The organism is Aurantivibrio plasticivorans, assembly GCF_055392955.1.
In genome coordinates this window covers 3,969,349-4,200,034 of record NZ_AP036020.1, presented here as the reverse complement: position 1 = coordinate 4,200,034, position 230,686 = coordinate 3,969,349, and the positions used below count along the sequence as shown (strand labels likewise).

General features: G+C 47.3%; 208 protein-coding genes and 1 tRNA gene (2 of these 209 running past the window's edge). 123 read left to right on the top strand and 86 right to left on the bottom strand.

From position 1 onward, the window contains the following. Positions 1-691 carry the 5' portion of a hypothetical protein gene (locus ACZ5NB_RS18915; protein WP_460234305.1) on the bottom strand. It extends 194 nt beyond the left edge of the window, so 691 of the gene's 885 nt are visible here — the first part of the coding sequence; the start codon lies at positions 689-691; its stop codon lies off the left edge, out of view. A 461-nt stretch (positions 692-1,152) separates the two neighbouring features. On the opposite strand from ACZ5NB_RS18915, the gene ACZ5NB_RS18910 reads away from it, so the two are divergent. Next, complete coding sequence (locus tag ACZ5NB_RS18910) at positions 1,153-1,659, top strand: DUF4124 domain-containing protein (RefSeq protein WP_460234304.1); 507 nt, start codon at positions 1,153-1,155, stop codon at positions 1,657-1,659. A 112-nt stretch (positions 1,660-1,771) separates the two neighbouring features. Then, on the top strand, positions 1,772-2,536 hold the full coding sequence (locus ACZ5NB_RS18905) for an FKBP-type peptidyl-prolyl cis-trans isomerase (protein WP_460234302.1): 765 nt from the start codon (positions 1,772-1,774) through the stop codon (positions 2,534-2,536). A 104-nt stretch (positions 2,537-2,640) separates the two neighbouring features. Here ACZ5NB_RS18905 and ACZ5NB_RS18900 read toward each other — a convergent pair whose 3' ends face one another. From ACZ5NB_RS18900 to ACZ5NB_RS18890, 3 genes are all read right to left on the bottom strand, one after another. Next, positions 2,641-3,564, bottom strand: a complete 924-nt coding sequence (locus ACZ5NB_RS18900) for a WD40 repeat domain-containing protein (RefSeq protein ID WP_460234301.1) — start codon at positions 3,562-3,564, stop codon at positions 2,641-2,643. A 281-nt stretch (positions 3,565-3,845) separates the two neighbouring features. Further along, positions 3,846-4,313: a sigma D regulator gene (gene rsd, locus ACZ5NB_RS18895; protein ID WP_460234300.1), complete on the bottom strand. Its 468-nt coding sequence runs from the start codon at positions 4,311-4,313 to the stop codon at positions 3,846-3,848. 222 nt (positions 4,314-4,535) lie between these two features. Then, complete coding sequence (locus ACZ5NB_RS18890; protein ID WP_460234298.1) at positions 4,536-5,033, bottom strand: disulfide bond formation protein B; 498 nt, start codon at positions 5,031-5,033, stop codon at positions 4,536-4,538. Positions 5,034-5,198: 165 nt separating this feature from the next. Here ACZ5NB_RS18890 and ACZ5NB_RS18885 point away from each other — a divergent pair, with 165 nt between their 5' ends. Beyond that, positions 5,199-5,618, top strand: a complete 420-nt coding sequence (locus ACZ5NB_RS18885) for a flagellar basal body-associated FliL family protein (protein ID WP_460234297.1) — start codon at positions 5,199-5,201, stop codon at positions 5,616-5,618. A 4-nt stretch (positions 5,619-5,622) separates the two neighbouring features. Here the strand turns inward: ACZ5NB_RS18885 and gshA are convergent, their stop codons facing one another. Together gshA and ACZ5NB_RS18875 are read right to left on the bottom strand one after the other, a co-directional pair. Next, positions 5,623-7,239, bottom strand: coding sequence for a glutamate--cysteine ligase (gshA, locus tag ACZ5NB_RS18880; RefSeq protein ID WP_460234296.1), 1,617 nt, complete (start codon positions 7,237-7,239; stop codon positions 5,623-5,625). 55 nt (positions 7,240-7,294) lie between these two features. Next, entirely contained in the window at positions 7,295-7,693 is a 399-nt protein-coding gene (locus ACZ5NB_RS18875) for a hypothetical protein (RefSeq protein WP_460234295.1), read from the bottom strand. Between the two features lie 612 nt (positions 7,694-8,305). Between ACZ5NB_RS18875 and gspC the strand changes: the two genes are divergently transcribed. From gspC to ACZ5NB_RS18765, 22 genes are all read left to right on the top strand, one after another. Next, a complete protein-coding gene (gene gspC / locus ACZ5NB_RS18870) occupies positions 8,306-9,322 on the top strand; it encodes a type II secretion system protein GspC (RefSeq protein ID WP_460234294.1) in 1,017 nt (338 codons plus the stop codon). Positions 9,323-9,375: 53 nt separating this feature from the next. Further along, positions 9,376-11,418, top strand: a complete 2,043-nt coding sequence (gspD, locus tag ACZ5NB_RS18865; RefSeq protein ID WP_460234293.1) for a type II secretion system secretin GspD — start codon at positions 9,376-9,378, stop codon at positions 11,416-11,418. A 119-nt stretch (positions 11,419-11,537) separates the two neighbouring features. After that, entirely contained in the window at positions 11,538-12,938 is a 1,401-nt protein-coding gene (gene gspE, locus ACZ5NB_RS18860) for a type II secretion system ATPase GspE (RefSeq protein WP_460234411.1), read from the top strand. A 16-nt stretch (positions 12,939-12,954) separates the two neighbouring features. Continuing rightward, positions 12,955-14,190, top strand: a complete 1,236-nt coding sequence (gspF, locus tag ACZ5NB_RS18855) for a type II secretion system inner membrane protein GspF (protein WP_460234292.1) — start codon at positions 12,955-12,957, stop codon at positions 14,188-14,190. Between the two features lie 88 nt (positions 14,191-14,278). After that, positions 14,279-14,722, top strand: a complete 444-nt coding sequence (gspG, locus tag ACZ5NB_RS18850) for a type II secretion system major pseudopilin GspG (RefSeq protein WP_460234410.1) — start codon at positions 14,279-14,281, stop codon at positions 14,720-14,722. A gap of 27 nt (positions 14,723-14,749) precedes the next feature. After that, entirely contained in the window at positions 14,750-15,355 is a 606-nt protein-coding gene (locus ACZ5NB_RS18845) for a pilus assembly FimT family protein (protein WP_460234291.1), read from the top strand. Next, complete coding sequence (gene gspI / locus ACZ5NB_RS18840) at positions 15,356-15,787, top strand: type II secretion system minor pseudopilin GspI (protein WP_460234290.1); 432 nt, start codon at positions 15,356-15,358, stop codon at positions 15,785-15,787. Further along, positions 15,774-16,463, top strand: coding sequence for a type II secretion system minor pseudopilin GspJ (gspJ, locus tag ACZ5NB_RS18835; RefSeq protein ID WP_460234289.1), 690 nt, complete (start codon positions 15,774-15,776; stop codon positions 16,461-16,463). The genes gspI and gspJ overlap by 14 nt, the downstream gene beginning before the upstream one ends. Next, entirely contained in the window at positions 16,460-17,479 is a 1,020-nt protein-coding gene (gspK, locus tag ACZ5NB_RS18830; protein ID WP_460234288.1) for a type II secretion system minor pseudopilin GspK, read from the top strand. The genes gspJ and gspK overlap by 4 nt, the downstream gene beginning before the upstream one ends. 51 nt (positions 17,480-17,530) lie before the next feature. Continuing rightward, complete coding sequence (gene gspL, locus ACZ5NB_RS18825; protein WP_460234287.1) at positions 17,531-18,766, top strand: type II secretion system protein GspL; 1,236 nt, start codon at positions 17,531-17,533, stop codon at positions 18,764-18,766. Further along, complete coding sequence (gspM, locus tag ACZ5NB_RS18820; RefSeq protein ID WP_460234286.1) at positions 18,763-19,236, top strand: type II secretion system protein GspM; 474 nt, start codon at positions 18,763-18,765, stop codon at positions 19,234-19,236. The genes gspL and gspM overlap by 4 nt, the downstream gene beginning before the upstream one ends. 2 nt (positions 19,237-19,238) lie before the next feature. Continuing rightward, positions 19,239-19,982 carry a type II secretion system protein N gene (locus ACZ5NB_RS18815; RefSeq protein WP_460234285.1) on the top strand — a complete coding sequence of 248 codons (744 nt, stop codon included), beginning with the start codon at positions 19,239-19,241 and terminating at the stop codon, positions 19,980-19,982. Positions 19,983-20,100: 118 nt separating this feature from the next. Further along, complete coding sequence (locus ACZ5NB_RS18810; RefSeq protein ID WP_460234284.1) at positions 20,101-21,144, top strand: FAD:protein FMN transferase; 1,044 nt, start codon at positions 20,101-20,103, stop codon at positions 21,142-21,144. A gap of 412 nt (positions 21,145-21,556) precedes the next feature. After that, positions 21,557-22,027, top strand: a complete 471-nt coding sequence (locus ACZ5NB_RS18805) for an AraC family transcriptional regulator (protein ID WP_460234409.1) — start codon at positions 21,557-21,559, stop codon at positions 22,025-22,027. Then, positions 22,012-23,997 carry a tetratricopeptide repeat protein gene (locus ACZ5NB_RS18800; protein ID WP_460234283.1) on the top strand — a complete coding sequence of 662 codons (1,986 nt, stop codon included), beginning with the start codon at positions 22,012-22,014 and terminating at the stop codon, positions 23,995-23,997. Before ACZ5NB_RS18805 ends, ACZ5NB_RS18800 begins: the two co-directional genes overlap by 16 nt. Further along, on the top strand, positions 23,994-26,933 hold the full coding sequence (locus tag ACZ5NB_RS18795; protein WP_464107718.1) for a tetratricopeptide repeat protein: 2,940 nt from the start codon (positions 23,994-23,996) through the stop codon (positions 26,931-26,933). The genes ACZ5NB_RS18800 and ACZ5NB_RS18795 overlap by 4 nt, the downstream gene beginning before the upstream one ends. Continuing rightward, positions 26,920-27,609, top strand: coding sequence for a tetratricopeptide repeat protein (locus ACZ5NB_RS18790; protein WP_460234281.1), 690 nt, complete (start codon positions 26,920-26,922; stop codon positions 27,607-27,609). The genes ACZ5NB_RS18795 and ACZ5NB_RS18790 overlap by 14 nt, the downstream gene beginning before the upstream one ends. A gap of 18 nt (positions 27,610-27,627) precedes the next feature. After that, complete coding sequence (locus ACZ5NB_RS18785) at positions 27,628-27,927, top strand: hypothetical protein (RefSeq protein ID WP_460234280.1); 300 nt, start codon at positions 27,628-27,630, stop codon at positions 27,925-27,927. Between the two features lie 389 nt (positions 27,928-28,316). Beyond that, positions 28,317-28,979 carry a MotA/TolQ/ExbB proton channel family protein gene (locus tag ACZ5NB_RS18780; protein ID WP_460234279.1) on the top strand — a complete coding sequence of 221 codons (663 nt, stop codon included), beginning with the start codon at positions 28,317-28,319 and terminating at the stop codon, positions 28,977-28,979. A gap of 106 nt (positions 28,980-29,085) precedes the next feature. After that, positions 29,086-29,622, top strand: coding sequence for an ExbD/TolR family protein (locus ACZ5NB_RS18775; protein ID WP_460234278.1), 537 nt, complete (start codon positions 29,086-29,088; stop codon positions 29,620-29,622). Next, positions 29,619-30,176: an ExbD/TolR family protein gene (locus ACZ5NB_RS18770; protein WP_460234277.1), complete on the top strand. Its 558-nt coding sequence runs from the start codon at positions 29,619-29,621 to the stop codon at positions 30,174-30,176. The genes ACZ5NB_RS18775 and ACZ5NB_RS18770 overlap by 4 nt, the downstream gene beginning before the upstream one ends. Beyond that, on the top strand, positions 30,177-31,127 hold the full coding sequence (locus ACZ5NB_RS18765; protein ID WP_460234276.1) for an AgmX/PglI C-terminal domain-containing protein: 951 nt from the start codon (positions 30,177-30,179) through the stop codon (positions 31,125-31,127). 68 nt (positions 31,128-31,195) lie between these two features. On the opposite strand, the gene ACZ5NB_RS18760 is transcribed toward ACZ5NB_RS18765, so the two are convergent. From ACZ5NB_RS18760 to ACZ5NB_RS18730, 7 genes are all read right to left on the bottom strand, one after another. After that, positions 31,196-31,564: a hypothetical protein gene (locus ACZ5NB_RS18760; protein WP_460234275.1), complete on the bottom strand. Its 369-nt coding sequence runs from the start codon at positions 31,562-31,564 to the stop codon at positions 31,196-31,198. Between the two features lie 90 nt (positions 31,565-31,654). Beyond that, entirely contained in the window at positions 31,655-32,839 is a 1,185-nt protein-coding gene (locus ACZ5NB_RS18755) for a DUF3570 domain-containing protein (RefSeq protein WP_460234274.1), read from the bottom strand. Beyond that, a complete protein-coding gene (locus ACZ5NB_RS18750; protein ID WP_460234273.1) occupies positions 32,826-33,053 on the bottom strand; it encodes a DUF4266 domain-containing protein in 228 nt (75 codons plus the stop codon). The genes ACZ5NB_RS18755 and ACZ5NB_RS18750 overlap by 14 nt, the downstream gene beginning before the upstream one ends. Continuing rightward, a complete protein-coding gene (locus ACZ5NB_RS18745; protein WP_460234272.1) occupies positions 33,050-33,538 on the bottom strand; it encodes a TlpA disulfide reductase family protein in 489 nt (162 codons plus the stop codon). Before ACZ5NB_RS18745 ends, ACZ5NB_RS18750 begins: the two co-directional genes overlap by 4 nt. A gap of 84 nt (positions 33,539-33,622) precedes the next feature. Next, a complete protein-coding gene (locus ACZ5NB_RS18740) occupies positions 33,623-34,303 on the bottom strand; it encodes an outer membrane beta-barrel domain-containing protein (protein WP_460234271.1) in 681 nt (226 codons plus the stop codon). Then, entirely contained in the window at positions 34,273-35,172 is a 900-nt protein-coding gene (locus tag ACZ5NB_RS18735; RefSeq protein ID WP_464107717.1) for an SH3 domain-containing protein, read from the bottom strand. Before ACZ5NB_RS18735 ends, ACZ5NB_RS18740 begins: the two co-directional genes overlap by 31 nt. 10 nt (positions 35,173-35,182) lie before the next feature. Next, positions 35,183-37,843, bottom strand: a complete 2,661-nt coding sequence (locus ACZ5NB_RS18730; protein ID WP_460234269.1) for an HzsA-related protein — start codon at positions 37,841-37,843, stop codon at positions 35,183-35,185. 432 nt (positions 37,844-38,275) lie between these two features. Between ACZ5NB_RS18730 and ACZ5NB_RS18725 the strand changes: the two genes are divergently transcribed. The 5 genes from ACZ5NB_RS18725 (at position 38,276) to ACZ5NB_RS18705 (ending at position 48,633) form a co-directional block, all read left to right on the top strand. Continuing rightward, positions 38,276-39,571, top strand: a complete 1,296-nt coding sequence (locus tag ACZ5NB_RS18725) for a hypothetical protein (RefSeq protein ID WP_460234268.1) — start codon at positions 38,276-38,278, stop codon at positions 39,569-39,571. Positions 39,572-39,575: 4 nt separating this feature from the next. Next, the gene (locus ACZ5NB_RS18720; RefSeq protein WP_460234266.1) at positions 39,576-42,182 is read left to right on the top strand and encodes a LamG domain-containing protein; all 2,607 of its coding nucleotides are present in this window, start codon (positions 39,576-39,578) and stop codon (positions 42,180-42,182) included. 100 nt (positions 42,183-42,282) lie between these two features. Continuing rightward, complete coding sequence (locus ACZ5NB_RS18715) at positions 42,283-43,932, top strand: hypothetical protein (RefSeq protein ID WP_460234265.1); 1,650 nt, start codon at positions 42,283-42,285, stop codon at positions 43,930-43,932. Between the two features lie 290 nt (positions 43,933-44,222). Next, positions 44,223-45,452, top strand: coding sequence for an efflux RND transporter periplasmic adaptor subunit (locus ACZ5NB_RS18710; RefSeq protein WP_460234263.1), 1,230 nt, complete (start codon positions 44,223-44,225; stop codon positions 45,450-45,452). Between the two features lie 37 nt (positions 45,453-45,489). After that, positions 45,490-48,633 (top strand): efflux RND transporter permease subunit, encoded by a 3,144-nt coding sequence (locus ACZ5NB_RS18705; RefSeq protein WP_460234262.1) that lies wholly within the window; start codon positions 45,490-45,492, stop codon positions 48,631-48,633. 3 nt (positions 48,634-48,636) lie between these two features. Here the strand turns inward: ACZ5NB_RS18705 and ACZ5NB_RS18700 are convergent, their stop codons facing one another. Both ACZ5NB_RS18700 and ACZ5NB_RS18695 read right to left on the bottom strand, forming a co-directional pair. After that, positions 48,637-48,885 carry a DUF1653 domain-containing protein gene (locus ACZ5NB_RS18700; protein WP_460234261.1) on the bottom strand — a complete coding sequence of 83 codons (249 nt, stop codon included), beginning with the start codon at positions 48,883-48,885 and terminating at the stop codon, positions 48,637-48,639. A 14-nt stretch (positions 48,886-48,899) separates the two neighbouring features. Further along, positions 48,900-49,490, bottom strand: a complete 591-nt coding sequence (locus tag ACZ5NB_RS18695; protein ID WP_460234260.1) for a nucleoside deaminase — start codon at positions 49,488-49,490, stop codon at positions 48,900-48,902. Between the two features lie 49 nt (positions 49,491-49,539). Here ACZ5NB_RS18695 and ACZ5NB_RS18690 point away from each other — a divergent pair, with 49 nt between their 5' ends. Further along, complete coding sequence (locus ACZ5NB_RS18690; RefSeq protein WP_464107716.1) at positions 49,540-50,664, top strand: M61 family metallopeptidase; 1,125 nt, start codon at positions 49,540-49,542, stop codon at positions 50,662-50,664. 8 nt (positions 50,665-50,672) lie between these two features. On the opposite strand, the gene ACZ5NB_RS18685 is transcribed toward ACZ5NB_RS18690, so the two are convergent. From ACZ5NB_RS18685 to yrfG, 5 genes are all read right to left on the bottom strand, one after another. After that, positions 50,673-52,229, bottom strand: a complete 1,557-nt coding sequence (locus tag ACZ5NB_RS18685; RefSeq protein ID WP_460234257.1) for a phosphoenolpyruvate carboxykinase — start codon at positions 52,227-52,229, stop codon at positions 50,673-50,675. Positions 52,230-52,298: 69 nt separating this feature from the next. After that, on the bottom strand, positions 52,299-52,748 hold the full coding sequence (locus ACZ5NB_RS18680; RefSeq protein ID WP_460234255.1) for a DUF4124 domain-containing protein: 450 nt from the start codon (positions 52,746-52,748) through the stop codon (positions 52,299-52,301). A 5-nt stretch (positions 52,749-52,753) separates the two neighbouring features. Further along, a complete protein-coding gene (locus ACZ5NB_RS18675; protein ID WP_460234253.1) occupies positions 52,754-54,244 on the bottom strand; it encodes a S1C family serine protease in 1,491 nt (496 codons plus the stop codon). 11 nt (positions 54,245-54,255) lie between these two features. Then, a complete protein-coding gene (locus ACZ5NB_RS18670; protein WP_460234252.1) occupies positions 54,256-54,642 on the bottom strand; it encodes an RNA-binding S4 domain-containing protein in 387 nt (128 codons plus the stop codon). A 12-nt stretch (positions 54,643-54,654) separates the two neighbouring features. Next, entirely contained in the window at positions 54,655-55,365 is a 711-nt protein-coding gene (yrfG, locus tag ACZ5NB_RS18665; RefSeq protein WP_460234251.1) for a GMP/IMP nucleotidase, read from the bottom strand. A gap of 194 nt (positions 55,366-55,559) precedes the next feature. Here yrfG and cysQ point away from each other — a divergent pair, with 194 nt between their 5' ends. From cysQ to ACZ5NB_RS18650, 3 genes are all read left to right on the top strand, one after another. Further along, positions 55,560-56,402 (top strand): 3'(2'),5'-bisphosphate nucleotidase CysQ, encoded by an 843-nt coding sequence (cysQ, locus tag ACZ5NB_RS18660; RefSeq protein WP_460234250.1) that lies wholly within the window; start codon positions 55,560-55,562, stop codon positions 56,400-56,402. 158 nt (positions 56,403-56,560) lie between these two features. Beyond that, entirely contained in the window at positions 56,561-56,770 is a 210-nt protein-coding gene (locus ACZ5NB_RS18655) for a hypothetical protein (protein ID WP_460234249.1), read from the top strand. A 133-nt stretch (positions 56,771-56,903) separates the two neighbouring features. Beyond that, positions 56,904-57,764: a prenyltransferase gene (locus tag ACZ5NB_RS18650; protein ID WP_460234408.1), complete on the top strand. Its 861-nt coding sequence runs from the start codon at positions 56,904-56,906 to the stop codon at positions 57,762-57,764. A gap of 25 nt (positions 57,765-57,789) precedes the next feature. On the opposite strand, the gene ACZ5NB_RS18645 is transcribed toward ACZ5NB_RS18650, so the two are convergent. From ACZ5NB_RS18645 to ACZ5NB_RS18630, 4 genes are all read right to left on the bottom strand, one after another. Then, entirely contained in the window at positions 57,790-58,758 is a 969-nt protein-coding gene (locus ACZ5NB_RS18645; RefSeq protein WP_460234247.1) for a helix-turn-helix domain-containing protein, read from the bottom strand. 188 nt (positions 58,759-58,946) lie between these two features. Next, complete coding sequence (locus tag ACZ5NB_RS18640; protein ID WP_460234246.1) at positions 58,947-59,894, bottom strand: helix-turn-helix domain-containing protein; 948 nt, start codon at positions 59,892-59,894, stop codon at positions 58,947-58,949. Between the two features lie 303 nt (positions 59,895-60,197). Next, complete coding sequence (trhO, locus tag ACZ5NB_RS18635; protein WP_460234245.1) at positions 60,198-61,205, bottom strand: oxygen-dependent tRNA uridine(34) hydroxylase TrhO; 1,008 nt, start codon at positions 61,203-61,205, stop codon at positions 60,198-60,200. 173 nt (positions 61,206-61,378) lie between these two features. Beyond that, positions 61,379-62,476 carry a PQQ-dependent sugar dehydrogenase gene (locus tag ACZ5NB_RS18630; RefSeq protein WP_460234244.1) on the bottom strand — a complete coding sequence of 366 codons (1,098 nt, stop codon included), beginning with the start codon at positions 62,474-62,476 and terminating at the stop codon, positions 61,379-61,381. Between the two features lie 151 nt (positions 62,477-62,627). Between ACZ5NB_RS18630 and djlA the strand changes: the two genes are divergently transcribed. Further along, complete coding sequence (gene djlA, locus ACZ5NB_RS18625; protein WP_460234243.1) at positions 62,628-63,437, top strand: co-chaperone DjlA; 810 nt, start codon at positions 62,628-62,630, stop codon at positions 63,435-63,437. A gap of 165 nt (positions 63,438-63,602) precedes the next feature. Here djlA and ACZ5NB_RS18620 read toward each other — a convergent pair whose 3' ends face one another. Then, positions 63,603-64,160 carry a Tll0287-like domain-containing protein gene (locus tag ACZ5NB_RS18620; protein ID WP_460234242.1) on the bottom strand — a complete coding sequence of 186 codons (558 nt, stop codon included), beginning with the start codon at positions 64,158-64,160 and terminating at the stop codon, positions 63,603-63,605. 1,002 nt (positions 64,161-65,162) lie between these two features. On the opposite strand from ACZ5NB_RS18620, the gene ACZ5NB_RS18615 reads away from it, so the two are divergent. The 9 genes from ACZ5NB_RS18615 to ACZ5NB_RS18575 all read left to right on the top strand — a co-directional run bounded on the left by ACZ5NB_RS18615 (position 65,163) and on the right by ACZ5NB_RS18575 (position 76,799). After that, complete coding sequence (locus tag ACZ5NB_RS18615; protein WP_460234241.1) at positions 65,163-66,719, top strand: cytochrome ubiquinol oxidase subunit I; 1,557 nt, start codon at positions 65,163-65,165, stop codon at positions 66,717-66,719. Continuing rightward, the gene (gene cydB / locus ACZ5NB_RS18610; RefSeq protein WP_460234240.1) at positions 66,716-67,855 is read left to right on the top strand and encodes a cytochrome d ubiquinol oxidase subunit II; all 1,140 of its coding nucleotides are present in this window, start codon (positions 66,716-66,718) and stop codon (positions 67,853-67,855) included. The genes ACZ5NB_RS18615 and cydB overlap by 4 nt, the downstream gene beginning before the upstream one ends. Positions 67,856-67,871: 16 nt before the next feature. Further along, the gene (gene cydX / locus ACZ5NB_RS18605; RefSeq protein ID WP_460234238.1) at positions 67,872-67,982 is read left to right on the top strand and encodes a cytochrome bd-I oxidase subunit CydX; all 111 of its coding nucleotides are present in this window, start codon (positions 67,872-67,874) and stop codon (positions 67,980-67,982) included. 3 nt (positions 67,983-67,985) lie between these two features. After that, positions 67,986-69,644, top strand: coding sequence for an ABC transporter ATP-binding protein/permease (locus ACZ5NB_RS18600; protein WP_464107715.1), 1,659 nt, complete (start codon positions 67,986-67,988; stop codon positions 69,642-69,644). Positions 69,645-69,665: 21 nt separating this feature from the next. Then, positions 69,666-71,273, top strand: a complete 1,608-nt coding sequence (locus tag ACZ5NB_RS18595) for an ATP-binding cassette domain-containing protein (RefSeq protein ID WP_460234235.1) — start codon at positions 69,666-69,668, stop codon at positions 71,271-71,273. 66 nt (positions 71,274-71,339) lie between these two features. Continuing rightward, entirely contained in the window at positions 71,340-72,686 is a 1,347-nt protein-coding gene (locus ACZ5NB_RS18590) for a sigma-54 interaction domain-containing protein (RefSeq protein WP_460234234.1), read from the top strand. A gap of 386 nt (positions 72,687-73,072) precedes the next feature. Further along, positions 73,073-75,472, top strand: a complete 2,400-nt coding sequence (locus tag ACZ5NB_RS18585) for a putative bifunctional diguanylate cyclase/phosphodiesterase (RefSeq protein ID WP_460234233.1) — start codon at positions 73,073-73,075, stop codon at positions 75,470-75,472. Positions 75,473-75,474: 2 nt separating this feature from the next. Beyond that, positions 75,475-76,338, top strand: a complete 864-nt coding sequence (locus ACZ5NB_RS18580) for a DUF3034 family protein (protein WP_460234231.1) — start codon at positions 75,475-75,477, stop codon at positions 76,336-76,338. Between the two features lie 5 nt (positions 76,339-76,343). Beyond that, positions 76,344-76,799, top strand: coding sequence for a group I truncated hemoglobin (locus ACZ5NB_RS18575; protein WP_460234230.1), 456 nt, complete (start codon positions 76,344-76,346; stop codon positions 76,797-76,799). Positions 76,800-76,844: 45 nt separating this feature from the next. On the opposite strand, the gene ACZ5NB_RS18570 is transcribed toward ACZ5NB_RS18575, so the two are convergent. Continuing rightward, positions 76,845-78,461: an NINE protein gene (locus tag ACZ5NB_RS18570; RefSeq protein ID WP_460234229.1), complete on the bottom strand. Its 1,617-nt coding sequence runs from the start codon at positions 78,459-78,461 to the stop codon at positions 76,845-76,847. A gap of 261 nt (positions 78,462-78,722) precedes the next feature. Here ACZ5NB_RS18570 and ACZ5NB_RS18565 point away from each other — a divergent pair, with 261 nt between their 5' ends. The 4 genes from ACZ5NB_RS18565 (at position 78,723) to ACZ5NB_RS18550 (ending at position 81,922) form a co-directional block, all read left to right on the top strand. After that, positions 78,723-79,238 carry a glycoside hydrolase family 108 protein gene (locus ACZ5NB_RS18565; RefSeq protein WP_460234228.1) on the top strand — a complete coding sequence of 172 codons (516 nt, stop codon included), beginning with the start codon at positions 78,723-78,725 and terminating at the stop codon, positions 79,236-79,238. Beyond that, the gene (locus ACZ5NB_RS18560) at positions 79,235-79,717 is read left to right on the top strand and encodes a 3TM-type holin (RefSeq protein WP_460234227.1); all 483 of its coding nucleotides are present in this window, start codon (positions 79,235-79,237) and stop codon (positions 79,715-79,717) included. The genes ACZ5NB_RS18565 and ACZ5NB_RS18560 overlap by 4 nt, the downstream gene beginning before the upstream one ends. Positions 79,718-80,056: 339 nt before the next feature. Continuing rightward, positions 80,057-81,118 (top strand): hypothetical protein, encoded by a 1,062-nt coding sequence (locus ACZ5NB_RS18555; protein ID WP_460234226.1) that lies wholly within the window; start codon positions 80,057-80,059, stop codon positions 81,116-81,118. 198 nt (positions 81,119-81,316) lie between these two features. Further along, the gene (locus ACZ5NB_RS18550) at positions 81,317-81,922 is read left to right on the top strand and encodes a transglycosylase SLT domain-containing protein (protein WP_460234225.1); all 606 of its coding nucleotides are present in this window, start codon (positions 81,317-81,319) and stop codon (positions 81,920-81,922) included. Positions 81,923-81,934: 12 nt separating this feature from the next. Here the strand turns inward: ACZ5NB_RS18550 and ACZ5NB_RS18545 are convergent, their stop codons facing one another. The 3 genes from ACZ5NB_RS18545 to ACZ5NB_RS18535 form a co-directional block, all read right to left on the bottom strand. Beyond that, positions 81,935-84,931, bottom strand: a complete 2,997-nt coding sequence (locus ACZ5NB_RS18545) for a methyl-accepting chemotaxis protein (protein WP_460234224.1) — start codon at positions 84,929-84,931, stop codon at positions 81,935-81,937. Positions 84,932-85,355: 424 nt separating this feature from the next. Then, positions 85,356-86,174: a hypothetical protein gene (locus ACZ5NB_RS18540; RefSeq protein ID WP_460234223.1), complete on the bottom strand. Its 819-nt coding sequence runs from the start codon at positions 86,172-86,174 to the stop codon at positions 85,356-85,358. Between the two features lie 15 nt (positions 86,175-86,189). After that, complete coding sequence (locus ACZ5NB_RS18535) at positions 86,190-87,470, bottom strand: M48 family metallopeptidase (RefSeq protein ID WP_460234221.1); 1,281 nt, start codon at positions 87,468-87,470, stop codon at positions 86,190-86,192. A 266-nt stretch (positions 87,471-87,736) separates the two neighbouring features. On the opposite strand from ACZ5NB_RS18535, the gene ACZ5NB_RS18530 reads away from it, so the two are divergent. Then, on the top strand, positions 87,737-89,629 hold the full coding sequence (locus ACZ5NB_RS18530) for a flavin-containing monooxygenase (RefSeq protein WP_460234220.1): 1,893 nt from the start codon (positions 87,737-87,739) through the stop codon (positions 89,627-89,629). A 2-nt stretch (positions 89,630-89,631) separates the two neighbouring features. Here ACZ5NB_RS18530 and ACZ5NB_RS18525 read toward each other — a convergent pair whose 3' ends face one another. From ACZ5NB_RS18525 to ACZ5NB_RS18510, 4 genes are read right to left on the bottom strand one after another with little or no spacing between them, the layout of a single operon-like run. Continuing rightward, positions 89,632-90,276: a hypothetical protein gene (locus tag ACZ5NB_RS18525; RefSeq protein ID WP_460234219.1), complete on the bottom strand. Its 645-nt coding sequence runs from the start codon at positions 90,274-90,276 to the stop codon at positions 89,632-89,634. A 1-nt stretch (position 90,277) separates the two neighbouring features. Beyond that, positions 90,278-91,057 (bottom strand): class I SAM-dependent methyltransferase, encoded by a 780-nt coding sequence (locus tag ACZ5NB_RS18520; RefSeq protein ID WP_460234217.1) that lies wholly within the window; start codon positions 91,055-91,057, stop codon positions 90,278-90,280. Next, a complete protein-coding gene (locus tag ACZ5NB_RS18515; protein WP_460234216.1) occupies positions 91,054-91,941 on the bottom strand; it encodes a bile acid:sodium symporter family protein in 888 nt (295 codons plus the stop codon). Before ACZ5NB_RS18515 ends, ACZ5NB_RS18520 begins: the two co-directional genes overlap by 4 nt. 33 nt (positions 91,942-91,974) lie before the next feature. Next, on the bottom strand, positions 91,975-92,604 hold the full coding sequence (locus ACZ5NB_RS18510; protein WP_460234215.1) for a TetR/AcrR family transcriptional regulator: 630 nt from the start codon (positions 92,602-92,604) through the stop codon (positions 91,975-91,977). 368 nt (positions 92,605-92,972) lie between these two features. Between ACZ5NB_RS18510 and ACZ5NB_RS18505 the strand changes: the two genes are divergently transcribed. The 4 genes from ACZ5NB_RS18505 to ACZ5NB_RS18490 all read left to right on the top strand — a co-directional run bounded on the left by ACZ5NB_RS18505 (position 92,973) and on the right by ACZ5NB_RS18490 (position 97,476). Then, positions 92,973-95,033 (top strand): TonB-dependent receptor, encoded by a 2,061-nt coding sequence (locus ACZ5NB_RS18505; protein ID WP_460234214.1) that lies wholly within the window; start codon positions 92,973-92,975, stop codon positions 95,031-95,033. Between the two features lie 167 nt (positions 95,034-95,200). Beyond that, positions 95,201-95,476: a hypothetical protein gene (locus ACZ5NB_RS18500; RefSeq protein ID WP_460234212.1), complete on the top strand. Its 276-nt coding sequence runs from the start codon at positions 95,201-95,203 to the stop codon at positions 95,474-95,476. Positions 95,477-95,519: 43 nt separating this feature from the next. After that, on the top strand, positions 95,520-95,801 hold the full coding sequence (locus ACZ5NB_RS18495) for a hypothetical protein (RefSeq protein WP_460234211.1): 282 nt from the start codon (positions 95,520-95,522) through the stop codon (positions 95,799-95,801). Positions 95,802-95,841: 40 nt separating this feature from the next. After that, positions 95,842-97,476 (top strand): PepSY-associated TM helix domain-containing protein, encoded by a 1,635-nt coding sequence (locus ACZ5NB_RS18490; RefSeq protein ID WP_460234210.1) that lies wholly within the window; start codon positions 95,842-95,844, stop codon positions 97,474-97,476. Between the two features lie 92 nt (positions 97,477-97,568). On the opposite strand, the gene ACZ5NB_RS18485 is transcribed toward ACZ5NB_RS18490, so the two are convergent. Together ACZ5NB_RS18485 and ACZ5NB_RS18480 are read right to left on the bottom strand one after the other, a co-directional pair. Beyond that, on the bottom strand, positions 97,569-98,438 hold the full coding sequence (locus tag ACZ5NB_RS18485; protein WP_460234209.1) for an NAD(P)-dependent oxidoreductase: 870 nt from the start codon (positions 98,436-98,438) through the stop codon (positions 97,569-97,571). 3 nt (positions 98,439-98,441) lie between these two features. Then, positions 98,442-99,050 (bottom strand): FMN-dependent NADH-azoreductase, encoded by a 609-nt coding sequence (locus ACZ5NB_RS18480; RefSeq protein ID WP_460234208.1) that lies wholly within the window; start codon positions 99,048-99,050, stop codon positions 98,442-98,444. A gap of 111 nt (positions 99,051-99,161) precedes the next feature. Between ACZ5NB_RS18480 and ACZ5NB_RS18475 the strand changes: the two genes are divergently transcribed. Then, positions 99,162-100,058, top strand: a complete 897-nt coding sequence (locus ACZ5NB_RS18475) for a LysR family transcriptional regulator (protein ID WP_460234207.1) — start codon at positions 99,162-99,164, stop codon at positions 100,056-100,058. A gap of 33 nt (positions 100,059-100,091) precedes the next feature. Here ACZ5NB_RS18475 and ACZ5NB_RS18470 read toward each other — a convergent pair whose 3' ends face one another. After that, positions 100,092-100,412, bottom strand: a complete 321-nt coding sequence (locus ACZ5NB_RS18470; protein ID WP_460234206.1) for a hypothetical protein — start codon at positions 100,410-100,412, stop codon at positions 100,092-100,094. Between the two features lie 212 nt (positions 100,413-100,624). Here ACZ5NB_RS18470 and rsgA point away from each other — a divergent pair, with 212 nt between their 5' ends. Next, positions 100,625-101,704 (top strand): ribosome small subunit-dependent GTPase A, encoded by a 1,080-nt coding sequence (gene rsgA, locus ACZ5NB_RS18465; protein WP_464107714.1) that lies wholly within the window; start codon positions 100,625-100,627, stop codon positions 101,702-101,704. A 122-nt stretch (positions 101,705-101,826) separates the two neighbouring features. Here the strand turns inward: rsgA and tmpT are convergent, their stop codons facing one another. Then, a complete protein-coding gene (gene tmpT / locus ACZ5NB_RS18460; protein ID WP_464107713.1) occupies positions 101,827-102,462 on the bottom strand; it encodes a thiopurine S-methyltransferase in 636 nt (211 codons plus the stop codon). Between the two features lie 79 nt (positions 102,463-102,541). Here tmpT and ACZ5NB_RS18455 point away from each other — a divergent pair, with 79 nt between their 5' ends. Continuing rightward, the gene (locus ACZ5NB_RS18455) at positions 102,542-103,258 is read left to right on the top strand and encodes a phosphoglycolate phosphatase (protein ID WP_464107712.1); all 717 of its coding nucleotides are present in this window, start codon (positions 102,542-102,544) and stop codon (positions 103,256-103,258) included. On the opposite strand, the gene ACZ5NB_RS18450 is transcribed toward ACZ5NB_RS18455, so the two are convergent. Further along, on the bottom strand, positions 103,210-104,724 hold the full coding sequence (locus ACZ5NB_RS18450) for an FAD-dependent oxidoreductase (protein ID WP_464107711.1): 1,515 nt from the start codon (positions 104,722-104,724) through the stop codon (positions 103,210-103,212). The two genes, ACZ5NB_RS18455 and ACZ5NB_RS18450, sit on opposite strands and share 49 nt — an antisense overlap. Positions 104,725-104,945: 221 nt before the next feature. Here ACZ5NB_RS18450 and trxC point away from each other — a divergent pair, with 221 nt between their 5' ends. From trxC to ACZ5NB_RS18395, 11 genes are all read left to right on the top strand, one after another. Further along, positions 104,946-105,380 (top strand): thioredoxin TrxC, encoded by a 435-nt coding sequence (gene trxC, locus ACZ5NB_RS18445; protein ID WP_464107710.1) that lies wholly within the window; start codon positions 104,946-104,948, stop codon positions 105,378-105,380. A gap of 489 nt (positions 105,381-105,869) precedes the next feature. Then, the gene (locus ACZ5NB_RS18440) at positions 105,870-106,346 is read left to right on the top strand and encodes a Na+/H+ antiporter subunit E (RefSeq protein ID WP_464107709.1); all 477 of its coding nucleotides are present in this window, start codon (positions 105,870-105,872) and stop codon (positions 106,344-106,346) included. Further along, positions 106,343-106,609 (top strand): MrpF/PhaF family protein, encoded by a 267-nt coding sequence (locus tag ACZ5NB_RS18435; RefSeq protein ID WP_460234197.1) that lies wholly within the window; start codon positions 106,343-106,345, stop codon positions 106,607-106,609. Before ACZ5NB_RS18440 ends, ACZ5NB_RS18435 begins: the two co-directional genes overlap by 4 nt. Positions 106,610-106,630: 21 nt before the next feature. Continuing rightward, on the top strand, positions 106,631-106,954 hold the full coding sequence (mnhG, locus tag ACZ5NB_RS18430; protein WP_460234196.1) for a monovalent cation/H(+) antiporter subunit G: 324 nt from the start codon (positions 106,631-106,633) through the stop codon (positions 106,952-106,954). 2 nt (positions 106,955-106,956) lie between these two features. Beyond that, positions 106,957-107,937 (top strand): DUF4040 domain-containing protein, encoded by a 981-nt coding sequence (locus tag ACZ5NB_RS18425; protein WP_460234195.1) that lies wholly within the window; start codon positions 106,957-106,959, stop codon positions 107,935-107,937. Continuing rightward, positions 107,934-108,290: a cation:proton antiporter subunit C gene (locus tag ACZ5NB_RS18420; RefSeq protein WP_460234193.1), complete on the top strand. Its 357-nt coding sequence runs from the start codon at positions 107,934-107,936 to the stop codon at positions 108,288-108,290. Before ACZ5NB_RS18425 ends, ACZ5NB_RS18420 begins: the two co-directional genes overlap by 4 nt. Next, positions 108,290-109,810 carry a monovalent cation/H+ antiporter subunit D family protein gene (locus tag ACZ5NB_RS18415; RefSeq protein ID WP_460234192.1) on the top strand — a complete coding sequence of 507 codons (1,521 nt, stop codon included), beginning with the start codon at positions 108,290-108,292 and terminating at the stop codon, positions 109,808-109,810. The genes ACZ5NB_RS18420 and ACZ5NB_RS18415 overlap by 1 nt, the downstream gene beginning before the upstream one ends. Beyond that, entirely contained in the window at positions 109,807-111,324 is a 1,518-nt protein-coding gene (locus ACZ5NB_RS18410) for a proton-conducting transporter transmembrane domain-containing protein (protein WP_460234190.1), read from the top strand. Before ACZ5NB_RS18415 ends, ACZ5NB_RS18410 begins: the two co-directional genes overlap by 4 nt. Further along, complete coding sequence (locus tag ACZ5NB_RS18405; protein WP_460234189.1) at positions 111,325-111,579, top strand: hypothetical protein; 255 nt, start codon at positions 111,325-111,327, stop codon at positions 111,577-111,579. Next, positions 111,572-113,308: a Na(+)/H(+) antiporter subunit D gene (locus tag ACZ5NB_RS18400; RefSeq protein WP_460234188.1), complete on the top strand. Its 1,737-nt coding sequence runs from the start codon at positions 111,572-111,574 to the stop codon at positions 113,306-113,308. The genes ACZ5NB_RS18405 and ACZ5NB_RS18400 overlap by 8 nt, the downstream gene beginning before the upstream one ends. Before the next feature lie 187 nt (positions 113,309-113,495). Further along, positions 113,496-114,548: a hypothetical protein gene (locus ACZ5NB_RS18395; RefSeq protein WP_460234187.1), complete on the top strand. Its 1,053-nt coding sequence runs from the start codon at positions 113,496-113,498 to the stop codon at positions 114,546-114,548. On the opposite strand, the gene ACZ5NB_RS18390 is transcribed toward ACZ5NB_RS18395, so the two are convergent. Continuing rightward, entirely contained in the window at positions 114,456-114,995 is a 540-nt protein-coding gene (locus ACZ5NB_RS18390; RefSeq protein WP_460234407.1) for an LVIVD repeat-containing protein, read from the bottom strand. The two genes, ACZ5NB_RS18395 and ACZ5NB_RS18390, sit on opposite strands and share 93 nt — an antisense overlap. Before the next feature lie 975 nt (positions 114,996-115,970). Here ACZ5NB_RS18390 and ACZ5NB_RS18385 point away from each other — a divergent pair. Then, on the top strand, positions 115,971-116,765 hold the full coding sequence (locus ACZ5NB_RS18385) for a thioesterase family protein (RefSeq protein ID WP_460234186.1): 795 nt from the start codon (positions 115,971-115,973) through the stop codon (positions 116,763-116,765). Positions 116,766-116,833: 68 nt separating this feature from the next. Next, entirely contained in the window at positions 116,834-120,814 is a 3,981-nt protein-coding gene (locus tag ACZ5NB_RS18380; protein WP_460234184.1) for an NACHT domain-containing protein, read from the top strand. Here ACZ5NB_RS18380 and ACZ5NB_RS18375 read toward each other — a convergent pair. Further along, positions 120,714-121,103: a UPF0175 family protein gene (locus tag ACZ5NB_RS18375; protein WP_460234183.1), complete on the bottom strand. Its 390-nt coding sequence runs from the start codon at positions 121,101-121,103 to the stop codon at positions 120,714-120,716. The genes ACZ5NB_RS18380 and ACZ5NB_RS18375 overlap by 101 nt on opposite strands. A 154-nt stretch (positions 121,104-121,257) precedes the next feature. On the opposite strand from ACZ5NB_RS18375, the gene ACZ5NB_RS18370 reads away from it, so the two are divergent. Genes ACZ5NB_RS18370 through ACZ5NB_RS18360 form a run of 3 tightly spaced genes read left to right on the top strand, consistent with a single transcriptional unit; the run spans position 121,258 to position 123,108 of the window. Continuing rightward, positions 121,258-121,740 (top strand): hypothetical protein, encoded by a 483-nt coding sequence (locus tag ACZ5NB_RS18370; RefSeq protein WP_460234182.1) that lies wholly within the window; start codon positions 121,258-121,260, stop codon positions 121,738-121,740. Continuing rightward, positions 121,737-122,666 carry a histone deacetylase family protein gene (locus ACZ5NB_RS18365; RefSeq protein WP_460234181.1) on the top strand — a complete coding sequence of 310 codons (930 nt, stop codon included), beginning with the start codon at positions 121,737-121,739 and terminating at the stop codon, positions 122,664-122,666. Before ACZ5NB_RS18370 ends, ACZ5NB_RS18365 begins: the two co-directional genes overlap by 4 nt. Further along, positions 122,647-123,108, top strand: a complete 462-nt coding sequence (locus tag ACZ5NB_RS18360; protein ID WP_460234179.1) for a hypothetical protein — start codon at positions 122,647-122,649, stop codon at positions 123,106-123,108. Before ACZ5NB_RS18365 ends, ACZ5NB_RS18360 begins: the two co-directional genes overlap by 20 nt. Before the next feature lie 15 nt (positions 123,109-123,123). Here the strand turns inward: ACZ5NB_RS18360 and ACZ5NB_RS18355 are convergent, their stop codons facing one another. The 7 genes from ACZ5NB_RS18355 to ACZ5NB_RS18325 all read right to left on the bottom strand — a co-directional run bounded on the left by ACZ5NB_RS18355 (position 123,124) and on the right by ACZ5NB_RS18325 (position 130,533). Then, positions 123,124-123,876: a hypothetical protein gene (locus tag ACZ5NB_RS18355; protein WP_460234177.1), complete on the bottom strand. Its 753-nt coding sequence runs from the start codon at positions 123,874-123,876 to the stop codon at positions 123,124-123,126. Positions 123,877-123,890: 14 nt separating this feature from the next. Further along, the gene (locus tag ACZ5NB_RS18350) at positions 123,891-125,132 is read right to left on the bottom strand and encodes a M48 family metalloprotease (RefSeq protein ID WP_460234176.1); all 1,242 of its coding nucleotides are present in this window, start codon (positions 125,130-125,132) and stop codon (positions 123,891-123,893) included. Positions 125,133-125,716: 584 nt separating this feature from the next. Further along, a tRNA-Phe gene (locus ACZ5NB_RS18345) sits at positions 125,717-125,792 on the bottom strand. Positions 125,793-126,020: 228 nt separating this feature from the next. Then, positions 126,021-126,293: an oxidative damage protection protein gene (locus ACZ5NB_RS18340; RefSeq protein WP_460234175.1), complete on the bottom strand. Its 273-nt coding sequence runs from the start codon at positions 126,291-126,293 to the stop codon at positions 126,021-126,023. Positions 126,294-126,346: 53 nt separating this feature from the next. Then, positions 126,347-127,444 carry an A/G-specific adenine glycosylase gene (mutY, locus tag ACZ5NB_RS18335; protein WP_460234174.1) on the bottom strand — a complete coding sequence of 366 codons (1,098 nt, stop codon included), beginning with the start codon at positions 127,442-127,444 and terminating at the stop codon, positions 126,347-126,349. A gap of 77 nt (positions 127,445-127,521) precedes the next feature. Continuing rightward, entirely contained in the window at positions 127,522-128,436 is a 915-nt protein-coding gene (locus tag ACZ5NB_RS18330) for a formylglycine-generating enzyme family protein (protein WP_460234173.1), read from the bottom strand. A gap of 24 nt (positions 128,437-128,460) precedes the next feature. Continuing rightward, entirely contained in the window at positions 128,461-130,533 is a 2,073-nt protein-coding gene (locus tag ACZ5NB_RS18325; RefSeq protein ID WP_464107708.1) for an AsmA family protein, read from the bottom strand. 230 nt (positions 130,534-130,763) lie between these two features. Here ACZ5NB_RS18325 and gcvT point away from each other — a divergent pair, with 230 nt between their 5' ends. Beyond that, positions 130,764-131,849: a glycine cleavage system aminomethyltransferase GcvT gene (gene gcvT / locus ACZ5NB_RS18320; RefSeq protein ID WP_464107707.1), complete on the top strand. Its 1,086-nt coding sequence runs from the start codon at positions 130,764-130,766 to the stop codon at positions 131,847-131,849. 123 nt (positions 131,850-131,972) lie between these two features. After that, the gene (gene gcvH, locus ACZ5NB_RS18315; protein ID WP_460234168.1) at positions 131,973-132,362 is read left to right on the top strand and encodes a glycine cleavage system protein GcvH; all 390 of its coding nucleotides are present in this window, start codon (positions 131,973-131,975) and stop codon (positions 132,360-132,362) included. Positions 132,363-132,475: 113 nt separating this feature from the next. On the opposite strand, the gene ACZ5NB_RS18310 is transcribed toward gcvH, so the two are convergent. The 3 genes from ACZ5NB_RS18310 to ACZ5NB_RS18300 all read right to left on the bottom strand — a co-directional run bounded on the left by ACZ5NB_RS18310 (position 132,476) and on the right by ACZ5NB_RS18300 (position 135,461). Next, the gene (locus ACZ5NB_RS18310) at positions 132,476-133,360 is read right to left on the bottom strand and encodes an HDOD domain-containing protein (RefSeq protein ID WP_460234167.1); all 885 of its coding nucleotides are present in this window, start codon (positions 133,358-133,360) and stop codon (positions 132,476-132,478) included. Between the two features lie 163 nt (positions 133,361-133,523). Continuing rightward, positions 133,524-134,750: an imelysin family protein gene (locus tag ACZ5NB_RS18305; RefSeq protein ID WP_464107706.1), complete on the bottom strand. Its 1,227-nt coding sequence runs from the start codon at positions 134,748-134,750 to the stop codon at positions 133,524-133,526. 39 nt (positions 134,751-134,789) lie between these two features. Next, positions 134,790-135,461: a histidinol-phosphatase gene (locus ACZ5NB_RS18300; RefSeq protein WP_464107705.1), complete on the bottom strand. Its 672-nt coding sequence runs from the start codon at positions 135,459-135,461 to the stop codon at positions 134,790-134,792. Between the two features lie 358 nt (positions 135,462-135,819). Between ACZ5NB_RS18300 and ACZ5NB_RS18295 the strand changes: the two genes are divergently transcribed. Further along, positions 135,820-136,323: an RNA pyrophosphohydrolase gene (locus ACZ5NB_RS18295; protein WP_464107704.1), complete on the top strand. Its 504-nt coding sequence runs from the start codon at positions 135,820-135,822 to the stop codon at positions 136,321-136,323. Positions 136,324-136,326: 3 nt separating this feature from the next. Continuing rightward, on the top strand, positions 136,327-138,588 hold the full coding sequence (gene ptsP, locus ACZ5NB_RS18290; protein WP_460234160.1) for a phosphoenolpyruvate--protein phosphotransferase: 2,262 nt from the start codon (positions 136,327-136,329) through the stop codon (positions 138,586-138,588). Between the two features lie 205 nt (positions 138,589-138,793). Here ptsP and ACZ5NB_RS18285 read toward each other — a convergent pair whose 3' ends face one another. The 3 genes from ACZ5NB_RS18285 to ACZ5NB_RS18275 form a co-directional block, all read right to left on the bottom strand. Further along, on the bottom strand, positions 138,794-139,339 hold the full coding sequence (locus ACZ5NB_RS18285; RefSeq protein WP_460234159.1) for a peptidoglycan L,D-endopeptidase MepK: 546 nt from the start codon (positions 139,337-139,339) through the stop codon (positions 138,794-138,796). Positions 139,340-139,446: 107 nt separating this feature from the next. Beyond that, on the bottom strand, positions 139,447-141,237 hold the full coding sequence (locus tag ACZ5NB_RS18280) for a L,D-transpeptidase family protein (RefSeq protein WP_460234158.1): 1,791 nt from the start codon (positions 141,235-141,237) through the stop codon (positions 139,447-139,449). Between the two features lie 200 nt (positions 141,238-141,437). Then, the gene (locus ACZ5NB_RS18275) at positions 141,438-142,235 is read right to left on the bottom strand and encodes an NRDE family protein (RefSeq protein WP_460234157.1); all 798 of its coding nucleotides are present in this window, start codon (positions 142,233-142,235) and stop codon (positions 141,438-141,440) included. Between the two features lie 257 nt (positions 142,236-142,492). Here ACZ5NB_RS18275 and lgt point away from each other — a divergent pair, with 257 nt between their 5' ends. The 9 genes from lgt to ACZ5NB_RS18230 all read left to right on the top strand — a co-directional run bounded on the left by lgt (position 142,493) and on the right by ACZ5NB_RS18230 (position 150,347). Then, positions 142,493-143,299, top strand: coding sequence for a prolipoprotein diacylglyceryl transferase (gene lgt / locus ACZ5NB_RS18270; protein ID WP_460234156.1), 807 nt, complete (start codon positions 142,493-142,495; stop codon positions 143,297-143,299). Positions 143,300-143,330: 31 nt separating this feature from the next. Continuing rightward, on the top strand, positions 143,331-144,164 hold the full coding sequence (locus tag ACZ5NB_RS18265; RefSeq protein ID WP_460234155.1) for a thymidylate synthase: 834 nt from the start codon (positions 143,331-143,333) through the stop codon (positions 144,162-144,164). Positions 144,165-144,272: 108 nt separating this feature from the next. Continuing rightward, positions 144,273-144,785: a type 3 dihydrofolate reductase gene (folA, locus tag ACZ5NB_RS18260; RefSeq protein ID WP_460234154.1), complete on the top strand. Its 513-nt coding sequence runs from the start codon at positions 144,273-144,275 to the stop codon at positions 144,783-144,785. Positions 144,786-145,052: 267 nt separating this feature from the next. Further along, positions 145,053-145,832: a DUF3450 domain-containing protein gene (locus ACZ5NB_RS18255; RefSeq protein ID WP_460234152.1), complete on the top strand. Its 780-nt coding sequence runs from the start codon at positions 145,053-145,055 to the stop codon at positions 145,830-145,832. Beyond that, on the top strand, positions 145,829-147,211 hold the full coding sequence (locus ACZ5NB_RS18250) for a MotA/TolQ/ExbB proton channel family protein (RefSeq protein ID WP_460234150.1): 1,383 nt from the start codon (positions 145,829-145,831) through the stop codon (positions 147,209-147,211). Before ACZ5NB_RS18255 ends, ACZ5NB_RS18250 begins: the two co-directional genes overlap by 4 nt. A 12-nt stretch (positions 147,212-147,223) precedes the next feature. Continuing rightward, entirely contained in the window at positions 147,224-147,754 is a 531-nt protein-coding gene (locus tag ACZ5NB_RS18245; RefSeq protein ID WP_460234149.1) for a MotA/TolQ/ExbB proton channel family protein, read from the top strand. A gap of 59 nt (positions 147,755-147,813) precedes the next feature. Beyond that, entirely contained in the window at positions 147,814-148,215 is a 402-nt protein-coding gene (locus ACZ5NB_RS18240; RefSeq protein ID WP_460234148.1) for an ExbD/TolR family protein, read from the top strand. A gap of 6 nt (positions 148,216-148,221) precedes the next feature. Further along, positions 148,222-148,827, top strand: a complete 606-nt coding sequence (locus ACZ5NB_RS18235) for an energy transducer TonB (RefSeq protein WP_460234147.1) — start codon at positions 148,222-148,224, stop codon at positions 148,825-148,827. Between the two features lie 194 nt (positions 148,828-149,021). Continuing rightward, positions 149,022-150,347, top strand: a complete 1,326-nt coding sequence (locus ACZ5NB_RS18230) for a tetratricopeptide repeat protein (protein ID WP_460234146.1) — start codon at positions 149,022-149,024, stop codon at positions 150,345-150,347. A gap of 79 nt (positions 150,348-150,426) precedes the next feature. On the opposite strand, the gene ilvD is transcribed toward ACZ5NB_RS18230, so the two are convergent. The 5 genes from ilvD to ACZ5NB_RS18205 all read right to left on the bottom strand — a co-directional run bounded on the left by ilvD (position 150,427) and on the right by ACZ5NB_RS18205 (position 157,070). Continuing rightward, entirely contained in the window at positions 150,427-152,271 is a 1,845-nt protein-coding gene (ilvD, locus tag ACZ5NB_RS18225) for a dihydroxy-acid dehydratase (RefSeq protein ID WP_460234145.1), read from the bottom strand. Between the two features lie 91 nt (positions 152,272-152,362). Then, positions 152,363-153,673, bottom strand: coding sequence for an amino-acid N-acetyltransferase (gene argA, locus ACZ5NB_RS18220; protein ID WP_460234143.1), 1,311 nt, complete (start codon positions 153,671-153,673; stop codon positions 152,363-152,365). A gap of 109 nt (positions 153,674-153,782) precedes the next feature. Then, positions 153,783-154,961 (bottom strand): acetylornithine deacetylase, encoded by a 1,179-nt coding sequence (gene argE / locus ACZ5NB_RS18215; protein ID WP_460234142.1) that lies wholly within the window; start codon positions 154,959-154,961, stop codon positions 153,783-153,785. Positions 154,962-155,077: 116 nt separating this feature from the next. Next, on the bottom strand, positions 155,078-156,352 hold the full coding sequence (locus ACZ5NB_RS18210; protein WP_460234141.1) for an inorganic phosphate transporter: 1,275 nt from the start codon (positions 156,350-156,352) through the stop codon (positions 155,078-155,080). Between the two features lie 37 nt (positions 156,353-156,389). Beyond that, positions 156,390-157,070, bottom strand: coding sequence for a TIGR00153 family protein (locus tag ACZ5NB_RS18205; RefSeq protein WP_460234139.1), 681 nt, complete (start codon positions 157,068-157,070; stop codon positions 156,390-156,392). A gap of 259 nt (positions 157,071-157,329) precedes the next feature. Here ACZ5NB_RS18205 and tfpB point away from each other — a divergent pair, with 259 nt between their 5' ends. The 9 genes from tfpB to ACZ5NB_RS18160 all read left to right on the top strand — a co-directional run bounded on the left by tfpB (position 157,330) and on the right by ACZ5NB_RS18160 (position 168,986). Continuing rightward, entirely contained in the window at positions 157,330-159,105 is a 1,776-nt protein-coding gene (gene tfpB, locus ACZ5NB_RS18200; RefSeq protein ID WP_460234138.1) for a type IV pilus assembly ATPase TfpB, read from the top strand. Between the two features lie 134 nt (positions 159,106-159,239). After that, complete coding sequence (glnE, locus tag ACZ5NB_RS18195; protein ID WP_460234137.1) at positions 159,240-162,263, top strand: bifunctional [glutamate--ammonia ligase]-adenylyl-L-tyrosine phosphorylase/[glutamate--ammonia-ligase] adenylyltransferase; 3,024 nt, start codon at positions 159,240-159,242, stop codon at positions 162,261-162,263. A 32-nt stretch (positions 162,264-162,295) separates the two neighbouring features. Beyond that, complete coding sequence (locus tag ACZ5NB_RS18190; protein ID WP_460234136.1) at positions 162,296-163,225, top strand: branched-chain amino acid transaminase; 930 nt, start codon at positions 162,296-162,298, stop codon at positions 163,223-163,225. 127 nt (positions 163,226-163,352) lie between these two features. Continuing rightward, positions 163,353-164,438 carry a lipopolysaccharide heptosyltransferase II gene (gene waaF / locus ACZ5NB_RS18185; protein ID WP_460234135.1) on the top strand — a complete coding sequence of 362 codons (1,086 nt, stop codon included), beginning with the start codon at positions 163,353-163,355 and terminating at the stop codon, positions 164,436-164,438. A 4-nt stretch (positions 164,439-164,442) separates the two neighbouring features. After that, entirely contained in the window at positions 164,443-165,465 is a 1,023-nt protein-coding gene (gene waaC, locus ACZ5NB_RS18180) for a lipopolysaccharide heptosyltransferase I (protein ID WP_460234134.1), read from the top strand. After that, positions 165,462-166,598: a glycosyltransferase family 4 protein gene (locus ACZ5NB_RS18175; protein WP_460234133.1), complete on the top strand. Its 1,137-nt coding sequence runs from the start codon at positions 165,462-165,464 to the stop codon at positions 166,596-166,598. Before waaC ends, ACZ5NB_RS18175 begins: the two co-directional genes overlap by 4 nt. Continuing rightward, positions 166,598-167,407 (top strand): lipopolysaccharide core heptose(I) kinase RfaP, encoded by an 810-nt coding sequence (gene rfaP, locus ACZ5NB_RS18170; RefSeq protein ID WP_460234131.1) that lies wholly within the window; start codon positions 166,598-166,600, stop codon positions 167,405-167,407. The genes ACZ5NB_RS18175 and rfaP overlap by 1 nt, the downstream gene beginning before the upstream one ends. Before the next feature lie 8 nt (positions 167,408-167,415). Further along, the gene (locus ACZ5NB_RS18165) at positions 167,416-168,240 is read left to right on the top strand and encodes a lipopolysaccharide kinase InaA family protein (RefSeq protein WP_460234130.1); all 825 of its coding nucleotides are present in this window, start codon (positions 167,416-167,418) and stop codon (positions 168,238-168,240) included. Beyond that, positions 168,237-168,986: a lipopolysaccharide kinase InaA family protein gene (locus ACZ5NB_RS18160; protein WP_460234129.1), complete on the top strand. Its 750-nt coding sequence runs from the start codon at positions 168,237-168,239 to the stop codon at positions 168,984-168,986. The genes ACZ5NB_RS18165 and ACZ5NB_RS18160 overlap by 4 nt, the downstream gene beginning before the upstream one ends. A gap of 8 nt (positions 168,987-168,994) precedes the next feature. On the opposite strand, the gene ACZ5NB_RS18155 is transcribed toward ACZ5NB_RS18160, so the two are convergent. After that, positions 168,995-169,978: a glycosyltransferase family 4 protein gene (locus ACZ5NB_RS18155; RefSeq protein ID WP_460234128.1), complete on the bottom strand. Its 984-nt coding sequence runs from the start codon at positions 169,976-169,978 to the stop codon at positions 168,995-168,997. Further along, entirely contained in the window at positions 169,975-170,631 is a 657-nt protein-coding gene (locus tag ACZ5NB_RS18150; RefSeq protein WP_460234127.1) for a class I SAM-dependent methyltransferase, read from the bottom strand. Before ACZ5NB_RS18150 ends, ACZ5NB_RS18155 begins: the two co-directional genes overlap by 4 nt. Before the next feature lie 131 nt (positions 170,632-170,762). Here ACZ5NB_RS18150 and ACZ5NB_RS18145 point away from each other — a divergent pair, with 131 nt between their 5' ends. Genes ACZ5NB_RS18145 through hldE form a run of 3 tightly spaced genes read left to right on the top strand, consistent with a single transcriptional unit; the run spans position 170,763 to position 175,225 of the window. Beyond that, positions 170,763-171,881 carry a glycosyltransferase family 4 protein gene (locus tag ACZ5NB_RS18145; protein ID WP_460234126.1) on the top strand — a complete coding sequence of 373 codons (1,119 nt, stop codon included), beginning with the start codon at positions 170,763-170,765 and terminating at the stop codon, positions 171,879-171,881. A gap of 18 nt (positions 171,882-171,899) precedes the next feature. Beyond that, complete coding sequence (gene msbA, locus ACZ5NB_RS18140) at positions 171,900-173,768, top strand: lipid A export permease/ATP-binding protein MsbA (protein ID WP_460234125.1); 1,869 nt, start codon at positions 171,900-171,902, stop codon at positions 173,766-173,768. Positions 173,769-173,797: 29 nt separating this feature from the next. Then, a complete protein-coding gene (gene hldE / locus ACZ5NB_RS18135; protein WP_460234124.1) occupies positions 173,798-175,225 on the top strand; it encodes a bifunctional D-glycero-beta-D-manno-heptose-7-phosphate kinase/D-glycero-beta-D-manno-heptose 1-phosphate adenylyltransferase HldE in 1,428 nt (475 codons plus the stop codon). 72 nt (positions 175,226-175,297) lie between these two features. Here hldE and ACZ5NB_RS18130 read toward each other — a convergent pair whose 3' ends face one another. From ACZ5NB_RS18130 to ACZ5NB_RS18110, 5 genes are all read right to left on the bottom strand, one after another. Next, positions 175,298-176,614 carry an MATE family efflux transporter gene (locus ACZ5NB_RS18130; RefSeq protein WP_460234123.1) on the bottom strand — a complete coding sequence of 439 codons (1,317 nt, stop codon included), beginning with the start codon at positions 176,612-176,614 and terminating at the stop codon, positions 175,298-175,300. A gap of 48 nt (positions 176,615-176,662) precedes the next feature. Next, positions 176,663-177,217: a hypothetical protein gene (locus ACZ5NB_RS18125; RefSeq protein WP_460234121.1), complete on the bottom strand. Its 555-nt coding sequence runs from the start codon at positions 177,215-177,217 to the stop codon at positions 176,663-176,665. Positions 177,218-177,325: 108 nt separating this feature from the next. Further along, on the bottom strand, positions 177,326-179,236 hold the full coding sequence (gene dxs, locus ACZ5NB_RS18120; protein WP_460234120.1) for a 1-deoxy-D-xylulose-5-phosphate synthase: 1,911 nt from the start codon (positions 179,234-179,236) through the stop codon (positions 177,326-177,328). Positions 179,237-179,343: 107 nt separating this feature from the next. Then, on the bottom strand, positions 179,344-180,234 hold the full coding sequence (gene ispA / locus ACZ5NB_RS18115) for a (2E,6E)-farnesyl diphosphate synthase (protein WP_460234119.1): 891 nt from the start codon (positions 180,232-180,234) through the stop codon (positions 179,344-179,346). Further along, positions 180,231-180,509, bottom strand: a complete 279-nt coding sequence (locus ACZ5NB_RS18110; protein WP_460234117.1) for an exodeoxyribonuclease VII small subunit — start codon at positions 180,507-180,509, stop codon at positions 180,231-180,233. Before ACZ5NB_RS18110 ends, ispA begins: the two co-directional genes overlap by 4 nt. A gap of 217 nt (positions 180,510-180,726) precedes the next feature. Between ACZ5NB_RS18110 and pomA the strand changes: the two genes are divergently transcribed. The 6 genes from pomA (at position 180,727) to ACZ5NB_RS18080 (ending at position 186,671) form a co-directional block, all read left to right on the top strand. Continuing rightward, positions 180,727-181,485 (top strand): flagellar motor protein PomA, encoded by a 759-nt coding sequence (pomA, locus tag ACZ5NB_RS18105; protein ID WP_460234116.1) that lies wholly within the window; start codon positions 180,727-180,729, stop codon positions 181,483-181,485. 18 nt (positions 181,486-181,503) lie between these two features. Continuing rightward, a complete protein-coding gene (locus ACZ5NB_RS18100) occupies positions 181,504-182,487 on the top strand; it encodes a flagellar motor protein MotB (protein WP_460234114.1) in 984 nt (327 codons plus the stop codon). 18 nt (positions 182,488-182,505) lie between these two features. Beyond that, on the top strand, positions 182,506-183,081 hold the full coding sequence (locus tag ACZ5NB_RS18095) for a PilZ domain-containing protein (protein ID WP_460234113.1): 576 nt from the start codon (positions 182,506-182,508) through the stop codon (positions 183,079-183,081). A gap of 978 nt (positions 183,082-184,059) precedes the next feature. Then, positions 184,060-184,626 carry an HNH endonuclease gene (locus tag ACZ5NB_RS18090; RefSeq protein ID WP_460234112.1) on the top strand — a complete coding sequence of 189 codons (567 nt, stop codon included), beginning with the start codon at positions 184,060-184,062 and terminating at the stop codon, positions 184,624-184,626. Positions 184,627-184,718: 92 nt separating this feature from the next. Further along, entirely contained in the window at positions 184,719-185,597 is an 879-nt protein-coding gene (locus tag ACZ5NB_RS18085) for a hypothetical protein (RefSeq protein WP_460234111.1), read from the top strand. A gap of 111 nt (positions 185,598-185,708) precedes the next feature. Beyond that, entirely contained in the window at positions 185,709-186,671 is a 963-nt protein-coding gene (locus ACZ5NB_RS18080) for a sugar nucleotide-binding protein (protein WP_460234110.1), read from the top strand. 106 nt (positions 186,672-186,777) lie between these two features. On the opposite strand, the gene fabB is transcribed toward ACZ5NB_RS18080, so the two are convergent. Further along, positions 186,778-187,995: a beta-ketoacyl-ACP synthase I gene (fabB, locus tag ACZ5NB_RS18075; RefSeq protein WP_460234109.1), complete on the bottom strand. Its 1,218-nt coding sequence runs from the start codon at positions 187,993-187,995 to the stop codon at positions 186,778-186,780. An 85-nt stretch (positions 187,996-188,080) separates the two neighbouring features. Then, positions 188,081-188,614 (bottom strand): 3-hydroxyacyl-[acyl-carrier-protein] dehydratase FabA, encoded by a 534-nt coding sequence (fabA, locus tag ACZ5NB_RS18070; protein ID WP_460234108.1) that lies wholly within the window; start codon positions 188,612-188,614, stop codon positions 188,081-188,083. 291 nt (positions 188,615-188,905) lie between these two features. Between fabA and galU the strand changes: the two genes are divergently transcribed. Together galU and ACZ5NB_RS18060 are read left to right on the top strand one after the other, a co-directional pair. Continuing rightward, entirely contained in the window at positions 188,906-189,733 is an 828-nt protein-coding gene (gene galU, locus ACZ5NB_RS18065) for a UTP--glucose-1-phosphate uridylyltransferase GalU (protein WP_460234107.1), read from the top strand. A 34-nt stretch (positions 189,734-189,767) separates the two neighbouring features. After that, positions 189,768-191,120, top strand: a complete 1,353-nt coding sequence (locus ACZ5NB_RS18060) for a phosphohexomutase domain-containing protein (RefSeq protein ID WP_460234106.1) — start codon at positions 189,768-189,770, stop codon at positions 191,118-191,120. An 89-nt stretch (positions 191,121-191,209) separates the two neighbouring features. On the opposite strand, the gene ACZ5NB_RS18055 is transcribed toward ACZ5NB_RS18060, so the two are convergent. From ACZ5NB_RS18055 to ACZ5NB_RS18040, 4 genes are all read right to left on the bottom strand, one after another. Further along, positions 191,210-192,715: a family 43 glycosylhydrolase gene (locus ACZ5NB_RS18055; protein ID WP_460234105.1), complete on the bottom strand. Its 1,506-nt coding sequence runs from the start codon at positions 192,713-192,715 to the stop codon at positions 191,210-191,212. A gap of 233 nt (positions 192,716-192,948) precedes the next feature. Continuing rightward, complete coding sequence (locus ACZ5NB_RS18050; RefSeq protein WP_460234104.1) at positions 192,949-193,599, bottom strand: outer membrane beta-barrel protein; 651 nt, start codon at positions 193,597-193,599, stop codon at positions 192,949-192,951. A gap of 50 nt (positions 193,600-193,649) precedes the next feature. Next, a complete protein-coding gene (pgi, locus tag ACZ5NB_RS18045) occupies positions 193,650-195,344 on the bottom strand; it encodes a glucose-6-phosphate isomerase (protein WP_460234103.1) in 1,695 nt (564 codons plus the stop codon). Positions 195,345-195,391: 47 nt separating this feature from the next. Beyond that, positions 195,392-196,354 carry a polyprenyl synthetase family protein gene (locus tag ACZ5NB_RS18040; protein WP_460234101.1) on the bottom strand — a complete coding sequence of 321 codons (963 nt, stop codon included), beginning with the start codon at positions 196,352-196,354 and terminating at the stop codon, positions 195,392-195,394. 321 nt (positions 196,355-196,675) lie between these two features. Between ACZ5NB_RS18040 and rplU the strand changes: the two genes are divergently transcribed. From rplU to proB, 4 genes are all read left to right on the top strand, one after another. Further along, entirely contained in the window at positions 196,676-196,990 is a 315-nt protein-coding gene (gene rplU / locus ACZ5NB_RS18035) for a 50S ribosomal protein L21 (protein ID WP_460234100.1), read from the top strand. An 81-nt stretch (positions 196,991-197,071) separates the two neighbouring features. Next, positions 197,072-197,329, top strand: coding sequence for a 50S ribosomal protein L27 (gene rpmA, locus ACZ5NB_RS18030; protein ID WP_460234098.1), 258 nt, complete (start codon positions 197,072-197,074; stop codon positions 197,327-197,329). 168 nt (positions 197,330-197,497) lie between these two features. Then, positions 197,498-198,700 carry an Obg family GTPase CgtA gene (cgtA, locus tag ACZ5NB_RS18025; RefSeq protein ID WP_460234097.1) on the top strand — a complete coding sequence of 401 codons (1,203 nt, stop codon included), beginning with the start codon at positions 197,498-197,500 and terminating at the stop codon, positions 198,698-198,700. Between the two features lie 25 nt (positions 198,701-198,725). Then, positions 198,726-199,847 (top strand): glutamate 5-kinase, encoded by a 1,122-nt coding sequence (gene proB / locus ACZ5NB_RS18020; RefSeq protein WP_460234096.1) that lies wholly within the window; start codon positions 198,726-198,728, stop codon positions 199,845-199,847. A 24-nt stretch (positions 199,848-199,871) separates the two neighbouring features. Here proB and ACZ5NB_RS18015 read toward each other — a convergent pair whose 3' ends face one another. The 9 genes from ACZ5NB_RS18015 to ACZ5NB_RS17975 all read right to left on the bottom strand — a co-directional run bounded on the left by ACZ5NB_RS18015 (position 199,872) and on the right by ACZ5NB_RS17975 (position 210,339). Further along, on the bottom strand, positions 199,872-201,260 hold the full coding sequence (locus tag ACZ5NB_RS18015; RefSeq protein ID WP_460234095.1) for a DUF1302 family protein: 1,389 nt from the start codon (positions 201,258-201,260) through the stop codon (positions 199,872-199,874). Next, positions 201,257-202,087, bottom strand: coding sequence for an outer membrane lipoprotein-sorting protein (locus tag ACZ5NB_RS18010; protein WP_464107703.1), 831 nt, complete (start codon positions 202,085-202,087; stop codon positions 201,257-201,259). Before ACZ5NB_RS18010 ends, ACZ5NB_RS18015 begins: the two co-directional genes overlap by 4 nt. Positions 202,088-202,099: 12 nt before the next feature. Beyond that, positions 202,100-204,439, bottom strand: coding sequence for an efflux RND transporter permease subunit (locus ACZ5NB_RS18005; RefSeq protein ID WP_460234093.1), 2,340 nt, complete (start codon positions 204,437-204,439; stop codon positions 202,100-202,102). A 118-nt stretch (positions 204,440-204,557) separates the two neighbouring features. After that, entirely contained in the window at positions 204,558-204,989 is a 432-nt protein-coding gene (locus ACZ5NB_RS18000; RefSeq protein ID WP_460234091.1) for a MarR family winged helix-turn-helix transcriptional regulator, read from the bottom strand. Positions 204,990-205,117: 128 nt separating this feature from the next. Then, a complete protein-coding gene (gene rpsT, locus ACZ5NB_RS17995) occupies positions 205,118-205,384 on the bottom strand; it encodes a 30S ribosomal protein S20 (RefSeq protein ID WP_460234090.1) in 267 nt (88 codons plus the stop codon). A 152-nt stretch (positions 205,385-205,536) separates the two neighbouring features. Then, the gene (locus ACZ5NB_RS17990; protein WP_460234089.1) at positions 205,537-206,481 is read right to left on the bottom strand and encodes a putative metalloprotease CJM1_0395 family protein; all 945 of its coding nucleotides are present in this window, start codon (positions 206,479-206,481) and stop codon (positions 205,537-205,539) included. A gap of 65 nt (positions 206,482-206,546) precedes the next feature. Continuing rightward, positions 206,547-208,637, bottom strand: coding sequence for an ATP-binding protein (locus tag ACZ5NB_RS17985; protein ID WP_460234088.1), 2,091 nt, complete (start codon positions 208,635-208,637; stop codon positions 206,547-206,549). A 33-nt stretch (positions 208,638-208,670) separates the two neighbouring features. Continuing rightward, positions 208,671-209,366 carry a proteobacterial dedicated sortase system response regulator gene (gene pdsR, locus ACZ5NB_RS17980; RefSeq protein WP_460234087.1) on the bottom strand — a complete coding sequence of 232 codons (696 nt, stop codon included), beginning with the start codon at positions 209,364-209,366 and terminating at the stop codon, positions 208,671-208,673. A gap of 235 nt (positions 209,367-209,601) precedes the next feature. After that, positions 209,602-210,339, bottom strand: a complete 738-nt coding sequence (locus ACZ5NB_RS17975; protein ID WP_460234086.1) for an OmpA family protein — start codon at positions 210,337-210,339, stop codon at positions 209,602-209,604. A gap of 247 nt (positions 210,340-210,586) precedes the next feature. On the opposite strand from ACZ5NB_RS17975, the gene ACZ5NB_RS17970 reads away from it, so the two are divergent. Further along, the gene (locus ACZ5NB_RS17970; protein WP_460234085.1) at positions 210,587-212,212 is read left to right on the top strand and encodes a S41 family peptidase; all 1,626 of its coding nucleotides are present in this window, start codon (positions 210,587-210,589) and stop codon (positions 212,210-212,212) included. A gap of 23 nt (positions 212,213-212,235) precedes the next feature. Here ACZ5NB_RS17970 and ACZ5NB_RS17965 read toward each other — a convergent pair whose 3' ends face one another. After that, positions 212,236-213,027, bottom strand: a complete 792-nt coding sequence (locus tag ACZ5NB_RS17965; protein ID WP_460234084.1) for an SDR family NAD(P)-dependent oxidoreductase — start codon at positions 213,025-213,027, stop codon at positions 212,236-212,238. Between the two features lie 10 nt (positions 213,028-213,037). Continuing rightward, positions 213,038-214,015 (bottom strand): CDF family Co(II)/Ni(II) efflux transporter DmeF, encoded by a 978-nt coding sequence (dmeF, locus tag ACZ5NB_RS17960; RefSeq protein ID WP_460234083.1) that lies wholly within the window; start codon positions 214,013-214,015, stop codon positions 213,038-213,040. A gap of 217 nt (positions 214,016-214,232) precedes the next feature. On the opposite strand from dmeF, the gene ACZ5NB_RS17955 reads away from it, so the two are divergent. From ACZ5NB_RS17955 to ACZ5NB_RS17945, 3 genes are all read left to right on the top strand, one after another. Beyond that, positions 214,233-215,024 carry a CBS domain-containing protein gene (locus ACZ5NB_RS17955; RefSeq protein ID WP_460234082.1) on the top strand — a complete coding sequence of 264 codons (792 nt, stop codon included), beginning with the start codon at positions 214,233-214,235 and terminating at the stop codon, positions 215,022-215,024. Positions 215,025-215,250: 226 nt separating this feature from the next. Further along, positions 215,251-216,159 (top strand): right-handed parallel beta-helix repeat-containing protein, encoded by a 909-nt coding sequence (locus ACZ5NB_RS17950; protein ID WP_460234080.1) that lies wholly within the window; start codon positions 215,251-215,253, stop codon positions 216,157-216,159. Between the two features lie 320 nt (positions 216,160-216,479). After that, a complete protein-coding gene (locus tag ACZ5NB_RS17945; RefSeq protein WP_460234079.1) occupies positions 216,480-218,186 on the top strand; it encodes a TolB family protein in 1,707 nt (568 codons plus the stop codon). Between the two features lie 92 nt (positions 218,187-218,278). On the opposite strand, the gene ACZ5NB_RS17940 is transcribed toward ACZ5NB_RS17945, so the two are convergent. Further along, a complete protein-coding gene (locus tag ACZ5NB_RS17940) occupies positions 218,279-219,925 on the bottom strand; it encodes a TonB family protein (RefSeq protein WP_460234078.1) in 1,647 nt (548 codons plus the stop codon). 119 nt (positions 219,926-220,044) lie between these two features. After that, a complete protein-coding gene (locus tag ACZ5NB_RS17935) occupies positions 220,045-220,443 on the bottom strand; it encodes a BlaI/MecI/CopY family transcriptional regulator (protein WP_460234077.1) in 399 nt (132 codons plus the stop codon). Positions 220,444-220,765: 322 nt separating this feature from the next. Here ACZ5NB_RS17935 and ACZ5NB_RS17930 point away from each other — a divergent pair, with 322 nt between their 5' ends. The 9 genes from ACZ5NB_RS17930 to ACZ5NB_RS17890 all read left to right on the top strand — a co-directional run bounded on the left by ACZ5NB_RS17930 (position 220,766) and on the right by ACZ5NB_RS17890 (position 228,514). Next, positions 220,766-221,575 carry a DUF3450 domain-containing protein gene (locus ACZ5NB_RS17930; protein WP_460234076.1) on the top strand — a complete coding sequence of 270 codons (810 nt, stop codon included), beginning with the start codon at positions 220,766-220,768 and terminating at the stop codon, positions 221,573-221,575. 15 nt (positions 221,576-221,590) lie between these two features. Continuing rightward, positions 221,591-222,985 (top strand): MotA/TolQ/ExbB proton channel family protein, encoded by a 1,395-nt coding sequence (locus ACZ5NB_RS17925; protein WP_460234075.1) that lies wholly within the window; start codon positions 221,591-221,593, stop codon positions 222,983-222,985. Then, positions 222,978-223,577, top strand: a complete 600-nt coding sequence (locus ACZ5NB_RS17920) for a MotA/TolQ/ExbB proton channel family protein (protein ID WP_460234074.1) — start codon at positions 222,978-222,980, stop codon at positions 223,575-223,577. The genes ACZ5NB_RS17925 and ACZ5NB_RS17920 overlap by 8 nt, the downstream gene beginning before the upstream one ends. Next, positions 223,570-224,001, top strand: a complete 432-nt coding sequence (locus ACZ5NB_RS17915) for an ExbD/TolR family protein (RefSeq protein WP_460234073.1) — start codon at positions 223,570-223,572, stop codon at positions 223,999-224,001. Before ACZ5NB_RS17920 ends, ACZ5NB_RS17915 begins: the two co-directional genes overlap by 8 nt. An 8-nt stretch (positions 224,002-224,009) precedes the next feature. After that, on the top strand, positions 224,010-224,414 hold the full coding sequence (locus tag ACZ5NB_RS17910) for an ExbD/TolR family protein (protein ID WP_460234072.1): 405 nt from the start codon (positions 224,010-224,012) through the stop codon (positions 224,412-224,414). Continuing rightward, positions 224,414-225,013, top strand: coding sequence for an energy transducer TonB (locus tag ACZ5NB_RS17905; protein WP_460234071.1), 600 nt, complete (start codon positions 224,414-224,416; stop codon positions 225,011-225,013). The genes ACZ5NB_RS17910 and ACZ5NB_RS17905 overlap by 1 nt, the downstream gene beginning before the upstream one ends. 10 nt (positions 225,014-225,023) lie before the next feature. After that, the gene (locus tag ACZ5NB_RS17900) at positions 225,024-226,406 is read left to right on the top strand and encodes a hypothetical protein (protein ID WP_460234070.1); all 1,383 of its coding nucleotides are present in this window, start codon (positions 225,024-225,026) and stop codon (positions 226,404-226,406) included. 232 nt (positions 226,407-226,638) lie between these two features. Continuing rightward, entirely contained in the window at positions 226,639-227,475 is an 837-nt protein-coding gene (locus tag ACZ5NB_RS17895) for an HDOD domain-containing protein (RefSeq protein ID WP_460234069.1), read from the top strand. A 202-nt stretch (positions 227,476-227,677) separates the two neighbouring features. Continuing rightward, on the top strand, positions 227,678-228,514 hold the full coding sequence (locus tag ACZ5NB_RS17890) for an alpha/beta hydrolase family protein (RefSeq protein ID WP_460234068.1): 837 nt from the start codon (positions 227,678-227,680) through the stop codon (positions 228,512-228,514). Positions 228,515-228,676: 162 nt separating this feature from the next. Here ACZ5NB_RS17890 and ACZ5NB_RS17885 read toward each other — a convergent pair whose 3' ends face one another. Both ACZ5NB_RS17885 and ACZ5NB_RS17880 read right to left on the bottom strand, forming a co-directional pair. Further along, positions 228,677-228,901, bottom strand: a complete 225-nt coding sequence (locus ACZ5NB_RS17885; protein ID WP_460234067.1) for a hypothetical protein — start codon at positions 228,899-228,901, stop codon at positions 228,677-228,679. Between the two features lie 336 nt (positions 228,902-229,237). After that, positions 229,238-229,681 (bottom strand): YtoQ family protein, encoded by a 444-nt coding sequence (locus ACZ5NB_RS17880; RefSeq protein WP_460234066.1) that lies wholly within the window; start codon positions 229,679-229,681, stop codon positions 229,238-229,240. Between the two features lie 179 nt (positions 229,682-229,860). Here ACZ5NB_RS17880 and ACZ5NB_RS17875 point away from each other — a divergent pair, with 179 nt between their 5' ends. Next, positions 229,861-230,686 carry the 5' portion of a Bcr/CflA family multidrug efflux MFS transporter gene (locus ACZ5NB_RS17875; RefSeq protein ID WP_460234065.1) on the top strand. It continues 365 nt past the right edge of the window, so the window shows 826 of its 1,191 coding nt (coding positions 1-826); it begins with the start codon at positions 229,861-229,863; the stop codon falls past the right edge of the window.

Sequence of the window (230,686 nt, the reverse complement as noted above, 5' to 3'; positions counted from 1 at the left end):
TCACGGGCTCTGGTTTTTTCTCAACAGGCTTTTCAGTAGGCGCTGGCTTAGGCGCTTCTGGTGCTGATTTTGCCGCAGGCTTGTTTACCGCTTTTGGTTTGGCTTTAGCCGTTTTCTTTACTGCAGGTTTGGTTGCTTTCGGTTTCGCTGCACTGGCTTTTACCGGCGCCTTTTTGGCGGTCGCTTTTTTTGCAGCTGCTTTTTTAACATTAGCCTTTTTGCTTGCCGGTTTAGCGGCTACCTTTTTCTTTTTAGGTGTTTTCTTCTTCGAGGCTTTTGCGGCTTCTTTTTCTGCTTTCGCGACAGCTTTTGCTATCGTCGAGGCGACCTTAGCGGCGCTTTTGATCGCAGTGAGTTGCGCTTTAGCGGCAGTCAACGCATCAGATGCACTGCTGGCAATCGCTGCTTGTTTATCAACAGCTGTTTGCGCCGCTGCAATTTTCTTTTTGGCGCTGGCCTTGGCGGCGGTTGTTTTTGCTTTGCTTGCGGCGGTGCGTGCTGCTTTTTGCTTGGTTTTTAGTGTAGCAAGCTTTTTCTTGGCTGCTTCACTCGCCTTTGTTGCTTTGGCAACCGCTTTCTCAGAATCGCTTAGTTGTTTGGCGCGAGCTTTGTCGAGTTGTTTCTCTAAAGTAGCAACTTGCTTTTCTAGCGCTGCGATGTTCTTCGCCGCAGTCGATTTTTTGGCAGCCATGGTTATACCCTTATTTGGTTTCGGTCGATTGTTGTGTGATGGTTTCAGCTTACAAGAAGGCGGTGAAGGTGATCACAGAAAGTAAGCCAAACTAAAAATAGAGTCGCCTTTTCAGCGGGCTTGTATAAATGTAAAACACTATGGAGTAGATGACAATCTTTCTGGAAAAAATGTGACGACTTGCAACCCGATTTTTTACCAGTGGGTACTTATAGCGATGCTCGGAATTTAATTGAGCGGGCTGCTTTAATTACATGCTTGTTACATGTGGAAAACAACATATCGCGAATGTGTGCCTAGTCGCATTTTGAGATACCTCAAACGCTCGCGATATAGAGTATCACTGCTATATATCTTGGCATTGCAACAATCAAACGTTACCCTGCGTGTAATATGTTATGTGCCTGGGCTTAATTCGGTATGCACCTATGGATATAGGCCGCTAAAGGAATGGTGAACTTATGAAACTCTATATTAAATTTTTAATCACGGTCTTGGTTATCGGTTTGGCCGCGCCTTTCTTTTTAACAGGTCCAGATGGTCGGCCGTTGATGTCTGTTCAAAAGCTTGGGCCTGACCTGGCGGCGCTGCCTTCTACAGTGAGTCGGTGGTGGAATGGATTCACCGGTGTGCTGGATGGAGGGCTAGATTCTGTTGAGGGAGTCATGGGGCAGGACGGAGGTTCGGCTGTCTATCGGTGGCAAGACAGCAATGGGCAATGGCAATACAGCGATCTGCCGCCTCCGAGTGCTGCAGATGTTGAAAAGGTGGTTGTTGCACAAGGGCAAAATGTAATGGATGCGATCGAAGTCCCGGAAAAACCTGCTCAAACGGGTGCGTCTGGGCCATCAGTTGGGGTACCATTGCCGCTCTCAATTTCTCCTGGCCAGGTAGAGCAACTAGTAGATGATGCCAAACAGGTGAATAAATTGATGGAAGAGCGGAATGAAGTGCTGAAAGAGCTCTAACACCGGTGGCTGAAAACTTTCTGCTAAATGAAGGTTCCAACACCCCCGACCTGTTCTTCTAAAGACAAATAATTAGAACTTACAATTCAATCAAAAACACACGGTGTGAAACATGATTAAAAAGACTATTGCATTGGTAGCGGTAGGAGCGGCGTTGTTGCCTCTAGCTGCCTGTGGACCAGAGAAGCAAGAAGCTGCTGAAGTGGAGTTGACGACGCTTGATCAGAAAGTCAGTTACATTTTGGGGACCAATATTGGGACTAGCTTTAAAGGTCAAGACATCAACCTTGACGTGGATGCACTAGCCTTAGCATTGCGCGATGTTTATAGCGAAAATCCATCGCGTTTGAGCGAAGAAGACATGCAAGCGGCTATGGAAACTTTCCAGAGCCAGCAGCAGGAAAAAATGGCAGCGATGCAAGCCGAACAGGCTGCTGAGCAAGCGGCAGCTGGCGATGCAAATGCCAAAGAGGGTGCTGAGTTCTTAGCGGCTAACAAAGAAAAAGAAGGTGTTGTTACTCTAGAGAGCGGTTTGCAGTACAAAGTGATTGAAGAAGGCACGGGTGCTAAACCAAGTGCTGCAGATACAGTGACAGTTCATTATCGCGGTACGTTGTTGGACGGCACTGAATTTGATTCATCGTATTCTCGTAACCAACCCGCTACTTTCCCGCTAAACCGCGTGATCCCTGGCTGGACTGAAGGTTTGCAGCAAATGGCTGAAGGTGGCAAATACGAGCTCTATATTCCTGGTGATCTTGCCTATGGCGCAGCAGGTGGTGGTGCGCAGATCGGCCCTAACGCGACGTTAATCTTTGAAATCGAATTGCTTGAAATTGCTAAGCAAGAAGAGGCAGCAGCTCCCGCCGCTGAATAACCTCTCGTAAGCGCAGTGGTCTGTCGGCCACTGCGTTCTTTCTATCCCCTTCCTTACTTTCTTATTTGCAATGCTTTCTGAATAGGCGGACCAGGGCTGTTCCTTTATTGGGTTTGGCTCAGTTGGTGAATGTAGCCATTAGAAGCCATTGCGAAGTATTGTTCTGGCGCTTGGCCAAATGAGACAGCAACCACCGCAGCGCCGGTAGGTTTCCAGGCATCACGCTTGGGCAATGACCAGCGGGAAAGCTCCTGCAAACTGGTAGTATCCCAAAGTTGCACCACGCGATCAGGTAGCCCGGTGAGTAAATAACGGCCGTCGTCAGAAAATTTAGCGGCAGTAAAACGCACTCCACGGCGTAGTTTTTCGCCCGCCAAGGGGATGTCACCCAGTTGCTCACCCGTTGTTGCGTTAGTGAGAATTGCTTTGTCGTATTTTGCAGCGCTCAATACGGTTGAGCCATTAGGGCTAATGGCAACCATTTGAACATAGTCGTCATGTTGGATGGTGTGCAAAGCCTTGTTGCCTTCTACATCCCAAATAATCGCCGTGTTGTCTTCGGACCCGGTCACCGCCAGTGTCGAGTCGTTGCTGAGGTCGACGCTTCTTACCCGTCCATTGTGACGAAAGGTGCGTCGCACGCCGCCGCGTTGTACATCAAAAATGACAGCTGTGTGGTCGCTGAGCCCGAGTAAGGCATATCTCCCGCCTTCACTTAGGGCAATCGATAATACTTCCCCGGGCGCATTCCAAAAGCGGTGCGCACTGCCGTCCTCGGTCTTCCATAGGACTAAGGTATGTTCATCTGCCGTCAACGCCCATTTTCCATCGGGGGAAAAGTCGGCAGTAAGCACTGAGGTAAATTCACCTTTATGGTGGTTCCAGTTATAGAGGCGCTCGCCATCCTGAGTACGCCACAGGCTCCCGCCATGATTAATCGAACCCACGATGCTGTATCCGCCGTCGTCGGAAAATGCGCCTCCATAGGTTCCCACTGCCGCTACTTCGACGCTGGCACTGGGAGACATGCCATCATCGCACCCGCTGAGCGAGGCAGTGCACAGAGCAAGGAACAAATAAGGCAAGTGGCTGGTATATCTAGGCTTCATGTCAGTACGCTTTCTATCAACGGTGTTTAAAGCGGTTGCCGATGGCTCTCGTGGTGCCCGAATTTAAAAAGGGTTTGCTTATAGCTTAGATGAGGGGTGTAAGGTGTGCTGGGAAAAGTGTGAAATGGTTCGTGATAAGCCGCAAACAGCTATAACTAAAACATAGTTGCCGCGGCTATTATTTTATTTGAAATGATATGCTATGCAACAAGGTCCTTGTGAGAGGTATGTAACACGTCAATCATTTGATCTTCGATCTCAAATCGGTTGGCAAGGTTCTCTCCAATGCGTGACAAGTCGCCAGTCAGAGATTCAAGGTCATCTGTTTCCTGGTACTTGTCGTTGAAGTCGAGAATGGCATCGGTGGTCTTATCGATTTTAGTGAATAATACGTCTGCCTGCTTGAGTGCATCGGTATCATTCAACTCCTGGCTTTCTTTAATTAGCTGCTCGTACACTTCAAAATGCCCGGCCGATACGTAATCCATCATGATCTGGCAAAGCCTGCGCAATTTGATGCCGGCTTCATCTTCATTGAGGTCGAAATCTAACCCTTCGGATAGGTCGCAAAATTGAACAAGCATATCTTGTCGCTCTTGAAGCCAGCGATCGATGATCTCGCTTACTCCGCCCCAACGTTCTTTTGCAGACTTACAGTTCTCCAACATGGTACTGACCTTTTACTTGCTGATTTATGATTTATGGGTTGTCTGACAGATTGCCACCAGCGTATTTTTTGCGCGCTATTGAGTGCTACGCGAAAGGTGCAATATGTAATAGCCAAGATAGGATATCTCTTGAATATCGGCAAGCAAAAAGCTGAAACAGGGAGCAATGGGCTGCGCCGCTAGACTAACGGCGCAGCCCAAACAGAATCGATTTGATAGGCGTTAAGCGGCTGTTTTTCGCAGCATTTGCCACAGGTTGGCAAAGCCTAGTCCCACAAAGGCAATCAATACCCAAGCAGGCATACTAAGTCCAAGAAATTCCCAGGTTACTTCGGCACAGTTGCCGTCGCCACGAAACAGTACCATCAACGCATCCCCCAGCGGGAAGGTATCCAGGATATATTCGAGGCTTGGTCCACAGGCTGGTACTTGGTCTTCAGGTAGGCTTTGAATCCAAAGGTGCCGTCCTGCAACAATACCGCCACCCACAGTGGCAATGACTCCCAGAGCGGCATAGAGCTTAACGCCCCAGGATTTTGGATTGTGAGCAAAAGCGATGAGAGCCAGCGCACCGACCAGTACCACGAAAAATCGCTGTGACATGCACAGTGGGCACGGGTGTAGGCCCAGTACTTTTTCGGAGTAAAACGCGTATGCCATGAGGCCTGCGCAAATAAGTGCGAGAGCGAGGTTGGTTAAGCGAATCGACGGTAATGCCACAATGAGATACACAGCCTGTATTGGTGTTGGGTTGAAGAGCTTTAAAGGACGGCAACATTATGAGAAAAGTTCCGCAAAAACAATAGCACGAGGGTTGGTCTGTCCCTTTGAGATGGTGGTCTATGCTTTAAAAGTGACATTTTCAATGCATAGGAAGCCAGACTCATGCTTAGCTGTTCCCGATTGATTTCGATTCTCGTGCTGTGCGCCACCATCAGCATCACCGCGTATGCTCAGGAGGATGGTGATGGTGGGGCTGCGGCACAGCCAATCTACATCCCTTTGGAGCCGGCTTTTGTCGTCAACTATGGCGGTGTTGGTCGACTAAAATATTTAAAGGCTGAACTGACTGTGCGTGTTGAGAGTGGTGATGCGGCAGCCGCCGTTCGCCATCACATGCCATTTATTCGCAACAACATTGTACTGCTGTTTAGTAAGCAGACGGATGAAGAGCTGGAGACCCAGGTTGGTAAAGAAGCTCTGCGCCAAGCGGCTCTAGAGGAGATTCGAAACATCTTGTTAACGGAAAGCGCTCAGGAAGGTGTGGTGGACCTCTACTTCGAAAACTTTATCGTCCAGCGATAAGTGTTCAGTCTTCCCAGTGTGTTAGCTTTGCCTGTTCTTGGCAGTAATTATATTGCTCATAGAATTTCTTACGGTATGTATCGAAGTCCTCGGTCTCAGATACTTCGAGGGCCGCTTGGTCCGCTATAGATTGCTCTGCAACGCGACGATAATGGTCGAGAGTCTCCCCTTCTAGTGGGCGACGCTTAAAGTAAGTTGCGTAACTCGCCGCCTTTTCCAGACTGAACTCAAAAAACGATTGTTGCTTATCTTTCAGGGCCTCAAGAATTTGTGCCGAAGGTGTCAGCGATGGATCATTGATCTTAGCGATTTGCTTTTGGGTGACGCCGCTGTGTAGATGGCTTCCTTCTGATTGATCCAATAATTTGGCGACCGGTTGCATATCTGTTAGAAGGCTCGTCGCCCATTCATTGAGTGAGCGTGGCTTGCCGTTATCCATGAGCTCCAGTTGCGGATCTCTACCGTTATACACGACGGCTTGTTGGTTGTTTGCAAGTTGTTGCGCTTCTGTCGTGTTAGATGGTGGACTGGGTTGAAGTAGGCAATAGAGTAAAAATGTGTCGATGAAGTGTAACTGCTCAGCCTCGATGCCCAAAGGGGTAAAGGGATTGAGGTCAATGCAGCGAACTTCAATATATTCTACGCCGCGCAGATACAAAGCGCTTAATGCAGTCTCGCCCGACTTGGCTGTCCGCTTGGGGCGGATACTGCTGTAAAACTCGTTTTCAATTTGTAACACACCATCATTCAACTGGTGATAATTGCCGTTGCTGTCTTTCAAGCCAATGCGTTGGTACTCATCATGTGGTTGTGTAATAGCGCCGCATAATGTTTTTAGGTAGTCAGGCAGATTGTTGTAATTCACCACCAGCGATTGCTGGGCTTTACTTTGATAGCCTAGATCTCCCATGCGCAGGGAGGTGGCAAACGGTCCGTGTAGTGACGAACCTGATCCCCCAAGTCTAACTAAGTTATGCTCGCGGCCTTGGACAAAGCTCGGGCACACGGCCGGAGCTGCTCCAAAAAGGTAAAGCAGCAGCCAAAAGTAGCGCCGGAAATTTCGAATGAGGTCGAAGTAGCGCTGGGTTTTAAAGTCTTGCAGCGTCCCTGTATGCTGCTCGAGCGTTTGCAGTGTTTGCCAGAAACTATCGGGAAATGAGAAGTTATAATGGACGCCCGCAATGGTTTGCATCAAGCGGCCATAGCGCTCCCCTAGCCCCAATCGGTATATCGTTTTCATTTGTGCGACATTAGAGCTGCCATACTGAGCAACGGGGATGTCGTCATCGCCTCGAAGAAAACAGGGCATGCTATTGGCCCACAGTAGTTCGTCGCCAATTTCAGATAGCGTATATCGATGGATCAAATCTAGTTGTTGCAGTGCGCCTTCAACGGACGAGTGTGGCTTGGTGATGAACTCCAGAAGCGACTCGCTAAAATCCGTTGTGATTTCGGGGTGCGTAAGTGCTGAACCCAGTCGTTGATTGTGGGAGGTGTGAGCGAGGCACCCTTCAGGGGTAACGCGCAGGCTTTCTTTCTCGATGCCTCTTAAAATGCCGCCAAGGGTATTGGCGGCAGTCGAGGCCTGTAACGCGGCCAGTCGGTCATTCAATGTTTTCAACTGCTTGTCCTCGTGACAATCGCGCCAAACCGGTGATCAATATAATCGAGCGCGTTTAGGCCTGGTTTACCGCCATGTCGCTACTAGGTTCGGCGCTGCCAGCGTCAGAACTACCCATAAACGTGGTGGTGTTGGTCTCTTCCGAGATCAGAGACTTATCCTCTGTTTCACCGGCGACCCCCTCTAAGGCGAGTTGCTCACTGCTATCTTCTTTCGGGAGGGGCGGTGGCATGATATCGGGGTCAATTTGTGGCAGGCCTTTGTCTGACACCTCGCAACTCACCATTTGAATGCGCTGGTTGTAGTCTTTGGAGCTGACCTCAAAGATTTGATTAACCGCTTCATCCTTGTGGGGAGTTTTATAGAGGCTGCCCAGGTCTCGGCCGTCTGTCCATTCGTTCTTCTTATTGAGGAAAAGTTTGTCTTGGTTCTGCAATATAAACACTTGCGTCATAGGTAAACTGTTCTTCTGGCTGGTGGAGCTTAAAGGTCTAGCGTGAAACCCGTTGTGGGGCCGGAGTTTACCGTTAATCGGGTTGATTCGGTAGTCTTGAACTCTAGGATAAATCCAGGTTCAAAAAGCCGGGTTCTTGCAATGACTTTGTAAGATGACTATGTAAGACTAGGCCGTTCACCTGTGCGCAATGCGCCGCCGTCATAGCAAGATGGGGGGTGAAAGCCGCCCTGCCCCGTGAATTTGCTCTTGCTTGACGCAATGATTGATTGCACTCGGGTTGACCAGGAGGGTCACGATACGTGACCTAGACCTCGAAGTCAGCGGGCTTTTGGAGTCTTGTGTCATAGCGTAAGGTTACATCAAGGCTATAGAATCCGAAGGTTCTCGGTACAACAAGTGTCGCTATCACAAGCTCATGTATGGCGGCACGGCATAATAAGACGAGATAATCTGAACAGAAGACCACAAAAATCGGTTTTTAATAGCGAAAACTGCTCGTCGGTCGGAAGTTTTCGAAGAGATTCCCTCGCTACAATACTCTAACGTGGAAGCACCATGAGATGGCGCCTCGGTGTTAGTTAATTTGAGATTAGGTTAGGAGAGTACGGCGTGGCGACTGGTAGTAATGTCGCTGATAGCGTGGCTGGCAACCTTCAACGGTTTGACCCCATCATCAGTAAAATTCGGCAGGTGCCTGCATCAGTATGGCGCAAGGCGGGTATCGCTGTGCTTAGCGTATGGCTGGTATACACCTTGTCGGAGTTATTTTGGGTGATTATGCCTACCCCGCCAGTGGCAGAGCCGACTCTTACCATTCCTTCAAATATCACCTTTTCCGACAATGTGAGTAATTCAGTTAGTGTTGATATCGAGAGTTTGAGGTCTTTAGCGCTCTTCGGTGAGTTGGTGGGCGGTGAAGAAGTCGTCAATGTTGGGCCGAGTGGTATTGAGCAAGAGGCTGTAGACACCAAGCTCAACCTTAAATTGGTCGGCACCGTAGCCAGCAGTGATGAAAACTTGGCAAAAGCCTTCATTCAGGATGGCTCCAAGCAAGAAACATTTGGACCCGGTGAGGACCTTACCCTTGGTCCGCGCGGAGTCAAGCTTGCCAAGGTTATGGTTGATCGAGTGATTCTAGATAACAACGGTCGTTATGAAACACTCTGGCTGTATCAAGGTAAAGATGACTTCCAGAGCGCTGGAAGGTCACAACGTTACGTCCCCCCCTCGCGTTCTGCGCCACGTGCAGCGAGAGCGACAAACGTAGATGATGACCCAGAAGAAATTGCCAATGCACGTGACTTCGCGAGCGCGGTATTGCCTACTAATGGCCAGTCGGTCCCGAGTGCCGCGCAGATAAAAACAGTTAACGAATTAATTAATGTCAATATGCACCGTGAAGACGGCCAGTTTATTGGTTTCAAAATTAATCCTAAGCGCAATCCAGAGCTGTTTGCAGAGCTGGGTTTGCAGCCAAATGATATTGTAACAGCGGTCAATAATATCGGTTTAGATAGCACAAGCCGTGCTATGGAAGTATATCGCTCGTTGAGCACATCATCTCAAGCGAGTTTAGAAATATTACGCGATGGTGTGACGGTTAACGTCGACGTCGATTTAGAGTAGTGAATTTTAAATTAAGACCAATTGGTGAAAGTTTTTTAAGTAGGCATAACAACATGGCTCTCATTGGGTATAAAAAGAAGTTAAATAAGCGCAAACCATTCGGCGGTTTGCGTACCATCGTTGCTGCTACGGCATTGTGTGGTGTCATGGGGGTGGCGTTTGCGCAAGATGCTGCTCGCACATTCACACCAAATTATAAAGACACCAATATTCTTGAAGTGATAAAGGCTGTTCAAGAAGCGACTGGAAAATTAATGGTAATCGACCCGCGCGTAAAAGGGCAGATTACGGTAATGAGTTCTCAGCCAATTAGTGAGGACGATTACTACAACTTGTTTTTAACGTCGTTAAACACGTTGGGTTTTACGGCAATCGAAAACGATAACATTGTTAGTATCATCCCAAATAAAGAAGCTCGCTCTGCTCCACTGCCCTTTATGCAGTCCAATCGCGATGATAAAGGAGCGCAATATGTCCAAGAGATTTTTAAATTAAATAACGTGTCGGCGGCGCAAGTCCTGCCTTCGATTCGACCACTCGTTTCTCAAGGTGGTCAATCCCACATGGCGGCATTTCCTGCGAGTAATGTCATTATCATGGTGGATACGGTAGATAACGTTGAACGCATTCGCGGCTTGTTAGATCAGATCGATCAGGCGGCAGTGCCTGAAACTGAAATGATTAAACTGGAGTATGCAGAGGCCGATGAAATGGTGCGCATGCTCGAGCAAATCGAACGCAATAATGACCCGGCCACTAAAGCCGCAGGTACCAAGTTGCAAGTCATAGCAGACAAACGCACTAATTCAGTAATTGTTACTGGTGAGCCAAGGCAGCGCGCTCGAGTGAAAGAGTTGATACTCCGTGTTGATCAGCCGCAACCTCAAAGTGGTAATGCGCGCGTTATTTATCTTGAATACGCGGATGCCGAACAGGTCGCCAAGGTGCTGACCAGTGTCGTGCAGAACATGGCAAAGTTGAGCCCAGAAGAAAAGCCAACTAACCAGCTGGCCGCTATCGAAGCTGATTCTGATACCAACTCGCTGATCATTACCGCAGACATTGAAACTGTAAATAATCTTGAATCAATCATTGATCGTCTTGATATTCAGCGAGCCCAAGTGCTGGTTGAAGCCATTATTGTTGAGCTGTCGGATAGTTTTGCAAAGAGTTTAGGTGTGCAATGGCTCTATCGTAACGATAACGGCGGCTTTGCTAGTAGCTTCAAGCCGGGCAACAGTGCGGAAACCTTGGCAGGCGTAGTTGACGGTGCGCTGGAGGAAGATCAAGAAGATGGTTTGACAAAACTAGCGGGTGCCTTGGCGGGCGTCGCTGGCCAATCTATTGGGTTAGGTCGCATCGGAGAAGACTATGATCTTTTGGCTTTGATTGATTTACTTCAAGGCTCAGGTGGAGCCAATATTCTCTCCACGCCGAACCTTCTTACTACCGATAACCATACGGCGAAAATTGTTGTCGGTGAAGCGGTACCGTTCGTTACCGGTAGCTTTACGTCTACGGGTGATTCTTCAAATCCACAAAACCCCTTCCAAACAATCAATCGTGAAAACGTTGGTACTATTTTAGAGGTTACCCCGCATGTCAACGAGGGTGACAAAGTCGCTTTAGATATCAACCAAGAAGTGTCTAGTATCGCGCAGCAAGCGGCGAGTGCGGGGCTTATCACCAACGAACGAAAAATTGAAACTCGCGTTATGGTCCGAGACGGCGAGACCGTTGTTCTTGGCGGTTTAATTCGCGATAACTTGATCCAAAGTGAAACTAAAATTCCTTTATTGGGTGATATACCCGGCTTGGGAGCATTGTTCCGATCGCGAAGCAGTACGACTGAAAAAACCAATTTGATGATCTTCATTAAGCCGACGATTATTCGTACAGATGAAGAGTTGCGCGGTGCAACGGGTGAAAAATATCGTCATATTCGCGATCAACAAACTAAACACAGTGGCTACAACTCACTGCTACTAAAAAACAAGAATGTTCCGATGTTGGATGAGTGGGATGAAGTTATTCGACAAGCAGATGAAATTCATGCCGCCAAGCAAGCAGCCGAAGAAACGGAGGCAGCGCAGTGAGTAATGCGGTTGAGCTAGATCCGGGCGAAGAGCTGCCGGTCTCTGCTAACGCTGATGCCAAAGAGTCGGTTACTGAACTGAGGCTGCCGTTCGGCTTTGCGTCCGACTATGGCGTATTGATGGAAGGTGGCCAGCTATTTCACAAACCTGGTTTGTCGCTACAGGTGTTGCTCGAAATTCGTCGTGTTATTGGAAAAGAATTTGAGTGCAAAGAAATTTCTAATGCAGACTTCCAAACTAAATTGACGGCCATCTATCAAAGTGGTGATGGTGCAGCTCAGCGCGCCGTAGACGACATGGGCTCAGAGTATGATCTATCGAGTCTCGCAGATGATATCCCTCAAGATACTGATCTACTTTCCGGTGAAGATGATGCGCCGGTAATTCGGCTCATTAACGCTATTTTGTCGCAGGCGGTACGCGATAAAGCCTCCGATATTCACTTGGAGCCATTTGAAGATCGTGTTGCCGTACGTTTTCGTGTTGATGGAGTGCTCACGGAAGTGTTGTCGCCTAAACCTGAGCTAGCGCCAGTACTTGTGTCGCGCCTCAAAGTTATGGCGAAGTTGGATATTGCTGAAAAACGGCTACCACAAGACGGACGTATCAGTGTCAAGTTGGCGGGACACGGTGTTGATATCCGTGTGTCAACGATTCCGTCTGCGCATGGCGAACGTGTTGTGCTACGTTTGTTGGACCAAGCTGCCGGGCAACTGGGTTTAGATCAATTGAATATGCCTGCAGCGGTTAATGATCGATTCAAGCGAGCATTGAAAAAACCTCACGGCATTATTTTGGTTACCGGTCCAACAGGTTCGGGTAAAACGACATCACTCTATGCGGGCTTAAGTTACATCAATGACCGCAGTCGTAATATCTTAACCATCGAAGATCCGGTGGAATACCTTTTGCCAGGTATTGGGCAAACACAAGTCAATGCCAAAGTGGATATGACATTCGCGCGTGGTTTGCGCGCGATCCTTCGTCAGGATCCTGACGTGGTGATGGTGGGTGAAATTCGTGATAGTGAAACCGCTTCTATTGCCGTGCAGGCGAGTTTAACGGGCCACTTGGTATTGTCGACATTGCACACTAATACGGCAATTGGTGCGATTACTCGATTGCAGGACATGGGGATCGAGCCTTTCTTACTCTCATCGAGTATTGAGCTCGTAATGGCGCAGCGTTTAGTACGTGTGTTGTGTGATGAATGTAAACAACCTTACTCGCCAACAGAATCTGAACAAGAGCGATTCCGTATTCCGGCTGATGCTCAGTTGTATCACCCTGAAGGTTGCCCTTCATGTAATCACACGGGTTACAAAGGCCGAACAGGTATTTATGAGTTAATTGAGATTGACGATACGTTGCGACAAATGATTCATGAGTCGGCAGGTGAGCAAGAGATGATACGGTACGCGCGTTCGGCCAGCGAATCCATTGAAAACGATGGGCGTAACCGAGTGATTAGTGGCCAAACCAGTATCGAAGAAGTGTTGCGTGTTACCGCAACCGCGTAAAGTGTGAAAAATTAACATGGGCGCATTTAGTTACAAAGCACTCGACACCGCCGGTAAAACCGTAAAAGGTATGGTGGAGGGCGACTCCGAACGTCAGGTTCGTAGCCAGCTGCGTTCGCAAAAATTAAAACCGCTCACGGTTAAAAGTGTTAGTGGTTCAGTTAAAGAAAACGCAGCAAACTCTACGGCAAAAGTGTCGTTGTTTCAGCGCAGCGCACGTCTTTCTAGCAAAGATCTATCGCTCATTACTCGCCAGCTTGCTTCGCTAGTGCAATCGGGTTTGCCGTTAGATGAAACGTTGCAGGTTGCGGCCAAACAAGCCCGCAAAGAATCGATCAAGGCGTTGCTGCTTCAAGTTCGCTCAAAAGTGTTGGAAGGTCGAAGCCTGGCCCAGGCTTTAGGTGAGCATCCGCGTGCATTTGACCATATGTATCGCGCGATGGTACGCGCGGGCGAGTCTGCGGGTTTTCTTGGTAAGGTGCTGGAGCGTTTGGCGGAGTATACGGAGAATAGTCAGCACACAAAGCAAAAATTACAAATGGCGATGATTTATCCATTTGTATTGCTCGGTGTCAGCTTTGCCGTGGTAACGGCGTTAATGATTTTCGTTGTGCCAAAGCTAGTAGGAATGTTTGAGCACTCCAATAAAAGTTTGCCGGCAATTACAGAGATCCTAATTGCTCTTAGTAACTTTGTCGGCTCCTATTGGGGAGCGTTAACTCTAGCCGCTATTGTCGGTGCGCTTATTCTGTTTAGGCAGTGGCTTCAAAACGAAAAAAACCGCTTGAGGTGGCATCGAGTTTTACTCAAGGTGCCCATTATTAATGACGTTCTTGTTCAGTCGGATAGCTCACGTTTTTCAGCGACATTGTCGATTTTGTTGGGTAGTGGAGTGCCGTTGTTGGAAGCGCTACGCATCGCTGGGCAAGTACTCAATAATCGCGTCCTACGGACCAGCAGTGAAGAAGTTGCTGTTGCGGTGCAGGAAGGCTCTAGCCTGCATCGGGCATTAGACCGCGCGAAAATATTTCCGCCGTTGTTGGTGCAAATGGTCGCGTCAGGTGAAGCAAACGGAACCTTATCAGAACAGCTGTCTCACGCAGCAAAAAACCAAGAGCGCGAATTGGAAATGATGTTAGGCACTACTATGGGCTTATTAGAGCCGCTAACGGTAGTGTTCATGGGTGGTATGGTGATGTTGATTATGCTCGCGATATTGCTGCCCATATTTCAAATTAATACGCTGGTGTAGCGAAAACGCATTGACTTCGGCAAATGCGACATAGAACAACGAGTAGGAGTAGATTATGAAGCGTAACCGTCCCTCAAAACAAAGAGCCATGAAATCACAGCAAGGCTTCAACTTGATTGAGATTCTAGTGGTATTGGTGATCATGGGATTGCTAATCAGTATTGTGGCACCGAACCTATTGGGTGAGGCAGACAAAGCGCGGGTTCAAAAAGTATTTGCTGATTTCCGATCAGTTGAAACGGCGTTAAAACTTTACAAGCTCGATAACTACAATTTTCCTAGCACCGAACAGGGTTTGGATGCGCTAGTAGAAAAAACAACATTGGATCCCGTGCCTCGTAAGTGGAAAGAAGATGGTTACTTAGAAGAGGTGCCAAAGGATCCTTGGGGTAACGAGTACGCTTATCTTAGTCCAGGAGAAAATGGCAAGTTTGATATTTATACCTTGGGTGCTGACGGTTTGCCGGGTGGTGAAGGTCCTAACGCAGATATCGGGAATTGGCAAGACGCTGATGACTTGGAGGCTGAGTAATCGACGACTTGTTACCTGGGTTGAGTAATGGGCTGTAAAGCTGAGCGCGGCGTTACCTTGATCGAAATGTTAGTGACGATGTTTATCATCGCACTACTCTCATCATTCGTTATATTGTCGATCAATATTGAAGATCCAAATGACGTTAAATCGCAGCTCGAGAAACAGCGAGAGCAACTGCTAACGTTCGCAACGTTGGCGACAGACCGGGCGGTTTTAACCGGTGAGCCGATCGGTTTGTTAATTATGCCGCCCAATGAAGAACTTAGTTGGCGTTATGTATGGATGCGTTATCGAGGAGGCATCTGGGTCGATGCTGAAAAGCCATTAACCGGAGATAGTTTCCCCGATAATATCGAGCTGACCCTTGAAGTTGATGGTGAGCTAGTAGATTTCTACAAATTGGCAGAATTGATTAAAGAAGGTCAAGGTAATCAATTCGATAGTATCGATGATGAGTTGCAGACTCAATTGCCACCGCCAAGTATTGTGTTTTATCCAGGAGGTGAAGTTACTAATTTTTTGCTGACATTGTTTGATGCCTCCATTATCGATCAGCAACTGGTTTTAACCTCTGAGCGTACCGGTAACGTAGAGTGGTTATCGCCAGAACAAGCCTTGGAATATTTATAAATGGCTAAGCCAATTGCCAACAAACACGCTCGAGGTTTTACACTGGTTGAAGTGCTAGTGGCGTTGGCGATTGTTGCGGTAGCGTTGCCAGCGTTGATGGCGCAGATGCTTCAGCTTGTTAACGGCGGAGAATATATACGCGATAAAAACTTTGCCTACTGGGTGGCGCAAAACCAGATCGAGTCGTTGCGTGTAGAGCAGCGACTAAGTGGCGAAGTGCTTAAAGGTACGGCGACTGGTGAATCGACAATGGCCGGACGCGATTGGTATTGGGAGATTACCTCTAGCCAAGCAGAAAACCAAAAAGACTATGGTATCTGGCAACAAACAGTGTCAGTGGGTTTATCGAAAGATGACATCATGGCGACCGTGGTAGGTTACATGCGTGAAGCTCAACAGTCGTCGCAGGGTGGCGGAAATGTTCAGCCCTAGCGCAAACCGCGGGTTTACATTGATAGAGGTGCTCGTTTCGCTAGCGCTATCTGTCATGGTTGCGGGTATTGCCTACATGTTTTTTGATCGGGCCTTGGCCGTTGACGAAGCTAGTCGAGGTATTTTGGATGACGTTAGTCGGTTGGAGACAGTATGGCAAATAATGGCCACCGATGTTCATCATGTCGTTGACCGTCAGTTGCCTGCCACTTCAACAGCAATTGGAGGGAGTTCAAGCGCGCCAACTTTTTTAGGTGGCGACCCGACATTAAGTGGTACAAGTTTTTTACAGGGTGAATATTTTCTGCGGATGGTGCGCGATGGGTGGGCCAATCCATTGCGGCAACAGCGGTCTGATTTACAGCGCGTTGGATATCGTTGGCAGGATGGCCAGCTGTGGCGTGATTATTGGGCAGAGAGGAATCAGCCCTATGATAGTGAACCCACGGGTAGACGATTATTGGCTGAAGGCGTCGAAACCTTTGATATTAAATTTTTATCAGCTGAGGCAAAAACGTTAAACAATGCCACATGGTTAAACAGCTGGCCGGCGAATGCCAGTAATAGCAATAGCGGGCAAGCTCAAGGTCTTCCTGCGGCGATTGAAGTTACGATTGCAATGGGTGGGTTGGGCGATGTGAGCCGAATATTTGCAATACCGGAGGGCGTCAAGTGAAACACGCGTTTTCGGGTAGACAGCATCAACGCGGTACAGCTTTAATCTTAGCGATGATGATTGTTGTTGTCGTGACATTGCTCGGTGTGCAATTTGAAGAACGGTTTACGTTGAGTATCGCCAAAGCTGAAAATCGTTGGCATGGTTTGCAGGCGCAAAATTATTTGTTGGCGACGGAAACACTGGCAGCGCATTTTTTAGAAGACGACGCCAATAATTCGGACAACGATCATCTCGGTGAAGTGTGGGCAACTGAGGTCACGCTGCCCACGGATGATGGGATGATGGAAGTGAAGCTGGAGGATGCGCAAGGACGTTTTAACTTAAACAGCCTTGCTGCAAATTGGACGGTACCGGGTAATAACCCAAATCCGCCATTGCATTTACAGTTTTCTCCAGCCCAACGACGCTTTATACGTTTGTTGCAAATTTTTGAAGACGAACAGTTGACGCAGCAAGAAGCGATAGAAATAACTGAAGCTGTGATTGATTGGGTTGATGATGATGGTGAAAACCTAAAAGGGTTTGGTGGCGCAGAGAGTTTGTATTACAACAACTTGTCGCCTCCTTATACACCGGCCAACCAACTGTTTTTTTCAGTGAGTGAACTGCAAATGGTTAAAGGTATTACGCCAGCTTTATACCAAAAGCTCGAGCCGTTGGTGGCTGTGTTACCAGATACGAGTGCGTCGCTCAATGTGAATACGGCATTACCCGAAGTGTTGCGCTCGATTAACGATCAAAGCTTGTTGACTCCGTTGTCAGAGCAAGATGTGGCAACGATCGTTGAGGAGAGAACGCTACAAGCTTTTGAAGACGTTGCTGATTTTGCGAACAATGCAGCAATAAAAAATGCGATCCCAAATTTAGACACTAGCGACTTTGGCGTGAGCACTAATTTCTTTTTAATGCACGCAAAAACCTCGGTAGGTGAGCAAATACGTTATGTGCGCAGTGGCTTGTCGCGCACGGATGGTAAAGTGACAACCGTGTCGAGACGCTATACCAGTTACTAATATGTAGTGTAAGTAAAAAGCAAAAAATATTTTTGCGAATGAGAAAACAGCATGACAGTTAATGCATTTATACAATTGATATCCCGCAGTGACGAAGGTGGTCCTTGGTACCAATGGCGTCGTTGTGATGAATCAGGCGCATGGGTCGATGAACCACAGCAAGGTGGGCTTGATGAAATCCAGGAAGAACTCAATGGTAGTGAAATTACTTTGCTAATTGATGGGTCGAAAGTAGTCACTCAATCCGTTGGATTTTCTTCCGAAGAGCGCAAGCATCTTCGCAGCCTTGTTCCCTATGAAATCGAAGAGCAACTGGCGAGTGAGCTGGACGATTTGCATTTTGCGTTAGGGAATATAAATGACGATAAAGTAGTTACCGCCTACCTCGATAATGAGTGGCTTGCACAACAATTCGAAGAGTTGGAAAGTTGTGGCGTTGATATCATGCATGCCTTTCCAGAACCCCTGCTGCTGCCTCGCGAAGATAATGCTTGGACGCTCAGTGTTGGTGAAACCCTGAGTGTCCATTATGGTGAAGGGTTGGGCTTTTCTCTTGAGTTAGGTTTGGCAAATATTGTTTTACAGAGCCTGTGTAACGAACATCCTCTGCCGGAAGAGTTACTGCTGATTGGCGAGAATCAAGATGTTATTCGAGATCTATATGCTCGATTACCGGAAACGCTGCGGGAAAGTGTCGATCAAGAGCATACCCATACGTTAGTTGCGGACGAGTGGCAGCGTATTGCTGTCAATCATGTTGCCAGTGTCGATTTACGCCAAGGCAGCTACGCACGCCAGTTGCCGTTTAAACGTTGGTTTAAAGAGTGGCGTCCGGTTGCTATTTTGGGAGCTGTTGCATTATTTGCGTTCGTGGCAGTGAATGTCGCGCAAATTCAGGTGCTTGATAGCAAACGTGCAAAATTAATGGCACAAGGCGTCGAAGTTTATCGTCAAGTTGTGCCTGAAGGGCGTGTGCAAGACCCAGAAAAACAATTGAAGCGAAAAGTGGCCGAGTTTGAAACAACACCCAACGCAGGCAGTTTAATGGAGTTTTACAGCAAAGTAGCGCCACTCATTGCGAATAACAATGATATCTCGTTGCGAAGCCTCCGTTACACCAATCAAACCGGCGACCTTCAACTGACCCTCGAAGCGAGTAGCTACGGTAGCGTTGTCTCTTTAAGTGACGCCATTAATTCAACCGGTTTGCAGGCACGCTTGCAGAACACCAGTCAACAAGGCGGGCAGCAGCAAGCGCGCATGATAGTATCGAGGTCGACACTGTGAATTGGTTTTTACAACAATCTCGGCGCGATCAAATTGCGCTACTGATTTTGAGTATTTGTGTAGGCTTGTATTGTATTTGGATGCTCGGTGTGAAGCCTTTGGCGAATGCAAAAGTACAAGCGAATAATCGCTACGTGGCGGCGTCCGAATCTGTTGCTCGAATCAAGAGTTTAGCGGCCGCGTTAAAATATCATGAAAGTATGGCGAGCGAAGGCAATGCTCCGCAGGACATGAATATTGCCAGCTTGATTGATACAACGACCAAAGCCAACGGCTTAAGTTTTGTGACTCTAAACCCAAGTCGGAATGGTGAGGAAGCCACTGTGCGTTTTGACAACGTTGGGTTGGCAAATTTGGTTTCTTGGTTGCATCAGTTAGAAAACCAATACGAAGCCGTTGTGGAAGATCTTAATATGGTTGCCGGTAACGAAGCGGGCAAAGTCATGGCGACAGTGAGAATTAAGAAATAGTTATGCGTCGAACTCAGTGGATCATACTGCTCGTTATTTTTTGGTCGGTATTAGTGATCAAAAATATTCCTGCGCAATGGGGTGTTTGGTTCGCCAATCCACCTGCGCAAATGTCGGGTGTGTCTGGCACCTTGTGGGCAGGTAAGGCGGCGACGGTTGTCTTACCCTATCCTAACGGCGCCTTTTCATTGGGTGAATTTAGTTGGTCGTTGCGGCCTTTGTCGGTATTAACGCTCAATCCATGTGCAGAATTTATTGCCGAGTTATCTGATCAATCGATTTCTGGTGTTGCTTGCTCCACTGTTGGCGGTGATCTTGAACTGAGTGATGTTGAAATTACCGTGCCTGCGGCGGCCGCTGAAGTGTGGATGCCTGTCAGTATTCGCGGTGAATTTTTTGCCAAAATTGATACGTTGAAGATTAGCAATAATGCGATTGTGGCACTTTCGGGTCAAGGTAGTTGGAGCGATGCTCGCTATCACAACAGCCAGGTGTGGATGGATATAGGCTCTATGGCATTTGATCTGCAAGCCGATGGTGCGGGTGGTATGCGTGCAACCGTAGAGGATATTGAAGGGCCAATGGGCCTGGATATTATTTCAACCTTTTCGCTGAACGGCGCTTACGACATTCGCGGAGATATTGAATTGCGTCCGAATGCGCCACAAGAGATTGCACAGTTGCTCACGATTATTGCAAAGCAAGTGAGCCAAGACCGTTATCGATTTGAGTGGGTCGGGAGCTAATCACCTGGCTCCTCCCCTTTCACACTTCACAACACGCTGCGCATAGACATTCCGCTAGTGCCCCCTTAGCATAGCCTCTCCAAACTAACGCTACGTGACTCGCAAGCGAGCTGTTGAAATGTCTCTCCCCAAAATAAGCTGTCAGACGCTTCGATCGTCAATCCTGGTTGCCTTCATTTACTACGTTATCTTTCCCACGAATGCGTTGGCTGAATGGTATAGCGACGAGCAGTCCATTATGGGCACGTCGGTGAGCGTAAAACTATGGCATGAAGATGAAGTGAGGGCGCGCTTGGCCATCGAGGCGGTGATGTCCGAAATGCGTCGTATCGATGACACGCTGAGTCCTTATAAAGCCGATAGTGAGCTGTCTAAAGTCAATCGTGAAGCTGGATTGGCGCCGATGTCGATTTCACCGGAGCTGTCGCGCCTTATCGACAAAGCACTCTATTTCAGCCGAGCAAGCGACGGTGCTTTTGACATCAGTTTTGCCTCCGTGGGGCATCAGTACGACTATCGGGAAAAGCGTAAGCCTAGCGAGAAGCAGCGTGAGCAACTCATGAAGGCGGTGAACTACCGTTTTATCCAGCATGATAAAGTGGCTCACCGTTTGTTTTTTACGCAGCCCAATCTGCAAATTGACCTGGGTGGGATTGCTAAAGGCTATGCCGTAGATCGAGCGGCGAGTATATTGGCTCAACAGGGCGTAAAACATGCGACCGTTAGCGCGGGTGGTGACAGCCGTATTATTGGCGACAAACGCGGTGAGCCTTGGGTGATAGGGATTAAAAAACCGCGTGGTTTAGATCACACAAAGGTGACGTCAGCACGCGATGAGGTGGCAATATTATTGCCGCTAGTGAACACGGCAATATCAACGTCTGGCGACTACGAGCGATACTTTATTGACCCGGCGACCGGTGAGCGCGTTCATCATATAATCAACCCTCGTACGGGTAAGTCAGCGAGTGGAGTGGTGTCAGTCAGTATTTTAGGGCAAAACGGATTCGACACGGATCCGCTATCCACTACAGTGTTTGTACTCGGTGTTGAGAAAGGCCTGGCTTTAGTTAACCAGTTCACAGGTTTTGACTGTGTAATTATCGACGCAAAAGGTGATGTGCATTACAGCAAAGGGCTGATGCCGCCGGTCAATGATTAATGCAGGGTGAACTTTAGAAACAGCTAAAATCTTCCAATCAGCTAACTGGCCGTTGAGTTGTGTGCTACTGCGCAACCTAGATTGCCAAGAGCAATTACAATAGCGCATCGGGTGATATCAGCGGGCCAGTGTTGCACAACAAAGGTTGTGATAGACATCACACTTATCTACGATGTGCTAAGCGCTTTGAGCTGCAGCCAAGCACGGCTGCCCACCCATCGCGAGAATATAACTTAGATCCTCGATACCCATAGAAGGGTGTCGTTTGTAATTAGGAGATTGATCCATGCGAACCGCGCCAGGTCTCATTAGAGCTTGCATGCTGCTAGTACTGGTTACCGTATCTGTAGCGAGTCGTGCTCAGGTCGTAGAAGGAGACAGTGCCTCAAACCCCAATAGCGCGTCGTCTGGCATGGATTTGCCAGCGCCGGTCAGCAGTTTGAACGATGAGGCAGAGGACCTAAAGCAAGCCGTGCTTGATCTCAACCGCGATTTGCTGATTCTGGAAGAAGAGCTGCTCTATCCCGTCAATACGCAAGTCGCTATCTTCTTATCAATGGACGTTGGTGAATTCTTCTCGCTTGACTCTGTTAAGGTCACCATTGACGATAAATTGGTCGCTAGTCATCTCTATACCCCGCAGCAAGCCGATGCATTGTATCGTGGTGGTGTTCAGCGTTTATATATCGGCAACCTCCGAACTGGGGAACACGAAGTTACGGCGGTATTTACTGGGAAAGGACCATCGAATCGCGATTACAAACGCGGTGCAACAATTACTGTCGACAAAGAGCTAGATCCTAAGATGATCGAGCTACGCATTGTTGACTCAACTACCAAACTTCAACCGGTGTTCGATATAAAAGAATGGCAACTGCAATAAGGCCCACGCTGCGCGGGTTGGTTGCCGGACTTTTTTGCACAGTAGCGATTAACCCTGTTTACGCTGATAAACCCCTCTCCTCCGTTGCGGATCTTCGCTACGGTGTAACGCTTTACGAGTATTACCAAGGCAATCATTTCGAAGCCCTGACCGAGCTGATGGTGGCCGAGCAGCACGACGGCATTCAAGGCCATGCCGACAACCCCAAGCTAATTGAAGGCGGCATCAGTCTCGCGTTTGGCATGGAGCAGAAAGCGGGTAACATTTTTACTGAATTACTCAAATCGGATGGCGATAACCTTCGACCTCTCGAAGTTCGTAATGCAGCCTGGTTTTATCTTGCAAAACTACGTTACCTGCGTGCGGATTGGAACGGGACAGAAGCTAGCTTTTCAAAAATCAGCGGCGATATCGAAGAAGATGAGTTAACCGCCGAGCTGGAAGCGTTGCGCATCAGTCTTGCCATTCGCCGCAATGACTTGGACGCGGCCCAAGAAGCCATGGATGATGCAGATCATATTAGGGACTGGCGGCATTATCTGTACTACAACATGGGCAATGCCTACAGTCGTGCGCAGCGATACGATGAAGCGCAACGTTATTATGATCGATTAGAAAAATTAGAATTCAGCGAAAGCCCTGTTGTGCGCGAAGAGCAACTTGTACTTTACGACAAAGCGCTGACAGCTGCGGGTTATGCCCACGTATTAGCCGGAGAGCCAGAAGATGCCATCGATGAATTTAAACAAGTTCGACTCGATTCGCGGTTTTCTAACCAAGCATTACTAGGGTATGGCTGGGCGGAATTTGAACGTGGTAAATATTCGCGCGCTTTACGCCCTTGGCAGGTATTAGAAAAGCGTGCCTTGATTCATCCTTCGGTTCAGGAAGCGACCATCGCTGTTCCCTATACCTACGAAAAAATGGGCGCAAACGGTCAGGCTCTATTGTCTTATCTCGATGCCGAAGGTGCGTTTCTTAAAGAAATTGAACGCATCGACCAAGTACTGCTAGATATAGAGCAGCTGGATTTGTTGTCGGCGCTAAAAATTGAAGATGTTGATAATCGCAACTGGCTGTTGATTGATGAAGACACGGGAGTGCAGCCTCATCTGACGTACTTAGTGGAATTATTTTCACGCAATGAATTTCAAGCATCGGTTCAAGAGCTTCGTGACCTGTTGCATATCGAAAAGCAACTGGGTCTATGGCTAGATCGTATCGATGCATACGACTACATGCTGCAACAGCGAGAAGTCAATCGAGAGCAACAATTACAGCGCTTGGCCCAGCGTAACCTGCGAGAGAAAGTCGAGGAATTAGATAAGCGTCGTGCTGTATTAAAAGCACAAATGAATAATATTGTTGAAAATAATCGCTACTTCACACTGGCTGAAGGTCTCGATGCCGATAACTATGAAATAGTGCAGAGTATTGCTGCCAATTTGGAAAAGCTAGAGCGCGCTGGCGAACCTGTCGCCGAGTATCGGGAAATGTATCGTCGTTTTTATGGCTTACTGTATTGGCAGGCGAGCGAAGATTTCTCTGAGCGCAAATGGCAAATAGAAAAACGCATTAATGTGATTGACAAGGGGCTTGAGCAAGCACAAAAGCAGTTAGAGCGTTTTGATAGTATTCGGTCAGAAGCACCTGATATTTTGCCTTATCGCAATCGGTTGGCTGATCTCAACATACGATTAGATACTCAAGCATTGCGCGCAATCGAAGCGGTGGAAATGGCCGAGAATACATTGCGTGGCGCAATCGCAGACGAGCTTAATAAACAAAAGCGCCGTCTACAGCATTACTTATCGCAAGCAAGGTTGTCAGTTGCTCGTTTATACGACATCACCGCGAATCCGCAACCGCTGGGTACTGACGATGAAACGGATCAGAAAGCCAGTGACGACAGCGAAGAGCAACCTAAAGCCGACGATACTGTAGCTCCAGCAGAAGGAGATGCAGCGTGAAAATATTGAATGTTCAGCCGTCATCGCATCGCCTAACGGTAAAACGTAGCCTACTCGCAACCGCCATAGCCGCGAGTGTTTTATTAAGTGGTTGTAGTTGGTTGGCCGGTCCAGAAGATGAATACATAGGCGATACCTTATCGGAGTTAGAGCCTGCGCGTATGCCCGATATGGACGTCGAAGTCCCTAAGATTGCGCTAGAAGAAATAGAAGAGAATTATCATCGCGCGCTCGATGTTGCTTCTGATGATGAAGTGCGTCGAAAAATTTTGATTCGCTTGGCGGGTTTACAAATGATCCGTAGCGAACAAAATCAATTAGATGCGACGGAGCCGGGTCAGCACTTCACTGATGCAATTTCGATGTATAACGAGTTGATTGAGTTGCAGGCGGGTCGACCAGGTCGAGATAAATTACTATACCAATTGTCGAAAGCCTATGCGTTAGAAGGCATGGTTGACGAGTCTGCGGCAACTCTTGATCGTTTAGCAATGGAATACCCTGATTCCCCCTACATTGCGGAAGCGCAGTTTCGACGGGCAGAGCGCGCATTTAGTGCCAACGATTATGCCGCCGCCGAAAGTTTCTATAGCAGTGTAGCCGACGCGCAACAGCGCTCACCTTTCCAAAACAATGCGACTTACATGCTGGGGTGGTCTCAATTCAAGCGCAGCCGGTACGTCGATGCCATTGATTCGTTTACGCGTGTGCTTGACGATTTAATGATGGGACGAAGTGAAATCGGCGACCTTGAAGAGTCATCACGCAACCTAGCAGAAGATACTTTGCGGGTAATGAGTTTGACGTTCTCATACCTCGATGGTGCGCGATCTATTTACGATACCTACCCCGCAGATCAAGAGCGTGCGTTTAATCATTTGATTTATGAACGCTTGGGTAACTTTTATTTAGAGAAAAAACGTTATCGCGATGCGGCAGATACTTACAGTTTCTACGTCGAGAAATTTCCTAATTCAGATTATGCCCCACGATTTAGTGCGCGCATCATCGATGTTTATGACGAAGGTGACTTCCCAAGTTTGTTGCTGCCTGCTAAACAAGACTTCGTCAATAATTATGGTATTCGCAGTCAGTTCTGGGCGAGTAAACCAGTAGCGATTCAAGATTCGTTACTAGGTTATTTACACGTCTACCTTGAAGAGCTGGCTAAATACGAACATTCGCAAGCGCAGGCTGCGGCAAAACCGCCGGAAAAAGAACTATCGAATCGCGAATTGAAAAAGCGCCAAGAAGAATCTGTTGAGCATTACGCGGCCGCAGCGCGCTATTACGAAGAATTTATCGAAACCTTCCCTCAAGATGAAAAAACACCAAACATGGTTTTCTTGTTGGGTGAATCCTATTATGAGTCTGGCCAGTTAGCCAACGCTGTGGCGGCCTACGAACGAGTAGCCTATGAATTTCTCGATGAGAAGCAAGGCGCAGAAGCAGGCTACTCGGCAATTCTTGCGCTCAATGAACTCATCGAAGCCAATGCTGGTAGCAACGATCCGGCTAAACAAGAAGCGCATGCGGCATGGCAAGTTCATCACACCAATAGCTCAATTTCCTTTGCCGATTATTACCCAGATGATGAGCGGGCACCGAAAGTATTGGCACAAGGCGCACAACAGCTGCTCGCCCAGGGTGAAAATGTACGAGCGATTGATGCGGCTACTCGTTTAACGGTTTGGCAGCCTGCGCTCGATGGCAAACTTCAAAAAACGGCATGGTTGGTGATTGGACAGGCGCAATTTGATTTAGCAGCCTACGCGGAATCTGAGTATGCCTACCGACAAGTACTAGCCATGATGCCAGCTCCTCAGCCAGGTCAGCCCGCTCCACCTGTGGCTGATGGCCCGACTCGTGCACAAGTGATTGATCGCATTGCAGCAAACATGTTTAAACAGGCTGAGCAGCAATTGGCATTAGAGAATAAAGCAGGTGCGGTTGATCAGTTGCTGGCTATTAGCCAATTGTCCCCAGGTACTGACATTGCCATCAGTGCTGAATACGATGCGGCGACCTACCTGATGGACTTGGAGCGGTGGAGCGAAGCAGAACAGGTGCTTGTGCGCTTTCGAAACAATTACCCAACTCACGAGTTAGCGAAAAACTTATCGCCCAAATTAGTGGTGATCTATCAGGCGTTGGAGCAATGGCAGGCAGCGGCAAATGAATTGAGCGTGATGGCGCAAAACGACAGTGACCCGGATGTGCGGCGCCAATCGAAGTTTTTGGCGGCGGAATTGTATGAGCAAAGCGGCAATTTAAACAATGCGATACTCGCATACCGGGATTACGCGAATAACTATCGCGAACCTTTCCCACAAATGATTGAAGCGCAGTACAAGCTGGTTGAGCTTTATGGCAAAACCGGTGATATGGGCAAACGACGCTACTGGCAGAACGAAATTATCAAAGCCGATGCTAGAGCCGGTGCAGCGCGTACCGACCGCTCTCGTTACTTGGCTGCGGAAGCGCACAACGAGAAGTCAGATGAGTTGTATCAAACATTTGTTTCGATTCCGCTTAACTTGCCCTTGAAGAAAAGTCTTGATCGTAAGCGTACAGCCTTAGACCGCGCGCTGAAATCTTACGAAACCTTGATTGAATATGGTGTTGCGGATTTTGCAACCCAGGCTAATTACCGTATTGGCCAGATTTATGTGCAATTAAGTCAGGATCTTTTAAATTCTGAAAGGCCAAAAGACCTCGATGAGCTAGCGCTAGAGCAGTACACGATATTGTTAGAAGAGCAAGCTTACCCATTTGAAGAGCAGGCGATTGAAATCCATGAAGCCAATGCCCAGCGCAGCTGGGATGGCGTGTACGATAATTGGGTGAAAGATAGCTTCGCCGCGCTCGCGAAATTATTACCGGCACGCTACAACAAAAAAGAAACCGTGGTGGAGTATGACGATGCTATCCATTAAATCGACTCGACTGAATACGGCACTGGTTTTGAGTAGCGTTTTATTACTCGCTGCGTGCAGCGGTACGCCGAAAAAGGTATCGCGAGATGAAGCACCTGTCGACCTCACCGAGGGAATGATTGCTGATGCACCCGCCGGTTTGGATTTAACAGCGCCGGATCAAGATCCCTATCTGGCCCAGGAGATTGACGTTCCCGGTGCTGCTCGATCATCATTTGTGGCTGCTAAAGCTGCCATTGAGGACCAGGATTGGGTGCGAGCCGAAGTGCTACTTCAAGAGTTAACGGTGAACTACCCGGCGCTCTCTGGACCGTTTTTACAGTTGGGTAAAGTATACAAAGCACAAGACAAATACAGTGACGCTGAGGTGGCTTATCAAGGCGCGATAGCCGCCAACGCCGCCAACTTGGCTGCCTATAATCAACTGGCGCTATTGTTGCGAGAGCAAGGCCGATTTGCTGATGCAGAGGGATATTACCTGCAAGCGATTCAAGTCTGGCCGAAACACGCAGCGAGCCACAAAAACCTTGGAATTCTTTACGACCTATATTTAGGTAAGTGGCAGCAAGCCCTTGAGCACTTTGAAATCTACCAGTACTTGCAACAGCCTGAGCCAGATAGGCAAGTCGCTGGGTGGATTATCGACCTCAAACGCCGTGTACCTGTTGAGCCTTAACCAATGCAAGGAGTCATCATGAAGTGGCAAAAGCTGACAATTTTGGGCGCTTTTTTCGCTGCGCTGCTGGCTGTTGTGATGCCATCTTTAGCGCAAGACAACACCGTGTCACTGAGTACGACGATTACAGGTAACCAGGAGCAACCACGTGTGCTTTACATAGTGCCTTGGCGCTCTGTCAACGACTCTGAGCTTGAAGAATCGACCATTCAAAGCCAGGTCAACCTGGTTTTTGGCCATATTGAGAAAATAGAGCTGCAGCGCGAGCTGTCTTACATGGAAAACCTCGAGAAAAAAACCAAAAAAAAGTCGAAGTAATGGCGTTATGATCGCCTGACCTTTTGCCGCTTAGTTCACACTTCACACCTTTAGTTTCTTTTTTTGAGAACTGTGCCCACACGAGTCATGAGATGGGCACAAGAATTGAATATCTTAAGAGAAGACAATAACTTAGTGCCGTTTTTTGAAGTAGTTTTGATCAAAAAATATGCGCAAAGTAGATAATCTACCAGCCTGCCAATAGCAACGCGTTGTCGCAATATTGACGCAACCATCGCAGCAACCAAAGACGGTTGCTTTGAGTAGGCCAGTTTCGAACATCGTAGAGGAAGACGAGCTTTCACACGGCTCCCCTAGGATCTTTGACTACTACCTTGGGCCATCGTCTAAGGTTGTATTAATCATGTTAATTTTTGGAGGCAAAATTAATGAGCGTTATCAATACCATTCTTCGGTTCTTTCAAGACGGCGGCGCTTTCATGTACCCCATCGCCATTGTGTTGGTTATCGGTTTAGCCGTAGTCATCGAGCGCTGGTTATTTCTAACTTACGCCAAAGGTGCTAATCGTCGCGGCTTTGAGCGTGTTATGCCGTTGTTACAAAAGCGCGACTACCGCGGTGTACTTGAGGTCGCACGCAGCTCTAATGCACCGGTGGTGCGTATGATTGCGGCGGGTGTTGCACGTATGGACAGTTCACAGCGTCGTGATGACATCGAATTAGCGATGGAAGAAGGCGTTATGGAAGCGACGCCACGTCTCGAAAAGCGCACCAACTATTTAGCGACATTAGCTAACATCGCGACGCTACTGGGCTTGCTGGGTACGATTATCGGTTTGATTGCGGCATTTACTGCGGTAGCGGATGCGGACCCTACTGAAAAAGCGTCACTCCTATCAAAAAGTATTTCGGTAGCGATGAACACTACGGCATTCGGTTTGATGTCGGCGATTCCATTACTGATTTTCCATTCGTTATTGCAGACCAAAACAATGGAAATTGTCGATAGCTTGGAAATGGCTGGTGTTAAATGCTTGAACATGATGTCTAGCGCAAAAGCGATGGCGAGCAAAACACGCCAAAACGACTAAGCAAACCGTCATTTTAAAAGCCGAGGTGCCGACTTCTCTTGCTTGAAAGAGACAAGCCTTGCGAAGGTAAGCGCACCCAAATCGCGACGATTTTATAGGTTTACTCATGAGACGCATGAATCGCCACAAGTACACCGAAGTCAAAGAACTGGACATTACCTCGTTCATGAATCTCATGATCGTATTAGTGCCAGTACTGTTGATGAGTATGGTGTTTTCGCACATCACCGTGCTTGACCTGAAACTGCCCGATGGGGCCGCCTCCCCCGAATCGGCGCAGGAAGAACAGGAAAAGCAATTGGAGTTGGTGATTACACCTGACTACATGAACTTAAACTATCCAGCGGGTACGCACCTAAAACGTATCGAGAAAAAGGATGGTGAGTACGACTACAAATTTTTGTCAGTTGTATTGCAAGAGCTGAAACGTCAATTACGTGAAGCTGGCATCGATAAAAAAGATATTCTCGTACTCTCCCAACCCGATACCGACTACCAAACATTGATTAGTGTGATGGACACCGTCCGCTCGTTCCAAGCGGTTGTCGCCGCCAATGTTGTGGAAGCTGAGTTATTTCCGGAAGTCTCGTTAGGTGATGCGCCAGTGAGCGATGAAGTCGCCGCAGTAGGAGGTGCACAATGAAGCAGTCAATGCGTGCACGCCGAATGGAGCGACATCACAAACGCTCGAAAAACCAGTCGAAGTTAAACCTCGTGTCATTGATGGATATTTTTACCATTCTGGTTTTCTTCTTGCTGGTTAACTCGTCGGATGTGGAAATATTGCAAACCAACAAATCCATTGAGTTACCACAATCGATCTCTGAACAACGCCCTGATACCACACTTGTTGTTACGGTCAGCCAGGAAAACATTGTGGTGGCTGGTCGCGCTGTGGCTACTATTGCCGAAATCACGTCCAGTGAAGAGAACGATATTCCCGGCTTAACTAAAGAGCTAAAGTACCAGGCGGAGCGCGCTGGTCCTCTTCCGGAAGACAAGCAGCAACAAGGTCGCCCAATTACCATCATGGGTGACAAAGAGGTCCCCTACACCGTCCTGAAAAAAATCATGACGACCTGTGCAACCAATGAATATCGCAACATCTCGCTGGCCGTCAGCAAAGTGGGTAAAGAACCCGTTGATGCAAACGCCGCTAGTACCGAAGATCTTGCTGCGATTAATGTGGGGGAATAGATGCTAATACTACAAGCCCCCAATTTACAGTTACCCTGGTATTCATCGATTGATGAAGATAACCGGTTTAAAAAATACCTCAAAGTTGCGGTTGGTATTTTCTTGGTGGTCGCTATAGCGATTCCGTTTATTCCTGTCCCTGAGCTTACGCGGGAAGAACGTGAAACCTTGCCGCCAGCGTTAGCAAGAGTCGTTTTAGAGAAAAAGGAAATTCCTAAGCCGCCACCGCCACCTCCTCCACCTAAACCCAAAGAGGAAGAGAAGCCAAAGCCGGTTGAAGAAAAGCCTAAGCCCGTAGAGAAAAAACCTGAGCCGAAAAAGCCTGAACCACAACCAGCGAAAATTGTGGAAGCTAAAGAAAAGGCAGCGAAAAGTGGCTTGTTGCAATTCAAGGATGACTTAGCGGATATGCGCGAGTCGCTGGATATGGCTAAGGTAAATACAGGCAAATTGACACGCGGCAAAGCTGATGCGGCAAAAGTCGATCGTTCAGTTATTACCAGTGGAGCAAAATCTACTAGTGGTGGAGTGAATACCGCAGCCCTTAGCCGTGATACCGGTGGTGTTGCGTTAAGTGGTCGTGAAACCACGGTTGTGGATAGTGAGCTAGCTTCTCGAACTGGTAAAGGTAACGAAGGCTCAGCGTCATCCGGAGGTGGAACGGTACGTAGTGACGAAGAAATTCGTCAAATTATGGATCGTAACAAAGATGCAATATTTGCAATTTACCATAGAGCCTTACGTCGAAACCCCGGCTTGCAAGGTGAGGTGGTGGTGAAAATTACCATCGAAGCTACCGGTCAAATATCAGCTGTCTCGATTATCTCCAGTCAGCTTAACGACCCAAGTTTGGAGTCACGCATATTGTCGCGCATACGTTTGATCTCTTTTGAGGCTACAAACAAAGCGAAAACAATCGTGAACTACACGTTTAACTTCTTACCTTACTAACTGTTTTCTAGATTTTAGTCAGTCACATAGATAATAGTTATTTTTAACCCAGCCTAGGCTGGGTTTTTTTATGGCGCGAAAGGGCTGCTTATTGCTACTTTGGCGCCGCACCAATAACAATTAGCACGTTGCTTTGATATTTGTCGGTTGCAGTCAGGGCAGGTGGTCAGATGTGTCTTCACCAGCTTGCCATCAAGCTTCCCATCCCGAAGATCTATTTCATTCATTTTTGTTAGTAAGTGATGCTCTGTTAGCCCATGTTTTTCACTTACTATTTCCCACATCGCCTGGTTGGCAAGAACCAATGTGTCTATTTGATTGCGAAGGTGGGTGATGCCTTCTAGATTTGCATGGGACATCACTTCAGATTTTTCGGCTCGATAACCTGCCTCGCTAATTTTCTTATATTGGAAGATTTCCCAGAATGTGCCCAGCATAGTGCCTCCTTGAATATTACAGAAAATAAAATAAGGGGTAACAAAGAGAGTGGAAGCGGCGGGGCTGGGAGAGGTCAGCCCCAAAGAGAGCTAGTACCAGAAAGACCAGAATAGTCTGTAGACATTAGCATCGAAAGAGTAAAGAGGCTCTTCCCCTGCAATAGGCGTACTTACTCGTGCGTCTCGGAAGTTGTCATAATCGAATTGGATATAATCCCAATAAAAATTAAGCGTTGTTTTATCAAAATAGGGAAGCCAACTGGGTTTGAATTCGTAGCTAATTCCAATTCCAATGGTTTGTGAATTCATTTCACTCATTTCTTTGTCTCGCGCACGAAATTCAACGAGATCGATATTCTGATACTGAAATAAATCACTATAAAAGCTTGCAGCTGTTTGGCTATACCCTCGGTACTTTCCTTCTAGCTTGATGCCCCAATTAGGCAATGGGTGAGCATACTTGATTTCAAGCATTTGCGATTGAATGTCCCAGCTATCGCTGTAAGTTCTATATTCTGCACCAAGCGCAGCGCGATAGGGCAGAAAATAGCGAGCTTTTAATGATAGTGCATCGCTGTTGCGAGTATTGGGATATATCTCAGGTTCATCAAGGATCTGGGAAGAAGGGTTGAATGGGGCTGTCAGTGCCCTAACTTGTCTGTATGGGTTGTTGAGAAAGCCTTCATCAATAGCAGTTTCATAATTGACAGCGACGATTAAATCCTTTGTAAGAATTTGTGAAACGCCCAGTTTGTATCGACGCGCTGTATTTGTTCCAACCTCGACAACACCCTCTTCACCGCCGGTATTTTTACCTATCCAGTTTGAGCCGTATACAAAACCGAACGATATATTGGTTAAATCACCGAAAACATCTTGGCTGATACCAATACTATATGTATCGGCTTCATAATCATTCTCAGAGCTATTGGTAAAACCAATGCTAAGAATGCTACGGTTATGCAAATAGTCCATGCCGAGACTGTACTCAGTCCGCTCTTCTTCATAGCGGCTTGCGCCTTGCACTTCTACATCAATTGTAGCGCTTGAGACCATATCGACATAGTAATGCCCATAGACTGAAACGGATTCGCTAACCCCTTTTCTGACTAGCACATAGGGGCCGTTAATGTCTGCACCTCCACCATCGTAGGCATGGTAAAGAATATCCGCGCGATCCTCCGGTAGTACTGCCGCTTGTAAAAAATTAGAAAAGCACAGTACATAGATAGCACAAATAACGGCGCGAATTGCGTCGAATCTAATTGCAACCACAGCCGCCCCCTGCACTGCCCTCGGCGCCGCGCATGGCTTCACGTGCTTCATAAACGTGATTGAGATACTTTGAAGCCGCAGGATCACCGTCAAACGACATTATTGGATCAGCGAGGTTTTCGCGCTCGTAGGGTTTTACCCAAGGCTGAACGCTACAGGCGCTCAGCCAGGTTAAAAGGCAAAAAATGCTTGTCAGTTTTGCTATTCGGCTCATTCGCGAATCAGCTCCCGAATTTGTTTGCGGTAATCTTCTTCATATCCTGGCTTGTAGCCTCGATGTAGGTAACGCATCTTGCCATTGCGGTCGACGATCACGGTAGTGGGCATTGCGTCAACACCATACATTTCACTCACTTTACTTTCTGTATCGTAAAGAATGGGGAAGCTAACAGGGATTTCTTTTAGAAGTTTTTTCGACTCATTGGGATCGGGTTCAACGTTCACGCCTAAGATAGTAAAACCGGCTCGGTTGTAACGTTTGTACAGCGCTTCAAGGTGGGGCATTTCTTGTCGGCATGGCCCACACCACGTTGCCCAAAAATTGATAAGCACGACGTTGCCGCGCTCTTCTGCGAGGCGGATATTTTTACCGAGACTGCTTGATAATGTGAAATCGTGAGCGTTGCCTGAAATCTTTTCGGCGGCTTGGGCGCTACCGAATAAAGTGCAACAAAGTATCAGTGCGATGAGCTGCTTCATAATCACTTCCTATTTCTTCTCGCTTATCTAGTGGCGCTCGCAAGCGTGCAGAGCACCGTTGTTATCTAGCCATGTCGATGCGGCCTAGAAAAATATCGTAAAGCCTAAGGTTGTTTCCGGGTTCAGAGTTGTAACTTCTTCGCCGAAAAGGTCATGGGTAAAACGGTATATGCGTGTGTCGAAATGCATCGCTAGCCAATCGGTCAATGCTAGCCGTAAGCCGCCACCCAGGCTTGCCGTAAAATATTGTTCATCACCGAACGAGGTGCTACCCGCGCCGCCGACTAAATAAATGGCTGAGTTAAATGCCCAGTTCTCGGACAAAAACGCTTCACCTGGCAAAACGTTCCAGCCGAATGAGATATTGTAGTAGTTTAAATCGCGATCGGTATCGGGAAATAAGGGGAGCGACCCAGCAAACCGCTCAATACTGGATTCTCCGAGTTCAGAAAAGGCGTAGCTGCCCTCCATGAAAAAATCTTCGGTGACGTGGTAGGCGATGCGAATACCGGTAACAGAGTTGGTGCCAAAATCTTCGACCGTGAGAAAGCCCGTATAGATACCTATCTCAAAATCTTCGTTATCCAGTATGTCTTCTTCGATTTCGCGACGCTCTAAATCTGGGGTGATGATTTTTTCCAGCGTGGCGTTGCCATTACTTTCCTCAAGGTCGTCATCAGCGCCCTGCGCCATCGCCGGAGACAAAGAGATTAGGCTACTGCTGGCCAGGGTGATTAAAAGAACGCGCTTAAGCCAATTTTCCACTCGGTTACCTCTTCGTTTTCGTTGCGGCTGGGTAAGATTACGTTATTGGTATATTCAACGCGCAACATCAATTGGCGACTAATATACGTTTGTACTCCGGCACCAATCATCTTCATTGAGTCTTGGCGATCCACAGGGTCGGCCAAGCTCACATCGGGGCTCACTTCAATAATGCCTGCGCCGATTGACAAAAATGGTGAAACTCGCCAGTGCGGCCAAATTTCGTGAGTAAGGTTTAGGCCATAGATTCGACGTTCAGAAAAGCTACCAATTGAATGTGTAAATTTGCCTTCAATAGTAAAGTTGTCGTTCATTCGGTAGGTGCCGAACAGGGTCAGCGCATCGGAGCCGCCAAACTCACCAGCGCCAACGCCGATACTCCATTCACGCGTCTCGTAGTCCGCTATGCTGGTGCCCGTTAGGGTGACGACTTGCTTGCCGTCTTGGCTGAGCGTCATTACTAATTCGTCGCGGTGGGTCCAGCCGGTAACACCGCGTTGCGTTTCAACTTTTATCCAATCATTGCGTTTTTTGAGCAGTGTTATGGGCTCGCCTCGCTCAACGATGTGGTTGATCGGGTAACCGCGCCCGGGCCCTGTGCGCATATTCACAAAGGGATCGACGATAGTGGTGTGAATAGTCTCGCTACTGGGGAGCCAGGCCGTTAGCCAGCTGCGTTTCTCATCCTCAATCACGGGCAGTGGTTCAGGTGCGGGAGCAGGGGCTGCTGGTGCTTCGGCTGGCACACCGTCATCACTTGCTGTTGAGGGCGTGTCTTGCTGAGCGGCAACACTTCCTGCACCACAACAACATGCGGCCATCAGCATTGTCGCCAGCCAATGCCGAGGCTGATAGTTCGTTATTTTCATTACAGAATCGCTAATCCAACGGCGCGTCAAAGGGGTCGTTGTAGTATTGTGCCCCAATATCTAACCATTCTGAAATTAATTTCAATTCATGGGGTGTTAGCCGAGTGACGCCGCCGTCATGGCTGCCACCTGGTGAGAATACTGAGACGAAACCACCGTTTTGAAAGGGCGACTGAATTTGAATCGGTACCGGGCCGAGAATATCGTTGCCATCGACATCTTGGCCTATGACGCCTGTCACGGTGCTGCGAATCAGGTTGTCGTCCATATCCAATTCCATCTGATAGTCCTGCCGGAATAGATCTAAATAGGAGACCACCCATAGTTGATTTTGGTTGGGGTTTAAATTCAGCGGTCCGATTGGGTCGTTTGTTAGTTCTAACTGAGTACCAATAGGGAATTGAGTGGCATCTGGGTTCGCAATGTTGCGACTGTGGCAATCAACGCACACAGCGGATTCATCCGCATCGTTGACACGGCCTAGATAATCCCAGAGAGGCTGAATGTGGCTTAGGTAATTGATTTCGCCACGGCAGAAAGACGTCCAGTTGTTTTCGCAGCCAGTGCTTACCGGTGGCGTGGTATTCAGGCCAATGTCTGGGTCAGCATCGCGATATTTGAGGGTGATGTCAGGATCAGCGGTTGTGCCTACCCCGGCCCATTCATCCGTGTACACAATATTAAAGCTAGGTACGCGCGGTCCATTGATGCGCGCATAGGTTTCTGCCATGGTCTCGCCTTCTACAGGAAATAACGCAGCAGCGGCATTGGGGAAGCCGCTGGGGCCAGCTCCCAAATTAACCGATGTTGGCTCCATATCTCGTCGCCCATGAGGAACTTCGCTGTTGGCTGTGTGGCAGCCGGTACATTCCCGCTGCTCACCAATACGCACTTGCAGCCAATTTTCGTGCCGCGGGCTGATGCGGCCGAGGTTGGCATCGTGGACGGAAATGCTGAAAGGTACATCGGCGGGGACTAAAAACTTTGCCGAGCCATCGGGTTCGATGGGTACATAGCCAAGAATGTGTTTAAAGCGCTGGCCTCCAGCGACTCCCACTGCTTCGTTATCAAAGTCGTACACATCGTCGTCTGGTTCGGATACCGCTTTGACGATTTTTAGGAACCGTGCGGGTCGGCTCAGATATGCAGCATTCCCCGGATTCGATACAGCGCCAATGCCCCCCGGTGCTGTATCAACGCCATCAATATCGTAAACGCTGCGAATGTGCATGACGCCAACGTTGGCTGTTTCCCAATCGGGATTCTCGATGGGGACCGGCAGAATCACGCTGGGTGCAGTGCGCTCTTCAAAGGTCGCTACGTCGGTATATAAATAGCCCTCCTCTGGTGCCACCACGGCGCGCTGGGTTTCGCTGCCATAGTCATAAATCCACAAGCCAGTCACCGGGTCGGCTTCGACTAAGTTTGGGTTCGCTAGGTTGTCGTCCGAGCAGGTCAGCACAACACCTGGGTCTAGAGGGTCTTCTAATTGGCAAGCATTCCAACTCACCAGCAGTCGTTGGGTGCCATCATAGAATGGGTAAGCGGATGGGAAGTAACCGTGTGGCGAGGGCATTGGGTTGTTTTGTCCGGAGATCACCACATCCAAGACGCTCAGCGGCTCTTGTCCGCCCGCTGTCGGCTGGTCTGCTTCGGTATAGTTGCCGATATCAATAGACACCATGTCACCGCCTAGGCGGTTGTCGGTTCGCGGACGAAGGTTAACGAGAATCCGTCCATTCAGCAGTTCCCGTGGCTGTGAAAACACTGCTTGAGAGTCGTTATCCCCGGTGTTTTGACTGTGATAGCCATACTGGAACTGCAAATCGCTACCGTCGGGGTTTACGGTATACAGGCTTAAGTTGTTGTTGCCATAGCGGTCCCAGCGCAAGAACAGAATGCGCCCATCGGCAATCATGGTCGGGTGAATGTCATGGCTTTGGTTGAAGGTGATTTGCTCAAGTGTGCTGGGATCGCCTTCGTCGTCAATCACATGTAGGTTAAATGCGTACTCGCCGTTCTGGCGGTTCTCGTGCATGGCTGTGAAACCTTGTTTCCCCTCATCCAGTAGCACAGCTTTCGAGCGCTTTTGGCGGTCAGATGAAAATACGATTCGGCCATCTGGCATATAGTGAGGTGCGACGTCGTTGCCTTCTTGCGCGGCGGTTTCATCACTAATGATCCGGATCAGGGTTTCGTCAATGCGATTGTATTCCCATATATCCCATTTCAGCTGCTCATCATCATCCAAGTCCGGGTCTTCCGGACCTCGCATCGCGAAAACGATGCGTTCACCACTCCAGTGAGCATCAATATCTTTAACATCATAGAGGGCACCATCGGGCCACACGCTGGACGTGATATCAGTTTCAAGCGCACTGGCTGCTGCTCGATCACGGATGTAAAGCACTGCTCCGCCATTGAATGCGTCGGGCTCAAGTACATCCCAGGGGACGATCTGCGTAGGATCATCCTCATCGACGGGCAGCGTTCTTTTCACATAGGTAATGGGTAGCTCGACAATATTGGGGTCGGCTTCTTCACCGCCGCTGCCGCCACTTCCTCCGCCGAAATTGCAACCGGTAGTTATGGCGATGGCGCAACCCGCGAGCAATACCCCAAAGTGCTTTGATGTTGAGTGACTGAAAGGTGTGACAACGTTTCTTGTCATGGTTGTTACCCGTAAAAATGTGAAAGATGTCTCAAGATTTTCTGCGTTTAAATACCGACACAACGTTTCGTGAAAATTTATCGAAAGTATCTCGAAAAGTCTTAAGTTTTACGCGCGGCCTATTCACGAATTGAGACACGAAAAAATCGAAATAAATTAACAATTGGGACTAAGTATGACCAGGTTGCAGACGATCGGCTATGAAGTTCTGACGAAACGTTGTTTTGGTAGGGGTTAGCGGAGGTATCGGAAAAACAAGGCCTAATTAGTGTGAACAGTTAGGCAGAATATTGCTAAGTTTATAGAATCGGTTGTGGCTCGAGGGCTAGATCGCCTAGGATTTCCAGTCGGTAAATTAGGCAAGTAAATTTGAATTGGGCATAATTAATTCAACGCTCAACATCCACTTTTAGCTAAACAGGATTGACCACTGTGGCTACCAAAAAATTAAACAATAGAAAAACGCTGATGGCAGCGGCGATATGTTCTTGTATCTCGCTCACGTTCACAGCGCCGTTAAGTTATGCCGGCCCTAAAGAGCAAGCCTATCGAATGCATGAACGTCTCACAGGGTTGCCTCCAGAGTCCGAATTGGATCTCAACGATATGGCGACTCGAATTACCGCCGGTGATGCGCAAGATGTTGCGCTGGATATCATGAATGGCGTCTACGGTTCAGCCGCTCAGGAGGGCTTCCTTGGTGGAACATTGAAGCGCATGGCGGCGCCTTGGACTAATCGAGATCAAGACCCCTTTGAACCGTTGAATGACTACATCGCTACGTTCATTGGTGTGGTAAACGACGAAGTGGATTATCGCGAAATTCTGCGTGCGAATATGGTCTACACACATCCAGCGGTTACAACGCCCTATGCGACTAATAGCAATGCGCATTACGAAGCGATTGAAGCGCAAGCACAACCTTTACGTGATCTTCAGCAAGTAACTCAGTCCAGCGTTTCGAGCTTGCCTGCTGAAGCAACGGCGGGCGTGATGACCACTCGCGCTGCAGCCAAAGCCTTTTTTATTCTGGGAACTAACCGAGCGATGTTGCGTTTTACCTTGATGAGCCAGATGTGTCGTGATCTGGAGCAGATGGAAGACCCCTCCGGTGTACCAGACCGCATTCGACAAGATGTTTCCCGCAGCCCAGGCGGAGATAGCCAATTGTTTTTGACAGGCTGTGTGGGCTGCCATATTGGTATGGATCCATTGGCTCAAGCATTTGCCTATTACAACTACCAGCATAACCCTGATGGCGACGATACAACCGACGATCGTGAAAACGGCTTCTTGATGTATAACACCTCACCGCAGCCTAATCCTGAGTTAGGAATTGATACGCGCGTTCAGCCTAAGTACCACATCAACGCCAATAACTTCCCTTACGGTTATGTAACACCGGATGATCAGTGGGATAACTATTGGAGAGAAGGGACTAACGAAGCCATCGGATGGAACTGGACAGGCGATGCGCCTAACAGCGGTGGGAATGGTGCAAAAACCATGGGTTGGGAATTAGCCAACAGCTATGCGTTTGCACAGTGCCAAGTGCGAAAAGTGTTTAAGTCGGTTTGTCTTCGCGACCCTGGCGATTACGACAACGGTACAACAGTTGATACAAGTGATAGCCAAAAAGTTGCGGAAATTACCGATAACTTTAGAGCCAACGGCTTCAATATGAAACGAGTGTTCGCCGAAACGGCCGACTACTGTAAAGGTGAATAAGCTTATGAATCAGTTTGCACAATACAACGTTTTGCGCGGCTTGAAACTGATAGCACTGGTATCACTTTCAGTTGGCGTTTTGTCAGGTTTTACAAGCTGTAGCTCTGACAGTGGCGGTGATAATACTCAAGTGTTAAATCCCAATGGGAACAATAACGGTGGTAGCGGCGGCATTTCATACGATGGCCCTGCGGCGGCGTCATCGGATGTGACCGAATTTAAAGTGAATCTCTGGGATAACATTGTTGCAGATAACCGTTGCGGTAATTGCCACAAACAAGATGGCCCTGGAACGACTTGGTTTGTTCGCGACGACAATATTAATACCGCCTATCAAGCGGCATTAACCGTTGTTGATTTAGAAAACCCAGGTGACTCTCTGCTTGTTCAGCGCATGGCCTCTGACCACAACTGTTGGGATGTGCCAAATGTATGTGCTGATCTGATGGAGACATGGATTTCAAATTGGGCGAATGCAACCGAAGCAACAACAACCGTTGTAACTATCGATCCAGTGCCCGCCGTGTTACCCGGAGCAAGTCTAAATTTCCCGCCGCCTGTGCCTGCGGCGTTTGAAAGTAATGTGTATACGCCAATCTTGCGTGAGTACTGCTCTCGCTGTCACTCGGAAGACGGCAGTGAACGTCAACAGCAACCTTACTTTGCGAGTGGCGACGTCACCACGGCTTACCGCGCAGCACAATCGAAAATTGATTTGAATGACGCGAGTAATTCTCGACTAGTTTATCGTCTTGCAGTTGCACCACACACAAACTGTTGGGACCCAAATGATGCGGGTGGTCCGGTTGACTGTGCTGCCAATGCGGTGGAAATGGAAGCGGGTATTCAAGCCTTTATTGATAGTCTAGGTTCGCCCGCGACTGTCGATCCAGACGAGCTTCAGGTGAGTGGCGCATTGGCGTTTCCAGCTAACCCAAGTCAAGGTCAATCTGCTAACGCGGCTGGTCGATATGAATCAAACATTATCGCCAAGTATGAATTTAAACAGTTGGATAACACCAACCCGGATCGCGTTGTCGACACGAGTGGTATTTCACCGCAATTGGATTTAACGCGAACCGGTGACGCGCGCTTTGTATCGAGTTGGGGAATGGAGTTTTTTGGTCCATCTGGCCGAGCTCAAGGTTTAACGTCCAATAGTCGTAAGTTGCGCGATGCAATTTCTTTAACAGGTGAATTCGCTGTTGAAGCCTGGGTTATTCCCGCCAATGTAACGCAAGACAATGTGCGTCGTATTATTAGCTATTCAGGTGGTCCCTCAGAGCGCAATTTTACTTTGGGACAAACGCTGTACAACTACAATACGTTGCTACGTACAGACAGCGTGGACAGTAATGGTAACGGTTCGCCTCTTTATTCAACACCTGATGGTGACGATGTATTGCAAGCAAGTTTGCAGCACGTCGTCGTAAACTTTGATGCAACCAATGGTCGTCAAATTTGGGTAAATGGAGAGTTGACCACCACAGATGCTGACGTGCTCGCCAATAGCTCGCCAAGTAATTGGAGTGATTCCCACGTATTGGTACTAGGTAACGAAGTCGGCGGGATGGATCTTGATTGGAAAGGTACCTTACGTTTTGTTGCCATTCACAATCGTGTGCTAACTCAAGAGCAAATTCTTACCAATTTTTCAGTGGGTGTTGGGCAGAAATATTATATGCCATTTAATATTTCAAGCCTGGTGAATATTCCTGAAGCCTACATCGTATTTGAAGTAGAGCGGTTCGATGATTACAGCTACTTATTCAACGATCCATTCTTCACTGTGCTAGAAGAAGGCGTCGTGATCTCAAGCGATATTGATATTCAAGGTATGCGCATTGGCATTAATGGTCGCGAAGCACCAACCGGTCAAGCCTTTGCGAAAATGGATGTCACTATTACGGATGCAGATTATCAGGCAGCTGAAAATAATTGGTTGCGCCTCTCAACTTACGGCATTCCTGTGACAGGAACGATCATCGCGAGTGAAAAAGTTGCGCCAGAAACGGATGAGTTTTTCTTGTCATTCGATCGCATTGGCGTTCGCACGTCATCGGTTGATCGCAGCACACCGGATTACCCCGATGTAGCGCTGCCCGTTTATTCTTATAAGCAGTCGGAAATTGGCTTGAAACATTTCTATGAAATAAATGAAATGTTTTCGTCTTTGACTGGTGTGTCTAAAGACAACGCGTTGGTTGCTGGCAAGTTCGATACACTTAAAACGCAATTGCCATCATCAGAAGACCCAGTAGCATTTTCCACAACGCAGCAGATGGGTATTACTCAACTGGCGGCTGCTTATTGTGAAGCTTTGACCGCGAGTACGTCTTTGAGAACTGCTTTCTGGCCAAGCTTAAACTTTGGTCAAGCACTGAATACTCAGCGGAACGCTGTTCTGGATCCTATGCTTGAGAAGTTCTCTAGCCAAACGTTCATGGACACAACGACATTAGCAACGCAGCCTGATCCTACGGATATGGCGGCGACTGTGGATACGCTATTAGCAGAGCTCAGCACTGCTGCGAATGCCAGTGAAACAGATTCTGCAGCGTTAGCGGTTTGTACTTCGGTATTCGCTAGTGCGGTTGCGAACGTTCAATAATTTTTTAACGAGATTACAACGCGTAGAACCCGCAAACTACTTTGAGGTTCTAGCATTAAATAAGCTGCAGGCATAGAGACCTGCAGGAGAGGAAAACATTATGTCTAAGCGCAGCAAATATGTTCCTTCGCATATGCCACTACTGCATCCGGATCATCCTCGCCCGCGCACTCGACGCGAGTTTATTTCTCAGGGCTTTATGCTTGGGACTGGTGCGGCACTAGCGAGCCCGATGGCACTTTTTAGTCAGCGTGTGAACGCAGCACTAAGTGGTGATATCAATGTCAATGGTTGTGCGCTAGGCCCTCAGGGCAACAATAAAATTCCATTTATTTGTATTGATTTGGCTGGCGGTGCAAATATTGCCGGATCCAATGTACTGGTTGGGCAAACAGGTGGCCAGTTAGATCTATTGGATACGCGGGGGTACAACAAGCAAGGTTTGCCTGGTGATAGGATTCCGATTCTCAACTCGTCACCCGATCCTCTAGTGGATAACTCTCAATTTATTAATACTGAGTTGGGTTTATCTTTCCATTCCGAATCACAGATGTTAGCAGGTATATTAGCTCGTGCCGGTGGTGCGGGGATTAATACTAACGGTGCTGTGATTCCTGCGCGGTCGCAAAACGATACGGGTAATAATCCGCACAACCCTATGTACGGCATTGCAGCGGCGGGTGCGCAGTCGGGTGGTCTCGGCGGTGCTATGGGTGAAATCCTTGCGCTTGTGGGTTCGCGAAACTCAGATTCAGGTGGCAATTCGATGGCCCCCGCTTCAATGATTGACTTGGCGTTTCGTCCTACCAAAGTCGATCGGCCTTCGGATGCGCGCGGCCTGGTTGATTTGGGTGGTTTGTTATCTCTGCCTGGCACAGTGCAAGACCGTGTTTCGATCATGGAAGCAGCATTTCGCATGAGTCAGGACAAATTGGAGTTATCGTCCATTAATTCTGGCCTTGGCGCAGGGGAAGGTATTGGAGGTCTTTCAGACGCCGAGTTGCGCGAAGCTATCCAATGTGCGTATGCGCAAAGTGCGGATCTTGCGGATCGGTTTGGCTCTGGATCAGACGCCTTAGACCCTGTTGCCGATAGCTTAATTAATGGTCCGATTTTTAGCGATGCAGAGTTGAATGGTAATAGCCGAGATTCTCAAGAATTCCGCAAAACGGCGGCCATTATGAAATTGGTCATTGAAGGTTATGCGGGTGCTGGCACCATTACCATGGGTGGATACGACTATCACACCGGTGATCGTCGTACCGGTGAAGAGCGTGACCGCCGTGCGGGCGAATGTATAGGGGCGTGCCTGGCCTACGCGCAAGCGCGCAACAAGCCAGTAATGATCTATGTGGTCAGCGACGGTTCAGTGTTCAGTAATGGCATGATCGACACTTCTCCACTTGGCGACGGTAAAGGTGTTTGGACTGGCGATAGCCAACAAACCGCAGCAGCATTCTTCTTGGTGTACAACCCAGGTGGTCGCCCTACACTTCATTCAACAGTCGGTGCGGACCAACTTCAGCATCAACAGCTTGGCTGGATGACTGGCGGTGGAGATGTACAAACAACCTCAAGCCCTGCTGCAAACAACGTTGAAGCACTGGTTAATACCGTGGTGCTGAATTATATGGCGCTACATGATGATATCGGTGGGTTTACCTCTAAGTTCGCCAACCATGGCCTTGGTTCGAACAGTGACATAGACCGGTGGGTTGCTTTTGAACCGATAGTGACCGGGACAATATAGTATAGCGCTTGATATCAGCGCTACGGCACAATCTCAGCTACGGCACAATCTCAGTAGGTACTCCAAAAGCCAGTGTAGAAATACACTGGCTTTTTTGCGTCTGCATCATCAAAAAGTATCGGTGTAATCTTGAAATTTTGTGAAGTTGAGTAAAAGGCTAGGACGCCACTAAAACCACTGACTAGACTTGCGGTCACTTGATGGATGCGTAACGTTTATCCTTTAAAATCGATTTAATTAAGTTAAGAATGTGTGCATATCAACGCACAAGTTCAGAAGGAACAGGGTTAGTGGACGAAGACAAAATTCAAATCAATAAGCCGCCTCGTAAAAAATTGCCCATGGCCGTCCTGGTTCTTTTGGCGGGTGTGGTGGTTGTAGCGGGTTTATTTCTGTTGAAACCGGCGCCTCGTAAGATGCCGCCGCGTGAACCACCCGCGCCCCAAGTGACCGTGGTTTATGCAGACCCAGCAGTTCAAGCACTTAAAGTGACATCGCAAGGAACGGTCGCGCCGAGACGAGAAATTGACTTGGTGGTCCAGGTTTCCGGAAAGGTTGTTGAAGTCAATCAACACTTTGTTGAAGGTGGTTTTTTTAACGCGGGTGAGCCATTACTCAAAATCGATCCCCGAGACTATGAGTTGGCGCTAGTGCGCGCAAAGGCCCGAGTTGCAGAGGCAAATCAAGCATTGGCAACCGAGCGTGGTCGTGCTCGCCAAGCCCAGCGCGAGTGGCGCGACTTGGGTAACGATGAAGCAAACCAGCTATTTTTACGCAAGCCGCAGCTTGCTGCAGCAGAGGCGAATTTGGCCGCAGCCGAGGCAGATCTCGATAAAGCTAAATTAGATTTAGAGCGAACGATTGTTACCGCGCCGTTTGCTGGTCGCGTGAGAGAAGCGCAAGTGGACTTGGGTCAATACGTCACACCGGGTAATCGCGTTGGGCGTGTCTACGATATCGAAGTCGCCGAAATTCGTTTGCCCATTACCGACAAGCAAGCATCGTTGGTTGATATGCCGTTGGGCTTCCAGGCAAGCGAAGCACATCGCGGGCCAGCTGTACTCATTCGCGGCACCATTGCGGGAGAAACCTACGTTTGGCAAGGGCACATAGCACGCACAGATGCTAGCGTCGATGTAAACAATCGCATGTACTACGCAGTAGCGGAGGTGGTTGACCCGTTTATACAGCACCCAGAACAGTTTCAAGTTCCTTTGATTATTGGTCTATTTGTCGAAGCGGAAATTTCTGGGCGCGATATTGCAGACGTCATTCAATTACCTCGTCGTGCAGTATTTAAGAATAATCGTGTATACGTATTGAACGAAAAAAATCAATTAGAGACTCGCATTGTCCGAGTACTAATGACTGATCGTGATAACGCTTGGGTTAAAGGTGATATTGAGAAAGGCCAAGCTGTAGTGGTTGGTGGACAAAACTTCTTAACACCCGGCATGGACGTGTCGCCACAGCCAAGTGCCGAAGCGGTGGCTGTTGCTCCGCTAAATACCACCCTATAACCCATCAACAAGGCGCTGAACTCACTAGGGCTTTAACGTGAATAAAATTATCCAATGGTTTGTTGAAAATGGAGTCGCTGCCAATTTATTTATGGTGGTGATTCTCATCGGTGGTTTAAGCGGTATCGTCGCCGTTAATAAAGAAGCGTTTCCTGCGGTGAATGTCGGTATTATTGAAATAAGTGCCCCCTATCCCGGTGCTGGTCCAAAAGAAGTTGAAGAGCAAATAATTATCCGAATCGAAGAAGCAATTGGCGATTTGGATGGGATCAAAGAAATCAATTCCCAGGCGCGACGAGGCAGTGGTCGTGTAAGTATCGAGGCTATACAAGGCTACGATACGCAAAAGCTACTCAATGAAATTAAAACACGGGTTGACGCGATAACAACGTTTCCGAGAGATGCCGAAAGGGTCGAGGTGCGGGAGGTTCAATGGCGCACCATGATAATGGATGTGGCGGTACACGGTCGCGTTGACGAGTCGGCCCTAAAGCAAACGGCGGAAATTCTACGGGATGACTTCGCTACACTTCCAAATATTTCCGTTGCTGAATTAGCCGCTACACGGCCTGATGAAGTGTCGGTGGAAATTTCCGAAAACAAACTCCGTCAATACAAGCTGACCTTTCAAGACATATCTAACGCGATTAGTGCTGCCTCAATCAATTTACCTGCGGGAACAATCAAGTCTGTTGGGGGCGATATCCAACTACAAACGCGAGGTCAGGCCTATTTTAAAGAAGACTTCGAACACATTGTGGTAAAAAGCACCCGTGACGGTGCCAAGTTATTGTTGGGTGATATTGCCGATATTAAAGATGGGTTTGAGGAAAGAGATTTTATAGCGTTGCTTAATGGTGAGCCTGCAGTCTACGTTCGCCTGTATATAACAGATAACCCCAATGTCCTAAAAGCTCGGCAGCAGGTTTATGACTATTTAGACACTGTCCACAATAAATTGCCCCCCGAAGTGCATGTGGAGCTTTGGCGAGATAACACGTTAATGTTCAAAGACCGAATGAATTTGTTGCTTGAAAATTCGTTGGGTGGACTGGTCTTGGTATTTATCGTATTAATGTTGTTTTTGCGTCCAGTGCTAGCTGGCTGGGTATGCGTAGGTATTGCGTTGTCATTTTTAGGGTGTTTGTGGTTGCTCCCACACGTGGGTGTCAGCTTGAACATGATATCGTTGTTCGGCTTTTTGCTCGTATTGGGAATTGTCGTAGATGACGCGATTATTGTCGGAGAGAGTGTTTATTCTCGTTACGAACATGGAATGCGAGACAGTCAGGCTGCTGCGAGCGGCGCCAAAATGGTGTCGAAACCGGTGATTTTTGCGGTGATTAGTACGATTGTATTTTTTGGGCCTATGTTTTTTGTGCCTGGTCAAATGGGTACGATGGCTGCGCCTATTGGTATTGTAGTGACACTGTGTTTGATTTTTTCACTTATTGAATCACTGCTGATTTTACCTTCACATTTATCCCACCTTAAAGAAGAAAAGCCAAGTCGATTTCGACCACTACAGCTTTTGACGGCATTAAGAAATAAATTATCTACTGGTTTAAATCAGATTATTGAAACGCGCTATCGCCCACTCTTAGATAAAGCGCTGCATAATAATGGCGTTACATTAGCAATATTTACGGTAGCATTTTTTATTGCTTTGGCACTCTTTGCGGGTGGTTGGCTGCGTATGACCTTTATGCCAATTATTCAGGGTGATCAGATTGAAGCGCGCGTTGTGCTTGGTGAGGGCGTGCCATTTTCTGATACTGAAGGCGTTGTTCAACAAATGCGATTGGCCGTTGAAAAGCTCGAAAATGACGACGAGCTGTTGGAAGAGAATGATGGCCAGCCGTTTATTGATAATATTCAAACCTGGGCCTACGGCAATAATGTCAACTACGTATTAGCTTTAACGTCGCCAGAAGAGCGCGAGGTTTCGACGCGGTTAATTTCTCAAAAATGGCGTCGCTATATTGGGGCTATTCCTGAAGCGGAAGAGATACGTATCAACTTTACTATCAATTCACGCAGTGAGCCGATCCGCCTGCAAATGAGTATTCGATCCGATAATGCGGATGAGCAGGAGCGTGCTGTCAGTGCGGTGAAGAATGCACTTGCGCAATATCCCGGCACGTTTGATATTAAAGACAATTTGCAATCGCCTCGTGATGAAATTGAGTTGGCGCTAAAGCCTAATGCCGAAGCGTTAGGTTTGACCCTCAACGACGTAGCTCGACAGGTGCGACAAGGGTTTTATGGTATCGAGGTTCAGCGTATTCCTCGAGCCAAAGAAGATGTCAAAGTCATGGTGCGCTACCCTGAAGAAGAGCGCCGTAACGTCGATCTTCTAGAAGATTTACGTATTCGCACCCAAGACGGGCGCGAGGTGCCACTGACCGCCGTAGCGGATATCAACTATGTCCCAGGCTATTCGACAATTCGTCGTTTAGATAGAAAGCGAACCATCATCGTTACCTCTGATTTAGAAAGTGGCTTTAATGCGAATGAAATAGTGCGCGACTTATTTTTGCAAAACCGATTGCGCTGGCAACAAGATTTCTCTGGATTTGAAATTCGTGTTGCAGGTGACATGCGGAACCAAATGGAGTTTTTAGATTCACTGTCGACTAACTTTGTTTTTGCCGTATTGATTATCTTTGGCTTGATGGCGGTTGCCTTTCGAAGCTATTGGCAACCGATTATCGTGTTAACGGCAATTCCTTTTGGGTTTGTGGGGGCGGTGATTGGACATATGCTGTTGGGGCGCGAAGTTAGTATGATGTCGATGCTTGGTTTCTTGGCCTGTGCTGGCGTTGTGGTGAATGATAATCTGGTTTTGCTTGATAGAATAAATACTTTGCGTAAACACGGTATGGATGTGTTGGAGGCAGTTGCGCAAGCTGGTCGTGACCGATTTAGAGCCATTATATTGACATCAGTGACGACCTTCGTTGGATTGACGCCGATTTTGTTTGAACAAAGTATGCAAGCAAATTTCTTGATACCGATGGTTATTTCGCTAGCCTTTGGCGTGATTTGCGCGACAGCGGTGACGTTAATTCTTGTTCCTTGCCTGTTCTTAATGGGGGAGCGAGTGAGTGAGCGTTGGGATGCCTACTGGAAAGAAAATGATGAGGATGATGTAACTGACGCAACGTCCCATTCTAATTAGCTATTACTCTAGGTGTTGGTCGTTAGTCGATGTTAATGCGAAGCGATCAACAACTTCCCCTGTGGCCAAGGTGACTTTTTCAAAAAACATCGCCAGCGGTCTAACCCACAGATCATAATCACCATATAGGCAGCGGTATACCACCAGCTTTTCTTCCGTCTCTGAATGGGTAACAACGTCATACACTTGATATTGTTTGCCTTTGTAGTGTGTATAAATACCGGGAATGATTTCTGCGATAGTCTGTGCCATGAGTGGAGTTCACTTTATTGTGTCGATTCGCGGGAATTATAAAGGTGACCGCCCTGCTGTCGATAGACTTCTAAAACGTGAATTGCATCAGATCTTGCCACGTCAGGAATGACTTGAATACCGCGAGACGTTAGAGCCGATTGCCAATCTTTTAGTTTTGGGCCTTCATCGAAACCAATTGCGCGTACATCGCTGTCGCGAGAACCTGTGATCACACGGGTGACTCCAGACCAGGGAATAGCGCCAAAACACATAGCGCAGGGCTCACTGCTTGTCACTAATTGATGGTGCGGTTGCCCGCTTCCACCTAAGTCATACGCACCTATCTCCCGTTGCGCCAAGCTTAGTGCCACTATCTCTGCGTGCAATATGGATAATTGTTGCGAAGTGACGAGGTTTACCCCAAGGGAGACTAACTTCCCGCTTTCGGTTTCAAATACGGCTGCAGCAAAGGGACCCCCAGTGTTTTGGGCGACATTTTCGTGTGCAGCCTTAAGCACGAACTGCATTTGGTCGTTGATCTCGCTACTTGGGGTGTATTGCCTATTAAACGTCGGCAGCCAGCTTGGTAGCTCTATGCAAAACTTTTCTAAATTTTCAGCCATACTTAAAGAGTTCACAACAGAATGAAGTAAAACCTAGGCAGCTCGCCTGGTGTCTCTAAGTATAACGGTAAAGTGTTGTGACGGTCTTTTAGTCTATGACGGAAATGTCGGTGGCAGGATGTGGAAAGAGAATTTACGAGCGACGACTCATGCTATTAAGCGAATCTATAGTCCATTGCTTACGTTTAGTCTGTGTCTGGCAGTAAACGCGACCTTTGCAGTTGGCAATGTTGCGGCAGACCGATTGTCTAAACAGGTAAAGCCGCGAGAAACGGAGGTTCTGACATTTAAAAGTGGCGATCTCTGGGTGAGATGGGATGGTATCTTTATGTCCCACGAAAAAAGTCGCTTGAGAGAATGGCTAACTCAGTCAGTGGACTCAATTACGACTATTAATGGTCAGCTGCCACTGCCCTCTACGCGCGTTGTGATAGAGAAAACAGATCAACTTAGTTCTCGGCGCAGCGGCAGAAGCCCAGTGCCTTGGGGTGAAGTAATTCGGGATGGTGTCGAAGGAGTCCGGTTCGTCGTTGATTTGAGTAGGTCGCAAGACGAATTCTTGACAGATTGGACCGCACCGCATGAATTTAGCCATTTGTTTTTGCCTTACTTGAGTCTTTCTGACCGGTGGCTTTCAGAGGGATTTGCTAGTTACTATCAAAACCTGGCGATGGCTCGAGCGGGCGTGATTTCGCCGAAAACGGCATGGGAGAATTTATATCACGGATTCGAGCGAGCCGATCGAGATAAAAATAATCACAAAACGTTAGAGGAAGTAAGCACGAAGCGCCGAGCATTACGAGCTACCATGCGCGTTTACTGGAGCGGAGCGCTCTTTTTCTTGCAGGCTGATGCAGCGTTACGCGAGCGGTACCCAGATAGAAGTTTGGATAGTGTAGTCACAGAATTTAATCACTGTTGTCGCTATGCAACTCGTCATTGGTCAGGTAAAGCGTTGATGAGTGACTTTGACGAGATAGTAGGTGAACCGCTTTTTGTACCGCTGTACAAGCAATACCGTGCAAGCCTTGCTATTCCAGATTACCAGTCATTAATGGAAGAATTGGGATTGCATATGATGGCGGAAGATATGCAGCTAGACATCTCATCACAGAATGTGCAGACGGCAATACGAGATGCCATCATGGCACCCCGCCAAAGAGGTCCTCGCTAAGGTAGTCGCTAGGCGCTACTTGGGCCGGCTTGCAAAATGGCGTCGGGAATATCAAACGCTTGGATGTTTTTATTAAACAGTGCCGCGAGCTTTGCTGCGGCAACGTCGTAGTCCGCTGTGTTATCCCACGTTTGTCGTGGGTTCAAAATGTTTGTATCTACGTTGCTAACCTGCAAAGGAATGCGCAAATTCAGCGCCGTGAGTGTCGTTGTTTCCGTGTTAGCAAGTTCGCCAGATTGAATTGCATGGATGATTGCCCGTGTGACGGGGATCGGGAACCGTTGCCCTTTGCCTCCTGGCGCACCGCTGCCGCCACTCCAGCCAGTATTGACCAAATACACGCTTGATCCGAAGTCGTCGATCCGCTTCATTAACAAATCAGCGTACTCCTTAGCTGATCGTGGCATAAAGGGGGCACCGAAACAGGCGGAAAATGTTGGGTGAACTCCTTCCTCTGCGCCTAGCTCAGTGCTGCCAACACGAGCAGTATAGCCAGATAAAAAATGGTAGGCGGCGGCTTCCTTACTGAGAATGGAGACAGCGGGCAGAACCCCACTGACATCGCAGGTGAGAAATATAATCGTAGATGGCTCGTCCCCACAATTATCGAGGACGCGAGAATCTACGTGGTCAAGTGGGTAAGAGCAGCGGCCGTTTTCAGTTAGCGCTGTATTATCATAGTCTAATACGCGTTCATCAGACATAGAGACATTTTCGACGATGGCACCGAAGCGAATGGCATCCCAAATAATGGGCTCGTTTTTTTGGCTCAAGCGAATAGTTTTTGCATAACAACCACCCTCAAGATTGAACACTCCCCCTTTTCCCCAACCGTGTTCATCGTCACCAATCAGAAAACGCTCTGGATCTGCTGATAGTGTTGTTTTACCCGTACCAGACAAACCAAAGAATAAACAGGTGTCGCCACTTTCCCCGACATTAGCGGAGCAATGCATGGGCAGCACATCTTTTTCGGGAAGTAAAAAATTTTGAACCGAGAACATGGCTTTCTTTAATTCACCGGCATAGCGCATACCGGCAATTAATACCTTGCGCTGCGCAAAATTTAAAATAACCGCGCCGTCCGAATGCGTGCCGTGACGCTCTGGGTCACAAATGAATTTTTCGGCATGTAAAACCTGCCATTCGCCTTTGCTCTTTGGGTTGTATTCATCTGGCGAGATAAACATGTTCTTTGCAAACAGTGCATGCCAAGCGGTTTCAGTGGTAACGCAAACAGCTAGGTAGTGATCTTTATGTTCGCCAACATGCAAGTGAGAGCAGAAATTGTCGACTTGATGAAGGTGATGGCTGACCTCGTCCCAGAGTGCGTCAAATTTGTCTTCAGGGAATGCTCTGTTGACGTTACCCCAAGCGATGCTGTCAGCCGAAGAGGCTTCCTCCACAATATAGCGGTCACTGGGTGATCGCCCTGTTCGCTCGCCGGTTGTGGTGACCAACGCTCCGTTCGAAGCGAGAAGCGCTTCACGCCGCATTACGGCCAGTTCAATGAGCTGGGCTGAACTCAGATCGGTATAGGTAACAACTTCGGGGGAATCAATCATGGTAGCATGTCGTCGTTGGCTATTTTCCGGACATTATTACAAAAGAAATACGTTGTGCGAAGTGTCAATTCATCGACAATTTTTGCGGATAGCGGCTCGCTGTGCAGCGATCATCTGATCTTTCTCTTTCATGCTGACGTCATGACCATTACCGTCCGAGTCTACAATGTAGAAAGGCCGTTCTTCGAGGACTTTAAGCCTTTTGCGCGCGTTTTCGCAAGCGACACGGCGATTATGTTCTGCCGCACTTTGTTTGTGGTGCTTCTCTTTCTTTAGCCGTTTTTCAGATGCCGTTTCTTTAGCGAAAATTTTCCCCACTTTTGCACGCTCACTGGTGCTAGTGTCGACATTGGTATTATTAATATCGTCGCTAATATCATCGGCTTGTAGTGTTTGTGGCGGTCGGTCTCCGTAGTGAACTTTTCCTTCATCGTCGACCCAGCGATAAACTTGCTGTCCAACTGCGGTTGATGAAAAACTTATAACGCTAAGCAATATAAATAGGCTAACATTTTGCATCGCTATTACTCTTGCAACCAATTGGCGGATACTGCACTGGGTATTTGGTACATCGATAAAATTTGCGCTTCGCTCGCCCTCGCCTCCAAATTATCTAAAACAAGTTTATAGCCAGCGGAATCTTCGAACACAGTATAGGGTGTTGCCAGGTTACGTACTGTTGTTACAAACTGAGCAAAGTCTCGAATGGGTATGCCATTGACAGAGTCGACTATGAAGTTATTCCAATTGTGGTAGCCAAGATTCACATCCGCTGCGAGTACCTTAACGGCGACAACTAACTCTGTTTTCTCTGAGGTAATAAACTGCCCTTGAGCGTGTAAAAAACTTGTTGGTGCTTTGTTTCGCCAATCTCTTCCCCAGCGTTTTATAAGGTTCATATTGAGAGGTACAAATACCACTCCACCGTATATAAAATACTCTGGTAACTCATCAAATTCTTCCTCTCTTACCAAACTGTATGTTTGAGCTCTTTCTACCGCGATTAATGAAATATCTTTGATTTTTCCATTGCGAGAAATTTTGAGAGTTATCTTGTCGCCAACATGGTATTGATCTATGGCATATTTATAATTTGTGCGGAGGTCATCTCTTACTTTAATCGTCGTATCGTCGGCAATATCATAGCCATCGATCGCCAACAGAACATCGTTCGGAAAAATTTTCCCTGCAGCGGCAGTATTATCGAATACTTTTGTAATTAATACGCCGCCGTCATAGGTGTCAGTGCCAAAGGCTTTTTTCATGGCGGGGCTTTCCATTTCTTGCGTGCGAAAGCCTAGGTCCGGGATGCCATGGTGGATTCCATCTTCGGCGTCTTTCAAAAAATGTTGGACCACACTGGGCGGTACGAAGTAGCCTTGATTTTCAGATTTTGAACCGAAGTTGGCTTGCATGACAACCCCGACGATTTGCTTGTTTACGATCACGGGGCCGCCGCTATTGCCGGGGTTGATTGCCGCATCAATTTGACCGGCGAGAAGATATCGCTCGCTGTGAGAATAGAACTGATGTTCGACACGTGACAATATACCGCGCGTAATACTTAACGAATTGCCTCCGAACGGATAGCCGTATACGGAAACCTCTTGAAGCGGTTCAGGTAGCTTTCCAATAGACAGGGATTTCAAGCCTCTAAAAAATGAAGTGTCTTCCACTTCGAGCATGGCTAAATCAGCTTCGTGAGAAACAAATGAGACATGGGCTAAAAACTTTTTAGGATCGTTGTGACGTTGTACTTGGATATAGCGTGCGTCGGCAACGACATGGGCGTTAGTGAGTATTCGGTTGCCTGCGATTACCGCTCCGGATCCACTACTTTGTTTGGCGTTGAGGAGACGCCAGGGTGTAAAGTAATCGGGTGAGACGGAAGTGGTGTATATCTTGACGACTGCATTTTTGAGATGCTGCAGTTCACTATTCGTTGATGCTATAGCAGTAGGTGAAGCTAATTTAAATAGTAGAACAATTAAAAAGGTTGTTGCGTAACGAAACATAAGATGCCCTTCTATAACATATCTTGTTCGCGGAACCGGTGTATTTGTCGACGCTGTTTTTTTGTGGGCCGTTTGGGGGGCAGGCCTTCGCCCTGATGTAATAATTTTCGTTGCTGAGCGTCGCTTTCCCGTTTTGCGATACTGTCTTGGGTTTCTTGGTAAAGTGACTGTGCTTGTGGAGCACCTCGCCGTTGGTCAGAAAGCGCGATAACCTCTACGGTGCGGTCGTCCCATCCAGTACGGATGGTTAGCACTGTGCCAGCAGTGATTTCTTTGCTGGCTTTTACTCGTTGTCCATCACTGCGGACCTTGCCGCCTTCTATAGCTTGCTTAGCGAGGCTCCGGGTTTTATAAAATCGTGCAGCCCATAGCCATTTGTCAATTCTAACTTTATCCATTGCGAAAAAAATTTACTCGTTATTGTCTAAAAGTTGATGAAGTGATGGCAGAAGTTCATCAAAGTGATGGATAGTTGGGTACTCTACGATAGTATCACGAGGCGTTTTGCTATCAGGTTGTTGAATGCACAACAAATGTTTAATGCCAAACGTTTTGGCTGAAGTTAAAATTCTCACGGTATCGTCAATGAATAAACTGCGAGCGGGTTCAAAGTGTTCGTGCGCTTGAAGAGCGTGCCAAAATTCTTGTGCTTCTTTTGGGTATTGAAACTGGTGAGACGATAACACCATATCGAGCCAGCTATCGATAGCGGTTACTTCAAGTTTAAGATCGAGGCTTTGAGGGTGCGCATTGGTAATCAAAACCAATTTTTTACCGAGTTGCTTGAGGCTGGCAAGAAAATCAACAACAAAGGGCCGAATCTCGATTTTATCTTTTACTTCTTCTTTTAGCTTACGAATGTCTAGCTGTAGTGAATCCGACCAAAACTCTAAGCAGTACCATTTCAGTGTCCCCTCGTGCGCCTTGATGTGAGCCATTAGCTGAGCGTGAGCGTCTTCGAGAGGGATGCTATGAGCTTCGGCATAGCGTTGGGGTAGGTGCTCGGTCCAGAAATAATTATCATAATGAAGATCTAGCAGTGTCCCATCCATATCGAGTAGGACTGTGTCGATCTCCTGCCACGGCAGTGCGTTTGGTGCATTGGTTTTTGTGGGCTGCATAGTCTGTGGTCGGTTTTGGCGATTTGAAATGGTTATCAGTGTACTAAAACACGGGGCCGGTTGCTTGCGCCGATGAGCGTTATGTATGTAGACCTGCTGTCACGCTATAATGCTCCCTACTTCGGCCGGCTATTGCGCGAGCTGTTTCCATTAATACATTGAGTTCAGAGCCCAATACACTACAGGATAGTCTAGTGAATCAAGCGACGAGTACCCCCGTTAGTCAAGACTTGGTCGACCAAGTTGTTTCTCTTACCCATGACGCTGGTAAGGCAATATTGGATATTTATCAGCAGGATTTTGATGTTGAGCAGAAATCCGACGATTCACCCGTTACAGCGGCTGACCTCGCCGCTCATAAAATTTTAGTGGCTGGCTTGAGGGGTATGACACCCCAGATACCAGTATTGTCGGAAGAAGAGGAAATGCCTAGCTTTGCTGAGCGCGGTAGCTGGGGAGTCTACTGGCTGATTGACCCTCTAGATGGGACAAAAGAGTTTATCAATCGTAATGGTGAATTTACGGTTAACGTGGCATTAATAGAAAACGGCGAGCCTGTGTTGGGTGTGGTTTATGTGCCCGTAAAGGAAGTCACCTATGCGGGTTCAAAGCGACTGGGTGCGAAAAAGATTGTTGCTGGGGAGTCGAAGTCGATTCGGGTCCGGAGTTTGTCGGAACGCCAGCAACAACAGTTACCGGTAGAACTCGTGGCCAGTCGACGCCACGGAGCAGAAGCGGTAGAGCAGCTCATGGCCAAGCTGCAGCCACTTTTCAGTAGTGTAGAGACCAAAGATATGGGGAGTTCGCTAAAGCTGTGCTTGGTGGCAGAAGGCGAAGCTGACCTCTACCCGCGTCTTGCCTTAACCTCTGAATGGGATACGGCGGCAGCACAAGCCGTTGTTGAAGCGGCCGGAGGAACGGTAGTCGATGTGGACTTCAATCTGCTTCGCTATAACACTAAAGACGATATCTTAAACCCTTTCTTTTATGTCATCGGTGATACCGACTTTGACTGGCGCTCTATCCTCGAAGCCTAGCGCGTCTTTTTAGTGACAAATATAGCCAAAAAATTGGCGAGTTCTTATTTTGTGGTCTAGTCTCAGTAGGCTGTCAGCTATGATTGTTGACGGCCTACCGCGAATCATTACCCGTTCGATAAGAATAATACAGTCACTACAAAGGACAGTTAATAGCCATGAGACAGCCACGTGCAGCCCATGTAGGGGTTACCTTCAACAATACCGTGATGTTAAAAGCCCAGCTAAGAGAAGAAATTACGCGCCTAGAACGGCAAATGCAGACGCTGCGTAGTGGCCCGGATGCAGCCAACTTCGGTTTGTTGCAGTCCTATAAAGAAATGATTCATTCGCGTCGAGACTTACTCAGTAACCTGCCGCGTCATTAAATTAAATGACAGGGGTTTTGTTGAGCCCCTGAAAGCATCCCTCCTACTCATCGCTCATTAATTGATTACAATACTGCGCTTTCGCGGTTGAGTTCATTTGAGGTGCGGTTTGCTTCTATCCATCCTTGGCGCCATGCGCCTACCCTTTTTAATTCTGACGCCTATTTGCGTTTTTTTGGGCATAGCGACAGCCGTTGCAAGTGGAGCCAGTGTGGAGTGGCAGCTGGTGCCAGTTGTATTGGCTGCCGCAGTCGCCGCGCACATTAGTGTCAACACTTTGAATGAATATGCCGACTTCCGTAGTGGCCTTGACTTAACGACACGTCGTACGCCTTTCAGTGGCGGGAGTGGTGCTATACCAGCTAATCCCGCTGCATTGAATGCTGTTCTATTAACGGGGCTACTGTGCCTGGCTATAACGATGGGTTGTGGTATCTATTTAGCAACCGTCCGCGGCTGGGAACTCATCTTCGCAGGCGTAATTGGCGTGGCGTTAGTTCTATTCTATACGCCGTGGATTAATCGCCTGCCGCTGCTGTGCTTAATTGCCCCAGGGCTTGGGTTTGGTGTATTGATGGTAGTGGGGAGCCATTGGGTATTGGTAGGTAATATCACTTTACAAGCAATCATGGCGAGCCTAGTCCCGTTTATGTTGGTAAATAATCTGCTGTTGTTGAATCAATTTCCCGATGTAGATGCCGATCGTGCAGCAGGTCGGCGTCATATACTTATCGTATATGGTACGTACGTTGGGGCAGGTGCTTATGCCTCGGCTGTGGTGGGGTGCAGTTTAGTCGTAATTCTCGGCTATGTGTTCAATATATGGAACACATGGGCTTTGTTATCCATACTGCCGCTGTTCGCTGCGGTGGGCATTTCGAGGGTGGTTTTGAGAGATCATGCAACCTTGGGGGAGCGTACCGATGTCCTTGGGGTAAATGTTGCAATAACCCTGTTAACCCCCCTGCTGTTAGCTGTTGGTATCGTCTTGTAGTCGATTTGTGGGTGTCTAATACACATCAATCGACTACGCTATTCTCAACTTCGCGGCGGTGATTTCTTACCGTATCGCTGGGTAATTCTAAGAATAATTTGCTATAGCTTTGACTAAAGTTTCCCATATGGGAAATGCCGTATTTATTAGCAACTTCGGCAATGCTGACTTTTTTGTTGGCGGAGGCGATAAGCGCTGCGCGAACTAAATTAAGTTTTAGGTTACTCGCGTATTCTCTTGGGCTTAAATCTAGATATGCATTAAAAATTAATTCGACATTGCGCTGGTGGGTGTGAAGGTAATCTGCCAGCTCAGAAATCGTAAATTTTCGGCGAATATTATTGTTGATGAAGCCCAGTGCACGATCGAGTAATTTTGCGTTTGAGTTGCTGCGTAAGTCCTCGTAACGTACAGACTTCAATAATTCACCCAGCAAGGTGATGAGTGCCAGTTTGTCAGTCTGGTTAATTTTTTGAACTAGATCGTCATTCGAGTTTGCTGCTTTCTCTAGCAGTATATCGACGTGGTCAAAAATTGGCTGCGTAATCTCCGGGGTTGCCAGGGCGATGTCAAAGCCCTGGTGATAAAATTGCTGGAAAACTTGTGCGCACTCTTCGTCCATATACTGTTGAATAGACTTTTTGTTTAATAATAGAGCGTAAGTTGTCGCACCTTGTTGTGTAAACACCTCCCATTGTTTGTCTCCCGCAATCGTGCAGATTGTTCCTTTACCGAAGTATCGCCCTTTAACGTAGGTTTTGCCTTCTTCTGGGTGCAGCAGTAAACAAATAAACCCTTCCGGAATTGAGGCAATTTCTCGCAGTGAGGTAGAACAAATTCGTCGCACAATGGATATGTCGGTATTACCTAGTAACTCAATATCACAGCAAAAACTTCCACGGCTCAGTTGCTGAGCTGTGATGAGTTTCCACGGCAAACAGTCAGCCACTTGTTCGGCATGTCGTACTTGTGTGAAGCGGTATTTATTCGTCATACAACTAGAGGAAGGTTGACCTAGGTTGTTTACATCTACTAGGCGTCCTCTTTTTTTTCGTGCTCGAGTGTGACGGCCTAATGCGGTAGTGCTTTATAGCATAAGCATGGGATAGGCCATTATCCCTTATGCGAATAGTTACTAAATAGAGCGTGATTTATAAAAAACACAGCGTTTGGGCGTGATAGCTAGGTGTGTGTTTTAAGGCTTTGGCGCAGTGTCGCGCTGGGGAGTTCGCCAAACATTTCCGAGTAGTTTTTAGCAAATTTGCCAAGGTGCTTAATGCCACAGCTCTCCGCAATGCTGGCTATACTTTCATTAATTTCTGGTGCCAAAAGTTTTTTTCGCGCAGCATTCAATCGAATGCTAGTGATAAATTCATTTGGCGGTATGCCGATGCGTTCCGCAAAGGTTATTTCGAGATTGCGGCGACTTGTCGTGCAGGTGGCTGCAACCCGATCAAGTGTCACGGCATGAATGGGTGTGTCGATAATAAAGTTAGTCGCGCGCTGAAAAATTCGTGAGCGGGAATTGGTGCGTGCATTAACTACAGATTCTTTGGAAATATTGGCGTTTAGCGTATGGAGAAGATCTGTTTTCTGGCTGCTTACATCCGCATTTTTACTTTCGCTGGCCAATGTAAAGATTGCCTCTAGATGCGTAAGCAGCTGACGATGAAAATCTTTAGATGCGATTTGTTGTGGTGAAGAACCATTGGTTACTGATTGTAGGTCCCTAAAAAACGAAGGGCTAATTGAGTTTTTAGATAGGCTCTCAGTGAACCGTACACTGTAGAACGAAACGTTTGCAGGGATGATTTGCAGAAATGCTCTTGATGCGTGTGCAATCGAGATTTCACCTTCAGCGAACGCTAGACCATCAGGTCCAAAAAAAGGCTGCTCGCCAGTGGCGAGACCTAAAGCAAATTGTTTCTCAGGTACCGTGAGGAACTGGCAGATCATTTGCGACAGCCTTCGTCGTGCCAGCCACATGTCATCAAGTGCGATAACGTCTATTTCGCCACTAAGTGGTCCACGTGTTAATTGGATCGGCGCACGAAAATTATTGACCGAATTCCGAACCATGCATTGTTCAATTTTGGTTGGGGAGATTCGTTCATAGCCGGAAATTGTCATCGTTATAGTGGCCTCGTCATCAACCCGCAAGTCTGTCGGTTTGTGGCGCGTAAATCAACATGGAAGCGCTTCAAATCGTGAATCAGTCGACTTAGCGGCTAAATCGGCGTGCTGACAAAGCGTTTGGGGTTGCATAATGCAACTTGAGGTGCAGGTTTTAGCTGCTCAATAAATTGGACGTTGAGTCGACGTTGCGGTGAGGTTAAAAATACGAAATCAAGAGAGGAGGGGCTGCAAAAGACGCTTTTCGATATTGCTTACGTTGATAAAGTGGGCTGTATTGCACAGCCCAGTCACCAAGCACTAGCCTTGTTTTAGCGATTGCTCACGTTGGTTGGCGCGAAGACGCTGCTTGGCGGCGCGTTGTTTACGTAAACTAGATCGTGCATCGCTACCTATGTGCACTTCACCACGGCGCTTGGCTAGCTGAAGTTGCTTTTGGCGCTCGGCAAAGCGCTGTTTTTGTTCAGCGCTGACCTTGTCGATACAATGTGGGCAGCTGACGCCCTTCTCGTAATGAGGGCTAGCCTTGTCCTCTTCGGTGATGGGAAGGCGGCAAGCGTAGCATTGATCATACTCGCCGCGTTCAAGTTGGTGATTGACGGTCACCCGATCATCAAACACAAAGCATTCGCCTTGCCACAGGGTGTTTTCTTCCGGCACTTCTTCCAGGTATTTAAGGATGCCGCCTTTTAGGTGGTAGACCTCATCGAAGCCTTGCTCTTTTAGGTAAGCAGTCGACTTCTCGCAGCGAATCCCACCGGTGCAGAACATGGCAACTTTTTTATGTTTTTGAGGGTTGAGGTTTTCCTTCACATAATCCGGGAACTCGCGAAAGGTTTCGGTGTTTGGATTTATGGCGTTGTTAAATGTGCCTACCTGATATTCGTAGTCGTTGCGTGTGTCGACCACAACTACATCTGGATCACTGATTAGTGCGTTCCAATCTTTAGGTTCGACATAGGTGCCAACGACGCGGTTGGGGTCGATACCTTCAACACCCATGGTGACGATTTCTTTTTTGAGTTTGACCTTACTGCGCTTAAACGGCAGTTCTTGTGTATAGCTTTCCTTGAAATCAAACTCAGACAGCGCAGGCTCCTGACGAAGCCAGTTGAGCACGGTATCGATGCCTTCTCGGCTACCAGCAATGGTGCCATTGATGCCTTCGGCTGCGAGCAGCAGAGTGCCGCGGACGGTTTGTTCGAGCATTAATTGTAGAAGTGGTTCTCGAAGTGATTCGAAGTGGGGGAGTGCGACAAATTTATAAAGCGCGCACACCACCACAGGAAGGTCCTGTTGGTCTGACATGATTAACCTCTTAGCTAGCTGGAGCGTAAATCCAGGGCTGTTATCAGGGTATTGTTATCAGGGCTGAGTGGATGCCTGATCTATGCGATCCCCGCTATTCAATCTAAGAAACGGGGGCGCGGATTGTACAAAACCTAAGCGGCTAGGGCCAGAGGCTGGTCATGGTTAAACGGTTATGGGATGAGCCTGAGAATCCCGTTGCCCTCGGTGGCCACGTAGAGATAACCGTCAGGCCCTTGTTTGACGTTGCGCACTCGGCCGATGTCTTTCATGACTATCGCTGTATTAGTCACGGCTGATTCGGTGGTGGAGCACAATACTAGGTAGCGAAACTTTAACGAGCCGACCAGTAATTTTCCTTGCCACTCTGGATACTTATCGCTGGTGACAAAGGTCATACCAGAGGGCGCGATTGAAGGGTCCCAATAATGAATAGGGGATTGGTAGCCTTCTCGCTCTGTGCCTTCCGCGAAGGCGGTGCCAATGTAATTGATACCATAGCTGAGAATCGGCCAGCCATAGTTTTCTCCGGCTTTGACGATGTTAATTTCATCGCCACCTCTGGGACCGTGCTCGTGAATCCATATCTCACCGCTGGTTGGGTGAGTCGCCATCCCTTGCGGATTGCGGTGTCCCCAGGAGTATATCGCTGGTTTTGCTTGTTTATCACTAACGAAAGGGTTGTCTTGAGGAATGCGGCCATCGTCACGGAGACGATAGATTTTGCCTCCGTCACGGCTAAGGTCTTGCGGGTTGGTGTCGCGATCGCCTCGCTCTCCGATTGAAAAAAACAGCATTCCACGGTTATCGAATTCAATGCGAGAACCATAATGCTGGCCGCGCCGAGAATTGGGTTCTGCCTTATATAAGGTTTCTATGTTGGTCAAACGATTACCGTTAAGCTGCCCACGAATGATCGCGGTATTGCTACCTTTGCCCTCGCCCTCTGGGCTCGAATAAGAAAGGTATATCCAACCGTTTTCGTCATACTGGGGGTGAAGTTCTATGTCTAGCAGCCCGCCTTGTCCGTTAGCATGAATGTCAGGGAGCCCTTTAATTTCAGCGGCGATTTTTCCGTCGCGAACTCTATAGAGAGAGCCACTGCGCTCTGTGACAAGCATGTCACCCTGCGCTTGGCCGTTGGATGGCGGCAGCCATGCCATCCCCCAGGGCACGTTGATGTCTTCGATATAGGTTTCGGTTTTCGGCTCTGCAAAGGCAGAGACGCTAACTATGGCGGTTAACGTAAGCAGGCTCTTAATAAGTGTCATGTGCTTTCTCGTATTATGAGGTTCATATCGAACTGACAATGGTATTGATGAATAGTTTAGCGCGCTTTTTGTCTGCGGCTATGCGTCATTTCCGTATCTTCCTTGTGTTACAGTGCGCTCTATAAATTGGTTCTAGAGAGATGTTGTTAGCATGTTTGGCAAAATTATTGGCGGATTCCTGGGGTACCTTGTGGGCGGAGGCAGTTTTTTTCTGGCTTTACTGGGTGTGTTTGTGGGACACATTTTTGATACCGGTTATCGCCAAGCCCAGCTGCGTTTGCGTCCTTCCCCTGAGCAGTTGAAGAAAATACAAGATACATTTTTTAAAACAGTATTCCAATTGCTGGGGCACCTAGCCAAGGCTGATGGGCGTATATCAGAAGAGGAAGTGCAGCAGACAGAAGCGTTTATGGTGCAGATGGGCCTGACCCCAGAGCATCGCCGCGAAGCAATTGAGCTATTTAAAGCCGGGTCTCAGCCAGAATTTGATGTGCAGGCAGCCCTATCTGAGTTTAAGCGTGAGTGCGGACTGCACGCGAATCTTGTGCAAATGTTGTTGGTGTATCTCATTCATGTGGCACTTGCCGATGGCGAGATCGATGAGGCCGAACAGAGAGTATTACACGACGTAGCGAAATCACTTGGCATGCCATCGTTCGCCTTCGAGCAAATGATTCGTATGATACGCGCTCAAGAATCATTCCGTACGCAATCCGGTGGTGCGGGCTATTCGCAAACAGCATCTGCAGATCAACTGTCCATGGCTTATGAAGCATTAGGCGTTAAGCCTGAAGATAGTGACGCAGTTATAAAGCGAGCGTACCGTAAACTAATGAGTCAGTACCATCCGGATAAATTGACTGGTCAGGGTGTTCCTGAAGATATGATCCAAGAGGCAACCGAGCGTAGCCAGGAAATACAAGCCGCTTACGATACAATTAAAAAATCTCGGCAAAAATAAAATCGCATGCCGCAGTTCGGGCATGTTCCCAGTATTGTTAGTCGCCGTAATTCAAAAGCGTAGACAAAGACGATTTTATTTTCGCATTTATTACGTAGGTATCGGTTGTCGCAAAAAAACGCGTGGCGCACTGGATAAGGCGCCAGTGGCTAATGTTGTTAAGCATTAAAAGTGGACAACAAATGCTCCACGAAGCTCGCCTAGTTTGTAACCTCGTGCTTGGTCACTTGGATAATATTGATTGAGGGTTCTTTCAATCGACGGGGCGATGTTTTCTCCGTGGCACACTAGGCACGGCGGCTGAATGACGATGCCTTTGTAGTAGCGAGTTACCCCGTTGCCATTATGTAATTTTTCTAATGGCGCATTGGCGTTGCTCGTGAGCTGGTCGCTAAATTCTTTTAATACGTTTAGGTCTATTGCATCTGGTGCATCGGCTGGATTTCGAACTCGGTCAGTAATGCGTTTCACAGTCACTTGGTTTTGCTCGCTAAGGCTTTGGGCAATTTTTTGTGCTTCTTTATTGCAAACTTCGATAGCACTAATCGGTCCACCTTCTTTCATAGCTCCTTTTAGTTTGCCACTGAGTGTGGAGTGAAAATGACTCACAATTAGCCTCCCTCTCTCCGACTGGGTCGGCATGGTGTTATCGTCAGGTTCTGCGGCTAACGCGGAGCAATGTAGCGCAACTAGCATGGTGAGTGTGTAAATTGTCTTGCCCATCGTTTTCCTCGATTTTAATTAGGTGGTCAATTCTGTGCGGGGTATACGCAATACCCTTTCGGTAGGAATTATGGCTCAGCAGGAAATATGCCAGCTAACTTTGCATTGGTGTCCTCTCTGAGCCCAGATGTGGAGGGGCCTAAGCTGATAACCGAAGGCGAGCCGGGACAGCCTGCGCCAATAATGGCAATTTTTGTGTCATTAATGGCGTGTTTTCTAAGTTTTACCAAATTTTAATGTTAGGCAGCGATCTAACTTATTGTTTTAAAGGGGTTATCTCGCCCCCTTCTACTTGGCCTATTCCTTGCTGCTGCTCAAGTCGTTATATCAGTAATTTCTAATATAGCGGCATGCTTGGCTATACTCTATGTGTTCTCGGTTTTCTATGGCACCACTAGTGAATATCTGCGGTCTTGATCAATTTGACAAGAATGCTTCTTTAAAGGAGGCAGCATATCCCAGTCAATAGTTTTAGGATCGCGATAGGGTTCTTTGGGCTGGTCGTAGTGTGGGCGCAGGGGAGTTGGTTTCTCGCTTATTTGCAGCGCTCTATGCTGACCCATTTCTATTTAGTCATGCCCATTCCGTTAATGCATCCTTCAAATTGCTGGCTGGCAGAGTGAACGTTTGATTATGAGTTGGTGGGTCACTGCGGATAGCAATATTGTTGTGGCGCTATTGGCTGTTGCTGAGGACACAATGTGTTTCGCTGGATTTTTGTTAGGTTTGGTCTATTTTTCTGGCTGATTGTCCAATTACTGGTTAGGAAGTGGTTTCTCTGGTTGGGTGGTCTTCCTAGGTGTTTGCGCCTGCGTATTTCATTTTCTTGGTTCCTCCCGCAGTGTTCAAGTTCATAGGCTTTATCGGCGCTGTTGGTGCTACGATTTTTTATACAAGCCATCAGAGTGTATCGAGCGAAAGAACTATGCCAGCTATATTTGATGGTTATCTCACATGCTATTGGTTGTCCAATTTTGTTCCACCCTTATGGAGTAGCGGTATATGAATGAAACTCTTATTGAGCTGTCTCGTTGGCAGTTTGCAATTACTGCGATGTACCACTTTATCTTTGTGCCGCTAACGCTCGGGATGACTTTCCTGCTGGCTATTATGGAGTCCGTCTATGTGATGACGGGGAAAACCATCTACCGCGATATGACCAAATTCTGGGGTAAATTATTTGGGATTAATTTTGCTATTGGTGTTGCTACAGGGATAACCATGGAGTTTCAGTTCGGTATGAACTGGTCCTATTACTCTCACTATGTGGGCGATATTTTTGGCGCGCCGTTAGCAATCGAAGGGTTGATGGCGTTTTTTCTTGAGTCGACGTTTATTGGGTTGTTTTTCTTCGGTTGGGACAGAATGTCAAAAGTTAAGCACTTGGTCGTTACCTGGTGTGTGGCTTTAGGTAGTAATTTCTCTGCGTTATGGATTCTCATTGCAAATGGTTGGATGCAAAATCCTCAAGGCTCTGTGTTTAATTCGGACACGATGCGCATGGAGATGACAAGCTTTGCTGATCTGTTGCTAAACCCGGTTGCACAAGTGAAGTTTGTTCATACCGTATCGGCTGGATACGTCACAGGATCGATGTTCATTCTAGCGATATCTGCATACTACTTGCTTCGCAAAGAGCACGTAGCCTTTGCTCGGCGTTCCTTTGCGATCGCTGCGAGTTTCGGTTTGGCTTCGGCGCTATCAGTGATTGTGCTTGGCGATGAAAGCGGCTATGAGCTGGGTGATGTGCAAAAAGTAAAATTGGCAGCGGTTGAAGCAGAGTGGAAAACCCATGAGCCGCCTGCGGCGTTTACTCTCTTCGGGTTCCCGAATGAAGAAACGCAACATACCGACTATGCCCTTAAAATTCCCTATGCGATGGGAATCATTGCAACGCGTTCCTTTGACGAGCCTGTTTTGGGTTTGCAGGATTTAAAAGCAATGAATAGGGAAAGAATTATTAAAGGCGCTGAAGCTAATGTGTTGCTTAAGCAGTTGAAGGCCGGTGGTTTGAGTCAAGAAGAGGCTAAGCGCTTTGAAGATCTTAAAGAACATTTAGGCTACGGCCTTTTATTGGAGCCGTTTGTTGACGATATTGCGCGGCCAACCGAAGAGGGTATTGAGAAGGCGGTAGACTACAGTATCCCAGGTGTTGCACCAATGTTCTGGTCGTTTCGGCTCATGGTAGGTTCAGGTTTCTTTATGTTAATGGTGTTTGCTTTAGCTTTTTGGTTTAGCGCTAAACACCATGTTGAAAAGCCAAAATGGCTTTTACGTTTAGCGTTATTTAGCTTGCCTTTGCCTTGGGTTGCAAGTGAGGCAGGCTGGTTCGTTGCGGAGTATGGGCGTCAACCTTGGGCGATTGCAGAAGTGTTGCCGATTCATACGGCCGTTTCGAACTTGGCTGTAAGCGATCTAGTGATTTCACTCGTTACGATTAGCTTGTTTTACACTGTTATGTTTATTGCGGGGCTTTATTTGATGGTGAAATTTGCGCGCAAAGGTCCAGCTAAAGAAGCAGAGAATACTGACGGTCACCTGCAAGGAGTAGAGCTATGATTGATTACGAAATACTACGTCTTATTTGGTGGGTTTTGGTCGGCGTCCTGTTGATTGGGTTCGCAATTACCGATGGTTTTGATTTAGGTGTTGGTGCTTTGCTTACATTTGTGGGGCGGACTGACACTGAGCGCCGAGTGTTAATAAATACTATTGGGCCTCATTGGGATGGAAATCAAGTATGGTTTATTACTGCCGGCGGAGCCATTTTCGCGGCGTGGCCAATTATCTATGCGACGGCTTTCTCTGGGTTCTACTTAGCTTTGCTGCTTACACTGGCGGCACTATGGATGCGGCCGCTAGGTTTTGATTATCGCAGTAAGCTAGAGTCTCCCCGTTGGCGACTTACTTGGGATTGGCTCTTGTTTGTTGGTGGTCTGGTGCCGGCGCTGATTTTTGGTGTTGCGTTTGGCAACCTGTTGCTGGGTGTTCCTTTTGAAATGGATAATACTTTAAAAGCAACTTATACCGGTTCGTTCTTCGGATTGCTAACACCATTTGCTTTGTTGTCCGGTTTAATTAGCGTTTCGATGTTAATGATGCACGGTGCCACCTGGTTGCAGCTCAAAACAGATGCCCAACTTCGATCGCGTTCTGTAGCAGTCGCAAGTATTTTTGGTGGGGTCACAAGCGGCTTGTTTGTGTTGGCAGGTCTCTGGGTAGCATTTGGGCTAGATGGGTATGCTCTAGTTTCTTCTGTGGATGGCGCAGCGCCATCGAATCCGCTGAATAAGTCAGTTGAAATTGTGTCAGGCGGTTGGTTGAGTAATTATAGTAAATACCCCTGGATGTTGATTGCGCCTTTGCTTGGAACACTATCTCCCCTTGCTGTTATATGGTTTTCAAAGCAATCGCAGACTGGTATGGCTTTTGTGTTTTCTAGTGCTAGTCTAGCGGGCATCATTATGACAGCTGGCTTTTCGATGTTTCCATTTTTGATGCCTAGTAGCACCATGCTAAATGCTTCCCTGACAATGTGGGATGCGACGTCCAGTCATTTCACTTTGGCCGTCATGTTTTGGGTTGCTATGATCTTTGTGCCTATTGTGCTGGGATATACAGGTTGGAGTTTCTATACCATGCGTGGCCGAATAAAAGAATCACACATCGTCGCAAATTCGCATTCACTATATTAACTTGAGAAGACAATTTATGTGGTATTTTACTTGGATCTTGGGCGTATTACTGGCTTGCTCTTTTGGCATAATTAACGCTATGTGGCTCGAATCAGTGGAGGACTTGGATCGAGATGTTGAGCAATAGCTGATGGTGGATGAGCAGCGGAATAAGGAGCTAGTGGGTTGGCTTGCATCGCGTGCTCAACCGTTTGAGAGAGTTATCTCCCTCATCACCTTTTTGTCTATTGGCAAATTTATTGTTCAAGTGATGTGTTTATGGGTGCTGACGGGCATTCTAAACACTATGTTAACTGAGGCGGATCATGACCGTTCGGCACTGTTGTGGTTGTGTTTGTTTTTTTCTTTGCAGTTAGCCGCACAGGTCCAAATTGATAGAGCAAAGTCATCATTATTTGAGCGGGTGGGCATTTCTTTCAGTGATCAACTGAGTGATGTGCTTCGTTCGCGTAGCTTGGCTGTTATTCGAGACCACTCTTGTGCAGCATGGCAATTATTTTATATGAAGCGCCTTGTTGCAATTCAGGAGTACTATTCAAACTACCTTCCCCAGAAACGTTTAGCGACTATTATCCCTTTTATTGTCCTACTTCTTGTCATTCCTATTAGTTGGGTGGTTGCGCTATTGTTAGCTGTGTCCGCGCCACTGATACCATTGTTCATGTGGGTTATGGGGCAGGGTGCGGCAGAAGCACACCGTGAACATTTCAAAGTCATTGAGCGGTTGAGTGATATTTTTCAAGATCGTTTACGTGCGAGACAACTAATACATGTTCACCATGCATTGCGGCGACAGCAGGAAGTGTTTTCGCAGGCGGCCATGATCGTTCGCGATCGTACGTTGAAAGTGGTCCGGCTTGCATTTCTTTCCTCATCAGTCCTGGATTTTTTCGCTACCTTGGCAATGGCGTTAGTGGCTGTCTTTGTTGGCTTTAGTTTGTTGGGAGAGCTAAATTTTGGTAGCTGGCGATCGGGGTTAAGCCTTCATGAAGGCCTATTTTCACTAATGATTGTGCCGATATTTTTTAATGAACTAAAAACATTGGGGCGATTTTATCATCAGAGAGCGGAGGCTATAGGTGCTGCTGATCAATTATGTGAAGTGCTTAGCCCAAATTCGAGAGTTGATGTCTATTCGAATGTCGCGCGCGAGTTGAATCTTAACAATATGGAAATCCGTGTGCCTGGTGGCGATGTGCTGGTTGGTGCGAGTCACCTTGTATTAGATGTCGGCGATAAAGTGCTAATTAAGGGCGCATCGGGAGCGGGTAAAACAACATTGTTAGAAGCGCTTATCGGAATACGCGAAATGTACGCTGATAACCCGCATCATCTAAATCCAAGCCAGGTGGCCTGGTTGACTCAATCGGCTGATATAGTGGCTGGTAGTGTACGTGAAAACCTGTGTCTGAATATTGCTGACTACAATGATAGGCAATTATTGGAAGTAATCGACAAGGTTGGGCTGACGGGTTGGCTTAATCAGCAAGCGCTTGGTCTTGATACTCCTATGGGGGATTTGCCGCCTCTTTCTGGTGGGCAGCGCCAGCGATTGGCAATTGCTCGTATCATTTTATTTGACCTTCCTATCGTTTTTCTTGATGAGCCGACCGCACATTTGGGACCAGCACAAGCACAGCGGGTTGTTCGGTTGTTGAAAGAGCACGTAAAAGATAAAACAGTACTTTGGATTAGCCATGATAAAAATGAAGACGAGTTGTTCAATAAAATATGGTTTTTAGATGGTCATAGATTGCATGAAACACACCGAGGTGCTTTATGTGCTTAGTCTTATACAGTTTTCCTACGTATGAAAATAAATAACACAACAACTGCTTTTGCTTATTTACTTGCCGCGATTAGCGCTAGTGCATCGATAATATTATTGATGCTATCAGGTTGGTTTATAGCGGCATCTGCTCTTGCGGGGCTGTCAACGGCAGGGTTGGTGTTTAACTATGTTGTCCCTGCTGCGAGTATTCGGTTGTTGGCATTCGTTCGAATCATTAGTCACTATGGAGCAAATTATATCGGGCACGACAGCTTGTTGTTGTATCTACATGGCTTGCGCTTACGTTTGTTTGGGCGAGCTCTCCAATGGGAAAGCTGCGCCCCAATCGAGGAAGAGGTTGAGCGTTTAAACCAAGATGTTGATAAAGTGGCTAACAAAACCCTTGCCGTAAATATTCCCCTTGTTAGTGGCTTATGTTTGGCCATGCTGATTGGAGGCGTTCTATCCGTTTTTTCGCCTGTTAGTGTACCGTTGTTTAGTATTTTTATGCTGATGGTGATGATCGGTTTCATGGTGTTATATCGTGCATATTTGCGACAGTTGACTGAGTTAAATAACCGATCAAAGGACTTTTTAGCCACGTTCACCCAGGCTTTACGGGGCGCATCGCTGTGGAGTATGTCGGATCTACTGCAGCCTTCTATGGAGTCTTATAAGCGATTACTGATACACAGAAAACTAATAAGAGTATTAACTAGTCAAGCAGAATCGCTGCTGCTACTTTGCGCGTATGCAGGTATTGTTGTCGCACTGTGGTCGATACCTGATGAAAGCTTGGGTTCACCATTCTTAATTTTATTGCCTTTGGTTCTGTTGGCTGTCCCTGAGTGGCTGGCACCTGTGATGCGAGCGCAGCTTCCGAGAGCAGAAGCGTGTCTTGGGCAGCAACATCTTGATAGTGAAATATCTCGACACGAATGCGACGAAGTAGGCTTGAATGTAGCTCCCTTGGTTGGGTCTAACCCACAGCCGCCGCTAGTGGTTAACGAAATGCAGCTGATAGACTTTGCATGGCAGCGTGGTCAGTGGGTTGGCTCGGCAATCTCTTCGAGCTTTAAAAAGGGCCAACTAATTGGTGTTCAAGGTGACTCAGGGTGCGGTAAAACTTCTCTTTTATTAGCCTTGGCGGGCTTGCTTGGATACCAAGGAAGGGTGGAGATTAATAAAAGAGCTTCGAGTGGCCCTGTCGCATTACATAGCGCTTCTATTCATTATTCTGAACAGATGCCAGTTGTTTTATCGGATAGCTTACGGAATAACTTGCGGATAGCGTCTGCCAATGCAAGTGATGCCGTATTGAGTGAAGCTCTGTCGTTTGCGTGTCTCGATTATATGCGCGATAACTTAGATGAGTGGCTAGGAGAGCATGGTAGGACTCTTTCGGGCGGCGAGCGCAAGCGGCTAGGTTTGGCGCGTGCTTGGTTAGTGAACGCCGATGTATGGATGTTAGATGAGCCATTTGAGGGTCTAGATGAAGTGACAGCAAAACAGCTTGCCGGTCACCTTGAGAATATAATACCGCAGCATATTGTGCTGCTTGTATCGCATCGTCCCGTTAGTAATTTGCATTATGATCAAACGATAATGCTGAGTGAGCCGACTTCACAAGCAGCGCCGCATAGATAAGCTTGACTTAAAGGCGGTCTTGCGCCATTTTTGGCAGCCTTGTCAATTTTGTCATAAGGCGCCGGAGTGGAAAAAATCGCAAGCGATAGATTGGCTCAGTTTTCCCAGCTATCTGGGGTGCTAGAAATTTTTGAGGCCCCTGCGATACTCCTGACCGTTGATTATCAAATTCTTGCTTACAATCAAGCCTATCGTTCAGCATTTGGGGAAATTACCCTTAATGGTGAGGTGTCTTATTGTTATCACGTCTCCCACGGTTACGACAAACCCTGCGACCAAGCAGGTGAAGATTGTCCTCTACATAGAGTTCGTCAAAGCTCGCGTAGAGAGCGAATACTTCATATTCATCAGACACAAAACGGTAGCGAACATGTAGAGATCGAAATGCTGCCGATTCGCGATGAGTATGGGATTGAGCTATTTATAGAGATCATGAGGCCCATCCCCCTCGCGAGCGGGAATCATCAACACCAAACAATGGTCGGGAACAGTCATGCGTTTGTTTCCATGCTGGATAGAATTTCAAAAGTAGGCAAGAGTGACGCTACTGTATTATTGCTTGGTGAATCAGGTACAGGTAAGGAGTTGGCGGCGAGGGCCATTCATCAAGCGAGTGACCGTAAAGACAAACCGCTTATTACACTAGAATGTTCAGGCTTGACTGACGCCCTATTTGAAAGCGAGTTATTCGGCTATGTAAAAGGCGCGTTCACCGGAGCAAACACCACTAAGCAAGGTTTAGTCGAGCTTGCCCATGGCGGCACCTTGTTTCTGGACGAGGTGGCTGATATTCCGCAAAGTATGCAAGTTAAGCTGTTAAGGCTTCTTGAAAATAGAACGTTTCGTCCTTTAGGGAGTACGGAAGTAAAGCGTAGTGACTTTCGGTTGGTGTGTGCTACGCATAAAAATATCAAAGCATTAGTCAGACAAGAAAAATTTCGTCTGGATCTGTTTCATCGGATCAACGTGTTTCCTATTCACCTGCCAGCGTTGAAAGAACGATTGGACGATGTGCCCTTAATATCTCAGACATTGTTACGGCAGTTAGAGCCAGAAAAACACTTTACTTTGACTGATGACGCAGTGGCAATAATTACTCACCAACCTCTCAAAGGGAATATTCGTGAACTAAGAAATATCCTCAATAGAGCTATAGTTCTGTCAGAAACCTCAGTTATTGATGCAAAATTGATTGGTGAGAGTATCGCTGTAGACGACGCATTCTATGACGACGATGAAGAGGTAATGTCTCCAGCCAGCAAGGAATGGGTGGATTTGAAAATTGCGGAGCAAAATTACATTTCCGACGTGCTAACCGCACATAATGGCAATATAAGACAGGCGGCGGACATTCTTGGTATCAGTGTGCGTTCGTTGTACAGGAAAATGCGTGAAATAGCAGGTAAGAATTAATTCGTCTGTTGGCCACGGGCGGGGAAAGCAAAGCCTGGTTAAACTGTAAAGAATGTTATTTTTTATGCCTATAAAATGATAAATAGCGCTAGATTTAGCGTGATGTTATTAAGCACTATTGTGAGTTCATGGCTGCCTGGGTAGTATGTTTAAGCGTATGCCTTTTTAGTTGTGTACACTTCTCGGTTTGAGGTTTTAGGGTCGATGATTTTGAGGATCTTTCCTCTAACGTTGATTGTCTAGGCATCCGCTTTGAACCGTAACCATTTTTAAACGTGTAAATTGTTCTCAAGTAATGCGTTATTCTATCGCGTAGCGTTTCTACACCTGAGTAAATCGTTTATTCAACCCTTGTCGACCTTTTAGCACTGGCAGATCGAATTAGCATGGCAAAGCCTTTACAAACGCACATTCTGCGCTTACTCACCGGCACGCTCGTTGTGACCACTTTAGCTATTACGCTTGCCGTGTGGGTTTCAACAAATACTCATGTGCGAGGACAAATTAGTAATGAACTAACGGTCGGGCGCAGTGTTGTCGAGCGTTTGCTTTCAACTCGAGAGGATCAGCTGCTTGCTTCAGCTGAAGTACTTACTGCGGACTTCGGTTTTAAACAAGCCATTGCATCCGGCAACGAGAGAACTGTCGGCGACGGATTGGCCAACCACGCGAGTCGTATTCATGCCGATCTTTTAGCTCTGGTCTCTTTAAAGAACAAGATTATTGCTTCTTCCAGTCTGGCATTAACACCCCAGCAACAATTTCCTAGTGATGAATTGATACAGCGTAGCTTGGCACACAGCGGCGCATCGGATTTTATCAAGCTCAACGATGATATTTATCAAATAATCGTGCTTCCGGTTCGCGCTCCTCTACCCGTTGGCTTGGCTGTCATAGGCTTTCGCGTGAATCAAGAATTCGCAAATGACCTCAAACAGATCTCTGACCTTGATGTGAGTTTTGTTGCGCGCCAAAATGATGTTTCATCTGTCATTGTGTCGACATTGGAGGATGCGGATTTAGACGATGCTCTGAATGATGTTGGCTCCTTTTCAGAAATCCGATTGCCACTATTCAGCGATCGGCAGTACGTGACAGAGCAATTGGTGTTGTCTGATGAATCAAAGATAATTGTTTATCTTTCTTCTTCTGTCGATGCGGCGTTCGCGAGCTTTGATATGCTGCAGATTGAGATTTTATTAATTACTTTTGTTGCCGTAATTGCCGCCCTCATTGGTGGTATTCTGTTTGCGCGAAAAATGGCGTTACCGCTTGAAGCGCTTTCCGTACTGGCTGGAAAAATAGCGGCGGGGCAGTACCAAGCAGCCAGAACTGCTGGTGGTAATATTCAAGAGATTGGTCGTTTTATTGCCGCATTTTCTCGAATGCAGACAGATTTAAAAGAGCGGGAAGAGCGAATCACTTACCAGTCAAATCATGACGACCTAACGAAACTGATAAATCGGTCTCGAGCGGTATCACGTTTGGATGAAATTATCCGTGAGAACGAAGCTCAATATAAAGCAGCCCGCCACTATAGAAACGTAGAGTCAATCCTGCCTGCGATTGAAGTTATTGTTATTAATATTAGAGATTTTCGAGAAATTAATGACTCGCTCGGTCATGGTGTGGGTGATCAGTGCCTTATCAGCGTGGCAGCGCGCCTAAAAGATCTTTGCGGACCAAAACAATTTGCTGCAAGGTTAGGCGCTGATGAATTCCTTATTATATTTCAGCGAGGAGCGGCAACTTCTAAACCTGACAAGTTATTGAGTCACCTGCAAGAACCCTACGCAATATCCGGTGTTACTATTCATCTGAGATTTTTCTTGGGCGTGGCATCCTTGCCGGATGACTCAAGCGATGCAGAGGGGCTGATCAAAAAGGCAGGCATCGCATTAGATTTGGCCCGGCGGAACCGAGCGCCCTACGTTTGCTACGATGCCTCAGTCGAAGAAAATCACCGGAACCGATTGCAACTACTGGCGGATTTGAAGAAAACGCTGCATGAGGAAGATGGGCAGCTGCGCGTGTATTACCAGCCTAAGGTCGGCTTGCAAGACGGGGCCGCGGAACGGTTTGAGGCGCTTTTACGTTGGTCGCACCCCACTCGTGGGCTGGTCTTGCCAGATGCGTTTGTGCCTCTTGCCGAGCAAGGCGGACTCATCCAGCAATTAACAGAATGGGTGGTTGAAACGGTAATAGATCAGTTGGGCGATTGGAAACAGCAGGGGTTGCTAGTCAAAGTGGCGGTTAATTTGTCTGCGCAAGACTTATCGTCACCTAATTTATTAGAGTTAATTGACTCACAGTTACGAGTAAACAATGTACGCCCATCATCAATTTCGTTTGAAATTACTGAGTCTGAATTGATGGGTGACCCAGAAGAAGCGATAAACCTTCTTAATCAGTTTCGCGAAAAAGGGTTCGAATTGTCAATCGACGATTTTGGTACTGGGTATTCTTCGTTGTCGCAGCTCAAAAATATGCCGGTTAACGAACTAAAAATTGATAAAAGCTTTGTTACTGATTTAGATACGTCGAACCACGACCAAATTATTACGCGTTCAACCATATCTTTAGCACGTAGTTTTGGTTTAAGTGTCGTAGCGGAAGGCGTGGAGACTATTGAAGCGCTCAATCTGCTTAAAAAATGGGGGATTGATTGGGCTCAAGGCTATTATTTCGCAAAGCCTATGTCTGCCAATCAAGTTCCAAAGTGGATTATGCAATTTAATCAAAACCCTAAAAAGATTCACGCACTACAAACAAAGGTCAATAATTAAAGATGGTAGTTGATGTTAGAAAACGCATTCTAAAAAGCCTGGCGATAAGTCTTATCGCGGTCATTCCTTTGGCTGCTAATGCTGGCGGTGGCAAGTTGCTGGAGGCGGCGGGTGTGTCGCAAATGGAAGGTAGTGGCGGCGGTGGTCTTGTGCCTTGGGCGACAATCGCCGGTTATGGTACAGATGAAGAGCTTGCTGCCAGTATTTTCACGACGCGCACCGATTTTCAAGACTACCGCTTCAATGCCTACGGGGCTGCATTTAGTTTATATAATCGGGTTGAACTATCGCTCGCTCGGCAATCGTTTGATATTTTTAACTCACCCAATGAAATAGAACAAACTATTGTAGGTGCTAAAGCTCGCGTTGCTGGTGATCTAATTTATTCATATTGGCCGCAGGTCAGTGTTGGTGTGCAATACAAAAAGCTACACGATTCAGCTATTGCTGAATCGCTCGGCGCACGCGATAGTGATACCGGTGTTGATGCCTATGTTGCGTTTACTAAAGCGCATCTGGCGGCTGCATTTGGTTATAACGTGCTATGGGATGTTACATTGAGGGCAACCAAGGCAAATCAATTTGGTTTGTTGGGGTTTGGTGGCGATGACAATGACAGCTATGAATTAATGATTGAGGGAGCAGTGGCTGTATTGCTGAGTCGACATATTGCTGTGGGTTTCGAATATCGACAGAAGCCAGACAACCTGGGTTTTGTAGAAGAAGATGACGCTTATGATGCTTTTATCGCTTATATTCCAAACAAGCACTTTAATTTAGCATTTGCTTGGGCGGAGCTTGGGACGATGGCGGGATCGGAAGATCAATCCGGTATTTATTTTTCTTTGACTGGCTACGTTTGGTGATGGTGATGAAAAAAATAATAAAGTGCCAACCTTTTTTGTCAATCAGAGTAGCACTGATTCTGACTTGTGTTGTTTCGTTTGGTGGCTGTCAGTCCCTCAATTCTGCGGGTACTCTCTACAATGAGCTTGGTGGTAAGTCAGGTATCGAGCGTATTATGGGTGAGTTTCTCACTGCGCTATCGCGAGATGAAGTGCTTTTAAAATATTTTAATGGTGCAGATGTTGAACGCTTTCATGCCAAGTTTAGCGAGTTATTGTGTGAAGTGTCTGATGGCCCTTGCGAGTACGCAGGTAGAAATATGGTCGATATTCATACTGGAATGCAGATTAGTGAAGCTGACTTTAACCATACGGTTGATTTGCTCGTTCTCGCAATGAATCGTGCGGATATTTCACACCCGGTACAAAATAAATTGCTTGCACGCCTAGCGCCTATGCGTGCTGACATTATAAAGCGCTAGAACACCAATCGAACGTGTCGTGCCGTGTTTGAGCGTTGATTTATTTTAAGGGTGAAAGCTCTTTACAACGTCAAAAAATGCCGCTTCGTTTTGTGAGAAGCGGTTTTCTAAACTCCAAGTAAATACTTGATAATATCGATTGTGGTCGTGATACAGCGCCACCATGTAAACGATATCGTAGCCATCTTCGTGCGCGCTAAACTTGAGTATTTTTCCTGGGCGTCCTTCGTCGCTAGTGATATCGGACCGCGACAGAAGTTTGAAATCTGTTAAAGCAGACGCGTAGTAGTCTTCAATGGCGGGTCCAAAATCGACTAAGCCGCTAAAATACGCTTCGTTATCCTCCTCTTCAAGAAGCAATACGTAGGCTTCGCGATAGATATTGCCCGCATTGATCGACGCTTCGTCGTTTTCAGCAACACCCTCTTTCCAGCTGTTCGGGACTTGGAGGGTGGCTGTACTTTCAACTGAGCGCAACGTTTTTGAACCTACCGTAGCCTTTTCGGCGGGTGCGGCATCAGAGCCACCGCGGCAGTCCGGTGGCCGATATTTATCGGGCATTGTGCCACCTTTACATGACCAACTAACCGCTGTGATTAACTCTCCATCAAATACGTAATTAGGTTCTAGTGTGATCGTCATTGCATTGCCGTTGTTCGCGAAGGGGATATAAGTGCCGACAATTGCTCCAGATTCATTCAGCTCGACTGACTGTAAATGTGTCGAGGTTACCTGGATAGAAATCCCTGCATCATCGAGTGATGCAGGTGGAGTCCCCGCGTTAACGGTAACCCTTGCCACTTCTCGCGCTGTATCATGCAAAGCGATCAAGCCCTCTGATACTTTGGCGCGATGTGTATAGTCTTGGTAGGCGGGTAATGCGATTGCAGCCAAAATACCGACCACAGCGATAAATGGCACAATGCAAATCGCGACGATAACTAGCGCAGAACTCTTAGGGAGATGGCCGTACTTTTGTTGCCATTTAGCGTTAGACATAGCCCAAAAGTAAATAGCCTCGATTAGTGTGACTGGGAAAATGACACCCAAAAGACCGAAAGGAATATAAAAAACGCCCCACCATTGCCGAAGGTAAAAGCGATGGATCCCAAACCCACCCAGGAAAAAGGCTAGGAAGCCAGCGGCCACTTTACTTGGGCCGTTTTCTTGAATAGGGGCTGCGGCGCCGCAACTTGGACATGTCGAAGCATTGGCTGCCATGCGAGCACCGCATTGGCGACAAAACAAATCCTTATCAACGCTTGCAGTAGGTGCGCTGTAAATTGATTCGCCCCTATTGTTAGCGACCGTTGCATTGGTAGGCTCTGTCGCTTGCTGCGAGGCTGGAGCTGGAGCTGGAGCTGGAGCTGGAGATGTTGGTTCGATGGGGGTTAGTGAAAGTGCCTCTTCAGGTTCCTTGTTGAGTGCAACGATTTCCGATTCTACCCCGCAGCTTTCTATGGCTCCGGCTAGTTTTTTTGCCACACTCTCGGAAACGCCTCGCTTAATGGCGACTCGCCTCTGTTTGAACAGAGCCTCAACTTTTTCAGGCGGTAACTTAAAGCGTTGCGCTATGTTTGCTTTGGCGGCTGACAAAGCATCTTTACTGGCTTCTTCATTGTCAATTAGGTTGTTGACGATGTAGACGTCATATTTTGTCATTGCACTCTGTCCCTGGCAGCGAAATAGGCCTCATTTGACGCTTAAAGTACCTTAAGCTATGTCGTTGGTCAAAAGCAGCTTGCCGACTATTTTACGGTGAGTTTGCATATATGAGGACTGCGCTAGATATAGATGATGTCGACTCACTCGAAATCCGCTAGGATGCGTTCGGTAAGCACAAACAAAGTGTTCTTAAAGTGAGTCTCTGATGCGGTTCACTTGTGACTATTTGATGATTTTACAACATGACAAGGAGGTAATATGGCTGATTTCCAACCTGCATATGAAATTATGATCCGCAATGAAGGCGGTTATCGCAATCATAATGTCTCAGGCGACCGGGGCGGGCAAACCTATGCTGGTATCGCTCGAAACTTTCATTCGAATTGGCAAGGCTGGGATCTGATCGATAACAACGATCTGGAAAATCCAAAACTCACCGAGCTTGTATTTGACTTTTACAAAGAAAAATTTTGGGACAAAATCAGAGGCGATCAAATAGAAAGTCAACGTATCGCGCAAACGCTATTTGACTTTGCTGTGAATGCCGGTGTGCGCACTGCGTCTAAACTTGCGCAGTTGGTTGTTGGATCAACCCCTGACGGGATAATCGGCAGCAAAAGCTTAGAAAAAATAAATGCTGCCGAGGAAGAATTGTTTGTCACAAAGTATGCATTAGCAAAAGTTGCGCGCTATACCGAGATCGTGAAGCGTGATCGTTCACAAATCAAATTTTTAGTCGGCTGGTTGAATCGTACACTAGGAGGTGTCGCATGAGTTTAAATTTATTAGGGATTGGAGACATCGTAAAAGGTGTCGGTGGACTAGCTGATGATTTATTTACCTCGGATGAAGAGCGATTAAAAATTGCATTACAAGAGCAAGAAATTAACGCGTCGCTCGCTAAAAGCCAAATGGCTGTTAACCAGGAGGAAGCGCGCCATGGTTCAATTTTTGTGGCGGGCTGGCGGCCATTTATCGGCTGGGTCGGTGGAATAGCGTTAGCTTATCAATTCGTGCTTTATCCACTGCTTGTATGGATATGGGCGCTCGGTCAATCGCGCGGCTGGATCCCCTGCCACATCGCTGATGTTGAAGCGGCGTCATCAGCAGCTTGTACCTTTTTACCGCCCCCTGTATTAGATGCCGGACCATTGTTTGCGTTGATTACAGGCATGCTGGGTATTGGTGGTATGCGATCTTTTGACAAGCTCAAAGCTACCGATACTCGCCAGGTTGGAGGCAAGAAAAAATAGCACAATTAGGGGCGCGCAAGCGCCCGTTCTTTCCTCTAGCCACTAGGTTGAAATCACGCTGCTGTTGAGCAAATAGGGAAAATGGTTCCGTCTCTGCATTTTCTGCAATGTAAAGAAATCAGCGTACTGAGTGCGCTGTAGCCCTTACAAACGTTAATATTTATTTAGTTTGTTTCCAAGCTAGCGACACGTTGATAAGCTGCCCGCCATACCAAAAACATGCCGCCCGCACTGTTTTTTTGGCGAACGTGTGTTGTAAGGACTATCGGTAAATATCTGAATACGGTAACTACAACAACACACCTTTGTTCGTATGCATAGAACGTCTTGGAGATCCGTATGACCATAACTCTTCCCAAAAAACTGACTGTCAGCTTTGCGTTAGTTTTTGCTGCTACCTTGGGTAGTAGCAATGTGATGTCACAAAAACTGTACGACGGTTACAAAGTCCCTAAAAATGAATTTGGTCAGCCAGACCTACAGGGCTTTTGGACCAATGTTTCCTTAACCACTACGACGCGCCCCAAAGAATTCGGTGATCGGTTGGTATATACCGAGGAAGAAGTTCGTGTGATTGAAAAAGATGAAGCGGACTACGTAGCACTGCGCGGTGAAGCCACTGACCCTAACGCCGGGGCGGAGCATCAAAGCGAAGGTGACAAAGTCAAGCGGCCACGATTCCAGTCGGCGGGGGGTGCGGTAGGTGGATATAATCACTTCTGGATTAACTCCGGCGATCGTGTCATGCGTGTGGGCGGCGAGCCACGCACCTCGTTGCTGACTACAAAAGACGGGCAGATCCCCAAAACCAAGTCGGGAAAACCTGCACCACGTTACTATTCGCGTTTCGGTTTTCAAGACCGTATGGGACAAGCTGAAACCATGTCATTAGGTGAGCGCTGCATCATAGGGTTCGGTCGTAACGCAGGGCCGCCCATGTTTCCAAATGGCTTCTACAATAATAACTATCAAATCGTGCAGTCAGCAGACACTGTGATGATTCTGGTTGAAATGAATCATGATGCGAGAATGGTTCGTCTAAACGCCGAGCACAGTAAAACCGACGCACGTCCCTACTTTGGTGACTCGATCGGTCACTGGGATGGCAACACCTTAGTCGTTGAAACGACTAATATCCCTCAAGACCAAGCATTTTACGGCTCATGGAAAAACCTTAAGGTCATTGAGAAGTTTACGCGTGTTGCAGAAAACCGCTTGCACTATGCCTTTAGCGTAATTGATCCCGATGTATGGGCCGAGCCTTGGGGAGGTGAATACGAATTCTCAACCCTTGATGGGCAGATCTTTGAGTACGCATGCCATGAGGGCAACTATGCGCTGCCCAATATGTTGAAAGGCGCTCGATTAGAAGAAGAGAAAAAGGCTGCAGCGAAAAAATAATCAAGTATCTGAACTAATATTCCAAAGGGGGCAGTATTGCCCCTTTCTTTTATCTTCCTCCTAACGTTGACATGGCAACTAACTGAAAGCTCATCCTTGCTAGACGGTTGCTCGTCGACAAAATGAGAACCAATTCTCAAACACTCTGCTAAGCTTATCTCGTTCATCTTTCTAAAAAATACTTAGAGAGCCCGCGTAATGAGATTCCTCGCCAACACTACTTTGCTCTGCTTGTGCACTGCTCTTCCGCTAACAGTTAACGCTGGGCCGAAGATTTATAAATATGTAGATTCAAAGGGACGCGTTACCTATTCGGATCGCTCTTTTCATGATGGCTATGTAGAGCTCAAGAAATCCTGGAAAGGCTGGGTAGACCCGGGTACAACCAATAATTATCGAGAAAACAAAAAGAAATATCGAACATTGATTGCCGAAACATCGAAAACGCACGAAGTACCTAATTGGCTAGTGCATGCCGTGATTCACGCGGAAAGTTTCTACAATTCCTACGCGGTATCTAGTGCAGGTGCCGTAGGTTTGATGCAATTAATGCCGGGTACTGCGCAGCGCTATGGTGTCACCAATCGGCAAGACCCCCGCCAAAATATCTCTGGAGGCGTACGTTACTTAAAAGATCTTCTAGAGATGTTTGATGGTAATGTGGAGTTGGCGGTGGCGGCGTACAATGCGGGTGAAAACGCGGTGAAAAAGCACGGCAATCGAATTCCCCCGTATCGAGAAACAAAGCATTACGTCCGCAAAGTATCAGAGTTGAGCCAGCGTTATAAATCGCAAACTATTTAACATAGAGCTACGCTAAAGTTTAAAAAATGAGAGTTGTTCGTTAACGCCTGTCGATTGATTTCGCATTGAAACTGTTGCTGCATTTGTTTCTTCAACCATTGCGGCGTTTTTCTGCGTCATGCCATCCAGTTCACTAATCGCCGTATTGATCTCTGTAATGCTTTGGGTTTGTGTCATTGCGCTGGATAATATATTTCCTGCGCTTGATTCAGCCTTTTCGATAATCGCCACGATTTTTTCTAGCCCTTCGTTAGACTTTAGTGCCAAATCGTAGCTTTCATTAACAGCAGTAGCGCTACTGTCTATTAACTCTTTGATGTCTTGAGCCGCTTGGCTGGAACGTTGTGCGAGATTACGTACTTCACTGGCAACAACCGCAAAACCACGACCTTGTTCTCCTGCACGGGCGGCTTCAACCGCTGCATTAAGTGCTAGTAAATTGGTTTGAAAAGCAATTTCGTCAATAAGGTTGGTAATAGACGAAATTTGTCGGCTGGATTCTCGCATCTGTCCCATCGATTCCAGTGTTTGGCTGACTGTGCTAAGGCTACTGTTGGTGTGTTTTGCAGCGCTGCGTATATCTTCAGTCATCGTGTTGCAATGGTCTTCAGCTGTGCTGACGCTCATTTTAATGGTTTGCATGGTAGAAGATATTTCTTCTAGTGCCGAGGCTTGAGACTCTGTGCGTTTAGCCATCTCGTCAATGGCGGTTACTTGTTCGTTGGCTGTATGCTTGGCATCTCCAGCCGATTCTTGAATGCGTGAAACAATATTGCCGAGGTTGTCTAGCGATGCGTTAAATGCTTTCGCTATAGTGAGTAACGCGCCGCGATAATGTATGGGCATGCGATGCGTGAGTTCCCCTGCTTGCTGACTAGCAACCAGCATTTCGATATGTGAAATCGCTTGCGCCAGTTCATCCAGCGAAACGTTAATTGTCTGCTTTAGCGTATTGAACTCACCACTCAATGTGTTCGTAATACGTTTGGAAAAATCACCTTCTTCAACGGCGGACATAACCGCTTTAATGGCTTCTACAGCGGAAGCGAGGGAAATGCTAGAACCATTTAGCGCTTGAGTCAGTTCTCCGAGCTGGCCTTGATATTCACCTTGAATGCGCTGATCGAGTTGCCCCGCTTCCTGGGCGACCGCAATGGTAACTATTTCGTTAATGGCTTTTTCTAGCTCATTAAGCGAAGAGTTAATGTTTTGCTTCATGGTGGCTAAATCACCATTCATTTGTCCGGTGATTCTGCCTGTAAAGTCACCGCCGCGGACACGATTGAATACGTTTCCGATATCCGACAGCGCTCGATCAATGCTCTGCATAGAGCTGTTAATCGCATTTTGTAAATCGGCTAGTTCACCGGAAAATGAACCATTCATCCGCGCAGAAAACTGACCTTGACTTTGCGCGGAAAGCGTAGCGGATATTTCGTTCATTGCGCTAGACACGTTGTCCATCGAGATATTGACGCCACGACTCAATGATTGAAGCTGCCCGCGCATCGATCGTGTAATGCGTTGCGAAAAGTCGCCGTTACTCATCGCCGTCATAATATGGATAACTTCAGAAATTGCTTCTTCCATAGCGATCATTGCGTTGTCGACTTGTGTTTTAAAATCGCCTTTAACTTGGGGTGACATTCGTGCAGAAAAATCGCCTTCCTCTAAACTTTTCATCACATCGTGTAGTGCCTGCATGGTGATCTCGACGGTTTGCGCGGAGGCATTGACACTGCTCCTTAACGTTCGTAGGTCTCCAGTGAATACGGTGTTAATTCGCGAATCAAATTGCCCTTCAGCAATGGCTGACATAACGTCATTGACACCCGAGAAAGCAGATTGGAGCTGTTCCATTAATTCATTAAAGGCAAGGGCTGCATTACCTGTTTCATCTTTACAAATGACTTCAACTCGTGTTGAGTAGTCGTGGCTATCTCGTACCGTCGAAAGACCACGAATAACGTTATTAATGTTGCCTACTAATTGCGATGCAATGATTCGACTAAGCGTGAAAAGAGTAAGTAATAAGCCGCCTGCAATAATAGATATGGCCAAGAGCGATAGCCATGCAGTTTGTAATTGTCGCTGTGTATCACTGCGAATTTCCCCCGCTAAAGCATTGGCAATTTTCGCGATTTCACCAATACGTTTAGTCGACGCTGCAAACCAATCTCCAGCACTAATCGAAATGCTGTTTTGACCTTCTGCTACAGCGTTCAGAAATTGATTGCGCATATTTAAGGTTGCCAGGCTGTCTGGGTTATTCAATGAGCTATTAAGAGACTGATATTGTTCAGGGTTTAGGGTCTGTTGCAGCGCATCAATGTGCTTTGTCTGTGTTGAGATATAGGTATTGACGCGTACTGCTGTTGCCGTATCGAAGAGACCTTTTATAAACACCCCGTTCAGCGCGCCGCGCTCTTGCCCGGATAATTCTTTCAGCCATAAGCTATGAACGAGCGCGTTGATACGACGTATGTTTTGTTGCGATTCCAACCGCCAAGAAAGCTCTGCAAGAATGTCGATAGCACTTTTGTTGATGTCGGAATACACATTGAATGCATTTGACTGAGGGGATAACACATCGACTAGCTTGCGTAATCCTTCCACCTTTTCGAGCTTCCCGTGTAGGGTAGCCAGACGTTCTTGTATCTCTTGGCCGTAATCACCTCGGTGTAACTCTAATTGTTTAATGAAGTTTAACCTTGCTTGGTCTGCTTTGGCGCGTTGTTCTTTTAATGCATTGCTGTTTCGGGTCCCTTTACTAGCAAGAAATCCGGCCGTTAAACCTCTTTCTACAGCGTGATTGTGAGCGACCTTATCGAGTGCCTCAGCCATCGTCACTATATCTTGTGTTTGGTACCCCTGCCGAACATCTCGAAAAGAGCTGATCACTAGGAATATAGTGAGTAGAGCCAATAAACATAGTGGTGGTATAACTAGGGATCGAATTTTCTTGTCTATGGGCCAATTGGCGGTAGTTGATAAAACAGCGTTTAACATCAGATTATCCATATAAAAATTAGGGTTGGATGGGATGTATCGGGGAGTATTAGTGACGTAATAGTGGGTGCCTATGTTTAAAGTGTAGCTACGAAAAGCGTAGCGACAATTTGCCCACACAATAAAATCGACAAGATTGAGAAGTTTGGCGCGTATATCTACATGAATGCTGAGTCGTAAACGCGCTGAATATGGCGCACGTACTTTAAAAGGAGGGAGTATGGAGCTTGCTGCAAAAAAGCTGGAATCAATTCATAGGCCATGCGTTCGAATGAAAGCCACCTGAGTTTTCCGGTGATTGGCGATTTTTATTCGTTGGTGTTTGGTGGTGCTTTAGGTATTGATGCCTAATATCTGGCGGCGGGCGTAAACGCTAAGCGACGGCTAGACCGCTTAGCGTATTTAAAAAATTATTCTGGTGAGCTTATTCTACAGCTGTAGCATTGAGGTCCAAATCGCTAGCCTCTGCTTTAGATAAATCGACGTTTTCTAGTTCAGAGCTGGGCTGTGCTTGCGGATCCGAGGCTAGTACTGGATCTACATCAATGGGTAATTTTGCAAATACAGCATTGGATAATGCGCCCGATAATGCGCCGTTCCGAGAGTCGGCCCAGAGCAGCTCGCCAGTATAGCCGTCGACGAGTGCAGCTTCGAAGCCAGCTCCTGATGCTTGCTGGATTGGAATATAGGTTCCACCACTCAAGATGCCAATGAGTATCGATGTCCCTGCATCTTTGGCGACATAGCCGCCGGACTTTTGGAATCCTGAAAATCGTGTGATTAATATTGCATCAGCACTAGTTTTTGCTTGTACGGTATGGATTGCATCACCAATGTACGATTTGAGTTCCGATGCTTTGGCGTTGGACAGCGCCCTACCAATTTGTAGCTCTTCTTTGACTTCGTCATAGCCTTCCTGCAATTTCGTAATGGTGTAGGCGAAGTCTGGATCCTCTAGCTTTGCGTTTTCAAAATCAAACTCCACAACATCAAAACCTTGCTCAACTAACCTCAACCGGATATGTTCATTGATATAGTTGCTAATCTCCTCTTCTTTCTCGGGAATGCTTTCATTTTCACCTGTTAGCGTCATTAATTGCACTTCGATAATAGGTGGAGCGATCACGACGGAGTCAATGCGTTCTAATTCTTGTGTAAGTGTAGGGTGAGAGCGCATGGTTGTAGCGGAGCAGCCAACCAATAGTGCCAGCGAAAAGAGTAGGATTGGTAGTGAAAGTTTCATGATTATCCCCAATGTTTAATGGTTTTCTAAACGTGATATTTTTATTTGTACTTGAATTCTGTCGAGAGCTTCAGGTGCTGCGTCTAAATAAGACTTGTAATACTCAATAGCGTCGTTGGCTTGTCCTTTTTTCTCAAACAGTTCGCCGATCTTTTTAAGTGCTTTTACGCTTTGTTTTATAGGCGACGAGCGTGAAAGTTTATAGCTATCTAATGCCGAGGTAAGATAGATATGTCGATCTTGATTTATAGTTCTTAAAATATCTTGATTAACACGAGTTTTACCTGTGTCGATCCAGGTTTTTTCTTTCGCGGCAGTTTCTGGGTGCTGGTAAATTCCTCGGTAGGCTTCGCCTTCGTAATAACTGATGAGTGCTTTTTCTTCGTCAGATGGATTCTCTGCTTTAAGGCTAGCTAACAAATATAGAGCTAAGAAGAAGTGCCGTTCTCGTAATTGTGATTCAATGACATCTATGATTATTGGCTCTCGGATAGCTCGGTATTGTTGGTCTAGATTGTGGAATTCTTGGTTAACAATAACATCAGGGTCAGTTTTTTTTCTGTTTGCGATTTCTTCGCTCAGTGCTTCAATGCGTGTGTCGTAACTTGGGTGTGTGCTATAAACCGAGTGCTTAACATGTTTAAGTGCTGGGTTGTCCTTCATTCTCTTAAAAGCTGACATGAGGCTATCTACTCGATAACCGCTATCATCAATGAGCTCTAAAGAGTAAGTGTCAGCTTGAGTTTCCTGCTCGCGAGAAAATGATGTTATAGAAGCCATTGCACCTAAATAAGGTAGTCCGATACCAAACAACATTAAGTCGGCAACATGAGCACCTATTAATGTATTCTTTTGACTAATGACTTGCTTCAATGAGTGGCGTTTGTGCACGTGCGCTATTTCGTGTGCAATAATAGATGCGAGCTCTTCGTTGGTTGGAATAGCCGCAATTAATCCGCTATTGATATAAATATTACCATTTGGTAAAGCAAAGGCATTAACTTCGGCGGCGCGAGTGAAATAAATTTGTATGGTGTCCGCGAGCAATGGTTTGTTAGATAGTAGAGATGTTTTTACGTTATTAATATATTTGTCGTAGCGCTCGTCTGCATAAAGCAAACCTTTTGATTGTAATTCTGCATGCAGCTCGTTAGATTTATCGATTACCCACAATTCTTCGTCGTAGGCTTTATAGTCTTCCTGTAGAGTGTCTTCTAGGTCGCCAATGCTTCGGGTACTGGTGCAGCCGGAAAATAAAGGTAGTAAGAAAAACAATAGTAATGTTAAGTGACGCATTAATTATAAAGTCCCTATTTTGTGGCGTAGATTATGTCTTCTGTAGGCCTACTACGCAAATAAAGACTTGCTACATTTGCGACGAAAATGTATTTGCAGGCGCTGCGAGGATGCTCGCTGACTAGACAACTACTCGTTACTTATCCGGATTGGGAGTCAATGTTGAATTGCGCGCCATTTAAAACGAAGGTAAAGTGCTTTCAGCTGTGCTGCATATAGGTAGTATCCAAAACTAATTCGCCACAATTATTGTTAAAAGAAAAGCCATGACAAAAAGCCCTATTAGTATCGACCCAAATACAGGTTTAAAAGTTTTTAATACTCGCGCTTCCAAACCACCATCGAAGATGGCATATGTGGGCTATGGCGTGGTTGACAATGCCGACTATAAAACATTACCCGAGGCTTCTCGGGAGAAGCTTTTTGATGAGGCAGCGCAGGCGCACTACTTCGACTACAAAAGCTCGCGAGAAGGTGCGGCAGATTATGTAAGAGCGGAAGGTGATCTGGCGCGTTTTGTTGAAGATGTCCATTCTGGTGACCCTGTTCCTCGCGATGCGCTGGATGATGAATGCGAAATCATGGTAGTCGGGGCCGGGTTCTCTGGTTTGATGTTATGGCACAAGTTGCAATCTGAGGGTTTTACTGATGTGCGTATCTGCGAGAAAGGTGGTGACGTCGGTGGTACTTGGTATTGGAACCGCTATCCAGGTATTGCGTGCGATGTCGAAGCCTATAGTTATCTACCGTTACTAGAAGAGATGGACTATATCCCTAGCATGAAATTTGCGTCGGGATACGAAATCTATAGTTACTGCCAAAAAATTGCCGAGAAATTTAAATTTTATGATCGCTGCCTATTTCACACCGTAGTCGAAAAAACTCAATGGGATGAAGAGAAAAAGCGTTGGCGTATCGAAACCAATCGCGGGGATGTTATGCATGCTCGCCACCTAATTTTGGCAAACGGTATTTTAACCACACCTAAGCTAGCGCGCATCGAAGGAATGGATACGTTCAAAGGTCATGCCTTTCATACGTCGGCTTGGAATTACAATGTTGACCTAGCAGGAAAAGATGTCGGCGTTATTGGTACTGGTGCAACTGCAGTCCAGCTGGTGCCGGAGCTTGCCAAGGTTGCTAAGTCGGTCACTGTATTTCAGCGAACACCGTCTACAGTGGATGTTCGCGATCAACGTGAAACCACCCCGGAAGAAGTTGAGGAGTGGAGCAAAGACCCGCACTGGGCGCGTGACCGCCGCGCGCGTTTTTCAAAAATTACTACGGGGCGCACTGCGTTGCAAGGTAACGACGATTACTTGTCTGGCAAAGTTAGCGAAATCAAAAAGCCCAAAAAACACGTTGCCGAATTAACTAAAGAAGAAATAGTTCAAAAGCAATTGCAAGGTAATTATCGGTTAATGGAGCAAATCCGCGGCCGTGTTGATTCGGTGGTCAAAGACCCCAAAACTGCTGAAATTCTCAAGCCTTATTACACCTATGGTTGTAAGCGCCCTACCTTCCATGACGAATACCTTCCCGCTTTTAACTTGCCTCAAGTAAAGCTTGTGGATGTGGCACCGCATGGTGTTTCAAGGATCAATGAGCGCGGAGTTGTGCATGGCGATACGGAATATCCTTTAGACATCATCGCTTACGCCACTGGATTTCAGTGGATGGCATCAGCTACGTTTGAAAATATCTACGACGCAAAAGGCCAGTCGTTGATGGATAAATGGCGTACCGGCGGTACGCGTACATTCCTCGGCGTTCATAGCCACGGATTCCCCAATCTATTTATTATGGCTGGCCCGCAAGGTGGAGGCGGTAAGTTTAATTTCACGGAAACCTGTGATGAGCATGGTGACTATATCGTGTGGTTGCTTAAAACGCTCCGTGATCGAGGTGTAAAAACGGTTGATGTGACGACTGATATCGAAAACGATTACGCGTCACACTGTCGTACAGCTGATGAAGCCAGTCGTCCATTAAGAGATTGCGCCTCATACTATAATGGTGAGGGGCATGCCGAGCCCGGTGCGTTGGCCTACTACGGTGGTGATGAATGGTATCGCTATCGTGATGTCGCTCAAGCAACGCTATCTGCTTTTATTTTTGATGGCGAGCAAGTGCCGCAAGATGAAATTCTAGAACGCTAGCGTTATTGATCTTGTCTGTGTATCTCTACTTGGGAATACAATGCCGCATACCAATTCGGATACGCTTTTTTAGGGAAATCTGCATGTGATGCAGCGCTAAGAAAATCTATGGCTCTATGTGGTTTGTGATCCTCTATTTCTCGTAATCCAGAGTAGAGATTTATTGCCAACCCAGTCGAGTGGTTTTTAAGCCCAGTCTCGAGTTGTAAGTTACACTCTTTTTGGTTTCCCCAAGAAATCGGCCAGCCTGGAAGTGTACAGAATAGTCTCGCCAAGAATGCTTGAGCGTAGCCGTCTAGTAAATCCTGATCTTGTGTTATCGATTCCATTAAATAACCACGAGCTCTTTTTAAGTCTCCTAGTCCTTTCATGCCGCGAGTTTCGGCGTAAGCCGCTGTAAGTAGCCCCATACTTAGGAAATATTTTGCTGGATTGTCGTTGCTAATTTTTGGTGCTTGTGAGATCTCGTCGAGCAGACCTTTTAACGTATTTCGTTTCAGCTTTTCGTCATCAAGCGGATGTATCTCCCGATAATACGCCTCAATATAGAGCAAAGGATCGGACGTATCATTGGCGTCAACATTTTCAGTCGCAGCTGATAGCACAACAAGCGTGATTAGAAATAGAGGTTTGATAAAAGCGTCCATACTATTTTTCTCCAGTTAAAGTGGCGCAACACCCAAATACTTTTTTCTGTCGAAGTAGAATAGGTGCATTGATACCATTCAGCGTATTTGTGAGGTCAAATGCCTCAATGTCTAGAGCGTTAAGGTAATTTTCTAGGTTTTTTTCGCTCCCGTAATGTCGGTTGCTCAAAAACATATCGTGAAAAACGAACCTGCCGCCAGGTTTTAATACACGCAATGCCTCAGCTATGAGTAATTTTTTATCATCAATGTCGCCTACTTCGTGGAAAACAAAGTGACTAACAACCCAATCAAATTTGCTGTTAGAATATGGCAGTTTTGATGCACTCGCTTGTGTGAAGTGTGTGCGATCGCGCACACCTGAGAGCGTCGCATTAAGCTCGCATGAAGCCTGTGAATATTCCCAGTCGGGCGCCCATAGGTCTATAGCATGAACTGTGATTTTTGGATAGAGGATTGCGAGTTGAATAGCTATTGCACCATTTCCGGTCCCTATATCTAATACACAATCACCTGGCTTGGGCTGGCAATGCTCTAATGTTTGTTGCCACATTTTTTGCTGATACCCGCCTTTTGAAAATTGCCAGAACAAATAGACTAAAAAAACAGTAAACATTGAAAGCAGAAATCCCAATACAGAGAGTGGAACTCCTACCCATTTTAATTCAACGAGCTGTAACGCAGTGCCCGCACTGAGAAAGCATAGCGCCCCTGTACCCATGTAAAAAACAACTCGTTTTCGGATCCAATTTCCGAAATTAATACTGCCTGTCGAGTTCATGGAGCCTCCCCTGCCCGTGAGGAGAGCCGCTGAGCCTTTTGGAATAAAATCACACCTGAAGCAAACAGCAGCATAAGTGGTAAATAAATGAGTGTCGGTGCGAGATATCTAGGTTCTTCGAGGAAGCTCATTACAACAAGCAGTGATAGATTGATATTCTGTATGACGGTTTCAATGAGCACACTTCGATTTGAGGCGTGACTTAACTTGAGTGTTTTACACGTCGTCCACAAGCTGAGAACGAGCATCGCGAGAAAGGCGCAAGCAGCAGGCAGCACAAGGCTAAACATTGTGTGAAAATTTACTTGTGATTTTGCAGTGCCAATCCCAAGCCCTATGATTAAGATCATTAGTATGGTTGTTGATGCCGCAAGTAGTCGTCCGCTCCATTTTATGGCCGAATTGGTCGCGAGGTATCGCCAAATCATACCCATAAAGATCGGTAAGGCTGTAGTGAGTAATAATGTAATAAACATCGAACTAAATGATAGTTGTATCGTTCTAAGTTCAAGCTGCCAATAGCTAAGGGATAGTCCTAGAATGAGTGGTACCGACAGCGGAGAAATAACACTAGAAAAGGCGGTTAGTGAAACGGAAAGTGCGACATCCCCGTGCGCATAGCGGGTGAACATATTGGACACAGCGCCACCGGGGCAAGCAGCAATAAGAAGAAAACCTACGGCAATATAAGCGGGTAAATTAAATAATAAAATAACTATCAAAGCGCAGGTTGGCAGTAAGAAGAATTGTCCAAATAGCCCGGCTGCAACGGCAACAGGCTTTTTAGAAAGGTGCAAAAAGTCTTCGGCCCGTAATCCCATACCTAAAGCCAACATCATAATAAAGAGTGTTGCATTGGGGATGAGTGAGAAATCAAATGTCATATTCTTCCCTCTATCCTTAAATCATCAACTGGTTTATTCGCTTCCTTGTGTGACGCCCTGAATTAAGATGTCGAAAGCCTGAAGTCCTCTTTCCTCTAGAGACTGTTCTTGATCCCAGTAATCGAGCAGCCATAAGCGAATCGTCATTAGCATTGTGCCAATCAAGATTTCTGAAAGTTGGGTTGGGTCGTGTTGAGCACCAACTTCGCCCGTTGATTGCGCTTTCTCAAAGACAGAACTTACAGCGAGGAGCACGGCACGAGTATGGTCTCGCTGCTCCGTATCGTTTTTTACTGAAAGCTGATTGGGTGATAACAATCCCGAACGCGTAAACACCAGCCGCATAAACTCCATATCCCCTTCAATTGCCTGTAGCTGCCCCTGAATAGCCCGCCGCATACCGGCAATGATTCCAGAAGACTGCGCTCTAGCAGCGCCTTCTCTCGGTATTTGCGCCTGTTGCCGTAACCACATTAAGCCCAATTCGCGAAGCACGGCCTCTTTACTGGGGAAGTAGTTAAAGAATGTTTGCCTACTGATGTCGGCAGCCTCGAGGATGCTCGGCAGCGTAGTTTCATCAAAACCGTACTTGCGAAATAGCGATCCACAGGTAGAGAGAATGCGCTGCCGTACTCGTTGTTTGTTTTGCTCACGTTTATTCATGGTATCAAAGTTAGACTAAGTCAAAATATATTGCAAGAAAAATTGACTTAGTCTAATTATTTTGTGGTGGCGAGATATCGGGAGGATGGAGACCTTGCATAGGATCTGAGTCGCAAGTCGACTAACTGATTTAAATCATGATTTACGCAAATGATTATAGTTTGCTATTGCGAATGATTATCGTTTATGTAGAATGACGTGAAAGTATTTGGCGCCAGCTCTTCTCCTTGGGGCTGGCTTTTGGGGTCAGCGCTTGGCTTGCAAAAGGCAGGCGTGCAGGGAATGACAATTCTTTCGCGGCTTGCTGGCGTGAGCGGATGAATTTCCAAAGCCGATGTATCTCTCCACATTGTTTATAGGTAGATCCAATGAAACCGAACACATTATTAGGGCCGCTACGGTCGTTTAACTTACTAAATGGGGCGGGCGTGACACTAGCTGCATTATCGATTTGTAGCTTTAGCGTAGCCGCTCAAGAATCCACAAGTTTCGATGAGATTATCGTGATTGGTGAAAAAACCGAGCGCTCACTACAAGATACCGCATCGTCTGTTTCACTGATCGACGAAGAAGTACTCAACTCGACTATTTATCCCACCTTTGCTGATGTGATAGCGGAAGTACCTAATGTGGTGACATTAAGTGGCCAGGTACCCGACATTCGCGGTGTATCGGGTAATGGAGGCGCTGGTGGATTTAACTCAATTTCTGGTGGTGCGAACGCTCGCGTGACGACGCTAGTTGATGGGCTGGCTATTCCTTTTGTCGCGGATCTTAGTGGCGATGCGGGCATTTGGGATGTTCAGCAAGTGGAAGTATGGCGCGGCCCGCAATCAACTAGTAATGGGCGAAACAGCATTGGCGGTGCTGTATATATCAAAACCAAAGACCCAAGTTTTGATTGGGATGGGGCCGCGCGAGTCGGCTATCGTAATCAAGACGAGTACATTGATACTTCGGTGATGGCGAATATTCCACTTATTTCCGATACCTTGGCACTCCGTTTAACTGCACAAAAATTGGATGCGGAGACTATCTCAGATCCAGATGGTTATGTTGATCATCCGCCCACCTTTGATTTGAATGAAATCGACTCAACGCGTTTAAACGGCAAACTTTTGTGGGCTCCTTCGGACAAAATGACGGCATTGTTTACCTATGCATCCAACGATGAACAAGGTGACGTGGGGCGAATTTTATATACAGGTACTGATGCGTCAGGTAGGGAAAAATTAATGTATCGCGACATCGATACAACCACTGATATAGCCAGCGTAAAAGTCGATTACCAGTTTACGGATAGTGTTGCATTCGACGTATTGGTGGCTGATATGGATTATTTGTGGGGCTTTGAATCATACAACTCAGATGAAAGTGTTCAAGAGCTATCGTTTAAAGAAGACAATCAAACCATAGATGCGAAATTACGTTTCGGTAAGGCAGAAAATGTTGTCAGCGGATTTGTGGGGCTTGCCTATTTTACACGTGACCAAGATATTCTCAGTGAAAATGCTTTTGAATATTTTGGTGATGACAAAAGCGAGTCGCAGGCACTCTATGGTGAAGTCACTTTCGCAGTAACTGATCAATTTAAAATCATAACCGGTGCGCGCGTTGCCAAGGAGGAGCAAGAGCGAAACTTTACTTATCTCCCTAATGTAGATGGTGCGCTGCTAAAGAATAGTGAAACGATGACGTTGCCCAAGTTGGTGCTACAGTACGATATCGTTGAAGACACCACTGTGGCGTTGAGCGCAAGAAAAGGTTATGGCGCTCCCGGTGGCGCTGTCGCTTTCTCAACAGGCTTGTATTACTACTACGACTCTGAAGAAGTTCTCACTACCGAAGCAAGTATTCGTAGCCGATTAGCTAACGGCAAGGTAAATCTTAGTGCGAACTTGTTCCACAATGACTACGACGGGTATCAAGCGCTAAGTTCTAATCGCACCATCGTAAATATGGATAAGACCACTACCTATGGTGCGGAGCTGTCGTTGATCGCTAACCCGACGTCCTGGGCAGAGTTTACAGTTGGGCTAGGTCTACTGGAGTCAGAAATTAAAGATGCGGGCTCAAACTATCCTGGCGTGGACGGAAATGAACTTAACTCAGCGCCAAACCTTACCGGTAACTTAGGTGCTCGTTTCTGGTTTGCAGAATACTGGAATGTCGTGGTCTCAGGAAACTACGTAGGTGAGTATTTTGGTGATTTGCAAAATACTGATGAACGTATCGCGGGAGACTACACTTTATTCCGTCTTCAGGCCGGTTTTAATTCCGAGCATTGGAGCGTTACCGCCTATGTGAATAACCTAACGGATGAAGATGCACTCGTAACGCGAGAGCCCGTTGGTCCGCGTTATCCTGAAGGTTACGTATCAATTGTCGACCCCCGAACAAGCGGTGTGTCCGTCACCTACGCGTTTTAAACTATTGTTTCGATTTAGTCTCGTGTGCGGCACAGGGAAGTGTTACTACGTTATGTCGCTAGCTTATTACGCAATAGAACAAGATGTGTAAAGGCGAAAACAAATAAACATCTCGTCGCAATACGCTGCGACAAATCGTAGCAGTGTGCCAATGTGAAAGGGTCCTAATGAGTATTTTTCTGGCTATTTCAATCTCGATTACCATTATGTTGGGTGCGACGTTGATGTATTTAGCGAGCTCTCATCAACAGGTGACGTCGCGAAAACTTCCTCGCCGCTGGGCGCTGCTTGTGGGCATGATGTTATTGGGGGTTGCTCTTATGTTACTCAATGAATTCTACGGCGCGGCTACTTCGGTATTTTTCGAAGTTACCCTATTGAGTTTATTGTGGACTATTGCTCCTGCTCTGTTTGCTTACATTGCATCACGTAAAAAACAGTAACGTAGAAACAAGGTAATTGGCCTAAGCGTGGGTGGATAAGAAAATGAAGGCGTATCGCTACAGCAGTAAAGACTGGTTTGGTAAGGCAAGTGCAGGTTTGGTTCTCGGATTTCTCTTGTCGTTGGCTCTGGGTGGATTGGTAGTGCGCTATTTAGTGGGCGGCGCTACGCCATTCAGTATCCCGCATCAATTTGCAATGTGGTTGACGGCACCGCTAATGCTGCTGTTCCTCAGCGCATGTTTTATGTTTCGTTCAGGTCTTCAGGCATGGGGTGGGTTTGCGTTATTAAACTTTGTGGCCTGGGGCGTGTTGCTGATTCCCTAGTGATTTCGAAAAAATTGCATCATACGTAAGGCGGTAAATAATGCGTAGCGACATCATAAAAATGTATAAAGACGTTCACACGTGGGTGGGCATCGTCAGCGGTTTAGCGTTATTTATTGCGTTCTACGGCGGTGCTATCACCATGTTTGAAGGTCCTCTTCAGCGTTGGGCATCACCCCCTGCGGTATTTGGTGAGCTTACGCCCTTAGACAAAACGCCTGAATTAGTCGAGCGAGTTATTGCAGAGTATCCCGATGCAGCGCGGAGTTACCAAGTGGTTTTGAAACCAAGTGCTGGGCGTCCTGCGCGTATCAATTGGCAGGTGCATGATCCAGATGCGCATGATCACGACCACCCTGTGCTAATGCATGCAAACTTATCTGAAGGAGGCGATCTAGTCGTCGCGAGCGATGTGGTGTCCCCGCTGCCGCAACTTGTTGATGACTTGCATCGACAAGTCGGTATTTTGCTGGATCATGACATCGCGATGCCCATCATGGGAGTCGTTGCTTTGTTGTACGGTGTTGCGTTGATTTCTGGTGTTATTATATTAGTACCCACCTTTGTCCAGGACCTTTTTGCATTTCGCTTAGGAAAAAATCTGAAACGCATGTGGCTGGATTTTCACAATCTATTGGGAATCTTTAGCCTGCCCTTTCATTTGGTTATGGCGTTAACGGCCGTCATTTTTGCGTTCCATGATCCAATTTATGGAGCCCAAGAAGAACTAGTGTTTCAGGGTGGTAATAGCTTTTTAGCGCCTAACCCTGGACAGAGCAGCGGCAGTGTTGGTGAGAAAATTAAACCGTTGACACCCGCTGAAATTGTTGCACGTTTGCATCAGCAGCTGCCAGAGTATCAGCCTAACTTTATAAATTATCGAGTGTCACCGCAGGCAGGGCCCGCGTTACTTATCTTTGGAGACAACCCGCGATATGGTGCACGCTCTCCGGATGGGGGCGTTGTGGGTGTGGATGCGTTTACGGGCGATATTGTTGCATCTGATTACACACCCGGTTTGCAGAGTGCGTGGGGCGCTACCATCACCAGTTTTTTTACCCTGCATTTTGGAACCTACGGTGGAAGCCCTATTCGCTGGAGCTATTTCGTTTTAGGTTTGGCGGGTGCGCTATTATTCTATACCGGCAATTTACTGTGGTTGGAAACACGCCGGAAAAAGCAGCGTAAAACTATGTCGCTGGCCCAAGTTAATCAAAAGCAATCAACACGTATCATGGGCGCGTTGACGGTAGGAGTGAGTCTGGGGTGTGTTGCGGGCATATCATTGTCGATTGCAGCCGCTAAAGTCTTGCCGAGTTTCGTTGAGGATGTAGGGCGTTTTCATACGGCGATTTACTATGCCGTATTTTTTATGTCAGTCCTTTGGTCTTTATGGCGCGGCGTAGCGCAAGCGTCAGTTGACTTGCTCGTAGCGACGGCAATTTCAACCGCAATGATTCCGATGGTTAGCTTGCTATCACTGATCGTGCCGGGTTTTGGTTGGAATTACCCCGACTATTCGGTGTCCATCGATTTGATGGCAATGCTCGGTGTAGCAGTGTTATTGTTGCTTGCGATAAAGACATTAAAAAGAATTAGATCGGCGCCTGAGGATAGTATCTGGTTTGTCGGTGAAATGCCGGCGGGGGCTAAAAATACTGTAGTCGCCCACTAACCTCGACTTTAGCTAGTCGTCGGTTGGTTGCTTTCGGTATTTTTTGAGATTTGGGTGAAAATTCATTGCCCACAATGAAGTGGGCGTGCTGGTCATCGCGCAAAGAATATTTTTGTTATTGCATGGATGTTTTCATTTCCCAAATTGTGCTCAATTGCACTCCCATATATGTCTTTCGCCACGTTGGTAATAGGCGTTTGCCATGATAAAGAGTGAGCCGCTGCTTGAGTATAAGAAAAATCTTTATACACTAAATCAATAGGAAACAACGGTGCGTAGTTTTCTGCGGCTGTTAACATTGCAGCACCTTTTACTGCGGGGCTAATCACAGGCACTTGCACAAGTGACTCAATGGCATCTTCTTTATCGACGCCGGCCTTGGAAAGAAGTCCAAGCATTTCGCCGAAGGCTGCCACTTGAACGCCAAATAGCGTATTGACTGCAAGTTTAATCGCCATCCCGCTACCCTGTGACCCTGTCGCTAACAACGTCGTGGCACTGACTGACAAAATTTCTTTAGCCTGCTCAACTGCAGTTTGTTCGCCGCCTAATAAATGAATTAACTGCTTGTTTTCCGCTTGTGGTCGCGAGCCGACGATAGGTGCGTCTACAAATTGTAAACCGTGATTGTTAAACGTTGAGTGCAATTCCTGGCACCAGGTGAGACTTGTCGTGCTGCACTCTATTGCAATTGAGCTAGGTTTATGCCCGTTAATGGCGCCGTCTTTTGGATCAAGCCAGACACTTGCCGATGCTTCATCATCTCTTACAACGGAAATGATATGGTCAGATGTCTCTGCTACTTCGCGTGGTGTCGATAGGGCTTGTGCGCCTGCTGTAACTAATGACTCGCATCGCGAAGGTGTACGATTCCAAATATTAACGGTGTAGCCTGCGGCCAAATAATTTTTCGCGATGCGTTCGCCCATCGCGCCGGTACCAAGTATGCCAATTGTCTTCATTGCTTAACTCCAATAATTATTGATCGCGTTGATGCAGGATTGTTTGCTTTGTGCCAGAGCCTCTTCAAAACCAGAGGAGCCTTCAATGGCTAAGAATGTTGGATTGACGAGTCCTAGGAAGGACAGCATGGCATCGAGGTAAGTAGTCATAAAGTCCATTGCTTTAAAATCACCTTGAGAAAAAACAGCGCCACTTGAAGTGATCACGTACACGTCTTTGCGGTTGATTAAGCCGGCAAACCCCGTTTCAGAAAAGCTAAATGTGTGGTTCACACGAGATACTTGGTCGATCCATGCTTTTAACGAAGAAGGAATAGAGAAGTTGTACATTGGTGTTGTAATTAAAAGGGTATCAGCCTCCTTTAGCTCGTGAATTAGCTCATCAGAAAGTGCTGTGGCCTGTTGCAACGTCGCGTCGAGTGGTTCGGGGCTGAAGAATCCGTTAATGGTGTTGTCGCTGATGTGTGGCACAGGCGAATTAATCAGGTCACGTAGCGTGACCTTTGAGTTGGGGTGTGATTGACGCCACTGGGTCACAAAATGGTCACCCATTTCCCGGCTATGTGAGCCTTCGAGACGGGAACTGGCGTCGATCCGTAATAGTGTTGGCATGGTAGAACCCTCTTGGTTAGGTATGGAGATTTCAGAGGGGTTCAGAATAGTTAGTGTGTTTTGTGCAATAAATAGTGCATTTTGCAATATTGCTTTGCGTATAATGCAATCATGGATATCGAAACATTAAAAATTTTCGTCGAGGTGATGCGTTTTCGCAGCTTCACCCAGGTGGCAGATGCTCGCCGCGTTGCCCCCTCTTCCATCTCTCGCAGTATTGGTCGCCTGGAAGATGAATTAGGCATACGCCTTTTTCAGCGCAGCCCTCGAAAACTGGAAGCGACTGATGCTGGGCATGTCTATTACCAGCGTGTCGCACCCATGGTGGATGAGCTGGAATCGGCGAAACAGATGGCAGTTGATGTCAGCGCTGAGCCACAAGGGACCTTGAGGGTAACGGCACCTCCTGTGTATGGTCAGCGATATCTTGTGCCATTACTTCCGGAATTACAGCAGCGCTACCCCAAGTTGGAGGTTCAACTACTGCTTAGCGATGGATACCTCGACCTTATTGCAGAGCGAATAGACGTGGCGATACGTTTGGGAGCGTTAGAGGATTCGAGTTACGTTGGTCGAAGGCTTTGCTCAATGAATTTCCATGTCTGCGCTAGTCCTGATTATCTCAAGCAGCATGGCCGCCCGGAAATACCAGAAGACTTAAGCAAACATGAATGTATTATTTTCCCGCGCGCAGGTAGTAACCAGCATTGGTACTTTCACAATGTCAGTGGTGCGACGATAGAAATACCGGTCCAGGGAAGAACGTTAATCACGAATTCAGAGGCGGTTCGCCAGTGTGTGTTAGCCAATATGGGGGTTGCCCTATTGCCGGATTGGTTGATAGGTGATGACTTGGTATCGGGTAGGCTTGTATCGTTGTTCGACAATCTATCTATTGCCGCGACTCACGGAGAGCGAGCTATTTGGGTATTGCAACCGTCACGACAATACCAGCCGTTAAAGGCGCAAATCTTTGTTAATTTGCTGTTTGAAAAATTGGCTCAATAAAAATAGATCAGTACGACATGGCGGAACGTCCGGTTAAAGGGCGCGCTGTTGATACTCTGTAACGAGCGCATGAACTTTCAGTCTAATGATATCCGTGAGCAAGAGCATTTTGCGGTCGTGTTCTTGCTGGGCTATCTCATTAATTTCCTTTTCAAGTGTTTCGCTGCAATCACCGGGAATGGTCAACGACCACTCGGTAAAAAATGAACTATAACTGTCGATGGTTTTCACTAGTCCGAACTTTAATTTTTCTCGATCCCCTTTGGGGATAGCAATCAAGGAATTTTCGATAATGGACTCTAAATTTGACGCCTTTTCTTTAGTAAGATTAGGAAATTGCAGAATTTCTGACATAGCAACCTCTTATATGCTGTCTTAAACGTTACAAATAACCGCGTAGTGGTTAAAGCTATTCACAAAACGGGCCAACCTGAAAAACAAATATGCTGCAACGACGAAGTGGCATGTTTTACACAATGAAGTAGGTGTTTATTGGCCTATGTAATGAGCGACCAATTGGATTTCTGCACCAGCATGAGTCAAAAAAGTCTAAAAGAGGGCCGACAATGAGTTCAGCTGCAGGAATGCCGAATAAATTAGAAAAATTGGGTTTAAGCGACACCCTCAAAGCAAAGCTAGATGAGTCTATTACTGCTAAGCACGACTTGGCGCGTGTAACCTCTGTGCATAAAGAAAGCTTTCTTATTTCTAAAGGTACTGGTAATGTTTTTGCCGAGCTGGTCGGGAAGATGCTCTATACAGCCGAAGGGCCCGCGGATCTTCCAACCACGGGCGACTGGGTCTATGCAGATTTCTACGACAACGACACGCATGCGATTATCTACGGTGTTGTGCCGAGAGAAACCTTGTTAAAGCGAAAAACGCCCGGCAAGCAAATTGACGTTCAATTGATTGGCGCAAATATCGATGTGGCGTTTATTGTGCAGTCGGTAGACTATAACTTTAACGTGCGCAGGATTGAGCGTTATCTGGTCATGATTCGAGAGGCGGGCATCACGCCGGTTATTCTCCTTAGCAAAAGCGACTTAGCCACAACTGATCAGTTGGAGTCCATGTGCTCCAAAATAAAGGCCATAGCACCTGATGTGGCGTTGCACAACTACAGTAGTCAAACAGGTCAGAATTTAGACCTGGTTAAGCAGCTGTTTGAGGCGGGTAAGACGTATTGTATTCTTGGTTCGTCGGGTGTTGGAAAAACGACGCTGATTAATGAGCTGCTGGGTAAGGACTTGTTTGCCACTAAGACGGTTAGTGTAAAAGATAGCAAGGGGCGTCATACAACAACCAGTCGTGAACTGGTCATGCTAGATAACGGAGCAATCATCATTGATACTCCGGGTATGCGAGAATTGGGCAATATATCTTCATCGCAGGGTATTGCGGAAACTTTTGCTGACATTGTAGAACTGACGCAGGCCTGTAAATTTAGAAATTGTACGCACACAAATGAAAAAGGGTGCGCGGTAATTGCAGCGATAGACGATGGTGTCTTGTCTGTGAGTCGTTATAACAATTATTTAAAAATTAACAGAGAATCTGCATTCAATGACATGTCCTATCTTGAGAAGCGAGAAAAAGACAAGCAGTTTGGTAAAATGGTCAAGCGTGTGATGAAAGACAAGTAGCGGTAATCGACTATATTGATCATGAGTAGCAAAAATTGTTGAACGATCGGATCAATCAAAGGCTTTCGAGGCCGCCGCCCTCTTCTCGGTGATGTAGGCTTTTTACTAGCGAGTTGCAGTATCTAGGTTTTTAAAAGCCACGCTTTTTCTTCCGCATCACATTTTCCTTTTAACCCGCCTGCTAAGCGCATACTTTCAAGTAATTCGAGGCTGTAGTGATCAGCATAGTGCTTACGTAGTTCGTTATCGCTAATAGAGAATGGCGGGCCAGCTAATTGCGATTGGTCATAGGTGAAACAAATAATCAACTGGGGAGCTTGATGAGTGATCATGGTTAGGTGCGCTGCATAGCGAGTGCGCATCTCGAGGGGGAGAGCGACGAGTGCTGCGCGGTCATATATGGCATCTACTTGGCCCAATATTCCTGCATCGAGATCAAAAAAGTCGCCGACAAATATATCTAATCCCTCTGTGTAGAAGCGCGTAAATTTGCCGACGCTTTCAGTTTGCGGTGCGATCTCTAATGTTTCAAACAGTTGTTCTACCGCCAGTGAGCTCAGCTCAACACCAACAACTTCATATCCTTCCGCTAGCAACCAAAGTATATCCATAGATTTTCCGCATAGAGGCAGAAAAATTCGATTTTTAGGTGCTAAGTGTAATTGGGGCAGGTGCTGGGTCAGCAACGCGTTGGGTTTGCCTTCGTGAAAGCCAATTTCGTTATTCGCCCATTTATCATGCCAGAAGTCAACGTGCATTAGATTCCTCTTGTGACTAAATACGTGGGTCAACCATACTGATGGACATGCTCGCCCTTGTAAAGTGCCTAGTGGTATCATGCGTTGCTTAAATAATACATCGGATCTAAATCAAACTATGCAATTTCAAAATACAAAGGCTCTTTTTTTCGATTTTGATGGGACGTTGGTTGATAGCGTTCCTGATCTCGCCTTAGCGGTTAACAACATGCTAGATGTGTTAGGTAAAGCCGCCTTTTCCGTAAATGATATTCGAAGTTGGGTGGGTAATGGTCCAGAGTTGTTGGTTGCGAGAGCATTGAGTGGGAGCGCGACGCCAGACAAACGTATTACGCCAACAGAGCTTAACCATGCGCTCACGGTCTTTACGCAGTGTTATGAAAAGAATATGTGTGTAAACACGATGCTTTACCCTTGTGTAAAAGAAACAATTCGTACGCTCCATGGCCAGTATGCAATGGCGATTATTACCAATAAGCCACACCGATTTGTTGAGCCTATTTTGTCTGGCGTGGGTTTGAGCGGGCTGTTTGATTTAATCATCGGTAGCGATACGTTGCCTGAACGAAAACCGCAGCCAGAACCATTATTGTTTGCAGCAAGACATTTTGATTTGTCTGTTCATCAGTGTGTGATGGTTGGTGATTCAAAAAATGATATTTTGGCGGCGAAGTCTGCAGGCATGCCTTCGGTGGGGGTAAGCTATGGTTACAACTATGGTGTGCCTATTAGTCAATATGAGCCAGACTATGTGGTGAATGACTTTTCAGCGTTACTGACATTGTTATCAGAGTGATTTGACATTGGTTGCGCTAATGCTGATGGGTACTGTCGGTCCTGCGCTATTTTTGTGGCTAATGCGGTTATATCGTTTGACGAAAACTTGCTCGTTGTAACTGGGAAGTAGTGATGGTTGGTGGTGAGCTCTGATCCCTCCGACGTCACCAAGGTTTTATCGACAAGGTCTTGTAATACTGCGTCGGCTGCTGCTAAAGCAGAAGAGGCTTTTACTATTTCGGCTCGTGCATAGTGATCGGAGTTGAAGGAGATGTTCGCGGTGCGTAAGCTGGGATCGTTGCCTGGTATTTGTTGCGCGCCAAATAAAGGTTTTCCGGCTAGTGTTGCACTGTTGAAACGCGGTAAGAATTGCGCGACATGTGAGATCGCGGCGTGTGTTCTTGTTGCGATTTCGTTCGGCTCCCAGTTAGATTCTATTTTGTGTAAATGATGTGGCGCTAATTGGGGTTGAGCACTTCTTTTGTCGCTTGTTGCTAATCCATCGTCAAACAATGTAATTGCGGTTGTCATCCCATGAATTTGAAAGTATCCGTTAGGATAGGGTGTTAATTGTGCCATACCTTGTGGTGTGCCGCGCTCACCGTGAAAAATAATTTCCGGCCAGAAGTCTTCTGAGTTAGCCCATCTCGCGATATATGCCGATTTAAACTCGACAAATCGCTCGCGTTTCAAATCGAGCATGTCATCAATTTCGCCGCTACGAAAACCACACGCATTAACCACGTAGTCGAACCGGAATGTCTCAGTGGTTTGTTCAGCATCGACTACACAAATATCCCAGCCGGCTTCCGCTGTGGGTGTTTTGGTTAGCGAAATGACCTGATGATTGAGTTTCAGTGTGCAATGTTTTAATTGGTTCATGGCAAGCTGGCAAGCAGCTGAAAAACGAAAAGCACTCAAACCATACTCTTGGACCAAATAAATCGGAAACTGTATTGTCGAAAAGTCGAGATGCTTGGCAACGGGAATCATCCAGTCGTCAGCCGATACGGGGGCTTTGGGTGTAGGTTGTTGCGCAAGTGTTTCAAGGGTGTCTCGGTCATAAGAGCGGTAGTAATTGTCAGGATGACCCAGCATGGCATTGACTGCATCTTGATCGACCAGCTTCTGATATTCTCTTTGCAGTAATTTGAGTCGAGGTAATAACTCATTGGCTAAATGTGAATCCCAAATGGGTAGCGCTATCACCGTTGGACGTCGGTTTACGCATTCTGAATAGACCTTCATCGTATCGATGGACTGTCGCAAAAGCGTTACGCATTGTTCGTCGGAAATCTCGCGATATAAATTGCCTCCAGCGTGTAAATGACAAATCGGTGGGCCACTCACGAGGCTATCGCTTTTTTCAATCAGTGTTGTATCGATGCCCAGCTCCGCTAGCCGCAGTGCGATGGTGGAGCCAGCTACTCCGCCTCCAATCACTGCAATTTTACTATGGCTAGGATTGCCGAAGGTTTTCGTCATCGTTTACATCTTTTGGGTGGTCATGATTCAGTGAGCTACGGTTCGACATGCTATCTGGCTCACTGTTTTGCTACGTATTACGCCGGGCATTATATTGTTTCACGGAATAAATCAGCAAATCTCGCACACCTTTCAAGTGTGGCTCTGATGGTAAATCATGGTTGAAAATTGTTGCGAAAGTCACAATATTAGTTGGCACTATGTTTCAAGGTTAATTGGTTATGAGTACTCAACTGCATGCAGTATGCCCGCATTGCCAAGCAATAAATCGTTTGTCGAAAGATAAACTCAACGCTGCGCCAAACTGTGGGAAATGTAAATCGGCATTGTTTACGGGCGTGCCTTTTGACGTTAATCAGGCGCAATTTGATCGTCAGGTAAATAAAGGGGATGTCCCCGTACTGGTAGATTTTTGGGCAAGTTGGTGTGGCCCCTGTAAAATGATGGCGCCGGAATTCAAGCAGGCTGCCTCGGTATTAGAGCCTCACGTGCGATTGCTCAAGGTGAATACCGAAACAGAGCAAGGCATAGCTGCGCGCTATAATATTCGGAGTATCCCAACGCTTATGTTGTTCAAAAACGGTAAAGCGATAGCTACTCAGCCCGGCGCGATGCAGGCGAAGCAAATTGTGCAGTGGACCCAGGCCGCGTTGTAGGCGGATAACCTGGGCTTATATAAGGCGCTCTACGCGTTTTATGGTGGGTAATTTGTAAATAGAGCTCGCGTGGTTAAGTTTAGAGGGCGATCGCTTCGCGTCACATCGGCTGATGTCATATCACCCAAGCCGTTGCGGAGGTTGCTCGTTAATCCCTTCAAAACCTAGGGTTGCGTAACGTGTTCTACAACAGCGGTGCCTTACGCATTCATTTCTTTGAGGTGTTTCTTGGGATGTGTGCTGACTACTAGCGCTTGATTCTAAGCGCGTCTGCTTTGATAACTGTTTTGGCTTCGTGTATTTCAGCGTTTAGGGAGTGCACCTGATCAAATCGACGCCAAGTTATCATTGCTTGCTGCTTTTTCTGATCAGTCTGTAGACTATGGCGAGACACTCTTACTGTTATCTTGTGCTAAGCCTCTTCAGCCCCCCTATAACTTGTCTTTTAAATTTTGCTATACTCAGGTGAATAGCAAATTGGAATAATTTATGCACTTAGGCAAATGGGCGCTGCTTCTAGCTGTGTTTTGGCTACTCCTTTCGGGTTATTTCATGCCACTCATGCTGGGGTTTGGTGTGTTGTCTGTGTTGATTGTTATAGTTTTTCTAGCGCGGATGGACAAGGTTGATGGGGATCCTAAACGTATAGGCACTGGCCATCGCATGGTGCGCTATTCGCTATGGCTGATTTGGCAAATCGTCTTGTCGAGCCTGCAGGTAACTCGCCTGGTTTGGGCTCCGACCAGCAAGCTATCGCCTTCATTAGAAAAAATACCCGTTAGTATTCCAGAAGAAACAAAGCGGGTGATCTATGCAAATTCAATTACCCTAACGCCCGGGACCTTAAGTGTTGATTTAGAAGACGGTGAGGTGACGGTTCATGCTTTGCAAAAAGAGTCTATTGACGAGCTAAAAACGGGCAGCATGGAAAGTAAAATCACGACTATTTTAGGGTCTAAGACATGACTGGTGTTTTGGCAGCTGTTTGCATTGCGATTTTAGTGGTAATGGCGATCGCACTAGCTCGCGCATTTTATTCAGACACAGTTTACGATCGCATCCTGGGCGTGAACATGTTTGGTACCAAAACAGTATTGTTTATTGCTGCCGTTGGGTTTTTTATGGGGCGTCCCGATTTCCTCGATATTGCCATTGTGTACGCGCTCATTAACTTCATTGGTATGGTCGCGGTGTTGCGCTTTTTCGAATACACCGCACCCATGGAATAATTAAAAGACTAAGGATAAGACATGCTCGTTTTGGATATTCTTAGCGCTATATTGTTGCTCGCTGGCGTGTTTTTTGGCTTTACAGGTGCGGTGGGCTTATTCCGATTCCCTGATTTCTTTACTCGTGTTCATGCGGCTAGTGTGACAGATTCAATAGCCTCGATTTTGATTCTGTTAGGCCTTTTGTTGCAAACGCAGTTTGATTTAAACACGGCAAAGCTCATTTTTATCCTGCTTTTCTTGATGATTACCAGTCCAACCGCCTCCCACGCTTTGGCTAAATCAGCTCGTCATGGGGGGCTGTTAAGTATCCCAGAGGCCGACCAGAAAAAAGAGAGCCCGTAACTATGGCAGTGCTAATTGATCTGGTGTTAATGGGGATGCTAGCGATCACTGCGTTGCGAGTGATCTTCCTAAAAGATCTCTTTGCCGTTGTTATGCTATTTAGCATATACAGTTTTGTATCCGCGTTGATCTTTGTTAGCTTGGATGCGGTGGACGTTGCTTTCACCGAAGCAGCGGTCGGCGCGGGAATTTCAACTGTATTAATGCTCGGCACACTGGCATTAACCGGGCGCAAAGAAAAAGAAAGCAAACATTCCTCTGTACTCCCTTTATTAGTCGTCACGGTTACCGGTGCCGCGTTGGTCTATGGCACCTTGGATATGCCACCCTTCGGTAACCCCGAAAACCCAATTCATCAACACGTTGCGCCCCGCTATATTGAAGAATCGCCAAAAGAAGTTGGCTTGCCTAATATGGTGACATCGGTTCTCGCCAGTTATCGAGGCTTCGATACCTTGGGTGAAACCGTTGTGGTTTTTGCGGCGATGATTGGCGTGCTCACGCTGTTGGGTGTTCGTCGCAATGAAGACGATGGGGCGCCTGAGTCTGGGCTTCAATCCCATCGTGTATTGCATGTGGTTGCCAAGGTGGTGATTCCCTATGTGATCTTGTTTGCGTTATATGTACAGTTTCACGGCGACTTTGGTCCTGGGGGAGGCTTTCAGGCGGGTGTGATAGCCGCAGCCGCTATGATTCTCTATGCATTAGTGTTTGGCTTGCCCCTTGCTCAGCGTGTCATTAGTCCAAAATTTTTGCAGATTCTAGCGCCTCTGGGTGTGTTGCTCTACGCCAGTGTAGGGCTTGTTAGTATGTTAAAAGGTGGCAATTTCCTCGATTACAATAGGCTTGCGCACGACCCTCTCCATGGCCAACACTACGGCATTATTATTATCGAGCTTGGCGTTGGTGTGACGGTCTTTGCGGTAATGCTTAGCATTTTCTACGCTTTTGCGAGTCAAGCCGAGAGGAGTAACGTGCAATGAGTTTTATTGTCGATTACTACAACTATTGGATTGTTGTCTTTTTAATGATGGCAGGCTTTTACATCGTTATTTCCGCAAATAATCTAGTAAAAAAAATAGCGGGGCTGAACATTTTTCAAACCTCGGTTTTTATGCTGTATATCTCCATGGGCAAAGTGGCGGGAGGTACAGCGCCGATTGTGGTCGAGGGTGTGGAAGTGTATTCGAACCCGCTTCCTCATGTATTGATTCTTACTGCCATCGTGGTTGGCGTTGCGACGACGGCTGTGGGTTTGGCGCTCATTATTAGAATAAAGCGTGCTTATGGCACAGTGGAAGAAAATGAGTTTGAAAACAGTGATGATGCAATCTGATGCTTGAACAACAGTTTCTTGCGCAACACCTAGCTGCGCTACCCATACTATTGCCGCTTATTGCTGCGCCGATTGTGCTCTTGTTTGGGCGTGCGAATGTCGCTTGGCTTATCGCCACGTTAGTCAGTGGGTGCGCTACCGTCGTTGCGTGGCAACTATTGGTCGTTACAGTTGCTGATGGCTCTCTGGGTTATGCGGTAGGCGGATGGTTACCTCCATGGGGTATTGAGCTTCGCGTCGATGCGGCCAACGCTTTTGTGTTACTTGCCATCACGGCACTATCAACACTGGTACTAATTTATGCAAAAGAAAGTGTTGCTAAGGAAATCGATAGCGATAAACATCTACTCTTTTACACGGCTCACTTGCTTTGTTTAGCAGGCTTATCAGGTATTTTAGTAACAGGTGATGCTTTCAACCTGTTTGTTTTCCTCGAAATTTCCTCTCTTGCGACGTATACCCTGGTTAGCTTGGCGTCTGATCGGCGCTGCCTTACTGCCGCTTTTCGCTATCTAATCATGGGGACGATTGGCGCGACCTTTATTCTTATCGGTGTCGGCATGTTGTACATGAAAACCGGCACCCTAAACATGCTCGATTTGTCTGTGAGGATTTTAGAGCTAGAAAGCAGCCGTACTATTAATACCGGGCTTGCTTTCATCATGGTGGGTGTTGGCGTTAAATTGGCGCTATTCCCGCTGCACATGTGGTTACCACCAGCTTATACGCACGCCCCCTCAGCTGTTACTGCATTTCTAGCGAGTACCGCGACAAAAGTTGCCGTCTACGTGATGATTCGTTTTATCTTCACCATCTTTGGTGCGGATCATGTGTTCAACGAAATGACGATGGATTTAATTCTCGTTGTGCTGGCGATTGTGGCGATCTTTAAATGTTCTTACATGGCAACGTTACAAAACAATGTCAAAACAGTACTGGCGTTTAGTAGTGTGGCGCAAATCGGTTACATGGTGCTGGGTATTAGTTTAGTCAGTGCAGCGGGTTTAATGGCTGGCCTCATTCATATTTTTAATCACGCACTCATGAAAGGCGCACTGTTTATGGCAGTGGGTGCTGTGTTTTATCGCTTAGGTTCAGTAGATATCAAGGATTTTCGTGGCCTGGGTAAACACATGCCATTAACCATGGCGGCATTTACGTTGGCCGGATTAAGCATAATTGGGGTGCCTTTGACGGTTGGTTTTGTCAGCAAGTGGTATTTAGTCAGTGCCGCGCTGGAACAAAATAATTGGATAGTGGCTGTGCTTGTTCTGCTGGGCTCATTATTGGCTGTTGTATATATCGGCAGAATTCTTGAAGCGGCGTATTTCCAAAAATTACCGGAAACGACTGATCCCGCCAAAGTGAAAGAAGTTCCGTACATTATGCTAATCCCTATGTGGGTGCTGGTGATTGCCAATCTGTATTTTGGCATTGATACCTCTGTTACCACAGAAGCTGCAAGCAGTGCAGCGGAATGGTTGTTTGCCAACACACAGACAGCGGAGATGACACCATGAATCTCTGGGGTTTCGTCGAGCCGTCTCAGTTAATTGCGTTAGCCATCTTTCTTCCGTTGATCGGCGGTTTCTGTCTGTTAATGGCAGGTAAGTCGCCTAACGTTCGTGAAGCCATCACGCTATCCACGGCATTTATTCTTTTTACCATTGTGCTCGCGATTACAGACAACACCTTTAATGGTGTTGCTATGCAATCGGTGTGGGTCGAAATATTCCCAGGCTTGGGCTTGGCGTTTAACGTTGAGCCGCTTGGCGTTCTATTTGCGCTGGTCGCTAGCTTCCTTTGGATTATCACCAGTATCTATGCCATCGGCTACATGCGTGGCCATCACGAAGTGAATCAAACACGGTTCTTCTTTTGTTTTGCGCTGGCTATTGCGTCGGTGATGGCGATTTGTTTTTCCGGTAATTTATTAACGCTGTTTGTATTTTATGAAGTACTCACATTATCCACCTATCCACTAGTGACGCATGCGGGTAACGATGCAGCTAAACAAGGTGGCCGAGTTTATTTAGGTATTTTGCTAAGTACTTCGATTGCCTTCTTGTTGCTTGCAGTTCTGGGTACTTGGGCGGTTGCTGGTACGCTCGATTTCACAGCGGGCGGTATTTTACAGAATGTCGAAAGCCCAATTATTTTGGGTACACTATTGGTGCTGTTTTGCTACGGCATTGGTAAAGCGGCACTGATGCCGTTCCATCGCTGGTTGCCTGCGGCGATGGTTGCGCCTACGCCGGTCAGTGCGTTGTTACACGCGGTTGCCGTGGTTAAAGCCGGTGTGTTCAGTATTCTTAAAGTCGCGATTTATATCTTTGGTATCGATGGCCTAAAAGATATTCCCACCACCGACATCATGCTCTATATCGCCACGGCAACTATTTTAATTTCGTCTTGCATCGCCATGACGAAGGATAATTTAAAAGCGCGACTTGCGTATTCAACCGTCAGCCAGCTCAGCTATATTGTCGCGGGTGCGTTACTTGCGTCATCCGTTGCTGCAGCCGGTGCTGCATTGCATATCGCAACGCATGCGTTTGGCAAAATTACCTTGTTCTTCTGTGCAGGCGCGATCATGGTTGCCAGCCATAAGAAGAATATCAGTGAGATGGTTGGCTTAGGCAGAACCATGCCGTTAACCATGGCGGCGTTTGCAATCGGTGCGATCAGTATTATCGGTCTACCGCCTATGGCGGGTACCTGGAGTAAGTGGTATTTAACGATCGGCGCATTGGAAAGCGATAAATTGATTGTTGTCGCGGTATTGATGATTAGTTCGCTGCTTAATATTGCCTACTTATTGCCTATCCCTATTCGTGCATTTTTTAACCCCGTATCGGCTGATAACCAGCAAACTTGGTCGTGGTCGCAAACAAAAGAGGCACCATTGCCGTGTTTGATTGCCATTGGTGTTACCAGCGCTGGGTGCTTAGCATTATTTTTCTTCCCTCAACCACTGGTTGATTTAATTAATCTTATTCCCGGTGTCTCAACCGGTGCAGGTGAAGGAGGCTAGATGAACAAACAAGATGAGCCGCAAGACTTCTTTGATAAGCCTGAAAACATCAAAAAAATTCTCAAGGTGTTTTACGTTATCTGCATTGGCTTGGTTATTGTCGATTTTATTGTGCATCGCCACATCTATCACTCTTGGGAAAATATTCCGGCGTTCTACGCCATTTACGGATTTGTTGGCTGTGTCATTCTGGTACTGATCGCCAAAGAGATGCGCAAAGTCCTAATGCGTGGGGAAGACTACTACGATGACTAGTTTGCTACTTCCTCCCTTTGTACCGCTGTTATTGGGTGCCCTCGCGGCGATCCTCTTACGTGGCTGGCCGCGTAATATCATCATGTTGTTAGCACCTATTGCTGGTGCATTGAACCTGATGGGTATCGATCCAAACTTTTGGGGTGATGGCGGCATCTGGGGTACCTTAGAGTTTATGGGTTATACCCTTGAGCCTGTGCGCGTAGACAAACTCAGCATCATGTTTGGCTACCTGTTTCATATTGCATCGTTTATCGCCATTCTCTACGCACTACATGTGAAAGATACCGTGCAGCATGTCGCTGCGTTGTGTTACGCCGCGAGTGCGGTAGGTGCTGTGTTTGCCGGCGATATGCTAACGCTATTCGTATTCTGGGAAATGCTCGCGTTAACTTCAGTATTTTTGGTGTGGGCACGCCGAACTGATCGCGCTTATTCCGCTGGTATTCGTTACCTGATTATTCAAGTGCTTTCGGGCGTAATGTTGCTAGCGGGGCTGCTTATTCTCGCGCAAGTGACGGGCAGCTTATTGTTTAACGAAATCGGTTTGCAGCATGAAGGTATTGCGGCCATTGGTGCATGGCTTGTGTTCCTCGCGTTTGGTATTAAGTGCGCATTCCCCTTTGTGCACAATTGGTTAACCGATGCCTATCCCGAAGCGACGCCGACAGGCACAATTTTTCTCGCGTCTTTCACCACTAAAGTAGCGGTCTATACCTTTGCTCGTGGCTTCCCCGGCGAAGAAATTTTGGTATGGATCGGCGTCACCATGGCGTGTTTCCCGATCTTCTTTGCCGTAATCGAAAACGATCTGCGTCGCGTACTGGCCTACAGTATGATCAACCAGATCGGTTTTATGGTGGTCGGTGTGGGTATCGGAACATCACTCGCGCTCAACGGTGCCGTTGCGCACGCCTTTAACGATGTCATCTTTAAAGGCTTGTTGATGATGACCATGGGTGCCGTCTTGCACATGACGGGTCGCATTAATGGTTCGGATTTGGGCGGCCTTTATAAATCGATGCCTAAAACCGCGATCCTGTGTATTGTCGGTGCGGCTTCGATTTCGGCGTTCCCATTGTTCAGTGGCTTCGTATCTAAATCGATGATCATGAGCGCAGCGATCAAAGAAGGCTACGACGTTGTGTGGTTGCTTCTCTTATTCGCAGCGGCCGGTGTATTCCACCACGCGGGTATTAAGATTCCATACTTCGCATTCTTCGCGCACGACTCCGGTATTCGCACCACCGAGCCACCGCGCAATATGCTCTTCGCGATGACTATCGCTGCGATTCTCTGTGTAGTGATCGGTACCTTCCCAGCGCAAACCGTTTACGCGTTATTGCCGTGGGAATACGTCTATCAGCCTTATGACGTCACGCACGTGCTCACGCAATTGCAGTTACTGTTCTTCTCTGCATTGGCGTTCGTGTGGTTGAATTTACGCAATATGTATCCACCGGAATTGCCCTCCACCAACTTAGATGCGGATTGGATTTATCGTCGCTTGGTACCCGCATTTATTATGCGCTTGGGTGTGCCCATTTTTGGTTTGTATCAGTCTCTGGTATCCACTGGGGCAAGTACTATTAAAAATGTAATAGAAAACTCCACCTACAAGGAGTCTGGTAAAACCAAAGGTTACTTCGCCCGCTTGTGGCCAACGGAAACCATGGTTGTATGGGTTGCAATTTTGTTGGCGGTTTATCTGGTGCTTTACTATTTCTAGTTGCTGCTTACTTCTTCGAAGGGCAATCTAGTTCGAAACTGGGTTGTTCTGCATTCATTCTGTAAATCCAATGAAAAAACGAAAAACTGTTGATGCAGCACTCAATCCTTGTTGAGCCTCTTGTTGTGTAAGTGGCGGCTGAATAAGACACACTAATTAATAAAATTAAAAACTTGGTATTTCTGGTATGCGTATTTTTATTCGGGTCGTTGTTGTAGGGGTGTTGAGCTTAATCAGTCTCGGTGCTGCAGCGGGAACTGAGGCAATCAATTGGTCGTATCGATATGGCCTAGTTACATTCAATGATGATCACAGTATTAGGCTGATGAATATGATGCGAGATTATGCAGAAGATCTCGATACAGAGACTACCGATGTGGTTGCTGAGTTGCTCGCGCAGCGTCATAGTGATAAAGAATACAGTGAAAAGCTCATTATCTGGTACGGAAGAGTTTTAGAAGCAAATAAACGTAATCGATATTCGTCAGTATTGGAAGAAGTGTCGGCGACTATAGCTAATCAGGAGCTAAGTGAAGATTTTGAAAAGATTTCGAAACGCCTTTCTAAGCTAAAGGAGAAAGAAGAGCAGTACGTAAAAGGTATGTTAAGTATTGGGGCGATTAAAGCTGGGTACATAGCAGCAGCGGAAAACGCAGTTAACACAGATATTCCTGAAAAAATGATAAAGCTAAAGGAGCTTCGGAAGAAAAAAGTAACCCCAACAGTCGTTTTTGACACCCTTGGTAATCCTCAGCATCTTCGATTTGGCGGCCTTTATCGAATAACCGGATTGCAATTCTATTATTACTACAAAGATACTGGGCTAACTCGTTTTACTTTTCGTCGGCGAAAAGGGTTTGAGCTAGATGAGATCGATTTAGACTCATTAAGCTATCAGCTAGATATGCCTTACTACAGTTTAACAGATCGAGAAATTGATGAGACGCTAGCTTTAAATATGCTGAAATCTGAAAAGTATAAAGCTAATCAAAATATAATGATTCACTATGTCGATCTCGACTACGTGCCAAGCCTACAATTTTTAGAGACATCCGCTGAAAAGCTATCAAACTATATTGATAGTGGAGACGCTCAGCACGAAGAACGTATCTACAATTGGATTGTTAAACTATTGGTTAAACATGGGCTAGGTAGGTATCAGGAATTGTTGCAAAAGGTCGCCAGTATGCCTCAGAGTAGATTGTCTGATTTGGCAAAGGAAGGTTTGGCGGTAAAGTAATTCTAGATATGAAATAACGTAAGCCGTTGCGCCTCTAACATCTACAGCAGTTGCGCTACCAACCTCATCGAAGCTACCTGTAACCACGGAAGTTGATCGGTCAGAAACATCAACTATCACCAGTCCATCGGCTGCATCAGCCATGTAAATATATTCGTTGGAAAACCGAATGTCTCGTGGACTATTTATGCCGTCTAAGCTTGAAACAAGTGACGGAGATGTTGGGTCAGAGACATTGATTATATCCATTCCATATCCGAGCCGCGTTAGGTATGCATAATAGCCATCAACGGCAATGTAATAACTGACTTCTTCGGTTTCATATTCCCCCATGATTACTGGCGCAGAAGGGTCACTTATATCTATACTCACAAGCCCATTTTCATTTGCAACAAATGCATAATCTCCCGACACTTTTACGTCGGTAACCCAACCAGGTAAATCAATAAATGATAACGGTAATGGATTGTTAGGGTCGCTTGTTTCAAAAATCTGTAAGCCACCTGATGCGGCAACGAAAGTTAAGTTGAGCCGAGTATCAATTCCTTGAAAGAGACCATTTCCTATCTTGCTGACTAAGGCTAGTTCATCTGCACAAACAATCGCGATATCGGTAACATTTGAATTGCTTATCGTCCCGCTATTATTTGATATGAAACAGTTTTGATTTGCAGGGTATTCAAGAATTTCGACGTCGAATGTGTCGCCAGAGTCTAAGCGCTGTGAAAAAGAAAAGCTATTGCCAGCATTTATCCTGAGAGTGTCGGTACCATTATTTTGTAATTCGATTGTACCGGTTAAGCCAGAATCGTGCCTTGTACCGAATAATTAGTAGAGCCTGATGGAGGGGGCGTGTTTGACCCTGAGCCACCAGAGGATGATCCTCCACCACCGTCTCCGCACCCGCTCAGAAAAACCCCTAAAAAGAATAAAAAAATAAATTTAATATCAATTGAAATGAATCTCATGTGAAAGTAACCAAATGTAGAAGTAATTATTATAAATAACGCCGTTCAAGATTATTTTTTGAGCAATCTCGCAGGATACTAATTGTCTGCATTAATGACAACGAACATCGGGCGCTATATCAAGCCGCTGAAGACATTTTATGGGCGAGCCTTGGGCGTGTGTTGCGCCCGTTGCTAGGAAAAGTTTGCAGTTTAATTCATCGGCCTCGCTTTGAATGCTAGGGTGAGAACCTCAAGCATAATATGCGAATTCCGAATCGGGACCTCTAGCAGAACCTATCTTCTAATTGTACGAGGCGCAATGATGAATTGCGCGCCAAGCGATTCTTGGCCTCCAGTAATGTAAATCCCTGTATACGGGTGTCAACATCGACGCCCGATGGTTTATGATGAACCCCTTTGCGCATTTGGGTCTTAATTGCGCGTTATGGAGTTGTAGTCAGTAGGGGGAAAGATGGGAAGCCTAGCCGAACAGGGTGCGAGTCAATTAATTGCTGATGGCTTGTTCGAATGCCATATCCATGAGGATTGGAAAGTCTATGGCCCAGACGGTGGTTATATCACCTCGATTCTGCTGCGCGCGGTTGGTCAAGTCAGTGAGCATCCCTTCCCTATCTCTTACTTTGGTCAATACCTGCGCGTCGCGGATTTTGGTAAAGCGCAAGTTAAAGTCGAATGTATTAAGCGCGGGCGACAGGCGTCAGCGTATGAAGCGCAGCTTTTTCGAAACGATAAGCTTGTGCACAAAGCCCTAGTCTGGACAGGTATTCACAAACAAGGCCCGGATAACAGCGGCCTTGATCACTGCCTTTACGAAAAACCTGAATTCTATGTGCCGCTTGAAGAAGCAGGCCCGCGCCCTACTCTCGGCCCATTTCCGTTTTGGGATAATCTCGATATTAAAAAAGTGAAAGCGGGTGATGGTCACTTCGGCCAGTGGTATCGTTTTATTCCCGAATTGTATGATATTGACCCCTATCTTGATGCGGCACGCAGCCTCGTATTAATCGACACTATGCAATGGCCTGCTGCCTGGCATTTGCATAATGGCCCAATGAATTACGCAGCACCGAGTTTGGATTTGTCGGTTCGCTTTCATGCGTTTAGTGAAACACAGTGGGTGTTTTGTAATGCGGTTGCGGATGTGGGGTATGGTGGTTTGTTGGCGGGGAGTGGGTATGTTTGGGATGAGGATGGTAAGTTATTGGCGAGTGGTGGGAGTCAGAGTTTGTGTGTGGGGGTTGGGTGAAGTTGATTTTTTAGTCTAGCACTAGGCTTCTTAAATTTGATAAACATTCAGACAATTAGTCGAGTAAAGTGAATTATTCAACGCGTCGCATAGCTGTTTCAAATGAACAAGGTGAAGAGGTAGAGTATTCTGATGATGAATTCTTTGCTTTTGATGGGCCGTTAGTACTACTTGGTGAGCCTGGATCGGGGAAAAGCGAGCTTTTGAGGTACGCGGGGGCTAAAGTAGGAGTTGAAATCTACAATGCATCAACTTTAGAAGCTCTACAAAATTTTGAAAGTGAAGAAAGTGTAGTGATAGTTGATGGTGTGGATGAAGTAACTGCGTATGGTGCAGGAACTCCGATCGCCAAAGTTTTAAAAAAATTGCCATCGAATGTCTCATTTATAATTTCGTGTAGAGCTGCTGACTGGCAAGGGGTGGCGAATGCCACGATTATAAATCAGAAGTGGAAAAGACATCCGGTTGTCGGACGTATAATTCCTTTAAATGAGCAGGAAATAGTCGATTTTGTTAACTCCTATGGAGAGGGCTTTAACGGACGCGAGTTTGTTACACAAGCTTTGAATAATGATGTTTTGGAGATGTTGGGTAATCCACAATATCTATTACTTTTCCTAAAAGTTGTGAAAATTAATGGATGGCCTAAAACAAAAGTCGAACTCTACGAAAATGCTAGTCGCGTTCTAGTGGGCGAGCATAATGAAATGCATAGCTCAATTAATCCTGTGCGATATTCAATAGAAAAGCTTATCGAGGCTGCTGGGTTTATATTTTCACAGCTAATTCTTTCTGGAGAGATATGTCTAGGTAGAAGTGAATCAGAGAGTGGAAAATACGTAGCTATTCATTCCCTAGATCATACTGAATATGAACCTGGTCTGGTTGGTTCTGCAATTGCTTCGTCTTTGTTCCGTCCAGTAGGAATCAACATTTTGGAATATTGCCACAGAACGATGGCAGAGTTTTTGGCGGCAAAATGGTTGGCTAATGCGCTAAACGACAAGCTTTCCCTGTGGCGTCTAGAAACAATATTGTGTAGCAATAATATTGTCCCGTCATCACTTAGAGGGCTACATGCGTGGATAGCGACTCTAAATGCAACAGTTGCTGACAGATTTATTGATAGAGATCCATATGGCTTTTTTAGATATGGGGACCCATCTGCACTCTCTACGTATCAATCTAAAAACTTGTTAAATAATTTGCGATTGACCGCCGACCAGGACCCTTACTTCCGTGATGGGGATTGGGCTGTTGGTTTTGGCAAAGGATTGGCTAGAGAGGAGTTGCGGTGCGACATAATTGAGCTTATTCGTAGTCCGCATACACCTTTCCAACTCTCCCATATGGTCCTTGAATCAATTAAAGGTGATCCTTTTTCAGACGAAATTATTGATGAGCTATTAGAGCTGGTTGCTGATGGCGCAGCAACAACTATGGAGCGACAAGCAGCTGTTCATGCAATATCTGAAAGTAATACTCAGCCCAATTGGGTTGAGGTTGTCGAAAATTTGAGAGAGCTAGCCGATATAGAATCATTACGTATTGCTTTGCGAATAGCACAGGAAAACATAAATCATTTCGACGGACAATTGATCGGAAATATTTTTGTTGAATTGGCTGAAGCTATGTCAGAAGAAAATGGTGCAAGCTACGTTGGTTTGGGCTGGGGAATTTATGGAAAAATGTCAGCTGACCAGTTGTCAGGCTGTTTAGATGTATTAACAAGTCTAGAAAAAGGGGTAAAGAAAAAACTTGGCGCTGAAAGAAAGAACTATATCGATGAATGGCTATTTTCTACTCTTGAAGAGCGATTCAAAAGGGGTGCTTTACCTAGTGTAGAAAAAATATGGAGTTGGCTAAAACCATTGGATGAGTTCAGTTATGTCCGGTCATCTTGGGATAAATATAGTATTACGTTTTTCTCAAATAATCTCAAAATTCGCAGGGCCATCCAGGCTGAGGCTATCGTTTCTTGTGAAAATCCAGATAGACTGTGGCTGGGTCTGTTTGGTTTAAGAGCGGCCGCTAGCGGTTTATGGATGCATGAAAGCGACTTGATATACCACCTCGACTGGTTGCTAGAGAATAAAGAACAATACCCAGATTGGCCCTCAATATGGAAAGTGCTTGTTAGATGGGGAGGAGTTAACGCTGATTTTACTGGTTCATACTTAAAACATGCAAAGAATCAAGCGTCTCAAAATGAATTGCTTTTGTCTCATATTGCTGAGTTAGAGAAGCCTCCAGAAAGGGACTACAAAAAAGAGGAGGAGGAACGGCAAAAAGTATATGGAGAGAAGAGGCGCAAGAAAGCACTGGCTCGACATGAAAGATACAAAGGAATGAAGGAGGCCATTGTTAAAGGTGAGGCTCTGGGAGCGTTATATGATGTGGCCTCAACTTATCTAGGTAGGTTCTCAGATTTCACTTCAATAAAAAACCCCATAGATCGAATTGTAGAACTTGTTGGTGAGGAAATGGCCTCTACTGCTATAGAGGCGCTGTCCGTCGCGATACAGCACAATGATATTCCCAGCGCGAGAAAAATAACTGAGCTCCATACAAATGAGAGCAAAGAATACTTTCTTGAGTCAATTCTGCTCGCTAGTTGTGCGATTCAACTGGAGTCGAAAGGCGATCTATCACTATTATCAATAGAAATGGCATGTTCCGCCCTCGCATCATGTCATTGGGGCGCTCATTCATATGACGATCTATCTAACGGTGTGCAGAGAGAATTGGAAGGGCTTGTCTTTCAAACGAGAGAGGTAAAGGAGGTATTCCTACGTGATACGGTGGAACCATTTATTGAAAAGGGATCTGAACACGTGCCTGGGCTTTACCGATTATCAAGAGATGAGGAATTTGCAGATATAGGAGCAAAAGTTGCTGCAGAGTGGCTTCAAGATTATCCCGGAATGCATGCTTCAACCTCAAAGGAGTTGTTAGCAGCTGTTGTTCGGTATGGTACATGTGAGCAGGTTAAAGCTCTAGTGAATCACCATGTTTCAAAAAATAATTGGCATAGTGACGACCATCGTAATATTTGGATGGGGGTGGCCTTTTTGTCGAGCTTTGATGAATACGTTGATGAATTAACGGCATTGGTGAGAGAAGAAAAAGATAGCATATGGTCTTTTCGTGCAGTTCTTGGGTTTGCGTCTGAAGAGTCATTAGTTTGGTCAAAGCCGAACGCTATTCAAAATTATTTTCTAATAGTTGAATTTGGCTCAATATGGGAATCTGTATATCGCTCCAATATGGAATCAAGCGGGGATAAAAGTCGATGGGATGCAAGTGAATTTGTTCGTTCGAGAATAAATGCGCTTGCATCAGATTTGTCTGATGAGGCTGAAAATTTACTTGGCCGTTTGACTATTGATGATGCTTTAGCAGGTTATCAAGATCACTTAAAACATTTATATTCCCAGCAGACTAGGAACCGAGCGGAAGCCAATAAGCGGCTGCCAACTCTAAATGATGTGCGCAATATTTTGTTAAGAGGAGAGCCTTGTGATCATGACGACCTTCAAGCTATTTTGATAGATGAGTTAGATAGCTTACAAGAGCGAATAAGAAGTTCACAAACAAACGATGTCCGTCCCTATTGGAGTGGGGAAACTCCACACGATGAAAATTATTGCAGAGACCGCATTGCATCATCACTAAATCCATATTTGGAGCGTTTTAATATACGTTCACATGTTGAAGGGGCGATGCCGGGTGATAAACGCTGTGATCTCTTGAATACTCATGGAAACATGAACCTACCAATAGAAATCAAAGGGCAATGGCATAGTGAAATTTGGAGGGCCGCCGAAACACAGCTCCATGATTACACAAATGAATATCGTAGCGCTGGTCGCGGAATATACCTTGTGCTTTGGTTTGGTTACCTAGGCCCAGGTATGCCTAAAAATCCTCATGGCTGGACGGGGCAGCCTATGCCAAAAACTTTAGAGGAAATGAAAGCTGTTTTGGCTGGCAGATATAAAAATATTTCGGAAAAGACGAAAATATTCGTGCTTGATTTATCGATGTAGCGATGGACTTAATGCCATTAAGCGCTATTAAAATTAGCCCATGCTTGGAGCTATAAAAATCCTTCAGGTTTTCTATATCGTCTCCTAAGTCCTTCGACTCATATTTGAGATTCACTCCATGCCGAATGAGTACATCTAAAAACTCGTCTTGTGATATACCTGCGAGCTGGCTGCCTTGGCCCAATGTTATTTTCTCGTCGTCGTAGAGTTTTACAGCCAAAGAGGCTCGAAGCTCTTGCTCGTTTAATCCACTGGCTTTCGCGACGAGGTCTGGTATTTCTATTTTCATTCTGAATTCCGAAAAAGTGGATTTAGATGCTACATAGAATCGATATGTGGGGTCAAAGCGTATGTTGGCGCTCTAGAGCACAGAATGGTGTATTCCATCTCGGTATACTTCGGTCTTTTCACTGATCACTTCAATACATAAGGAAATGGAAATAATGCTTAAAGTTCATGTTTGGCCCCCGCACGATGGCATGGTAGGGCATGCGTCACTTTCATTTGGTACAGATTATGTCAGTTTCTGGCCTGCTGATGGGGCTGGTAAAAAAGATCTTAAAATTAAACGTAGCCAAGCCGGACACTTCATGGGCGCTCTTGCGGAAGATATATCGGCAGAAGGTGGGCGCCAACCGCTTACGGTAATGATACCGAGTATTGATGAGGCGGCGCTGTCGCGTTACATTGCAGAAATAATGTCTGACATCCCGCAATATCAGCTTGCGCGAAACAATTGTTCAAACATTGTTGCTAGCTGTTTAAAGGTCGCTAGCGGAAGAGATCCAAGCTTCCATCCCTGTGCGCAGGATTATGGTCGTATGGGTAGGTTTCTTGGTAGGGGTATTTGGACTCCGAATGAAGTGCTTCGGTATGCGCGTGAGTTATCTGAGCCATGCGTCGAAGCAGAGAAAGAGATTGCATGAAGTTAATATATAACGAGCGCTACAACTTTGATCTTGGTTTGCTCAAGTACCTTCACCCATTTGAAGGTACTAAGTTTCGTGCTATTTATGATTCGCTAAAATCAAATCCTAGCGTTGATATCGTATCGCCCTCAGGCCCTATTTCTGTGAAGGTGGTCGATGAATTTCTATCGGGCGTTATGCAGCATCGTGTGCGTAATAAAAATGGTGTGCTGAATGCACTTGAAGTGCCGCGTATCCCACTGATTAGTTATGCCTATTTAGAAAAGCGAGTATTAGAGCCCATGCGTTGGGCGGTGGCCGGCACGCTCTTGGGAGCTGAAGAGGTACTTAAAGCTGGTGGCGTAGCGTGGAATCTCGGAGGTGGTTACCACCATGCTATGCAGAAAAACATGGAAGGCTTTTGTATTTACAATGATATTGGAATTTGTGTTCAGCAGCTTACTAAAAGTGGTCTTCTTTCCTCAGAAGATAAAATATTAATCATTGATACCGATGCGCACCATGGCAATGGTAATGCTTATGCTTTCATGGAAAATAGTAATGTTACATTGCTAGATGTCTATAATTCTGCCGCCTATCCAACTTCGTCTTTTACGCGGGAGCGGGTGAATATTTCTGTTCCGTTAAAGCCAGGAACAGAAGGTAAAGAGTATTTGGAAGAACTTACATCGGCGTTATCTAAAATCGAAAGTGGTTTTAAGTTGGCGTTTGTGGTTGCGGGAACGGATGTTCTTGCCAGTGATAAGTTGGGTGGCTTTAAGCTCACTATTGATGATGTGGCTAAGCGAGAAAAAATAACGTTAGATACGTTGAAAGCTAGTTCAATTCCTGCAGTGGTACTTGGTGGTGGTGGGTATTCTAAGGATAGTGCTAAAGCGGTTTTTGCTGCGGTTGAGGGTTGTGTTGAGCTTACGAAATCTTAGTTTGATCGCTGTTTTGGTTGTGGTTGCCATAGGCCTTGTATTTCTCACGCAGCCTTATAACGCAATTCATTTCGAACGTTCTAGTAATGAGCCTGTCACCCTTTCGGCGAAGTTTTTAAATGCGACGGATGATCCTCTTTGTACCAATATTTACGTTGGAGACGAAGCCACAGGTTTTTCTGGGGTGCTTCCTCGGTTTCCCTCGGATTTACCCGATCTGCACAGCACTGATTCAGTGGAATTTGGTGAGAGTGTTGAGCTTACTGGTTTTCAGTATGAATGGGTAAAGCGAAATAAAATAACGGGTGCTGAAGTTAGGAAGCCTACAGGAAGGATGGATGTGCTCGCGTGGAGTACGGAGCGTATCGGCGAGCAGAGAACCAAGCTCGAAGGTTTGAAGCCTAGTGATTTTAATGGGGAAAATTATACGTCTTGTCGTTAGGTTGATTTACGGTAGCTAATTTATGTGGGCGCTATCCGAGTACACGCTCTGAGGTAAGGTTGATAGTGCCTTGTCGGCAAGTGATTTGCTTAGAAAGTCTACACGGGAGTTAGTCCAAAGCAACTCGCCTGTGTGTCCATCTAAAAGCGCAATATCGATTATCGCTCCATTGGCGGTAGAAGCCTTTCTTCTGTGTCGATTGGTTGTCAGAAGGTTTTGTGTAAATACTGCTCCAGCCTCTTTAGCAACATAGGCCACCGATTTTTTATATCCGGAAAAACGACTGATCAGAATTGCATCGGCACCAACTTTGTGAGTTATATCGTGTATAGCTTCGCTAACATAGATCGGCATACTGTTTGTGTTTAATTGGGGTATTCTTCTTTTTGCCTGTAAGTCTGATTTTACTCTATAGAAGTCTTGATATACTTTGGTGATCGTATAAGTAAAGTTCGTGTCGTTAGATTTTGCTGCATCGAAATTATATTCAACAATGCCGTAGCCGGCCTTCTCAAGATGAGAGCGAGTAGTGGTTTTAATGTAATTTATAATTTGGTTTTCGTCGCTAACTAGATCTTCGTCCTCGCCTGTCAATGTCAAAAATCTTATATCTACAATTGGTGGAATGATAACCACGGTTTTAATTCGCTGTAGCTCATCTAAAAGGCTTGGGTGCATATTCTGATCTTTTGCATTTGGGGTGGTGTTGCTTGCGCAACCACTTATGAGAATTACACAGAAGAGAATAGTAAGTGCGCTATATTTCATATCGTTCTCGGGAGTCACTTTGACATTAAGCGTGATAGTTTTATTTCAAATCGTTTATAGTCGAGCGCATTTTTGCTATTTTTAAGATACATTTCATAATTATTTATTGCTTTAAGATTGTCGCCTGATTGCTCGTATAGCTCCCCTAGCTTTTTATAGGCGTTTGTGACAATTGGGCTTGAGGACAACGTTAGCTGGTAGTGCTCGATGGCTTTATCGAAGTGTATGTCTCTCTTTGCTATCGCTTCGGCATAAAAATCATGACCTAATCGATCCGCTGCTCGTGTGTGTCTAAAATTGTTGTTTGCAGCGACTTGGGGGTATTCATAGAGCCCTTTATAGCACTCTGCGTAATAGTAATTTAAGTTGCCGAGTTCGTGGTTATCACTACTGATGGAATCGAGTTGCTTAATCGTTAAGAAATATAGCCGTTCCCTTATTTGTGCTTCGATATTATCTTTAAAGATGGCTTTTTGCAGCCTTCCGTACTTAGATGCTATCTCTAACTGAGCATTAGTCTTTGAGCCTGTTATATTAGAATTGCGGTGGCTGGATTCGTTTACTGAAAGTTCTCGTATTCTTTTAGAAATAGAGTGTGTACCGAAAATAGCTGAATTGCCATAGCTTAATGCGGGGCTTTTATTGATTTTTGTCAATGCGTTTAATAAGCTGCTAGCACTGTAGTTAGCTGACTCCAAGAGTCTTATTGCAAATCGGTCTGCTTCAAGTTCTTGGTCGAGAGAAAATGATGATATTGACGCGTTTGCTTCGGCATAAGCTCTGCTGAGACCAAGAGTAAATAGATCCTTAGTGTGTGCGTCCACTATTTTACTTTTTCCATTTAAAAATGCCTTAACAAAGTGCCCATATTGTAAATGTCCAAACTCATGAGCCACTAGGGATAGTAGGTCTTCGATGTTTTCCATGGCTGCGATTAGGCCGCTGGTAAGGTAGATGTTCCCATTCGGTAGTGAAAAGGTATCTGTTTTTACCGAGCGAATAATATAGATATTTGCTGGCTCTGTGAGTGTTGAATTGTTTCCTGCTAGAGTGGTTATCGACGCGTTTAAAAATTCCTCGTAACCAGGTTCAGTGTAAAGCAGGCCCTGTGATTCGAATTCTGAGTGGAGAAGAGCTGCTTGCTCTAAAAGCCAGGCTTCCTCCTTAGAGGTGTCTTCATCTGTACTTGCAAGGCTAATCGTGGAGTAGAAGATAAAGAACAGTGCGGTAACGGTAATTTTATTCAGGGTCTTCATTTATAAGAGTTCCGCCATATTTGCTTGGAGGAATTATGGTGAATATGGGCGATCTAGGCAATCTAGAAAGCGGATTGGAAAAGGAAGGTGTTTGCTGAATTCTCTCATTGGGTGGAAGGCGGATTTGAGTAGAAAAGAGAATCTATACACGGTTATTATACTCTCTATATTTTCGAGGTTGGCTCCTAACACCCCGTTGTTTGGTCTACGACCAGCTGAGGCTGCCCAAACCTGTCCTGTAAGATTTGTCGCGTTGGCTCGCTGCTAAATGCTTGGTCGCTTTTAAGGTCATTTGAATCAATAGAAATTCGATTCGTTTGATGTTTCGGAGGTGGGGCTCGATCGAGGCGGAATTGCTCGCATCGTTTTGATGCTCGGCCTTCGGCTCCTCCTGTCGTCGGACCAAAATTTACAAATCACGTCCTGTGATTTGATCTCAGATCAGCTCAAGCTGCGCCAATTCGTTCCGTACGAATTGGTGTTCCCTACAATTTTGTCGAACCACGGTCGATGATCCTCATCCCCCTCTGGGCACCATATCGCAGGCATAAAAAAACCCGCTGTAAAAGCGGGTTCCTGCGATATGGTGCCCAGAGGCGGAATCGAACCACCGACACGGGGATTTTCAATCCCCTGCTCTACCGACTGAGCTATCTGGGCAATTTTCGAGCAACTGAGCCGGGGGCTCCGTTGGCGAAGGCCGCGTATTAAACCTGCTTGGGGGCTTGGAGTCAAGCGGGCCGGAGGGGTTGGGGTAAATTTCTTTGGGTTATCCTAAGTGTTTCTATTCTAAGGGGTATTTGCTCTTAATTTGAGCAGTCCCGACTAACTATCCAAGCGATTCAATAAGCTTCTGGGGAACGACTTAGCTGTGTCTGTCGCACTTAACTAACCCTCTGACGGAGGAATATATCCGTCAGCTTTGTCGTATTCGGCACCCGAGAAAAACTTCTCCATCTGTTCCTTCAAATAGGTTCTCGCCGTCATGTCCATCATGTTGAGCTTTTTCTCGTTGATCAGCATGGTTTGGTGTTTGAGCCAGTCGTTCCAGGCTTGTTTGGAGATGTTGTCGAACAGGTCTTGGCCTAGGGGGCCGGGCATAGGAGGCATGGCGAGGCCTTCCATGTCTTTTTGGTATTTGCGGCAGAATACGGTGCGCATGGTGTTCCCTTGAATATGGATTAGTAGTTGGAATTGGGTTGTTGTGTTAGTGCTTACAGCAGCTTTGGCTGTTTTTCGCTAGTCGCGCTTGGCGCGACTTTGCTAATCAGTTTTTTGACCGGTGCGGCGAGGCCGATGGCGGCGGGCTGTTGGGGATTGTACCAGAGCAGCGTGTCGTCATTACGGATCTCGCTTGGGGTGCGCGACAGTGTACAAAGCACGGGCGTGATATCCAAATGGTAATGGCTGAAGGTGTGGCGGTAGGTGTCCCAGGTTTCTAGCTGTTGGAGGTGTTTGCCGAAGCGGTCCAGGCAATAGTCTAGTGAGGCTTTCTCGTTAGGGGAGAGATCGCTGGCGATTTCTGGGAAGCTGTAGAGGCCGCCCCAAATGCCTTGGGCGGGACGTTGTTCGAGCAGTAATTCGCCATCGGGGTTTTGAAGCATCAGCATTTGCACGGTTTTTACGGGCAGGGCTTTTTTCGGTTTCTTGCCGGGGTAATCGGTTGGGTTGCCTTGTTGGTGTGCAACACAGGTGGTTTGCACGGGGCAGCGCTCGCAATCCGGTTTGCTGCGGGTGCAGAGGGTGGCGCCGAGGTCCATCATCGCTTGGCTGTAGTGGCCGGTGCGCTGTTGCGGCGTGTGGGATTCGGCGATCTCCCACAATTGATTGGCGACTTTGGTGTTGCCGGGCCAGCCGGGAACGGCGTAGTGGCGAGCTAGAACGCGTTTCACATTGCCATCTAAAATCGCGGTGGGTAAGTCCCATACGATTGAACAAATTGCGCCAGCGGTTGAGCGACCGATGCCGGGTAATGCACTTAAGTCTTCAACCGAGTTCGGAAATTCACCTTGGTATTCTTCAACCACGGTTTTGGCGCACTTGTGTAAATTCCTCGCGCGAGCGTAGTAGCCGAGCCCCGTCCACAAATGCAAGACTTCATCGATATCTGCCGCCGCTAAATCTTGCACTGTAGGAAAGGTTTCCATAAAGCGTTCGAAATAGGGAATCACAGTGCTGACTTGCGTTTGCTGTAACATGATTTCCGATAGCCACACGCGGTAGGCATTGATGTCGTGTTGCCAGGGTAAGTGCTTGCGACCGTGTTGGTCGAACCAATCGAGAACGGCTTTGGAAAAATGGGTATTGGACATCAAACGCTACTATTTTGAAGTAAAGGCGGGATTGTACTTAAACTTTTCAGGTACCTCGAATGATTAAGGGTATTGTTTTAATGGGGTAGTTCTTTAACAACCCTAAAGCCAACATTGATGTGCCCCATTCTTTTTTCACTCCAGGAGCGTGTTGCGGAACGCGCATAACTGGGCGGGCTGCCAAATGAGCCTCCTCTTAAGACAGCTAGGTCTGTGTAGGTAACTTCACTGCGGTTTATGGCCTCGCAGTTGGTCTCCCATGCGGAACCATCATCAGGGGCTTGTTGATAATTTTCGTGGTAGCAGTCCGTTGTCCACTCGAAGACATTTCCATGTACATCAAACAGCTGGAAGGCGTTGGGATTGAGCGACGCGACAGGTAAGGTCTTGATGTTCTGTCTAGGGCAAGCGTTGGGAACGGAGATATTAGCAATATCACACAGTGACTGCTCATCACCGTCATTGCTGTAGCGTGTATTGGTTCCCGCTCGGGCGAAAAATTCCCATTCTGCTTCGCTAGGTAATCGCCATTTTTCTCCGGTAAGTTTGGAAAGCCATTGTGTATACGCTTTGGCATCAAACCAATTAATGCAGACCACAGGATGATTTTCTGTTTGCTCAAAGCCAGGATTTAGCCAGTTTCGATTATTTAGTTCTTGCCACACACCCTGCTTCTCATTGGTCAAGCAACGATTAATCGGTTCGTAGCCTGTTAGTTGCACAAAATAGGCATATTGAGCTTTAGTGACTTCGGTGGTGCCCACTTCAATAGCATTGCGCAAAGTGATGAAGTGCTGTGGGCTTTCAGTTGGTTTTCTTCCCTTCTCGCTTTCTGGAGAACCCATTAGAAATGGTTGCGGCGAGACCTTAATTGTCGTTGGTATTGGCGCATTGCCGCCCTCGCTAGCCGCCTCACTTATGTCTGCATGGCATGCGAGAATTGAAAGTAGTGGCAACGCAAAAAAGTAGGTGTATTGAATTGGTTTTTTCATTGGTACTAATGAATTCAAAAAAGTTTAAAACAACGCTTCCCACAATTTTTCTTTTAGTTCTTCACGAATCTCTTTTTTCTTTTCATCGATTTTTTTATCGGCATTGTAGCGCAGTGCTTCTTTGGCGAGGTCTTTAATGCCGTCGGAGTCGATGCCGCAGGCTTCGCTAAGGTTTAGCGTCGATAGCGAGCCTTTGCAGCGGACGATGTCGATGGCTTCTTGTTGTAAAAATTTACTGCGAATAACGCAGCCGGTTGGGCTGGTGCGTTCTTGTGAAATAGTGAGAGGGAAGCGCACTGAGAATCCTTTAGTTAGCCAATTGGCGCTGCCGGTGGCGGTGATATGTAAATTGCTGGTATCGGCTTGCAAGTCGGCGATGTGGGCGATTTGGTCTTTCCAGTTTATGCGCAAGCTAACGTTATCCACTTTGCTGGCGGTTGGCCAAGCGGAAGGGATTTCGCTGGTTTGATCGAGTTGGTAGGCTACGGAGCAGTAATGTTTCTCAAAGTTGATTCCTTCTACTTGCAATGCGTCGCTTTGGGCGGTGAGTGTGGCCACTGAGTTGGCCAGCAATTGCGACGCGAATTGCCCGTGGGTGTCGCCCGATAGCGTTACGTTGAATGTGCCAGTTAAGTCGCTAAAGTCAGCTAGATCGCTGAGCAGTGGATTTAACATGATGTTGTTAAGCTCAGCATTAAATCTACTCGTTAGTCGATTATTTTCCGCTGTTACTGTCGCGCTACTGTTGAGTTGCCCATTGTACGCATTGGCGGTGAATGGCTTTAGTGTCCATTCGCCACGTTTCCCGTGAATAGTGCCCGCAACGGTAGTGAGGGTTAGTCCCATGGCGTACAGAGAATCGACAGCAAGTTGCACATCAGCATCAACGCTGCGCAACGAATCGAGCGGCAATGGTTCTTCAGTCGTTTGAGTTTGGCCGTTTTCCGTCGGTGCCGTCTGAGTTGTGTCACTAGGTGATAGATAGTGATCTACGTTAATTGTATCGAGAGTGAAGTCACCTTTAATAAAAGGCACGGCTTGAGTGGATGCACTGATACTAGGGAATTGCATATCAACCTTGCCACGCACCGTGGATGCGTCGATAACCGCAACGAGGTTAGATAGCGTCAATCTGCTAGGTGTTACTGTGTAACTGAATTCAGCGCTTACCTTGGATAGCGCGCTGGGCGATTGCATCGTAGGTAGAGGTTTTTGCAAAGCTGAAAACCACTGACGAGCATTTATCTCGTCGGTTTTGAATTGGCCTTTGGCGTTAAAAGATTTTGCGAAGCTACCATCAACAGAAAACTGCAGATTAGCGGATTGATTGTCTGCACTAACGATGGCGCGTCCGTTTTGCCAATCAAAGGTTTGAGCCTGTTGGTTGTATTGCAATGTGCCGGACAGATCGAGAGTGGGCGCGATGGCGAGTTCGCTGTTGGCTATTTGAAATGATGCAGCGAGAGTAAATGGTTTGCCTGAAAGGTTGCTGTTGTTCACCGTCACTTGCAGTTGATCGATATCCCATTGTGCGGGAGTTCCATCGCCTGCCTGAGGGGTGGCCGCATACGTCAATTTGCCGTCCTGAATAGTAATGACTGATATTTCTAGCGCTAGTGGTTTCGCATCGCTATGCGACGTGGTTGTGGGTGATGTGTTCTCCGGTGTTGTCGAATCGGCTGACGCACTATGGGTCGGTTGGTTGTTCGGTGGAGAAAAATTATTGCCGTCGCTGGATTCTGCGAGAAAGATGCTGGGTGCTTGCAGTGTCACATTGTCGACCATTATTCGCCGATCCATTAGCGGCTTTAATGCCACTTGGGCGACGGCATAGTCAAATTGAACCAGCGGTGCACGGGGGTCAGCGTGACCAAAATCGATGGCGGTTTTGCCCAGTTGGATGGCAAGAGATGGGAAAAACTGCCAGCTTAGGTCGCCCGTCAATGTTAGTTGAATACCCTGCTCACGGGCAGCACGCTCTATCTGGCCTTTCCATTGATTGGGGTCGACGGCGGTTACTAGCAAGACGACGCCGATGGCGGCAAGTAATAACAAGAGGGCTAGCGTAAACACGCTGCGTTTAATCCACTTTCCCATAGCATGACCTAAAGGGCTATTTCCAAACGAGTGATACGGCTCACGGAGACAGGCGACTAACCTGCTTTGCCCATCTGACCGGCGCGGTTTCAGTAAGTTGCGATTAGTTAGGGGCAGCCTCTGGGTTTAGCAGGCATTTCTCAGTAAAATGCGCGGCCTTAGCCATCAGCGATGCATCTGTCTCGCCTGCATGGCACCGCATCAGCATCCGCAACGAACAGGGTAACTACATGACAGCGCGAACCCAATTGTATGACAAACACGTCGCTATGGGCGGCAAAATGGTCGATTTCGGGGGCTGGGATATGCCATTGCACTACGGCTCGCAAATGCATGAGCACCGCGCAGTGCGTGGTAATGCTGGGATGTTTGATGTGTCGCACATGACCATTGTCGATGTCACCGGCCTGGAAGCGGAAGCCTATCTACGTTACTTGCTGGCTAATGATGTCGCGAAACTGGACGCCGTCCCCGGTAAAGCGTTGTATACCGCGATGCTTAATGAAGATGGTGGCGTGATTGACGATTTGATCGTGTACGGCATGGGTGGTTGGTATCGCACGGTTGTAAACTGCGCGACTCGCGAGAAAGACCTAGCGTGGATGCAAAAGCAGGCGTCCAATTTCAACGTGGAGGTGGTTGAGCGTGCCGAGTTGAGTATGGTGGCCGTGCAAGGCCCTCATGCGATCGATAAAGTGGCTGCGGTGCGTCCGGATCAAGCGACGGCGGTTCATGAACTGAAAGTGTTTCAAGCTGTTGAGCAAGGCGAATGGTTTTATTCGCGCACTGGCTATACCGGTGAAGACGGGCTAGAAATTATAATGCCTCACGGTGAAGTGGAGGCTTTTTGGCAGGCGCTGGCAGACGCGGGCGTCGAGCCATGCGGTTTGGGTGCAAGAGATACTCTGCGCCTAGAGGCTGGAATGAATTTGTATGGTCACGAGATGGATGAAAGTGTTTCTCCACTTGCGGCCAATATGGGTTGGACTATTGCCTGGGAGCCACAAGATCGCGATTTTATTGGTCGCGGTGTGATTGAAGCGGAAAAAGCGCGCGGCGATTCACAGCGCCTAGTGGGTTTGGTCATGAGTACTAAAGGTGTGCTTCGTGCGCACCAAGCTGTGGTGATACCGGGTTGCGAGGAGCGAGGAGAGATTACGAGTGGCACCTTCTCCCCTACTCTGGGCTTTTCTGTCGCTTTGGCGAGGGTGCCGGCATCGGTGGGTGAAACCTGTTTGGTGGAAATACGTAACAAGCAAGTCGAAGTCAGCGTCACCAAGCCATGCTTTGTCCGCAACGGTGAAAAACAGATCTAGCTTGCTGCATTGCCAAGAGACTGTTGCCAATGAAAATGGGCTGTAACACAATGCGTGCAGATTTTGTTTCGCACTGACTTAAAACGAAACGTTAAAAATTTTAGAAACGAATGAGGAATGATCATGAGCGATGTTCGCAGTGAATTAAAATACCTATCGAGCCACGAGTGGGCGCGAGTTGAAAGCGATGGCACTGTGACTATCGGCATTACCGACCACGCTCAAGAAGCCTTGGGTGATGTGGTTTTTGTTGAGTGTCCCGAAGTTGGTACCACTGTAAATGCGGGTGAAGAGGCTGGTGTAGTGGAGTCGGTTAAAGCTGCCTCTGATATTTATTCTTTAGTGACGGGTGAAGTCATCGCCATCAATGACGCGTTAGAGGATGCCCCAGAAACCGTGAACGAATCGCCATACGATGATGGTTGGTTTTTTAAAGTAAAGCCTAGTGATCTGTCTGAATTGGATGACGCGTTAGATTCGGACGGCTACTTGGCGTCCATTGAAGACGAGTAATTGATCTTCAGTCAACAAACAAAAACGCCCAAGCTAGCTTGGGCGTTTTTGTTTGTGATGTCCCGCCAATTTTCTCGCAGACTTGTGATTCTTAGTCGTGGTTGGCTCTTCGGCTAGCCATAATACGCCCCCGTCCCCAACCCTAATTCCCAGATTGACTCCTGAAGGTGAATAAAGTCTGGTTCGCTCAGTCCAACGTAGTTGAGGACGCTACCTTGTATTCGCTCCCATTCAAAATCTCGCTGCTGGCAGCCAAGCAGTTGATGGATTTTGCAGGAGTGTTCGGCCATTTTTAGAATCGCAAGTAGGGTACTTTTTTTGGGGTCGAGAATTGGTTCGGCAAACGACAATTCTGCGCGATGGTGTTCATGAATGGCTTCGCAGAGATATTCCGGTAAATGCCAGGATTTGCCAACGTAATAGCCTACAACTGCATGATTGGTTTTAAGCAAACTATTTTCCACATCGGTAATGGACTGGTCAGACGCGCCATAGGCAAGGTTGATAACCTCATCATAATTGTCAAAACGCGACATCAAAAGCGGCACTGCGCAGTTGTGAAAAAGGCCTAGCGTATAGGCTTCGTCGGCGTTGGGGTAGCCAATACTACGCGCGATGGCAGCGGCGGCCATGGCGACTTCCATAGCGCTATCCCAAAAGCGTCCAAGGTCTTGAATTTGGCTATCGGACAATTCGCCTTTAATGGAATTGGCATTCACCAAGTTAACAACGCTATTGACGCCGAGCAGGTTGGCGGCTTGGCCAATTGACGTAATGTTATTGGCGTTGCCAAAAAAGTTGGAATTGACCGTTTTGAGTATGCTGCCGGAGAGGCCAACGTCCTGCGCGATGAGCTGGGTAATCTTTTCAATAGAGCAATCTGGTGAGACTTGCTCCATCTGGAGGTCCACTAAAATCTGCGGCTGCGGCGGAATGGATACGCCTTGTAAAATCGATTGGATTTGATCTTGGGTCAGCTCTTGATGCATCGACGGCATGCTCAATCTCACCTAATTCATATCAATGGATATTGGAGTGGGTGGCTTCTTGCTGGCACAGGGGCGTCAGCCAGTGAAACCGGTTCTTTAAGTATAGTCAGGGTTTATGAGATTGGCGTTTTTATCTACAAGCGAGTGTCTAGCTGAATTTACAGAACGTAGATTACGGCAGGTCAATGTCTGGTTCTGATTGCCCAACACTTTGCCAGGCTTCGTCGGAGAGGACGTCGAGCAGCATCCCCAGCGGCTCTTCTGAGGATTCAGTAAGTCCGCCCGGCCAGTTACCCTCCTGCTGCTCGACGTTAGTCTTCAGTGTCGCGAGTGACGTGATGACGCTGTCTCGCTGCTCTTCTGGTAACGTCCAGCGACCTAGCCCCTGATCGGTATTCAGCAGGATGGTGTTGAGGGTTTCAAGTTGCGCACTTAGGGCTTGGGCGTTGGCCTGCACACTGTGGGTGTTTAGGTTGTCGGCAAATGGGCTGTGCCAGGGGGCAGGCTCATCGCCTTCTGGTGGATTATTGATATAAGCCGAATAGGCATCAAACTGTTTGATGGTGGAGATGACCCAGCTATGGGTGGCTGAACGCCACAGTTGCACCCTGCCCGTTGGTGTAATGCTAAGGTAATGAGATTTGAGGTTGCCCCATTGTTGTCTCAATGCAACGAGGTCATCTTCGAGTAAGTTCGTTAGTAGTTGTGCTAGTGTGCGGCGGCGATTGTTGGGTAAATCGATGATGCGTAAACCGGCCGTGCGCTGCGCTTGGGTGAGCTCTTCCGTCGCTTCGAAATCGCTGTGTGGCCGGTCACCTTTCTCACCCCAGAGTAGGTATTCCAGTGCATGGAAGCCAAGGCTGACATCGGCGTTATCGGTGAGCCCATGTTGTTGTCGCAATGCGTCGGCAGTCAGGGGCATGGCAATGTCATTGACGATACCGCTGTGGGTATACACCGAGAAATAGTCGATAAATCCAGGCTGAATGGGGTGCGCGTCGATGGCAAATTGTAGGTCTGCCAAGCGGCCAAATAGACCGGGGTTGGTGTCTGCCAGCATTAGCAGGATGATCGTCTTTTGAAAAGCATTGTGCGCGGTTACCCAAGCAGAACGTGCCGCTTTAAGTGTCTCCTCGCTTGGCGAAGTAAGCAAAGACGCGATGGCCGTGTTGAAGGTTTGCGTGCTCGCTAGGCTTTCATCAAGCAGTTCCGCGCTAATCGACCAGGCTTGCTGGGTCAGAGCATCCACGGCTGGGTCGGTGATTTCCGGAAAGGCATCGACAGGCGGGGTTGCCTGTTCCACAGGGTCAGGCTTTTCACAGCTGGTCACGGCCAAGGCTAGCAGCAGCGGCATAGTCGCTAGGTGTAGTTTGCGAAATATTGACTGGTGCGGTCTCATGTCTGCCTCTGAGGGGTTGTTGCTACAAGTTCCTTGAATCTAATCCCGTAAATCTAGTATTGGCCATCCATGTGCTTCTGCGTGGGCCTGTAAATCGTCATCCGGGTTGACGGCGTGTGGATAGGTGACTTGCTCCAATAAGGGCAGGTCGTTCATCGAGTCGCTGTAAAAGTAACTATCGCGTAAATCGTGGCCGGTATCGGCGAGCCAAGCCTCTAAATGCGTAATTTTGCCGGTTTGATAGCACGGAACGCCGATGATTTTACCGGTATACCGCGGCTCGCCCTGGGCATTGTTGGCAATTTCTAAATCCGTCGCCAAGATATCGGGGATGCCGAGCCAGTTGGCGATAGGCTCGGTAATAAAGCGGTTTGTGGCGGTGATGATAAGCAACTTATCGCCTGCGACCCGATGTTTGGCGATTAATTCGTCGGCTTTGGCGAGTCGAATGGGTGCAATCTTGGCGGCAAGAAAGCGGTCATGAAGGTGCTTAAGTTCGGGCAGGCTGTACTGCGTCAGCGGCTGTACGGCAAATTCCAGGTACTCCATGATATCTAGCTCACGGCGTTGATAGGCCTCGTAAAATTCGTCGTTGCGGCGCCGGTATTCCACGGCATCCACTATCCCCTGTTCAACCAGGAATTCTCCCCAGCTGTGGTCGCTATCGCCGGCGATCAAGGTATTGTCGAGGTCAAATAGTGCTAGGCTCACGTTGGCTCCTGCGTGGCTGAGCAGCGTAAGGCGTGATGACGCTGCGAAAAGCTCGGAAGTTTACACTGGCCTTGTGTCCGTTAACACCGATTAGCCGGGGAGTTGGCGCAAGATGTGGTTTCGTGGGAGTACAAAGTGACCAGACGGTGTAAATTTATAGAAATATTCAACAATGCAGCCGCAAACGACTGATTTTTCGATTGATTTAGTGAAAATCTGTGGCAGGATAGATCTCTTTGCTTCGCGCTTGATGTCTGTGTCACCGCTTTTTCGCGATTGAGATCCATGATCGAGAAGGTGTTTTGGTGATCAGAGACGAGGCAGCATGCAACCCACCAGCACCCAAATGGAGTGAGTTGTGATTGATGCGGATGGTTTCCGTCCTAATGTGGGAATAATACTGACAAACCCACTAGGCCAAGTGCTTTGGGCGCGCCGTGTTGGCGGCCAAGATGCATGGCAATTCCCTCAAGGCGGCATACAAAATAATGAAGCGCCTGAGGCGGCTTTGTATCGAGAGCTTCACGAAGAAGTCGGTTTAGAGCCCGACGATGTGGATATTCTAGCCTGTACTCGCGGCTGGCTACGTTATCGTTTGCCTAAGCAATTGATCCGTCGCCAGTCGAAACCACTGTGTATCGGCCAAAAACAAAAATGGTTTTTGCTCAAGCTGACCAGTGCCGACAGTCGTATTCAATTGGATAAGCACGAAACGGCTGAATTTGATGACTGGAGCTGGGTTAGCTATTGGTACCCCGTCAATAAAGTTGTTTCATTTAAGCGTGATGTGTATCGGCGCGCATTAAAAGAGCTGTCTCGACCGCTGAGCGAGTTACAGCGCCAAGCCGCAGGAGGCCAATAAGCCGTGCTTAAAGACCTCAGCACCATCGTTCAGGAAGTTGCCGCCGCTAATGACATGGCGACGGTGCTCAACATCATTGTGACGCGAGTGCGCGACGCGATGCGAACCGATGTGTGCTCGGTGTATTTGCGCGATGGTGCTGGTCGTTATCAGCTCATGGCAACCAAAGGCTTGAATATCGATGCGGTGGGTAAGGTTCGATTGGCACCAGACCAGGGTTTGGTCGGGTGGGTAGCTGTCCGTGAAGAACCGATTAATCTCGATGATGCGGAATCCCATCCGCGTTATCAATACTTTCCTGAAACCGGCGAAGAGCGTTTTAACTCTTTCCTGGGTGTTCCCATTATTCATCACCGTGTCGTGTTGGGGGTGCTTGTGGTTCAGCAATCTGCCCGCCGCCGTTTTGATGAATCAGAAGAAGCCTTTTTGCTGACCATGTCGGCGCAATTAGCTGGGCTCATCGCGCACGCCGAAGTCACCGGTACGCTGCAAAGCGTGGGTGCTCAAACCAAAGAAGCGAAATTTACCGGTGTGGCGGGTGCGCCCGGTGTCGCGATGGGTCGTGCTGTCGTTATCACCCCGCCTGCTGACCTTAACTCGGTCGTTGATAAAACGGTGGCTGATGTTAAAGAAGAAATTAAATTCTTTAAGCGCTGTTTGTTGCAAACGCATAAAGAAGTTAAAGGATTAGGTAAGCAACTCAAAGACCGTTTAAGCCCTGAAGAGCAAGCGTTGTTCGATGCCTATGCCAGTATGCTTGATGATAAAACGCTGGTCACTGAAGTCATTGAAACTATACGTGCAGGCCATTGCGCTGCATACGCTTGGGCGGAAGTTATTCTTGGTCATGTGCGTAAGTTTTCCAGTATGGATGACCCCTACTTACGAGAGCGTGCCGCCGATGTGCGAGATTTAGGGCGCCGGGTGCTGGCCCATTTAGAAGAATCTGCCACTGAAAACCGAGAGTACCCTAAGCTCGCGGTGTTGGTGGGGGAGGAATTAACAGCGTCGCAATTGGGCGAAGTCCCTGAAGATCAATTGGCGGGTATTGTGTCGGTTAAAGGATCGCACAATTCCCACGTGGCGATTTTAGCGCGCGCCATGGGCATTCCAACGATTGTAGGTGCGGTGGATCTCCCCTACAAACAGATGGAAGATCGCGAGCTTGTTGTCGATGGTTACAACGGCATAGTGTATAGCGACCCCGGTGAGGAGTTGCGTAAACGCTACAAAGCAATATTCAAAGAAGAGCAACAAATCGTTAAAGGTTTGGAGGCTCTGCGCGATTTGCCCTGCGAAACAGTTGATCATCATCGCATTCCTTTATGGGTGAATACAGGTCTCATGGCGGATGTATTGCGTTCGCTAGAACGTGGTGCCGAAGGGGTTGGCTTGTACCGTACCGAAGTGCCATTTTTATTGCGTGACCGCTTTCCAACGGAAGAAGAACAGCGAGCAATTTATCGTGAGCAGTTGGAAGCATTCGCGCCTCATCCTGTCACTATGCGTACCTTGGATATCGGCGGGGATAAATCACTCCCCTACTTCCCTATTGATGAAGATAATCCGTTTTTAGGTTGGCGAGGTATTCGCGTTACCCTCGACCATCCCGAAATTTTTCTAGCGCAAGTGCGCGCTATGTTAAAAGCCAGTGATGGTTTGAATAATTTGCGCATCATGTTGCCAATGATATCCTCCACAGCGGAACTAGAAGCAGCGCAAAGTTTGGTGTATCGGGCTTATCATGAGCTGCTGGAAGAAGGCTTCAATATGGACCTGCCGCCGATTGGCGTCATGATTGAAGTGCCTGCGGCGGTTTATCAAATACAGGAGTTGGCCTCGCGGGCTGATTTTCTTTCTGTAGGCAGCAACGATTTAACCCAGTATTTATTGGCGGTTGATCGCAACAACGCACGCGTTGCTGATCTATACAATTCTTTTCACCCCTCGGTATTGCGAACACTTCATGCCATTGTCAATGAGGGGCACGCGAAAGGTGTACCGGTAACTATTTGTGGTGAGATGGCCGGTGATCCTGGTGCGGCCATTCTGTTAATCGCTATGGGGTTTGATGTGTTGTCAATGAATGCGACTAACTTGCCGAAAGTTAAATCGGTTATTCGTAGTATTACGATGGAGCAGGCGGAAGCTTTGCTTGAACGCGTACTACAGTTAAGTGATGCGAATGATATTGTGTTAGCCGTCAATGAGATGTTGGAAGCCGCCGGCATTACCCGCCTTCTGCGGCCGACCCAAAGGGTCTAGTGTTCGTATCCACCCTGTCCCCAAACTCTTTCAAATAATTTACAACAATCTCATCAGTTTTAATTTCGATTATGTTCTTCTAGGTGTCTGAAGTATTTCTGCCTGTGTGAGATGTGGGTTGTCGTCTAGGAACCTATAAAATAGGCGAGTAGAAAAGTCATCGATGATTTTGAAGCAAGTGTATTTGGGGTCAGAAGTATTGCTGTTACCAGCGACGATTCCGTCCGGTGTCTAAATGGATGAATTGACTCTTGCCGTAGTACCCGATGCCCCCATGGTGAAAACTTAATGCGCTTTGATAAACCTTGCTGAGCGATCGGCCGGGTATTCGCAAGTCAATGGCGCGGCCTTGCATATGTAAGCTTTTTTTAGCAACGCCGCGGCCTTGTTGACGCAATTTCTCGTTGGTTTCTGGTGAACGATAACCTGAGATAATATGTAACTCTTCCGCCTCGTTGAGTATGGCTAGCTTGTGCATGGATTCAAGTAGTTGCAAGTCCATGGTGGTGAAAGTGTCTGCGCGATGATCGCGCAATAGATAATTTAATTCTGATACGGTTTCTTGAACGTACTGACCGTCCTGCCAAAAGACAGCGCGCAGTCGTTCACCTGTATGCAAGTTGTGTAACGCAATCTTTTTCTCTCGTTGCGTGACAACCTGAGTCGTGAGTGCTGAGGTATGGCTGGCTGCGCCTAAAGCGAGTCCGCTCAATCCCCATTGAACGAGACGGCGTCGAGAAATAACGGACATGGAAATTTAGCGGCCCCAATTTGATTTTTTAGGCATCATAGCGATAAAGCTATGGAATGACTAGATTAAAACAAAAGGGTCTGGCGGCAGTGTTGAGGGGTAAGTTGTTAAAGTAAATATTCGCCTTGTTTGTTTGCTTGTGAGCGCAACGCTTCGTCTTCACGGTAAATGTCATCGCGGAATTGAACGCGGCCATCAGTATCGACCCAGCTAGTCCAATAGGCTAAGTACGTTGGGATGTTTTCGGGTAGTTTTACGTAAGTTGTTTTTCCGCTCTGTAATACATCATCGATTTTGTCGCGATCCCAGCCTGACTTTCCTTTAAGTAGCGTTTCTGCAAGCACCAGCGGGTGCTCAACTCTTATGCAGCCAGAGCTCAAGGCTCGGTAATCCTGATTGAATAGCTCTGGGCTATTTGTATCGTGTAAATATATTGAATAATCATTGGGTATAACAAACTTAACTCTGCCTAAAGCGTTGTCTTTCCCTGGGGCTTGTTGTAGTCGGTAAGGGAAAGAGCGCAGGGACATGTTGTTCAAATCTAGTTGATCAATGGGTACTTCGGTTTCTTCTTGCCAGCCGTTTAGAATGCGGATGTTTCGTTGTTTTAAGTAGCTAGGGTCTTTGCGTGCCTTGGGTAAAATATCTTGTACCATGATGCGTCGAGGCACATTCCACATCGGGTTCAGAACGATTGAGCTAACGGGTTCTTGCATGACTGGCGTGCGACGTGATGTTTTGCCGACAATCACTTTCATGTTCAGAATCGATTTGCCGCGTTGTATGACATCCAGTTGATAGTCTGTCATGTTAACCCATATATATTTTTCGCCGAGATTGTTTGGGAGTTGTCGCCAACGTTTCATGTTGTAGGCAATTTGTTTAATACGATAGTTGGGTGAAATATTTAATAACTTGCGGGTTCCGTTGCCAAGAATGCCGTCAGGTTTGTGTCCGTGCCGAGATTGAAAAAAGGCGAGGCTTTTTGCTAGGTGGTCATCAAAGAATTCTGGGTCTTCCACAGTGGGCGCAGTATTGTCTTTAAACCAATTGAAACCGGTATTGTGTTGTGGCTCAGGGTAGTCGCCGTAGGCTGTAAGCAGTTTACGCAGCTGTTCTATTTGTGGGTGGCGGTCACCGGGCCGAAGGGTGGGTGTCTTCTCGAAGGGTCTCCAAACATTTTTTTGGGCAATGTCTTGGTAGTGTTGTAGCGCTTCGCGCAATTGCACATATTGGGAGTGTGAAGGTGACATTGCTTCGATGGCTTTGTCGAGTTCTCGTTCTTCAAAGCTTGTTGTTATAAGGTTTACAATTTGCAGGTGCTCTCGGTGCGGATTGTAATGTTCCGCGTTTTCATTTTGTTCGTTGCTGAACATGGCAGGTTGCAGCATGTTTCCAAATGATAAAAGGTTTTTGGGTTGCAGTCGTTGCGACAAAACGTCTTCTGCAAAAGCGACAAATGCGTCAGTCAGCATGATGTCAATGGCAGTTGCTTCTTTCGGTCGTGTTGGAAAGTAATGTAGTCGTTGTTGTATGTAGGTCAGATGATATTGATAATTTACAAGATCATCTGCGCTAGTTTCCATTAACTGTTGGAGAAGCGCTTCGCCTGCTTCAGTTAATTCGTAGTTTTTTACCCAAAGTAGTTTGTAGTCTGTTTGCTGATATATATCGGTTACCACGCCTAGGTGAAATAGTGGTTCGCCCTCCATGAGTTCGGTCGATGATTGTTCGAGCCATTGTTGTAGGTGTCGTTGCGCTGCAAGGGGTGGAAGTACTGGCTTTAATCGCGCATTCGCTTGAAACACATAGTAGTAGCCAGTAGAACACATCCCGACTAGCACCAGCGTAATGAGGAAAGATAAAGGCGTCCTGCCGAATATAGTGATTCTCTTCATGAGAATAAGTATGGTCTGAAAAAAACCGGGGCGCGAAATAATTCGCTAAAAATATAGGTGAGGCATTACTTGATAGATCATTGGTGCGCATTGATGCCAATAAAATGTCGAAAAAAACTTAACTTAAGTGCGCATATGTGCTCGCGCGATGATGTTGACAGTATTTTGTCGCTTCCCCAAAAGCTGAGAGAGGTAACTTGTTACTCTCGGGTGGAAGGAATAATAAATTGCAGTGGATTGAGTGGTTGGTGTGTGTCCGGCGTGTAATTGACTTCCGTAAATAGGGTTTGTTGCGGCGTGGCTACAATGGTGGTGGAACAGCGTGTTCCGTATTGTGGTGTCGAGATGAAAATGGATGAAAGTAGCTTTTCGCGCTCACGATCAATACCAGTTTCAGGTAGTTCTTCATCAGTTGCTTGTGTGGAATCTTGTAGGGTTTCTAATAGGTAGCGGCTCAATCGTTCTGGTGCGTCGCTTATGTTCGAGTTGGCGTCGTCGAGTGTGCGTTGCAACGCTGTTTTGCCGATTTTGCACTTTGGCCAGGGTGTGTTGAGCAAATGGTTGCCTAAGCCATAAATGCCGGGTTCTATTATTGTCGTTTCGACATTGATGTTGTTGAAATATACCATCCCCGAATCATCTTTGAGCAGCAGGTTGAATGGATTGTAGAAGTTGGCTTTGCTGGTGAGCATTTCCGCATAGCTGGCGGCACTCATATCGCTTTGTAAAAATTCTCGAGTAAGGTCGCCGCGTGACAGAGCTTGTGGGTTAGGGGTTCGGTTGCCATCACGAAAGTTGGTGACCGCTGCAAAACGCCCGGAACGGGTCATGCCGAGCCAGGTACCCCCTGCTTCCATGTCCTTGCCCGCGAGCAATTCGGGTGAGTCTTCCCAGAAGTGTGCGGGACGAGTATTGCGTTGATAAAATTCGTCACGGTTTGCTGCCACCACAAATGGAAAGTCGTCGTGGCTGTGGTAGGCAAATAAAATCAAGCACATAGTCGTCGCATCTCTACCGTCACATTTCTGAAATGTAGTTTTAGATTATTCTCTTCTTTGGACCATTTCCACCTTAACAAAAGCCTGTTGGAATGCCATCCAAATAGGATCTGATTTTTTATCGGTGGTATGATGCCCGCCTCATTCGACACCTTATGATGGCCGCTTGCGAGCTAGAGCGATGAAACCTTAGATCGTTATTGGTTGGTAATTCGAAGCGATATGTCTTGGGTGACTAAATCAGCATATAGAGACTTATGAAGATACCCAATTTCGACCCGGTGGCAATAAGCCTTGGCCCTTTGCAGGTGCATTGGTATGGCATTATGTACCTCTTGGCTTTCGCATCAGCCTGGTTTATCGCTATGTATCGAGCGAAAAAACCGGGTAGTCCAATCAGTGTCAGTCAAGTTGAAGATCTCGTGCTTTTTGCTGCCATAGGCACGGTAGTGGGTGGTCGCATTGGTTATGTGGTCTTTTATAACTTCGAGGCCTTCATGCTCGAGCCGCTCTGGCTGTTTCGTGTGTGGGAAGGTGGGATGTCATTCCACGGTGGGTTCTTGGGTGTGGTCACGGCGATGGCGCTCTATGCGCGCAAGCACAAAATCAACGTCATTCAGCTGCTGGACTTTATTGGGCCAATGGTGCCGCTAGGTCTGATGTTCGGGCGGATTGGTAATTTCATTGGTCAGGAACTCTGGGGGCGTGCCACAGACGTGCCTTGGGGGGTGATTTTCCCAGATGATAGATTACAGTTAGTGCGCCATCCATCTCAGCTTTATGAGGCGGCACTGGAAGGATTGGTGTTGTTCGTTGTGCTGTTTGTCTATTCAATGAAGCCGAGGCCTCGAGGCACCGTGTGTGGGCTGGGTATTTCACTCTATGCAATCTTCCGGATTGCAGTCGAATTTACGCGCGAACCTGACGCCCATATTCAATTTGATCTCTTTGGCTGGATGACTCGCGGGCAAATTTTATCGATTCCGATGCTACTGGTAGGGCTGCTCCTTATAATGTGGGGTTTGTTATCGGCAAGATCAAATCCGGTAGAGTCATCAAAATAACGCGAAGCGCAAACGATATAGAGTTAGTTTTATGAAGCAATATTTAGACTTAATGCGACATGTGCGTGATAACGGCGTGCAAAAAGGGGATCGCACTGGCACAGGTACCAAGAGTGTTTTTGGTTATCAGATGCGCTTTGATCTCGGTGAGGGCTTCCCTTTGGTGACTACGAAAAAATGTCATTTGAAATCAATTATTTATGAGCTTCTGTGGATCCTAAAGGGCGATACTAATATTGGTTATCTCAAAGATAACGGAGTCAGTATTTGGGATGAGTGGGCGACTGAGGGCGGTGATTTGGGGCCTGTTTATGGGTACCAGTGGCGCTCTTGGCCTGCGGCAAACGGTGAGATCATTGATCAGATAACCCAAGTTGTCGAGCAGATAAGAACCAACCCTAATTCGCGTCGGCTTATTGTCTCTGCTTGGAACCCGGCGCAATTACCTGATGAAAGCATTGGTCCCCAGGCGAATGTCCAGGAAGGCAAAATGGCGTTGGCACCCTGCCACACTTTTTTTCAGTTTTATGTCGCCAATGGCAAGTTGTCGTGTCAGTTATACCAACGTAGTGCCGATATTTTTCTTGGAGTGCCGTTTAATATTGCAAGCTATGCCCTTTTGACCATGATGATCGCGCAGGTCGTTGGCTTGGAGCCAGGTGATTTTGTGCATACCTTTGGCGATGCACACTTGTACTCAAATCATGCTGAACAGGTTGAAACACAACTGGAGCGTTCGCCGCGACCCCTGCCTGTCATGAAAATTAATTCTAATGTGACAGATTTGTTTGCCTTTGAGTATGAAGACTTTAGTTTAGAAAACTACGATCCATACCCTGGAATCAGCGCGCCAGTCGCCATCTGATTTTGCAAGAAAAATATAATCGATAGTTATTGCGCCCTATAAATGGGGTGGCATTTTCCCCCATTGTATTTTTCATTGGGCCATTAAATTTTCGGCGCGGATTGAGATATGAAAATAGCTTTAATTGTAGCCATGGCCGATCAAAGAGTGATTGGTGGGGGCAACAAATTACTTTGGCATCTACCTGAAGATCTAAAGTTTTTTAAGAGAACAACCCTTGGAAAGCCCGTCATTATGGGCCGTAAGACTTATGACTCTATAGGTCGCCCGTTGCCCGAGAGAACAAATATTGTTGTGACTAGGCAAGGTGATTGGGATGCCGACGGTGTGACGGTTGTTCATAGTGTCGACGATGCGCTGTCCTTGGTGAGCGATTTGCCGTTGATCGAAGGTCGTGAAGAGGTTATGGTAATTGGCGGTGCGCAAATATATAAAGAAGCGCTGCCTTTAGTGCAGCGAATGTACCTAACGCGAATTGATGCACAATTTGATGGCGACGCGTTTTTTCCAGATTTTAATAATGACGAATGGAATGAAGTGGAACGTCTGGATCACCGATCCGATTCAAGGAACCCCTACAATTATTCGTTTATAACTCTGGAGCGCAAGAACGCACTGTAAAAGTGCGCGTTGAGTGGTTTTAGCGCTGATTGATTAGAGTCTGAACAAATGGGTCAAACCGCCGTCAGACCCGGTTGTTACCATACTACACACTAATGACTAAGTGCTCACAAACCGTTGAATGTTGACGCCAGCTATTATTAAATGGCGCGCTCTAATAATCGACGCCATAATCTATACTCATTAATTAACCCGGTAACCCGTGAAGCCATGCGCCTCTCTCGGTAACCCGATCATGTAAGAACCCGACGCGGGGGAGCTATGAAGATGCAACAAATCAGGGCAGTGGCTTTGACCACAGTACTGTCGTTCGGTGCTTTCGTGGGCACTGCACAGGCAGATCAAACGCTCGATAATATCTTGAAAGAAGGTCAGGCAATGACCAGTGCTGGTGTGCAGTCTCAAAAGCGCATCGACAAACTTCAAGAAGAAACTGCTGATATCTACCAGCAGTTTAAGATCGTGAACAAAGAGATCGATGGTCTCCGTGTCTATAACCAGCAGCTACAAAAGCAAATCGATAATCAGTTGGTGGTTTTAAATCAACTAGAGACTTCCATCAATAACGTCACCATTCGTGAGCGCCAAATGCAGCCTCTCATTATGAAGATGCTTGAGACGCTTGAGCAATTCGTTGAGTTGGATACTCCTTTCCTTGTAACAGAACGTAAAGAACGTGTTGAAAGCCTTTATGAGGTGCAAGACCGTGCAGACGTGACGGTTGCTGAAAAGTTCCGTCAAGTTCTTGAAGCCTACAAAATTGAATCTGAGTATGGCCGCAATGCGCTGGTTTACGAAGATACTCTACCTGTTGGCGTGGGTGGTGCTGACGTGCAAGTGAGCATGCTCATGGTTGGTCGAGTTGCACTTGTCTATCAAACCAAAGATAAAGAACTCACTGGTGTTTGGGATAAATCACAAGGTGCATGGGTTGAGCTAGACAAAGGTACCTATGCCAACGCAGTCGCTAGCGCGATTAAAGTGGCGAGTGGCGGTGTTCCTGAAATGATGAAGTTACCAATTCCAGCGCCGGAGGCAGTGCAATGAAAAACACCATGATTAAAAGCTGTCTAGCTGGCCTGCTCGCAGTGAGCGTTGCTGGTAATGTGATGGCACAAGACGAACCCAAGGCAAAGTCACTTGAGCAACTTCTCGAGATGGTTAAGCAGGGCAAAGTACTGGAATCTAAAGAGCATCGTCAACGCGAAGCTGAGTTCCGCCAAGCTAAATCTGACCAGCAAGCTAAATTAGCAGAAGCTAAGCGTATTAAAGCGGCTGAAGAGCGACGCTCTGCTCAGCTTGAAGCAAAATACGAAGAGCAAGAGCGCACCGTACAAGAGAAGCGTGCAACGTTGCAGCAACGTTTAGGTTCACTTGACGAGCTGTTTGGTCACTTGACCTCGCAAGCAGGTGATACGCGCGAAGTGTTGAAAAACTCAATCGTTTCTGCGCAGCCAGGCTTGAATAGTCGTCATGAGTTTCTTGATGTTCTGATCGAGAAAATGAACAGCGCAACTCAGATTCCAGAGTTAGAAGAGATCGAGCAGCTTTGGTACGAAATGCAGCGAGAAATCGTTGAGAGTGGCAAAGTCGTGGCATTCACAGCACCTGTTTTGAAAAACGACGGTGAAAAGGCTCAAGAAACTGTAGTGCGTATCGGTAACTACAACTTGGTGAATGAAGCGGGTGACTACCTGTATATCACTGAAAAAGGTGAGATTGCAGAGCTTGGTCGTCAACCACAGGGCTACCAAGGTGGCGCAGCCGCACTAGCGTCTTCAACCGACGGCTACACGCGAGTTGGTATCGACCCAACTGGTGCGAAAGGCGGTTCATTCCTAAGCGCAATTATCAATATGCCTAAGTTCTCTGAGCGTCTTCACCAAGGCGGTTATATTGGTTACGCCATCATGGGCTTAGGTGCATTTGCACTATTGTTGGCTCTATTCCGCTTCCTAGTTCTCTTCGCTACCAGCGGTAAAGTGACAGCTCAGATCAAATCGCAAAAAGCCAATCCTAATAACCCATTAGGTCGCGTGATGAAAGTTGCTGAAGATAACCCAGGTATCGATACTGAATCTCTCGAGTTGAAACTCGAAGAGGCGATCCTGAAAGAGCGCCCAGCTATCGAAAGTGGTCTGAACTTACTAAAAGTTATCTACATGATCGCTCCGCTTATGGGTCTGTTGGGTACAGTGGGCGGTATGATCCAAACCTTCCAGGCAATCACTATCTACGGTACCGGTGACCCATCAACAATGGCCGAAGGTATTTCTTCTGCTCTTGTTACCACCATGCAAGGTTTGTGTGTAGCGATTCCGACTATGTTGCTTTACACCCTAGTTAGTGGTCGATCTAAGCGTGTTCTGCATGTTCTTGATGAGCAAAGTGCAGGCATTATCGCTCGCAATTCTGAGCGCAAGTAGGGAGGTCTCTCCATGCTCCTAGAGTTACAAGAGTTACTGGAGTCAGTTAGGGGCTTTATGGCAGCCGGTGGCCCGATCCTTACGGCCATCGCCGGTCTCGTGTTCATTATGTGGGCATTGATTTTTGAGCGTGCTTTCTATTATCGCGGCGGTTTACGTCGCGATGTTCAAGTGGCGCTCGATCAATGGGAATCCCGTGCTGAACGCAAATCTTGGAGTGCTCACAAAATCCGTGACATGTTGATTTCCGAAGTGGAACTCAAAACCAACCAAAACTTATCTTTGGTGGCTACCTGTGTTGCGTTGTGTCCTTTCCTTGGTCTGCTCGGTACTGTTTACGGGATGATCGAAGTTTTCCAAATCTTAAGTGTCACCGGTGGTGGTGATGCGCGCTCGATGGCGGGCGGTGTATCAAAAGCAACTATCCCAACAATGGCGGGCATGGTTGCGGCTATCTCGGGTGTGTTTGGTAATACTTGGATTACCCGTACAGCAGAACGCGAAAACCAGTTGCTAGAAGACCATCTGACGATGGATCACTAAAAGTCGGTGCCAAGCGTTAGCTTGGCGCTCAAGGCAATAATTACAGCTAGAGACTTATCATGAGCAGGAAAAAGCAAAGACAAGAAGAAGAGAGTGCAATTGACGTAACACCAATGCTTGACGTTGTGTTCATCATGTTGATTTTCTTCATCGTGACGTCTGTTTTCATTAAAGAGGCGGGTATTGAAGTCAATCGCCCCGACTCAACTACCGCTTCTTCTAAAGACAACGTAAGTATCTTGGTGGCGATTAGCCCCAATAACGAAATCTGGATCGACAATCGACGTGTAGATGTACGTGCGGTTAAATCAGTGATCGAACGTTTGCGCGCGGAAAACCCAGAGGGTGGCTTGGTTATACAGGCTGACAACGAAGCTAACGTTAAAACCCTTACCGCTGTTGCTGATGCGGCCCGTGAACTTGGTTTATACGACGTATCCATCGCTACTGACGAGAGTTAATTCGTTATGAATTTATCGAGAATAATCACGTCAGCAATAAGCGCGGTGTTCATCACTGCGGTATTGATTGTTGTGATGTTTAAATTGGTCGACCGTGAGTGGGAAGAGCCTGAAGAGCGCAAGAAGTATAACTTCTCTGAGTTCAATAAGCCGCCAGAAGATATCGAAACCAACTACGATACCGCCAAACCCGATAAGCCGGAAACACCAGAAACTCCGCCCGAGACACCACCGATGGATATCGATCTTCCAGACGTGCCTCAAGATTCAGTCAGCGTTGCTCAGCCAACACTGAATGCTGATCTTAATATTGATACGACAGGCGGTTTTAAATCTGATGGTGAGTACCTGCCTATTGTTCGGGTTGAACCAATCTACCCAACTCGAGCTGCTCAGCGTGGTATCGAAGGGTGGGTAATTGTAGAGTTCACTGTGACCGCAAATGGTTCGGTGCGCGATCCTGTGGTTATCGAGTCTGAACCATCAAGTATCTTTAACCGCGCTGCTGAGCGTGCAGTACTCAAGTGGAAGTTTAAACCACGCGTTATCGATGGTAACCCCATTGAAGTACCTGGCGTACGGAACAAATTGACATTCCAGTTGGCCAAATAATGTCGAGCCCTGACGAATCCCAGAGTGTTGGGGTTCGTTGCTTAATAAAAACGGCTAAGCGAATTTCCGTTTCAGTAACGTGCTGGTGAGGCATGTTACTAAGGGGCGCTAGAGCAAATGTTCGTGCGCTAATCTACACTACGGTAATTAATTCAATCGCTAGAAGTTAAGTGAATATGTGTATGAGGTCTATCATGACTAAGCAATTTTCAATGTCGCGAGGATTGTCAGCTGCGCTATTGGCGTTGCCCATTTTCTTACTAAACCCTGTCGAACAAGTTCACTTTTCTCAGGATGGTGTTAGCGTGGCAGTGGCTGAGGCAGCTGCTCAAAACACACGAAAGGTTATGGCTGTATCTGAAGCAGTCAATAAAAAGCTGGCGGCAGTTAATGAGTTTCTTAACCCTGAAGAAGGTGAAGCGAACTTGCCGCGAGCACTTCAGGAAGCTAATGATATCAACACCAGTAAGTGGAACGAATTTGAGCAGGCACAGCTTTATAACCTAAAAGGTAATATTTACGTTCAGATGGAGCGTTATAAAGACGCCATCGCTAACTACCGTAAATATGTTGATACCCCAAGCGTTCCCGAAGCAAACCAACTAAACGTTTCGTATTATCTGGCGCAGCTTTATCTGGCGACTGAGAATTACAAAGAAGCAGTCAACATGCTTGAAGACTATATCAAGCGTTCTGAAATTGTTGGTGCCGATCACTACTACAAACTTGGACAGGCGTACTACTTGGCGGAGAACCTAAATAAGTCTCTTCCGAATATCAATAAAGCGGTTGATATGTATGAAGGTTCTGACCGTATTCCACCTGAAGGTTTGTATCAGTATCAAATGTCTCTTTACCATACGCGTGAAGAGTACAGCAAAGTTATTGAAGTGCTAGAAAAAATGATTCGCCACTACCCTAAGACATCGACTTGGCGGACATTGGCGCAAATGTATGGTGTGGCAGGTCGATCAAAAGACCAATTGCATGCATATAGTGCCGTCTACACTATGGGTGGCTTAACGAAAGATAAAGAGCTCCGTTTATTGGCCAGCTTATATCTTGAAAATGACTACCCCTATAAAGCTGCAAAAGTTCTCGATAAGGGTATCAAAGATAAGATTGTTGAGCCGACCGCTAAAAACCTTGAGTTGTTAGGTGTTTCTTGGAGTCTTTCTAAAGAGAAAGATGAATCTATTAAAGTCATGGAACAGGCAGCCAAGAAATCTGATGACGGTGAGCTGTATGCGCGCTTGTCACAGATGTATTTAGGTGATGATAATTACCAAAATGCAGTCAACGCGGGTAAAGAGGCGTTGAAGCGTAAGCTGAAGCGACCAGCATCTGTGCATTTCAACTTGGGTATTTCATACTTCAATATGGAAAAATATGATTCCGCATTGAAGTCGTTGAAAGAAGCGCGTAAAAATAAAGATATTACTAAGCAGGCGAATCAATGGATTCGTGTTGTAGAAGGTGAAAAAGAGCGCGTAGCCAAGCTTGAAGAAGCGGCCAGTTAATTCATCTTTCAAATGCGATTAAACAAAAACCCGGCCATGTGCCGGGTTTTTTGTTCTATGCATCTCAAAATATAAGTAACTAGTCGAGCTTTGAAAGGTCCCGCACTGCGCCCAAGTCTGCGCTGGTAGCCAACATCGCATACGCTTTTAATGCCGCACTGACTTTGCGAGTCCGTGGGTGTTCGGGTTTCCAAGCTTTAACGCCTTTTTGCTCCATTTCTGCTCTGCGTTGAGCCAATTCCTCATCGCTGAGTAATACATCGATGGAGCGGTTTGGGATATCGATACGAATGCGGTCACCGGTTTGAATCAAACCTATTGCTCCACCCGCTGCTGCTTCAGGCGATACGTGGCCTATCGATAAGCCTGATGTGCCTCCAGAGAAGCGCCCATCCGTTAATAGCGCACATTCTTTTCCGAGGCCTTTGGATTTAATGTAGCTGGTTGGATAGAGCATCTCCTGCATACCGGGGCCGCCTTTGGGGCCCTCATAGCGAACGACAACAATATCACCGGATTTCACTTTGTCATCAAGGATGTTTGCAACCGCTTCGTCTTGGCTCTCGACTACGTGAGCCGGGCCTTCAAACACCCAAATACTTTCATCTACACCTGCAGTTTTAACGACACAGCCGTCTTCTGCGATATTACCGCGTAAAACAGCTAGCCCGCCCTCTTTGGTGTAAGCGTTGTCGAACGAGCGGATACAACCATGTTCGCGGTCTACATCCAAGCTTGGCCAACGCGTTGATTGGCTGAACGCTTCTTGCGTTGGAATTCCGGCTGGACCGGCGGTATAGAATTTCTTCACATCATCGCTGTTAGTTACCGCGACATCCCAGTGATCCAAAGCTTCTTGGAAAGTAGAGCTGTGAACTGTAGGCAGCTCAGAGTGTAATAAATTACCGCGATTGAGTTCGCCAAGAATGCCGTACACACCACCGGCTCGATGGACATCTTCCATGTGGTATTTTTGAGTGCTGGGCGCAACTTTGCACAACTGGGGAACTGACTTCGATAATCGATCGATGTCAGTCAGCGTGAAAGGAATATCGCCTTCTTGCGCTGCTGCGAGCAAATGCAAAATGGTATTCGTAGAGCCGCCCATCGCGATGTCGAGTGACATTGCGTTTTCGAAAGCTTTAAAGCTAGCAACCGTGCGTGGAAGGACTGACTCATCTTCTTGTTCGTAATAGCGTTTAGCGTTCGCCACAATGCGTCGCCCCGCTTCCAAAAACAGCTCTTTCCTGTCTGCATGAGTCGCTAGGGTTGAGCCATTGCCCGGCAACGATAGCCCAAGTGCTTCCGTTAAGCAGTTCATTGAGTTCGCTGTAAACATGCCGGAGCAAGAGCCGCAGGTAGGGCATGCTGAGCGCTCATATTCGGCAACGGTTTCATCTGATACTGATTCGTCTGCCGCTATTACCATGGCGTCGATAAGGTCCAAACCGTGGTCTGCTAATTTGGTTTTGCCGGCTTCCATGGGGCCGCCTGAAACAAAAATCGTTGGGATGTTTAAACGCATGGCGGCGTTAAGCATTCCGGGGGTGATCTTATCGCAGTTAGATATACAAACGAGCGCATCAGCACAATGCGCGTTGACCATGTACTCGACAGAGTCGGCAATGATGTCACGGGAGGGCAAGCTGTACAGCATGCCATCATGCCCCATGGCGATACCGTCGTCGACGGCGATGGTGTTGAACTCTTTGGCAACCCCACCGGCTTTCTCGATTTCACGAGCGACTAGTTGCCCAAGGTCTTTAAGATGGACGTGCCCGGGTACGAATTGCGTAAAGGAATTCGCGATTGCAATAATAGGTTTATGGAAATCGTCGTCTTTCATTCCGGTGGCTCGCCAGAGTGCGCGAGCGCCAGCCATGTTGCGTCCGGCTGTGGATGTTCTAGAGCGATACTGGGGCATGTCGACCTCGATAACGGACAAATAAAAAGGGGCGCTAAGAATACCAGAACGACCCCTGATTGCTAAGTGGCCCCAAAGAAAGCTGAGCTATTTAGCCTATAGCTTTGACGAATACTTTCGAACGTCGCTGATAGTTGTAAAGTTGCTGCTTGTCTTGAGGTAGTTGCGAGGGAGAGCCTTCGACAAAGCCATTTTCCATGAACCAGTGAGCAGTTTGTGTGGTCAAGATAAACAGTGTCTTGATGTTCGCTTTTTTTGCCTGACTTTCGATTTGCTTGAGTAGAACTCGACCGCGCCCTTGATTGCGGTAGTCGCTGCGCGTGGCGACGCAGGCGATCTCTGCCATATCCCCATCGAAGGGGTACAGGGCGGCGCAGGCGATAATGGTGCCGTCCTTTTCGACCACTTTAAATTGCGAAATCTCGTTTTCAAGTAATTCTCGAGAGCGGCGTACGAGTGTGCCTTGTGCCTCGAGTGGTTCCAATAGCTCGAGTATTCCACCTACGTCTTCGATCGTCGCGTCTCGCAGGGTTTCGTAATGGTCGTTGTATACCATGGTGCCGGAACCGTCACGGCTGAATAGTTCAGACAGCAGCGAGCCATCCTCAAGATAGCTGATAATGTGCGCCCGAGGTACTCCTTGGCTACACGCTTCATAACAGGCTTGTAAACTGGTTTTACATATGTCGCCATCGTGTGTGTTATCTATTGCTTCTCGGCAGTCGATCAAACTGAGTTCCCGGCGTAAGTCTCCACCCTGTTCGGTGATGCCTAGCGTATCGCTGAATGCAATCAGCTTATCGGCATTTAACGCGCTCGCTATTCGTGTGGCAACCTCAGTGTAGCTAAGATTGAACACCTCTCCGGTCAGAGAAAAACCAAGGTTAGATACCAATACCACGGCACCTTTTTCAAGAGTGTGGTTAATTGCGTAGCTATCAATTCGACGCACTTTCCCCGTGTGATGATAATCAACGCCGTCGATTACCCCAGCGGGTTTGGCCGTAACAAAATTACCGCTGATAACTTTAATGTGGGCTCCCTGCATGGGGGAATTTGGCAGCCCCGCCGACAATGCGGCCTCGATTGAAAAGCGGAGCGAGCCAACCGCTTCGCACACATCAGCAATATGAGCGCTTTCGGTAATACGAACACCATTGTGAAAACTCGAGGTGATGTTTGAGTGGGCAAGCTGTTCATCTATTTGTGGTCGTGCGCCGTGCACAATGACTAAACGAATACCCAAGCTGTTGAGTAATGCAATGTCACTGACTAAGTGGTGAAATTTATCACTTTCAAAACACTGCCCAGGCAGCATCAACACAAAGGTTTTGCCTCTGTGTGCGTTGATATAAGGAGACGCGTTGCGAAACCATTGAATAAAAGACGATTCGTTATTCACTGCCAATCACTTTAGTTGGTCGTATTGTGGAGAAAACGATAGTTAACACCCAACGCCGGTATATAGTCAAACTGCAACCTCCTAGAAGGTGTGCGTGAACACAAGCGTATCAACGGAGGGAATGAATCAGCGGTTGTTTCTGCACACAAAACTGCTGAACTAATTGCTTCAACATAAAGATCGCCGGTTCGATTTGCTGCAGATCGATAAACTCGTTGGGTTGGTGCGCTTGGTCAATAGAACCTGGGCCAAACACCATAGTTTGCATCCCCAAAGATTTTAAAAAAGGCGCCTCGGTAGCAAAGGCAACGCTTTCTGCTGCATAACCGCTCAGTTTTTCCAGAGATTGAAGCAACGGAGAATCGTGTGACTCCTGGAATGGGGGAACACTCTCAAAAAGTGGTTCAACGCTGATCGACGTCCCGGTCGTTTGTTCAATGGGTAAAATTCGCCGAGTAACCTCAGCCCTAAGCGAATCGATATCCATGCCTGGTAGTGGTCGAAGATCGAAATGCAATTCACAGTGTCCGCAGATGCGGTTTGGGTTGTCGCCGCCGTGAATGTGGCCGAGGTTAAGGGTTGGAACATCCACCTCAAAACCAGGGTTGCGATACTTTTCCTGCATGTCACGTCGAAAAGCCAAAAGCTCTGTCATTACCATTTGCATTGCTTCGAGCGCATTGAACCCCAGGCTGGGATTAGAGGAGTGTCCCGCTAAACCTTGAATCCGGATCGCTTCCATCATAATGCCTTTATGCATGTAGATGGGTTTTAAGCCGGTTGGCTCTCCAATGACCGCATAGCGGGCTTTGGGTAGCCCGGTGTCGGCTAATAATCTTGCACCTGACATGGAGCTTTCTTCGTCAGCGGTAGCTAAAACGATGAGCGGTTGCTCGAAGGACGTGTTGGCAAATTCATCGCAGGCGGCGAGTACAGCGGGAAAAAACCCCTTCATGTCGGTAGCGCCAAGCCCAAATAGTTTGCCGCCCTGTTCTTTAAGTGAAAAAGGGTCTTGTTGCCAGCGGTTTTCATCGTAGGGCACAGTGTCAGTATGCCCTGATAACACCAAGCCGCCAGGACCGGAGCCGCGGGTAGCAATTAAGTTCGCTTTATTGGGTTTGCCCGGAATACCTTGAATATCGACGGCAAAGCCAAGGTCGTATAACCAGCCCGCCAAGAGATCAATCACGTCACGGTTTCCCATGTCCCATGTTGGAGAGACAGAGGAAACAGAAGGCTTGGCTACAAGTTGTGCCAATCGTTGAGTATAGAGAGCAATCGAATTCATAGCTGACAGTGTATCCCATCTTCTCGGAGCAAGCGCACGAGTTTATGTGTACTGACTCCGAGAATGATTGGATCACCGAGCATCGTAAATGCTAGGAAAGAACAAGAGTAAGAGTGTTAGGACAGTGCTGTCTTAAAAATAAAGAAGAATAGGATCGATAGTGTGGCCCCAACAGGGAGCGTGATGATCCAGGATAAAAATATGGTACCGATAACGCGCAAGTTTAGTGCTCCAATACCACGAGCAAGACCGACCCCCAAAATGGCGCCAACCAAGGTATGTGTGGTTGATACTGGTAGCCCTGTTCCTGAAGCCAGAACCACAGTTCCTGCGGCACCGAGTTCAGCAGCGAAGCCTCGGCTCGGTGTGAGCTCGGTAATTTTTTTACCAACCGTGGCAATGACTTTAAAGCCGTAAGTTGCTAAACCGATAACAATGCCTAATCCGCCTAATAGCAGAATCCAGCTAGGCATCATCGCTTTAGCGCCAACGACACCGGTAGATATCACACTATAAACCGCTGCAAGCGGGCCTACGGCGTTGGCAACATCATTGGAGCCATGGGCAAAAGCCATGGCGCAGGCGGTAAAGATCATTAAGATCGCGAAGATTTTTTCAACACCACCAAATCGGTTCTGCTCAGTAGAGTAGTCTTCCTCGCGAATCCGGCTCAGCAAAACCACGCCAACAATCGCGATGATTAGGCCGACGATGATCGAGTAGCCTGTGGCTTCCCAGAAGCTTAATTTAATGCCCGAATCCTTAAAGACGTGTTTCAAGCCTTTGAGGATGGTGACCATGGCGATGAGAAAGCCTACACCAAACATGTAGACGGGAATGTATTTTTTACCGTTTGCAAAAGGGGTAGCCGTGTTGAGAATAAGGCTCTGCACGCTTTTAAATAGCGCGAAGGAAATAGAACCTGCGAGTATCGGGGACACAACCCAGCTAGCAGCGATGCTGCCAACCTTTCCCCAGGAGACCGCGTCCACAGAAATTCCGACTGCAGCAAAACCGACGATAGCACCCACAATTGAATGTGTGGTGGACACCGGCCAGCCCCAAATACTGGCGACTAATAACCAGGTCGCAGCGGCCAAAAGCGCAGAAATCATTCCGTAGACCAAGAGCTCGGGTTGGCCTTCCAATAAGGCCGGGTCGATGATGCCCTTGCGAATGGTGGAAGTTACTTCTCCCCCGGCGAGGTAGGCGCCGAGAAACTCAAAAATCATCGCGATAAAAATCGCTTGTTTGATGGTCAATGCTTTTGAGCCGACCGAGGTGCCCATGGCATTGGCGACATCGTTTGCACCAACACCCCAAGCCATAAAAACGCCAAATAGGCATGCGAGTACTAAGAGTAGCGTACCGTACTCTGCAAGAATGGACATGCTGACTTCTCCCAATAAAAATATCTGTAGTTATGTGTTATCTGGCGAGCAATAGTTGTAGGCGGCTACCTACTTTTTGGGCGCAGTTGGATAAATCGCCAATTGATTCGATGACGCGGTACAGAAACATCACTTTGACTGGTGGTAGGTCGTCTTCGACGGCAAACAATGCGGCGCGAATGTCTATCTCGACCTTGTCAGCACGATGCTCACAGGCGTCTAGCTCTTCGATGAGTTGCTCAACGATAGTGATTTCTCTCCCCGCAAACCCGGCTTCTAACAGCTCGTCTAGCTCATTGATGGCTTTCAGTGCTTGAGCGGAAGCGTCCACAGCTGATTGTACAAATTCCACCATTAATGGCTGTACAGCGGCGGGAATTGCCATTTTGCGGCCCAGCATGATGCCTGCGATATCGCGGGCGGTGTTTGCAATGGCATCTTGCATCGACAGGATTTCTAGCAAGTCTGATCGGGGGACGGGGAGGAAAAGGCTCTTTGGCAGGTGGAGACGAAGATTCTTTTTTAGGTCGTCTGCTTGGTTCTCTTGCGCTGCAATCTGCTGCTGAATGTCAGCGGCCGTGTCCCAGTCGTCGGCAATCACCGCGGCAAAGAACCCTACCAGCTCACTGGCTGCGCCGCAGGCTACGGTCATATGGTCTTGCATTGGCTTTATCGGTGACTTGCCAAAAAGGCTCGAAAGCGGGTTGTTAATGGCCATGTCTTCAGTTCCTGTGGTGTTACGTCTGAATTGTGTTGTAGGCGTCGATATTGCGGTGCGGATTATGACAAAATTGTTTCAGTATCGCGCCCCCAATTTGTGCTCTTTTCACCATTGAGTGAATGTCGCACCCCACTGAGGGTTATACAGCTTGCGGTCAGGACAAGCTACAATGAAGATGCATGCGATCTCGACTGGTAAGAGGTTGTGAGTCTTCATAGGGTGGGTTCGGCGCTGCTCAATTATGGCAAGGTGAATTATGAGTGAAACGGTGGCCGCAGATAGAGTTGTCGATCTGCGAAGTCTGTTGAATGATCTGGTGTCTGACGGGCTAATGAGCAACGAAGACGCGAACCTGCTGGCAGGTGCGACGCGTACGCGAGAGCAAGCCGCCATGCACCCATTGGTGTACGTCGCTAGCGAGCAAATTGCCGATCAGACTCGCCCCACCAAGCATTTAGATATTGAAACGCTTTCCCAGTGGTTTGCCGAGAAATCAGGCTTGCCGCTAGCCCATATCGACCCCCTGAAAGTTAAGGTGGCTGCTGTCACCGACGTCATGTCTTACGCGTTCGCGAAGCGTCATGGCATTCTGTGTATTGCCGCCAATAGCGATGAGGTAACCATTGCCGTCTCGCAGCCGTTTGTTACTGCCTGGATTCCACAGCTGGAGCACACCGCTCGTCGTCAAGTGAAGCGCGTCGTTGCGAACCCCGCGGACCTTGAGCGTTACATGGTCGAGTTCTATACCTTATCGCGCTCGGTCAGTGGTGCCTCTGGCTTGCAGCAAGCGTCGAATGTCACCAACTTTGAGCAATTGTTGGAATTGGGTACGAGTGGCGACCCTGAAGCAAACGATCAGCATATCGTTAATATTGTTGACTGGTTATTGCAATACGCGTTCGATCAGCGTGCCAGTGATATTCATCTGGAGCCGCGTCGGGATGTGGGACGTGTCCGCTTTCGCATAGATGGTGTCTTGCATCAAGTTTATGAGCTTCCCGCTACGGTCAATAACGCGGTGACGAGCCGCATTAAAATTTTGGGGCGTATGAACGTTGCGGAAAAACGCAAGCCTCAAGATGGGCGTATTAAAACTAAACGCGCAAATGGCAGCGAAGTGGAGCTGCGTTTATCAACGCTACCGACTGCATTTGGCGAAAAGTTAGTGATGCGGATTTTTGATCCTGATGTGTTGTTGCGAACATTTGCGGAGCTTGGTGTGACAGGCGAAGACTACGCGCGTTGGCAAAATATGGTGACACGTCCCAACGGTATTGTCTTGGTAACTGGGCCAACGGGTTCAGGTAAAACAACAACGCTGTATTCCACTTTGAAGCAGCTTGCCACCTCGGAAGTAAACGTCAGTACGATCGAAGACCCGATCGAGATGGTTGAAGAGTCCTTCAACCAAACTCAGGTGCAACCAAACATAGGGTTAGATTTTGCAGCCGGTGTTCGCACGCTAATGCGTCAAGATCCCGATATTATTATGGTGGGTGAGATTCGCGATCTTGAAACTGCGCAAATGGCAATTCAGGCGGCGTTGACAGGACATCTAGTGTTATCCACGTTGCATACTAATGATGCGCCTACATCGCTCATGCGCTTGCTCGATTTAGGTGTCCCACATTACTTAATTAAATCGACACTGCTAGGCATTGTTGCGCAGCGTTTGGTGCGAACGTTGTGCCCTCACTGCAAAGAAGAAGTAGCGCTTGATCAAAGCGCATGGAATCAACTAGTGCGACCGTGGAAAGCGCCTGGACCGGAAACTATTTATAAGCCTGTAGGCTGCTTGGAGTGCCGTAATACTGGTTACATGGGCCGTGTCGGGTTATATGAAATGATGCCACTGAGCGAGCCGTTAAAAGAGCTGATCAGTGAAGAGTGCGAGCTGAACGCGTTGCGTAAACAAGCGATGAAAGAAGGTATGCGAACACTTCGATTAGCGGGTGCACAGAAAGTGGCGGCTGGCCAAACGACGATTGAAGAAGTCATGCGCGTGGCACCTGCCGCTAACAACTATAATTAAATATGCTGTCGCATAGGGCTTGTTGTGCAAAAACTATTGCACTCGACAAGCCCTTTCTTGTTCTGAATGACTGCGTAGCTCGGTGCATTCCCCTCTTTTTAGTCAGCACTCGTTCATAGTAGGGTGTCGTTTATATGTTGGTTTCTGACTCTATTCCATCTGTTTTTCATTCTCAGTTAGAGCAATTTGAGTCTCAATGGCGGTCTGTTGAGAATGAGGAGGTGCGTCAATCGGTTACTGATGGATTATCGCAAACACGCCGGCGTCAATTATCACGGTGTGTGGTAGGTAGCGAGTTTTTCTCTAGCACTTGCTTGTCTAAACCTCACAGCTTACGTGATCTTCTCTTCTGCAAAGTTTTACCTTTAGAAGTGGTTTCGACGTATAGCAGCGTGCAAGCTTTTCTAAAAATGTTTACCGAAAATGCTGACAGTGATGTGGCGCTTGATAAAGCACTTCGGGCTGCTCGTCGACAATTCATGCTGCGCACTATCTGGCGCGATTTGAACCGAATGAACTCAATGGAGCAAACGACTAATGAATTATCGTGGTTTGCTAACGCCGCGATTTCTACCGCAGCTGATTTTCATTATAGAGCTTTGGTGAAACAGCATGGCCTGCCAGTAAGTAAAAAGGGTGAAGTGCAACCTTTTCTGGTGTTGGGGATGGGCAAGCTGGGTGCGTTTGAACTCAATTTATCGTCAGATATTGATCTTATCTTTGCGTTTCCCGAAGCGGGAGAAACCGTAAGCACGGTGCCACAGCGACAAAAGTTACTGACGAATCAAGAGTTTTTTATTCGCCTGGGGCAGCGAGTGATTAAGTCGCTCGATGTACTGGATGCAAATGGTTTCGTGTTTCGCGTGGATATGCGCCTACGCCCTTGGGGGCAAAGCGGACCATTGGCGACGAATTTCGATTTTTTAGAAAATTATTACCAAACGCAAGGACGCGAATGGGAGCGCTTCGCGATGATCAAGGCACGCGTGGTGGCGATGACCGATGATGCCTTACTGCAACAACTGGCTAACGAACCGGTTAACGACGTGACCTGCCGTGCCGGAAAGGAGTATGCGAATCAATTATCGTCAATGTTGTTGCCGTTTACGTATCGAAAATATTTAGACTATTCAGCGATTGATGCAATGCGTTCGATGAAGGCGTTAATCAATAAAGAAGTCGCTCGTAAAGGCCTAAAGGAAAACATCAAGTTAGGTGCAGGTGGTATTCGGGAAGTTGAATTTATCGTGCAGGTGTTTCAATTAATTCGTGGTGGTCGCGATACTCACTTGCAGGAGCGTCGCTTACAAAGCGTATTACCTTTATTGGTAGAGGATGGCTGCTTGCCGGTTGGGATGGATCAGCAACTGTCAGACGCTTATGTATTTTTACGCAATACTGAGCACGTAATACAAGCCTTTCAGGATCGGCAAACCCAGCAATTACCGGTTGATGACATTGATCAATTTCGACTAGCTTGGTTAATGGGCTTTGACGATGTCGATGCATTTTTCAACGATTTGGATCGTCATAGAGAATTGATCCACCAACAGTTCCAGCAGGTAATTGCAGAAGAGAAGTCTGATGAACATGCGCCTCAATTGGCCCCGGAATGGTCGCTGATCTGGCGTCATTCATTGGATGATAATGCCTCGGTGAACTTTCTTGCCACTCAAGGCATGCTCGAAGCGGAGTCTGTGGTCGTTACGCTGAATGCGCTGCGAGAATCTCGACCTGTGTTGAGTATGCAGGCTGCCGCGCGCGAGCGGCTCGACTCGTTAATGCCGGTTTTGCTCGAAGACCTTTGCGGTGTGGAGCATCCAGACGAAACTCTGAAACGCATCTGCCTGGTGTTGGAAGCGGTGGCGCGACGCAGTGCGTATATTGTTTTATTGCTTGAAAATCCCTCGGCTCGCCGCCAGCTGACTACGTTATGTGCGGCGAGTCCGTGGATTGCTAATCAGCTGGCAAAGTATCCGGCACTCTTAGATGAGTTGCTGGATGTCAGAGTGCTCTATTCGCCGCCCGATATGGCGGTGTTGCAGGATGAATTGCGCCGTCAGGTGCTGCGCCTTAGTTGGCATGACCTTGAGTCTCATATGGAAACGCTACGCCATTTTCGTCTGTCTCATGGCTTGCGTGTGGCGGCGTGTGAGGTAGTAGGGGTACTGCCTTTGATGAAAGTAAGTGATTACTTATCAAATTTGGCCGAAGTGGTTTTAAGGCATGTGCTAGAACTGGCGTGGCAGCAAATGGTGAGTCGCTATGGCCAGCCGAGTAAGGCTGTGAGCGAACTGTCCCGACCAGGTTCCCAAGAGGTTGACCCGAAGGACTTCGTCATCCTCGCCTATGGCAAGCTGGGGGGCATCGAGCTGGGCCATGGCTCAGATCTGGATTTAGTCTTCGTTCACGATGCAGACCCAATGCTCACGACGGATGGCCCCAAGGAAATCGATAATGCCACCTTCTTTACCCGTCTGGGGCAAAAGATTATTCATATCCTCAATACGCGAACCATCTCGGGCCAGCTTTATGAGGTGGATATGCGGTTGCGTCCATCAGGCAACTCGGGGTTGCTAGTCAGTTCTCTTTCGGCGTTTGAGAAGTATCAGCGCCACAATGCTTGGGTGTGGGAGCATCAAGCACTGCTGCGGGCCCGGGTTGTCGCAGGTAATGCCGAAGTGAAAGAGAGGTTTCGGGCACTGCGCCACGCCATCTTGTGCGAAACTCGGGACATTGCGGAGTTGAAATCCAAAGTCGTTTCTATGCGCGAAAAGATGCGAAAACAGTTAGCGGCTACACCAAGCGATCAGGCCGACAAATTCCATCTTAAGCACGGTCCCGGTGGTATCGTCGATATTGAATTTATGGTTCAATACGCGGTTTTAGCTTGGGCGCATCAACACCCTGCGCTGACTGAGTTTACTGACAATATTCGCATTCTCGGCGCGCTTGAAGAAGCTCGGTTAGTGTCTGCTGAACACGGGACACAACTCATCGAAGCCTATAAAACCTACCGGTCAGCTGTGCATCGTTTAGCGCTACAAGGTCAGCCTAATGTAGTCGATGGTGATCACTTTGTCGCGGAGAGAAAGGCAGTATTGGCTATCTGGGAATCACTGTTCGGTGATGCTGAGATTCGCGACGAGCTGAACTAATTCAATTTTAGAAATGATAAAGAGAGCATTACATGAGCTTTGCTGATCGTGACGGCGTCATCTGGATGGATGGCGAACTGGTGGACTGGCGCGATGCCAAAACCCACGTTCTCACCCACACGTTGCATTATGGTATGGGTGTTTTTGAAGGTGTGCGTGCCTATGATGCCGGAAAGCATGGTACCTGTATTTTTCGCCTAAAAGAGCATACTGACCGTCTTTTTCGTTCCGCACATATCATGATGATGAATATGCCCTTCGACAAAGAAACACTTAACGAAGCGCAAAAACTCGTCGTGAGAGAAAATAAATTAACCGAAGGTTATCTCCGGCCTATGGCTTTCTTGGGTTCTGAAGGCATGGGTTTGCGTGCAGATAATTTGCAAACTCACGTCATCGTTGCGGCGTGGGAATGGCCCAGTTACATGAGCGAAGAGGCTAAAGAGCAAGGCATTAAGGTGCGCACTTCAAGCTACACCCGTCATCACGTGAATATTTCTATGTGTAAGGCGAAGGCCAACGGACATTACATCAATTCGATGTTGGCGTTGCGTGAAGCGTTAGATAGCGGATGTGAAGAAGCGTTGCTGCTTGATCCAGAAGGCTACGTGGCAGAAGGTAGTGGCGAAAATGTGTTTATCGTTCGCGACGGAGTCGTTTATACGCCTGAGTTGACCTCTTGCCTGGATGGCATTACACGAAATACAGTGATCAAACTGATCGAAGATAACGGCTATAAGCTTATCGAAAAGCGTATCACGCGCGACGAAGTTTACGTTGCTGATGAAGCATTTTTCACGGGTACTGCAGCCGAGGTATTACCGATTTGTGAGTTGGATGGGCGTCGAATCGGCGAAGGTCGTCGTGGCCCAATTACCGAGGTGTTGCAGTCACAATATTTTAATTTGATTCGAGGTGGTCTTGACCAATATTCGCATTGGCTTGATCCGGTTGCGAAATAGTAATGAGTTAATAAGCCGCCTAACATAGGCGGCTTTGTTATTTACGGGGTTTCAAAACCCTTCTCCAAGATCACGGTTTTCGGCGAGCAGTCAATCGCTTTCCACAACAACACTTCATTTAGGTTTTATGACAGACAATTCCCCCTCCGAGACTGATGACCTAATCAATGATAATCCAAAGATGTTGATTATCGGCCCTTCTTGGGTGGGTGATATGGTTATGGCGCAAGCCTTATTTGTATTGCTCAAACAGCAAAAGCCGGATCGCGAGATTGATGTCATTGCGCCTGCGTGGACACGTCCATTGCTGGAGCGTATGCCTGAAATACGTGGAAGCCTGGATATGCCGATTGGCCACGGCAAATTTATGTGGTCAGAGCGCAAAAAAATTGGCCGCGGCCTGCGTGGCCAATACCAAGAATGTATTGTGCTGCCGAATTCCTGGAAGTCTGCGTTGATCCCGTTTTTTGCGAACATACCAAAACGCATAGGTTGGCGAGGTGAAATGCGTTTTGGGTTGTTGAATGACATACGCTTACTGAATAAACGTCGCTACCCTTTGATGGTTCAGCGCTATGTTGCCTTAGGGTTGCCGAATGCGGCGTCATTGCCTGACCCGTTGCCGCTGCCTAAATTGGTTGCGCACGATGTATTGATTCCTAAGTTGCTCGAACATTTTGAATTAAATCTCGATAAACCCGTACTAGCCTTGTGTCCTGGGGCTGAGTTTGGTCCTGCTAAGCAGTGGCCTGAGTCGCATTACTCTGCTGTTGCACAGACTAAAATATCAGAAGGTTGGCAGGTTTGGATAATGGGGTCCGAGAAAGATCGTGCTGTTGCTGAAAAAATTAAAGGGTTTTTGCCGCAAGATATGCAGACATCAGCACACGTCCTCGCAGGCGCAACGAGCTTGGCCGAGGCGATTGACTTGCTATCCCGTGCTGATGCGGTTGTCGCCAATGACTCAGGTTTAATGCATATTGCGGCTGCGCTGCAAAAACCCTTGGTAGCAGTTTATGGCTCAACTTCGCCCGAATTTACTCCACCGTTGGGTGAGCGAGTGATAACGGAATCGATCCCGGTAGACTGTGGTCCATGTTTTAAACGTGAATGTCCAAAGGGACATTTGAAATGCCTGCAAGAGCTTCAGCCGCAACAGGTGTTGAAGAGTTTGCACGCTGTTAGCCAGCATGTTGTAGAAATAGAAGGTTAGTTGGATGCGCGTTTTAGTCGTAAAAACTTCATCAATGGGCGATGTTATTCACGCAATGCCCGCGCTGACCGATGCGAAACGCCATAAACCCGATATTGTGTTTGATTGGGTTGTAGAAGAAGGCTTTGCGGAAATTCCAAGTTGGCACCCGGCTGTCGACAATGTTATTCCTGTCGCTATTCGGCGCTGGCGAAAATCAATCTTAAAAACACTAGGCTCTACCGAGTGGCGGCAGTTTAAAAATCAGTTGCGTCGTCAACACTATGATCTTGTGATTGACTGTCAGGGTTTGTTGAAAAGTGCCTGGGTCGCCAAGTTAGTGAAAGCCCCTGTCGCTGGTTACGATAAATTGTCGGCCCGAGAATCGATGGCCAGTTGGTTCTATCACAAAAAATATAGCGTGAGTACCGAGTTGCACGCCGTTGAACGAATTCGACAATTATTTGCTCAGGTGTTGGGGTACGACGTTCCACAAAATCGCGGTGACTACGGATTGAATCGGCAGCAGTTTTTGGGCGCCGCTCAGCAGTCTGCCAACGTAGTCTTCCTGCATGCAACGGCGCGAGATGAAAAATTATACCCCGAGGATCAATGGCGCACGTTAGCAAAAAAATTAATCGCCGATGGTTACTCCATTCGCTTGCCGTGGGGTAACGAGCTTGAAAAAGAGCGGGCAAAACGCATTGCTGAACACATCGACGGAGTGGAAGTGTTGCCCAGGTTAAATATTCATGGTGTGGCCTGCGTGCTTGCGAAAGCTAGCGGTGTGGTCGCTGTTGATACGGGATTGGGACATTTATGTGCTGCGTTAAATGTACCAACCTTGTCACTATATGGGCCCACAGATGTGGAGCTTATTGGCGCCTATGGCGAAAACCAAACACACCTGTGTGCGAAGAGCCTGGATGCCCAAGAATTTAATAGCGACAAACCTTTTGAGCTGGTTCCCGCTGAGCTGGTATATAAGACATTGCAGGATCACGTGTTGTCGCACAGTGATACCAAGGTATTTAAGCGCGTACAATGAAATTAGCTTTCGTTGTTTTTAAATATTTTTCCTTTGGTGGTATGCAACGCAATATGTTGGCTATTGCCAAAGCTTGTGCAAGCCAAGGCGATCAAGTGGATGTGCTGTGCAGTCAGTGGCAAGGTGAACAACCGAATTACCTAACGGTTAAGATCTTGCCTGTTTCGGGCTTTCGCAATGCGGCGCAAATGAAAAATTTCTCGCGAGCCTTTCAACAAGTCGTTAATGCAAATCAATATGACTTGGTTGTGGGTTTTAATAAGTTTCCTGCTCTAGACGCCTATTATGCTGGAGATTCTTGTTTTGCGACCAAAGCTTTCGAAGATCGCAGTTGGTTTTACCGTCAAACGCTCCGCAGCAAAATATATCTTGAATATGAGGCTGCGGTGTTCTCTTGTGACAGCAAGACACAGGTTCTGGAGGTCTCTGCCAATGAGCGTAGGCAGTTTCAAAAACATTACCGCACGCCCGATGATCGTTTTCATACGCTGAATCCAGGCATCAACCCAAATCGTCGAGTTTGGCAAAGTGATCTCGATGCCCAAAAGCGAAAAAGGCAAGAGCTGGGTATAGATGATTCGACATTAATTTTTTTGGCGATTGGATCTGGCTTCAAGACTAAAGGCTTGGAACGGTCGATTGAGTTGCTAGCTCAGTGGGCTGAATCCCCGCAACATCAAGATAGAGAAGCGATTTTGTTGGTTGCAGGCCAAGATAAAGAAGCCTCTTTTGTTCTACAGGCTAAGCGGCTGGGCGTGAATGATAGCGTGAGGTTTTTAGGGGGTAGAGATGATATTCCGCAGTTGCTTCAAATTGCTGATGTTGTTCTGCATCCCGCTCACCGAGAAAACACCGGTAATGTTTTGCTGGAAGCAATGATAGCAGGGCGGCCTGTGATCGCGACAGAGGTCTGTGGCTACGCTCACTTCATTGATGATGCTGAAATGGGGGTGGTGCTGGCAAAAGATTTTTCACCCAGTGATTACCTACAGGCGGTTGAGGATGTATTGGCAGAGGATGATCAAGTGTGGCGTGAGCGCGGAAAATTATTTGCGCAAAGAGAAGAAATATACTCCCGGCCGCAACAAGTGGCGAAACTACTAACGCAGTTTGCGAAGGGCAAGGAGGGTTGATGGATATTGTTCTATTCGAGCCCTTTGCTCAGGCCTGGGGAGACAAAGACGCATTTGATGAAGTTGCAAAAATATCAGGCGAGGTCGTAAGGCACAAAGAGGGCAGAAAAACACAGCGCTTTGAGTTCGGCGATGCGGTTTATTATGTGAAACATCATTCTGGAATCGGCTGGGGAGAGTATTTAAAAAATTTGTCCCAACTGAAAAAGCCTGTTATCGGTGCGCGCAATGAGTGGGAGGCAATTAACTGTCTTCATCAACTTAATATTCACACGTTAACTCCTGTTGCCTTTGGAGAGAGAGGGGTTAACCCTGCTTCACAAGAATCATTTTTAATCACACGAGAATTAACTGGGGTATTGTCTCTTGCCAAGTATGCAGAAACTTGGCCCCAGCAGCCTCCGGTATTTACTGAGCGCTTTCACTTGATTCATGCAGTCGCCGATATTGCTCGACAAATTCATCAGGCCGGTATTAATCATCGTGATCTTTATATCTGTCACTTTTTATTAAAGCAGGAAGGCAAAGACCTAAGAAATCCGATTTTACATCTGGTTGATTTGCACCGTGCGCAGATAAGAAACAAAGTGCCTTTTCGCTGGCTAGTAAAAGATGTAGCTAGTATTTACTTCTCCGCCATGGATATTGGTCTAACCAAGCGCGATATTTTGCGTTTTATGCGTCGATACTTTGACCGCCCGCTTCGCACCGTTTTGGCAGAAGAGACTCGGTTGCTGAAAGCAATTCAAATTCGGGCGGAAAGGCTTTATCGTCGTGATTTTAAGCGCGCCGCGCCTCAGTTTTGGTAGGTGGTTGCGTGAGTGATTCGGCGCAGTTGCAACAAGGCGATTGGAGTACACTGGTTGGCCGACTTTTAATGTCGGGCGATGTGATTGGCTGGCAACGAGTTGTGAGCTCGGAGCAGGCTAGAGTGTTCTACAGTTCCTCATTGAATGTGTACTGTAAGATATTTATCAATTTCAAAATTCGTGATACGTTGCGCGCGATGGTGTTCCCTTATTTTTCGAGATCAAATCAATTTATTCGCCATAACCGCAGGCTGGTGGACAGTCAGTTTTCTGCTCCCCGCGTTGTTGCAAGCGGCACAGTTAATCGGCATGGTTGGGTGGCAACAGAGGGGCTGCCTGGTATTGGTTTGGGCTATTTGTTGGCGACTTATCTGCGCGGTCGAGAGATCCCTAGATCGCTGTTGCGTTGGAAGTGGCAACTGATGAGCGCGTTAGGTCGTGAAGTGGCTCGGTTGCATAACGCAGGTATTTATCATGGCGATTTGCGCCCCAATAATATACTGGTTGATCTAAAGCCAGTGGCAAATTTTGGGTTTATTGATAACGAGCGTAATAAAGATGGCTTTCAGGTGCTGAGCAATCGATTGCAAATTAAAAACCTTGTTCAACTAAATATGGTGTGGCCGGAAGATCTATCCGCAAGCTGTCGCTTGCGATTTATGCGTGCATATGCGATGGAGCGTGGTGAAGCGATTGATTTGAAAAAAATGGTGATGAAAGTTAGCGTGCTCACTCAGCAGCGTCTACGAGGGAAAGCGAAAGGAGGTTATGCCTTGCTCGATCCTGGTCAATATCAAAGCCAAGTAGACAAACTCGTAGAGATGTTACAGTGAGTTTATGGTCCGCTAAAAATCTGGGCAGCGCTGAAAATTGGCGACCTCAGAAAAATGATGCGCGGACCACCGTGTACCGCGCTTTTTCCAACAGTTGTGGCGACGTGATTGTTAAGCATTTCATGTTGCCGGGCAGTGCCAGTCAATTACGGTTTTGGCTGCGATCACGAAAATTAAGGCGCTTCTATCAAGAGGTTTCCGTCCCTGTCGCTCCTCTTATAGCTGTGAGTTCAGATCGTTCAAAAAAACTCGGCGAGTGTGTTTATCGCGTGGTGAAAGGTGTTGATTTGAGGGGATTAAAGAGCGATGACCTTGTTCAGGCTGAGTGGGGTTCGTTGTTTTCGGCCATTGGTCAGCGGGTAAATCAGCTACATAGGTCGGGTTGGGTTCATGGCGATTTAAAGTTTGGCAATGTTGTGTTCGACCGAGAAGCGGGCGATAGCATGTCCGGCGTTAGCTTCATTGATTTAGAAGGCGTTTCCAAGCCGGTTTTTAATCCGCAACCGAAAAAATCCCGTGATATTGCTCGATTTATTTTGAATGCGTTAGAGGCGCAATGTGGAGTTGACGTATTAGCACAATTTTGGCTGAGTGCGACTCACGGGTATACGAAAACAGAGATCTCTGCATTTAGAAAATACACTCTACGATGGCTTCGAGCGCTTTCTCTTCGCCACAAAAATAAATACGGGAAGAGTGTTGATGTATCACAGTGTGACTTTTTGTATGAGTCTCGATTAGGGTAACAACGTTGCTAATCTAATAATGCTTCAAGTGCTTGATCGAGTCTCTCAACCTGGCTTTCCATCGCATACTCAATTTTTGCGCGTGCTCTTCCGTTTTCGCCCATTTTAATACGCGTCTTTTCATCTTCTAACGTCGCAATCGCAGCGAGCCAGTCATCGCTGGTGTTTGCCAATATGCCCGTTTCGTTATTGAGAATAATTTCACTGTTTGCGCCAACATTGTCGGAAATTACCGGTAGTCCGCTTGCCATATATTGAATGACTTTTAAACCGCACTTTCCTAGGGTCCACGGGTCGTTGAGCATTGGTGCGACACCAATGTCGGCTGTATAAAGGGCTTCGAGCTCTTTTTCTTTAGACCATGGGACACACTCCACGTTTAAATGCTCGAAGTTCAAGGTGAAGTCGCTAATTATCCTTAAGGTAAGGTTGGGGTATTGTTTGCCAATAGCTTCGAAGGTGTCCCGATGAGCTTCTAAGTATTTTTTTGTGGCGCTACTGCCAATCCAAACTAGGACTAATCGATGAGATGCTGGCTTGGGAGAGCTGACTTGTTCGTAGTCAGCAAAACGAATGGTAGTTGGAAGGCGTAATGTGTTAATACATTTTGAATAACCGGCAAGATATTGATTGCCAGCGAAAACTGCTCGTGAATTTGCGGTGATCTGCTGGAACCGCTTCAGGCGTCGCTTTGAGGGTGTGCCATTATCGTTTAGGAAAATAGCGTCGTCATAGTCAAACACGATACATGGATTGTAGTATTTCAGTAGGCAGAGACTTAAGCCGTTGAATAGCTTGCGTTGAATGAAGACGATATCGTGTTGCTTGGCTTCACGTAATAAGGCGAGATGTTGGCGCCAAGTGAGCTTGTTAGTTGGGCGATATTCGCACTGCCAGCCTTTGCTTTCGAGCGCCTCTTTGTATTGAAAAATGCGGTAGCGCGTGGAGGCAGCATCTTCACGTTTGGATAGAAAGAGTATCGATCCCTTCATGCTGGTTTTTTGCCTACAGCAATAATTTGTTTCGCGAAGTCTAAACCCAATAGCTGAAAAAGTGGGCGCGTTAAGTAGCGACGTAGTATTTTGGTGAGCAGTGGGTCTTGGTGCAAGCGGTAGATTTTATCTAGCTCAAATCCCGCCATCTGAACAATTCCGCCTAGTTCATCATAACACCAAGGGGTGATATGGGTGGCGTCTCGCAAATATTCTGGTGGGTAATAAATATTTGGGGTGGTAACAAAAATTTTCCCACCGGGTTTAACATGGCGAAACGCTGTTTGCAGTGTGTTTAAAGCAATCGTTGGTGTGACGTGTTCAATCACTTCAAACATACAGGCGACCTGATATTCGCCATTGATTTCCTCTAAGGAGTAGAAGTCGTGGAAGCGTTGGCGGTCGATATCGAAGGATTTGTAGTCGAATTCACTATAGGTCTTTTTAAGCTCATCTTGAAGGTTTCTTGCGCCGGCCCCCAGTTCGAGTAGAGAATCAAGAGCCGGTGTCTCTTGGCGGACCACCTGGTGATGGCGTTTGCGGAGCGGAACATGCCAAATCGAGGGGTAGCGCTTCTGAGTCGCTCGCCTATATTGATAGAGCTGGCTCCAGTCGGTAGCGATAGGGGTATCGTTAGATTCGTTGTTTTTCATATTTAGAATGTCAATATCGCGTCTCTAGAGCGTGTTGAGCCATATTTGGTGATAGACGGTCAGTATGCAGCACCACTATTTAAACCCGTGTATAATTTGCGGCCTAATCCTAGCCTGCCAGATGGTGGAATATGTCATATCGGGTTTTGCAGCTCATTAAAACCTACAAGTCCAATGCACCGTTGCTGAATAGTATGGCTAATTTGCCGTCAGAGGATTTTACCACAATCACATGCTATTTAACTGGATCAGACGATGGCAAGAATGAGATGTATAGTAATGCCTCAGAGGTAATCTATTGTCAGTTGAGGAAAAGAAAGGTCTATTGGTCGAACTGGCAGACTGTCAAACGACTTGCAGACCTAATTGACGAAAAGCAGATCGATCTCGTGGTATGTCAGTTCCGTCGAACCATTCCAATTGGCGTGGTGGCCGCACTAATATCTAAGCGAAAGCCAAAGACTGCTGGGGTTTTGCATGGCATTGTCGGCGGGAGAAACAGCTTGTCTCGGCAGCTTCTGAATTGGTTTGCATACCGAAAATTGGACGCGTTGATATCTATCTCAGAGTCCGGACGTTCGGCAATCGTCAAGAATAATATTGGTTTGCGTGAAGATGCAATCGTTGCGGTTCCAAATGGCGTTGATGTCGACCGCTACCAAGCACGGGCGAATCAGAGAGGGGATGAGCTTCCCACGATGCCACAGGATGCTGTGCGTCTCTTAATGGTTGGACGCTTAGCACCGGTAAAAAATCATGTACGTGTATTGCACGCGTTTGCTGAAATCGTAAAAGATAATTCAGGTGCACAGTTATTGATTGCTGGCAAGGGCCCGTTGCAACAACAGTTAGAACGAATTATAGAAGAGGATGGAATACCTAACGTCCACCTATTGGGGCACCGTAGTGATATTCCTGTTTTGTTGTCTCAGGTTGATGCTTTCTTAATGCCTTCTGTTCGAGAGGGGCTGCCAATGGCATTGATGGAAGCCATGCTAGCCGGGCTTCCCGTTTTAACCTCAAATTCAGCCGGAATGCTAGAGCTGGTGCCTACAGAAGAATTTGGTTATTTGGTCGATCCTAATAGTACAAGTTCTATTATTAATGGATTAAAGGAACTCTTGTCATCGGGAGTGGAGGAACGTAAGAAAAGAGCATTAGCGGCCCAGCAGCGAGTTTTAGCGGACTACACATCGAGTGTTATGGCGCAAAAATATGAATCAATTTTTCGTCAAATGTTGGCGGTATGAAAAAGATAGAGCAGGTTTGTGGCTAAATACCAAGTAAATGACAAGCTAGAATCAGGCGGCCTAGGCGTTTATAAGCGCTTGATTGGTTATGTTAAACCACACTGGTTTTTGTTTTCACTGAATATTTTCGGTTTTGCGATATTAGCTGCAACACAAGTGTTATTGGTGCAGTTTACTGGCTATGTGATGAAAGCCCTTGAAAACGCCGGTAAATCACCTGAAGAAATCGAGGCCGTTGAAAAAGACCTTAACGAGCCATTTTCTGAATGGTCGGACAAGTTCAAAATTGATGTGGATTGGCTTCCGGATCTATCAGATGACTTGATGATGGTGCCAGTCTTTGTCGTTTTCATTTATTTTCTACGTGGTATTGGTCTCTTTCTTGGAAATTACACCCTGGCTGTTGTTGCTCAGCGGGTGGTGCACGCGTTGCGTACTGAATTGTTTAACAAGTTAACGCAGTTGCCTGGACGATATTTCGATCGTTATGACTCTGGTGACTTAATTTCAAAAATCACCTTTAATGTTTCCCAGGTCACGTTAGCGGTCACGGATGCTTTAAAAATTATTATTCGCGAAGGAATGATTGCTGTTGGGTTGATGGGGTTCTTGCTCTATACCAATTGGCAGTTGACCATGATTTTCGTTGCGATCTCACCCGTTATCGGCTTGATGGTTGGAGTGGCCGGGAAACACTTACGTCGCTACAGCAGTAAAGTTCAAACAGCCATGGGTGTTATTACTAGTATTACAGGTGAAATGATTGGTGGCTTCCGAGTGATGCGTACTTATAGCGGTGAACGTTATGAAAAAGAACGGTTTGCTGACGCGAGTCACTACAACTTGGAACAAAATACAAAAATTGCGTTTACATCTAGCCTTGCAGCGGCAGTCAATCAATTCATCGTGGCAGTGGCCTTAGGTGTTTTGATGTTTATTGCCTTGGTCATCATTGATCCCGATGGCGCGGCAGAGCTAATTATGTATATGACCGCGGTGGGTTTGTTGCCAAAGTCGTTGAGACAGCTCGGCGATGTGTATACAAAAATCCAACGAGGTTTGGTGGCGGCACACAGCATTTTTAATCAATTGGATGAAGAGCCTGAGGTTGATAAAGGACAATACATCGTTGAGCGAGTAGCGGGCCGAATTGATATAAGAAACTTGTCTTTCACTTACCCCGGTTCAGAATCTCCATCGTTGATCGACGTTAACCTCTCAGTCAATCCCGGTGAGCTGGTGGCTTTGGTTGGAAGGTCTGGTAGCGGTAAATCAACCTTGGTGAATCTTATACCCCGTTATTATGATTACACCGAAGGCGAAATTTTACTTGATGGTCATGATATCAATGATTATCAGCTGGCAAATCTCCGAAAGCACCTAGCTTTAGTCACTCAAAACGTTGTCCTGTTTAATGACAGTATAAAAAGCAATATTGCTTACGGTGAATTGGCTTCGTGCTCGGAGGAAGATATCTATCGAGCCGCTAGCATCGCTCATGCTGCGGAGTTTATTGAAAAGTTACCTGCTGGTTATGATACGTTGGTCGGTGAAGATGGGGCGCGTCTATCGGGTGGCCAGCGTCAGCGATTGTCCATTGCTCGAGCCCTCTTAAAAAATGCTCCCGTTCTAATTTTAGATGAAGCGACATCTGCATTGGATAATGAGTCTGAGAAATTAATTCAGCAAGCATTAGACGAAGTTACATCGAACCGAACCACTTTTGTTATCGCACATCGCCTTTCAACGATAGAGAACGCTGATAAGATTGTCGTGATGAACGAAGGGCGAATCGTAGAAGTCGGCACGCATAAAGAGCTGCTGGCAAAAGGTGGCGAGTATGCCAACCTTCACGCGATGCAATTTCAAGAAAATCGCGCTAATTAAACTGTATAGAATCGAGTCGGAGAAAATTCATGCGATTACACATGCCGCGCTTTGATCAATCACAAGTGCTAGTGGTTGGCGATGTGATGTTGGACCGTTATTGGTATGGTGATACTTCACGAATCTCTCCTGAAGCGCCTGTGCCAGTAGTTAAAGTTGGGCGGCAAGAAGATCGTCCAGGTGGTGCAGCCAACGTGGCATTAAATATTGCAGCACTTGGTGGAGGAGCATCTCTTGTGAGTGTCGTTGGGAAAGATGAAGCGGCGGAAGCGTTGCAGGCGCGTTTACAAGCGGCCAATATTTTAGCGAGGTTTCATTATTCTGAAATCAATCCCACCATTACCAAGCTTCGTGTTATTTCTCGTCAGCAACAGTTAATTCGAATGGATTTTGAAGACGCTTATTCTGCGGAGGACTGCGATGGCGTTTTCGAGCAGGCGAAGCCTTTAATCCAAAACGTCGGTGCAATGGTGTTGTCCGATTACAATAAAGGCAGCTTGGCGGCGGCTCAGCAATACATAGCGCTGGCCAATCAATACAATGTGCCAGTATTAGTTGATCCAAAGGGATCGGATTTTTCAAAATACCGCGGCGCGACGCTTTTAACTCCTAACCTACATGAATTTGAAGAAGTTGTTGGTCGTTGCGAGACGGAAGCCGTGCTGGTTGAAAAGGGTAATCAGCTAATTGCTGACCTTCAGCTTAAGGCGTTGCTCATTACGCGCGGTGAGCATGGTATGACATTACTTGTACCCGGCGAGCCAGAATTGCATTTGCCTGCTCGCGCTCGCGAAGTGTTTGATGTAACGGGTGCGGGGGACACAGTGATTTCGGTTATCGCAGCGGCTCTAGCGGCGAAAGAGAGTTATGCCCAAGCCGTTGCCTTAGCAAATCTTGCGGCAGGCATAGTCGTTGGCAAATTAGGAACTGCTGTTGTGAGTGGCCCCGAGTTGCGTCGTGCCGTACAGGCTGAATCAGGTTCTGAGAAGGGCGTCGTAACTCGCGAACAGTTATCGATTTCGCTGTTAGACGCGAAAGCGAGAGGAGAGCAAGTTGTTTTTACCAATGGATGTTTCGATATTATTCATGCTGGCCATGTGGGCTATTTAGAAGAGGCGAAAAAATTAGGGGATAGATTAGTCGTGGCGATTAATGACGACGACTCTGTCAAGCGCCTAAAAGGGGAAGGTAGGCCTATTAATCCCGTTGATCGTCGAATGGCGGTGCTTGCTGGTTTGGAGTCCGTCGACTGGGTTGTGAGTTTTAGTGAGGATACTCCCGAAGAGTTACTGAGGGTCATTCAGCCAGATATTTTGGTAAAAGGCGGTGATTACAGTGACGATCAGGTTGTCGGCGCAGATATCGTAAAGGCCTATGGTGGTGAGGTGAAAGCGCTGTCGCTATTCGATAATTTATCGACTACAGCGATCGTTGAAAAGATTAAAAGCGACTCTTAAATGCATGGATGCCTTTTAAATACATAGGCATCGAGGGTTTTAAAAGGGAGGCCATGGCCTTCCTTTTTTTATTTAGCGGGGAGAGACCGTCTCGAAGAATCTCAATAGCATCAGCGCTCGACACAGAACGTATACAATAAACGACAGCCATAACCCCGCATTGTGTAGCCAAGGAGTGAGAACCAGGCTTGTTAGAAAAAAAATGGCAGTGGCTTGAAGAGAGGCCAGGCGCATCTCTCGTGTGCGTGTTGCGCCAATGAAAATACCATCGAGTTGGAAGGCGCCAACCGAGAACAGCACGTAGATAGCGACAAACCAAAGGCTAGAGTAAGCGGCTTCTCGAACGGTTGTAATATTAGTCAATGCATCAACGACGTGTTGACCCAATAATACAATGATGACCGCGAGTCCCAATGCAGTGATTCCGGCTAATATTGATGAACGCTTTACCGCTTGCTGAAAGTGAATTTTGTTTTTCCCGCCAATGGCCGTGCCAACGAGAGATTCTGCGACAAAAGCAAAACCGTCTATAAAAAATGCGCTGAACGAAATTATTTGTAACAAGATATGATTGGCAGCCAGTATGTCATTGCTGAATTGCGCGCTTTGGTCCGTAAACCAATAAAAGGCTAAGAGTAGTAGAACCGTTCTGATGAATATGTCGCCATTCGCTGATAGGGTTGCGTGAATCAGTTGTGGATCGAGAATCTTTTGCCAATGTATAAACTTCTCGGATGAACTGTCTTTGTTTCTCCTGCGCAAAAGCGAGATGACAATGAAGAGGCCGACGATAAATGCTGACCACTCGGCGATAAACGTACCTAACGCAATACCGCTCGCGCCCATGTTCAGGAAGCCAGCAAAAAAGTAGTCTAAAACTATATTTAGGCCATTCAGAAAAATTTGCAACGCTAACAGTAGACGGCTAGCGCCTAAGCCAATTAACGTCCCCATGAGGGCAAACGTAGCGAGTGTGGCGGGTGCTCCCCAGACGCGTATAGAGAAGTAGTCGGCCGCGAGAGTTTCTACTGTCATATCGCCATGCAGCGCAGACAGCGTTAACCATTTTATTGGCCACTGCAAAAGAATAATGCTTGCCCCTATAACCCCCGCAATTAACAGCGATCGCCATAAAACATTGCGGACTTCCGGTTCGTTTCTCGCGCCATTGGCTTGTGAGATGAAGCCCGTGGTGCCCATGCGTAAAAAGCCAAAACTCCAATAAATAAAGTTAAATATTAGAGAGCCGAATGCAATAGCGCCAAGGTCGCTGGTGGTGCCTAAGTTGCCAATAATGGCGGTATCGGCGAGCGCGAGTAGAGGGACAGAGGCGTTAGCCAAAATAATTGGCCATGCTCTCTGTAAAATATAGGAATAAGAAATGCTCATTGCGGTGCGCTGCGGCCCAGATTACACAGGGCCGCGCTGGGTAAAACGCTATAGGTTTTTGTCGGCTTCAAGGCTGGGGTAACTCATCAACACATCTCTAAACGCCATCAGTATATCGCCACTAGCCCGATCTTCATGCATGTATTCACCGGGTTGCACATGATGTCGTCGTTGTACCTGCCCTGACCAGACAAGTTCTTTGGTTGTGAACTCCCGAATATTTATTTCGATTGTTGCCATGTAAGACAGCGCTTGGCTATAGCTTTCATGACGCTCCCATTTTTCCATGGTGGATGAGACAGGTCTTTCTTGTTCTGCGTTGAGGTTTACATGAACGTAGCGCAGCGTGACAGCCAGGGATGGATTTTTGTGATTGCTCAAGTGAACTTTCCCCAAGCCTTTCTCTTGAAAGGCTAAGTCGAAGTTTTGCGTGATTGTGTCGGTCAAAAACGCCGGGATGTCTTGGGTTTGCAAGGTGTAGTTTGTGTATTGTGAATAGTTGCCTGGGCAGCAGAGCGTTACTGCATAGCCTACTGAGGTATGGGTGCTACTGCAGCTGGAGATAAAACAACTAATGAATAAAAGGACCAAAATTTTCTTCATAGTTCGCTCGCGATCGTGATGCTCTGTTTTGGTGGGTAAGGAGCACCAATTATGACAGTTGGCTACTGCAAACGACATGAATCTAAAAAATAAAAACGCTTTTTAACATTAAAGCGCAGCGTGGCTTTTACCGCTTAGTATGCTTAGGCGCTGCTTGATGGCGGCTTCCATTTTTTCTGGGGTTAAGCCAACAATGTCGAGAAGTTGTTGGTGCTTGCCGTGCTCGATCAATTGGTCGGGCAGCCCGAGGTGCATCACTGGTACAACTATGCCCGCCTCGGCAAGGTGCTCACTCACTGCGGCACCGGCTCCGCCAAGGGTTGTATTTTCTTCTAATGTGACAACGAGGTCATACTGAGTGGCCGCGTTTTCGATAACTTGAGTATCAATAGGTTTAACGTATCGCATATCCCACACCGAGGCATCAATACGTTCAGCGACTTCCATCGCTGCGGGTAAAAGTGTGCCAAAATTGAGAATGGCAACTCGCTTACCACTTCGCTTCGCAACGGCTTTGCCGAGTGGTTGTGTTTGCATTGTATTGTCAATTTGCACACCAATGCCAACCCCGCGAGGGTAGCGGACAGCGGCAGGACCTTCATATTGGTAGGCACTGTATAACAGCTGTCTGCATTCATTTTCGTCTGAAGGGGTGGCGATCACCATGTTGGGAATACAGCGGAGGTAAGAGATATCGTAATTACCCGAATGAGTCGGACCATCTTCTCCAACTAAACCTGCGCGATCAATGCCAAATGTTACGTCGAGGTTTTGTATTGCGACATCGTGAATAAGTTGATCGTAACCACGTTGTAAAAACGTTGAATAAATAGCCACGACGGGCTTTTGATCTTCGCAAGCTAAGCCGGCCGCCAGGGTTACGGCGTGCTGTTCGGCAATGGCGACATCATGAAAACGTTCAGGGTATTGTTGCGCAAATTTAACCATGCCCGAGCCTTCGCACATGGCCGGTGTGATCGCAATTAAGCGCTCATCCTGTGCAGCCATATCACAGAGCCACTGGCCAAATACATCTTGGTACTTTGGTGGTTTTGGTGTGTTGCTTTCAGCCACACTCATCTTGGGCTTTGGCTCTAATTTATTGAGAGCATGGTAGCCAACGGGATCCTTTTCGGCAGGTGCGAAACCTTTGCCCTTCTGCGTAATAATATGCAGCAGTTTCGGCCCTTTAATTTCTCTAAGGCTCGATAGATAGTTAACCAGGTTGGGCAAGTCGTGGCCATCAATTGGGCCTACGTAATTGAAGCCGATTTCCTCAAACAATGTGCCGGGCGATACAAAGCCTTTCATGTGTTCTTCGGTGCGTCGCGCAAATTCCCAGGCGGGCGGGATTTTTTCGAGCACTCGGCGTGAGCCCTCGCGCAACGAATTATAAAAACGGCTGGCCCAAATTTTCGAGAAGTAGGTGGCCAGTCCGCCAACGTTTTTTGAAATCGACATGTTGTTATCGTTGAGGATAACCAATAAATCGTTTTTGGTGTGAGCTGCATGGTGAAGTGCTTCAAAAGCCATGCCTGCAGTCATCGCACCATCGCCAATTATAGCGACGTGCTTACGAGGGTTTTGTCGATGTTCGTTGGCAATTGCCATGCCTAAGGCAGCACTGATGGATGTGCTGGAGTGACCGACACCAAAAGTGTCGTATTCGCTCTCGCTGCGTTTAGGGAAGCCACTGATACCGTCTTTCTGGCGAATCGATAACATCTCATCACGGCGCCCGGTCAGAATTTTATGGGGGTAGGTTTGGTGGCCGACATCCCAAACGAGCCGATCATCCGGTGTGTTATAGACATAATGGAGTGCGATGGTTAATTCAACCACGCCTAGCCCCGCGCCGAAGTGTCCGCCGGTTTGGCCAACGCAGTACAGTAGATATTCACGTAGCTGAGTGGCAACATCGGCGAGCTGTTTCTCGTCTAGCATGCGTAGGTCTGCGGGACTATTTATGGTGTCCAGCAGCGGTGTGCAAGGTCGGCGTTGAGGGATTTCTTCGAACATGAAAAACAACTTTATCTGAGAAGGGCAAATTGTATTGCGGCTGTCACTGCATTCCTAGTCTTCTTGGCCAATTATTACGATATGGCGACTAATACAAGACAATCCGGTTACGACTCGCGCTCAACAATGTAAGAGGACAACTGGCGTAACGGTTCCGCACTAGGGCCAAATCCATGGAGTGCATCAATGGCATCTTCGTGTAATTGTTTCGCTAGCGCCTGGGCATTGTCTAAACCCAGCAGTGAAACATAGGTGGGTTTGCTGAGGTGGGCATCGGCACCACTTTGTTTGCCAAGGGTTTGCGTGTCGCCGGTGACATCGAGGATATCGTCTTGAACCTGAAAAGATAAACCGATAGCGCTCGCGTAGCGGGCTAATGCTGAGAGCTTCTGCGAATCTTGTTCCCCAGCAGCCAGCGCACCCATGGTAACGCTGGCGCTGATTAATGCACCGGTCTTGAGTCGATGCATGGCTTCTAGTTCATGTCTACTGAGTGTTTTCGCGACAGAGCTGAGGTCAATGGTTTGGCCGGCGACCATGCCTTCTGCGCCAGCTGCTTTGGATAGCTCGGCCACAAGCTGTATCCGCTGCTCTGCGGGTCCGGGTGTTTCTGCTAGCAGTTGGAATGCCCAGGATTGCAACGCATCCCCCGCTAAGATTGCGGTGGCCTCGTCGTAGGCGATATGGCAGGTGGGAAGACCCCGGCGTAGGTCATCATCGTCCATTGCTGGCAGGTCATCGTGGATCAGGCTATAGGTGTGGATGCACTCTAAAGCGCAGGCGCTGGCATCCACTAAAGGCAAACTTTCTGCGCCGGCTACGGCTTCTGCGCTGGCGAAAACCAACGTGGGGCGCACGCGCTTACCTGCAGCAAATAAGCTGTAGTGCATGGCTTCTAACAGCTGTGGGGCATGAGTCCCTAGCTGTTTGAAGTTCTCGCTTAATGCGTGATTTACGCGCTGTTGAGCGCGCTGCAAATAGGCTTTGATATCGCTCATTCGCCGCCATCATCTGCGTCTAAGTCGCTGGTAATCAGCTCGCCCTGCTCTTCCATTAGCAGCTGCACCCGCTGTTCGGCGGTAGCGAGTTTGGCTTGGCATTCACGGGTTAACTTCACGCCGTCCTCAAAGGCTTTAAGTGATTCCTCGAGGCTGAGTTCACCACTTTCCATACGCTCGACTAAATCTTCGAGTTGAGTCATTGCTTGCTCGAAATCGAGGTCGTCTGCAGCGGAATTGGTGGATTTTGATTTGCTCTTTGCTTTACCCGTCATGTGTTGCCAAACCTAGTGAGATTGTAGGCGGCTATTCTACCGATATTTATGCCAAAGGCCGAGTGATCTGAGCTGCCGAGTTATCGTAAGGGGCAGAAAACTGGTTGCTCAGTAATTACCTACTAGACTGAAAAGAGAGGTTGATTTTCTTCCCCCGTTTAGTGGCGTCATGGTGCTGCTGAGGGAGAGGTATACAGTGTTTATAAAGGAGTAATTGGTGGATCTCGCAACGCTGATTGGGTTAATTGGTGCGATGGCACTTATCGTGGCGTCGATGCTGATGAGCGGCGAGCTCGGTATGTTTATCAACATGCCGTCGCTGGTCATCGTATTCGGTGGAAGCATTTTCGCCGTTATGGCGAAGTATGGGCTTGGACAATTTCTAAGTGCCTTTAAGGTTGCGGGAAAAAGCTTCATTTTCAAGGCAGATGACCCTTTAGATCTAATCGATGAAGTTGTAGAGCTGGCGGATGCAGCGCGCAAGGGCGGGCTGCTCTCTCTGGAAGGTAAAGAAGTAGAGTCAGAGTTTTTACAGAAAGGGATTCAATTGTTGGTTGATGGTCATGACCCGGATGTCGTGAAGACGTTAATGAACAAGGATAAGAAGCTGGCGGAAGAACGGCATTCTCAAGGGTCATCAATATTTGCCGCCCTTGCCGATATGGCGCCTGCCATGGGAATGATAGGTACCTTGATCGGATTGGTGGCAATGCTTGCCAATATGGACGACCCCAAAGCCATCGGCCCGGCGATGGCGGTAGCATTGTTAACCACCCTATACGGTGCTGTGTTGGCGAATGCGCTGTGTGGCCCTATTGCTTCCAAATTGCAACTACGGGCCGGTGAAGAGGCGATGTCCAAATCCTTAATTATTGATGCGCTGTTGGCAATCCAAAGCGGTCAGAATCCTCGAGTTATCGATACGATGCTGCGGACCTACCTTCCCGAGGGTAAACGGGAAGTGGATGAAGCGTAATTTCGTGGTGGTATAGATATGTCGGATGAAGAAGAGGATAAGTGCGACTGCCCCCCCGGGCTGCCAGCCTGGATGGGAACCTTTGCAGACCTGATGTCACTGCTAATGTGCTTCTTTGTACTGTTGCTGTCGTTTTCTGAGATGGATGCACTGAAGTTTAAGCGGTTAGCCGGGTCGATGGCGCAAGCGTTTGGCGTGCAAAACAAGTTAAATGTGAACGATGTGCCGAAAGGGACCAGCATCATCGCCCAGGAGTTTAGTCCTGGTGTGCCTGAGCCTACTCCAATCAATGAAATTTGGCAGCATACCGAAGACATCTCGACGATGAGCCTTGAGACTCAGTGTGCGGAGGAGTTTGATGTTGAACAAGGTGATGTCAATGCAGAGGCTGGTATAAAGGCGCGCATTAAACAGCGCCTCGAGGAGCTGATCTCAGAAACGGAACAGGATGCCATCACGTTAGCCAATGCGCTGCATGAACAAATTGCACTGGGCCAAGTAGAAATTGAAACGCGAGGTCGAGAAATTATCATCCGAATTCGCGAGGATGCCTCGTTTGTCTCTGGGTCGGCGGAATTGACAGGCAACTATCGCGATATCATTGATGAAATTCAAGACGTACTCATCGACAGCCCTGGCAAGATTCAGGTGCAGGGGCACACCGACAACATTCCAATTTCAACGGCACGTTTTCGATCTAATTGGGAGCTGTCTGCAGCTCGCGCAGTTTCGGTAGCGCAAGAATTAATGCGTGATGATCTGATTAACCCGAGGCGCTTTGAGGTAGCAGGCTTCGCTGATACGATGCCACTAGTACCAAACGACTCCAATGAAAATCGCATTCGCAATCGGCGGGTGGAAATTGTCGTACGCCAGGGATTGGGTGATGAGTTGTCACCTGATGATGTGGAGTTACTGCAGGATAGCGGTCAGGATATTATGCGCTCGCTGGACTTAAATCCTGATTATCTTTTTAACCTCGACCCCAGTGAAGTTTTCTGATCTTTTCCGGACATTTTAATGACTCAAGAACGTAGGCGTTTTTTCCGTATTACCGATACAGTGGGTGTCGCTTATCGCATTCTCGAAGAGGGAGAGCTGCCCAACCCTGAAGATATCGCACCACTGCTAGCGGCTCAAGACTTCAGCAAGTTGCAGCAATTGATCAATAGTTATGGCAAAAAAGACCCTGAGCTTGCCATCATTTTGAAACTTATGAACGCCAAAATGACGACGTTGATTAACGAGCTCAACATTGAGGCACGTATGACAGAACGTATGTCGCAGCATTTACAGGAAGTGAATATTAGCGCGTGCGGGATGGGCTTTCATACGGATGAGCAAATCTCGGTTGGTCAGGTACTTGCTCTCGATATGGTGTTATACCCCAGCGATCAGCACGTACACTGCTTTGGCGAACTCGTCGCCTCCGAGCCTGCGCTGGATGGGAGAGGGTTCTACACAAGGGTTAACTTTACTGGCCTCGATGAGTATGACCGAGAATTGCTTATTCAGCATATAGTGCAGCGCCAGAGCCTATTATTGCGGAATTACAAACAGCACTTGTCGAAACCTTCTGGTGGGAATGAGGAATAAAGTCTTACGCTTGTAAGCCTTTTCCTACAAAAACTAGTGTCAATGACGACTATCGTTAATCTCTGAATTATCGATAATGATCACTCGAAAGGACGCGAGCTTAAAGGATCTTCAACACGGACGTTGGACATGGATGTAAAGGATGAGAGGACACATCCTGTGATGTTTTGGCCCCGCCTCGGCTTCCGGGAGCGGGGCTTTTTATTGCTTGCCGCCAACCCCTCTTTTTACACACCACTCCTTATGAGACATCTTTGCTTGTAGTTGGCAAAGTTATCACTGATTACTTTTGTTCGATCAGGAAAAAGAACGCCCAATAAAATGTGGTTTCCTTAACTTGTGAGATATGTCCTACAAGGATTAGCGAACTTTGCCACTATTAACAGTGCGGGTGGTTTGGAATACTGGTAACAGTTGCCGGAAGCAACTGCAAGGATGCCGGGCAAGGGACTGGAAAGGATTTAGCCATCGCTCATCGGATTATGGGCCATCCTGTTGAGCCCCGCTGGGAAACCAGTGGGGCTTTTTTGTGCGCCACACAGTGATGAAGGGAGAACTCCACGGGATTTCATTAGGGTATTGTTTGGTGGGTTGACTATCTTTTAACCTCGGCGCATGATTGCCAGAGATGCGGAACCCATCGATGTGCTCAGAACGTCGGTTGTTCGCCAGCCAACGGGTGGCGATGTAGTTCAGTGTGTTTAGCGGGTTCTCGAATACGGGTGTTCAATATTCATCACGTTGAAGGTACTTTGCGTTCGTTAGATTAGCTTTTACCTATAACTATAATACTCCTATAGCTAGGGCTACTTCTTCATACTCCGCCGCCAGCGGCTGTCGGTCGCACTCGATAAATTCACATGTCACTCAACATTTGTCTGATGTTCGTCTGAACGTCAATGCTGTTGCGTATCACAAAACTGTCACCAAATTTACATTCAATACTTGCTTGCTGTTATCAATCGACGAGGACTGTTAATGGACGTACGTATTTTGAGGCTCAATATCGCGGGGCAGCCCGTAGAGTGGTTGCACTGGAAAGAGGCTGTTAATTTGCATGCGCGTGATATGGTCGTATGGAGTCTAGGAGGCATTGCCCGCGAGGTGCATGGGGGGTACTGTCGGCTTACGGGTTTGCAGTCTTCCATTAAACTGCCTGCGATTATAGCTTGTGGCGGGGAGCGCATTCCTAAAATCCGCACCAATCCGCTTCTCACTAATCAGGCACTATTTGCCAGAGACAATTATCAGTGTCTTTACTGTGGCAGCCAGTTTAGTTATGCGAGTTTATCAAGAGATCATGTGCAACCGCGTAGCCGAGGCGGGCAAGATAAGTGGGAGAATGTCGTCACAGCGTGTCGGCGCTGTAATCAGCACAAAGGAGACCGTTTGCTCGACGAGATCAACATGGAACTCATTGCATTGCCCTATCGGCCAAATTTTGCTGAGTTTCTCGCGCTAAGTAATAGTAAGCGTATACGGGGTGATCAAATGGAGTTCTTGCGTCCGCAGTTTTCAAAACATAGTCGATTCCAGCTTCAGTAAGTTGTCCTTTGGGGGGCGCTTGCTGACCAGGGCAACGATTAGTCGCACCACTAACCGCGACTAGTGCCGCCAAGGCAGGCTATGCTTAGGGCATGAATCGCTTATCATTCTTGTTCCTCGGCCTAATGGTTCTGAGTCTCTCCGCGGTGGCTCAAACGGCGTGTGATGCCCAGGCTAAAACCGATCTCGAAAAACTATTCTGTCAGGTGCAAAAAACCGGATATGGCAGAAGTTTGCCGAGTTTTAATGACTTCAAAAATAATAGCCGCAAGGTGCAAGCGGCGTTACTGCGTGGCCCTGCAAGGCAGTTGGGATTGAAAGTGCCGAGGCCGGCGGATCAAAACGTTCCTCGCTCGTCGCAGTCTCCAGCTCACGTTCCCTCTAAAGACTCCAGGTCAAAAACTCGCGCTGATGTGAAGACGATTGACGACGTGTCGGTCTCACTGGCTCCATCGGTAGTGCCAGCAGAGCCAGAATTTACCCCAGCAGAACGCCCCCCTTTGGCTACCTGCAGGTTGGCAGCTAAGGCCATTGTTTGTGCGAGTGGGCAATATCGCTTGCAGCTTAATAGAGCCAACCATTTGTTACCTGCTGGCGTGTTGACGGCGTCAAACAGTCTAGCGTTGGATTACTACCGTGGTTCGCCTGGTGATCGTGGAGCAGTCAAGACCTACTTGGTTGATAGCTATCAACAATATCTTGAGGCCATGCTGCGTATCGGTTTGGGCTCTTCGACGATGTCCTTCTCAAAGTTTTATTACACCTACGATGAACTACAAGCTCAGCGACAAGACTTTGTGCAGCGATTTGCGCAAATGTATGAATTTCTCAAACGAGATAAATCATCTATGGCAATAAAAGCGAGTTACCACGACAAATATCCCGAGTCACTGAATCAATGTGCATTGCTGGATGCTCACCTGATCGTGTGCGATGAGGGAAGTATTAATTGGGTTTATCTCAAGATTTAGTGACGGGAGTAATTATGTAAGCTGCTTTTCAGTCTTATGTGGTATTGTTGTCGGTCTACTGATTTATAGTGTTCTCGTTCCTTCCTTCCGGTAAGAGGTTGTTGTTTTTTCATGGTCGCTATCTCTAGCAAGCGCGTTCTCGTCGTTTGTCCTGACATTGATTCTTCAGAAACCGCGTTGGGTTACCAAATTGCAGACTTGCTCGAACAGGGAAATGTCCCTGTGTTGTCTCCGAGCCCAACCGAGATTAATTGGGGCGATATTAAAGACGTTAAAAATTATTTTGCTGTGCATCAGCCGCAAGTTGTTTTGTGTGCTTTACCGCTAGGCACGGAGCTGTTTCTGCGAACTCAGGACGCTAACGTAAGAGAAGTTTATCGAGCCACCTTGGCAAATGTAGCGCAAGCCGCCTCCATGAATGGAAGTGCTGTGATCTTCTTGTCGGATTACCATGTGTTTGGTGGCGAGGCTAAAAGTAGTTACTCTCATTCCGACGAAGCCTCACCTCTTGATGAGTTTGGCCGTTATGTGTTGAGTCTCGAACAGCTGTTCGCAGAACATTTAGAGAAATTTATCGTGTTACGCTTCAGTTGGTTGATTGATATTGTCGGTGACAACTTACTAACTCAGACATTAAAGACTATTTTCGATGGTGGTACGCTGCACGCCAATCGCCGCCGCCGAGGTAGCCCGACCTGGCAGCAAGATGCTTTGCGGGTGATTCATGGTGTGCTTCGCCAAATTATGGCTGGTGCGACCAATTGGGGAGTTTTTCATTATTGCAGCGCTGACTCCTGCTCGGAGTATGAATTTGCGAGTGAAGTTCATGCTTTACTAAGCGACGTCTATAGCGTCAAAGGTCAGGTTGAGAGTGTCGACACGGGTGCAGATATTGTTGAAGGGCACTATCCAGGGCTGCTTGAGCCTGCAAGTGCGGTATTGGCATGTACACGCATTAAAAATAATTTCGGGGCGCACGGCCGCAGTTGGCGTCAAGGATTGACCGCATCGGTCAATCGTTGGCTTGAGTTGCAAGGCGTCAGTGTGGAATTAAGAGAAGCTGGGGGTGCGTAAATTCGCGAGCAGATGATATTCAAATCAAATGATGAATATACGAAAAAGCCGGCTGCTTTAGCTAAGCAGCCGGCTTTTTTATTTGCTGAGCGGTAAACGTATTGTGTTAACTATCGCAACGCTCAAATACTAGGCATGCATTCGTACCGCCGAAACCAAAGCTATTTGATAACACGCTATTAAACTTATGGTTGTTCATTGTTTCGGTGACGATCGGCAGACCTTCGGCGTCTGGGTCGATGGTTTCGACATTAGCCGAAGCGCAAATGAAATCGTTGTTCATCATCAGCAAGCTGTAAATGGCTTCTTGAACACCTGTGGCACCCAATGAATGACCAGTGAGTGACTTAGTTGAGCTAATGTGAGGGACATCATCACCAAACACTTCACGGATTGCGTGTAACTCTTTGGTGTCGCCGACGGGAGTGCTGGTGCCGTGGGTGTTGATGTAATCGATTTTGCCATTGGCTGTCGACATTGCCATTTGCATGCAGCGTACGGCGCCTTCACCGGAGGGTGCAACCATGTCGTAGCCGTCCGAGGTCGCACCATAGCCGGTTAATTCTGCATAGATCTTAGCGCCGCGTGCTTTGGCGTGTTCATATTCTTCGAGAACCACACAGCCGCCACCGCCAGCAATGACAAAACCATCTCGGTCAGCATCGTATGCGCGTGAGGCTTTGTCCGGGGTGTCATTGTATTTGGTTGAAAGTGCGCCCATAGCGTCAAACAAGCAGCTGGATGTCCAGTGCTCTTCTTCAGCGCCGCCTGCAAAGACGATGTCTTGCTTGCCCATTTGAATTAGCTCGGCGGCATTGCCTATGCAGTGTGCACTAGTTGAGCAGGCGGAAGAGATGGAGTAGTTGACCCCTTTAATCTTAAATGGTGTTGCTAGGCATGCGGATACCGTGCTCGCCATAGTTTGGGTCACACGGTACGGACCAACGCGTTTAATGCCGCGTTCGCGAAGTATGTCGGCTGCCTCAACATTATTCAGCGCTGAAGCGCCACCAGAGCCCATTACAATACCGGTGCGAAGGTTTGACACTTGGTCGTCGGTTAGGCCGGCATCTTCAATGGCTTGGGCCATTGAGATATAAGCGAAGCCAGCTGCGTCAGCCATAAAGCGCAAGACTTTACGGTCGATGTGTTCTTTCAGGTCTATGTCGACGCTGCCTGCAACATGGCTGCGAAAGCCGTAGTCAGCATATTCCTGCTTGAATTTTATACCTGATTTGCACTCTTTTAGTGCATCGAGAACAGTCGCTTTATCATTACCGAGGCAAGATACAATGCCCATTCCAGTGACTACAACTCGTCTCATAATATTCCTCGTTGCATGATATGCAGTGATAAATAAAACGTTGATTTTAGCATCGGTTCTTCAATGATGACTGGAGGGTAGACGCTTAAAACGCCTGAGTGTCGCCATCAAGATTCATCAAGCCGACTCGTAAATCCTTAGCAAAATAGATTTCTTTGCCGTCGACCGAGACGCGACCATCGGCGATACCAAGCACAAGCTTACGCTCAATAACACGCTTAAGGTGGATATGGTAGCTGACTAGTTTGGCCGATGGCAGAATCTGGCCAGAGAATTTTACCTCCCCTGAGCCCAATGCGCGTCCGCGCCCTGGGTTGCCGCGCCAGCCGAGGAAGAAACCAACTAACTGCCACATGGCATCTAGGCCTAGACAGCCAGGCATCACGGGGTCTCCGGGAAAGTGGCAGTCGAAGAACCATAGATCTGGTTTGACGTCTAACTCAGCGATAATTTCGCCTTTGCCAAATTCCCCACCTTTGCCACTGATATGGGTAATTCGATCAAGCATCAGCATATTGGGGACAGGTAATTGCGCATTACCTGGGCCAAAAAGCTTGCCGTGGCCGCAATCAATCAGTTCATTGTAATCGTAGGAATTTTTGGGTTGGAAGTCAGTCATTGTGTTTGTTGTCTGAGGGCCTAGCCGTTCGGCGGGCGGGAAATCGAAAGGAGGCCATTCTACCCGTTACAATGCGCATGTCTAGCAGGAACTGGCGCTTAATTGTGCTAAGTCGTTGTAATCTAAACACCTTACTGATGTGTTATGGTGCGAGTCCTGAAACAGATAGCTGCCAACGTTGGCGTTATCCTTGCTTTGTTTAGATCATAGATCGCCGTTTTAAGAGTCCCGAGGCGGTCCGTATGGGATGGGGCCGATACCGCAATTATAAAAGTTACTTAAGGAATAGATATGATCACTAAATGCTTATTTCCAGTCGCAGGTTATGGAACGCGATTCCTTCCCGCCACCAAAGCCATGCCGAAGGAAATGCTACCCGTTGTGAATAAGCCGCTGGTGCAATACGGTGTAGAAGAAGCCATTGAAGCCGGTTTAACAGAGATTGGTCTCATCACTGGGCGCGGTAAGCGTGCTATTGCTGATCACTTTGACGTCAGCTATGAACTGGAGCATCAAATCGCCGGTTCTTCCAAAGAAGAGTATCTTTCTAGTATTCGCAATGTCATGGAAAAAGCTTCTTTCTCCATGACTCGCCAAAAAGAAATGCTCGGCCTAGGGGATGCAATCTTGAATGGTCGTCGCTTAGTGGGTGATGAGCCATTTGGTGTCGTGTTATCAGACGATTTGTGTTTAAACACGGGTGGTGATGGCGTCTTAGCTCAGATGGTGAAGCTCTATAAGCAGTTCCGCTGCAGCATCGTCGCGATACAAGAAGTTCCTGAGGAAGATATTCATAAGTTTGGTGTGATCGCTGGAGAAAAAATTAAAGATGGCCTTTACCAAGTTACTGATATGGTAGAAAAGCCCGCTGCTAAGGACGCGCCTACCAACTTGGCGATCATTGGCCGCTATATTCTCACTCCAGACATTTTCGAAATTATTGAATCTACCGAGCCGGGTAAAAATGGTGAAGTGCAATTGACTGATGCCTTGCTGACGCAAGCCAAAGCGGGTTGCGTGATGGCTTATAAGTTTGAAGGTAAACGATTTGATTGCGGTAGTGTTGAAGGCTTTGTAGAAGCCACTAATCACGTTTACGAAAATATTTATAAAGCGTAACTATCACCTAGTGCTTAGGATCTAGATATCTATCATGAGTAAACCTATTACCTGTTTTAAGGCCTACGATATTCGTGGGCGCGTTCCCGACCAATTGAACGTTGAAGTCGCGTATCGCATTGGTCGTGCGTTCGCACAATTTTTAAATGCGAAAAAAGTCGTTGTCGGTCACGATATTCGCCTCACCAGCCCGGAGCTAACCGATGCGGTGGTCGATGGTATTACCGATGCTGGAGCCGATGTATTACATATTGGTCAGTGCGGTACTGAAGAAGTTTATTTTGCAGCATTTGATCAACCTGTAGATGGGGGCATTTGCGTCACAGCAAGTCATAACCCAATGGATTACAACGGCATGAAATTGGTGCGCGAAGGTTCGCGACCTATTAGTGGTGACACAGGCTTGAACGATATTCAAGCCATTGCTGAAGCCGTAGAATTTACCGATGTGGAAGTTAAAGGCACCGTTACTTCCTACGATAGTCGGCCACGCTACATCGAACATCTGTTGACGTATGTTGACCGAGAGAAATTAAAGCCTTTGAAAATAGTCGCTAATGCCGGTAACGGCGGTGCGGGTATGGCTATTGATGCGCTTGAGCCACATTTGCCTTTTGAATTTATCAAAGTGCACCACGAGCCAGACGGAAGTTTTCCCAATGGCATTCCCAACCCGTTATTAGTGGAAAACCGTGATTCCACTATTCAAGCCGTGAAAGAAAGTGGCGCCGACTTCGGTATTGCCTGGGACGGTGATTTCGATCGCTGCTTCTTCTTTGATGAAACGGGTGCGTTTATCGAAGGTTACTATCTTGTGGGTCTATTGGCCGAAGCGTTTTTAATTAAAACGCCGGGGGCTAAAGTGGTTCACGATCCTCGTTTAACTTGGAATACGCAAGATATCGCTGAGCAATTGGGTGGTGAGGCGATTCAAAGTAAAACTGGCCATGCTTTTATTAAAGAGCGAATGCGTAAAGAGGATGCCGTCTACGGCGGTGAAATGAGCGCGCATCATTACTTTAAAGATTTTGCTTACTGTGACAGCGGTATGATTCCTTGGTTGCTCGTTAGTGAGCTTGTAAGTATCAAAGGTAAAAGTCTGTCGACTTTGGTGAAAGAGTGCATTGCGAAATTCCCCTGTAGTGGAGAAATCAATCGAGAAATCGCTGATCCTAAAGCCGCGATTGCGAAAGTCGAAAGCATTTATGCAGCTGATGCGAAAGCGATAGAAAAAGTTGATGGGCTAAGCATGACCTTTGACAGCTGGCGATTCAATTTGCGCATGTCTAATACTGAGCCAGTGGTAAGGCTCAATGTCGAGACTAAACAAGATATTGCGCTGATGGAAGAAAAGCGTGATGAGTTATTGGCACTGTTAGACAACTAATTTGATTCAGGTTGTTCCGCAAAAAATAAAAAACGCCCCAAGTGTTGGGGCGTTTTTTTAGGCATCTATAAATACATGTCTGGTTTGGTTTATGGTCCAGCAGATACCGGCCAGCCATCACTATCCCAGGCGATTTCAGAAATGCGTAAATGCGGTTCGCCGGTAAATGCTCGGTAGGCGTGATACATATTGTAGGCATTGTTCTCTGTAAACAAAATCGAGTTGTGGCCTGGTCCTCGCCAGCTATAGCTGCCAGTCACTAAGCTGGTGCCGCCGCCATCTAACATGCGCCGACCGTTTTTGTCGTAGTATGGTCCAGTCACATTTATCGATCGCCCAACACGAATATTATAAGTACTGTTAGTGCCGTCACAGCATTTGTCGAATGAAACAAACAAATAGTAAAAGCCGCATTTTTTCACAATGACCGGTGCTTCAATGGCATCGCCACCGCGTGACGCAATAGAAATTACGTTGCTGTCCGCGCGCGATCCATCTTGATTTAATCGAATCATTTTAATGCCGTCCCAAAAACTTCCGAACGACAGCCAAGGCGTGCCATCATCGTCGACAACAATATTGGGGTCGATTGCATTGTAGTTATTGCTGGTATTGCTGCAGATTACTGGGCCGCGATCTTGCCAGCTACCAGATGCCATACTATTACGCGTTGCGTGACCTATGCACGAGCGATTACTGCCAAAGGTTGAAACTGAATAATACAGGTGAAACTGCCCACCAAAGTGGGAAAGATCGGGAGCCCAAAGGTTTTCAACGCCTGGTACTCGTTGGCGCAACCAGGATGGACTGTTGCCTTGCGTGAAGGCACCAGAAGTGCCAACCCAGTTAGTTAGGTTTGATGATTGTTTTCCGGGTAACACCAACCCATCGGCAGGCGCACCAGTTTGCAATACATAAAACGTTCCGTTTTCCTCAATGATAGTTGGGTCGTGAGTGACGGTATTGCCAGACAACGACAATGTGCTGGGAGGGTTTCGGGAGTCGTAATTTGCTACCTCACATCGGTCGCCGGAGTTTGGCGGAGCAGTGTCGTCAACAAGCTCTAAAGACCACAGTTGGGGGTCGCCACCCCAATATGAGTAGAGTGCAATATTTCCACCAGAAGCCGTACTGTAGTTTTCCGCCTCAAGTGCTTTACCGCTGAATACCGATGTAATGTTGTAGTAGTCCGAACTGTCTTGGTTAATTCGCCACAACTGATTTTCGCCGCCCAAATATTCCCATTGGCGCGCGTCCGCGCCATTTTCTGCAATCCATTCATAGACGTCGAGAGATTTTCCGCTATGAGCCGGACGAATTGAATAGGTGCCGCTACCGATTTCAGTGATATCCCATTGCTGGTGAAGACTATTTGAAAAATTGTCTTGGACAACATTACTACCATTGCTGGTGCTGGCACTTTCCACGCTAAGCACCAGATTGCTGTGTCGATTGGTGATGATGTACCGACCTTCTTCAATCGTACTGCCAGGTGGTGAGGGCTCTGGATCGGGTTCGGGGCTGGGGGTTGCAGCAAAAATCGTTGGAATGGCTAGCGCGTTCAGCAATAAGCATGCAAGTGTTAGTCGCAGCATAGGTCCTCACTTATTTTTATATCGAGGGGGTTAATGGTTTGTAGGGCAAACCATGTATGCGAGAGGCAGAGTGGTCAATGACATCAGTGACGTATTGGGCGCGTTTTTGTGGGAACTGGAGTCATCCCGATCAAAGGTGTGCCAGAAAGTAAAAGAGATGGTGGAGCGTGTGACGGGAGTATGAATGGGAAATGAAAGTAGGCAGCCGCTTAGCTGCCTAATAGAAAGATTGTTTAAAAGGTAAATGACGCGCCAAAAAAGAAATAATCTATTTCTTGGTCAACATCTTGAGTGACATAGGTGTTCGACAAAGTTACTTTAGAAAGCTCACTTTCAAAAATAAAGCGTTGATAGCCGACCCGTAACTGTGTGTGTGATTTTGCGGGTAAATTAAGCTTAAAGCCTATACCTAGCTGAGCAGCGGGTGCGGTGTCTGCTTCGTCCTCTTCGACATTGATGCCGGTGTCATCGTAATCAATCTCTTGCGTAATAAGCGCGATGCCAAAGCCGCCCTGAAGGTAAAAGCTAACGACGTCACCCATAGGGATGTTTGCTAAAGCACTGACTGTGATTGCAGACGCAGCGGTATCGGTATAGTCATCATCGTTGGCTCCCTCACCGTCTTCATAATACACTCCTAGAACTGTCAAACCGGCCTCTACGCTTAACCATTTGTTAACGTTATAGCCGCCAAAAATGCTAAGCCCTACAGAGTCATCATCGAAACTACTGCCGATAACGACGCTATCGTCGAAGAATCCGTCGTCTTCATACTGCGTCAACCCCCAGGAGCCACCCACATAAAAGCCTTCGGTTTGCGACGTGTATTCGGCGTTGGCGAGCGAGCAAAAAAATAGGAAAGTAAAGGATATTAAAAGCTTCATAATAATTCCCTCTGTAGTAGAGCTTTGCGATATCGGATTATACTGAGTAACTATGCTTTTTTCGTGAATCTATCGATCAGTAATTGAGTTGAGCCATCTAAATCGCCAAAATTGTCGCTGCGTTCGTTTTCTGTGATGGATTGAATCGCTTGAGATATAGGTTTCCCGAGCTGTTTGCCCAATTCTACTCCCCACTGGTCAAATGGGTTGATATTTAATAATACGCTCAATGTAAATACTTTGTGTTCATAAGCAGCGATTAACGCACCGAGTGATTCGGGTGTAAGTTCGTCGAGCATTAGCGTATTGCTTGGACGATTACCGGGGATAACTTTGTGTGGCGCTAACCAATTTGCATAGTCTTCGTCTTTACCGCTTGCCAATATTTCTTGTTTCGCTTGTGCTAAGGATTTGCCGGCCATTAATGCTTGGCTTTGGCTAAGGCAGCAGGCGAATAATTCGCGTTGATGTTCGGGCAGTTTTGTTTGCGCTTTACGGCAGACAATAAAGTCTGCGGGAATGATTTGTGTACCTTGGTGTAACAGTTGATGGAAAGAATGTTGGCCGTTGGTGCCTTCAGTGCCCCAAACGACGATTCCTGTCGGGTAATCAACTTTTTCTCCCTCGCGGTCAACCTGTTTGCCCAAGCTTTCCATATCTAGCTGTTGCAAAAATGCAGGGAAGTGGCTGAGCACATTGTTGTAAGGCAATATCGCCTGGCTGGTGGATTGCCAAAACTGCGCGTACCAAAACGTAATCAAACCGAGTAGCGCAGGTAAGTTCTCTCGGATCGGGGCGGTTCTAAAATGTTCATCCATTTGATTGGCGCCCGCCAACAATTGTTTGAATTGTTTCATGCCCACCGCGAGTGCAATGGGCAAGCCGATGGCGCTCCACAAAGAATAGCGGCCACCGACCCAATCCCACATGGTGAAAATATTCTTTTCAGGTATGCCGAACTCGGCGGCTTTTTCCAAATTGGTCGTGATGGCCACAAAATGGTGGTCGATAAAGTCTTCGCTGCAGCCGCTGTCGAGTAGCCATTGCTTTGCAGTGTTGGCATTAGTCAGTGTTTCTAGGGTGGTAAATGTTTTTGAGGCAACAATAAATAATGTGGTGGCCGGGTTTAAATCGGTCAAGCACGAGGAAATGTCGGCGCCGTCGACATTCGTTACAAAATGTACTTTGGTGTGCGGTAACTGGAATGGCTCTAAAGCATTCACCACCATGCGAGCACCGAGATCTGATCCGCCAATACCAATGTTGACAACATCCGTGATGGGCTGATCTTTAAAACCGACCCAGGTGTCGCTGTGAACTTGGTCGATAAACTTACCCATTTGCCACAAGACATCATGCACCGCTTTTTCTTCTTCCGTGTCATTGTTCGGCGAACGCAGTGCCATGTGCAACGCTTTGCGATCTTCCGTGTGATTGACTTTCTCTCCATTAAAAAACGCACTGATGTGTTTACTAAGTTCTGCTTCGTCTGCCAGTGAATTAAGTGCGTAGAGTGTTTCTTCGCGTAGGTGGTTTTTCGAAAAGTCGAAATAGAAGTGTTCAGTTTCTAGCGAGAATTGTTGCGCGCGCTGTGGTGAATTGCTAAAGGCTTCGAGTATAGTGTGATTATTCCAAAAATCACGTTCACTTTGTAACGCTTGCCAACTTTGGTAGCGTTGACTTAAACGGCTTTCCTTTGTTGGATTGGTCGTCATGGATTTAAGTGAGGCGCTATCGTTGTCCATATTGGGCCTTTAATTTGGCGCCTCTGATAATTGAAGTGAGGCGCGTGTTAATAAGTACGACTAACGGCAAACTCAGCGAGAGAGCGCATCGCCGTCGTGAATTCGTTATTGGGCAGATCGGCTAATTGTTGTGACGCCAATTCGATATGCTGTTTGGCGCTGTCGAGGGTATAAGTTAGCCCATCGTGTTGTTTTACAATATCCACAATTTGTGCCAGGTTCTCGGCGGAGCCTTCGCGCAATGCGCTGGCGATCACCTCGGCATCTGCTGCGGGTGCGCGTTGCATACTGATGATCAGTGGCAAAGTTGGTTTGCCTTCGGATAGATCATCACCAACATTTTTGCCTAGCTCTTCGGCATCACCGGTGTAGTCGAGTGCATCATCAACGAGCTGGAAGGCGATCCCGAGGTGTTTACCAAAATCTCGTAGCTTCGCTTGGGCTGCGTTATCTTGACCACAGATTACCGCAGCCACTTCGCACGCGGCGGCAAAGAGAATGGCCGTCTTTTTGTAGATGACGTCGAAGTAGTTGTCTTCGGTGATGTCCGGATTCTTAGCGTTCACCAACTGTTGCACTTCGCCTTCGGAGATGATGTTGGTGGTGTTGGCGAGGATATCCATAATTCGCAGCTCGCCGACGCTGACCATTAGCTGGAAGGCGCGTGAATAGAGGAAATCACCTACCAGTACGCTGGGGGCGTTGCCCCACTTGGCGTTGGCTGTCAGGCGGCCCCGTCGCATGCTCGATACGTCGACAACATCGTCGTGGAGCAGCGTCGCGGTATGGATGAATTCGATAATCGCGGCCAGTTTGAGATGGTCTTTGCCCTGATAGCCGAGCGCATTGGCCGTTAGGAGCACCAAAAGGGGGCGCAATCGCTTGCCGCCGGCTTCCACCAGGTATTGGCCGATATTCTCGACCAAGCCGACATCGGAGTGGAGTTGTTCAATAATTAGTTGATTGACGGCTTCGAAGTCGTCGGCGACGGGCTTGTGAAATGGCAGCATGTTTGGCTCTAAATGCGTAATATCGCGGGAATCCTAAAGTGACGGTCTGGGGCCGTCAAGGGAGCAGACCTTTCTTTAGAGTGGGCAAGCGTACCGCGTCGGTTGAATGTGTGTGATAGCCTTGCTCTGCACGGGTTTTAGGCTTGCGGAGGGTGTGTAATTCCCGTACAATCGCGGCCCCTCATTTCTCTGCCTGGTTGGTAGAGGCGAGAGGCTAAACTTGACTACACGACACGAGCCCAAAGAGCCGGGGCGTTTCTTCCCGATAGAAGAGAGTCCAGCCGCTTAGTGACGTCCACATAAACTTTGCTTGGAGCAGCTATGTACGCAGTTATCGAAGCCGGTGGTAAGCAGCACCGTGTCACTGAGGGTGAAGTCCTCAAAATCGAAAAAATTAAGAATGTTGAAGCCGGCGCGACCGTCGATTTCGACAAAGTATTACTCGTCGCGAAAGACGGCGATGTAAAAATCGGTGCCCCCGTTGTTGAAGGCGCCAAAGTGACCGCTGAAGTTGTTAGCATTGGTCGTCACGAAAAAGTGAAAATCATCAAGTTCCGTCGTCGCAAGCACTCAATGAAGCGACAAGGTCATCGTCAGTGGTACACCGAGATCAAAATTACTGGGATTACCGGCTAATTAAAGATCGGGTTAATAGTCTAACCACTCACGTATTTTTCACTCATTTTAGATTAAAGACAGAATTAAAGGAGCAACATCATGGCTCATAAAAAAGCTGGCGGTAGTACCCGGAACGGACGCGATTCCGAAAGTAAACGCTTAGGTGTCAAAGTATTTGGCGGTCAAACCGTTGTCCCAGGAAACATCATCGTGCGTCAGCGCGGTACTAATTTCCACGCGGGTACCAACGTAGGTATGGGTAAGGACCACACGCTTTTCGCGAAAGCAGAGGGTGTGTTGAAGTTCGAAGTTAAAGGCCCTAAAAACCGTAAATTTGTTAGCGTTGTAGCAGGCTAAGAGCCTTCGCTCTTAGGGTCGCTAAACGGCGGCTCTGCCTAATTAGCGCAACGCGAATCAGTTAAAAGCCCCGTCCACGCGATGGGGCTTTTGCGTTTAAGCGACTCGCGTTACTCTTACCCCTCACTAAACGGCAAGCGACACAAGTAGTCGTGCCTAGGAAATATCATGAAGTTTGTTGATGAAGCCCCAATCTCTGTTTTTGCCGGTAATGGTGGCAACGGCTGCATGAGTTTTCGCCGCGAAAAATTTATTCCCAAAGGCGGCCCCGATGGTGGTGATGGTGGTGATGGCGGTAGTGTTTATCTCGAAGCCAATGACAGCATTAACACCTTGGTGGATTTTCGCTATCAGCCAAAATATCGCGCCGAAAGTGGCGAGCAGGGTCGAGGTAGTAATTGTACCGGTGCAAAAGGCGATGACTTAGTTTTGCAGGTGCCCGTGGGCACCACGGTTATTGATATTGATACCGACGAAGTGCTGGGTGATTTAACTGAGGCCGGCCAGCGACTGTTGGTCGCGCAAGGCGGCTTTCATGGATTAGGAAACACACGCTTTAAATCCAGTGTGAATCGCGCGCCGCGGCAAACATCACCCGGCAGCGAGGGTGAATCGCGACATTTAAAACTTGAATTGAAAGTGCTGGCGGATGTCGGTTTGCTGGGGTTGCCCAATGCCGGTAAATCCACATTCATTCGCGCGGTATCAGCCGCTAAACCGAAAGTGGCGAATTATCCTTTTACCACGCTCGTGCCCAATTTGGGTGTGGTTAAAGTTCAAAAGCATCGCAGTTTTGTCATCGCTGATATCCCGGGTTTGATTGAAGGTGCTGCGGAAGGCGCGGGTTTGGGTATTCGCTTTCTCAAGCACTTAACACGTTGCCGTTTGCTGTTACACATTGTCGATGTGGCACCTTATGATGGCAGCGACCCAGTGGACAGTGTGCAAGCAATTCAGCGAGAACTAGAGCGCTTTAGCCCAACCTTGGCATCTCGCGAGCATTGGTTGTTGCTCAATAAAACCGATTTGTTATCGGATGAAGAAGCGAAAGAGCGTTGTGATGATATTATTCAGCGTTTGAATTGGCAGGGGCCGGTTTTCCCTATTTCGGCTATTGCTAGTCGCGGCACTGACGAGCTGTCGCAAAAAATTCTGCAAGAGTTAGAGGCCGTTTGGCTGGCTGAAGAGGAAGATCCAGAGGTTGCTGAGGCCGAACAACGTGCTAAAGCCCAAATGCAGGCGGAAGCCCGCGAAAGAATTGATGCGCTGCGTGAAAAACGCCGCGCTGAGCGTCTCGCAGCAAAAAATAAAAGCGACGACGATGACTTTGATGATGACGATTACGACGTAGAAGTGGTTTACGAACGATAGTCGTTAAACGCGTATTGAAAAAAGCATGGATACTACGACACCTTCTCGACGCCAGCGTTGGGTAATTAAAATTGGCAGCGCGTTGTTGACCAATAACGGTCAGGGCCTCGACGTCAACGCGATTAATGTGTGGTCGGAGCAAATTGCGGGGCTACTGCAAAAAGGTATCGAAGTCGTACTCGTCTCTTCCGGTGCTGTCGCGGCTGGTATGACGCGACTAGGTTGGCATCAGCGTCCCACTGCGATTCACGATCTTCAAGCGGCCGCTGCCGTTGGTCAAATGGGGTTGGTGCAAACTTACGAGCAAGCCTTTCAGCGATTTGGTTATCATACCGCGCAAGTCTTAGTCGACAACGATGACCTATCTGACCGTCAGCGTTATCTCAATGCGCGCTCTACGTTACTTACCTTGCTAAACCTCAATGCAGTGCCGATCGTTAACGAAAACGATACGGTTGTGACGGATGAAATTCGTTTTGGCGATAACGATACACTCGGTGCGTTGATTGCGAATTTGGTTGATGCGCACAAACTAGTAATTCTCACCGATCAAGATGGTTTGTTCGAAGAGGACCCTCGTAACAACCCCAATGCGAAACTGGTTCAGGAAGCCAGTGTTGATGATGCCCGTTTAACGGCAATGGCATCGGATGGTGGTGCGCTAGGCCGTGGCGGAATGATTACCAAGGTCCGTGCTGCGAAATTGGCGGCACGCTCAGGAGCCGATACCGTCATTGTGGGCGGCAAAATTGACGATGTCATTTCGCGTCTGGCTGTAGGTGAGTCACTGGGTACGTTATTAAAGGCCAATCAGCAGCCACAAGCTGCACGCAAGCGTTGGTTGGCGGGTCAGTTACAAACGCGCGGTACGATTACGATAGATGACGGCGCGGTAAATGCTTTGCGTAAACAAGGTGTTAGTTTGTTACCGGTCGGTGTTAAACAGGTCGATGGTGTATTTCGTCGCGGCGAACTAGTGCGTTGTGTTAGCACCACAGGAAAGGAAATCGCGCGCGGCCTAGTGAATTACAGTAGCGAAGAAGCTTCAAAAATTTTAGGTTCCACTAGTGATCAAATCGAAGAAGCCTTAGGTTATCGCGATGATGAAGAGCTTATTCACCGCGACAACCTGGTATTAACGACTTAAGTTAGATATTAAGTGCCTTATCGATTAAAAGCCTACTGTAAAGCCTAGGGTAATTTGATCTTGTTGATTAAATTGCCCAAACAGCCCTCTCTCCTTTCCATAAAAACTATCCAGTCCGGCGGTAACAATGATGTTGCTGCGCCATCGATATTCGGCCGAAAAGCGCAACAGACCATCGCCGTCGTTGGCGTTATAAAACCATTGACCGCCGAGCGTTAGTGTTTGATTGTAAAAGTCTCTCTCTATGAGAAGCGACACGGTGGTATCCGTTCGGTCTCGGGTAATGGCGTCATCAAAATCAGTGATATGAGAAAGAAAAAGTTGCCCGCTAATGAACGTATCCGAAAAACCATTAAAGTCTAATCCGAATACTGTATCGACACTGGGTGATTCCGCAACGCCTTCAGAAAATTCTGAAAAATCTTTAGCGATGTAATAGCGAGCACTGTGTAGTGCCACTTCGCCCCGAAAAGTAAAATTATCGAATACCGACGAAAATGTGGTGCCCAATAAATGCGACCGTTCGTATTGTGGTTCAATAATGAATGCCGAATTTTCGATGGATTGATAAGGTGCCGCGCGATCGAGTGTGTGGTAGAGGTAATTAATACTGATATCCCAACTATTCACAAACGCATTGAGTCTAACACCGAAGTCGCTATCACTAATTATTCGATTAGGTTTGTCGGCGTCGATTATTTGCGCTGATTGTGGATTGCCTGGTGTGTTTGCATCAGGTACTGGAACAAAGCGAGGAGATTTTGGTGCGAAGCGTGCTTCATCGCGCAGTGATGGTGTCTGATCGTAGGTGGTGTCGGGAATCCACAATACTTGTGCAGTCCAATCGCTGCCCCACCAGTTACCTGCGGGTAGCTCGGCGTTCACCATCCAGGTTGGAATTCGACGGTCGTCGTTATCTTCTAAAATAAACTCACGTAAGTTCATGGGATTTATTGCGTCCAATACACGAAAACCATCTGCTTGCCCCCAGACGACCTGTTGTTTTCCGATGCGAATAAAGTTGTTGTCACTTCCACCTAAACTAATGTATCCATCGATGTAAAACTCTCTCAAATCAATACTGGTATAGTCATTAAGGTGCCAGCGGCGTGACGCATTGCTTCTGACTAACTTATCTTGGGAACGGTTAGGTTCTATCAAGTCGCGCGTATCACTTTCGAGTCGCCAACGTGTAAATAATTGCCAGCCGCTAAAAATTGGCAGAGTGAGTTCACTGGTAATAGCATTGGAAAACTTGACGCTACTCACTGAATCGTCTTGTTCGTCGAGTTTTCCAAATGCCGTGCTATTTTCAAAGGTGTTACGAAAGTCTAACGCAAAGCCTGTCGCGCTATGACATAGCGCGACCACAATAGCTGCCCGAGATAAGTTTTTAGTCGCGTGTGCTTTCACCGCAAGCCTCGACGTAAATACGGTTGGGTAAACACGTTGTCCGCTATGTCAGTGTTGTAATCAATATCTGCTTGGGTAAAACGCGTTTCATGTTTGGTTTTGTGGTTGACGACATGAATGTCTCGGGTTGTCCAGATGCCATCTATTTGTTCGACGGAAAGGACATTCAAGGTTTTTAGATGATTGTTATTGGTATCCCAGAACTCTATATGCCGCGCCATCCAGATGTCTGGGTCAATGCAGTATTCAACACGGCTGTAACCCAGCTCGGCTTTTATTTCATCGTTTTTGGGAGTGGCCTTTACGAGAAGCCCTTGCTTGCCTTGGCTTTCGCAATCGTCAATAAACTCAAACGTATAATCTTCGATTTCGACTTTGTTTTCCTTTTTTATCTCCTCATAACTGAGATCGGTGCCAAGAAAGCTGTCGCCCCGATTAGACGCTGATATGCGGCGTACCTTGCGAAGTGCTGGTAAATACAACCATTGATCATCGTCTTTCTCTAGGTTGGGATAGTCATAGGTTAAAAATCCAGTACCGCGCACATTGGTGGGTTCGGTGTAAAAGATCACAGTACGCTTTTCATCGCCGAAATATTTTCGGTAACCCATGGTTTTTTCAACACGCTCAACACCACGCCTATCGGTGGTGGTAATGGTGAATTGACGAGTTACCTGATTTCCATCGGGGCGGGCGTTAACGTTGTGCATAATTTCCAGCCCGGTCAACGATGTTGACCAGGTAGGGAAAGACGCTGTCAGCAGAGTGCCCGCAACGGTGATAGTGTTTATCTTCGATAAGATGGGTTTTAAAAAAAACGGTTTCATAGTGGTTTACCTCTAAGCGTTTTTGCCAAGAAAACGGGGTTTGAAGAGTAAGGTGAGTGCTGGTAGCAGTAGTAATGCCGAGACAAAAGCTCCACTGACCGCAATCGCGACTAATGCGCCAAACTTAATGAGTGGGGGGACATCCGAGGTAAGCAGCACGCCAAACCCAACGGCAATGGCGAGGAAGTTAAAAAACTGTGCGCGGCCTGTTGTTGAAAACAATGGGCGTAAACGTTCCTCCCAAGAGCCTTCTTTTTCGGTCAGCAAAGTTCTAATGCTGTGAGTGGTGTGAACGGCAAAGTCGACACCAAGACCAATCGCTATGGAAGCAAACATGGAGGTTGATACGCCGAGCCAAACACCGGACACGCCCATCGCGGCATATACGAGCAATACCGACAGCGCGACAGGAATCACAACAATCATGCCCGCAATACCTGATTTAAATAACACTGCGCCCATGACAATGACCGCGGAAATGCAGACCAGTACACTGAATAGATTGGATGTCACGATGGGGTTGATCCAGTGGTAACTGAGGCTAATGTCACCGGTGACTGTCGGTGTGAGTTGTGAGTCGCGGTAATGGTCGTCCAGCCAAACTTGCAGGTCGTCCACTACCATTTTGTTGTTGCTGAATTTGTTTTGGTCGACACTAGCGCGGATCAACGCTAAGCGTCGCTCACCATCAATTTCATCTTCGAAGTCGGTGGGATCAGCTGAAGATGAATACAACAAAAATAATTGTGCGATTAGATTGTTATCATCGGGAATGGTGTAGTACTCGGCTTGATCTTCATTTACCGCTTTATGCATTTGCTTTATGTAATCCACAACCGAGACTGTGCCACCGATGTGGGGCAGTGATTCTAAGTAGCGTTGAGTTTCTTCGATTTTTCGCAATGCGGCGGGCTCGTAAAGGCCTTCCGGTACATTTGCTTCGATCATAATGTCGAGGTAGTAGGTGCCGTCGGTGAGGGCATTAATGGTTTTGTCGGCTTGATAGATTGGCTCTGACGATTTGAAGTTGGCGATACGTTCTTCGTTTGCTTCCACTTGATAGGCGCCGTACACAGCGAGTAGCCCCGCACAGAAACAAACCACTGTTACCATGTAAGGTTTTGCGATTACCCAGCCACCAATTTTGTTTAACGCACGCACTGACAAGGTATTTTTCTGTGGGTTGGCTGCCGCGCCGTGGTTGCGTGAAAACGAAGGGCTTGGCTTAGGCTTAAACATGCTGAGTAATGCAGGCAGTGTAGTCATCGTGTAGAGCCACGCGAAAAAAACAGCGAGCGCACCAAAGAGGCCAAAGAAATAAATCGGTGGCATTGTGGTGGTCGCTGAAAGTGCGCTAAAGCCTGCGATGGTTGTGAAAGTCGTTAAAGTGATGGGTTGCCACATTTTTTCCATGGCGCGCAGCGTGATGGTTTCGCCATCGGCACTTGGGTCGTTAGCAATTTCTTCGTAATACTGACTAAATACGTGAACCGAATCGGCAACCGAAACGCCAATCATGCAGACGATTAAGCCATTGGTGATAACATAAAAATGTACGCCAAATGCGGCCATTGCTCCGATGGTGCTGCCCGCAGTAAGGATTACAATGAGATTTGGAATTAGCATCCCGCGTAGGGTGCGCAATGCGATAAATAAAATAATAGTAATAACGACTGCTGCGAGTGGGTTGAGTTTTTTCGCATCGTTATCAATATATTCCTGTAGATAACCGGCAACAGCGCCTTCACCTGCGACATGTAATACGTCACCCTCACCGAGTGGAGCGTTGTCGAGCTTCGTCATAATGGTTTGGTAAGTGTCTGCGGCCATTGATTCATCCAGCAGCTCTGCCACGACCAAAGTGATGTTGTTTTCGTTACCCACCAGTGTGCCTTGGTAGAGCGGGAAGTTATTGATGGCGTTTCTCATCCATTGCGCGCGCTCAGCGGTTGAAGGCGCAATCTCAAAAAAGTCCTCCACTTCCATGCCGTAGTCTGTGCCAACGATATTGGATTCTGTGGCGAGAGAGGTGACTTGATCCGGGTCGATGTTGTCTACGGATTGGAGTTGCTGCGTAATCCAGGCAACTAAGGCGAGGGACTCGGGATTGAATATGCCGTTCTCACCATTATTCACTACGGCAACGACGATGGGATCATTGATATTAAAAATCGCTTCAACGCGATCGCGATCGAGTAGTGCGGGATCTTGCGGATCAATAAAGGCATCCGAGCTGGTGTCTTTACTTAGTTTGGGTGCATGTATGGCGATAGGCGCGAACACCACGAGGGTGATTATTAGCACGGGCCAGCGCCAAAGGATAATCCGATTGAAGTAAGCGGATGCGTTCATGGTTGGTCTCCTATGATTAGCATTGATGTGTATATACACATGTAGGGCTAAGCGTTTTCAGTCTTGATGAATCGAAGTCGTTAAGGGTGTTGGAAAAAGGTTTGGTGCTATTACATTGTTACTTAAAGGCAACGTCTAGAAGCCAATGTTTGGCTTGCTGCCAAACATTGGTGTCTACCCGCTTTTCGAACTGATTTTGCGCACCCTGCCATAGGGGGAGCGCTTGTTCGAGTAGCTCCTCACCTTGCTGGGTTAAGGACATTTTGCGCTCGCGACGAAAGCCTTCGGGGCCCATGGTGATCCAACCGTTACGCTCCATTAGTTCCAAGGTTCTCACCAGAGACGTGCGCTCCATTGCCAGTTCGTTGGCCATGCTGGTAATGGAGGTCGACTCGAAACCAGCAATCACCGCAAGCACCGTAAACTGGGTAATCTTCAAGCCTAATGGCTTGAGTGCATCGTCGTAATCACGCGTCAGGCGGCGAGCAGCGGCGCGAGCACGATAGCAGGCACAGTTTTCGTAGACGTTTTTGAGTGCTGAAGTATCCATGTGCACAACTCTAGCAAGTGTATATACACAAGTAAATCCTCGAAAAGGTGTTGTGCGATTAGAATTTTTAGCGAAGGGATTAGATTTGGGAAGGTGTCCCCCGAGAAGGCTCTCGAGGGACGAAAGGCTTAAGCCGCGAGTGCTTTAACTTGGGCATTCAAACGGCTCTTATGACGTGCCGCTTTGTTCTTGTGAATAATGCCTTTGTCAGCCATACGGTCAATGACAGGTACCGCTTCATTATAAGCAGTTTGTGCCGCCGCAGCGTCTTTAGCATCGATGGCAGCGACTACTTTCTTGATGTAGGTGCGAACCATAGAGCGTAAGCTTGCATTGTGCTTACGGCGCTTAACGTTTTGGCGAGCACGTTTACGAGATTGAGGAAAGTTAGCCACCGAGTGCTCCTGTTAAAAATTCAGTAAAAAATTAAGTCGATGATTAAATCGAGGCGCGACATTATGCCGGTTTTCAACCTAGAGTCAAGGGATCCTCGTGCAATCTTTAGACAGCTTGCCGATGGGTTATTCAGGGGGCTTTATCTGAGATCTTAGGCCGAAACGTTGAGGCGTTGGCCGGGAGCTTCGCTTTGGCTCGATTGTATTTGCGCGTAACGCTCTAGGCCAGGACTAGGCGGTTGGGCGGGGCTGGCGACAATGGCGTCATTAGCTGGTCCAATATCTGAGCTCCCGGATGAGTTACCAGAGGCATCCCCAGGTGGGATGGCGCTATTTGAAGGCGAAGTGTTGTCTGAGGTGCTTTGCGGTGCGGCGGCTTCGTTCGATTCGGCGGCCTGTTCTGCGCGCTGTTGGCGAATCTCAACTTGAGCTTCCAGCTTCATAGCTGACGCTTCTGCTGCGACGCGGCGGTCTTGCCCGGAAGGCTCAGCGGGTGCAAGGGCGGCGCGCTGGATTTGTTCTGCTTTACGCAGTGTGGCCTCGGGTGTTGATTCGCGGCTAGTGTCGATTCCTACCGAGCCGCCAATGGCGTAGCTGAGGCCATCCGGCCCGCGTGTGGTTTCCAGCTTGATGCCGCCGGTAGCGTATTGTCCGGCGGCGGCTAGGTGTGCGGCTTCATGGGTGCGCACCTCTCTATCGCGTGCACGTAATTGCTCAACGACCTTTAACTCGTCTGGTGTTAGCTGTTGTGGGCTATTCTCTTGCTTTTCGGCTGCTTGGTTACTGGTGTTCTGTTTTTCCGCCGTGCCTTGTTCGTCCGCTAGGCTGTTTGATGCGTCACTAGGTTGGCGAGTTTTGGCTGGATTTTCGTAAGTTGGATTGCCCTCTGCGGTCAGGTTGAAAATATCGATATCACCCTGGTTGCGCTTGGGCTCTTCACTATTTTGCGTAATTACGGTTGGGCTGACTTTTTCGGTGGTGTCGGGTACTGCTGAAGTCGTTGGTTCGATGGGTGCTGGAACTGCAGGTTTGTCTGCGGCTGGGGGAGTGATCGGAGTATTCGGGGTCGACGCCAATGGCGCGATGTTGCCAATCATACGCACACTAAGTTAATGAGTCTTCCACCCATTATAGACGCGATTCTTAGGCTCTAAGCCTTAATTCAATCATTTGTGGGAAGCTGAACCGTAAAGATGACACCGTTTTCATCTTCGCGATTGCGGGCCATGATATCACCAGAATGAAAGTCCACAATTAAGCGCACGATATATAAGCCGAGGCCTAAGTGGGTGATGTTTTTATCATCTTTATTTTTATCGCTGGCATCGCGTACCGAGACGAGGGAATCAAATAATTGCCCTTGCATGTGGGCCGGTAATAGGGGGCCACTATTGCTAACACTGATTTCAATAAGCTCTTTGTTCTGGCTACGTTTGGTTCTGCATAATTCGATGATGATAGGTGTATTCGGCGTCGCGAAATCAGCCGCGTTATCGACGAGCTTGTCGAGCATTTGTACTAATAAATCTGGTGAGCCAACAAAGTTGTAGTGCGGATGTTTAGCGATTGATAACGTGAATGATTGGTTAGGATAGGCGTCATTATAGGCATTCACAACGTTGCTGAGTAACTCGTCGAGTGGAAAGTGCTCGGTATGTGATTGTTGAATGCTTTCTTCAATGCGATTCGCTGCGCTCATCGCGTTTAAAATGGTGGAAAGTCTATCCGCCCCTTCGCTTGCGCGCTGTTGGTACTGCATCGCTTTTTCATCAAGTGAAGAATGGTTTAGGTTGTCGAGAGAGGATTTAATCACCGCGAGGGGTGTTCGCAATTCGTGAGATAGTTTGCTAGCTAAACTGCGTAAATACTCTGTGTAGTCGTTAAGGCGATGCAGTAGGTCGGCGTAGTTACGTGTTAAATCGCCAATTTCATCCGCTGCGTTAGAGTGCAGCGCTTGAGTGTTAATTCGACCATCGTTGCCAATCGCGTTTTTAGCCGACGTGCTTAGCGATTTAATTCGCCACGATAATACGGAGGCGTAGAGAATTAACGCAAGTGCAACGACCCCCATGGTTCCAAGGACTGTGAGCAGTAGTTGATTAAATGCGGCGTTAGTGGCGGCGGTCACAGCCTCGGTATTTTGTTCAACAATGACCGCGCCCAGTATTTGTCCCTTGATTGTTATTGGGTGTGCAACGCGGCCAATTCTCTCGTCTGCTTGACGATACCAGGCCGATGTTGAATTGCCTTTGAGCGCGGCGGTGGTTTCACTACTGCGGATATAGCCAGCGCGCATTTCATTCGTCATCGGCTTCATGTCGTTATCGCCAAGCAGCAGTTTATAAAACCAAGCAAGAAGCCAGTGTGTACTGTTGTTTTTACTATCCGCTGATGTGTAATCAGAAAAATTAAGCGTGCCTTGCCTCGCCTTGATCCAGTTGTGAGTGTCTAAGACGCTGATACGCAGATTGCGAGTGGTATACGGCGCTATGGTTTTGTTTAATAGGGCGGATGTCTCAATCCAGCGTGGGTTGTAGTGGGTCTCCGATTTATTTCCTAATTTATTGTCGAGCAAAACATGGCTGGCGTGATCTACGTAGTGAAACGCGAGTGACTGACTGATGCGGCTTTTAGGAATGGCTAGTTCAACGGTATACCCCTCGCGTGTTTCTTGCCAAATGCCTCGAATGCGATGTTCTTGCCGGATTTCCCCAAATTGATTGAAGTAGCGTGCCGTAACGTTGCCGGATCCGCTGCTGCGTAAATAGTAGGTTTGGTGCGCGTTCCCTTCCCCACTATAAAGAATTACGTGATCGCCGTTTGCAATGCCCTGCTGTTGTGGATTGTGAGGCTGTTTGGTGGAATCTTTTATGGAAAAGAATACGTATAGCGTATCGATAATCGAACCCGTGAACAGTGTGATCTGAGTCGTAGTCGTTTCGTCGAGCCATTGTCGCGGCTCTATATCCAGTGCAGTCCAATCGCCGCTGTAACCGTCAATAATGGGGGCGCCATTGAGTGGAAAAAAATACAGTTCTGAGTCTGCACGGTCTTGTTCGCCTGGCACGTTGTTGGTAAACACCTGAGGTGCTTGAACGGCAATCGTTGTGGCAATGGCTTGAGCGTGTGCGGCTAGCGCCTTGGCTTGGCCATCGCGAAGTGTCGATTCAATGGTCTGAATATATTGGCAGCCAGCCCAGGGCAAAACCAATAGGCATAGGCTGACGAATAATAGTTGGCGCTGTAGCGTCATCGGGAGATGTAAGTCTCTGTTGTATTACCGCATTCAGGCTTGGCTTGACCATCGGTAGCCCATGCCGTAAGCCGTTTGTAGAGCGTCGAAGGACTCATCGAGTTCCAAAAATTTTTTACGAATACGTTTTATGTGTGAGGTGATTGAATTGTCATCTAGCACAACATTAGCGGCATCCATTAATTGCTGACGATTTTTAACATGGCCAGGCCTTTTTGCGAGTGCGTGAACAATCCAAAATTCTGTGACTGTTAAATCGATGGCGTGTTCTTGCCAATGGGCGCACATGCGATCCAAATTTAAGCGTAACGGCCCACACGTGACTTCTTGATCATCGCTGCTATTTTTTTGTAGTGCATCAATGCGCCTAAATAGAGCGACCACGCGCGCTAATAAATGGGGTTGGGAAATATCTTTAGTGAGATAGTCGTCGGCCCCCAATCGCAAACCGGAGATCGCATCAAACTCGCTGTCGCGCGCCGTGAGAAAAATAATGGGTAGGTTGGGAGCGATAGCTCTGAGTTCTCTGCACAAATCGAAGCCGCCTTCAATTTCATCTCCCAAGCCGATATCAATGATGGCTAGATCGGGTAAGCGCGCACGAAATGCCTCGATCGCATCAGGGCGATTGTTGTATAGGCGAACGCGATAACCTTGGTGACTGAATGCGTCACGGTAATTGGCGGCGAGGTTGGCCTCGTCCTCAACGATGGCGATTTCTTTGGGCATGCTTCTCTCTCTTTGGGTGTGCGTACGGTAGCATTTTTTGTTTTTTTAGGGCATCTTTAATTCGTCCACTTCTCACAAAAAGGCTCGATACCCTGGGGGTACCGAGCAAAGGGGCTCAAGGAGAGAGCATGAGAAGTTGGGTGTGCATCCCTGCGCGCATCCGTGCATCTTTACCGTGGCTTTTCCTTGTTTTTCTGCATGACAGTTCCGTAAAGACGGGTTTTAAAACGGTGTGTTAACGGATGTATGTCAGGTCATCGCTATAGGTGTTTTCTTCGCTGGTTTCGGCATGTTGTGAATTCAGCTCGAATCGGGGATCAAAAATTTCCACATCCACCCGCCGCTCCATGGCATAGGCTTCGTAATCACCCTTTGGTGCGAGAGATTTAAGTGAGCCGTGGGAAGAACGCTCAATGCGGTAGCTTGCAATACCCGCTTGCTCTAGCGCTTGCTGCACGGTTAGTGCGCGGTGCTCGGAGAGTACGTTGTTGTATTCATCGGTACCGCGTGGATCAGCGTGACCAGTTAAACGAACGGATAGGTTTGGGTGCTTTGCTAGGAAGCTTGCTAGAGCGCCTAGACGATTTTCGCCTCGCTGAGTGAGTTGGTCAGCACCAGTGTGGAAGAGTACTTGCAGCGAAAGGCTGTCGATTTTGGTTTGGTTGAGTCGCTCAATCTCTCCATCGGCCATTGTTAACTGCTGACGAAGCTCCGTTACTAATAATTCTTTCTCAGCCAGTTCAAGATCGGTGAGCTCGGCGAGGTCCGCCGCCTTCACCTTTTCTCCGAGGTAGGCTCCGCCGATAGCGCCAAGTAGCATACCAACTGGGCCTCCGGCGGCAGCGCCAAGTATTGTGCTCGTAGAAAATACCCCGGCTTGCTTCCATGCGGTCGCGGCTTCCCCTGCAAAGGCATAAGGCGTAGTGACTGTAGCGGTGGCAGCGAGAGTTGATGCAACAATAAGCTTTTTCATAATGTAATCCTCAATATCGAAAGTAGTCTGTCGGGTTAACGAAAAGGCTCGAAGCAATTGGCCTTTTGATGGGGTTAGTAAAACCTGGTGGTGGGTTGTCGTGGTGTTCGGACTATGTCGTAGCCCCGATCAAATCTGGCGAAATGTGGCGGGAGTAGCAGGTTGGTTGGATCGAGTGGCCTTGCACATAAACATCGATTACCATGCTGGACGATTCAAATAATGATGTGGCTAGTGAGGAATAAGCGTGAAGGGACAGATCGGTGTGGTTGGTGTGCTAAGTCTTTTGTTGCTGGGTGGATGTGGTAGCGACGATCGGCGCCAAGGTAGTTACATCCCGGGTATCTACCGCGATGTGGGCCTCTACGCAAACCAATGCGCCTTCCCTCGCACCGGTATTGACCCCCGCACAAACGCCCCTTACCCGGACAGAGCGGGGAGCTTCACTGACGAAAACCTCTGGCTCAGGTCGATGAGTAACGATCTATATTTGTGGTACGACGAATTGCCTGACGTTAATCCGTCATTTTATTCAAACTATGATTATTTTGACCTGCTTGTCAGTAGTGAAATAACTGAATCAGGCGCGTTTAAAGATCAATTTCATTTTGCACTGCCAACAGAAGAGTGGGTGGAGATTATTTCTGGTGTAGCCGTTGAGCGGTCTTTTGGAATGCAGCTCGAGGTTATTTCGGGCTTCATTCCCCGCGAAGTTGTCGTGAGCTATGTCGAGCCAGGGTCTGTCGCGGACACTAGTGGCGTTACTCGCGGTTCGACAATTCAAGCAATCAACGGCGTTGATATTGATGACGATACGACAGGCGGTGTAAACCTCTTGAACGAAGCTTTATTCGCGCCCCTCGAAAACACAATGTATACGATAGAATTTTTGCCCGTGGGCGCGCCGAGCAATTCCACTGCAATGATGGAGACTGAGTTAGTCGCATACGACCCTGTGCCAAATGGCGGCGTGCAAACGATAAATACAGCTGCTGGCTTAGTGGGTTACTTATTATTTAATGACCACAATGCTGCTGCCGAATCCGACCTTATTGCTGCATTTGATCAATTTCAAACTGATGGTGTTACCGATTTAGTATTAGATCTTCGATATAATGGCGGTGGCTACTTAGATATGGCGTCGCAGGTGGCGTACATGGTGGCGGGACCGGCGAATACTGCTGGCCAAACCTTCGAGCTGATACGTTTTAATAACAAGCATCCATCAATTAACCCGATTACCGGGGAGCCGATTGAGCCCGTTGGCTTTCATTCTGTTGAATGGGATTATTTTGCAGCGCCCGCGGCTGCGGTTGATCCCGAAATACCGTTACCTAGTCTAAACCTAGATAGAGTATTCGTGTTGACTAGCAACGGTACCTGTTCGGCCAGTGAGTCAATCATTAACGGTTTACGCGGTGTTGGTGTTGAGGTTTATCAGTTCGGAACTGGAACATGTGGTAAGCCTTATGGCTTTTATGAATTGCCTAATTGCGGTACATCCTATTTCACTATTCAGTTTGCTGGTGAAAATGCACAAGGGTTTGGTGATTTTGGGGATGGTTTTAATCCAGAAAATAGCGGCGAACCTTTCGGTGCGCTTGTGCCAGGTTGTTACGTTGAAGATGATTATCAAGCTGAACTCGGCGATCCAGCAGAAGTACAGCTAGCCGCCGCACTCGATTATCGTGCCGGCATTATTGCTTCCCCTGGTACCGAAATTTGCCCTCCGTTACCGATGACAGCGACCAACCTGTCTACCAATGCAAGTACAAAACAATACACAAGGACAGTTGGCTCTAAGGGTTTATCTCAGCCGCAAAGTACTCCCCTTTTAGAAAACAACCGGCTGCGTGGCAAAGTAATTAATTAAATGATGAAGCGTTCTAATAGGGACTAAATCCCGGCAGCCGTAATTGCACCATCAACCGGAATCACCGCACCGTTAATAAATGAGCCGGCATCACTGCACAACATGATAATAGGGCCAACGAGTTCGTTAAGTTCTCCAAGGCGCTTTGCGGGCATTTGTGTAATAAAGGTCTTACCTGGCGCTGAGTCAAAAAAGTCTTCATTCATTTCAGTTTTGAACCAGCCCGGAGCGATTGCGTTAACGCGGATACCTTGGGGAATTAAATCGAGTGCCATGCTACGGGTTAATTGAATGACTGCACCCTTCGAAGCACAGTAGGACGTCTGCCCCGGTTTGGCGGTATAGCCTAGGATGGAAGCAATGTTCACAATGCTTCCTCCGATGTTTGCTTTTGCCATCCGCGTTGCGGCTTCGTGTGCGACATTCCAAACGCCATTTACATTGGTGTTCATTACAAAATCGCGTGACTGAACGTCATCTTTCAAAAAATGTCGTGGCTTGGCAACACCCGCATTGTTAATTACCACAGTGATGGTGCCGAAGGTTGTCTCGCCTTGCTCGAATGCACGATGAATACTGTCGGCGTCGGTAACGTCCATACTAACTGCAAGCGCTATTTCGCGATTTGCTTCTTGATTGATGGTATCCACTAGAGAGTGTAATCGATCTTCACGTCGAGCAGCGACAATGACCTTCGCGCCTGCATGCGCCAAACCTTTTGCAACCGCTTCCCCAATGCCACTCGAAGCCCCTGTCACTAAAGCGACTCGGTCTTGGAGCAAAAAACTATCAAGCGAAAATTCAGTTGTACTCATTGCGAAAACCTTAGTTGTTATTGAGTGTATGCACTTCAATGGTGATGTGTTCTATATTGATGTGGGCGGGAATGAGGCCTCGGTAGTCCAGCGGAGTTTTCGGCGAGGCGCTCACTACAGACACTAAACCACAATAAATATTGGGTCCAACGGCCCACAAATGTAAATCGGTCACCCGGGTTTGGTCATCTTCTATAGCGTCACGAACTGCACTGCGAGAAGCCTCTGAGGCTTGCTCATCGAGCAAGATTGCACTGGTGGATTTTAATAAGCCCCAAGACCAGCGCGCGACCAAAGCGGCACCCACCAAGCCCATGATTGGGTCTAACCAGGTTGCACCGAAATACTTGCCAATCACCAAGGCTACAATGGCCAACACTGAAGTCAGTGCGTCAGCCATAACGTGTAAATACGCAGATTTTAAATTGTGGTCTTCATGATGATGAGCGTGGTCGTGGTTATGTTGGTGAGAATGAGTGTGGTCATGATTGTGACTATGATTATGGGAATGGTGATCATCGTGGTCATGGGAGTGTACTCCCAGTACCCAAACAGACAATCCGTTGACGACTAGTCCTACGACGGCGACCGCAATGGCTTGATTGAATGAAATCGGTACCGGCTCAATCAACCGATGAGCACTTTCCCAAATCATCATTAACGCAAAACCCGCTAATAAAATCGCACCCGTATAGCCACCCAGTGTATTGACTTTACCTGTGCCGAAACTGTAGCGCGGATTATGAGCATGTTTGCGGGCATACCAATAAGCGAAATAGGTAATGCCTAGCGCGACGGTATGAGAAGCCATATGCAAACCATCGGCAAGCAGCGCCATGGAGCCGAAGACTAAGCCCGCAACGACTTCGATCACCATCATTATCGCTGTCATCGCAATCACAATCAGCGTCTTGTGTTCACCGGGACGTTTTTGGTCTTGTTGAAAACTATGATCGTGTTGCCATGGGGCTAGATTGAGATTTTTCATTCTTCGGCGTGGTTGTATAGAGTTTGAAGGGAGAGTTTGTTGGCTGTGCAGTCTAGGCGAAAGTGAGGTTGGTGACAATTCGACATCGTCTTACCAGGGGGGATGTACATCGTGTTTCCTGGAATTGAGAAACCGGGATGTTGAGCGCATAATCGTCAGTTGATTATTGCTAGTAGCATCTTTGGCAAAAGACGGCGTCTAACGAAAGGAGTTTTCCATGGAAAAGTGGCATGTTGTATTACTGTTATTGGTGGGGGTGTTGCTGTTAGTCGGCTCGCTAATATTGCGCGCAAATTTCGGCGACAAATATGAGTTAAAAACGATTGATCTTGTTCTGATTATCCTTCCTCTGTTGTTTGTCTTGCTAGCGACAGGGAAGTTAAAGGTGTTGGATGCCTTTGGCGTCAAAGCAGATTTTTCTGAATTGTTTGCGGACGCAGCGAGTGCGCGTATAGAAAATCAGATATCTATAGCGAGCACTCCTGATGTCGAAGAGTTGGTTGAAAATATGGAAATGGCATCGAAAGGTGGCGTGCAACGTATCCCGGAGCTTATTAAAAAGAAAACTGAAGCGTTGGTTTTTCGACTAGGGCATGGTGGATACTACGGGCCCGCAATAAAAGAATACTTCGACGCCCTTTATGCAAGTTCTTATCTGCAATATATCGTTGTTTTGAAGGAAGATGGAACGCTCTTTAGTGTATACGATGTATTGGATTTGGCGGTGTATTTTCGTGCTGAAGATCGACGTGGCTACCAGCGATTCGCGAAAGCTCTTAACCAAAAAACGCAAGAAGACTTAACTTACTTAACTGAACTGCCCGGTTTTATTTCAGAGCAAGATGCTGTCTCTCAAGGAATGACTAAGCGTGAGGTGCTGGAGAAAATGGATGCCATGCGTGTAAATAGCCTGCCAGCAGTTAGCGATGAGCATCGTTTTATTGGCTCGGTAGATCGGTCCCAACTCACCGCCAGTATGATTCTTGAAGTCACAGAAAAGCTGCAATAGATACTTCTAGTCAATCTTTGCTTGCAGGCAGTTGACGCGGCAATTATTTGCGCGGCCTGCACTTTTCTTCTTGGGCTTATTCGACGGGGATCTGCTGTGGTCTGGGTTTCATGTAAAGTTAAAATTCAGTTAATAATCTGACCGTATCAATCGATTAAGATACAATTCGTGCTCCATGCCGCAAGGGGCATTGGGAGAGTAAAAATATAATCAAGGAGTGTACGCTATGTATCTGAAAAAATTGGGCAAACAATTTGTACTGCTTTCTATGGCTAGTTTGATAGCGTCGACAGCAGTTGCGGGAAAATCTGAAGTATCTTTTAACTGTGACAACCCGAAGGGTAAAACCTTGGGTCAGGTGATTAACAAAGCTAAGCGTGGGACCACTATTAAGGTAAGTGGGCTCTGCCAAGAAAATATTGAATTAAGAAAAAAGGTCAATCTTGATGGTCAAGGCGTTGCAACGATCATCCCGGCTGATCCTTCAGTATCAACTGTATGGGTAGGTGGTGTTCGCAAAGCGAAGATCTCAGGATTTTCGATCGAAGCTGGCGAAGGCTCATATGGCATCATCGTCACTGATGATTCGTTTGTTACAATCGAGAACAATACTGTGACGGGTGGCATTTACGGCATCGGAGCGCATGGTAGTAGTTTGGTGAATATTGTTGGCAACACTGTTAGTGGCGCAACTGAGTATGGTATTAATGTCGGTGAGAACGCCTACGCCCGTATTGGCTTTCAAACTGATGGCCCAAGCAATGTGGTGAATGGCAATGTGATTCAAAATAACCAGCAAGGCATTCTGGTGTTGCGTGCGCAAGCTACGATTGTCAGTAATCAAATCCTGAATAATCTAGGAAATGGTATCGTTGTTCTTAATGATGGAACAGCTCGGGTTGCCAATAATGAGATTGCTGGAAACAACATCGGTATCGTGACGATTTCAAATGGCGGTGTAGATTTGGCTTTGCCAACAAGTACTACCGATATCATTACTCAGCCTAACTACGGTATTAACAATACCTTGGCTGTTTACTGTAATTCAGGTTTCATGAGTGGCACGATTGGATCGACTAACTTTTTGCCCTTTAGTCAATTTTTCCCACCTTGCGAAAATCAAACAACGCCCTAAGTCTTTGTGCTTTTCATCGAAAAGGGCCTTTGAGCAAAATCAAAGGCCCTTTTTTTAATTTGCCGGTCAAGTATCTACGAAAAGCTTTTAGCCCTGAGCAAAATGTTTTTTATTTGCGTTTATTCATCTGCTAGCTCGCTTGCCCTCGATTAATTACTGACTCGTTTCTTCTATTTGTTCTCAGAAATACCGGATTTTTTGGATAATCTCTGTACAATGAGTTTGGCGCCGGGGTTTTAGGTGCTATCTCTCGCTAGAAAACTGCTTATCCTGCAATTTTATGCAGGATCTTCATCTCGAAAGAGTCAAGGATATTTCAAATGGATGCCCGTCTTCGCAAGCCAATAATCACTTCGCTTTCTATTTTTACACTTAGCTTGATAACTGGCGCTTGCGGCGGTGGAGGTGGCAGCAGTAGCAGTAGTGGCTCAACGACGACTATCGCCCCAGCGTTGTATTACACCGTAAGGTCGACCAGTAGCAGCGCCGTGCGCCGTATCGTAACTGATATTACTGGTAGCGCCCATTTTGAGTTGGACAACCCTACCTCGAGATTTAACCCTGTATTATCGCCAGATAAGCAATATGTTGCTTATGTCCGAGAGAATAGATTGGTTGTCATGAGTACCGTTAGCGGGCAAGTCAGGGAGCTCTCGCGCTTTCAACATAGTGCAGGGACGATTCAGGCCTATACATGGTCGCCGAACAGTCAATATTTAGCATACATCGGTGATACTGAAATTGAATCTGATCAAGTTGTTAACGTAGTCAATGTTGACGGTAGTAGCCATACTCAGGTCAACCCAACCGTTGCCGGTGCGTCAATGAAAGTGGAATTGCACTTTTCTCCGGCAAGTGATTGGCTAATTTATCAGTCTAATGAAATGGATACCGCAAGTAATATTTATGAAGGTTTTGTGGTACGTATTGATGGGACTGAACACCGACGTTTTACGGGCACAATATCCAGTGATGCTATTTCCGTTAGGCGTTTTGCATGGTCGCCTGATGGGCGATATATCGCGTACACGGTCAGAGATTCTCAAAGGCAGAGTGGTTTTACTGGTATAGGAATCAATACCCACGATACGACGATCGGTGGCCGCAATAGTGTGCGTGTTTCCCACGATTTCTCCACCCATTCTGAAGCGGTGACTATCGATAAGGTCGTGTGGTCACCTAACTCGAATTTACTCGCCTACAGCTTGCAAGTCTATCGCCCAGCGGAAAACGGGTTGTCTGCCGCGAACTCATCTTTAAGACGTTTATTTACTGCTAGCCCAGGTGTTTCGGGCAGTTCCGCAGAGACTATTAATGGCCCAATGAATATTAACGTAGAGGTGGGTGAGTGGGCATGGGCGCCGAATGGTAATTACGTTGCTTACGAGGTTGTGACGCTGACCGAAGTTGCGTCTGGCGTTATCAGACAGGATGAGGGTATTAACACCTACGATGTTGTGCAGGGTGGAAATGGCGATAGCAACAGCGTGCGTATTTCTGAAACGACGGGCGGTCCGTTAGGGCAGGGGGTTAAGATTGTCGACGGCATGGTTTGGACATCGGATAGTGAACACATTCTTTACCTTGCGTATATTGAAAAAAGTAACACCAAGGAACTGTATCGGTCAGAACCGCATTCTAGTGAGAACTCGACATTACTGTCTCTCGACGTTGGGATAAGTGTTCAGGACGATGTTGATAGCTTTCGTCTGGCGCCAGACGGAGAGCAAGTCGCATACGCGCAGCGCATTGACGGAGTTAATTCGCCTTACCAAGTATATCTTTCTGATGTGCTTAACTCTTTTGACGATATTCAATTGAGCTCAGAACCTATTAGCGGCGGACAGCTATCAGCTCCTTCAATTCTGTGGTCATCTCAAAGTACTCGTGTTGCCTATAATGCTGACGCTGCGGTAGTGGGACAAACGGAGCTTTATGTTGCCCCGAATGATGGCTCGGGTAGCCGAAAGGTATCAGAGACTCTTGATAGCGATGAGTATGTTTTTGATTTTCGTTTTATTGACTAATGGTTAAATTAATTTAGGTTTCTCTCGAAAAAGAAAGATCGTTTCTGTCGCTATCGTCAAAACGAGACTGGCCCTGTAAAACTGGAAAAGCCCTACGATTCAATCACAAACTTATAGACTTCAGTTCCATAATGTTTCGTCGTTTGTGAAGTGTGTTCTTGATTGGGCTGGTAGCTGGATTGTTGTATAGCTCGGAGTACGTGCCGATCAAAAACCCCCTTGGGTGACGCTTCGATAATTTTTGACTCAATAACCGCGCCCTCATGATTCACTGCGAACTGCACTGTAACTTCGCCCTCAATTCCACGTTGAAGGGCATTGCGTGGGTATCTTGGTTTAACGACTCGTTTATTTTTCCAAAGCGGATTCTGTGTAATCGTGGATGCGCTACGTTGTGATTGATTGCGTACTGCATGATTTTCTTCCGGCTTTGGTTGTCGATATTGTGATGCCGGTTGGTAGGCTGATCTCGGGGCTGTGATTTCGACGCCAGCGACAAGCGGTTTAAATGAGTGCAAATAGCGCCGATCGGCACTTATTTGATTGTTGCGTTGGTCCAGATGTTTGAGCGATGCCGCAAGGGCTAAATACTGGGCTTTTAAGCGTTGAGGTGATGGCGCTGCTTCCTCGACCTTGGAAAGGGCTTCTGGCGTATTCGGTGTTGGAAGTTCTTCAAGTGTATCCTTGGTAATAATTGAAGCTTCTAGAAATGGTACTGAGTAAGGTGCTGGAATGTAAACCGTTTCGACAGAGGCCTTTATGCTAAAAAGCGGTAAACCAACGACCAAAATCAGCAGTGAGAAAACCCCAACTTGAAATTTTGATGGGTTCAACAACGGCTCTGGCGAAAGAATGGCTTGGATGCGATGACTCAATTGGCTTTGATGATGGCTGATTGCCATACCCACAGCCGAATGGCACATGGCCTGTTGCACATGTTTTGCGATCCTTAAGAGTTTGCTTGCGTAGTCTGTATTGTTGACGCCGGCTTCAACAACACTTTCATCGCATACGGTTTCGGCGTTGTCGTTAAGTTGTCGGGACAGATTCCAAGCAATCGGGTTAATCCAATATGTTGCCGTAACAAACTGCATAATTTGATGAAATAACCAGTCATTGCGTTTTACATGGTGTAACTCGTGAAGCAATGTAGTGCGAACTAAACTCTCTTCCCATGCATCAGCGTGTAGCGGCAATAAAATTGTTGGTTTGAAGAAACCCCATACCATAGGTGATTTTGCGTGGCGTGAATAAACAATATGTACAGCGCGATCAATATGATGTGTGTGTTGAATGCGATGGAGCCATGTCGCCCATAATCTATGTTCGCAGCGCCGCGCTCGCCGTGTAATGATCCAAATACCGAGTAGCGAAGTAATTTGTCTAATTATCAAAATAAACGCAACAGCGATGTAGCTAATAAATAACGCATTCGTTATCGGCGTGAAAAATAAAACGTCCGGCGATGCTTGCAGTAATCCAGTTGTTGAAGAAGATTCGGGTGTGCTTACAGGAACTTGTAGCTGTAATTGAGGCATTAGTAGCGTAGTGAAGGGTAATAGTACTGTCGCCAACAGTATGACTTTGATAATCGCTTGTCGACAACGGGCGCTCGTATCAAAAAGTTTCAGTAGCCATAGGCCAAGTAAAAATAAACCCAATGCTCGCAATTGGTAGCTATAGAAGAGCTCAATAAAATTCGCATTGAAAGACAACAGTGATGCTTCAATACTCAACATGCTAAACCTCAATCTAGCCCCGGGCAGGATCGGTGGTTATCCCGCAGTATGTCTATGCGCCCCCTCCAAAAAAATATCTCTGCGCAGCTAGAGGCATAATGGGAAGAGCGATAGGTTCCTTAGTTGTTATCTTTTTCTTTTGCTTCTTGAATCAGTTCACTCAGCTGGTTTAATTCTTCATCCGAGATTTTATCTGCCTGCATACCTAATAATGCATTGACGGCTTTCACCGATGAACCGTCAAAAAAAGTATTAATCAATCTGTCGAGTGCCGTCTCACGTGCTGTCTCGGGAGCGATCGCGGCGGAATAGACATAGCGTAAGTTTTGCTCCCGATGTTTTATGTACTCTTTGTTTTTTAAGGTGGCAAGCATAGCGCGTACGGCTGAATTACTGGGCGGGTTAGGTAGTTGCTCCCGGATTTCTTCCGCGCTGCACTCTCCACAGCGATAAAGAATATCCATGATTTGTCGCTGGCGCCGACTTAACGTTAAAAGATGGTTTTGCTGTTCGCTCATAAGGCGATGATGGCCCCGCTGGTGGCTTTGCTGTTGAATTTATAGCTGCATGTTGTTTTTATAGCACCCTGGCAACAGATGTCAATCGATTATTCCTCACCTCTACCTATTCTCTATTAAAGTCATATAAAACAATAGGTTACGTATATTCTGGACCCGATCTAATTCACTACATTGGGCCCCCACGCTAGCAATGCGTTTCAAAAAAACCTTGACTTCTACCCACTAGGTGTTATTAATTTAACAAGATGCTATAAAAATAGCATGTCGTTAATAATATAACAGAGTGGAAAAGTCGCTCGTAAAGCTAGGAGAAAGTGCCATGAAGCAAGTGTTATTGGATTGCGTATTGAATGCGCCGCGGTTGCAGCGGGGGTTATCAAAATCCGTAGGTGTGATCGTCTGTACCTTGGTGTACTCGATGTCGGTCAGTGCTTTTACGTTTGCCGATGTGATGGCCAAGGAGCAAGAAACGATTGCAGCGGGGAAGCAAACGCAACAACAAATTGACAAGATCGAAGAAGCGACCGCCACGGCGGTAAATCAATATCGAGCTCTGCTCAAGCAAAGTGAAGATTTAGATAAATACAATAACCAGTTGAATGACATCTTGGCCGATCAGCAGCAAGAGCTGCGCTGGTTGCGAGAAGAGATCACACGAGTCAATCACCTTGAGCAAGACATTGTGCCGTTAATGGGCGATATGATCGCCACGCTTGCACAGTTTGTTGAGCTGGATGTGCCTTTTCTGTTGGAAGAACGTCATGCGCGAGTAGAGAACTTGCAGCAATTGATGGTCTCCGCTTCTGCAAGCAATGCAGAAAAATATCGTCGTATTTTGGAAGCTTACCAAATTGAAAATGACTACGGGCGAACTATCGAGACTTGGTCGGGGTTGATAACTACTAACGACACGGGTGAGCGCTCGGTTAACTTTTTGAAAGTTGGCCGCCTTCTTTATTTTTATCAAACCATCGATGCTAAGCAATCGTTTTTATGGGACGTGGAGACAAGGCAATGGTTGAGGTTGGATAGTCGATATAACCGCGAAATACAACGCGCGATAAAAATGGCAAATGAGCAAATACCTTCTGATCTGCTATCGCTTCCATTAATCGTCTCGCGTCACTGAGTGGAGTAAACAGCAATGAAAAATATGAATAGTACGCTTTCAAATATCATCACTAAGCTGGGCCAATCATTGTTTCTATTTGTGCTGATTGCCGGTACCGTGAGCGCTTCTTCGTTACCGACGAAAGACATCACTACGCTAAATGATTTAATGGATGCGGTTAAAACGGCGCAAGTCGAAGGTGCAATAGAAAATCAACAACGTCTAGAGCAATTCAAACGAGAACAGCGTAAACAGCAGCAGCATTTGATGGATATTCGAAAGGCTATCGCTGAAAAAGAAGCGCTGGGAAAATCACTGCTGTCGGAAATCAATCTAAAACGTGAGGAAGTCTCACTCGTCAACGAAGAGCTGGAAAAAGCATTAGGCAACTTTGGCGAACTGTTTGGGGTAACTCGACAAGTGGCCGCAGAAACCCAGGCCCATGTGGGGCGCTCACTCATTAGTGCTGAGTTTCCCGATCGAGCACAGCGATTGGTAGATATTGCACAAAGTGAAGGTTTGCCATCAATGGGTCAGCTTCGGGACTTATGGTTGATTCTTCTACAAGAGCAAACCGAACAAGGGCGCGTCTCGCTTTATCCTAGCCGAGTACATGACGTTACAGGCGCTGCAATTAATACGGAAGTGACGAGATTGGGCGCGTTTGTCGCCATTGCCAATGGAAAGTACGTGGTAATGGATAACGGGAAAGAGCACTTACGTGAATTGGCTCGCCAACCAAATAGCGAACACGTACGCCAGGCGAAGCAGGTTATGGGCGCCGCGCCAGGTGACCTTGTCACTGCAACCATCGATCCTTCCGGCGGAGCAATCTTGCAGCTATTAGTGCAAACGCCCGATTTAATCGAGCGATTTCATCAAGGGGGCGTTGTGGGCTATGTCGTATCGGTATTAGCGGTAATCGGCGTATTGATTGGATTGCAGCGATTAATTGGGCTGTGGTTTACGTCTCGGCGTGTTCAGCTTCAAATGCGTCAACAGAAACCCGTGAATAATAACCCACTTGGACGCGTGTTGGCCGCTTATGAAGACAATCCTAATGCCGATGTGGAAACCTTGGAGTTAAAACTTGATGACGCCGTTTATAAGGAAATCCCCAAGCTTGAAAAAGGCCTGAACACACTGAAAGTGCTAGCCGCTGTCGCACCGCTCATGGGGTTACTGGGAACGGTGGTCGGCATGATATTAACCTTCCAGACAATTACCTTATGGGGTGCAGGTGACCCCAAATTAATGGCCGGTGGTATTTCGCAGGCGTTAATGACAACGGTACAAGGTTTAGTCGCAGCGATTCCATTGTTGCTGTTGCACAGTATCGCCAGTGGGCGCGCTCGTGAGTTGCAACAAATTCTTCAAGAGCAATGTGCGGGCCTTGTGGCTCAGCGTGCGGAGGTGAAGCGTGGATAGTTCTTTAATTGGCGGTTGGACATTGTCATTCAGTCAATCATTACCTGAAGTAATGATGATCGAATTGGAAAACTTTCTAAATCAAGGCGGTCCGGTGTTGGTGGTTATTATGGGCACCACATTCGGGCTTATATATCTTGTCTTGGAGCGGGCGCATTTTTTTTGGCGACTCGCGCCACGCGAACGTCAGAGGGTGATCGATAATTGGAATCGCAGGCCGGATCACGCATCGTGGTTTGCGCATCAAATCCGTCGCTGTGCAATCTCCGTTGTACGCCTTCGTAGCGAAAAAAATTTGCTAATCATTAAAACGGCCATAGTCATTGCGCCTTTGCTCGGATTGTTAGGCACAGTCACTGGCATGATCGATGTCTTTGATGCAATGGCGTATTCAGGCAGTGGTAATACGCGCGCGATGGCTGCCGGTGTGTCAAAAGCCACCATCCCAACAATGGCTGGAATGGTAGTTGCTCTGGTGGGAATGTTGTGCGTTGCGCGATTGCAGCGCAGCTTTGATGACAACATCGAATGGGTGAGCACGCAGCTGACGCTAGGTGATCCCGTAGATGAGAGGAGACAAAGCGATGGCTAAATGGAAAGCAAAAACAACAGGTGAAGCTGAAGTCAATATGACGCCAATGTTAGATATCGTGTTTATCATGCTGATTTTTTTCATCGTTGCATCAACGTTTATTCGAGAAGATGCGTTAGATGTGACCGAAGAAAATAATAACAACGATAACAATGCGGCGCCCGGTGTCAGTCCAGTATTTGTATCAGTTTGCCCTGGAAATGATATTCGAGTGGACGGTAGAGCCATCGATTTGCGCGCTGTACGTGCCAATATTGAAGCCAAGTTGGCAAAACACAATGGGACGGCGGTTGTCATCGAGACAGGCGTCAACACGCCTGCGGGCACTATGGTCAAGGTAATGGATCAGGCGCTAAGCGCCAAGGCAAAAGTATCCCTCTCCGAGCAAGTCGCTCAATGTGCCAAACCATCGTTAACGTCGTGAGGTGAGTTATGCAGCAATATCATACAGAACAAGAAGAGATGGAAGTCAACATGACGCCTATGCTCGATATTGTTTTTATTATGCTGATTTTTTTTATTGTCACTGCTGTCTTTGTTAAAGACCCTGGTGTGGAAATTAACCGGCCTGATGCAAGCAATGCACAAACGGTAAAGCGTTTATCAGCGGTGGTGGCGGTCGATGACGATAATAGTATTTGGGTGGATAAGCAGCAGGTAACTTTAACTGCCTTGCGCATTGTCGCCACTCAATTAAAGCAAGAAAACCCTAAGGGCAAAATAGTCGTTCAGGCCGATGAACGATCTGATTCGCGAACCGTTGTGGCTATTGTGCAAATGCTCAACAACATCGGCTTTGATGGTGTGGCCGTGGCGACCAAGGCAGGAGGTGTGTGATGTGGCAATTACTGATACGTCTGTTCGCAGCGATGGGAATAACCCTCGGTATATTTTTAGGTATGCGCTACCTAATTATTCCTGATATGCCAAATATAGTAGAACCGCCAGAGACACCTCCGATAAGTGTTACGCGAGAAATGCGGGAGCAGCAGCAAAAAGAAGAAGATGACCTAACGCCTGACCAGGTTAAGCATGTGGCACCTCCGCCACCGCCACCGCTTACAAGAGACCAAGTTGAAGTAGATAACGCCACTGATAGCGGTTTAGGCTTAGAAGTGCCTCCTGTGGTCATCTCAGAACACGGTACCAATATCGATCAAAACAGACGTGCCATTCCGGTTGTTAATATTCCTCCAGAGTACCCGGTGAGGGAGTTGGCCAAAAAGCGTGAAGGGTGGGTGATGCTGGAATTTACTATCACAGAGCTGGGTGCTGTAGAAGATGTTGTGGTGATTGATGAAGAACCCAAAGGCAGTTTCGCCAAAGCTGCAATGCGCGCGCTAACACGATGGAAATATCAGCCAAAAATGGCTGAAGGTAAACCAGTTGCGCAATACGGCATGCGTGAACTATTTTCTTTCCGCCTGACCGAGTGAGAGGTGAAATATGAAATATGCGCTAAAAAGAATGCAATGCTCTGTCATTTTTATGGTATTTACCTCGATTCTGTTTTCCGGCGAGGCTATGGCGAACGATGATTCAGGTCGACGGCGTACCGCGCAGATTCTTTCGATGCAAGGTTTTAAGAAAGTGGAGAAAGCGCAACACGCTATGCAGGCAGAAGATTGGCAGCTGGCGATAGAGTCACTACAGCAAGTCGTGAGTGGAGAAAGGTTTAGTCCCTACGACCAAGCAAAGGCGTATCAGCTGCTTGCACACTGTTATATTTCTACCAATGAATATGGCAAAGCCAAGCAGATGAATCAGCAGGCTTTGAGCTTGTCCGTACTGGGAGTTGAGTCAGAGTTGGCCATAGTCAGTGCATTGGTGAGTCTAAGTGCCGCGCAAGAAGACTATTCATCGGCAGAAGAATACTTACAGCAATGGTTGAGCAGGGTGTCTGAGCCAGACGAATCCTTGTTGTTTACGGCAGCGCAAATTTACGCATTGCTAAATGAATACGAAAAGGCATTTTCGTTCTCTAATGAAGGGATCGCGAAGCATCGTGCGGCGCTAAACGCGATAAGCGAAGAAAATTTAACAGCGCCTCGCAAACAATGGTTTCAAATGCATCTGGCTATTTCGGTTAAGCTTCAGCGATACCGCGACGCTATTTTGCAGCTACAGGAAATGCTGGCCTATTGGCCCGGCGAAGGCAGCTACTATACACAGTTAGCTGGAATATATATGGAGCAAGAAGACTCGGCCAGTGCGTTAGCGGTGCTAGCCATAGCTGAACACGCTGGCTTTATCGGCGAGGCATCTGGCCTGCGTCGCTTGGCGCAACTTTATCGTTATCAAGAATTTCCAATGGCGGCAGCAAAGATTTATTTATCGCAGAGGCAATTGGATAAGTCTCTCGAAAACGATGATCAATACTGGCAAGCGCTAGGCTCTTCCTATCTCCAAGCAAAAGCGTTTAATAGTGCTCAACAAGCATTTATGCGTGCGGCTGAATTAGCCGATCATGGTCGTCATTGGTTCCGGCTTTGTCAAAGTGCCAATCGAGAATATCGATGGCTGGAAGCGATTAATTACTGCCGACAAGCCATAGAGCGGGGTGGTCTTGAGCAACAACTGCATCAGGCATGGCAGCTGCTAGGTATGGGCGCTTATCAAGTGGGCAAGTGGGAGCTGGCAGCAAATAGCTTTGAACAGTGTTCTCACGGAACGAATGGAACTAAATCTTGTGAGCAATGGGCGAAGTATATTGACGTGCAACAGCAAGCCGAGCTCATGACAAAAAAAGAAGAGGCCAATAAAAAGGCGCAGCGTGAGGCAATGAGAGATCGTCTTGAGAAACGCATCGAAGGGGCTTTGAATTTCTAGTTACTCCCAGCGAGATATGCGGGGCGTTAGGTTCATTTGTCTATCTACTTTGGTTTTAATTTCTGTCGCTTTCACTTGTAAAAAATCAGTGTTGTAAGGTTCCTTAGACGTGATTGATTTCTAAGGGGAACGTTTAAACCAAAAATTAAAGTCGAGTAATGTCCCACACCGCTTTCCGGTCTATGCTTTGGTAATGATATAGAGGTTTTTGTAGACCAAAAGGGCATCATTAATGACTGAAACGGCTGACCGTATCTCACAGCATGTAATCATTCCGCCAACACCCGAAGCGTTAACAGTAATAGCGAGCGAAACGAGCAAGGAAGAGCCGAATGTCGGAGCAATTGTCGATGTTTTAAAAAAGGATGTGGGGATTTACTCTGCCATCCTTCAAGTGGTTAATTCGCCATTTATGGGATTGGCGAGCAGTGTTTCCTCCATCGAACAAGGTGTTATGTTGTTAGGGGTAAACAAAGTAGCATCGGTAGTGCGATCGATTTCGGTGCGTGCGAATTTGCAAGAACCGCAAGGACTGCCGAACTTTTGGGAAGCTGCCACTGAAGTCGGAGAATTGGCTGCGATCCTGGCCACGCAACTAACGGGTGAAGACCCCGCTATGGCATATTCGCTCGGCATGTTTCAAAGCTGTGGCATCCCAGTGATGATGCAGGGGTTAAAAAAATACGACGAAGTGTTACAAAGTTCTATACGTAACCCAGCCTATACCCTCGCGTGGTTAGAGAAGGCACGGTATGGATTTTCAAATCATCAAGTTTCTTCCCGCCTTGCGGAAAAATGGTTCATGCCAAAGTGTATCGTCGATGCGCTATTTTGCATGGCATACCCCACGGAATCATTGAGTGGAAAAGGAAAAATAGAGATTGATCACCTCACGGAAACCTATCTCGCGCTTGTGGTGCTCGCGAAATATATTTCTCCAACCGATAGAGCTTTATGGCATCGCCCAGATGACATATCGGTCAGTCTTCCAGCGCTACATATCCTAGAGCTCTCAGAAGAAGATTTTGGCGACATCCGAAATGATGCTATTGAACAGCTAGCACAATAGTTATCTGGGGGTGTGCTGCCTGTCTTACATAGGCTACCGATATTTCTCAATTAAATAGATTTTTCTGCGGGTTAGAATAATTAACCAATAATTGGCTTGTGAGATTTGATAGAAGTTATTATAACAACTGGTCTAATTTGCCTGTCAGCGAGCAAAATTTGAAAATTTGTAAGCTGATGATGTTAGATTTATTGGGATAATAATGAATGATGTTCAGCCGTTAACCATTACATCGAAAGATGGGTTCCCTATTGCGATAAATTACTTTGCGCCGATAAATGCAAAGGCACAAATTGTTATCGCGCCAGCGATGGGTGTGCCGCAGAGGTTTTATCGATATTTTTCTACGTGGCTGCAGAAGCACAACTACGCAGTGACTACCTTCGACTATCGAGGTATAGGAGAATCGTCTCCAGGGACGTTAAAAAACTTTTCTGCGACACTAAACGATTGGGCAGAAAAAGATGCAGCGGCAGTGTTGGCTTCGGTGTTAGATAAAGGTCAGCCGGTGATTTGGATTGGACACAGTTTTGGTGGGCAATCCATTGGCATGATTCCTCGTAGCGAAGAAATTACACATGCTATAACAATAGCCAGCGGCAGTGGCTATTGGCGTGATGTTAATCCGACTCAATCGATTCCTTCACTAGTGTTGTGGTACGGGATGGTGCCGGTGCTTTCATATTTATTTGGTTATTTCCCAGGAAGAAAAATTGGTTTAATTGGTGATATTCCTAAGCAAGCGATGTGGCAGTGGCGGCGTTGGTGTCTGAATCCGACCTATTTATTTGGCGCTGAGCCAGAAGCAACACGCGATAGTTATAAGCGTTTAACATTTCCCTTAACCAGTTTTTCATTTGCTGACGATGAAATGATGACCAAGCGCGGTGTAGATTTGGTTCATAGTTTTTATAGTAATGCGCAGCTCACTCGGCATCATTATCAGGCAAGTGAGTTTGGCCTGAAGCGTATCGGTCATCTCGATTTTTTTAAAGAAGGGCGAGAGCGTTTATGGGAAAGTATGGTTTTTCTTCCCTGAAGAACTTTTCACATGCCTTATTTTGTGCGTATTCTCGGCTTGTTGTTACTTCGAGAGAGTGTTGGGGCGAGTTGTAGAGCGTGAGTGTCTTACATTTTGGGTGAGATTTTAAAAAGGGCGACGCGATCAATTTCGTTGTCGCCCTTTTACATAGCAGAGGGCTTAGTTGTTTGTATCTAGAATACGTGTGCCCCCGGCTTGATCTTCTAGGCGCTGCTTTCGAGTCTTGCATACTTTCTGCTTGATATTCGAACCCATTACGCGTTCCATGCGGCAAATGACGTCATCATCACTTTTTGCGACTTTGGTTTCATTGCCGGTAGAGCTGCAGCCGACAAGTGCGCTACTCGCGAGGATTAAAGTACAAAGGAACGATGCTAACTTCATGTTATCTCCTTGATCATAGAGTGTAGTTTTTATCTTGCTTGCTTGTACGCTAACAATCGAAGTGTCGATTTTAAATATCGATTTAAGTTTGATCTGAAAGCGGGAGGGCAAGTCTATCATAGCTGGCCACTCAAAACGGTTATAAATGGCATTTGAATCGATCCGTTGATGCCCTTTACAAGCCCGTTGGCGTTCGCTAGTGGTAAGAATGATGCTTAAAGCGCCAGGACTTAACAGTTGTGATTGTAAAGGGGGAAGGCTCGAGGAATGCTCGCGAGTTACTCTCGCCCCTTTCTAGGATCAGCGACATAGTGCGTGGACTCTATATTAGCCACATTACGCTTGAGTGGTCACATACTGAAGAATTGTGGTGACTTGTTCAGTGCTGGTAGCCCAGGCCATGGCTGCCGCATCGACTTCTTTTAATGGGTGAACGATACTTTCATCATGTAGCGTGATATAGGGTGTGCCGAGAGCAGCGCAATAGCCTGCATCGAAAGCGGCATTCCATTGTTTATATTTGTCACCAAAACGGATAATTGCTAAGTCACATTGTTCGATTTGAGTTTTAATGCGAATTGCATTCACCTTTGCGGATTTGTGGTCTCGCCAAAAGTTATTGTCTTCCTCTCCTAGTGTGTCGCCCGCCGCATCACTTGCCTCGTGATTTGTGACCGCAGACGTAAATGTAATGGGTAACTCAAGTGCGGCACACCCCTTGATAATCTGGTCGCGCCAATCGGTGTGAATTTCGCCGGAAAGGTAAATGGTCCAAGTCATAAAATCCTCGCGTTGATGTCGTAATGTATATTGGTTTACGTTAATAACAAGTGGCTCAATTATCGCAAAAAAAACCGCTGTCTCGTAGTCATGTATTGATTTTGGCTATGGTGATGATCAGTAATTCAGAAGGATCTCTGTGTTAGACTGTTAAATTTACCCTACGTGAGATTTGACTCTTGTCTAACCGTTCCCTTGTTATCTTACTCGGTGCGCTAATCGGCCTATCGCCGTTAGCCATTGATATGTATTTACCCAGCATGCCTGCAATCGCTGACGACTTAACGGCATCTTCTGAATCCGTTCAAAACACTGTCAGTATCTATTTAGTATTTTTTGCTATTCCACAGTTGTTTTTCGGCCCAATGGCGGATGCCTTCGGGCGGAGGCTCGTCATATTTAGCGGGATGTTATTTTTCTTAGCGGGTTGCCTATTAGCTGCTGTTGCGCCAAATATTGAAACCCTATTGTTGGCTAGAGCACTGCAAGGAACTGGCTCAGCAGCGTTTTCAGTGACAGTGCCCGCCCTCGTCAAGGATAAGTTCAATGGTGACGAGTACACACGCGCAGTCGGGTTTGTCATGATGGTGATGTCGATTGCACCGCTCGTAGCGCCAATCGTTGGCGGCTTTGTTTTTATCGCAGGCGGCTGGCGATCAAATTTCTATTTGCTAGCGGTTTTGGCGGTGGTGTGTGGAGTGTTTTTCTTTCGCATGGTGGAAGAAAGCTTGCCAGACGAACGACGGGTGCCGCTGAATATTGAAAAACTGTTAAAGAATTATGGCCGCCTGATTTCAGATCGGCACTGTTTAGGTTTGTGCTTGGGTATTGGGGGGATGGTCGCCGGGTTGATGGCATTTATCGCTGGTTCTCCATTCGTCCTGATTGAGCTCTATGGTGTGCCTGAGCAGTACTACGGCTTTTTATTTGGTATCAATGTGCTTGTAATGATGTTGATGACATACCTGAATAATCGGTTAATTCATCTATTTGATAACCAAAAAT

What these genes read in the sequence shown, in the direction of transcription:
- ACZ5NB_RS18110 (WP_460234117.1), bottom strand. Translation starts at nt 180,509, where the DNA reads ATGACGGGTAAAGCAAAGAGCAAATCAAAATCCACCAATTCCGCTGCA.
- ACZ5NB_RS18355 (WP_460234177.1), bottom strand. Translation starts at nt 123,876, where the DNA reads ATGAAATATAGCGCACTTACTATTCTCTTCTGTGTAATTCTCATAAGT.
- ACZ5NB_RS18005 (WP_460234093.1), bottom strand. Translation starts at nt 204,439, where the DNA reads ATGAACGCATCCGCTTACTTCAATCGGATTATCCTTTGGCGCTGGCCC.
- ilvD (WP_460234145.1), bottom strand. Translation starts at nt 152,271, where the DNA reads ATGCCCCAGTATCGCTCTAGAACATCCACAGCCGGACGCAACATGGCT.
- ACZ5NB_RS18730 (WP_460234269.1), bottom strand. Translation starts at nt 37,843, where the DNA reads ATGACAAGAAACGTTGTCACACCTTTCAGTCACTCAACATCAAAGCAC.
- gcvT (WP_464107707.1), top strand. Translation starts at nt 130,764, where the DNA reads ATGACAGCGCGAACCCAATTGTATGACAAACACGTCGCTATGGGCGGC.
- proB (WP_460234096.1), top strand. Translation starts at nt 198,726, where the DNA reads ATGGATACTACGACACCTTCTCGACGCCAGCGTTGGGTAATTAAAATT.
- ACZ5NB_RS18810 (WP_460234284.1), top strand. Translation starts at nt 20,101, where the DNA reads ATGTCTCTCCCCAAAATAAGCTGTCAGACGCTTCGATCGTCAATCCTG.
- ACZ5NB_RS18585 (WP_460234233.1), top strand. Translation starts at nt 73,073, where the DNA reads ATGGCAAAGCCTTTACAAACGCACATTCTGCGCTTACTCACCGGCACG.
- ACZ5NB_RS18090 (WP_460234112.1), top strand. Translation starts at nt 184,060, where the DNA reads ATGGACGTACGTATTTTGAGGCTCAATATCGCGGGGCAGCCCGTAGAG.
- ACZ5NB_RS18675 (WP_460234253.1), bottom strand. Translation starts at nt 54,244, where the DNA reads ATGTTTCGTTACGCAACAACCTTTTTAATTGTTCTACTATTTAAATTA.
- pdsR (WP_460234087.1), bottom strand. Translation starts at nt 209,366, where the DNA reads ATGCCCAAAGAAATCGCCATCGTTGAGGACGAGGCCAACCTCGCCGCC.
- ACZ5NB_RS18385 (WP_460234186.1), top strand. Translation starts at nt 115,971, where the DNA reads ATGGGAAGCCTAGCCGAACAGGGTGCGAGTCAATTAATTGCTGATGGC.
- ACZ5NB_RS18475 (WP_460234207.1), top strand. Translation starts at nt 99,162, where the DNA reads ATGGATATCGAAACATTAAAAATTTTCGTCGAGGTGATGCGTTTTCGC.
- ACZ5NB_RS17890 (WP_460234068.1), top strand. Translation starts at nt 227,678, where the DNA reads ATGAATGATGTTCAGCCGTTAACCATTACATCGAAAGATGGGTTCCCT.
- ACZ5NB_RS18190 (WP_460234136.1), top strand. Translation starts at nt 162,296, where the DNA reads ATGAGCTTTGCTGATCGTGACGGCGTCATCTGGATGGATGGCGAACTG.
- ACZ5NB_RS18695 (WP_460234260.1), bottom strand. Translation starts at nt 49,490, where the DNA reads ATGGCTGAAAATTTAGAAAAGTTTTGCATAGAGCTACCAAGCTGGCTG.
- ACZ5NB_RS18615 (WP_460234241.1), top strand. Translation starts at nt 65,163, where the DNA reads ATGAATGAAACTCTTATTGAGCTGTCTCGTTGGCAGTTTGCAATTACT.
- ACZ5NB_RS18525 (WP_460234219.1), bottom strand. Translation starts at nt 90,276, where the DNA reads ATGGACGCTTTTATCAAACCTCTATTTCTAATCACGCTTGTTGTGCTA.
- fabA (WP_460234108.1), bottom strand. Translation starts at nt 188,614, where the DNA reads ATGACTGACTTCCAACCCAAAAATTCCTACGATTACAATGAACTGATT.
- ACZ5NB_RS18480 (WP_460234208.1), bottom strand. Translation starts at nt 99,050, where the DNA reads ATGCCAACACTATTACGGATCGACGCCAGTTCCCGTCTCGAAGGCTCA.
- ACZ5NB_RS17985 (WP_460234088.1), bottom strand. Translation starts at nt 208,637, where the DNA reads ATGACGCTACAGCGCCAACTATTATTCGTCAGCCTATGCCTATTGGTT.
- ACZ5NB_RS18350 (WP_460234176.1), bottom strand. Translation starts at nt 125,132, where the DNA reads ATGAAGACCCTGAATAAAATTACCGTTACCGCACTGTTCTTTATCTTC.
- ACZ5NB_RS18280 (WP_460234158.1), bottom strand. Translation starts at nt 141,237, where the DNA reads ATGAAGAGAATCACTATATTCGGCAGGACGCCTTTATCTTTCCTCATT.
- ACZ5NB_RS17885 (WP_460234067.1), bottom strand. Translation starts at nt 228,901, where the DNA reads ATGAAGTTAGCATCGTTCCTTTGTACTTTAATCCTCGCGAGTAGCGCA.
- ACZ5NB_RS17905 (WP_460234071.1), top strand. Translation starts at nt 224,414, where the DNA reads ATGTGGCAATTACTGATACGTCTGTTCGCAGCGATGGGAATAACCCTC.
- ACZ5NB_RS18600 (WP_464107715.1), top strand. Translation starts at nt 67,986, where the DNA reads ATGGTGGATGAGCAGCGGAATAAGGAGCTAGTGGGTTGGCTTGCATCG.
- ACZ5NB_RS18760 (WP_460234275.1), bottom strand. Translation starts at nt 31,564, where the DNA reads ATGCTGGGCACATTCTGGGAAATCTTCCAATATAAGAAAATTAGCGAG.
- ACZ5NB_RS18440 (WP_464107709.1), top strand. Translation starts at nt 105,870, where the DNA reads ATGCACTTAGGCAAATGGGCGCTGCTTCTAGCTGTGTTTTGGCTACTC.
- ACZ5NB_RS18050 (WP_460234104.1), bottom strand. Translation starts at nt 193,599, where the DNA reads ATGAAGCTTTTAATATCCTTTACTTTCCTATTTTTTTGCTCGCTCGCC.
- ACZ5NB_RS18455 (WP_464107712.1), top strand. Translation starts at nt 102,542, where the DNA reads ATGCGTTGCTTAAATAATACATCGGATCTAAATCAAACTATGCAATTT.
- ACZ5NB_RS18275 (WP_460234157.1), bottom strand. Translation starts at nt 142,235, where the DNA reads ATGTGCTTGATTTTATTTGCCTACCACAGCCACGACGACTTTCCATTT.
- fabB (WP_460234109.1), bottom strand. Translation starts at nt 187,995, where the DNA reads ATGAGACGAGTTGTAGTCACTGGAATGGGCATTGTATCTTGCCTCGGT.
- ACZ5NB_RS18515 (WP_460234216.1), bottom strand. Translation starts at nt 91,941, where the DNA reads ATGACATTTGATTTCTCACTCATCCCCAATGCAACACTCTTTATTATG.
- gspL (WP_460234287.1), top strand. Translation starts at nt 17,531, where the DNA reads ATGACAGTTAATGCATTTATACAATTGATATCCCGCAGTGACGAAGGT.
- ACZ5NB_RS18770 (WP_460234277.1), top strand. Translation starts at nt 29,619, where the DNA reads ATGAAGCAGTCAATGCGTGCACGCCGAATGGAGCGACATCACAAACGC.
- ACZ5NB_RS18910 (WP_460234304.1), top strand. Translation starts at nt 1,153, where the DNA reads ATGAAACTCTATATTAAATTTTTAATCACGGTCTTGGTTATCGGTTTG.
- gspJ (WP_460234289.1), top strand. Translation starts at nt 15,774, where the DNA reads ATGTTCAGCCCTAGCGCAAACCGCGGGTTTACATTGATAGAGGTGCTC.
- ACZ5NB_RS17940 (WP_460234078.1), bottom strand. Translation starts at nt 219,925, where the DNA reads ATGTTGAGTATTGAAGCATCACTGTTGTCTTTCAATGCGAATTTTATT.
- ACZ5NB_RS18235 (WP_460234147.1), top strand. Translation starts at nt 148,222, where the DNA reads ATGAATTTATCGAGAATAATCACGTCAGCAATAAGCGCGGTGTTCATC.
- gspI (WP_460234290.1), top strand. Translation starts at nt 15,356, where the DNA reads ATGGCTAAGCCAATTGCCAACAAACACGCTCGAGGTTTTACACTGGTT.
- ACZ5NB_RS18750 (WP_460234273.1), bottom strand. Translation starts at nt 33,053, where the DNA reads ATGAGCCGAATAGCAAAACTGACAAGCATTTTTTGCCTTTTAACCTGG.
- ACZ5NB_RS18255 (WP_460234152.1), top strand. Translation starts at nt 145,053, where the DNA reads ATGCAACAAATCAGGGCAGTGGCTTTGACCACAGTACTGTCGTTCGGT.
- ACZ5NB_RS18785 (WP_460234280.1), top strand. Translation starts at nt 27,628, where the DNA reads ATGAAGTGGCAAAAGCTGACAATTTTGGGCGCTTTTTTCGCTGCGCTG.
- ACZ5NB_RS18205 (WP_460234139.1), bottom strand. Translation starts at nt 157,070, where the DNA reads ATGGCCATTAACAACCCGCTTTCGAGCCTTTTTGGCAAGTCACCGATA.
- ACZ5NB_RS18080 (WP_460234110.1), top strand. Translation starts at nt 185,709, where the DNA reads ATGGTCGCTATCTCTAGCAAGCGCGTTCTCGTCGTTTGTCCTGACATT.
- ACZ5NB_RS18495 (WP_460234211.1), top strand. Translation starts at nt 95,520, where the DNA reads ATGAAGGCGTATCGCTACAGCAGTAAAGACTGGTTTGGTAAGGCAAGT.
- ACZ5NB_RS17990 (WP_460234089.1), bottom strand. Translation starts at nt 206,481, where the DNA reads ATGATTGGCAACATCGCGCCATTGGCGTCGACCCCGAATACTCCGATC.
- ACZ5NB_RS18800 (WP_460234283.1), top strand. Translation starts at nt 22,012, where the DNA reads ATGGCAACTGCAATAAGGCCCACGCTGCGCGGGTTGGTTGCCGGACTT.
- ACZ5NB_RS18370 (WP_460234182.1), top strand. Translation starts at nt 121,258, where the DNA reads ATGCTTAAAGTTCATGTTTGGCCCCCGCACGATGGCATGGTAGGGCAT.
- ACZ5NB_RS17880 (WP_460234066.1), bottom strand. Translation starts at nt 229,681, where the DNA reads ATGACTTGGACCATTTACCTTTCCGGCGAAATTCACACCGATTGGCGC.
- trhO (WP_460234245.1), bottom strand. Translation starts at nt 61,205, where the DNA reads ATGTCAGACCAACAGGACCTTCCTGTGGTGGTGTGCGCGCTTTATAAA.
- tmpT (WP_464107713.1), bottom strand. Translation starts at nt 102,462, where the DNA reads ATGCACGTTGACTTCTGGCATGATAAATGGGCGAATAACGAAATTGGC.
- ACZ5NB_RS18575 (WP_460234230.1), top strand. Translation starts at nt 76,344, where the DNA reads ATGAAAAAAATAATAAAGTGCCAACCTTTTTTGTCAATCAGAGTAGCA.
- ACZ5NB_RS18885 (WP_460234297.1), top strand. Translation starts at nt 5,199, where the DNA reads ATGCTTAGCTGTTCCCGATTGATTTCGATTCTCGTGCTGTGCGCCACC.
- folA (WP_460234154.1), top strand. Translation starts at nt 144,273, where the DNA reads ATGAAAATAGCTTTAATTGTAGCCATGGCCGATCAAAGAGTGATTGGT.
- ACZ5NB_RS18145 (WP_460234126.1), top strand. Translation starts at nt 170,763, where the DNA reads ATGTCATATCGGGTTTTGCAGCTCATTAAAACCTACAAGTCCAATGCA.
- glnE (WP_460234137.1), top strand. Translation starts at nt 159,240, where the DNA reads ATGTTGGTTTCTGACTCTATTCCATCTGTTTTTCATTCTCAGTTAGAG.
- ACZ5NB_RS18655 (WP_460234249.1), top strand. Translation starts at nt 56,561, where the DNA reads ATGAGACAGCCACGTGCAGCCCATGTAGGGGTTACCTTCAACAATACC.
- rsgA (WP_464107714.1), top strand. Translation starts at nt 100,625, where the DNA reads ATGAGTTCAGCTGCAGGAATGCCGAATAAATTAGAAAAATTGGGTTTA.
- ACZ5NB_RS18735 (WP_464107717.1), bottom strand. Translation starts at nt 35,172, where the DNA reads ATGAAAATAACGAACTATCAGCCTCGGCATTGGCTGGCGACAATGCTG.
- galU (WP_460234107.1), top strand. Translation starts at nt 188,906, where the DNA reads ATGATCACTAAATGCTTATTTCCAGTCGCAGGTTATGGAACGCGATTC.
- hldE (WP_460234124.1), top strand. Translation starts at nt 173,798, where the DNA reads ATGCGATTACACATGCCGCGCTTTGATCAATCACAAGTGCTAGTGGTT.
- ispA (WP_460234119.1), bottom strand. Translation starts at nt 180,234, where the DNA reads ATGAGCGATATCAAAGCCTATTTGCAGCGCGCTCAACAGCGCGTAAAT.
- ACZ5NB_RS18325 (WP_464107708.1), bottom strand. Translation starts at nt 130,533, where the DNA reads ATGGGAAAGTGGATTAAACGCAGCGTGTTTACGCTAGCCCTCTTGTTA.
- ACZ5NB_RS18700 (WP_460234261.1), bottom strand. Translation starts at nt 48,885, where the DNA reads ATGGCACAGACTATCGCAGAAATCATTCCCGGTATTTATACACACTAC.
- ACZ5NB_RS18435 (WP_460234197.1), top strand. Translation starts at nt 106,343, where the DNA reads ATGACTGGTGTTTTGGCAGCTGTTTGCATTGCGATTTTAGTGGTAATG.
- ACZ5NB_RS17900 (WP_460234070.1), top strand. Translation starts at nt 225,024, where the DNA reads ATGAAATATGCGCTAAAAAGAATGCAATGCTCTGTCATTTTTATGGTA.
- djlA (WP_460234243.1), top strand. Translation starts at nt 62,628, where the DNA reads ATGTTTGGCAAAATTATTGGCGGATTCCTGGGGTACCTTGTGGGCGGA.
- gspF (WP_460234292.1), top strand. Translation starts at nt 12,955, where the DNA reads ATGGGCGCATTTAGTTACAAAGCACTCGACACCGCCGGTAAAACCGTA.
- ACZ5NB_RS18670 (WP_460234252.1), bottom strand. Translation starts at nt 54,642, where the DNA reads ATGGATAAAGTTAGAATTGACAAATGGCTATGGGCTGCACGATTTTAT.
- ACZ5NB_RS18715 (WP_460234265.1), top strand. Translation starts at nt 42,283, where the DNA reads ATGTCTAAGCGCAGCAAATATGTTCCTTCGCATATGCCACTACTGCAT.
- ACZ5NB_RS18630 (WP_460234244.1), bottom strand. Translation starts at nt 62,476, where the DNA reads ATGACACTTATTAAGAGCCTGCTTACGTTAACCGCCATAGTTAGCGTC.
- ACZ5NB_RS18410 (WP_460234190.1), top strand. Translation starts at nt 109,807, where the DNA reads ATGAATCTCTGGGGTTTCGTCGAGCCGTCTCAGTTAATTGCGTTAGCC.
- ACZ5NB_RS17965 (WP_460234084.1), bottom strand. Translation starts at nt 213,027, where the DNA reads ATGAGTACAACTGAATTTTCGCTTGATAGTTTTTTGCTCCAAGACCGA.
- ACZ5NB_RS18210 (WP_460234141.1), bottom strand. Translation starts at nt 156,352, where the DNA reads ATGTCCATTCTTGCAGAGTACGGTACGCTACTCTTAGTACTCGCATGC.
- tfpB (WP_460234138.1), top strand. Translation starts at nt 157,330, where the DNA reads ATGAGTGAAACGGTGGCCGCAGATAGAGTTGTCGATCTGCGAAGTCTG.
- ACZ5NB_RS18520 (WP_460234217.1), bottom strand. Translation starts at nt 91,057, where the DNA reads ATGAACTCGACAGGCAGTATTAATTTCGGAAATTGGATCCGAAAACGA.
- waaC (WP_460234134.1), top strand. Translation starts at nt 164,443, where the DNA reads ATGCGCGTTTTAGTCGTAAAAACTTCATCAATGGGCGATGTTATTCAC.
- ACZ5NB_RS18580 (WP_460234231.1), top strand. Translation starts at nt 75,475, where the DNA reads ATGGTAGTTGATGTTAGAAAACGCATTCTAAAAAGCCTGGCGATAAGT.
- ACZ5NB_RS18000 (WP_460234091.1), bottom strand. Translation starts at nt 204,989, where the DNA reads ATGGATACTTCAGCACTCAAAAACGTCTACGAAAACTGTGCCTGCTAT.
- ACZ5NB_RS18540 (WP_460234223.1), bottom strand. Translation starts at nt 86,174, where the DNA reads ATGAAACTTTCACTACCAATCCTACTCTTTTCGCTGGCACTATTGGTT.
- ACZ5NB_RS18240 (WP_460234148.1), top strand. Translation starts at nt 147,814, where the DNA reads ATGAGCAGGAAAAAGCAAAGACAAGAAGAAGAGAGTGCAATTGACGTA.
- ACZ5NB_RS18680 (WP_460234255.1), bottom strand. Translation starts at nt 52,748, where the DNA reads ATGCAAAATGTTAGCCTATTTATATTGCTTAGCGTTATAAGTTTTTCA.
- ACZ5NB_RS18125 (WP_460234121.1), bottom strand. Translation starts at nt 177,217, where the DNA reads ATGAAGAAAATTTTGGTCCTTTTATTCATTAGTTGTTTTATCTCCAGC.
- ACZ5NB_RS18565 (WP_460234228.1), top strand. Translation starts at nt 78,723, where the DNA reads ATGGCTGATTTCCAACCTGCATATGAAATTATGATCCGCAATGAAGGC.
- ACZ5NB_RS18150 (WP_460234127.1), bottom strand. Translation starts at nt 170,631, where the DNA reads ATGAAAAACAACGAATCTAACGATACCCCTATCGCTACCGACTGGAGC.
- ACZ5NB_RS18815 (WP_460234285.1), top strand. Translation starts at nt 19,239, where the DNA reads ATGCGTCGAACTCAGTGGATCATACTGCTCGTTATTTTTTGGTCGGTA.
- ACZ5NB_RS18490 (WP_460234210.1), top strand. Translation starts at nt 95,842, where the DNA reads ATGCGTAGCGACATCATAAAAATGTATAAAGACGTTCACACGTGGGTG.
- dmeF (WP_460234083.1), bottom strand. Translation starts at nt 214,015, where the DNA reads ATGAAAAATCTCAATCTAGCCCCATGGCAACACGATCATAGTTTTCAA.
- ACZ5NB_RS18250 (WP_460234150.1), top strand. Translation starts at nt 145,829, where the DNA reads ATGAAAAACACCATGATTAAAAGCTGTCTAGCTGGCCTGCTCGCAGTG.
- rpmA (WP_460234098.1), top strand. Translation starts at nt 197,072, where the DNA reads ATGGCTCATAAAAAAGCTGGCGGTAGTACCCGGAACGGACGCGATTCC.
- cydX (WP_460234238.1), top strand. Translation starts at nt 67,872, where the DNA reads ATGTGGTATTTTACTTGGATCTTGGGCGTATTACTGGCTTGCTCTTTT.
- gspG (WP_460234410.1), top strand. Translation starts at nt 14,279, where the DNA reads ATGAAATCACAGCAAGGCTTCAACTTGATTGAGATTCTAGTGGTATTG.
- argE (WP_460234142.1), bottom strand. Translation starts at nt 154,961, where the DNA reads ATGAATTCGATTGCTCTCTATACTCAACGATTGGCACAACTTGTAGCC.
- ACZ5NB_RS17895 (WP_460234069.1), top strand. Translation starts at nt 226,639, where the DNA reads ATGACTGAAACGGCTGACCGTATCTCACAGCATGTAATCATTCCGCCA.
- ACZ5NB_RS18720 (WP_460234266.1), top strand. Translation starts at nt 39,576, where the DNA reads ATGAATCAGTTTGCACAATACAACGTTTTGCGCGGCTTGAAACTGATA.
- ACZ5NB_RS18900 (WP_460234301.1), bottom strand. Translation starts at nt 3,564, where the DNA reads ATGTCTCCCAGTGCCAGCGTCGAAGTAGCGGCAGTGGGAACCTATGGA.
- ACZ5NB_RS18175 (WP_460234133.1), top strand. Translation starts at nt 165,462, where the DNA reads ATGAAATTAGCTTTCGTTGTTTTTAAATATTTTTCCTTTGGTGGTATG.
- ACZ5NB_RS18425 (WP_460234195.1), top strand. Translation starts at nt 106,957, where the DNA reads ATGGCAGTGCTAATTGATCTGGTGTTAATGGGGATGCTAGCGATCACT.
- pgi (WP_460234103.1), bottom strand. Translation starts at nt 195,344, where the DNA reads ATGGACAACGATAGCGCCTCACTTAAATCCATGACGACCAATCCAACA.
- rplU (WP_460234100.1), top strand. Translation starts at nt 196,676, where the DNA reads ATGTACGCAGTTATCGAAGCCGGTGGTAAGCAGCACCGTGTCACTGAG.
- mnhG (WP_460234196.1), top strand. Translation starts at nt 106,631, where the DNA reads ATGCTCGTTTTGGATATTCTTAGCGCTATATTGTTGCTCGCTGGCGTG.
- ACZ5NB_RS18155 (WP_460234128.1), bottom strand. Translation starts at nt 169,978, where the DNA reads ATGAAGGGATCGATACTCTTTCTATCCAAACGTGAAGATGCTGCCTCC.
- ACZ5NB_RS18745 (WP_460234272.1), bottom strand. Translation starts at nt 33,538, where the DNA reads ATGAAGCAGCTCATCGCACTGATACTTTGTTGCACTTTATTCGGTAGC.
- rfaP (WP_460234131.1), top strand. Translation starts at nt 166,598, where the DNA reads ATGGATATTGTTCTATTCGAGCCCTTTGCTCAGGCCTGGGGAGACAAA.
- ACZ5NB_RS18375 (WP_460234183.1), bottom strand. Translation starts at nt 121,103, where the DNA reads ATGAAAATAGAAATACCAGACCTCGTCGCGAAAGCCAGTGGATTAAAC.
- ACZ5NB_RS18550 (WP_460234225.1), top strand. Translation starts at nt 81,317, where the DNA reads ATGAGATTCCTCGCCAACACTACTTTGCTCTGCTTGTGCACTGCTCTT.
- cgtA (WP_460234097.1), top strand. Translation starts at nt 197,498, where the DNA reads ATGAAGTTTGTTGATGAAGCCCCAATCTCTGTTTTTGCCGGTAATGGT.
- gspE (WP_460234411.1), top strand. Translation starts at nt 11,538, where the DNA reads ATGGAAGGTGGCCAGCTATTTCACAAACCTGGTTTGTCGCTACAGGTG.
- ACZ5NB_RS18130 (WP_460234123.1), bottom strand. Translation starts at nt 176,614, where the DNA reads ATGAGCATTTCTTATTCCTATATTTTACAGAGAGCATGGCCAATTATT.
- ACZ5NB_RS17935 (WP_460234077.1), bottom strand. Translation starts at nt 220,443, where the DNA reads ATGAGCGAACAGCAAAACCATCTTTTAACGTTAAGTCGGCGCCAGCGA.
- ACZ5NB_RS18405 (WP_460234189.1), top strand. Translation starts at nt 111,325, where the DNA reads ATGAACAAACAAGATGAGCCGCAAGACTTCTTTGATAAGCCTGAAAAC.
- ACZ5NB_RS18230 (WP_460234146.1), top strand. Translation starts at nt 149,022, where the DNA reads ATGACTAAGCAATTTTCAATGTCGCGAGGATTGTCAGCTGCGCTATTG.
- cydB (WP_460234240.1), top strand. Translation starts at nt 66,716, where the DNA reads ATGATTGATTACGAAATACTACGTCTTATTTGGTGGGTTTTGGTCGGC.
- ACZ5NB_RS18505 (WP_460234214.1), top strand. Translation starts at nt 92,973, where the DNA reads ATGAAACCGAACACATTATTAGGGCCGCTACGGTCGTTTAACTTACTA.
- waaF (WP_460234135.1), top strand. Translation starts at nt 163,353, where the DNA reads ATGACAGACAATTCCCCCTCCGAGACTGATGACCTAATCAATGATAAT.
- ACZ5NB_RS18875 (WP_460234295.1), bottom strand. Translation starts at nt 7,693, where the DNA reads ATGACGCAAGTGTTTATATTGCAGAACCAAGACAAACTTTTCCTCAAT.
- ACZ5NB_RS18055 (WP_460234105.1), bottom strand. Translation starts at nt 192,715, where the DNA reads ATGCTGCGACTAACACTTGCATGCTTATTGCTGAACGCGCTAGCCATT.
- ACZ5NB_RS18095 (WP_460234113.1), top strand. Translation starts at nt 182,506, where the DNA reads ATGACTCAAGAACGTAGGCGTTTTTTCCGTATTACCGATACAGTGGGT.
- ACZ5NB_RS18530 (WP_460234220.1), top strand. Translation starts at nt 87,737, where the DNA reads ATGACAAAAAGCCCTATTAGTATCGACCCAAATACAGGTTTAAAAGTT.
- ACZ5NB_RS18595 (WP_460234235.1), top strand. Translation starts at nt 69,666, where the DNA reads ATGAAAATAAATAACACAACAACTGCTTTTGCTTATTTACTTGCCGCG.
- ACZ5NB_RS18780 (WP_460234279.1), top strand. Translation starts at nt 28,317, where the DNA reads ATGAGCGTTATCAATACCATTCTTCGGTTCTTTCAAGACGGCGGCGCT.
- ACZ5NB_RS18420 (WP_460234193.1), top strand. Translation starts at nt 107,934, where the DNA reads ATGAGTTTTATTGTCGATTACTACAACTATTGGATTGTTGTCTTTTTA.
- ACZ5NB_RS17915 (WP_460234073.1), top strand. Translation starts at nt 223,570, where the DNA reads ATGGCTAAATGGAAAGCAAAAACAACAGGTGAAGCTGAAGTCAATATG.
- ACZ5NB_RS18905 (WP_460234302.1), top strand. Translation starts at nt 1,772, where the DNA reads ATGATTAAAAAGACTATTGCATTGGTAGCGGTAGGAGCGGCGTTGTTG.
- ACZ5NB_RS18365 (WP_460234181.1), top strand. Translation starts at nt 121,737, where the DNA reads ATGAAGTTAATATATAACGAGCGCTACAACTTTGATCTTGGTTTGCTC.
- ACZ5NB_RS18510 (WP_460234215.1), bottom strand. Translation starts at nt 92,604, where the DNA reads ATGAATAAACGTGAGCAAAACAAACAACGAGTACGGCAGCGCATTCTC.
- ACZ5NB_RS18285 (WP_460234159.1), bottom strand. Translation starts at nt 139,339, where the DNA reads ATGTCCGTTATTTCTCGACGCCGTCTCGTTCAATGGGGATTGAGCGGA.
- ACZ5NB_RS18400 (WP_460234188.1), top strand. Translation starts at nt 111,572, where the DNA reads ATGACTAGTTTGCTACTTCCTCCCTTTGTACCGCTGTTATTGGGTGCC.
- ACZ5NB_RS17930 (WP_460234076.1), top strand. Translation starts at nt 220,766, where the DNA reads ATGAAGCAAGTGTTATTGGATTGCGTATTGAATGCGCCGCGGTTGCAG.
- ACZ5NB_RS18415 (WP_460234192.1), top strand. Translation starts at nt 108,290, where the DNA reads ATGCTTGAACAACAGTTTCTTGCGCAACACCTAGCTGCGCTACCCATA.
- ACZ5NB_RS18765 (WP_460234276.1), top strand. Translation starts at nt 30,177, where the DNA reads ATGCTAATACTACAAGCCCCCAATTTACAGTTACCCTGGTATTCATCG.
- trxC (WP_464107710.1), top strand. Translation starts at nt 104,946, where the DNA reads ATGAGTACTCAACTGCATGCAGTATGCCCGCATTGCCAAGCAATAAAT.
- lgt (WP_460234156.1), top strand. Translation starts at nt 142,493, where the DNA reads ATGAAGATACCCAATTTCGACCCGGTGGCAATAAGCCTTGGCCCTTTG.
- ACZ5NB_RS18085 (WP_460234111.1), top strand. Translation starts at nt 184,719, where the DNA reads ATGAATCGCTTATCATTCTTGTTCCTCGGCCTAATGGTTCTGAGTCTC.
- ACZ5NB_RS18485 (WP_460234209.1), bottom strand. Translation starts at nt 98,438, where the DNA reads ATGAAGACAATTGGCATACTTGGTACCGGCGCGATGGGCGAACGCATC.
- ACZ5NB_RS18040 (WP_460234101.1), bottom strand. Translation starts at nt 196,354, where the DNA reads ATGCTGCCATTTCACAAGCCCGTCGCCGACGACTTCGAAGCCGTCAAT.
- ACZ5NB_RS18470 (WP_460234206.1), bottom strand. Translation starts at nt 100,412, where the DNA reads ATGTCAGAAATTCTGCAATTTCCTAATCTTACTAAAGAAAAGGCGTCA.
- ACZ5NB_RS18450 (WP_464107711.1), bottom strand. Translation starts at nt 104,724, where the DNA reads ATGACGAAAACCTTCGGCAATCCTAGCCATAGTAAAATTGCAGTGATT.
- ACZ5NB_RS18790 (WP_460234281.1), top strand. Translation starts at nt 26,920, where the DNA reads ATGCTATCCATTAAATCGACTCGACTGAATACGGCACTGGTTTTGAGT.
- dxs (WP_460234120.1), bottom strand. Translation starts at nt 179,236, where the DNA reads ATGTTCGAAGAAATCCCTCAACGCCGACCTTGCACACCGCTGCTGGAC.
- ACZ5NB_RS18570 (WP_460234229.1), bottom strand. Translation starts at nt 78,461, where the DNA reads ATGACAAAATATGACGTCTACATCGTCAACAACCTAATTGACAATGAA.
- ACZ5NB_RS18010 (WP_464107703.1), bottom strand. Translation starts at nt 202,087, where the DNA reads ATGAAACCGTTTTTTTTAAAACCCATCTTATCGAAGATAAACACTATC.
- ACZ5NB_RS18265 (WP_460234155.1), top strand. Translation starts at nt 143,331, where the DNA reads ATGAAGCAATATTTAGACTTAATGCGACATGTGCGTGATAACGGCGTG.
- ACZ5NB_RS18310 (WP_460234167.1), bottom strand. Translation starts at nt 133,360, where the DNA reads ATGCCGTCGATGCATCAAGAGCTGACCCAAGATCAAATCCAATCGATT.
- ACZ5NB_RS18640 (WP_460234246.1), bottom strand. Translation starts at nt 59,894, where the DNA reads ATGACAATTTCCGGCTATGAACGAATCTCCCCAACCAAAATTGAACAA.
- ACZ5NB_RS17945 (WP_460234079.1), top strand. Translation starts at nt 216,480, where the DNA reads ATGGATGCCCGTCTTCGCAAGCCAATAATCACTTCGCTTTCTATTTTT.
- gcvH (WP_460234168.1), top strand. Translation starts at nt 131,973, where the DNA reads ATGAGCGATGTTCGCAGTGAATTAAAATACCTATCGAGCCACGAGTGG.
- ACZ5NB_RS18330 (WP_460234173.1), bottom strand. Translation starts at nt 128,436, where the DNA reads ATGAAAAAACCAATTCAATACACCTACTTTTTTGCGTTGCCACTACTT.
- ACZ5NB_RS18060 (WP_460234106.1), top strand. Translation starts at nt 189,768, where the DNA reads ATGAGTAAACCTATTACCTGTTTTAAGGCCTACGATATTCGTGGGCGC.
- ACZ5NB_RS18805 (WP_460234409.1), top strand. Translation starts at nt 21,557, where the DNA reads ATGGATTTGCCAGCGCCGGTCAGCAGTTTGAACGATGAGGCAGAGGAC.
- ACZ5NB_RS18100 (WP_460234114.1), top strand. Translation starts at nt 181,504, where the DNA reads ATGTCGGATGAAGAAGAGGATAAGTGCGACTGCCCCCCCGGGCTGCCA.
- ACZ5NB_RS17950 (WP_460234080.1), top strand. Translation starts at nt 215,251, where the DNA reads ATGTATCTGAAAAAATTGGGCAAACAATTTGTACTGCTTTCTATGGCT.
- ACZ5NB_RS18305 (WP_464107706.1), bottom strand. Translation starts at nt 134,750, where the DNA reads ATGAGACCGCACCAGTCAATATTTCGCAAACTACACCTAGCGACTATG.
- ACZ5NB_RS18545 (WP_460234224.1), bottom strand. Translation starts at nt 84,931, where the DNA reads ATGTTAAACGCTGTTTTATCAACTACCGCCAATTGGCCCATAGACAAG.
- ACZ5NB_RS18500 (WP_460234212.1), top strand. Translation starts at nt 95,201, where the DNA reads ATGAGTATTTTTCTGGCTATTTCAATCTCGATTACCATTATGTTGGGT.
- ACZ5NB_RS18395 (WP_460234187.1), top strand. Translation starts at nt 113,496, where the DNA reads ATGCGTATTTTTATTCGGGTCGTTGTTGTAGGGGTGTTGAGCTTAATC.
- ACZ5NB_RS18245 (WP_460234149.1), top strand. Translation starts at nt 147,224, where the DNA reads ATGCTCCTAGAGTTACAAGAGTTACTGGAGTCAGTTAGGGGCTTTATG.
- ACZ5NB_RS18535 (WP_460234221.1), bottom strand. Translation starts at nt 87,470, where the DNA reads ATGCGTCACTTAACATTACTATTGTTTTTCTTACTACCTTTATTTTCC.
- ACZ5NB_RS17975 (WP_460234086.1), bottom strand. Translation starts at nt 210,339, where the DNA reads ATGAAAAAGCTTATTGTTGCATCAACTCTCGCTGCCACCGCTACAGTC.
- ACZ5NB_RS18620 (WP_460234242.1), bottom strand. Translation starts at nt 64,160, where the DNA reads ATGGGCAAGACAATTTACACACTCACCATGCTAGTTGCGCTACATTGC.
- yrfG (WP_460234251.1), bottom strand. Translation starts at nt 55,365, where the DNA reads ATGCAGCCCACAAAAACCAATGCACCAAACGCACTGCCGTGGCAGGAG.
- ACZ5NB_RS18775 (WP_460234278.1), top strand. Translation starts at nt 29,086, where the DNA reads ATGAGACGCATGAATCGCCACAAGTACACCGAAGTCAAAGAACTGGAC.
- ACZ5NB_RS17955 (WP_460234082.1), top strand. Translation starts at nt 214,233, where the DNA reads ATGGAAAAGTGGCATGTTGTATTACTGTTATTGGTGGGGGTGTTGCTG.
- ACZ5NB_RS17910 (WP_460234072.1), top strand. Translation starts at nt 224,010, where the DNA reads ATGCAGCAATATCATACAGAACAAGAAGAGATGGAAGTCAACATGACG.
- ACZ5NB_RS17925 (WP_460234075.1), top strand. Translation starts at nt 221,591, where the DNA reads ATGAAAAATATGAATAGTACGCTTTCAAATATCATCACTAAGCTGGGC.
- ACZ5NB_RS18340 (WP_460234175.1), bottom strand. Translation starts at nt 126,293, where the DNA reads ATGCGCACCGTATTCTGCCGCAAATACCAAAAAGACATGGAAGGCCTC.
- ACZ5NB_RS18560 (WP_460234227.1), top strand. Translation starts at nt 79,235, where the DNA reads ATGAGTTTAAATTTATTAGGGATTGGAGACATCGTAAAAGGTGTCGGT.
- mutY (WP_460234174.1), bottom strand. Translation starts at nt 127,444, where the DNA reads ATGTCCAATACCCATTTTTCCAAAGCCGTTCTCGATTGGTTCGACCAA.
- ACZ5NB_RS18555 (WP_460234226.1), top strand. Translation starts at nt 80,057, where the DNA reads ATGACCATAACTCTTCCCAAAAAACTGACTGTCAGCTTTGCGTTAGTT.
- rsd (WP_460234300.1), bottom strand. Translation starts at nt 4,313, where the DNA reads ATGTTGGAGAACTGTAAGTCTGCAAAAGAACGTTGGGGCGGAGTAAGC.
- ACZ5NB_RS18845 (WP_460234291.1), top strand. Translation starts at nt 14,750, where the DNA reads ATGGGCTGTAAAGCTGAGCGCGGCGTTACCTTGATCGAAATGTTAGTG.
- gspD (WP_460234293.1), top strand. Translation starts at nt 9,376, where the DNA reads ATGGCTCTCATTGGGTATAAAAAGAAGTTAAATAAGCGCAAACCATTC.
- ACZ5NB_RS18645 (WP_460234247.1), bottom strand. Translation starts at nt 58,758, where the DNA reads ATGACGAATAAATACCGCTTCACACAAGTACGACATGCCGAACAAGTG.
- ACZ5NB_RS18650 (WP_460234408.1), top strand. Translation starts at nt 56,904, where the DNA reads ATGCGCCTACCCTTTTTAATTCTGACGCCTATTTGCGTTTTTTTGGGC.
- ACZ5NB_RS18685 (WP_460234257.1), bottom strand. Translation starts at nt 52,229, where the DNA reads ATGATTGATTCCCCCGAAGTTGTTACCTATACCGATCTGAGTTCAGCC.